Genomic DNA, 226,101 nt, shown 5'->3' with positions numbered 1-226,101 from the left:
CGGTGAGTTGGGATGCGGGTCATCTGAGGCATGATTGCCGCCTGCACCTAGGGGCCGAGGAGGGAGCCGCATGCTTCGTGGAGGTCTCAGCAATCCAAGCGCTCAGACCGCTTTGCGCAGTGCTGGACGCGGTTCAGCCGCTATATCTGACCATCGACGGCAACCGTGGGTGCTATTTCTTCGATGTTATGCTGGCCCTCGCGTATTGCCCGCGCAGCGGCTCCCGCACAGCCGATATGTTGAAGTTCTTTCTTATGATTGCGCATAGTACGATAGCCGAAGCGTTCCTTGGGTTAAGTAACGTGCGCCTCTCGGCGCTGCTTTCGCCCAGATCCTCGGTAACGACCTTAAACATTTCTCCTATCTCCATCCTCGGAATCGGCTCGGAGCTTCGCGTCCTCATAGGCAACACGCTCAGCCTCCTGATACTTCCGATAGGCCTCATTGACGCTGGCGATAGACAGCGCTTCGGACGAGATATCATTTGAAACGAATTCCATGCACCCTCGCGGATAGTGATCGCCTAGAGCATCAATGACATCGCCTGCCTTCTTGAGTACCTCGATCGCAGAACCGTCGCTCGCAGCCAAGAATGCCGCCTGGCTGTATTTTCGAAACATGTCGTACGCGGCTTTTGACGCGGCCTCCTCATGTCCTGCCTGGAACTTGGCGTTTACCTCCTTCGCTTCATCGATATGATCTGCGAAAATCGCGTGCACTAAAGGGTTGGTGCTTGCAAGGTCATTCATGAGTTCCTCGATTGATCCCGGCGCTGCATCTTGTGCAGTCACCCCTGATGCGAGAAGCCCAATCCCCGCGCACAGCGATAAGAATTTTTTCAAGCAAACCCGCCCCACTTTGCGCCTTCTGTAGGAGAAATATCAGCCGGCCGTGCCGCCAACGTCAATGTGACGGTTTCAGATATGGCACCAGAGCAAGAAAACTGACGCAGCCAGCAGGACAAAACTGTCAAATCATATGTTATCCTCACAAGCGTTTGCTCGCGCTCTGTCGCGGAAAGATTGCGGGGTTGTCAGATGCCGCTTGTCTACAGGCCTGCCAGGCTGGAAGATTTGGCCGCCAGCGATGCGCTGGTGGTCGCCAGCATCAACGAACTGACTATCCGGCATGGCTTCGGGCCGATGGTGATGCCAAGCCCCCCAGACTTTCAGTTGTTTTCCCTCAAGGGTGATCCGGACGGCCTTTGGCTCGCCGAAGAAGGCGGCGAAATCGTCGGCTTTGCCTGGAGCTGGGTTTGCGGACGTCTCTGGTTTCTCGCCCAGTTGTTCGTCGATCCCACCCGACAAGGGCAGGGTATCGGCGATGCGCTGTTGGAACGAACCCTCGAGCACGCACGGAAATCGGGCGCCGTGCATAAGGCGCTCATCACCTTCACCTTCAACCGCGTCTCGCAGGGGCTTTATATCAGGCACGGCCTCTTTCCGAAGATGCCGGTCTATTTCTTCAATGCCGGGCGCGAGCGGCTGAGCCAGACATTGCCGCAAGCGCCACTGCGCGCCGTCGCCATCGATAACAGCGCCGCCACCCTGACCAGCCTCGGCGAGATCGATTGCCGTGCCATCGGTGTCTCGCGGGAGAAGCATCACCGCTATTTGTTCGACGATCTGAGGATCACAGGGATTTTGCTTTATGACGGCAATGATCTGGTCGGCTACTGCTATGTCGGCGCCAATGGGCATATCGGCCCGCTTGCCGTGACGCATGCCGCCGTCCTTCATGATGCCTTTGCGACGGCCTTGAAGCTGGCGGCGGATGGCTCTGCCGAGAAGATCTCGGCGTTCCTGCCGGGAACATGCGACTGCGCCTTGAGCCTGGCCGTCGCTCAAGGCATGCGGATCAGCTTTCCGATGCTGTTGATGGCATCACCTGGCTATGGAGACTGGACGCAGTATATGCCGCGAAATCCGGGTTTCATGTGATCGGAAATGGGCAGGCGTGGAAGGTGCTCATCGTCTGCTTGCCAGTTCATGGGCGATGAGAACCAACTGATCGGGACGATCGGTATTCCGAAAGTCCGGACTTGAACACCAGGTTCACCGTCGTTCTCGGGGTCTAACTAGAAGCTTAATTTGATGGAGAAGCGGCGGACGTGGCGCCGGAGTTCGGCTGAGAACTTGCCGTTTGTTCGGCTTCCGTGGCGTGCGGCGGTACCAGGAAATCGAGCAGACCGTCGCTCCGCAGATCGGCGGTTCTCTTTTCCAGGATGTCACCAATCAAGGTCGTCAAAAATTCTGCTGTCATATGGTTCCAGTCTGTGATGAACGGAACACCCCTGCTGCTGGTCAGGCATTTCTCCTTGTCATAATCGCAGTGAAGCTTGACGGTATCGACGTAGGTGAAGGCAAGATCGGGCGGGAAAAATGGCAGTTGCGCCAAATCCTGGTTGGCCGGCGGATAGGTCGCTTCCCGCAAGCATATGGAGGCATCGGATTTTCTCTGAAACATCAGCCCCAGGCACGAGTGCAATTGGTCGAGCTGGAAATAATTTCCGAAAACGAAAATGCGTGCGTTATCCGAGTGGCTTTTCATCCAGGAAAGAAGCTCAAACCGGAAGGGGTTGACGGTGTACTCGAAAGGCCGGAGGCTCGTGAGGAAGATCGCTTTCGTTCGGCTGAGCAATGATTTGTCGTTGATATATTTTTCAAAGGGAATGCAGTATTTGTCGTAGATGCTGGCGCGAGAGGGGGCCTTAACGATGTCGTTCTTGATCTCCACCATGCAGTTCAAATAGCTGAGGGCCACGACTTGATATCGGTCGCTATCGATGTAGTTTTTCAGCGCGATTGACCAGTTTCTGGCGTGCGAGTCCCCGATGATGAAGATAACGGGTTTCCCAGCTTGAATGTTGTCGTTCAAGCTAAGAAAAGTGCTTTCGAGCCGTGCTTCGTTGGCCTGCGCGAGAGGTGGATAGACTTCATCCAGCCTGTGAGGAAAACCGGCCATAGTGATTGCTGACAGAACAGCAGCCGTGATGGTCGCGACTGAGGAGCCGAGGGAGATCCAGAAGGCGCGGTTTCTCCTGGTGAAGCGAAAGGGCTTTTCGATGATGACGAAGCTCACGACCGCGACCAGTGCGGTCGCCGCAATGGCAAGAAACTTGTCGCCATTGTCGAAGTTCAGACTTGTCAGCCGCCAGAAGGCGAAGATCGGATAATGCCACAAATATAAGGAGTAGGATACCAATCCGGTGAGCGCCGCAGGCCGAGAAGCCAACAGGCGCCCGGCTGCGTTCTCACGGCTGGCGAATGCGAGCACCAGACAGGTCCCGATCACTGGGATCACAGTGACCCGGCCAGGATGAACCGTATCCTTTCCAAACAAGATGAGGGAACCAAGAACAAGGACGAGCCCGGCCGCCGCGAGCAGCGGCTGAGGGCGAATTCGTCCACGCCTCACCTCCTGATAGGCGAGAAGCGTTCCGGCGAGCAGTTCCCAGGCGCGGGTAAGTGGTGAGTAAAAGGCCTGTTGTAGATCATGCCGTACCGTTACCACACAGAATGCAAAGCTGAGGGCCGCCACGAGTAGCACGCATGGCAAAAACCTTGATTTGAAATATCGGCGCACGATCAGCAATAAGATCGGAAAGCCGATATAAAACTGCTCTTCGACGCTCAGCGACCAGGTGTGAAGAAAAGGCTTGAGAAGGGTAATGGGCTCGCCGTACTGGGCCGCGGTAAAATAGAAATAGATGTTCGATCCAAACAGGAGCGAGGAACCGATGGAATTCGCGTAGTCCAGCAGTTCCGATGGCAACAAGAGGAAATAAGCGAAGGGCATTGTCGCGAAGATGACCGCGAACAAGGCCGGCAGAATTCGCCGGGCACGCCGCGTATAGAATTTAAGGAAATCAATGCGCCCTGTTGCCTCGATTTCTGTCAGCAGAATCTGGGAAATCAGGAAGCCGCTGATAACAAAAAATACGTCGACGCCAATGTATCCACCCTGAAGCAAGGTGTGGCCGGCAACCGTGAACTCGGCGTGATAGAGAATAACCGCGATCACCGATATGGCCCTTAGGCCGTCAATCTCTGGACGGTAAACCTTCAATGCTAACGCCTGCCTTGGATATCGAGAGCATAGTTTGGTCGCGCGCAGGGGTGGCGCTTTTGGGCTGACCTAACACAGAGATCTTCGAGGGAGAACAGTACGGCCTGATAAAAGCTTTGGGGGCGGGGCCGATTTCAATCTTTATTTTCTGTGCTGTTGTAAATCGGCATTCCGGAACCCTTGATGGGACGGAAGGAGCGATGCAACCGCAGTTACTGTCGCAACAGGCTGCCTTGATTTCTGACGTGTCACTGAGGCGGCTCGCCCCTGAGGCGTTCATCGCCGGAGACAGGCTGCCAACAACAGTCGCAGCTACGAAGACCGGGGTGATCGAGACCGTAAGGCGGCCCAGCCCGCTTTCGAGGAGTGGAAAAGGATGAAGGCGATCGGCTCGGGATTTCAGGGCTGATCGCCTTCGCCGGCCTCACAATCGGCGGCATTGTCGCATATATGAGTGACAGGCGGTGACTTGAATGCGGCACTGGCCAAAGATCAACTGAACAGCGTCGTGCGCTCTGGATAAAAAAAGCCCCGCCGAGACGGGGCAATAGTTGAGGACGAAACCGCGCGTCGGAAGTCAGAGGCTTGCGAGCGCAGGCATCTTGCGCGGTCTCAATGCGATAACGCTTGGCGGCCATCCTAGTTCCTGTGCGGTTTGGGACAGATTATTTGCTCTCGATGCTACGAGTTCCGTTTGCACAAAAAGAAACCCCGCAAGAGCGGGGATCAAGGAATGGGGCGGTTGTGGGCACAACGCGTCGGGGCGCTGCAGTTCTGCGTCCACTAATGTGTTTTTCAACTAATGGATCTATTTTTGGATTTCGCACGAAAACACAAATTGACTTCTACTGGCAGTGATATTTCGTATCATTGGGGCGGGCTGCTCAGCGATCACTTGCTCACCCCAAGCATTGTATCTCCTGTACGTTGGGCGGCCACACTTCGCTCTCACAATGAGCCACACCAATCGTTGCGCTGCTTAGGGCTCCAGCTGCGAGCGAAGCCTTCACCGGCGGGCCGAGAGCTTCCACCGAATGCTACTCGACAGCACGACGACCGCGGCCGGCGCAGTTATCCTGCGCTATGAGCCGGTCAAGGCGCGACCTCCACCGGCCGAGGCAATGCCGCAGCCATCAGGCATTGATTATTCCTTCGGCGGCCCGCCCCGCCGCTCCAGCGCCGTCTTGCGGATGGTCTCCGCGATCTCCGGACTACTGCTCGACAATATCTGGAAATCCACGGCGTAGAGCGACAGCAGCGATACCTCGGTTGCTGCGCTGACCGTCGCTGAACGAGGATCGCCACTGATCAGCGCCATCTCGCCAAAGAAGTTTCCGGCGCCGAGTTCCACTGGATGGTCGGGTGTCGCCACGGTGACCCGCCCCTCGACAATGAAGAACATCTGATCGCCAACTTCGCCCTTGCGGCAGATCACGGCACCTGCGGGGACAATGCGCGGTCGCAACGCCCGAACGATCTCGATCAGTGCGGCGGAACCAAGCTTCTGGAACAGGGGTACGGCAGCGACCAATTGCCAGTTGCGAACGAAGTCTTGGCGGCGAACCTCTTCGTAGAAGCCGGTGGCGAGGATGCCGGCCCAAAGAGCAAAAATACCGATCCCGCTCATCATCACCAATCCGGCCAGAACTCGACCTGCAAGGCTCTGCGGGATCTCGTCACCATAGCCGGTCGTCGACAGCGTCACGACCGCCCACCACATCGCCTGCGGAATGCTGCCGAACTTGTCGGGCTGGACGTCTCGCTCGATGATATAGCCGGCCAAAGCAGCGCCAAAAAGAACGATGCCGAACACCGATGTCACGCCAAGCAGATTGCGCGATTCATTCGCGACCACCTTTGCCAGCAGCCTGAAGAAGGTCGAGTCACGCAACGGCTTGAGAAGCCAAATGGCGCAATAGAGGTCTCGATCACGGGACCCAACGAACAAGAATGCAGCAGCCGGAACCAGAACCGCGAGCAAATCGATCACGAGGGCCGTCATCTCCCCCGACAAGCGGCGTCGTCGTGAAAGCAACGTGCCGCTCAGTTGGAGAACATAGGCCAGCCAAATTGCCGCAAGTAGCAGCTCAAAGACAAGCCTCTCCTGTCCAGTAAGGCCCTGCGTCGTCAGTGCGGCAACGACCAGGAGACCGATTGTAGCGAACAGCGCGTTGAGCGGCGTCGAAATCTTTGAGAAAGGCACTGCCGACATTACATACTCCCAACGCCCGGCATTCGTGGACAATAGATACCTTCGAGCCACACGCAAGGGAACGGGGGACTGATGCAATGTGTCTTCGCACCAAAGAATTTGGCAGCCGGAATCGCGTTATGACATTCCACGGGAATGTAGATCATCCGAACAGCGAAAGGGAGCTCGTGACCTTGCTGACTGTGCGACGCTAAAGCAGAGCCCGCGAAGCCATCTTCAGGATGCCTCTCCACGGCGGACCTTCCAAGGACGACCGTGGAAGTGCCCTGCCACGGGTCCGCTGCATGCCTAAGGCTTCCCCTTAAGCCTCGTTTCCTAGCCAGGCTTACCGCTGCGAAAGTCGCTCTCCCGGAGGCATCCACTTAAGGAGAATTGACAGAAGCCCGGATCGTGACTTTGCTAAATCAACCAAGCATTGCAATGGGGCAGTTATCGCTTGAGCAAAATCACGAAGTACAGACACGGTCGCAAGCGGAAAGCATTCGAGATACAGGGCGGGCGATGCGGAATTTGCGAGGCCGCTATGGCTTTTCCTGGATTTCATAACAAGGATCGCAAACGCAACAGGCTCGCGACGGTCCCAAACCTGGCCACATGGGATCACATCAAGCCGGCAAGCCAAGGCGGAAATAGTTGCCTCGAAAATCTTCATCTTGTTTGTTTTGGCTGCAATCAGAAGCGTCGGACCAAGAAGGCTAAGTCCACGTGGCTCTCTATCAAAGCTAGGTTGATGCGAGCTTTGGCGACATAGTGGCAAAGACTTGCGCACGTATGTTGCAGACATTGCGGCCGCCGAGCTGATCCACAGTAAACAGACCGTCATGAACAACGTTCAAGCGGGCCAGTGAATCATCGGTATGCGCGGAAAGAGAATGGCGAGAAAGTGGATATCTTGAATATGGCCAAGGGTGGCTCCCATTCGCCTGAGCACTTCATTTGCTTCGGCTGCGGCCGTGATTTGATCGCGGTTCTTGGCCCTTGACGCGAGAAACACTTTCGCCACGTGCAAGACAAGGAGGCGGCGTGCTCCCGCGAAACATACCTCCATGATCGCTCCGCAGGGCGTAGCGGCCCTCTTTCCTCAGGGCTCGGGAAATAAACTCAGCTTGGCATCCACCGCTGCCAGCCGAGCCAGGTGCCGTCCTGATCGCCGGCTCTCGTCAGGGGGATCGACGGGCGGAATGATCTGTCAGTCGAATTTCGACCTACCTGGGAGATCCGGGTTTTTGATTGCCTCCTGCTGTCGTCGCGGAGCCAGGCTCGCGTTTAGCCAGCGCAGCCCTTTTTGAGGATACGCTGAACTACAAAAACGGGTTCGGTTCGTAGCATCGACCAGAGAACCATGACCGACAAACCTGAACTCTTGGCTCGTCGGAATTGCCAGTACGCATATTTCCGAGTTGCGTTCAGCGCACTTCGCCTTGCGTAGTGGGGGAGATGAAGGTTTGCGGCAAGCGAACGTCTGACCACCTCCAGAGCGCCCTGACCCCTCTGCAGGTGATTTGATGACATGTTGCCTGGATACTGTCGGTAGCCAACCAGGCGTTCCGGGATGACTTCGATAAGATGACGCGCGGCCAGCCTAGCTAGTCCGGTGTCCCTACTTGCGGAAGGGCGGTATTACACTTCGAGCGCGGCATCGGCGCTTCGCCATCGACGGGATAGAGGCGTCGGCGCTCCTTCATCATCGCTGTGTTCGGCGCCGCGGCAGTTGCCTGGTTATCGCCCAATAAAATGACGAAAAAAGCCCCGCGTCGGCGGGGCAGTTCTTCTGGCAAACGACCGCACGGAAAATCGAGGAATGCCGTGCGACCCTCGGGCTCAACGAGGAGGAAGCCGGCCATGTTCCCGTGCGGTATTTGACAGAGGCGATTAGGTGGACTTTTTGGACTCAGGCCCTACATTAGCTCTATCGTCGGCAACCGAATGCGTAGGCGCCGACGGCTGAGGGTTACTCTGTGCTCCCGCCTGCAAAACAGCGGTGTGCACGCATGGGCAAACCCCCATCTGACGCTCAGTTGGAATCCTCCCGCGCTTTAATCGAGCGATCAAAGGAGCTGCTGGCGTCAACCAATCACCTCGTATCAAGGGACCGGCGGTTTCCAGAGTTGAGCGAAAACGGCCATTCGGACCCAGCGTCTAGGCAACGCGAGGACGTCTCCCAGGAAAAGTGAAGTGTGCTGACAGTGTGGAGTGCTCGTCGGCAGGCGCTCACCCTTCAGCAAAAGCCCCGGAGCGCAGCCCTGCCTCTTGTCGCTGCATGCACCAGTCATTGCGCTGCTTGGGGCTCCATGTCCTATCAAAGCCTTCCCGCAGCAGCTGCTTGCCGAATTCTTCACCATTGGTTCGGCGGCATTGGTCGGTGATAGGCGCCGCGAAGCATCCATTGACGTCTGGCGCGAGAGATCACGATTGCCTGCGATAGCTGTGGGCAACTACCGATGGCCCGCTTCCTATATGCTTCCCGGACCGTTGAAACAATTCGCGGATTAGTCGCTAATGTGTTGATTTGTATGGCGCACCCGACAGGATTCGAACCTGTGACCTTTGGAATCGGAATCCAACACTCTATCCAGCTGAGCTACGGGTGCATGCCTGAGGCGGTTTGAATCGCCTGTCCGATGGGTGGTTCTTAGCCTAGCTTGCGGCCGGCTTCAACGGTGAAATTCTCAGAAATACCGATGCTTGCGGTTTGGCACGTGTTTTTGTGCGTCAGCCTCCCGGTGCGTATAAAAAACTCCGCCGGCCTTGCGGGCGGCGGAGGGGGGTGCCGGGTGATGACCTTGCCGCGGTCAAATCTGCATGGCGCCGGGGCCAGGGATGGCTCTCGGCGGCACCTTGCCGAGGATGATCATGCCGAGCACCTCGTCCTTGGTCACATCCTCGGTTCGGGCGTGGCCCACCACCTGGCCGTTCTTCATCACCGAGACGCGGTCGGCGAGGTCGAAGACGTCGTGGATGTCGTGGCTGATGAGGAAGATGCCGATGCCTTCCTTCTTCAGCTGCTTGATCAGCTCGCCCACCTGCGCCGTCTCCTGGGGCCCGAGGGCTGCCGTCGGCTCGTCCATGATCAGAATGCGGGCGTTGAAGAGGATGGCGCGGGCGATTGCCACCGATTGCCGCTGGCCGCCCGAAAGCGCCTTCACCGGCTCCTTGAAGCGCTTGAAGTTGGGGTTCAGGCGCCCCATCACCTGGCGCGCCGATGCCTCCATCGCGACGTCATCGAGCGTGCCCCAGCGGGTCTTCAGCTCGCGGCCGAGATAGAGGTTGGCGGCGGCGTCGACATTGTCGGCGACGGCGAGCGTCTGGTAGATCGTCTCGATCCCGTATTTCTTGGCGTCGCGCGGGTTGCGGATGTCGGCCGGCTCGCCGTTGATCAGGATTTCGCCGGAATCGCGCTTGTAGGCGCCGGAGAGAATCTTAATCAGCGTCGATTTGCCGGCGCCGTTATGGCCGAGAAGGGCGACGACTTCGCCGGGGTAGAGATCGACCGAGGCATTGTCCACGGCATGGATGCCGCCGAAGGAGATCGAGATGTTTTTCAGTTCCACGAGGGGAGTGCGTTGATCAGTCATATTGAGGCTCCTCTCACTTGGCACGGGCGCGATAGACGGTGTCGAGCCAGACCGCCACGACGAGGACGGTGCCGACGACGACGCTCTGCAGCGGCGTGTCGACATGGGCGAGAACCATGCCCGATTGCAGCGATTGCATGACGAGCGCGCCGAGCATGGCGCCGGCGATCGTGCCGGTGCCGCCCGCCAGAGACGTTCCGCCGATGACGGCGGCGGCGATGGTGTAAAGCTCGTCGAGCGTGCCCTGCGAGTTGGTCGCAGCGTTGAGACGGGCGGTTGATATCGCGGCTGCGATAGCGGCCAGAATGCCCATCAGGGCGAAGATGCGCACCGTCACCCAGCGGGTCTTGATGCCGGCGAGTTCGGCCGCCTCGGGGTTGCCGCCGATTGCGAAGACATAGCGGCCGAAGCGCAGACGGGTGGCGATGAAGGTCATGATGATGCCGACGACGATCGCGATCAGCACCGGCACGGCGATGCCGTAGGGAATATCGAGGCCGGTCTCAGGCCAGGGGATATTGTTGGTCTCGGCATATTTCTTGGCGATGTTGATCGGCCAGTAATAGCTGTTGGCGATCGAGACGGCGCCGAGGATCAGGAAGCAGCTAAGGATCGCGAGAAAATATTCCGCCCAGATCGGCCGGCGCGGAAAGCCGAAGCGGCGGCGCTGATGGCGCGAGCCGATGATGCCGGCGATGACGAAGAGGCAGGCGGCAATGCCGACGATCCAGCTCCAGGTGGCGCCGATCGAGCCCTCCGCGCCCCCGCCCATGATGCGGAAGGTCTGGTCCATGGGGGCGACCGTCTGGCCGCTGGTGACGAGCCAGGTCGCGCCGCGCCAGACGAGCAGGCCGCCGAGGGTGACGATGAAGGAGGGAACGTTGAGGAAGGCGATGATCATGCCCTGGAAGGTGCCGATCAGGCCGCCGGCAATGAGGCCGATGATGAGCGTGATCACCCAGGTGAAGGGGCTGTCGAAGCCGATATATTCCGGCAGTATCTTCGCCTGCGTCACGCCCATGATCATGCCGCAGAGGCCGAGCACGGAACCGACCGATAGGTCGATGTTGCGGGTGACGATGATCAGCACCATGCCCGTCGTCATGATCGCGATGTCGGTCGTCTGGACCGAAAGGTTCCAGAGATTGCGCGGGGTCAGGAACAGGCCGCCGGTGATGATGTGGAAACCGATCCAGATGATGATGAGCGCGCCGATCATGCCGAGCAGGCGTGTGTCGATCTCGGTTGCGCGGAAGAAGCGGGTCACCGCATTGGCTTCCGCCGTTCGCGGCCCGCTTGATGTCGTTGATTTTACCATTTCGGCCATGGGTTTTGCCGTTCCCCCATTGTGTTTGGACGGCTGCGCCGGCGTGCCTGAAATTGTCGGCGGCGTCATCGTCTGTTCTTCAACTGACCATCGCGATGCTTCCGGAAACCGTGGCGTGGCGACGCGACATGCTTCCGGCAGGGAATGCAAATCCGCGATGGTGCGGCGAGGCGGAGAAAACTTCGTCTTGGAATTCCCGTCCGCATCCGGCGCCGCAGCGATTTCCGCTGCGGCGCCGGTTATTCTAGTTCAAAGTTCACTTATTTGCAGGCAGCAACCGTGCCGGCCTTCACACCCTGGCAGGCCTCAGCTTTGGAAATCCAGCCGGCGTCGATGACGACGTTCAGATTGTCCTTGGTGATCGCGAGCGGCTTCAGGAAGACCGACTGCATTTCCACGCCCTTCGGGCCGCCCTTGAAGGCCTGTGCGCCATCGATCTTGCTCATGTCCTTGCCGCCGGCAAGGTCGAGAGCGATTTCGGCTGCGCGCTTGCCGAGTTCGCGGCTGTCCTTCCAGACGGAAACCGTCTGCGTGCCGAGAGCGATGCGGTTCAGCGCCGCCTTGTCGCCGTCCTGGCCGGACACCGGAACGGAGCCGGCGAGGCCTTGGGCGTCGAGCGCTGCGATCGCGCCGCCGGCCGTGCCGTCATTGGAGGCGACGACGGCGTCAACCTTGTTGTTGTTGGCGGTCAGGAACTGCTCCATGTTGCGCTGGGCGTTCTCCGGCAGCCAGCCGTCCGTATAGGCCTCGCCGACATTCTTGATCTTGCCGGCATCGATCGCGGCCTTCAGCACTTCCTGCTGGCCCGAGAACAGGAAGTCGGCATTCGGGTCGGAAGACGAGCCCTTGATGAAGACGTAGTTGCCTTCCGGCTTCGCCTTGAAGACGCCTTGCGCCTGCAGGCGGCCGACTTCCTTGTTGTCGAAGGTGATGTAGAAGGCGGCCGGGTTTTCGATCAGGCGGTCGTAACCGACAACCGGAATGCCTTCAGCGGCGGCCTTTTCGATCGCCGGGGCAATTGCGTCGGCATCCTGGGCGAGGATGATCAGCGCGTTGGCGCCCTGCGAGATCAGAGATTCGACGTCGGTCAGCTGCTTGGCGGCAGAAGACTGTGCATCAGCGGAAATGTACTTTGCGCCCTTGGCTTCGAGCGCCTTCTTGATGGCGGCTTCGTCCGTCTTCCACCGCTCTTCCTGGAAATTCGACCAGGAAACGCCGACGACGAGGTCGGCAGCCATGGCGGCGGTGTGCACGGAAACGAGGATGGCGGCGCCGGCCATCAATTTCAAAATAGACTTCATAATGTCCTCCCGAGTGAGTTGCGGCCGGCCCAGCCCATGCTTCCTCCGGCCACCGCGAAAGCTGTCGAGGAAAATTCGATTATTTTCTCGACAGTCGAGAAATTTGATGTCAGAGATTTTTTCAGCTGTCAACACTGGACTGTCGGCTTCAGCCCTTGCGCAGCGGCGGCCGGAGATGCAGTGGAAACTAAAGCATGTCGCGCAAAGTGTGCCGCGGTTTTGCGGCAACGCCATGCGCAAAAACAAAGAGCTAAAGCGCTACGAGCGATCTGAAAGATCGCGAAGCGCTTTAGGCTAAGGCAAGCAGGAGGAGAGGGCGGCATTCATGCTGACCAAGTCGAGCACGGAGCTGGTCCGGCAGAGAAACAGCGTGCTCGTGCTGTCCGTGCTGCGCCGCCACGGTGCGCTCGCTCATACCGAAATTTCTGATTTCACCGGCCTTTCCTCGGCCACCATCTCGGCGATCACCGCCGATCTGGAACGCGCCCAGATCATCGAAAAGTCCGAGCAGCAGGCGGCAAGCGGCCGCGGCCGGCCGCGCGTGCTTTTGCGCCAGCGGCGCGATTGCGGCTATCTGATCGTCGTCATCATCTCCTCGGATGCGGTCCAATATTCGCTTGTGGATTATGCAGGCAAGCTGATCGACCGTTTCAGCGAGGAGCGCTCGCATGATCCCTCAGGGGCTGGCCGCTTCGTGGAAGGCGTGCGCGCCGGCCTTTCGCGCATCCTCGATCGCTCCCGCATTACCCAGGAAAAAGTCCTGCTGATCTCTATCAGCAGCAAGGGCCTGGTTGATTCCACCGAGCCGGTGCTCGTCTGGTCGCCGATCTTCGGCAGCGATCAGATCGATTTCGAATCGGCGCTCCGGCCGGATTGGCAGGCCAAGATCATCCTCGATAACGAGACGCTGCTGGTCGCCGCCGCACTCGGCGCGCGCGAGGAGATCGTCAAGGGCGCCGATTTCCGCTCGCTCGCTGCGCTGTCGCTCGGCCACAGCATCGGGCTTGGCATCGTCCGGCGGGGAGGGCAGACCGGGCAGGAGGTCTCGGCGCCGAATTTCGGGCATATGCTGCATATGGCGGGTGGCGGCCTCTGTCGTTGCGGCACGCGCGGCTGCATCGAGGCCTATGCCGGCTTCTACGCCATCCTGCGCAGCGCCTTCGAAGTGCCGCTCGATACGATCCCGGCGAAGTTCGTGCCGGTGGCGGAACTTGACAAGATCGCCGTGAAAGCCCGCCAGGGCCACCGCACCTCCACCTTCGCCTTCCGCCAGGCGGGGCTTGCCCTCGGCAACGGCCTGTCGCGCATGCTGAGCCTCACAGAACGCATGCCCATCGCCATCACCGGCCCCGGCACCCGCTATTACGACCTGCTCCGCCAGGGCATCGAAGAGGGACTCGGCCAGTCGCACATCGTGCGCATGGAAGGCATGCCTGAGATCCGCATCGTCCCCGAAGAACCCATCCTCGTCTTCGAAGGTCACCTCAACCGGGCGCTGTCGGTGATCGACCAAGATATCGTGATCTCGGGTGTTCAGGGCGGAGAGTAGCGCAAAACCCCTCCTCAACCCCTCCCCACAAGGGGGAGGGGTTAGAGCTTTTCCGGGTTAGCTTGAAGCATTCTGCCGGAGCAGGTTTTCGTCAGAGCAGAGGCGATTGGCGATGGGCATACTCCAGGTACGTCCGAGCCGATCGCCTCTGATCCTGGCGGAAACATGCCCGGCCCTTCGGGTTGGCTGAAACGGGCCGGCTGCTCGACCGGCCGGCTTGGCCGTAGACCTGGGCTACGACGCGCGCCGGCCGGTCGACCATCCGACTCCATTTGAGCCAACAGAATGCTTCAATCTAACCCGGAAAAGCTCTAAGTTGCTGCGCCCGTTGGTTTCCTTTTCACGGTTTCATCCGCAGAAAGCTTGGCGCTTGCCGCAGTCGGCCGCCGCGCGTTAGTCCCTCCCCCTTGTGGGGAGGGGTCGGGGAGGGATCTTCAATACGCTTTGCCATCAAACGCAAAACGGCCGGGCGTCTGCCCGGCCATCTCATGCACGACTTCCGGTCGGGAGAGGACCGTCAGCCGATCTTGATCAGCTTGCCTTCCTTGACCGACTGGACGGCGGCGTCTGCGAGCGCCAGCGCTGCGAGACCGTCCGCGCCCGACGGCGAGATCTTCGTGCCCTTTTCGATCGCGGCAATGAAGGCGGCGATCTCGTTGGCATAGGCTTCGGTGTAGCGGGTCATGAAGAAATCATGCAGCGGCGGGCGGGTATAGCCGTCGCCGTTCGCCACCTCGATCGAGACCGGGCGCTGGTTTTCCGCTGTCGCCATGCCCTTGGAACCGTGCACTTCGATGCGCTGGTCGTAGCCATAGGTGGCGCGGCGGGAGTTGGAGATGACGGCCTGCTTGCCCGAGGCGGTCTGCAGGATGACCGAGACGCTGTCGTAATCGCCGGCCTCGCCGATCGCCTTGTCGACCAGCACCGCAGCGGTCGCCAGCACCGAGACCGGCTCTTCGCCGAGCAGGAAGCGGGCCATGTCGAAATCGTGGATCGTCATGTCGCGGAAGATGCCGCCCGAACGCTTGATGTAATCGACCGGTGGGGCGCCGGGATCGCGCGAGGTGATCGTCACCATCTCGACATCGCCGATCTTGCCGTCGTCGATCACCTTGCGGACAGCCATGAAATGCGGGTCAAAGCGGCGGTTGAAGCCGACCATCAGCTTGGCGCCGGTTTCTTCCACCACCTTGATGCAGCTCTTGACGCGGGCGACGTCGAGGTCGATCGGCTTTTCGCAGAAGATCGCCTTGCCGGCGCGGGCGAAGCGCTCGATCAGATCGGCATGGGTGTCCGTCGGCGTGCAGATGACGATGGCGTCGATATCCTTGGCGGCCTCGATTGCCTCGATGGTGCGAACCTCGCAGCCATAGGCCGAAGCGATCGCCTCGGCGGGCTGCGGAAAGGCGTCGGCGACCGCAACCAGCGTCGCATTGGCATCGCCGCTGACGGCCTTGGCGTGAACCTTGCCGATGCGGCCGGCGCCGAGAAGACCAAATCTTACAGTCATTTCCATCTCCCTTGAATTCGGAACAAATAAACCGAATTGCCAAAAATCTGGAATTTTCATTCCACCATCTGCGCGTCGCGTCAAGCCCACGACTCTTTCACATTTGCAAGATTCAAACTAAAGGACAGTGCGACAAAATGCGACCGCGGGGAAAGACATGCAACTGATCGATCCGAACCATCCGGCATATCAGCGCCTCTGGGTGCGTGTTGGCATCGTTGCCGTCTGCTTCGGCTGGGCCGCGATCGAGATTATCGGGGGCGATCCCTTCTGGGCGGTGATCTCCGCTGCGGCCGGCGCTTATGCCTTCTATATGCTGTTCTGGACCTTCAAGCCGCAGTCGGCCGAGCCGGTTGTGCAGCCTGATGCCGAGGGAGAGGACGAGACCGCTGAGACATCCGCTGAAAAGCCTTCGAAAGACGGGCAGGCGGAATAGAAGCGGGCGATTCGCCGCAGCGCTTCGTCTATCAGGAGGTCGGCGAGCATCATCCGCTTGGTCGCAGCCGAACAATCGAAGCGCGCCGCGCTCTTTCCGATGCGCGCCGCGCTTGACATCTTTGTTCGATTTTATCGCAAAGCCGGCGCACGGCTTCGCGTGCAGCGAGCCCGGTTTACGCGCATTCCCGTCCTGTCAGAGTGCCAATTCCCTAGCTTGCGCGTCAATCTTTTCGCAGGCATCACGGAATGGATTGCGCATCGTTACCAGCGGTGAGACTCCAAGCATCAGAAGCGCTTTCAAATGTGACCAGCCACCTCCGAGCAGCGGCGCAAAGGGTGTCATCGCGATACGTTCCTCGCCATAAAGACGCTGGTACTCTGCAAAATTGCAGAAGTTCTCGTGATTGCTGTTCTTCAGATGGAAGGACTCGGCCGCAGCGCCTTCGGCAAGGATAGCCTCGTGCGTGTCGAGCATGACGGCATAGTAGTCGATCGATCCATCGGCGGCGGGATCGACTGATGCGATCGTCGTGCCGTTCACGAGCTCCTTCACCTGGATCAGAATGCCGTTCAGGTACAGCGCATGGCCAGGCGACAGATAGAGATCCGAATGGGGTGTGTGCCCGTCCAGTGCGTGGCGGCAAACCCGGATCGGCACGACGTCTTTTTGCCAGCGTACGCCGCTCTTCTTGAAGCTTTGGCGGCCGACCCACTTTACCGCACGGGTGCTGCCGTCAGGGAGAGCAACGCGGTCGCCGATGCTGAGGTCCTCGACGGGCTTCTCACCGCCATCCGTGAGGATTGCCGTTCCCCGCAGGAAGCAATTTGGACCGCTGCCGCCATGGCCTCCGCCTGAGCCACCGCTCCCGCCAGAGCCTCCGTGTCCACCGGAGCCGCCACGTCCCCAACGGCGACCCATCGCTTTGGCCGGAGAGGTGGAAATTGCCGTGGCCATGGCTGCCACGCCGGCGAGGCGAGCACCGGCGGCTGCGGCTACGCCTAGAAAATGTCTGCGCGCAGTGTTGCGTGGCTGTTTCGGATCTTCCGTAGATGACATGTGGGCGATCTCCTGAAAACATTTCAACCGCTCGATGCTACAATGTGTTGTGTCGCATTCAATTTCGCCAGTTAGCGCGGTGCCCTACTGAAAAGGAGGTAGGCATGGATTAGGGGGTCCCGAAATACGCTATGTCGGATACCAAAAAGCGGGAGGTTTATCTGCTACCGCAACGCGAAAGAATCGAACTGAGTACCTCAGGGAGCGGTTGAATGGCTGGAAAACGGCACATATAGCATGCGCTGACCGAGCCGGTTTGCGGCATAGCCTCGGAGCGTTTTCCCGCGCTCGAGATTCAGCTTTGCGGCAGGCGGCGCATCGCCTCGTCAATCAGCAGATTGGCGATCATCATGCGCCGGTTGGCATTGTCGCGAAAAGGCTCAGCGACGCCGTCAGGATGATTGGCCCTGGCAAAGGCGCGCCGCTTCTCGTTCAGCGTCTGTTGGGTATCGGCGGCAGCGATCGCCAGTTCGGCGGCGATCTCTTCCGGAGCAATGCGGGCGAGATGGTCCGGCATGATAGGTTCCGGCGGGGAAGACTCTTCGGCCGCAGGCTCGCTGCCCAGATTGTCGAAATAAGCTTCGCCGATCCGCTGCGAGGCGACCGAGATGCCTGCCATGACATCGAATGCGAGGCCGGTGGCAAGCCCGGATACGCGGTGGGCAGCCGGCGCTTGCGTCTCTTCGGCCGGTTCTTCCTCGGCCTTCAGCCGCTCGAGCACTGATTGAAATACCGATTGTCCGAACAGCATGCGCCTTCCTCTCGAAGACATTAGATCCTGACAAGATGGCGCAGGGCTTGCCGGTTAGATCGGTGGAGCATGATTGTCTTCCGAGAACCGCGGGCACTTTTTCGGCGTCGTTCGCTAGCCGCCCTGCGTGCGGCTTTCCTCGAGGATGATGTCGTAGAGCAGCTTGGCGCTCGGCGGCAGCGCCCGTTCTCTCGCCGTGATCAGGCTGTAGGGCTTGACGTTGATGTCGAAATCGATCGGCAGCATGCGCACATCGGATGCCTTGGCGCCTTGGCTGGCGAGGAAATGGGCGACGTCGACGGCGACGGGGGCGATCGCATCGGTTTCGCAGACGATGGCGCAGGTGAGCAGCAGCGAGGAAGTGTTGACGATGTTCTCCGGCAGCGCCACGCCGCGCGATAGGAAGATGTCTTCGATCGTGCGGCGCAGCAGCGTGCCCGGCGGCTGGAACACCCAGTCGTAATCCCTGACGTCGGAAAGACTGCTTGTCTTCTTTCTTTTGAGGAGCGGATGGCGATTGCGCACGATCAGGCAGGCCCGTTCGATGCCGATCTCTTTCACCTCGAACAGGCGCGGGTTGAGGTCGTCGGGAATGCGGCCGATGATGAAGTCGTGGCGGGCAGCAAGCAGCTCGCGGGCGAGCACGTTGCTCGTCTCCACCTGGATGTTGATCTCGATGCCGGGATAGGCCTTGCGCACCCTGTTGATCGCCGGCACGACGAGGCTCATGGCCGGCGCCGTCACCGCGCCGATGAACACCGAGCCGCCCTTGCCGCTCTTCAATTCGCCGATCTCGCGGCTCGCCTCGCGCAGCTCCAGAAGGATCTTGCGGGCGCGTCTGGCAAGGGCGGCGCCGAAGGTCGTCAGCACCACGCCGCGGGCGACGCGTTCATAGAGCGATGTCTTGGTAATCGCCTCCATTTCCGACAGCATGCGCGATGCGGCGGGCTGTGAGATGTTGAGAACTTCTGCGGCTGCGGAAATCTGTCCACTATCTTCGATTGCGACGATAATGCGCAGGTGATTCAGCTTAAGTCCCGAGCGGAGAAAGCTGTCGTCGCCAAAATTGTCGCTGTGGATATCGACGTGATCCATCAAAACGGGCTCTGAAACAATCGTCATGGTTGCAGCCTCCCCACTGCGCTCCATCAAAAGTAATACTTTTTAACGATATACCAAAATTGTTATGCACATTACCACTTATTCTATTTGACAGTTATAGGAATCCATACCAGTTTGCCGCCGTGTGCTGGTTGGCACTCAACACGTGTGAGATCGTGGAGGAGACCTACTTCGTTTCTCACCATCTGAAGTAACTATCCAATACGGAACCTGCCACAGTTTCGGGGCGGGCGATTTTTCGTCCGCTGCTCTATTAACAAGGGAGAGAGAAATGAAATCCATTATCTCATTGATGGCTGCGGCTGCCTTCGGCGTCGCTTCGTTCGTTGCACCGGCGATGGCCGCGGACAAGGGCACCGTCGGCATTGCCATGCCGACCAAGGCTTCGGCTCGCTGGATCGACGACGGCAACAATATCGTCAAGCAGCTGCAGGCTGCCGGTTACGGCACCGACCTGCAGTACGGCGACGACGACATTCCGAACCAGCTGTCGCAGATCGAAAACATGGTGACCAAGGGCGTCAAGGTCCTCGTCATCGCTTCGATCGACGGCACGACGCTTTCCGACGTTCTCCAGAAGGCACACGATGCCGGCATCAAGGTCATCGCTTATGACCGCCTGATCCGCGACTCGGCCAACGTCGACTACTACGCCACCTTCGACAACTTCCAGGTCGGTGTTCTGCAGGCCAACTCCATCGTTGACGGCCTCGGCCTCAAGGATGGCAAGGGTCCGTTCAATATCGAACTCTTCGGCGGTTCGCCTGACGATAACAACGCCTTCTTCTTCTATGATGGCGCAATGTCCGTCCTGCAGCCCTACATCGACTCGGGCAAGCTCGTCGTGAAGTCCGGCCAGACCGGCATGGACAAGGTCGGCACGCTGCGTTGGGATCCGGCAACGGCCCAGGCCCGCATGGACAACCTGCTCTCGGCTAACTACACCGACGCCAAGGTCGACGCCGTCCTGTCTCCCTATGACGGCCTCTCGATCGGCATCATCTCCTCGCTGAAGGGCGTTGGTTACGGTACGGCTGCTCAGCCGCTGCCGATCGTCACCGGCCAGGACGCTGAAATCCCGTCGGTCAAGTCGATCATCGCTGGCGAACAGCACTCGACGATCTTCAAGGACACCCGCGAACTCGCCAAGGTCACGGTTGCCATGGTCGATGCCGTCATGTCCGGCAAGGAGCCTGAGGTCAACGACACCAAGACCTACGACAACGGCGTCAAGGTCGTTCCGTCCTATCTGCTGAAGCCGGTTGCCGTCGACAAGACCAACTACAAGCAGATCCTCGTCGACAGCGGTTACTACACCGAAGACAAGCTGAAGTAAGTTAAGCTGGAGGCCGGAGCTCGCGCTTGCGGGTTCCGGCCTTCGATTTTATGATTACCCATCCATTGACGGGCTGGGGACGCTGGAACTTTGACTATGGACAATACCATCCTCGAAATGCGGAGCATCACCAAGACGTTCCCGGGCGTCAAGGCGCTGGAGAACGTGAACCTCAAGGTTCGCAAGGGTGAAATTCACGCATTGGTAGGCGAAAACGGGGCCGGCAAGTCGACCCTGATGAAAGTGCTCTCGGGTGTTTACCCCACCGGAAGTTATGAGGGCGATATCGTCTATGAAGGCGAGACGCGTCACTTCAAAGCGCTGAGGGACTCCGAAGAAATCGGCATCGTTATCATCCACCAGGAACTGGCGCTCGTGCCGTTGCTGTCGATCGGCGAAAACATTTTCCTCGGCAACGAGAATGCCAAGAGCGGTGTCATCAGCTGGGACGAGACCTTCAACCGCACAAAGCAGCTGCTCAAGAAAGTCGGCCTTTCCGAATCTCCGAACACCCTGGTGACCGACATCGGTGTCGGCAAGCAGCAGCTCGTCGAGATCGCCAAGGCGCTGTCGAAGAGCGTCAAGCTGCTCATCCTCGATGAGCCGACGGCGTCGCTCAATGAAAGCGATTCCGATGCGCTGCTCACCCTGCTGATGGAATTCCGCAAACAGGGCATCACCTCCATCATCATTTCCCACAAGCTGAACGAGATCCGCAAGGTCGCCGACCAGATCACCGTCCTGCGCGACGGCATGACCGTCAAGACGCTCGACTGTCATGCCGACGAGATCAGCGAAGACATCATCATCCGCAACATGGTCGGTCGCGATCTCGAGGATCGCTACCCCCCGCGTTCGGTGCCGATCGGCGAAACCATTCTCGAAGTGAAGAATTGGAACGCCTATCACCAGCAGCACCGCGACCGCCAGGTCCTGCACAATATCAACGTCACCGTCCGCAAGGGCGAAGTCGTCGGTATCGCCGGGCTGATGGGGGCAGGGCGCACCGAATTCGCCATGAGCCTGTTCGGCAAGTCCTATGGCCACAAGGTCTCGGGCGAGGCGCTGATGCACGGCAAGCCGGTCGATGTCAGCACTGTGCGCAAGGCGATCGACGCCGGTCTCGCCTACGTCACCGAAGACCGCAAGCAGCTCGGCCTGGTGCTCAACGACACGATCCTGCACAACACGACGCTCGTCAATCTGAAGGCGGTGTCGAATGCCTCTGTCATTGACAGCGTCAAGGAATCGCGGGTTGCGACAGACTATCGGTCGAAGCTGCGCATCCGCTCCTCCAGCATCTTCCAGGAAACGGTCAATCTTTCCGGCGGCAACCAGCAGAAGGTGGTGCTGTCGAAGTGGCTGTTCTCCGGCCCCGATGTCCTGATCCTGGACGAGCCGACGCGGGGCATCGACGTCGGCGCGAAATACGAAATCTATACTATCATCAACCAGCTTGCAGCCGATGGGAAAGGCGTTCTGATGATCTCATCGGAAATGCCGGAACTGCTTGGCACTTGTGACCGCATCTACGTGATGAACGAGGGACGCATCGTCGCTGAATTGCCGAAGGGAGAAGCAAGCCAGGAAACCATCATGCGCGCTATCATGCGCTCAGGGGAGAAGAAACAATGACGCCGATCAATCAACCCATCGCTGAGCAGGGGCGTGTCGTCTCGATCGGAGACTATATTCGCGGCAACATCCGCGAATACGGCATGTTCATCGCGCTCATCGCGATCATGGTGTTCTTCCAGTTCTCGACCGGTGGCGTTCTCTTCAGGCCGCTCAACCTGACCAACATCATTCTGCAGAACTCGTTCATCGTCATCATGGCGCTCGGCATGCTGCTGGTCATCGTCGCCGGCCATATCGATCTGTCGGTCGGCTCCGTTGTTGGCTTCATCGGCGCTATCGCCGGCGTGATGACGGTGCAGTGGCACGTGAATTACGTGTTGGCGGGTGTCGTCTGCCTGGCGCTCGGCGCGCTGGTCGGCGGCCTGCAGGGCTATTTCGTCGCCTATCACAAGATCCCGTCCTTCATCGTCACGCTCGCCGGCATGCTGGTTTTCCGCGGCCTGACGCTGTTCGTAATGACGGCGTCGGGCACCGGCACCAGCATCGGTCCGTTCCCGCCGGAGTTCCAGCTGATCAGCATCGGCTTCCTGCCCAACCTCATCGATATGGGCGGCATCAACTCGACCTCGATCATCCTGACCGTCGTCGGCGCGGTCACCCTCTTCTACATGGCATGGCGCAAGCGGCTGTCGAACGAGCGGCATGGGAACGACGTCGAGCCGATGGGCTTCTTCCTCGCCCAGAACCTGATTGTTGCGGCTGCCGTTCTCGCCCTCGGCATTCAGCTGTCGGTCTATCGCGGCTTCCCGAACGTGCTTGTCGTCATGCTCGTTCTCGTCGCGGCTTATGCCTTCATTACCCGCCGCACGACGATCGGCCGCCGGATCTATGCCATGGGCGGCAATGAGAAGGCGACCAAGCTTTCCGGTATCAACACAGAGCGGCTGACCTTCCTGACCTTCGCCAATATGGGGCTGCTTGCGGGTCTGGCCGGCCTCATCGTTGCGCTACGCCTCAACTCGGCGACGGCCAAGGGCGGTTTCGGTCTCGAACTCGACGTCATTGCCGCCTGCTTCATCGGCGGCGCATCGGCCCAGGGCGGCGTCGGCAAGGTGACGGGTGCGGTGATCGGCGCGCTTATCATGGGTATCATGAACAACGGCATGTCGATCCACGGTCTCGGCACCGACTCGCAGCAGATGGTCAAGGGCGCGGTGCTTCTCGCCGCCGTGTTCTTCGACGTCTACAACAAGAACAAGGGCTGAGCGCGTCAGCGCCGGCCCCGGCATTCGCAGTCATATGAAAGTTGGATTCCGGCTCCCGATGGAGCCGGGCAGGCGGAGCTTTTTCTGTCTTCGCCGGAACGAGAAGGATCGAAGTCGTGCTTATTTCCCAGATCAAGGGTGCCAACGGAGAGATCATCGTCGCCGTGCGCGAGCAGGGCGGCGCGGCAAGGTCGGTCAAGAATGCCGGCAGTGTCTATGCGCTGGCAATGGAAGCCGCCGACGGGGGCAAGTCGCTTGCCTCGGTCATCGAGGCCCATGGTCACGGCGAGGTCGTCGACCTTGAAAAGGCCTATGCGGAAGGCCGTTTTCTGCCGCCGATCACCCATCCCGACGCCGCCCACCTGCATCTGACCGGCACTGGTCTGACGCATCTCGGCTCCGCGGCCACCCGCGATTCCATGCACAAGAAGACCAGCGAGGCGGCCGAGGAAACGCTGACCGACTCGATGAAGATGTTCAAGATGGGCCTTGAGAACGGCAAGCCGAAATCAGGCGAAAAGGGCGTGCAGCCCGAGTGGTTCTACAAGGGCAACGGCTATGGCGCCGCCGCCCCCGGCGCGCCGCTCGTCTCGCCCTCCTTCGCCCTCGACGGCGGCGAAGAGCCCGAAATGGCCGGCATTTACGTCATCGCCAAGGACGGCTCGCCGTTCCGCATCGGCTTTGCCCTGTCGAACGAGTTTTCGGACCACGTTACCGAACGGATGAACTATCTCTATCTGGCCCACTCGAAACTGCGCCCGGCCGCCTATGGTCCGGAAATCCGCATCGGCGCGCCGCCGGAAGATATTCGTGGCACCTCGCGCATCAAGCGCGGCGACAAGGTGATCTTCGAAAAACCCTTCCTGTCGGGGGAGGCGAACATGTCGCACACCTTCGCGAACCTCGAATATCACCATTTCAAATATGGCCTCTTCCGAGTTCCGGGCGATGTTCATGTCCATATGTTCGGCACCGCGACCCTCTCCTTCGCCGACGGCATCAAGACCGAAGAGGACGACGTCTTCGAAATCGAAGTCGCCGAATTCGGCCTGCCGCTGCGCAATCCGCTGAAGGTGGCCGCCGAAGAAGAGATCGCTGTCAAGCAACTCTGATTTTCGAGGCCTGGCTGCGTCCGCGGCCGGGCCGTGTTTGTAAACGGTAAAGGAGGCTTGTTCAGCCCATGACCATTTATCAAAACCTGATCGCCGGCGAATGGGTCGGCACGAACGCGACGAAGAACATCAACCCGTCGGACACGAACGAAGTCGTCGGCCTTTATGCCGATGGCAGCGCTGAGGATACGAGAAACGCTATCGCCGCCGCCAAGGCCGCCTTTCCGGCCTGGTCGCGCTCGGGCATCTGGGAACGCCATGTCATCCTGAAGAAGACCGGCGACGAGATCATGGCGCGCAAGGACGAGCTCGGCGCGCTGCTCGCCCGCGAAGAGGGCAAGACCCTGCCCGAGGCGACCGGCGAAGTCATCCGCGCTTCGCAGATCTTCGAATTCTTCGCTGGTGAAGCGTTGCGGCTTGCCGGCGAGGTCATCCCGTCGGTCCGCCCGAACATCGGCGTCGAGATCACCCGCGAGGCGCTCGGCGTCATCGGCATCATCACGCCCTGGAACTTCCCGATCGCCATCCCTGCCTGGAAGATCGCGCCGGCGCTTTGCTACGGCAACACCATCGTCTTCAAGCCGGCCGAACTGGTGCCGGCCTGCTCCTGGGTGACCGTCGATATCCTCAATAGGGCAGGGCTGCCGAAGGGCGTGCTCAACCTCGTCATGGGCAAGGGCTCGGTCGTCGGCCAGGCGATGCTGGAAAGCCCGGATGTTCACGGCATCACCTTCACCGGTTCCACCGGCACCGGCCGGCGCGTCGCTGCCGCCTCCATCGAGCATAACCGCAAGTTCCAGCTTGAGATGGGCGGCAAGAACCCGATGGTCGTGCTCGACGATGCCGATCTTTCCGTCGCCGTCGACGCCGCCGCCAATTCCGGCTTCTTCTCGACCGGCCAGCGCTGCACCGCGTCCTCGCGCCTGATCGTCACCGAGGGCATTCACGACAAGTTCGTGGCGGCGCTCACCGACAAGCTGAAGACGCTCGTCGTCGACAATGCGCTCAAGGCCGGCACCCATATCGGCCCCGTCGTCGACGAGCGGCAGCTGAAGACGGATACCGACTATATCGAGATCGGCAAAAAGGAAGGCGCCAAGCTCGCCTTCGGCGGCGAGGTCATCTCGCGCGAAACCCCCGGCTTCTATCTGCAGCCGACGCTGTTTACCGAAGCGACCAACCAGATGCGCATTTCGCGCGAGGAGATCTTCGGACCAGTCGTGTCGGTGATCCGGGTCAAGGATTACGACGAGGCGCTTGCGACTGCCAACGATACGCCCTTCGGCCTTTCGGCCGGCATCGCCACGACCAGCCTGAAACATGCGACGCATTTCAAGCGCAATTCGGAAGCCGGCATGGTCATGGTCAACCTGCCGACGGCCGGCGTCGATTTTCACGTTCCGTTCGGCGGCCGCAAGGCCTCGTCCTACGGTCCGCGCGAGCAGGGCAAGTATGCGAGCGAATTCTTTACCGTGGTCAAGACCGCCTACACGCTGGCTTGAGACACATCCGATGACCCGGGCCGTACGAGGCGGCCCGGCAATCACCTGAAGGACAGAGATTATGAAGAAGAAAGCGGAATGGCCGCGCAGGCTGAGGTCGCAGGAATGGTACGGCGGCACGAGCCGCGACGTGATTTATCATCGCGGCTGGCTTAAGAACCAGGGTTATCCGCACGACCTGTTCGACGGACGGCCTGTCATCGGCATCCTCAACACCTGGTCGGATATGACCCCCTGCAACGGTCATCTGAGAGAGCTCGCCGAGAAGGTGAAGGCGGGTGTCTGGGAGGCCGGCGGCTTCCCGCTCGAGGTGCCGGTATTCTCGGCATCGGAAAACACCTTCCGTCCGACCGCGATGATGTACCGCAACCTTGCCGCGCTGGCGGTGGAAGAAGCGATCCGCGGCCAGCCGATGGATGGCTGCGTGCTGCTCGTCGGCTGCGACAAGACCACCCCGTCGCTGCTGATGGGTGCGGCCTCCTGCGACCTGCCGTCGATCGTCGTCACCGGCGGACCGATGCTGAACGGCTATTTCCGCGGCGAGCGCGTCGGCTCCGGCACGCATCTGTGGAAGTTCTCCGAAATGGTGAAGGCCGGCGAGATGACGCAGGCCGAGTTCCTCGAAGCCGAAGCTTCGATGAGCCGCTCGTCGGGCACCTGCAACACGATGGGCACCGCCTCGACGATGGCGTCGATGGCCGAGGCGCTCGGCATGGCGCTGTCGGGCAACGCCGCGATCCCCGGCGTCGATTCCCGCCGCAAGGTGATGGCGCAGCTGACCGGCCGCCGGATCGTGCAGATGGTCAAGGACGATCTGAAGCCCTCGGAGATCATGACGAAGCAGGCTTTCGAGAACGCCATCCGCACCAATGCGGCGATTGGCGGATCGACCAATGCCGTCATCCATCTGCTCGCCATTGCCGGGCGCGTCGGCATCGATCTTTCGCTCGACGACTGGGACCGCTGTGGCCGCGACGTGCCGACCATCGTCAACCTGATGCCGTCGGGCAAATACCTGATGGAAGAATTCTTCTATGCCGGCGGCCTGCCTGTCGTGCTGAAGCGCCTCGGCGAAGCTGGCCTGCTGCATAAGGACGCGCTGACGGTCTCGGGCGAAACCGTCTGGGACGAGGTCAAGGACGTCGTCAACTGGAACGAGGACGTCATTCTGCCTGCCGAAAAGGCGCTGACCTCGTCGGGGGGCATCGTCGTGCTGCGCGGCAATCTCGCGCCGAAGGGCGCGGTACTGAAGCCTTCGGCCGCCTCGCCGCATCTGCTGGTGCACAAGGGCAGGGCCGTCGTGTTCGAGGATATCGACGATTACAAGGCTAAGATCAACGACGACAATCTCGACATCGACGAGAACTGCGTCATGGTCATGAAGAATTGCGGGCCGAAGGGCTATCCCGGCATGGCCGAAGTCGGCAACATGGGCCTGCCGCCCAAGGTTCTGAAGAAGGGTATCCTGGACATGGTGCGCATATCAGACGCCCGCATGTCCGGAACGGCCTATGGCACGGTGGTGCTGCACACCTCGCCGGAAGCGGCGGTCGGCGGACCGCTCGCGGTCGTGAAGACCGGCGACATGATCGAGCTCGACGTGCCGAACCGCCGTTTGCATCTCGACATTTCCGACGAGGAACTGGCGCGGCGGCTTGCCGAATGGCAGCCGAACCACGATCTGCCGACGTCGGGCTACGCCTACCTGCACCAGCAGCACGTCGAAGGCGCCGACACCGGCGCCGACCTCGACTTCCTCAAGGGATGTCGCGGAAGCGCAGTCGGCAAGGACAGCCACTGAGCAAGGATGCATCCTAGATTGGGATCATTGAAAAGGCGGGGTGAGAGCTCCGCCTTTTCCTTTGCCCTTGTTCGATACCGATATGGTATTATATCTTGTACAAGTGTACAGGAGATGTGCTCATGTCCAAGGTCATCGGCGCGGCGGAATTCAGGGCGAAATGCCTGAACCTGATCGATCAGATGCGGAACGACGATCAATCGATCGTCATCACCAAGCGGGGCAAACCGGTGGCGGTGCTGTCGCCGGCACCTGACATCGGCAGCCGCAAGAGCATCATCGGCGCGATGAAGGGCAGCGTCGTGCGTTATGACGATCCGCTGTCTCCGGTCGTTGAACTTGAAGATTGGGACGCCCTCCGTTGATCGTCATCGATACGCATATTCTCGTCTGGGCAATGCAGGACGATGCCCGTCTTGGCGCGCAAGCCCGCCGCATCATCGACGAGATGACTGGGAAAAGTCGGATACTGGTGTCGGCAATCACACCCTGGGAGATCGCGATGCTGGTGCAGAAGGGCCGCCTGGCGCTTGGCGACGACGTCGGGCGATGGATCGATGGTGCGCTGTCGCTGCCCGGACTCCAGCTCGCGCCGATCGAGCCCTCCATCGCCGTAGACAGCGTTCGGCTACCCGGCGAATTTCATGCCGACCCCGCCGACCGCATCATCGTGGCCACGGCCCGCTTCCATCGTGTGCCGCTGCTTACGGCCGATCAGGCGATCCTCAGCTACGGCGCGCGCGGGCACCTGCAGGCTCTTGCCGCAGGCTAGCTGGTCGCGACTTGGCTGTGCGAAACCGCCATGCGGCGTTCGTCCGTCATGTTCGAAAAGCGTGCAGAGCCCTCAGCTCTGGCTCTGGCTTTGCATCTGTCCGCCGTTTTCGACCTTGACGGTCACCGACAGCGTTTCACCCGGCGTGCCGATGCGCATGCCGGAGATCGGCGCGGCGTCGCGGTAGCAGAGGCCGGAGGCGATCCTGACGTAGCGGGCATCCGGGCAGATCTCGTTGGCCGGATCGAAGCCGACCCAGCCGAGGCCGGGAATATGGGCCTCTGCCCAGGCATGGGTCGCCGCCTGTTCGATCTTTTCCTCCATCATCAGATAGCCGGAGACGTAACGAGCGGGGACCTGCAGGGCGCGGGCGGCGGACACGAAGATATGCGCGTGGTCCTGGCAGACGCCGCTCTTCTTTTCCAGCGCCTGTTCGGCCGTCGTCGCGGCGTTGCTGGTGCCGGGCTTATAGTCGACCGTCTCATGGATTGCCGCCATCAGCGCATGCATGCGGGCAAGCTCGTTGTCGCCGCCGACGCTCTTGACGAGTTCTTTGATGAGCTTGCCTCCCTTGGTCAGCGGCGTCTCGCGCAGGAAGAGCCAAAGCGGGCAGAAGCCGGTGTGCGGGCCGGTGACGCCGTTATTGTCCACAGTCTCGACCTCGCCCTCGGCCAGGATGCGCGTCATGTGTTGGGCGCCTTCCAGCGAGACCAGATTGACATGGTTGCCGTACTGGTCGTCATACTCCACCTCGGGCGTGGCGCCCTCGACGTTCAATGACCATCCAAGCACCTTTTGAGCAGCTGATGTCGGCGGCGTCAGCCTGAGGCGCTGCAGCGAGAACTGCGCCGGTTCGTCGTAGCGGTATTCGGTGAGGTGGCTGATCTTCAGTCTCATGGTCTGATCCGCTTAAACGTAGAACCGGTAGCCGTCGGAAATCTCCGCGCCGAGCTGGTTGTTGCGCGAGACGAAGTCTTCCAGGAATTCGTGCAGCCCCTGATCCATGATGTCGCGGATCGCCCGCGTCTGCAGCGTGGTGCGGATCGCGTCGGCAGTGTCGTGAGCGGGAAGCCGCTCCTCGTAATCCTGGGCGAGATAGCCGAGATTGCTGACGATCTTCTCGTAGCAATAGGCGAGCGAGCGCGGCATTTGCACATTCAGGGTCAGGAAGTCGGCAATGTTCATCGCCCGGTATTCGCCGTCATAGGCCCAACTATAGGCGCGGTGCGCGGAGACCGAACGCAGGATCGATTCCCACTGCACATTGTCGAGCGACGAGCCGACCGCCGAAACCGAGGGCAGCAGCACGTAATACTTCACGTCGAGAATGCGGCTGGTATTATCGGCCCGCTCGATGAAGGTGCCGATGCGAGCGAAGTTATAGAGCTCGTTGCGCAGCGTCGAGCCGTGGAAGGCGCCACGGATGAGGCCGGCCCGACGCTTGATGACGTCGATCACTTCAGGCAGGTCGGCGGCCTTCACACGCTTTTCAAGCAGCGACTTCAGGTCGATCCAGCATTCGTTGGTCGCCTCCCAGGTCTCGCGCGTCAGCGCGGTGCGTACCATGCGGGCATTGTTGCGACCGGAGTCAATGCAGGACATCACGCTCGACGGGTTAGAGCGATCGCGCAGAAGATAATCGATCGCATCGGCATTGGTCAGCTTGGCGTGGCCCTCGTCATAGGCCTCGCGCACGCCGGCACTTTGCAGTACGCCATCCCAGTTGTCGTCACCGGCGCTGCTGCGGGTGAGCGACATGCGCAGCCCTGCATCGACCAGACGGGCGATATTTTCGGCGCGCTCGATGTAACGGAACATCCAGTAGAGGCCGTTTGCGGTTCTTCCGAGCATCAGTCCTCCAATACCCAGGTGTCTTTGGTACCGCCGCCCTGGCTGGAATTGACGACCAGCGAGCCTTGTTTCAGCGCCACGCGGGTGAGGCCGCCAGGAATGATCTGGACCTTGTCGGAAACGAGCACATAGGGGCGAAGGTCGACATGGCGCGGCGCAATCCCCTTGTTGACGAGGATCGGCACGGTGGAGAGCGACAGCGTCGGCTGGGCGATGTAATTGTTCGGCTTGGCCTTCAGCTTCTCGGCGAAATCGGCGCGCTCCTTTTTCGATGCCGTCGGTCCCACCAGCATGCCGTAGCCGCCCGAGCCGTGCACTTCCTTGACGACCAGCTCTTCCAGGTGCTCCAGCACGTATTTCAGACTTGATGCTTCCGAGCAGCGCCAGGTCGGGACGTTTTCGAGCAGCGCCTTGCGGCCGGTATAGAATTCGACGATCTCGGGCATATAAGAATAGATCGCCTTGTCGTCCGATATGCCGGTGCCCGGCGCATTGGCGATGGTGATGTTGCCGGAGCGGTAGACATCCATGATGCCGGGAATGCCGAGGGCGGAATCGGCCCGGAAGGTCAGGGGATCGAGGAAGTCGTCGTCGACGCGGCGGTAGAGCACGTCGATCGCCTCGTAGCCGCGGGTCGTGCGCATCTTCACCTTGCCGTCGATGACCCGCAGATCCGAGCCTTCGACCAGTTCGACACCCATCATGTCGGCGAGGAAGGAGTGCTCGTAATAGGCGGAATTGTAGATGCCAGGCGTCAGCACCGCGACGCGCGGCTTGCCGGTGCAGCCGGGAGGCGCGAGCGACGCAAGGCTCTGGCGCAAGAGATAGGGATAGTCCTCGACGCGCTGCACCTTGTTTTCGTGGAAGAGTTCCGGGAACATCTGCATCATCGTTTCCCGGTTTTCCAGCATGTAGCTGACACCGGAGGGCGTGCGGGCATTATCCTCCAACACGTAAAACTGGTCTTCGCCGGTGCGCACAATGTCGGTGCCGACGATGTGGGTGTAGACGCCGCCAGGCGGACGGAAGCCGATCATCTCGGACAGGAAGGCGACATTGTTTTCGATCAGTTCGCGCGGGATGCGGCCGGCGCGGATGATCTCCTGCTTGTGATAGATGTCATCCAGAAAGGCGTTGAGCGCGATTACCCGCTGCTCGATTCCCTGCGCCAGCTTGCGCCATTCACGGGCGGAGATGATGCGGGGGATGATATCGAAGGGAATGAGTTTTTCGGAACTATCGGCATGGCCGTAAACGGCGAAGGTGATGCCGGTTTTCCGGAAGATGTTTTCCGCGTCGCGGGACTTGGCAATCAGATGCGACCGGTCTTGGCTGTTGTACCACTCGAAATATTTTTCATAAGGCGGGCGGGGGCTCTCGTCCCCGGTAATCATTTCATCAAATGCCAAAGGTGCGGCTCCCCTTTTTTGTTCATTTGAATACAACGCAAATTGCAATGCAAGAACCATGCGCAGTTCGAGGAAAAGATTTTGCGGTGCGGGAAAGATGGGGATTTTTGGGCAGTTGAGCCGAGGTGGCGCGGGGTGGTGGACGGTTGTTCTGTAAAAACTGCGTAAAATCTGAGCAGGTGATGGTTTTTCGTTCGGCCGATGGGAGGAGGCGCGGCCTCTCCGCTTGCTCTCTCATTCCTGTGCCTATCACAGGAAGCCAGCCACGGCGCGTCTACGCCGTGAATGACTTCTACGGTAACGAGAGTCTCTTGCGCCCAAGGACTTGGGCGCGCTGGATCCCTGTGACGAGCACAGGGATGAGGGTGGAGGGGGAGGGCTCGGCGACCCTTCCACCCGTATGCACAGTGTCGAGGTGCCGAGGGTTCTCCCCAACCATCAACGAAATTTCAAATAAGTATCAACGCTTCGCCTTTGACCGCGGCCTTCGGGTGCGGCTATCAGCACGGCGATCTCTTTCTGCCGAGCAGCCCCATGTCCCTCGACCGCTTTGCCCCTGCCGTTTTCGTCCTGCTCTGGTCCACGGGCTGGGTGGTGGCGAAATTTGCGGCGCTACATTCCGAACCCTTTACCTTTCTTTCGATACGTTATGCGCTGTCGGCCCTGGCCTTCCTGGCCTTTTGCCTGGTGACCAAGGCGCAATGGCCGAAGAGTCGGGCGACGGTGCTTCGGGCCATCTATTCCGGTTTTTTCCTGCACGGCTTCTATCTCGCCGGCCTCTGGTGGGCGATCGCCAACGGCGTGCCGGCTGGTATATCGGGCATCATCGCGGCACTGCAGCCGCTGCTGACGGCGATGGCGGCTCCCTTCCTCGTCGGCGAGCGGTTGCAGAAGACCCAGCAGCTCGGTCTCGCCCTCGGCTTCATCGGCATTGCTATCGCGATTTCGCCGAAGCTCTTCGATCCGGCGATGGCCGATCTTAGCCATGCCGCGCTGCCCCTGGCGATCAACCTCATCGCCATGGGCTCCGTGACCTACGGCACGCTTTACCAGAAAAAACACCTGCAATCCGGCGACCTCAGGGCCATTGCGACGCTGCAATATGTCGGCGCTCTCATCCTTACCTTGCCGTTGTCGCTAATCTTCGAGCACCAGCATTTCGACGGTTCGGCTCACGTTTATGGCGCCCTCATCTGGTCCGTCTTCGGCCTGTCGATGGGCGGTGTCGGGCTGCTGCTCTATCTGATCCGTCGCGGGCAGGTTTCGCGCGCCGCCTCGCTCATCTATCTGATGCCGCCGGCCGTCGCCCTCGAAGCCTTCATCACCTTCGGCGAGCCGCTGACGCTGCCGTTGACTCTGGGCACGGTGATCGTGGTGACGGGCGTCTACCTGACGAACCGCAGGGTCGTTCAGCCGGCACAGGCGAGCGTATAGCCGGATGGCTGCCCACGCTCGCTCGAACAGCCGGACCTCCTGAATTTTCAGGCTTTCAACGTCTGTGACGGCAGCCGACCGAAGGCTTTCTAATCAAGGCAGAAGGCAAGGACGTTGTTATAGACTGATGCATTGGAGGTCGCCGGCAATTGCCGGCGACCTCTTATCCAGAGCACCTTCAGTCCGACTGCGCGTGATCCGCAAGCAGGAAGCAACGATCAGTTGCGGGGCTGCAGCAGCGCTAAGGCAACTGTCGACCCAGCTAGGAGAGCCGTAAGAGTCAATGGTCCCGCAGCGCCATAGTGGTCGACGATGTAGCCGCCAAAAACCGCGCCGATACTGATGGCCACCTGAAAAGAGACGACCATCAGGCTACCCGCCGCCTCCAGAGCGTCGGGGGCAGCGCGGGAAAGATTGGTCGGCAGCACTACCGGCGCCATGCCGAAGGCAAAGCCCCAAAGCGTGACAAGCGCAAACGCAACGCCGGTGTGAGCGCCCCAAAGCACCAGAGCAAGTGCGGCAAACGCCATCAATACCGCCGTGACAGCCAGCGCTATGCGGATGCTCGCGTCGGCCATCCGGCCGCCGGCAACATTGCCGATAACGGAGGCGATGCCAAACCCGAGCAGCGCCAGGGCGATCGATCTGGTCTCGAGGAGCGTCACTTGTTCGAGGAAGGGACGCACATAAACCGATCCGGCAAAATGCCCGGTCATCAGCAAAAGGATGGCAAGCATTCCCAGTTGAATGCCGCCCCGTCGTGTCAGCCGGAAAACATCAGCGAGACTGTTGCTTGTGCTTGCAGGGAGTGTCGGCAGGCTGAGCAGCTGCAGCAGCATGGCAAGCGCGGCAAGCCCGGCTGTCATCGCCATGGCGCTGCGCCATCCCAACCAATCGCTGATCAAAGCACCCATTGATGGTGCAGCTATCGTGGCGAGCGAAACGCCGAGGGTGACGATGGCCATGCCCCGACCTGTCGCGTTGGCGCCGACCAGCCTCGCCACGACGGCCACTGAAAGCGCCCAAAAGCCGCTGAGCGCGATGCCCAACCCGGCCCGACCCAACAGCAACAGCCAAAAATCGGTCGCCAACGATGCAAGAATATTGGAGGCGACCGCCAACGCACTGAGACCGACCAGCACTGCCTTGCGGTTCAGTCTGCCGATGAGAACATTGCTCAACAGGGCCGCCACCGCGCCGACGGAAGCAGTGGCGGTGACAACCTGTCCGGCAGTTCCCTCGGAAATGCCGAGGTCGCGCGCCATCGGCGTCAACAGGCCCGCCGGCAGGAACTCAGCAGATACCAGTGCAAAGCTGGTGGCCGCCATCGAAAGAACGGCAAACCAGGTCGCTGCGCGCCACGCGGATGGTTCGGCCGTCTCCAGGCCAATTGCGGTCCCATCGAATCGTGATGTTGTGTCCGTCATTGAAGGATCTCCTATGTTCGGAGATTTCATAGACGAAGTTTTCAGGATTATATGTGTCTTAAAATCCGAAATCCATATCAATTCGTCCGGAACTTGTGCGGCGCACAATCCCAGGTGAAATGTTGGTGACGCGCTTGAAGGCACGCGCGAAAGATGCCTCGGATTCATAGCCCAGCCGGGAGGCAACCTCGGCAACCGACATGCCGTTTTGCGCCAACAAATCGCGGGCAAGCTGCATACGCAGACGGGCGAGATAATGGGCCGCGCCTTCTCCCAAAATCGCGCTGAAGCGCTCGGCGAAGATCGAGCGCGACTGGCCTGCCACACCAGCGAGGCTTTCGAGGGTCCAGTTATGGCCGGGATCCCGGTGCATGGCCGCCAACACACGACCGATATTGGGATCGCGGATGGCGGCGAGCCAGCCGGTGGTCGAGGCTCCGCTGCAGTTGACCCAGCAGCGGATAAGCCGGGCTGCGAGCAAGTCCGCCATACGCGACAAGACCGTCGCGCTTCCCATCTGGGGCTGTGTGGCCTCCGCGGACATAGCGGCCAGCAAGGGCCCCACGACCGCGTCATTACCGGCCACATCGCAGCCCTTTATGATTGGCGGCATCAGGGCGATCAAGGGGTTAAGCGCATGGGCGCCCAAAGTCATAGAGCCGCAGAAGAGAGTGCTGGTGGCACCCGTTCCGTCACGCAGGACGTCGCAGACGTTGCTGCCCAATTTTGTAATCTGACAGCTTTTAAGCGAGTCGCCCTCAACGTCCGGCGCGCTCGCCAATCGATGTGCGATGCCTTGCGGCAGCAGCACCAGGTCGCCATCATTCAACTCCTGCCATCCTTGGACTTCGGTATGGATCCAGCAAGGACCCTGGCTGACGAAGTGAAAACGCAGCAGTTGTTGTTGCGGAAAGGCGATGCTCCATGGGTGCCTGAGCTCGCAGCGGCCATAGTTCACCCCACTCAGGCGAAAGTCTTGCAGGACTTCGCTCAGGGCATCCATTGGAATGGTCGACGGCGACAACGGCGGGGACGGATGGTCAAGCATGAGGCCAATTTAGGTCTCAAGCGTCCGGCATTCAAGCGGGCTGACGGGCTGTCAACCGGCCAGCGGCCGTATCTCTCGAATAAATCGGTGAGCAGGCGCCGGCAAGGCTCCGGCGCGATCGCCGCCACCGCTGCGAAGGAGGCTTCGATCTCCTCAACCCGAGTGCATACAGAAACCCGGAAACGTAACCGCATACTGCCGTTGCGGTGTTGCCATCACCACAATGAGAAAAAGGCCGGACATCCCACCAGATGCTCCGGCCTCCCAATATTCAAGACCGAAAGTTCGGCCTTTTCTCCTTCCAAATCAATCGGCGCTCAGGCGCGTTCGCGGCGCTGGCCACCGTTGCGGGAGCCCGAGCCGCCGCGGCGGTTGCCGCCATTGCCGTCGCGGCGCTGTTCGCCGCCCTGAGCCTGATGCGGTCCGCGGTCTTCGCCGTGCTTGCGGGCCGGGCGGCCGTGAGCGTGGCGGCCGTTGCCGCGGTGATGGCCGCTCGGTTCGCCATTGGCATGATGGCCATTGGGGCCGTTATGCGCAGGGCGCTGCGGCTTTGCCGGGCGGAAATCGGAGGTCGAGGCCAGATCGTTGTCGGGGCCGAAATCCGCGGCTGCTTCGCCGCGGCGCTGACCGCGGAAGTCCTCGTTGCGGCCTGGCCGTTCGGGACGCGGGCGGCGTTCCGGGCGGCTGCCGCGATGCTCCGAGCGATTCTGATCGCCACGGCCTTCGCCCCGTCCCTGGCCGCCACCGCGATTGCGGTTATTGCCATTGCCGTTGCCGCGGCGCGGGCCGCCGGCGCTGATATGTGCCGGCGGTTCGCCGCTTGCGACCGTGATGTCGATGCCCATCAGGCGCTCGATATCACGCAGCAGCTTGGCTTCGTCAGGAGCGCAGAAGGCGATGGCGATGCCGTCGCGGCCGGCGCGCGCCGTGCGGCCGATGCGATGGACATAGGCGTCCGGCACCTCGGGCAGGTCGTAGTTGTAGACGTGGCTGACGGCGGGGATGTCGATGCCACGGGCGGCGACGTCGGTGGCGATCAGTGTCTTGATGCTGCCGTCGCGGAAGGCCTTCAGCGCCCGCTCGCGCTGGCCCTGGCTCTTGTTGCCGTGGATCGAGGCGACGGAATAGCCGATATTGTCGAGATGCTTCATCAGCTTCTCCGCGCCATGCTTGGTGCGCAGGAAGACGATGGCGCGGCCGTCGGGGTTTTCGGTCAGCGACTTACGAAGCAGTTCCGTCTTGTCGTTCTTGCCGCCGACGAAATGGACATACTGCTCGACCTTGTCGGCAGCCTTGCCGGGCGGCGTGACTTCGACCTTAACGGGATCGACGAGATATTCGCCGGCGAGATCGGCGATCGCCTTCGGCATGGTGGCCGAAAACAGCATGGTCTGGCGCTTCTTCGGCACCAGCTTGGCGATCTTGCGCAGGTCGTGCACGAAGCCGAGGTCGAGCATCTGATCGGCCTCGTCGAGCACGAGATAACGCACCGTCGTCAGCGTGATGGCGCGGCGGTTGACGAGGTCGAGCAGGCGGCCGGGCGTGGCGACGAGGATATCGGTACCCTTTTCGAGCTGCAGCTGCTGTTTGTTGATCGACACACCGCCGACAACGACGTTGATGCGCAGCGGCGACTTGCGGATGAACTTCTTCAGGTTCTCGGCGATCTGGTTCACCAGCTCGCGAGTCGGCGCCAGGATCAGTGTCCGCGTCGTACGGTTGTCGGGGCGGCGCTCGTCGGCGAGCAGCTTTTCGATGAGCGGCAGGCCGAAGGCGGCGGTCTTGCCGGTGCCGGTCTGGGCAAGGCCGATCAGATCGCGGCCTTCGAGCAGGAGAGGGATGGCCTGTTCCTGGATCGGCGTCGGCGTTTCGATGCCGAGCTGGAACAAGGTGGCGACGATCGGCTTGGAGACACCAAGCGATTCAAAATTAGTCAAGGTATAACCTTTCGGGGCGCCACAACGACTAGCGCCGGAACGCACCATGCGATCCGGTTTCATTCTGGCGTCAAGAACCCCGCGTGAAGTGGGAACTTGCAAGTTGGAAAAAGCTTTCCAGCGCTTCTGGCCGCTAATGGGAGTGCGGCCTCCATCGAAATGCGCTTTTGTCCCTTCTTCCTGCGTTTCGTATTTTCTAGCAGGGGCACGCTCACGCGGCGGCCGGAAGGGTGAAAGCTGAGCCGCATTTGGGCTAATTCGCCTCGAAAGTCAAGTGCGGTGCACAAAAAGCCTTAGCTCGGGTCGCGCGACGGCATCATCAGGATGAAGCTTTCCGACGCGCTCTCCGCGCCATTCACGAGGATGGCGATGCGGTGTAGCCCGGGGTAATAGCGTCGTGTGGTGATCGGACGCATGGCGTGGCGGCGCTCGATCGCCTGGCTCTGTCCGGGAGCAAGCATGATCGTCTTGCACTTGAAGACCTTCGGCGACAGCGAGCCGTCAGCCTTCATATGGTGGATGGCGTAGTCGATCATCACCGATTGCGCGGCCTTGCCGACATTGGTCACCCGGATCTCGAAATCCAGCCCTTTGCCGAACATTACCTCGCCGCTGATGAGGCGCAGTTCGCATACGAGCGACGCGGCTGCGCCGAAGCCGAAATTGGCGAGCGCCTGAGCATGGCCCTTCTTCAGGAGCGTGCGCGAGGCATGTTTCAGCAGCCGGCGCCGTTCGGCGGAAGCCCCCTGGATATGGCCGGCGATGAAGGCGGCGACTAGATCCGCATGATCCTTGGCGATGTCGTTCAGGCTGTTGGCCACTGAGCGGCGCACATAATCTTCGGGATCGTCCATCAGCGCCGTCAGGATCGGCAGGATCGGAGCGGGATCTTTGACGAGCTGGGGCAGGCGCATGGCCCAGGGCAGACGCGGCCGCGTTCCCTCGCTCGCCAGCCGACGCACATGCTGATCGGGATCATCGACCCAGCCGGAAATGACCGCGAGCGCGCGCTGCTGGTCGCGATGGATGAAGGGACGGATACCGAATTCGGCGGTGAAATGCGGCGTCAGCGCCTTGAGGAGATCGAGGCCAAGCTCGAAATGATCGGGGCCGCGCGCAGCGATGAACTGGTTGACCGGTAGCAGCATCCAGCCGGACAGTCCTGGCCTGGCTAATGTAGGCAGGCTCGCTTTCAGGATAGCGGCTGCTTCAATAAAATCGTCCGGAAGGGTGGCAAACAGCGCGTCGCGGATCAGCGCCGAACGTTCCATCAGCTCCAGCGCATCTAGCCCATCGGTCGCCAACCGCATGAAACGCTCCTTGTCAAAGGGCGGCGCATTGGCGGCGATGCGGTCGGCCATATCGCCGACCAGCGCTTCATGCAGCAGGTTCTTGAGCGGTTCCGGCATGCTAATTCTCTCGCGATCTTTCAGCGCAGCGGCGCTGTCGATTTCCTGGGAATGAGTGTCGGAGCCGAAATCCGGATGCGGTCGTCGACGGAACCGCCATCGCCCGCAAGGAGATCAAGGGCATTTGCAGCGATCTGCTCGAACGGGACGCGCAACGTCGTGAGCGGCGTAGGAAGGTGGCTGACGATCGGAATGTCATTGTAACCGACGATCGAGATATCCTGCGGTACGGAAAGGCCAAGTTTGGTCAACCCCGACAAGGCGCCGATGGCGGTATTGTCGTTAACGGCAAAAATAGCGGTGGGGCGTGGGCTGAGGTTCATCAGCGTCTCGACGGCGACGGCGCCGGACTCGATGCCGAATGTCGAGGGGATGATGCAGGAGGGATCCACAGTCAGCCCCGCTTCTTTCAGTGCTTGGCTGAAACCCTCCACGCGGCCTCGCGAACTGGAGGCATAGGACGGGCCGGCAATGACGCCAATCCTGCGATGGCCGAGGTCGAGCAGGTGGCGCGCGGCAAGGTAGCCGCCCAGCCTGTCATCGCCAACGGAGGAGAGGCTGTGGCCGTCGGTTCGCAGCGCCAGCACATAGGGAACACCGCGTCTCGCCAGCTCGTCCGGAAAGTCGTCATCCTCCCGCGCCGTGGAAAGGATCAGTCCATCGACGCCGCGTCTCAGCAGGGACTCGGCGGCAAGCCGGTCGGCCTTCGGCTTGTCGTCGGTCGTGGCGACAATAGCGAAGCGGCCCGTACGGCTGCAGGCTTTGGCGAGCGCTTCGTAAAGCATGGCCATGACCGTATCCGTCAGCCTCGGCACGATCACGCCGACCGTCATGGTGTTGCCGCGCCTGAGGCTCGCTGCCGAAACGTCCCTGACGTAGCCAAGCTCTTCAGCCACTTTGCGAACGCGGCGGGCGGTCTCGCTGTCAGAGCGGGGAAGCCGCTCGTCCAGGATGCGGGATACGGTGGATTTGGAAACGCCGGCTGCGGCAGCCACGTCGAGAATGGTGACGCGGCTTTGACCGGGGATTTCGTCCGCCTTTGAATTCATTGAAGTTTCCCATTCGAGTCGCGGCAGTCGGGTGCCGTTTGGGAACATGCACTAAAAAAAGAATTGACTCCAGATAATTCGAGAACGATAGTGGGAACGTTCCCAATAACGATCCCGTCGCTGGTCGTGAGTGAGCAGCGATTGCAAAGGAGGAGACCAAGATGCAACCGATGGATCTGCGCGGGCTAAGCCCGGCGCCTGTTACCGCCTTCACCCGCGACGGCGAAGTCGATCACAAGGCCAACGCAAAGATCGCCAAATGGCTGATTTCGATGGAAGGGGTCAAAAGCCTCGTCATTCTCGGCCATGCGGGCGAGGGCACTTTCCTTACCGAGGAGGAGAGGCTCGCTCTTATCCGTACTTACGTCGAGGCGGTCGACGGCGCCGTGCCGATCATTGCCGGGATCACCGGCGAGGGTACCAAGGTTGCTGCGGGAGAGGCGAAAAAGTGCAAGGCTGCCGGCGCCACTGGTGCGCTGGTCTATCCGAACCATGGCTGGCTGCGCTTCGGCTTTCAGAAGGGCGCGCCTCAGGATCGCTACAAGGCGATTTGGCAGGAATCCGGCCTGCAGTGCATCCTGTTCCAGTATCCGGACGCCACCAAGGCATCCTACGATCTCGATACGCAGGTGGCCATCGCCACGCAGGAAGGCGTCGTCGCCACCAAGAACGGCGTGCGCAATATGAAGCGCTGGTATGTCGAGATTCCGGAACTGAAGAAGGCCAACCCAGATCTTCAGGTTCTAAGCTGCCACGACGAATGGCTGCTGCCGACCATGTTCGACGTCGACGGCCTGCTGGTCGGCTACGGCAATATCGCGCCGGAGCTGCTGATCGATCTGATCAAAGCGGGCAAAGCGCAGAACTATCCGGAGGCCCGCAAGATTTTCGAACGCCTGCTGCCGGTGACGCGGGCCGTCTATCATCGCGGCTCACACATGGAAGGCACCGTGGCGCTCAAACTCGGCCTCGTGCATCGCGGTATTCTCGATCATGCGACGATCCGCGAGCCGCTGAAGAATCTCGGCGAAAAGGCCGAAGCGGAAATTTTTGCCGCCTTCGATGCCGCCGGTATTGGCCGCGTCGACCAGCTCCTGGCTGCCGAGTGATGCATTCAACGCTTCTGCGCATGCCGCAGGAGCGTCATTGCGATGGGAAGGAGAAGGCGTGGACGGCATCTCCTTTTGAAGCCCATGGTACTGACAGGACAAGCTGACACGCAGCAATAAACATCGAACAGGAGCGCCCCTGGCCGGGAGAGTAGTAGCCACGGGGCGAGAAGGAGGAACCAATGAATGTCATGCAGCCTATGCCGGCCGAGGCGGCGAATGCCGCTGATCAACAGGCCGAAATCAGCGCTCGCCTGGAGCGTCTTCCCATTACCCGCGAGGTCTTCTGGGCGCGCAATATCATCGGCGCAGCAACGTTTTTCGACGGCTATACGGTGATTGCCATCGCTTATGCCATGCCCGTGCTGGTGCGCGAGTGGGGGCTCAGTCCGTCACAAACCGGCATGATCCTGTCGATGGGCTATCTCGGGCAATTGATCGGCGCCCTCCTGTTCGGCTGGCTGGCCGAGAAAATCGGCCGGCTGAAAGTTCTTCTGTTCACGATCCTGCTTTTCGTCAGCATGGATGTCGCCTGCCTGTTTGCCGCCGGCGCCGGCATGATGATGGCCTTCCGGTTCGTCCAGGGGATCGGCACGGGCGGTGAGGTGCCTGTCGCCAGCGCCTATATCAATGAGCTGATCGGATCGAAGGGGCGCGGCAGGTTCTTCCTTCTCTACGAGGTCATGTTCCTGCTCGGCCTGGTCGGCGCCGGGCTGATCGGCTACTTCATGGTGCCGGTCTACGGCTGGAAGGCGATGTTCGTCGTCGGCCTCGTTCCCGCAATCCTGATGATCCCGTTGCGCTGGTTCCTGAAGGAGTCACCGCGCTGGCTGGCCGCAAACGGTCGCTACCAGGAAGCCGACGCCATCGTCACCCGTATGGAAGAGAGTGCTCGCGCAGCCGGCAAGGAGCTGCCCGAGCCGAAGCGCGTCCAGGCGCCGGTCCGCCGTACATCCGACTGGCGGGAGCTGTTCCAGGGCATTTACCTGAAGCGAACGCTCTCCATCTGGGCCATGTGGTTCACCGCCTATACGGTCGCCAACGGCACGATCACCTGGCTGCCGACGCTCTATCGGCAGGTCTTCAACCTTCCGCTTCAAACAAGCATCCTTTATGGGTTCCTGACCTCGCTCGGAGGCGTGATCGCCGCCGTCATCTGCGCGCTGCTCATCGACAAGGTGGGACGCAAGCGCTGGTACACCGGCGCGCTGCTTCTGGCTCCGCTGCCCCTTCTGACCCTCGCATGGCTCGGCGCAACTTCCGCCATTCAGGTTCTGGTGCTTGGCGGTCTTGCCTATGCCATCGTCCAGACCGTCACCTTCTCGCTCTATCTCTATTCGGCGGAAATCTACCCGACGCGCCTCAGAGCGTTCGGAACAGGAACCGGCAGCGCCTGGCTTCGCCTGGGCTCGTCGACCGGCCCGATCATCGTCGGCACGCTGATGTCTTCGCTGGGCATCCAATATGTCTTCGCGAGTTTCGCAGCCATTCTGATCATCGGGGCGATCGTGACGATGCTGTTTGCCGTGGAAACCAAGGGCCGCGTTCTCGAGGAGCTTTCTCCGTAAGGGATGCAGCTCTAGTGGAAGCAATCGATCTGGCGGGCGAACACCCGCCAGATCGGCTCGTTGCGGCCAGCGCCGCCGGGAGGTCAAGCGGCGCCGGATGCGGGTTGCTCTACTCCGGGCAAACCTTGACGCGATAGGGCTCGCCCCAGCGATCGTACCGCCATTCGATATGGCAGTAATGCGGCCGGTAATAGGTTCGGTAGATGGGATAAGGACGATAGACAGGGTAGGCTGGATAGACCGGATAGGCGGGGCGGGCGGCCTCGGACAGGAGAGCGCCACCGACGACGCCGGCGGCGAGGCCGCCCCAAAAGGCATCGCGCGGACGAGCATCGGCGGTGGTTGCGGTGGCGAGCGAGGCGCCGGCAAGGGTCAGCGCAATCAGGCCCGTCGCCATGGTCTTATGAAGAACGGACATGGTATTTTCCTTGGTTTCGACCGGCTTCTTAAAAGCCATGTCCAAACTCCCTCCGGATCGCGGCGACGCGATGGCGGCGCAAGCGCTTCGCGCATTAAATTTTCGTCATTATTTCAATGGAATCCGGCGGGGCATGGCAATGATTCTGGGTTGCAGGATCGCAGTCGGTGGTGGCGTCCCTTCACCTCGTGCGAGCAGGGTTGCCCATGTAAGCTATTTCCAGTTTGCGAGCCGGCTCGCAAAATTCGCTTTGCAAATTTATGGTTAAAACCTTGTTAAAAGCCTTGGCGTTATAGTCTTTGTCGTTGATATTTCATTTATTGCGGGAGCGACAATTTCTTGAAATCAGCCGGGGACATATTGGAGTTGGCTTGCCGCCGGATCGCTGATCTGAATACCCCGGCCTATGTCAAGAACAGCGAACTGCGCTATGTCGCCGTCAACGAGGCCTATGCGGCTTTCCTCGGCCGAGAGATTTCCGATTTCATCGGCAGGCGCAGCCGCGAACTCTTCGATCGCCCCGAGGAAGAGGATCGCGAAGACAAGGAGCGCCGGGCACTGGTGTTCGGCACCGAGGAGAACGCCATCTGCTTCGACGCGGCGAACCTTGCCCATGAGCGCATCCAGATCGAAAGCTTCTCGCCGTCGCCGGATCGCATCTATGTGCTCGGCATGTTCGAACCCCGTGAGCGCCGCGCTGCTGGCAACGAGGCGAACGGCGGCAGCTCTCGGACTGTAAACGATTCCGGAGTCGCTGCGGATTTCGCCCGCGTGCGCGAGGCGCTGGAAAAGCTCGATCACCCGATCGGCATCTTCGCGGCGGACGGCCGCCCGCTGGTTGTCAACGCCGCCTACCGCAAGGGCGCACGTCCCGCGCCCGCCCACGGTTCGGCCTGGGGTAAAAGTGTCAACGAACTCGACGCGCTGCGTACCGTGCTGGAAGATCTGCCGGTCGCCGTCTTCGTACGCGACGACAAGCACCGCCTGATCTATGCCAACAAATACTACGAGACCTTCAGCGGCCGCGCTCGCTCCGAGTATCTTGGAATGACCGAGCACGAGATGTTCGGGCCGGAAGGCGCTGAGCCGATCTACCAGGAAAACCTGCTGGCGCTCAGGGACGGCATTTCGGTGGAGCTCGAGAGCGAAATGCCGAGCACAAGCGGCCACGTCTATCCCGTCATCTCGCGCGTCAACCGCGTCATCACGGCGGATGGGCGAACCTATGTCGTAGGCTCCTTTTCCGACATCTCGCCGCTCAAGGAGCGCGAGAAGGCGCTGATCGCTTCGCGCAAGCAGGAAGAAGTGCTGCATCGGGATATCGAGAGCATCTTGCGTTCGCTGCCGATCGGCGTGCTGATCCTCGATAACGACCATCGGATCCTTTACGTCAACGACGAATTCTACAGCATCTGGGAGCTGCCGCGCGAGGATCGTTTCGACGGGCGCCCCTTCATCGACGTCATCCGCCGCAACCATGAGCTCGGCCGCTATGACGGGACGCGAACGCCGGAAGAGCTCTATGCTTTTCGCAAGCACCTGTTCGAAGCAGAAGAGCCGGAGCCAATCGAGGTCGGCTGGGCAGGCGGGAAATCCGTCATCTTCGACAGCCGGCGCATCTCCAACGACCGGATCCTGCTAACCTATGCCGATATTTCGGCGGTGCGCGAGCGGGAAAAGGAAATTCACGAGACCCGCGCGGCGCTCGAGCGGGTCGGCGAAATGATGCGCGATGCCACGCATGCCATGTCGCAGGGCCTTGCCATTGTCCAGGACGGCATCATCAAGATGTCCAACGACGCGATGGCCGATATCCTGCAGATCCCGCCGCATTATATCGAGGCCGGACAGGGCTGGCTCGGCATGTTCGAATTCTGCGCGGCGCGCGGCGATTTCCACGATGCCGCCGACGAGATCCTGCAGGGGTGGCGTGCCAATATCGCGGCGAGGCAGCCGATCTCCACCGTCTTCCATGTCGGCGGCGAGCGCTGGGTCAACATGGAGGCGACGGTCAGCTCGGGACAGCATTGGGTGGCGCTGTTTACCGATGTCACCGAGCTCAAGAGTCGTGAGGAGGAATTGCGCCAGCTGCTGTCACGCGCCGAAGCCGCCGACCGCGCCAAATCCGAGTTCCTCGCCAATATGAGCCATGAGATCCGTACGCCGATGAACGGTGTGCTCGGCATGGCGGAACTGCTTGCCAAGACCAATCTCGACACGCGCCAGAAAACCTTCATCGACATCATCGTCAAATCGGGCAATGCGCTGCTGACGATCATCAATGACATCCTCGACTTCTCGAAGATCGATGCAGGGCAGATGAAACTGCGCAAGGCCGCTTTCGACCTCGTCGAGGCGGTCGAGGACGTGGCGACGCTTCTATCCTCGCATGCCGCTGAGAAGAATATCGAGCTCCTGGTGCGGGCGGCACCCGATCTGCCGGCCGCGGTGATCGGAGACGCCGGGCGCTTCCGCCAGATTGTCACCAATCTCGTCGGCAATGCCGTCAAATTCACCGAGCGCGGCCATGTCTTCGTCGATGTCGGCTTCCAGGCGGCGGCCGGCGGCGAGATCATAGCGAGCATCCGCATCGAGGATACGGGGATCGGCATTCCCCGGGAGAAGCTCGACTCGGTCTTCGAGAAGTTCTCGCAGGTCGACGCCTCATCGACTAGGCGGCATGAGGGAACGGGGCTCGGTCTTGCGATCACCGCCGGACTCGTCGACCTCTTCGGCGGCTATATCAATGCGGAGAGCGAATGGGGCAGGGGCTCGGTCTTCACCGTCAATCTGCCCTTCGCGGTGGCGGCCGCCCGCCTTGAGCCGAAGCCGCTGCCGATCAACGTCCAAGGCGCACGCATTCTCGTCGTCGACGACAATGAGGTGAACCGACGCATCCTCACCGAGCAGCTTTCGCTCTGGGGCTTTGACGGCGTGGCCGCCGAGGGTGGCGGCACCGGCCTTGCTATCCTGGAGGCGGCGGCCGATCTCGGCGTCACTGTCGATGCAGTGGTTCTCGACTATCACATGCCCGATATGAACGGCGCCAATGTCGCCCGCCGGCTGCGCGCCGATCCCCGTTTCGTCGATCTGCCGATCATCTTCCTGACCTCTATGGATATTTCGGGCACGGAAAAGGAATTCGCAGCGCTGAACGGTCAAGCGCATCTAATGAAGCCGGCGCGCGCCAACGTGCTGCGCAACACAGTTGTCGAGGTGGTGCGTGCGCGACGCGTGAAGCAGGCTTCGGAAGCCGAGATCGCCCGGCTGCAGACCGAAGCAGCCGTGCCGGCGCCTGAGCCCGCGCCTATGCTCGTGCCGCAGAAGCGGGCGGATGAATTCGTCGATGTGCTCGTCGCCGAAGATAATGAGGTCAACCAGATCGTTTTCACCCAGATCCTGCAGTCGTCCGGGCTTTCCTTCCTGGTCGTCAAAAATGGCGAAGAGGCGGTCGCCGCCTGGGAGAGTCACACACCGCGCATCATTATGATGGACGTGTCGATGCCAGTCATGAACGGCCACGAGGCGACCCGGACGATCCGCGAAAGGGAAAAGGGGCAGGGCCATCGGGTGCCAATCATCGGCGTTACCGCCCATGCGCTCGAAAGTGACCGGGAACTCTGCCTCGACGCCGGCATGGATGACTATATGTCGAAGCCGATCAGCCCCGAGCTGCTGGAAGAAAAGATCCGGCAATGGCTCGGCAAGGACGAGCAGCAGCCGGGGCGTACGAGCTCCTGATCGCCGTGGGCTACTGCTTAAGGCGGCCAGCATCCGCGTCGGCAATCCCTGCCCGCTGGAACGCTTTGACGCCGCAGAGCATTTCGCGCTTGCCGGCGAAGCCTTTGCGGCGCTCGACGATAAAGCCGGCGGCGATGAGATTGCGGCGCACGAAGCCGGCAGCGGCATAAGTGGCGAAGGTTCCGCCGGCGGCGGTCTTTTCGTTGACCGCGCGCATCAGGTCCTCCGACCACATGTCGCCGTTGCGCGAGGGGGCGAAGCCATCAAGATACCAGGCGTCGAAGCCGGGCTTCGCCGTCCTGACGCCGTCGAGTGCCGCGCCGCAGACGACGCTGAGCCGCGTCTGATCGTCTAGATCGAGCAAAACGGTGCCGGCAGGCGTTTGCGGCCAAGCCGCCGTCAGCGCCCGACGTTCGGCATCGAGTTCCCGCCAATGCGAGAGCGCCCGACCGATCTCTTCGCCGCGCATCGGGTGGAGTTCGAAAGAGACGAAATGCAGGTGCTGGCCAGCCGCGCGATGCAGCTTCCATTGCCGCCAGGTCTCGGCGAAGTTCAGGCCGGTGCCGAAGCCGAGTTCGCCGATGACGAACTCCTGCCGCCCCTTCCAGCGCTCCGGCAGGTGATTGCCGGCGAGGAAGACATGACCGCATTCCAGCCGTCCATCGGTCTGGCAATAAAAATGATCGCCAAAGGCTGTGGAATAGGGCATATCGCCGTCGCGCCATTCGAGCGGCTGCGGCGCGCCCGCACCAATCTGATCAGGGTTCACGTCTGTCATGGGAAAAGCGGATAGTCCCGCGCCGGCCTCAGGTCAATTGTCCTGCGAATTGCTGATCGTCGGCGCCGGCATCATGGGGCTCTGGGCGGCCGTCCATGCCGAGCGTCGCGGCATCGCCACAATCATCGCCGACGCCGGCAGATTGGGTGGAGGCGCGAGCGGCGGCCTGCTCGGCGCGCTGATGCCGCATATGCCGGACCGGTGGTCGGAGAAGAAGCAGTTCCAGTTCGATGCGCTGGTCTCGCTCGAAGCCGAGATCGCAGCGCTGGAAGCGGCGACCGGGCTCTCGGCCGGTTACAACAGGTCCGGACGGCTGATCCCGCTGCCGAAGCCGCATCTCAATCGCATTGCACGCGGGCATTCCGAGGATGCCGAACGTCATTGGCAGGCTGGCGAGCGCCGGTTCCACTGGCATGTGGTCGACAGGCCTGATGCGGACGGCTGGGTTGACGCATCTGCCGGCGCGAGCGGCTTCGTGCACGACACGCTGGCCGCCCGCGTTGCGCCCCGCTCGTTGATGTCAGCGCTCATCGCTTCGCTGCGGCAGGCAAAATTCGTGCGCATCCTAGAATATGCGGCCGTTGCCGGCCTCGACCCGGATCGCGGCACAGCTGACATTGGCGGGGAAACCATTGCTTTCAGCCGCTGCATCCTGGCCGCCGGCCATCAGTCCTTTCCGTTGCTGCAGGAATTGACGCTGGGGCCGAAAAAGCCGCTCGGCCAGCCAGTGAAGGGGCAAGCGACGCTATTGAAAGCCGCTATCGACCCGGCGCTGCCGACGATCTTTCTCGACGGGCTCTATATCGTGGCGCATGAGGGAGGGCATGTCGCGATCGGCAGCACCAGCGAGAACCGTTTCAACGATCCCTTTTCGACGGATGCCCAGCTTGATGCGCTGATCGAGACCGCACGCGCCATCGTACCGATCCTGCGCGATGCGCCTGTTGTCGAACGTTGGGCGGGGCTTCGCCCGAAGGCGATCGACCGCGATCCGATGATCGGCTGTCATCCCGATCACCCACGCCTGATCGCGTTGACCGGCGGCTTCAAGGTCAGCTTCGGCCTGGCGCACCGGCTGGCGGAAGCGGCGGTTTGTATCGCAGACGACATAGATTGCGAATATTTGCTGCCGGAAAGCTTTGCGATTTCAAGCCATATCGCGGCGGCTTCACGTTAAACGCGAATTAGGTACAGCTTCGTTTCGTTATTCTGTCATGCAAATCACCTATCTGCTTGCGCATCGACAGCGCCTGAAATCACCGGCGCTCCCTTCCTTGATGGAGGAAATTGCATGCGCTATGCCATTTGCTTCACGCCTCCGGCGAGCGACCCGCTGTCGCTCGTAGCCGCCAATTGGCTTGGTCGAAACGTATATTCGGGCGATATGCTGGAGCCTCCGGCCGTCCGCGGCCTCGGCATTCACGAGATCGCCTTTCATACCGCGGTGCCGCGGCGCTATGGTTTCCATGGCGTTCTGAAAGCGCCGTTCCATCTGTCCGCCGATATGTCCGAATCGCAACTCCTGCGCGATCTCATGCGTTTTGCCGGAACATTCACTCCCTTCCAGATTTCACGTCTCGAGATTGCCCGGCTCGGCAGCTTCTATAGCCTGGTGCCGAGCGCTCCTTGTGAGCAGATCCAGTGTCTGGCTTCGGCAATCGTTCAGGAGTTCGATCGCTACCGCGCGCCGCTGAGCGAAGCCGACATCGAGCGCAGCGATCCGGATGGGTTGTCGGCGGCGCAATTCGCCAATCTGCATCGTTGGGGCAACCCTTATGTCATGGACGAGTTCCGCTTCCATATGCCGGTGACAGGCTCGATCAACGCGATCGACATGCCCCGCATCGAAGCGGCGCTGCGAACGATCTTCGAGCCCGTCCTGAAGGAGCCGGTGATGGTTTCGAACGTGGCATTGATGATCGAAGAGGGCACTGGCGGTCCCTTCCGTGTCCACTCGCTGCACCCTATGGGCAAGGTCAGCGCGCGCAGGATCGCTTGACTATGCGTTAATCTAAGTGATTGTGGTGAAAAGATAAATTCTACCGCGCAGTTTCCGTCTCGACATTCCGGCTGCGGATGATACCGTTCCCCGTCCTTTCAGAAGGTGATTTGATGGTATCCGAGACTTATCCGCGCAATCTCGTCGGCTATGGGCGCCAGACGCCCGACCCGAAGTGGCCTGAAGAGGCATGCGTCGCCGTGCAGTTTGTCATCAATTACGAGGAGGGCGGCGAGAGCTCGATCCTCGACGGCGATCCGGCGTCCGAAAACCTGCTGTCGGAGATCGTCGGCGCGGCTGCCTGGCCGGGGCAGCGCAATCTCAATATGGAATCGATCTACGAATATGGTTCGCGGGCCGGCTTCTGGCGGCTCTGGCGGATGTTCACCGATCTCAAGGTGCAGGCGACCGTCTACGGCGTGACGCTGGCGATGGCCCGCAACCCGGAGGCGGTCGCAGCGATGAAGGAGGCGGGCTGGGAGATTGCCAGCCATGGCTATCGCTGGCTGGAATACAAGGATTTCCCCGAGGATCTCGAGCGCAAGCATATTCTCGAAGCCGTGCGCCTGCACACGGAACTGACCGGCGAGCGGCCTTACGGCATGTATCAAGGCAAGCCCTCCGACAATACGCTTCGGCTGGTGCAGGAGGAGGGCGGTTTCCTCTACTCCTCTGATTCCTATGCCGACGACCTGCCTTACTGGGTGAGGGGCGTCGACGGCAAACCTTTCCTAATCATTCCCTATACGCTCGAAACCAACGATATGCGGTTTGCGACGCCGCAGGGCTTCAACGCCGGTGACCAGTTCTTCACCTATCTCAAGGATGCCTTCGACACGCTTTACGAGGAAGGCAAGGCGGGCAGCCCGAAGATGATGTCGGTCGGCCTGCATTGCCGTCTCGTCGGGCGTCCCGGCCGGGCGGCGGCGCTGAAGCGCTTCATCGAATATGTACTGAAGCACGACAAGGTCTGGATTCCGCGCCGCATCGAGATTGCCGAGCACTGGCACAAGCATCACCAGCCGGACGCGATCTGATGCTGTCGCGGGAGGATTTCGTTTCCCGCTTCGGCGGCGTGTTTGAACATTCGCCCTTCATCGCCGAGCGCGCCTACGACGCCGGCAGCGTGATGGAGCCGCTAACGGCATCAGGCGTGCATGCGGCGCTTGCCGCCGTCTTCCGCGCGGCAAGCCGGGAGGAGCGCCTCGGGGTGCTCTGCGCCCATCCGGATCTCGCCGGGCGCCTGGCGATCGCAGGCGAACTCACAGAGGACAGCCGCAAGGAGCAGGCTGGCGCCGGTCTCGATCGGCTGAGCCCGGCCGAGCATGTCCGCTTCAGCGAACTGAATTCGGCCTATCTCGAAAAATTCGGCTTTCCTTTCATCATCGCCGTAAAAGGGCTCAGCAAGGGCGACATCCTTTCGGCCTTCGAGTCCCGGATCGGCAATCGCCCGGATGAAGAATTCGCGACCGCGACGGCGCAGGTCGAACGGATCGCCCTGCTGCGCCTGACATCGATGTTGCCGGAGGGTGAATGAGCGAGCCGCGTGCTATCGACTATCTCAATGAAATGCAGAAGGCGGCAGCCGAAGCGCTGTATTTTGTCGGCGGAATGGATGAGGCAGCCTTCGCCGAGGACAATCTCACGTTCAAGGCGGTTGCCTTCTGCCATTTCACCATCGGCGCGGCTGCGTCCCGATTGCTCGTAACCCATCCGGAATTTGCCACCGAGCATCCCACTCTACCGTGGACGAAAATCTGCGGCACGGGCAACCGTATCCTTGAAGACGTCTTCGCCCTCGATCCGTCCGAGATATGGGAGGCCACCTATCGCACCCTGCCGGAGCTTCTTGTCGAGATCGACGCCATTCGTCACTGGCATGCGGAAGGCGAGTGAAGCCGTTGCCCGAATTTCTCGACATCCGCCCACTCACCAGATCGGCCTTTGCCCCTTTCGGCGAGGTGATCGAAGCCGACCCAGCCTCGATGCGGCTCATCAATGGCGGCACGACCGAGCGTTTTCATGCGCTGGCTGCGGCGGAGGCGGCGGGCGAGGGCGCGCGCGTCATCATCAATCTCTTTCGCGGCCAGCCGCGCAGCTTCCCCTATGACGTCGACATGATGGAGCGCCATCCCTTCGGCAGTCAGAGTTTCTCGCCGATTTCCGGCCGGCCCTTTCTCGTCGTCGTCTCCGAGGACGAGGGCGGACGTCCGGGCAAGCCGCAGGTGTTTTTCGCGCGGGGGGACCAGGGCGTGAACTACCGCCGCAATGTCTGGCATCATCCGCTGATGGCGCTCGGCCAGACCTCCGATTTCCTGGTCGTCGACCGCGACGGCCTTGGGAATAATCTGGAGGAATTCTTCTTCGAAACCCCCTTTGTCATCAAAGAGCCAGCGCCATGACCGGACTGACGACACATGTTCTCGACACCGCCCTCGGCAAGCCCGCCAAGGCCCTCAAGATCGATCTTTTCCAGCTCGACGGCGAGATCCGCAGGCATCTGAAGACAGTCGAGACCAATGCCGACGGCCGGGTCGACGGCGGCTCGATCCTCGCCGGGGAAAGCTTCCACGTGGGAACCTATGAACTGGTCTTCCACGCAGGCGATTATCTCAGAGCCTGCGGCACGCCGCTGCCGCATCCGGCCTTCCTCGATCTGGTGCCGATCCGCTTCGGCATTGCCGATGTCACGGCGCATTACCATGTGCCGCTCCTGCTTTCGCCTTACGGCTATTCCACCTATCGCGGCAGTTAGATGCGTTTCGCGGCGATTGCTGATATCCATGGGAACCATCTGGCGCTCGAGGCGGTGCTTACAGATATCGAGGCGCAGGGCATCGAGGAGATCGTCAACCTCGGCGATTTTTTCAGCGGCCCACTGGAGGCTGGCCGCACGGCTGACATGCTGATGCCGCTCAGCCTGACTTCGGTGCGCGGCAATCATGACCGCTATCTGATCGAGCAGGATCCGGCAGCCATGCATGCCTCGGATGCCGCCGCCTATCGGCAACTGACGCCGGCCCATCTCGACTGGCTGCGGGGTCTGCCGTTCGATGCCGTCTATCGCGGTGAGGTCTATCTCTGCCATGCAACGCCCAAAGACGACAATCTCTACTGGCTGGAGTCCGTGTCGCCGCAGGGGCATGTCTTTCCGAAGCCTATCGACGCGATCGAGGCGCTCGCCGAAGGCATCGAGCTGCCGCTGATCCTCTGCGGCCATAGTCACATTCCCCGTGCCGTCCGACTCTCGGACGGCCGGCTGATCGTCAATCCCGGCAGTGTCGGCTGCCCTGCCTATGACGATGTGCTGCCCTATTATCATAAGGTCGAAGCCGGCCATCCGCTGGCCGGCTATGCCATTCTGGAAAAGACGGCGGCGGGATGGACATGGCAGTTTAGGAATGTCGCCTACGACCACGTGGCGATGTCGGCACTGGCCGCCGAAAGGGGCCGTGCCGACTGGGCGAGTGCGCTGGCGACGGGCTGGGTGAGGTAGGCCGGACCTGCCTCCGCTGCGGTCAATCCTTTTCAGGTGCCTAGGGGTGATCGTCTTTGCAGGAGCCGCGGCCGGTGCCACCGGCTTTACCGGAGTGGCAGGCTGGATTGCCTGCTTTGCCGGAGCCGCGGCTGAAATTGCCGGTTTTGCGCCGTCAAGATTTCCAAGGAGGGATGAGATTGCGTTGTCGCCGTCAAAGCCGGCCTCCTTCAACAATTTGTCGAGGATCGGCTTGTTGGCCTGATAGGAGAGCAATTGGCCGGCCAGCCCATCGCCGAGTCCGATGCCGTTTTCACCGTTCACGCCGTTTCCGCGGCCGAGCATGCCGCCGGTGTCGAAGATGCGGATATCGGAGATCTTCTCGATCGGCTTGACCGCCTCGGCGAGCGCCTCGGGAATGATGCGTATCCGCTCGCGGGTGATTTCGAACTCGATGATGGTCTGGCTGAGCTTGTTGCGGGCCTCGTTAAGAAGCGCCTCGCTTTCAGCCTGGGCCCGGCCGGTTTCGAGGATGCCCTTGGCCTTGATGATCGCCGCATCCGCTTCGGCGGTCGCAAGCGTCTTGATGGCTTCCGCCTGGTCGATCGCGGCCTGTTTCTCGGCCTCCGCGCCGACGGTGACGGCGGTGGCTTCGGTTTCGGCGGTTTTACGCGCATCGATCACGGCGATCTGCTTTTCGCGCTCGGCAATCTCGATCGCCTTGGCGGTGCCGACCTTTTCCTCTGCCGCGATCGCCCGGGCGCGGGCCATTTCGGCAGTCGCCTTTGCCTCGGATTCTTCGCGGCTCTTGTTGGCGACGGCGATGGCGCTTTCCTGGGCCACGATCTGAAGGTCGCGTTTCGCCTCGGTGTCGCGCTGCTGGACGGCGCGGGCGGCATCGATGTTTGCACTTTCGCGGGCCTGCTTGGCGGCTGCCTCGCGCTCGGCGATCGCCTGTTCGGAGGCGATGCGGGCTTCCTCCTTGGCACGTTTTGCCGCCTGCTCCTGCTGGGCGGTTTCGGCGCGGGTCGCGGCGGATTTGTTGGCGATGTCGCGTTCCTGATTAAGCTCTGCTTCGCGCTTCGTCCGCTCGATGGCCAGTGATTGCTGGCGGGCCTCCAGATCCTTCTGGGCGATGGCGACTTCGGTATCGCGGACGATCTCGTTGCGCTCCTTCTTGCGACCCTCGGTGATGCGGGTCAGCGCCGCAAGACCCTGCGCGTCGAAGAAGTTATTGGCGTTGAAATGTTTGATGTCGGTCTGGTCGAGGCGCGTGAGCGACACGGATTCGAGCTCGAGACCATTCGATTGGAGGTCGGCGCCGACGGCTTCCTGCACTGCCTTGACGAAATCCATGCGCTGTTCCTGCAGCGCGTCGAGGTTCATGGTCGCGGCCACCGAGCGAAGGCCGTCGACGAATTTGGCTTCGATCAGGATGCGCAGCGCCTCGGCGTCATTGGTGCGGCTGCCGAGCGTCTGGGCGGCAAGCGCGATCGAGGAGGCGTCGGGCTTCACGCGCACATAGAATTCGGCGCCGATATCGACGCGCATGCGGTCTTTGGTGATCAGTGCATCGCCTTCGCCGCGGCGGACTTCCAGCCGCAGCGTCTTCAGGTTGACCCTGGCGATCGAGTGGAAGATCGGCAGAACGACGGAGCCGCCATCGAGCACGACCTTCTGGCCGCCGAGGCCGGTGCGCACATAAGCCTCGTCGCGGCTGGAGCGCGTGTAGAGAGAGGCAAGGACAAAGCCGATGCCGAAGATCAAAACGATGCCGATACCGGCCGGTAGAATAATATCATACATCATGGCTGCTCCCTGAAAGATTGATTGTCCGCTCCGGCCGGGTCGGCGAGAGCGGGAATGGCGATAAACACATCAGCCTTGCGATCGACGAGGAGAACCTGCCTGCCGACCTTCAGCGGGTCCTGGCCCTTGGCGGCCCTGGCTCTCAGAACATGCCAGTTTCCGTGCTGGTCCTTGACGCGGACGCGCCCCGGAAGCCCCTGGTCGAGCAGGCCAAGCGACACTTCCGCCGTCCGGCCGACGAGGGTGTCGAGATCGACGGCATAGGTCTCGTCGTGCGGGACGATCCTTGCCACCGTCCGGCTCGAGGCCCGGACCATCGGGAAGGTGAGCACCAAGGCGGGAATGGCGGCGACGGCGGCCGGCAACGGCGCCCAGAAAGCGCCGGCGACCGCCTGCATGGCAAAGCCCGCAATGGCGAAGAAGCCAAGCGCCATCATCAGGAGGATGAGCAGGGGAACGCCGCCGACATTGAGCCACGACAGGTAGCCCGCAACGCCGTCATGGCCGTGGAGATCCGGTTTCCCGAGAAGCTCGGTTATTGAAAAACCCATGACGGTTGCCAGCATCTCGATCACGGTCAGGCCGGCAAGCACGGCGGCGGCGATCGCAAAGGGAAGGCATTCAGGAGCGAGGAAAAGTCCCATCGGCGTCACCGGTTATCCGCCTTGAAACGCGCAAGACGAGCCTCGATCGCCTGCTCGCGGTGCAATCGGTCGAGTTCGTCCAGTTCGGAACTTTGGACGTTTTCGGCCGATGGAACGCCGGTCAGCCGCGAGACTGCCGCGGCGGCGCGGGCAGCACCTGCGCCCGGCGTCGGTTTGCTGTGGCCGGCCAGAGCCTCTTCGGGATGCTTGGCGATGCTGCGCTTGAAATCGGCCAGGCGGGCGTCGGCTTCCCGGCGCGTGGCCAGCACCGCCTGCAGGGCTTTCTGGCCCTCATCCACCTGCTCTTTGGCATCGGCCAGCGCCTTGTCAAGCGCGGCGATCTGGGACTCCAGATCGATCTGACGGGCAACGCCGGCCTTGGCGAGATCGTCGCGCCCGGAGGAGACCGCCAGGCGGATCTTCTCATCGAGCGCGTTCATGTCTTCGATGATTTCGTCCTTGCGGCTCTGAATGCGGTATTCCTCGGCGCGCGCCTTGCCGAGGTCGGTGCGAGCTTCCTCGGCAGCCGCGTCGATTTCGCGGATCGCCTGTTCGATGACGGCGATCTTGTTGACGCCTTCCGCTTTGTCGATCGCTGCATTGGCGATGCCCGCGATCAGGCGGCCCATGCGTGAAAGAATGCCTTCATTCGTCATGTTTTCCTCCATCCGAGCCGAATTCGGCGTGACGCCGATGTTAATCTCGTAGCGATCCTGGTTGGCTGCAAGGAATGCGGGAAAGATACTCTCCCATCCCCTGGAGTAGCCGGCGACATCGAAGGGCACTGCAACGCGCCCGTGCACCGTAGCTATGGTCAGGTCCGAGGGGCCTTTTATGGCGAAGAGCTTCTCATCGAGCGGCAGCTGCAGCGGATCGGGGATGACGCCCCGATTGGCAGCGAAATCGCGAAGGCCAAGCGTCACCAGCCGCGCCGGCAGGCCTGTGTGCTCGCGGACGGTCTCATAAGCAAGGTCATGCAGGACGACGAGATTGGCGCCGGCTTTGTCGTCGATGAGCTTGGTCAGGATGTCGAGCATCCTCCGATAGGCGGCGATGGTGTCGTCCAGCGCCTGTCGCGCCCGATCGTCAGGCGCTAGCCGATAGCGCAATAGCGATGGATGCGGTGTCTTGCTCGTCGGTGCCATAGATTTCAAGACGGAATATAAAAAAATACAACCTTTGTTTATGGTATCGTTAGCAGGAGGGAGGGATCAGAAGATGTGCTTGCCCGGGATGACGCTCCCGGGGAGAAAGGCAGCAGATCGGCTCCGCTTCCTATCGAGCCGCCGTGCGGGCCTCGCCAATGCCGGCGCTGACACGGTTGATGACAGTCCACATGAGAAGGAGAGCCATCACTGCCCAAAGCCACAAGGACCATGCTGCAAAGGTACCGCCAACGGCGACAAAGACGCCGAGCGCCCCGAAAAGCACCGCGCGATCGCTTTTGCCCATTGGCCCGTCGTAGCGCCGGCTAGCGCCGACGGTTTGACCCAATATTCCGGCAAATTCCGTCAGCACAGACAGCAGTATGACAGCCATTGCCGGCATCAGGCCGTTCGGATCGATCAGTGCAAACGGCAGATACAGGGCGATATCCGACACGACATCACCGATCTCATTGAGATAGGCGCCCAAAATGCTCTTTTGCCCATGTTCGCGCGCGAGCATGCCGTCTATGGCATTGAGGCCCATGCGCAAGAGAAACCAGACAGGCACGAACAGGAACAACTGCGGACGTGGGACGACACTGAGAAGAAGGCCAAGTGCCACAGAAACGGCGGCGGCAACTGAAGTCACCTGATTGGCGGTGACGCCTCGCGTTGCGAGCGCGCGCACCAGAGGACGAAGGATATTCTGAAAACGGGACTTCAATTGATAAACAGACATGCTACCTCAATGGAGTTTCGTGGCATCAGAAAATCTATCCAAGCCCCGGCGGTGCAGAACGTCGGCCTTGTGGGGAGCCGATACTTCATATCGGTTCTCGTATAGGGCTTACATTTGCGACTAGACTTTTGCAATGAATGCAAATCATTGTTCCGCCAATGGTTGCAAACCATCAAGCGATCAGAATTGGAGTAGACCGTGCTGCAAGCTGCCGACAGTTGCCAACCGTCCTTGACGGCCAGGCCGATGCGTGAATCCGAATTCGTGTCGCACGATGGCGCGCGACTGTTTTATCGGACGTGGCCTGCGACCGGCGCTGCACCGAAGGGTGCAATCATTCTTCTCCATCGCGGCCACGAGCACAGCGGCCGCGTCGCCCATCTCGCCACCGAGCTCGGTCTCGATGATTTTGCCTTTTACGCTTGGGACGCACGCGGCCACGGGCGTTCACCGGGGGAGCGCGGCTATTCGCCATCCTTCGCAGCATCGGTGCGTGACCTGGATTGCTTTGTCCGTCATGTCAGCGAGACAAGCGGGACTGCCGTTACAGACATTGCCGTGATTGCGCAGAGCGTCGGCGCGGTCCTCGCCACCACCTGGGTGCACGATTATGCGCCGCCGATCCGTGCGCTCGTGCTGGCTTCACCGGCCTTCAGTGTCAAGCTCTATGTGCCCTTTGCCAGGGAAGGCATTGCGCTGTGGGAAAAGCTCAAGGGGACATTCTTCGTCAATTCCTATGTCAAGGCGAGATTTTTGACGCACGACCCCGAGCGCATCGCCTCCTTTGAAGCCGACCCATTGATCACCCGTCCGATTGCCTCCAACATTCTGCTGCAGCTTTATGAGGCTGCAGCCCGCGTCGTCGACGACGCCCGTGCCATCACCGTTCCGACCCAATTGCTGATCTCCGGCAGCGACTGGGTGGTGCGACACGCGCCGCAGCACCGGTTCTACGAAAACCTCGGCAGCCGCATCAAGGAGCGGCATGTGCTTCCCGGCTTCTATCATGACACACTGGGCGAGAAGGACCGCGCGATTGCGCTCGCCGAGGTCCGCCGTTTTATCGATGCGCGTTTCGCCGAGCCCCGGGCGCCCGCCGATCTTCGCACCGCCCATGTCCAGGGTTATACCAAGGACGAGGCCGACCGGCTCGCGAGCCCTCTGGACGCCACGTCTCCCCGCGGCATTTACTGGGCGCTCAGCCGTCTCAACATCAGGCTCGGCGCGCTGGCGTCGGAAGGCATAAAGACCGGGGTCAAGACGGGTTTCGATTCCGGCTCGACGCTCGATTATGTCTATGAGAACAAGCCGCGGGGGCTCGGTCCCGGCGGGCGGTTGATCGACAAGGTGTTTCTGGAGGCAATCGGCTGGCGCGGCATCAGGCAGCGCAAGCTGCACTTGCAGGAGCTGATCGAATACGGGCTCAAGCGCCTAAAAGCAGCCGGCCGCAGCACCCATCTGCTCGACATAGCGGCCGGCCACGGCCGTTATGTCCTTGACGCGATTGAGGCGGCTGGCGTGCGCCCCGATAGTGCGCGACTGCAGGATTATTCCCCGATCAACGTCGACGCCGGCCGCAACAGCATTGCCAGGCGCGGCCTCAATGATTTTGTCAGCTTTCACCAGCAGGATGCCTTTGACGGCGAGGGGCTGGCGGCAATCACCCCGGCTCCGGATCTGGCAATCGTCTCCGGCCTTTACGAGCTGTTTTCCGACAATGCGATGATTGCCGCTTCGTTGAGCGGGATTGCCCGCGCGATGCAGCCCGGTGGCCTGCTCATCTACACCAACCAGCCATGGCATCCACAACTGGAGATGATCGCCCGCGCGCTGACCTCCCACCGCGGCGGCCAGGCCTGGGTGATGCGGCGGCGGACGCAGGAAGAAATGGACCAACTGGTCGCCGCAGCCGGTTTCCGCAAGCTCGAACAGCGCATCGACCAGTGGGGCATTTTCACCGTCTCGTTGGCGGAAAGAATTTGAGGGCAAGCCGTTGGGGCAAGCAGGTTCTCCTCTTTCCCAGGCAGCGCCGGTCCTGAAACGGGCGGCGCTCTGGCTCGTCTTCCTGGCGCCGTTCTTCTATCTGACTTATGGCGGCGCCAACTGGCTGGCATCGCAACGCGCTCATGTGCCGAACATCGCCTTTGGATGGGAAAGCGCCATTCCGTTCCTGGCATGGACGATCATTCCATACTGGTCGATCAACCTGTTCTATGCACTCTGCCTGTTCATCAACACGACGCCGCGCGAGGTGGATATGCTCGCGAGGCGCTATCTGACGATCCAGATAATAGCGATCGGCTGCTTTCTCGCGTTTCCGCTCGAAGCAACCTTCGTGCGGCCGGCCACCAGCGGTCTCCCCGGTTTCATGTTCGCCGTCCTCGGTGGCTTCGATAAGCCGTTCAACCAGGCGCCGTCGCTGCATGTCGCGCTGCTGGTGGTGATCTGGGATCATCTGCGCGGCCGGTTGCCGCGCCGGGCGCGGTTTCTCTGGCACTTCTGGTGCTTCCTGATCGGAGTTTCCGTGCTGACGACATGGCAGCATCACGTCATGGACCTGCCGACCGGCATGCTGCTCGGTCTTTTCGCAGCCTGGCTTTTTCCGCGCGATGCCGCTTCCCCTCTCGCTAATTTTGCTTGGAGCGGTGATCCGAAGTCGCGCCGTCTCGGCATCTGCTATTTGTGCGGTGCCGTCGCATTTCTCGGCCTTGCGGCGCTCTGCACCCCTCTGTCACCCGCGGCACTTCTGTTGCTCTGGCCGGCCGTTGCGCTGGCGATCGTCGCCGTCGGATACTGCGGCGCCGGTCCGAAGATATTCCTGAAACGTGCCGTTGGCCGGGCGGCGCTTGCCAGCCGCTGGTTGCTGGCACCCTACCGGCTCGCCGCGACCATCAATGTTTGGCTCTGGACACGCAAAATGCCGGCATCGGTGGTGATCGCCGATGGCGTCCATCTCGGTCGTTTTCCGCGTCGCCACGAGGCCGACCGTTTTGCCACGGTCATCGACATCACCGGCGAGTTTCAGCGCCCGAGCGGGACGCTTGCGCGCTGGTGCAGTTTTCCCGCCCTTGATCTTACAGGCCTCGCCACCAGCCAGGCGCGAGCCGCGGCGACCCTCATCGAAGCTGTGCGTCACGAGGGGCCAGTCCTCGTCTGCTGTGCGCTCGGTTTCCAGCGAAGCGCCAGCGTCATCGCAAGCTGGCTGGTCATCAGCCGACGTTGCGAGAATTCAGCCGAAGCCTTGCAACTGATCGAACGCGCGGGCCGGCGTGTTCATCTGCCCGCGGAAAGCATCCATGCCGTGACGGAGAGCTTGCAATGACGCAGTGGAAAACCGCGGCCTCGGCGGCTGCGCGAGATCTCGGTCGCAATTCAATCTTCTGCGGGCTGGCAGCGCTGTTGCCACTGATTGCCGGCCCCGTCACCGCGGGATATCGGGGTTTTGCTCCAATGCTCGGCTGGCTACTAATGCTTGTCTTATGCGGAATTGTTCTTGCGCTGGCGATCCATCTCCTCTTCGATGCGCTGCTATTTCGCCTCGCGTCGAGCCACGAGACAGAGGCCGCCGGTCTTGCCGCCGTCGACGACCTGCTGTCCCGGATGCAGCTTCGCAAGCCCGACAGGACGCCGCGTGACCTCGAGAGCCGGATCGCCGGATCCCGCCGCATCGTCTGGCAGCAGCGTTTGGCGCTCGTCCTCTATCTCGTGATTTTCGCAATCCTGCAGCTCGATGCGAGCCATGCCCCGCCGCCAGCCTGAATTGCATGTTGGGTGTGTGGCGGGTTATCCCTGCCATCATCGGCGCGTTCAGCCTTGCCTCGATATGATCGACGCGTTCACGTCATTGATATCACGCTTGCCGCAGAGCGCCATGGTGATGTCCATCTCCTTGCGGATGATGCTGAGCGCCAGCGTGACGCCCTCCTTGCCCATGGCGCCGAGGCCGTAGAGGAAGGGGCGGCCGATATAGGTGCCTTTGGCGCCGAGTGCTACTGCCTTCAGCACGTCCTGGCCGGAGCGGATGCCGCCGTCGAGATGGACTTCGATGCGATCGCCGACGGCATCGATGATCGCGGGCAACATGCTGATCGAGGAGGGGGCGCCGTCAAGCTGGCGGCCGCCGTGATTGGAGACGACGATCGCGTCGGCGCCGGTGTCGGCGGCCGCACGGGCGTCCTCCGGGTCGAGCACGCCCTTGATGATCAGAGGGCCGCCCCATTGTTCCTTGATCCAGGCGACATCGGCCCAGGAGAGCCGCGGATCGAACTGCTCGTGCGTCCATGCTGCGAGCGAGGTGATGTTCGAGACGTTCTTCGCGTGACCGATGATATTGCCGAAGGTGCGGCGCTTGGTCTTCAGCATGTCCAGGCACCAGAACGGCCGGATCGCCATCTGCCAGACATGTTTGGGGGTGAATCTCGGCGGCGCCGACAGGCCGTTGCGCAGATCCTTGTGGCGCTGGCCGAGAACCTGCAGGTCGGCGGTCAGCACCAATGCCGAGCATTTGGCGGCCTTGGCGCGGTTGATCAGCCCGAGGACGAAATCCTTGTCTCGCATCACGTAGAGCTGGAACCAGAAGCGGCGCGTCGTCACCGATGCGACGTCCTCGATCGAGCAGATGCTCATGGTCGACAGGGTGAAGGGAACGCCGAATTCTTCCGCCGCGCGCGCTGCCAGCATCTCACCGTCGGCATGCTGCATACCGGTCAGGCCGGTCGGCGCCAAGGCCACCGGCATCGACACTTTCTGACCGATCATCGTCGTTTCCAGCGTGCGGTCGCTCATGTCGACCAAAACCCGCTGCCGCAGCTTGATCCGGCTGAAATCGCTCTCGTTCGCTTGATAGGTGGATTCCGTCCAGGCGCCCGAATCCGCATAGTCGAAAAACATCTTCGGCACACGACGTCGTGCGAGTTCTTTGAGATCGGCGATCGTGAGCGGAGTGGCCATGAATTGAACCTTCACATCTGAATGCGATCAGCGGACCTAACACGACATTTGGAGAAGCGTTAGTGGAAATCCGGGCGTTTTAGGCTGCTTTCGGCCGCGGACGGAATGAAAGAGGTTCATACAGTCGTCGGGAGCCTTCTATTTGGGAGCAAGCGGGTGTCATCGAAGCCCCGCTTTCATAGGCAGACCCGCCACATAGGTTTCGGCGATCGCCCGATCGTCGCCCATCGTCTGCAGGAGGAAGAGCTCCTCAGGCAGGGTCTTCACCGCTTCCAGCTTCAGCGCCATGGCCGGGGTCGCGGCCGCATCGAGGACGACGAGATCGGCTTCGGTGCCGGGGTCCAGTGTGCCGATCCGGTCGGCCAACGACAGCGCCTCGGCATTGCCGCGCGTCATCAGGTAGTAGCTTTCCAGCGGGTTCAGCCGTTCTCCGAGCAACTGCTGGATCTTATAGGCCTCGTCCATGGTCCGCAGCATCGAATAGCTGGAGCCGCCGCCGATATCGGTTGCCACGCCGATGCGGACCGGCTTTTCGCGTCGCGCCAGAGCCTTCAGCGGGAACAGGCCGGAGCCGAGAAAGAGGTTCGAAGTCGGGCAATGGACGGCGACCGCGCCCGTCTCGCTCATGACATCGGCTTCACGCTCCGAGAGGTGGATGGCGTGGCCGAACAGGCTTTTCGGCCCGAGCAGGCCATAGCGGACGTAGATGTCGGTATAATCGATCGCCTCGGGATAGAGCTCACAGGTGAATTTGATCTCGTCGTGGTTTTCCGAAAGATGCGTCTGGATGTGCAGGTCGGGAAATTCGCGGGCGAGCGCTGATGTCGCCTCCATCTGCGCCGGCGTCGAGGTGATGGCGAAGCGCGGGGTGATGGCGACGTGGTTGCGGCCTTTGCCGTGCCAGTCCGCTATGACCTGGCGGGTCTCGTCGTAGCCCATTTCGGGCGTGTCGAGCAGGCCCTGCGGCGCGTTGCGGTCCATCATCACCTTGCCGCCGACCATGCGCATGTTGCGTTTCATCGCCTCAGCGAAGAAGGCGTCGGCGGAGGTCTTGTGCACGGAGCAATAGGCGACCGCCGTCGTCGTGCCGTGGCGGATCAGCTCGTCGTAGAAATGCGTGGCGATCCTCTCAGCATGGGCGCTTTCAACGAAGCGGCATTCCTCCGGAAAGGTGTAGGTATTCAGCCATTCGAGCAGGTTGGCGGCATAGGAGGCGATCACCTGCATCTGCGGAAAATGCAGGTGCATGTCGATGAAGCCCGGCAGGATGAGATGCGGGCGGTGGTCGACCTCGGCCACCTCGGCGGCTGCCTTCGCCTTGACGTCGGCATAGGCGCCGACAGCGGCGATCCGCCCGCCCTCGATCAGCAGGCCGCCATCCTCCTCGTAGAGATAGCTCTGGCTGTCGGCCAGGCTTAGCGGCGCGCGATGAAAGGAGAGCAGGCGGCCGCGCAGAAGTGTTGTTTTCATCGTTTCTTGCCTTCGACGGCGCTTTCGAACCAAGCGACGAGCAGCTTGCGTTCATCCGGCGTGATATCGGTCACGTTGCCGGGCGGCATGGCATGGCTGCGCCCCGCCTGTATATAGATTTCTTGCGCATGGGCGGCAATTTCCGCGTCGTTTTCGAGTGTCACGCCCTTCGGCGGCCGCACGATGCCTTCATAGACGGGCTCGGCGGCATGGCACATGGAACAGCGCGTCGAGACCAGTTGCTTGACCGCGGGAAAATGCGGATCGCCGGCGAATTGCTGGAAGGCGGGCGCGACAGCCGCCGTTTCCCCTTCGCCGGTCAACAGCTTCGGCGCGGTTGAAAGCCACATGATCAGGATGAAGAGGATGGCAGTAACGATCCATGTCCAGGTCGGGCGGCCTTTCCTCGCATGGGTGGTGTTGAACCAGTGGCGGATGGTGACGCCCATCAGGAAGACCAGCGCAGCAATCACCCAGTTGAACGCCGTGCCGAAGGCCAGCGGATAATGGTTCGACAGCATGAAGAAGATTACGGGCAGCGTCAGGTAGTTGTTGTGCAGCGAGCGCTGCTTGGCGACCTGGCCGTATTTCGGATCGGGCGTGCGCCCGGCGATCAGATCGGCGACGACGATCTTCTGGTTCGGGATGATGATCATGAAGACGTTCGCCGACATGATCGTCGCGGTAAAGGCGCCGAGATGCAGGAAGGCGGCGCGGCCAGTGAAAAGCTGTGTATAGCCCCAAGCCATGAAGACGAGCACGACATAGAGCACCGCCGTCAGACCCCAGGTGTTTCGGCCAAGCGGCGACTTGCAGAGCAGGTCATAGATGAGCCAGCCAATAGCTAGGGATGCCAGCGAGATCGCGATGGCGACGGGCGGGCTGATGTCGAGCACATGCCGGTCGATGAGGAAGAGGTCGGCACCGCCGTAATAGACGATGCAGAGCATGAGAAAGCCGGAGATCCAGGTGAAATAGCTTTCGTATTTGAACCAGGTCAGGTGCTCCGGCATTTGCGCGGGCGCCACCAGATATTTCTGGATGTGATAGAAGCCGCCGCCATGGACCTGCCATTCCTCGCCATAGGCGCCGGGCGGCAGATGCGGGCGTTTCACCAGTCCGAGATCAAGCGCGATGAAATAGAAGGACGATCCGATCCAGGCGATCGCGGTGATGACATGGAACCAGCGTGCCGCGAAGGCCAGCCATTCCCATGCTATGGCATATTCATACATCGAGTTCCCCTATCTTCCTCCGACTCGTGACATTGCGAAAATTTTGGCGGGGAGGGAAGAGAAGATTGAAGAACCGCACATGCCTGTCGGTTTTCGTAAAGCCGGCAGCCCAAGAGAGCAACGGAATGATCAACGGAACGCACATCGCCGATCTGTCGTTCCGTGCCTAAAAGCTGCCGAGAAGGCCGTGCATTATTACTGTCTCATATTGGATTTGCAAAAATTAGCGGATCTTGAAACTAGGATGCGCGGATACAGTTAGATTTGCAGGCCGCCGGAATGAAATAATAAGAACCGTTGGAATCGGCGGCGCATTCATCGACGGAGAGATGCCCATGCGCAGCATTCTGACGTGTGTGATGATGGCATACGCATCGTTGGCGATGGCTCACGACGCACCTTCGGGGTGGAGTTATGACCCCTATTGTTGCAATGGCGACAGTCATAATGGCGATTGCCAGATGATTCCGTCGAAAAGCGTGGCGGTGACGCCCAACGGATATCGTGTGACGCTGATGCCCGGCGACCACCGGCTGGTGACGCATGCTCACGTCTTTCTGCTGCCGATGACGAAGGCGATGCAGTCCGGCGACGGTGATTATCACCTCTGTCTGTTCCCCAACGAGAACACGCCGCGCTGCTTCTACGCGCCGGAAATGGGATTTTGAAGTCGACCGTAGCAAAGTGCGGTTCGGCGTGACTGGCCCTGATGTGTTGCCGGATTAGTTTCCGGCGGCTTTCATCTCCTCCAGGATCCAATTGCGGAACGCCTTGATCTTCGGCACGTTGCGGCGATTTTCGGGGTAGGCGAGCCAGTAGGCCTTGCCGTCGCTGCGGGTCAGTTCGAAAGGCTGATAGAGCCGGCCGAGGGCGATCTCCGCCTCATAGAAGGCGGGGTGGAGGATAGCGACGCCATGGCCAGCCATCGCCGCATCGGCTTCCATCGCCTGCGAGCCCAGCTGGTTGCGCGGGCGCCGATCGAGGTCCGGATCGGTGACGCCGGCAGCCTCGAACCATTGTTTCCACCAGATGTCGCCGGCGTCGAAGAGATCGAATTTCAGCAGATCGCGCGGCTCCTTGATGCCGCCCACCGATTCCGCCAGTTTCGGGCTCAGCATCGGCGTGAATTCCAGGCCCATCAATCGGTGCAGCGTCAGCCCCGGCCAGTTGCCGTCGCCCCAGCGGATGCCGACGTCGATCTGCTCGCGGGCAAAGTCGATGATGTCGGACGTCGCCTGAAACCGAACCGCAATCGCCGGATGCTTCAAATGGAAGGAGCCTAGGCGCGGCGCTAGCCATTTCGACGCGAAAGTATGGGTCGAGCTGATGGCGAGCGTGCCTTCGACGCTGTCGCGCGCCGTCGACATCGCATCATGCAGCATGGCGAAGGCTTCGGTCACCTTCGGCGCCAGCCGTACCCCGGTCTCGGTCAGCGCAATCTGCCGCGGGCGGCGCAGGAAGAGCGGCTCGCCGACATTCTCCTCCAAGAGCTTGATCTGATAGCTGACGGCCGTCTGCGTCATGCCGAGCTCGTCACCTGCCTTGGTGAAGCTGCCGAGCCGGGCGGCGGCTTCGAAGACGCGCAGCGCATTCAGCGGAAATTGTTTCGAGAGTTTCATGGATAACTTCTCTTGATGCACGCAGACAATCGTTCGATTGGAATTGCAGCATTTTTAGCGGCAGACTGCAACTCATACCATCAATCTGACGAGGTGATGTCATGGATTGCTTTGCTATCGACGAGAAGCGCTCGCAGCCGAACATTGGTGTATTCAAACGTCTTGCCGGGCTGCTGGTCGGCCGCTTCGGCCGGCTGCCCCGCCTCGATCTCGATGCTGAGCCTGATCGGGTCAAACGCGATCTTGGTTTTCTCGATGGACGCGATCCGTTTTACGAGGACGCCTGTAAGCGATAGGCCGCCAGCGCTGTCAGGATTTCGGCGGCGGTCATTGCGGCGATCACTTCGGGGCGTTTGTCCTTGACCGCCGAGCCGCCGATTGGCAGCGTCAATCGCTCCATCCAGCGCCGTTCGCCGCCTTCGCGGGAAAGCCAGCTTGCCAAGGTGGCGCATTTGGTCGCTGAACCGATCATGCCGATATAGGCGAGATCCTCTCTTGCCAGCGCTTCACGGGCGATGAGAAAGTCCAGCGCGTGGTCGTGCGTCAAGATGACGGCTGCGCCGCCGGCCTGTATATCCTTTACCAGCGCCTCCGGCATCGGCACCAGCCGGGTTTTCGTCGGAGCCGGCAGATTGGCGAGCTCTTCCTGCCTGGTTTCAACGACGGTGACCGACAGCGGCAGCGGCGCAAGAGCGGCCGCCAGCGCGCGGCCGACATGGCCGGCGCCGAAGAGAAGCACCTCGGGGAGGCGCTCGATCTCGCCGGCAAGTCTCGCTTCGAGCTCGTCTTTCAACGTCGGCGTCAGTTGGCGGAACCGTAACTGTGTACGCCCACCGCAGCACTGGCCGATCTCAGGGCCGAGCGGGATGTCCATAGTGGGTGCGCCGCCGGTTCCTGCGAGCATCTGCCGCGCATTCGCGATTGCCATGAATTCAAACTGCCCGCCGCCGATCGTGCCCCAGAGCGCGGTTTGAGAGACGAGCATGAAGGCCCCGGCCTCGCGCGGGGTGGAGCCTTGCGTGCCGGTGATGTCGACGAGGATGTTGTAGGGGTGGGCGGTGAGGAAGGTGGGGAGGTCGGTCATGGGAGAATGGCAGACGCGCTCGCGCGTGTCTCACCCCCCTCTGTCCTGCCGGACATCTCCCCCACAAGGGGGGAGATCGGCATGAGGCGCGGGCTTCCCAAGACGGGGAAACGACGGCCTAAAACCGGGTTTTGATAATCCGATGCCAGGGCAATATGGGCACAGGGCCGTCGCCTTGCTGATCTCCCCCCTTGTGGGGGAGATGTCCGGCAGGACAAAGGGGGGCGCCGCCCGCTCTGCCGGTTCCGCTCGAGCAACAAGCCAGCCGGACGCCTTCCCATCCTACACCCGCTTCATCCGCTCCACCGCCATCAACACCCGTTCCGGCGTCGCCGGCGCGTCCAATCTGGGGCAAACCTTGTAATCCTTGACGCTGGCGACCGCCATCGACAGGGCTTCCAGCACCGAGATCGCCAGCATGAAGGGCGGTTCGCCAACCGCCTTGGAGCGGCCGATCGTGGCTTCGGAATTCTCCGACCATTCGGCCAGCCGCACGTTGAAGATTTTCGGCCGGTCGGAGGCGAGCGGGATCTTGTAGGTTGACGGCGCATGGGTGCGCAGCCGGCCCTTGTCGTCCCACCAAAGCTCTTCCGTCGTCAGCCAGCCCAAGCCTTGCACGAAGGCCCCTTCGATCTGGCCGAGGTCAATCGCGGGGTTCAGCGAGCGGCCGACATCGTGGAGGATGTCGGTGCGGTCGATCAGATATTCGCCGGTGAGCGTGTCGATCGAGACTTCGCTGCAGGCGGCGCCATAGGCGAAATAATAGAAGGGGGTGCCGCGGCCGGCCTTGCGGTCCCAGTGTATCTTCGGCGTCTTGTAGAAGCCGGCGGCGGAAAGCTGGACGCGGGCGAGATAGGCCTGCTTGATGAAGTCGGGGAAGGGGATCTCCATATCGCCGACGCGCACGCGGTTCGGCAGGAAGACGACGTCGGGGGGCGCCACCTCCCACTTCTCGGCGGCGAAGGCGACCATGCGTTCCTTGATCTGGCGGGCGGCATCAAAGGCGGCCATGCCGTTCAGATCCGAGCCGGAAGAGGCGGCGGTAGCCGAGGTGTTCGGCACCTTGGCAGTCGTCGTCGCGGTGATCTTCACCCGGTCGATATCGACCTGGAAACTGTCTGCCAGCACCTGCGCCACCTTGGTATAGAGACCCTGGCCCATTTCGGTGCCGCCGTGGTTGAGGTGGATCGAACCGTCCTGATAGATATGGACGAGGGCGCCGGCCTGATTGAAGGCGGTCATGGTGAAGGAGATGCCGAATTTGACCGGCGTCAGGGCGATGCCTTTTCTGATATAGCGGCTGTCGCGATTGAAGGCGATGATGGCGTTGCGCCGCGCCCGGTAGTCGGCCGTTTCCTCCAGGTCCTCGACGATACGGGCGATGATGTTGTCCTCGACCTCCTGATGGTAGGGCGTCAGCGTCCGTCCGGAGCCCGGTTGGCCGTAGAAATTCAGCTTACGGATATCGAGCGGATCCTTGCCGAGGGCATAGGCGATCTCCTCGATGATGCGCTCGGCACCCAGCATGCCCTGCGGCCCGCCGAAACCGCGGAAGGCGGTGTTGGAGACGGTGTGTGTTTTCAGCGGTTTCGACTGCAGATGCACATGCGGATAGAAATAGCTGGAATCGGCATGGAAGAGGGCGCGGTCGGTGACCGGGCCCGAGAGATCCGAGGAGAAGCCGCAGCGCGCCGCGTAAGTTGCGTCGACCGCGTGGATGCGGCCCTCGGCATCGAAGCCGACCTCGTAATCGACGAGGAAATCGTGGCGCTTGCCGGTGGCGATCATATCCTCGTCGCGGTCGGGACGGAACTTTACGGCGCGGCCGAGCTTCTTGGCGGCGATCGCCGCAAGGGCTGCGAACTGGTTGCCCTGCGTTTCCTTGCCGCCGAAGCCGCCACCCATGCGGCGCACGTTGACGGTCACCGCGTTGGAGGGGATATCGAGCACATGGCCGACGATATGCTGGATCTCGCTCGGATGCTGGGTAGAGGACCAGACGGTGACCTCGTCATCCTCGCCAGGTATTGCCACGGCGATATGGCCTTCGAGATAGAAATGCTCCTGGCCGCCGATGCGCATCCGGCCCTTGAGACGCATGGCGGCGTTCGGCATTTCCGTTTCCGGCTCGCCGCGCTGAAGCGTCATCGGCGTAGTGACCAGCGAGCTGCCATTGACGAGCGCGCCGTCGATATCGTGCCAGTGCGGCAGGTCGCGATAGTCGATCTTCGCCAGCCGCGCGGCGCGGCGGGCGACGTCGCGCGTTTCGGCGATGACGGCAAAGATCGGCTGACCATGAAACTGAACCAAAGTTTCGGCGAGCAGCGGCTCGTCATGGCTGCCGTTGGAACTGGTGTCGTTGACGCCGGGCACGTCCTTGCCGGTGAAGGCCCAGACGACGCCGGGATAGGCGGCGACCGCGGAAAGATCGATGCTGAGGATTTCGGCATGCGCCCGATCGGAAAGGCCGAGCGCGCCGTGCAGCAGGCCTGAGGGCTCGGGAATATCGTCGATGTAATCGGCGGTTCCGGTGACATGCTTATGCGCTGAATCATGCCGCAGCGAGCCGTGCATGGGGCCTGAAATGACGACTTTGGGGTCTTCGAAGGTGGATTTGTCCATTAGATGGCTCCTTCGAGAGGAGATGTTGCGGCGTGCGGCCCCCTCATCCGCCTTTCGGGCACCTTCTCCCCGAGGGGAGAAGGGGGAAAGGCGACGGCACGGCACTCCCTTCTCCCCAGCGGGGAGAAGGTGGCGGCAGCCGGATGAGGGGGGTGGTTTGCGCAAACATGAACCGTCTTCATCACGCCACCTCCTCGAACCGCTTCAGCTCAGCCGGCGCGCCCACCGTTTCCAGATAGAATCGCGTCAACAAATTCTTCGCCGTCAGCTGGCGATATTCCGCCGTGGCGCGCCAGTCGGTGAGCGGCTGGAAATCGGCGTCGAAGGCTGGGCGGGCCGCTTGGATCGTTGCTTCCGTCCACGGCCTGCCGATCAGTTCGGCCTCCACCGTCCGGGCGCGTTTCGGCGTTGCCGCCATGCCGCCGTAGGCGATGCGGATGTCGGTGACGATCTCCGCGTCGTCGAGGGTCAGCAGGAAGGCGCCGAGCACGGCGGTGATGTCCTCGTCGCGGCGCTTTGTGATCTTGTAGGCGGCAAAGCGGCTGGTTGCCTTGGGGTAGGGCACGAAGACGCTTTCGACGAACTCGCCTGGCCTGCGGTCCTGCTTGCCATAGGCGATAAAGAAATCCTCGAGCGGCATTTTGCGCTGGCCTTCAAGGGAGCGCAGCGTCAACGTCGCCCCGAGCGCGATCAAGGGTGGCGGACTGTCGCCGATCGGCGAGCCGTTGGCGATATTGCCGCCGATCGTGCCCATGTTGCGTACCTGCTCGCCGGCGATGCGGTCGATCAGCCGCCCGAGCGCCGGAATCTTTTTGGAAATCGCCGCGAAGGCGCCGGTATAGCTGACGCCGGCGCCGATGGTGATGCCGTCCTCGCTCTCCGTGACCGACTGCAACTCGCTCAAGTGATTGATGAAGACGACAGGGCTCAGCCGCCTCATCTGCTTCGTCACCCAGAGGCCGACATCGGTCGAGCCGGCAATGACGATCGCGTCCGGCTCCTGTGAGAGAACCTCGGCAAGTGCCTGGACCGAAGCAGGCACAATCAACCGGTCTTCGCCCTTGGCAATGCGGATGGTGCCGCTTGCCTGCATAGCCCAGAGCCGCGCGATGATTTCCGAGCGCGTCCGCTCCAGCGGGTCGAATAGCGCGCTCGGCCGCATCAGGCTCACCTGCTCGGCGGCCTTGACGATCGGCTCGTAACCGGTGCAGCGACAGAGATTGCCCTGTAGTGCCTTTTCGATCTCGCGGCGGCCGGGTTTTTCTTTCGTCAGCCACAGACCATAGAGCGACATGACGAAGCCCGGGGTGCAGAAACCGCATTGCGAACCGTGACAGTCGACAAGCGCCTGCTGCACCGGATGCAGGGCGCCGTCCCGGCCGGCCAGATGCTCGACCGTCACCACATGGGTCGCGTGCAGTGAGCCCAGGAAACGAATGCAGGCATTGACGGATTCATAAGCGAGCTTGCCGTCGGCGAGCCGCCCGACGAGCACGGTGCAGGCACCGCAATCGCCTTCCGCGCATCCTTCCTTGGTGCCGGTCAGGCGCCGCTTCAACCTGAGAAAATCAAGAAGCGTCTCGGTTGGCCCGACATCGGTAAGCGCAATGTCCTCGCCATTCAGGATGAAGCGGATGCTGTCGTTCATGATATTCCCGGTTGTTTTTTCCAAATGGTTAGGCTGCCGTCCAGCCACCGTCAATCGAGATGTGCGTTCCGGTCACCTGCCGGGCGGCTTCGCTGGCGAGGTAGAGCGACAGCGCGCCGATTTCCCCGGCCTTGACGAATTCACGCGTGGGCTGCGCCTTGAGGATGACCTCGCTCTTCACCTGTTCCTCGGTCATGCCGCGGGCCCTGGCGGTATCCGGTATCTGCTTCTCGACGAGCGGCGTCAGCACGTAGCCGGGGCAGATGGCGTTGACCGTCACGCCGAATTCGGCAAGTTCCAGGGCTGCCGTCTTCGTCAGGCCCAATATACCATGTTTTGCCGCAACATAGGCGGATTTGAAGGGCGAGGCGACGAGGCCATGGGCGGAGGCGATGTTGATGATGCGGCCGCGCTTCTTCGCCTTCATCAGCGGAATGGCGGCGCGCATGGTGTGAAAGGAGCTCGACAGATTGATGGCGATGATCTGGTCCCATTTCTCGATCGGGAAATCCTCAATCTTCTCGACATGCTGAATGCCGGCATTGTTGACCAGCACATCGACGCTGCCGAAAGTCTTTGCCGCCGTTTCGATCAGATCGGCAATCTCCGCCGGCTTCGTCATATCGGCCGGGTGGTAGATCGCCCGGGCCTTCGACACTGATTCAAGCCGCGCGACGATCGCCTTGATTTCATCGGCGTTTCCGAAACCATTGATGACGATGTTGTCGCCGGTTTCGGCGAAGGCGGTGGCGATCGCGAGGCCGATGCCGCTGGTGGAACCGGTGACGACGACTGATCTGCTCATGCTGTTCTCTCCTGAGATCGCGATGCTGCGTTGCAACGTTATCGGGCGAGGTTATGCCCAAGCCGGCAGGCTGGCAATTCCGCTTTATTCGCTTTTCTCGCCCGCGTCCGTGTCCTATTGATTTGTCACGATAATCGACATGCTTCGGGAGGATTTTATGAGCGGATATGTTCTGGCGATCGATCAGGGAACGACGTCGACGCGGGCGATCGTTTTCGATGGCGACATGCACGTCGCCGGCAAGGGCCAGAAGGAATTCACGCAGATCTATCCTCGCTCGGGCTGGGTCGAACACGATCCAGAGGAAATCTGGGATTCGGTCGTCTCCACGGTCCAGATGGCGCCGCGCGATGCGGAAGTTGCGGCCAAGGATATTGCCGCGCTCGGCATCACCAACCAGCGCGAGACGGTGGTCGTCTGGGAGCGGGAGACGGGTCGGCCGATCCAGAATGCCATCGTCTGGCAGGACCGACGCACCGCAAGCTATTGCGACAATCTGAAACGGCAGGATCTCGAACGGCTGTTCACCAAGAAGACCGGCCTGATCCTCGATCCCTATTTTTCCGGTACGAAGCTTTCTTGGATGCTCGCCAACGTCAAGGGCGCCCGGACGCGTGCCGCCAGGGGTGACCTCTGCTTCGGTACGATCGACACCTTTCTCATCTGGCGGCTGACCGGCGGCAAGAGCTTCGTCACCGACGCCACAAATGCGTCGCGCACGCTGATGTACAACATTGCCGAAAACGCCTGGGACGAGGATTTGCTCGACATTCTGAGAGTGCCGGCCGCCATGCTGCCGGAGGTCAGGGATTGCGCCGCCGATTTCGGCACGGTCGATCCTGAGATTTTCGGCGCTGCGATCCCGATCCTCGGGGTTGCCGGCGACCAGCAGGCGGCAACCATCGGTCAAGCATGTTTTGCCCCGGGCATGCTGAAATCGACTTACGGCACCGGCTGCTTCGCGCTGCTCAACACCGGCGCCGACATGGTGCGTTCAAAAAACCGACTGCTGACAACCATCGCCTATCGCTTGGACGGTGAGACGACGTATGCGCTCGAGGGATCGATCTTCATCGCAGGTGCTGCGGTGCAATGGCTGCGGGATGGAGTAGGGATCATCGGCAGCGCCGCCGAGACCAATGCACTTGCCGAGCGGGCAGATCCGACACAGGAGGTCTACCTCGTGCCCGCCTTCACCGGCCTCGGTGCACCGCATTGGGATGCCAAGGCGCGTGGCGCCATCTTCGGGCTGACGCGCAACACCGGCCCGGCAGAGCTCTCGCGGGCCGCGCTCGAGGCCGTCTGTTTTCAGACCCGCGATCTGCTCGACGCGATGCAGAAGGATTGGAAGAATAGCGGCGACGACACTGTCCTGCGTGTCGATGGCGGCATGGTCGCTTCCGACTGGACGATGCAGCGGCTCGCCGACCTGCTCGACGCCCCGGTCGACCGCCCCATGATCCTGGAGACGACGGCGCTGGGTGCGGCCTGGCTCGCCGGGAGTCGGGCAGGGGTCTGGCCGGACAAGGAAGATTTTTCCACGACGTGGAAACGGGACCGGCGGTTTGAGCCCGATATGGATGAGAAGGTGCGGGCGGCAAAACTCAAAGGCTGGCGGAGTGCGGTCCGGCGGACCCTGAGCGAGGGGTGAAGAAGTCAAAGGTGAAAACGGACTGCCGCGCCGCGTCCGGCAGCTCCTTCAGCCGCGAGGCTGCTGTGCTCCGGAAGATCACCGATACCGCACCAACAATTTTTTGATGCGACCTGTCGGCTAAGCGGTTACTCCTTCGTCATTCGGAATAGAGGAGTGACCGATGCTTTACGCGATCCTTTGTTATGCCCATGAGGAAACCGTCTTCGCCTGGACCAAGGAGGAGGAGGCTGCCGTCATGGAGAAGCTCTACGCCGTGCAGGAGCCGCTTGCCAAAGCCGGCAAGCTCGGCCCGGTCGGCCGGCTGATGCCGACGACCGCGGCGACGACCGTGCGCAAGGGCAGGGACGAGGCCCTCGTCATCGACGGTCCTTTCGCGGAAACGAAAGAGGCGCTTCTCGGCTTCTACGTGGTTGATTTCGATACGCTCGACGAGGCGGTCGCCTTTTCGAAGCAGCTCTCGTCCGTCAATCCGGGTTCCACCTCTTACGAAATTCGGCCGTTCTACGTGTTCAGGCCGGGAGATGCTGCATCATGACCGACATTGCCTGGATCGACCTCGCGCTTGCCTCTGCCCGCCCAAAGGCGCTCGGTGCGCTGCTTCGCTATTTTCGCGATCTCGACACCGCGGAGGAGGCGTTCCAGGAGGCATGCCTGAGGGCGATCCGGACATGGCCGGAGAAAGGGCCGCCGCGCGATCCGACCGCCTGGCTGATCTTCGTCGGCCGGAACAGCGGCATCGATGCGGTGCGCAAGCGCTCAAAGCTCCAGGCGCTCCCGGATGAGGACACGATTTCCGATACCGAGGATGCCGAAAGCGATATTGCCGAGCGGCTGGACGATTCCCACTATCGCGACGATATCCTGCGGCTTCTCTTCATCTGCTGCCATCCCGACCTGCCAGCGACCCAACAGATCGCGCTGGCATTGCGCATCGTTTCCGGGCTTTCGGTACCGCAGATCGCCCGCGCTTTCCTGGTATCCGAAAGCGCCATGGAGCAGCGCATCACCCGGGCCAAGGCGCGCGTCGCCAAGGCGGGCGTGCCTTTCGAGACACCGAGCTCCGAGGAGCGGGCGGAGCGGCTTTCGATCGTCAGTACCATGATCTATCTGATCTTCAACGAGGGCTACAGTCAGGCCGACCCCAGACATGAGGCGGCAGCCTTCAGCGACGAGGCGATCCGGCTCGCGCGGCTGATGCTGCGGATCTTTCCCGCCGAGCCCGAACTGATGGGACTGCTCGCGCTGATGCTTCTGCAAATCTCTCGCCGGCCGGCGCGGTTCAGCGCCGAAGACGAGATCGTGCTGCTCGAGGATCAGGACCGATCGCTGTGGAACCAGCTGTTCATCAACGAGGCCTTAGCGCTGCTCGACAAGGCTCTGCGCCATCGGCAACCCGGACCTTATCAGCTGCAGGCGGCGATCGCCGCCGTTCATTCCCGGGCAAAGCGGGCTGAAGATACCGACTGGGTCGAGATCGATCTGCTCTATCGCGCGCTGGAACGCATTCAGCCATCCCCTGTCATCACGCTCAACAGGGCGGTGGTTATTTCCAAATTGCATGGGCCTGAGGCCGCGCTCGATCTCGTCGATCCGCTCGGCGAGAAACTCGACGGTTATTTCTATTATCATGGGCTGCGTGGCAATCTCTTGAAGCAACTCGGCCGCCACGGTCAGGCTCGCGAAGCCTTTGATCGCGCCATTGCGCTTGCCCATTCGGCGGCGGAGGCGGCTCATATCCGCCGACAGATCGACAAGATGCAGCAAGAGGCCGGGCAGGCGGCCGTAAAATAATTCGGCGCGCTGTCGGAGCGGCGAAGTCCGGTACGTCCTAGCAACAACCTGATACGAAACAGGCTTTCACTCAAATGGAGAGGTGTTGAAATGATTGCCAGCACGCCGCATGAACTCGTCCTCGTCCGCGAATTCGACGCCCCGCGCGAGAAGATCTACAAGGCGTGGACCGATCCCGAGCTTCTGAAGCAGTGGTTCGTACCGCGCCCCTGGGGCGTGGCCGAAGCGACGCTCGACGTCCGCCCCGGCGGCTCCAGCGTCGTCGTGATGCAGGATCCCGAAGGCAATCGCTATCCAAACCGCGGTGTCTATCTCCAAGTCGTCGAGAACGAGAAGCTCGTCTTCACCGATGCTTATAGCGAGGCCTGGGTGCCTTCCGAAAAACCGTTCTTCACCGGCGTCATCCTGCTTGAGGAGCTCGGCAACGGCCGGACGAAATATACGGCCAAGGCGCTGCACTGGCGTGCCGAGGACAAGGAAGCGCATGAGAAGATGGGTTTCCATGAAGGATGGGGCAAGGCCGCCGACCAGCTCGCGGAACTGCTGGCGAAGATGTGAATTGGTCGGCAGGGACGGTGCGATACGGCGCGCCGTCCTGATACTTCGAGTGCGGTATGAGGTGGTTTGGAGGATGATTCCGCTGAGGCTTGGAAGTTGTTGAATTCAGATTCGAATTGGTGATTAGGCGCGTCGGTATTGGGAGATTTTGCCCTATGCTTCTCATGCTGCGCTGTGCCAATCTGCTGACATGAAAGGGTACGTCTACATTCTCGCATCTGCACGCAACGGCACGCTCTATACCGGTGTGACGCGAGATCTTGCCGGGTGTCTATACGAGCGCCAGAATGAACTGACGCCAGGCTTTACGTCGAAGTATGGCGTCAAGACGCTGGTCTGGTTCGAGGAGCAGATTTGCTGACGACGGCGATCACACGGAAGAAGACGATCAAGAAATGGCGCGACGGTGGAAGCTCAATCTGATCGATCGGGAAAATCCTGAGTGGGAGGATATTTCGTTTCACTGGGCCTGTGAAGAGTCTCTCGTCGCGCGGACCCACTGCTGGATTCCTGTCACAGGCACAGGAATCCAGCAGCGCCGTGTCTACGGCGCGAAGACTCCTCTCGGGCTGCCGGCCAAGGTTGAGCGACATCGTCGAACCATCCAACTGCTATCGAAATTCTCGAACATTCCCTTCCAGAGTTTGTATTTGCGTTCCCTGCCGCCGGTCCTTATCTCCAGTTGAATTCAATGGGGTGCGACAATGGAACTTGGCCTTTACACCTTTGCGGACGTCAATCCTAACCCTTCCCGCAGCAAGGGAGCGGAGGGGGCCGAGCGGCTGAAGCATCTGATCGAGGAGATCGAGCTCGCCGATCAGGTGGGGCTCGATGTCTTCGGACTGGGCGAGCACCACCGGCCGGACTATGCGGCGTCGGCTCCCGCCGTAGCGTTGGCGGCGGCGGCCGTCAAGACCAGCAATATTCGGCTGACGAGCGCCGTCACGGTGCTGTCTTCCGACGATCCGGTGCGTGTCTTCCAGCAGTTTGCGACGCTCGACCTGATTTCCAATGGCCGGGCCGAAATCATGGCCGGGCGCGGCTCCTTCATCGAGTCCTTTCCGCTGTTCGGCTACAAGCTCGAAGACTACGACCAGCTATTTGAGGAGAAGCTCGATCTTCTGCTGGCGCTGCGCGATGGCGAGACGGTCGACTGGAGCGGCGAGCTTCGAGCGCCGATCCGCGGCCGAGGCGTTTATCCCCGCCCGCTGCAGGATCCGCTGCCGCTCTGGGTCGCCGTCGGCGGCACACCGCAATCGCTGGCCCGCGCCGGCGCGCTGGGTCTGCCGGTGGCGCTGGCGATCATCGGTGGCGAGCCGCGCCGTTTCGCGCCGCTGTTCGAGCTCTATCGCGAAGCGGCACGCCGGGCTGGGCAGGACCAGTCGAAACTGAAGACCAGCATCAATGTCCATGGCTTCATCGCCGATACGACCGAAATGGCCGCCGACCAGTTCTACGGGCCTCAGGCCGAGGTGATGAACCGCATCGGCCGCGAGCGCGGCTGGGGGCCGACGAGCCGGGCACAATTCGACCTGTCGCGCGGACCGAACGGCGCGCTCTTCGTCGGTGATCCGGAGGCGGTCGCCGAAAAGATCATCGCCCAACAGGCATTGTTCAAGAACGACCGCTTCCTGCTGCAAATGGCAATCGGCCTGATGCCGCATGATCAGATCATGCGCGGCATCGAGCTCTACGGGACGAAAGTGGCGCCGATCGTCAGAAAGGCATTGACTGAAAAGAGCGAAGGGGCGAAAGCCTCAGCTTGAGGTGGCCGCGGCCGCCCTGCGCAGGCCGGAACGGACGAATGGTTATCGTAAACGACGACGAACTGACAAAGCTCAAGGAGATCGGCCGCATCTGCGCCAACGCCATCCAGGTGATGGCAGCGGCGATGGAGCCGGGCATGACGACACTCGAGCTCGATCAGATCGGCCGCAAAGTGCTCGAGGATTCGGGCGCGCGCTCGGCGCCGGAGTTTTGCTACCAGTTTCCAGGTGCGACCTGCATCAGCGTCAACGAGGAAATCGCCCATGGCATTCCCAGTGCGCGCGTCATCTGCGGCGGCGATCTCATCAATATCGACGTCTCGGCCGAGAAAGACGGTTTCTTCGCCGATACCGGCGCCTCCTTCGCAGTGCCGCCGGTCAAGCCGAAGATCGACCGGCTCTGCCGCGATGGCAAGCGCGCACTCTGGGTGGGGCTCAATCAGGTGAAAGCGGGCGAGCCGCTCTCGAAGATTGGCAGCGCCGTCGGCGCCTTTGCCCAGAAGAACCGTTATACGCTGGTCGCCAATCTGGCGAGCCACGGCGTCGGCCGTTCGCTCCACGAGGAACCCGCCGAACTCTCGACCTGGCCGGATCCTTCGGAAAAACGCATCATGGCGGATGGCCTCGTCTTCACGGTCGAGCCCTTCCTGTCGCTTGGCGCCACCTGGGCCGAAGGCGGCGACGATGCCTGGACGCTCTATGCCGATCCGAAGGCGCCGACCGTGCAGTATGAGCACACGGTGGTCGCGACGCGCAACGGACCGGTGATTTTGACCTTGCCGGACGGTCGGGCGTAGCAGACCACCCTGTCGTCATGGATGGACCCGGTTAAAGCGACTTCAAGGACTCGGTAAGCTTGCCTTTTTCGGAAATGAACTGGGGTGCCCTGGGAGCGCAGAGCTATAGAATTCCCTCCACGCCGCCGACCTATTCGGCTCGCGCACCTAGATTACGTCAATGACAACAACTCTCAACTGTATATTATGGCATTCTAAAATAGCAATGGAGTGCTTGGCTCCTGACGGGTCTGAGGTCCGCCCGGAACATTCGGTTCATCCGCCCATTTACCGCGGATAGGACTAGGAGAAACTCCGCCATGAATGCGAGCGACGAACGGACCGTGTCTCTGTGGTCAGACGTCGACGTCGTGCCCGACGCAGTGCCCCTCGGCCGCAACGAAGACTTCGACGCCGTGGTGGTCGGATCTGGAATTGCAGGCATGTCGATCGCGTACGAGCTGGCTGCCGCGGGGCAAAAGGTTGCAGTCCTCGACCGAGGCCGGATCGGCGGCGGCATGACGGCCCGCACAACTGCACACCTTGCGTCGGTATGCGACGACTACTTTTCGGAACTCATCGGGTTGCGCGGCGAGGAACTGGCACGGCTCTATTTCCAGAGCCACTCTGCGGCGATCGACCGCATCGAGGCCATCCAGACCGCGGAACGCATCTCGTGCGACTTTCGTCGGCTCGACGGTTTTCTCTTTCTCGCCTCTGAAAAGGCGGCGGCCGATCTCCGGCGTGAGCTCGAGGCGGGCCGCAAAATCGGCATTGCCGTCGAGGAAGTCTCGGGGTTGCCGCTTGCCCGGCATGCGGACACGCCCGCCCTGCGGTATCCGGATCAGGCGACATTTCATCCGCTCAAATATCTTCGCGGTCTGGCCACCGGAATTCGGGCGCGCGGCGGCACCCTCTACAGCGACACGATCGTCGATAAGGTCGAGGAAACCGACGGCGGGGTGCGCGTGGGAACGAACTCCGGCCTCACCGTTACCGCCAGGTGGGCCATCGTGGCGACCAACTCGCCCATCAACGATAGGGTTGCACTCCATACGAAACAGGCACCCTATCGAACCTACGCAATGGCGTTCGAGATTGCACGCGGCATCGTACCGGATGGTCTCTACTGGGATACCGAGGACCCCTACCACTATGTCCGCCTTCATCCCGGCGATGACGAGAGCGATTTCCTCATCGTCGGTGGGGAGGACCACAAGACTGGCACCGCCGACGACGCCGACGATCGCTTCGCCGCTTTGACATCCTGGAGCAGAAGACTGGTGCCCGATCTCGGGGCCGAAACCCATCGATGGTCCGGGCAGGTGATGGAGACTATCGACTATGCCGGCTTCATCGGCCGCAATCCCGGCAACGAACGGCTATTCGTGGTTACCGGAGATTCCGGCGAGGGCATGACCCATGGCGTGGTGGCCTCACTCCTGATCTCCGAGGTCATTCTCGGCGGCAATAGTGCCTGGCGGGAACTTTACGAGCCGTCCCGGAAGACGGTGAGCGCGGTCGGCAATTACCTTGCCGAGAACGCGACAATGATCAAAAATTTCGCCGAGTATGTCGCGCCCGGCGAAATCGAGTCCGTCGATCGGCTGCGACCGGGAGAAGGTGCTATCGTCCGCGAAGGAATGACCAAGATCGCAGCGTTCCGCGGCGACGATGGCACGCTGTACAGGCGATCTGCCACATGCACGCATGTCGGCTGCCACGTGCACTGGAACTCCCTGGAGCGGTGCTGGGACTGCCCATGCCACGGATCGCACTTCGCGGTGGATGGAACGGTCCTGAACGCACCAGCAGTCTCGCCTCTGACCGAGATCGATTGAGTATTGCTCCGGTGAGCTAACACGGACAGACCGAACTGCACGGGCGGCGTATGGCTCAGCCGCAAGACTTCGTTGGCTCCCCGGGCCTTCTTCCCTTCCTGCGGGATCGTCCGACGCTCCTCATGCTGAGGCGCCAAACCCGTCGGGCGCACCTCGAATGCGCCGAAGTCGGAAACCACCCCCTCTTCACCCCCGCGTATCCGGCCTGCCGCCCTGCAGAATTTCCGTGGCGGCACGTTCCAATATCCCGGCGATGCGGGCGGCTTCGGGTTTTGACCAGGGATAACGCATCCTAAGGGCCGAGCGCAGCAGCATGCGAGCAGCGCGGATATCGCCGCCGTCCTGCATGAAGTCGCCGTCGTCACCCTCGTCGGCGCCGTGACGGTCGGTTTCAAAAACACGCTTCACATAGGCCATCTTCTCGCCGATGCGTTCGAGCTTGGCGAGCGTGTGCAGGATCATCTCGCGGTTTTCCTCGACGCGGCGGCGGCCGGCCTCGGTGATGCGGTAGAGCTTTTTGGTGCCCTCGTTCTCCACCTCGGCAAGGCCGGTTTCTTCGAGATAGGTGAGGGCGGGATAGATGACGCCGGGGCTCGGCACATAGAAGCCGCCTGAGCGTTCCTCCAGCAGCTTTATCAACTCGTAACCGTGGCGCGGTTGCTCGGCGAGCAGGGCTAGGATCACGAGTTGCAGATCGCCTGCCGCGAATTTGCGGCCCATGCGAAAAGCTTCCCCGAACATGCCGCCTTTAAAACCTCTCATGGCTTCTTCCTTCCATCTCTAGATGTATCGTTGGCTATGTCGTAAAACATATATCGTAAGACAGCTCCTTTCAAGGGAAGCCGCAGATTTATTGAGCTTTCGGGAAATTGATCGATCGATCAGAAATAGTCGTTTGCGATGCCGGTGCTGCGGCGTGATAAGCGCAACATGCTTTCCCGCCCGCCTCACTCCCAGCCAAACCTCGTTGCCACTGCTGCTGCCGGCGCCGTTGCTATGGCGGCGGCCATGGGTTTCGGCCGCTTCTCCTACACGCCGATCCTACCCGGGATGATGAGCGGCGTACCGCTTTCGGCAGCGGATGCGGGTTTGATCGCCTCAGCGAATTTCGTCGGTTATCTCGTCGGCGCCGTGCTTGCGGCCTATGGCTGGGCGGCGGGGCGCGAGCGGCTGGTGGCGCTCTGGGCGCTGCTTGCCACCGCAATCCTGCTTGCGGCCATGGCCGCCACCGATTCCGTCGCGGTCTTCGCCGTCATCCGCTTCCTCGCCGGCCTCGCCAGCGCCTTTGCGATGGTCTTCACCTCGTCGATTGTGCTCAGCCACGGGGCTGCGGCCGGCAACGACCATGTGCAGGCGGCGCATTTCGGCGGGCCGGGGGTGGGCATTGCGCTGTCCTCGGTCATGGTGCTCCTGATCGGCCTCAGCTTTCACGACGGGCCGGACGGCTGGCGCGCCGACTGGATCGGCGGAGCGATCTATTGCGCGGCGAGCCTCGCTATCGTCTGGTGGCTTTTGCCCACGGCGCCGGCGCAGTCGGCGCGGGCAGGCAAGGAGCCGGCGCTCGTCTGGAACCGGCCGATGGTGCTCGTTACCCTGTCCTACGGCCTGTTCGGCTTCGGCTACGTGATCACGGCGACCTTCCTCGTCACCATCGCCCGCCTGTCCGCCACGGGTGCCTTCGTCGAATTCCTCTGCTGGTTCATCGCCGGGCTGACGGCGGCAGTGGCGCTGTTTGCCTGGAAGCCGCTGGTCCGGCCGCTCGGGCATGGCGGCGTCTATGTTGCGGCGCTTCTGATCGAAGCCGCCGGCGTGCTTGCCACCGTGATGCTGCCGCCATCGACCGCACCGCTGATCGGCGGCGCGCTGTTCGGGGCGACCTTCCTGGCGATCACCGCTTACGGGCTGCAGATCGGGCGCAAGCTTGCGCCCGAGAGCCCGCGGCGGATCCTGGCGATGATGACGGCTGCCTTCGGCGTCGGCCAGATCGTCGGGCCGATCGTTGCCGGCTGGATCGCCGAGCGCTTGGGCAGTTTCACCGTCCCGACGGTGATTGCCGCCGTTGCACTCCTGGTCTGCGCGGGGCTGGTGATGCCGGTCATCAGGAAAGTCGCTTAACCCGTTACATCTATGTAACAATGGGCCGAACCCATTGCTGCTTCCTTCGAACTGCCTTAGTTTCCGGCAAAATCAGTGTTCCACGACACTCCCGAGACTCACAGTTCAGGAAAGCAAAGCTCCCCGTGTTTCATTCTTTTTTTCCCCAGCCGAAACCTTTTTTCATTTCTCTTGTCGTGTGGACGCTGATTTCAATATTTGGGTGGTATTTTTTCGCTGCCGGTCTCGGCGCGTCGCTCGGCTTTGTGCCGGTTCCGGAAGAGCAACAGCCGATCGACCTTTCATTTTTCCTGTTGCCGGAGAACCTCTGGTTTTATGGATACTTTCTGGCAAGCGCTTTGATCTTTTGCGGCTTTTGGCATTTGAAGGCGATGAGCCATCCTTGGAAGATATGGTCGATTTGGGGATCGGCGCTGATCATCTTCGTCACCTATTTCAGCGTGCAGATCTCAGTCGTGATCAACAATTGGCGTCGGCCGTTCGGCGACCTGCTGCAGAATGCCCTCGCTAAGAAGCCGGGTATTACCGTCGAGAATTTCGACGACCTGTTTCTGATTTTCGCGCAGATCGCCTTCCTCGCCATGTTCGTATCGATCATGACCGATTTCTTCACCAGCCATTATATTTTCCGCTGGCGAACGGCGATGAACGATTTCTACATGGCGAATTGGGAAAAGCTTCGCCATATCGAAGGTGCCTCCCAGCGTGTTCAGGAAGACACGATGCGCTTTTCCAGCACCTTAGAAGGCCTTGGCATCAACTTGATCAACTCCGTGATGACGCTGGTCGTCTTCCTGCCGATCATGATGGGGCTATCGCACTACGTGACCAGCCTGCCAATCCTTGGCGAGGTGCCGAACTCTCTCTTCTGGCTGGCTATCTTCTGGTCGGCATTCGGCACGGTCCTGCTCGCTGTTGCGGGTGTCAAATTGCCTGGGCTGAATTTCAAGAACCAGCGTGTGGAGGCGGCCTATCGCAAAGAGTTGGTCTATGGCGAGGACCATGCTGACCGCGCGCAGCCGCCGACGGTCCAGGAGCTGTTCTCAGCAGTACGGAAAAATTACTTTACGCTGTACTTCCATTATATGTACTTCAATGTTGCCCGCTCATTTTATCTGCAGGCGGACAATCTTTTCGTCTATTTCTTTATGGCGCCGACCCTTGTCGCCGGCGCGATCACTTACGGTATCTTCCAGCAGATCGCCACCGCTTTCGGCCAGGTCAGCAGCTCGTTCCAGTATCTCGTCAATTCCTGGACGACGATCATCGAACTGCTCTCCATCCACAAACGCCTAAAGGCATTTGAGGCTACCATCGACAATGAGCCGCTGCCGGAGATCGACCAGCGTTATCTGGATCGGGAAGCGGGTATCCTGCACGCTGATGGTTGATGGATGATGTTTGTCGCGGTCGCGGTGGCTTCATGGAAAAAGCTTCGGTGTGCCGTGCAGCCCCCTCATCCGCCTGCCGGCACCTTCTCCCCGCTGGGGAGAAGAGACTTGCGGCGAGGTTTCGTTCCCTCTTCTCCCCGGCGCGGAGAGGTGCCCCGAAGGGTCGGATGAGGGGGCTGCGCGGCACCACCCCTCGTTCAAGAAGCTTTCTGTCAGAGCCCCGACGTCTGCTGCAGCTTGCCGCGTGCCTCGATCATCGGGATCGATTCCGAATAACTCACGCAGGCCACATCTGAGCGATGGCAGACGTCGCTGACCAGGCGGTCGAGCGCGCGCCAGTAGGCGCCCCCGTTCATTTCGACGAAATGGAAGCCGAGCTGGAGAGGGATGCGGTCGCCGTTATATTGGCGATCGAAAGCCTGGGAGAAGGCGGCGTAGGCGCGGTCTTCGAATGCCTTCGAATCCGCGCTGTCCTCCTCACCCCTGGAATGGCGGACGAAGAGATTGTAGTCCATGCCGATGATCGGCTTTTCGCTGGGACCCTCGGGGATCAGCGGCAGGCCGAAGCGGAGGATGCCGTCTTCTTCGACAGGCATGGCCGGACCCTTGGTGACGAGGCTTGCGTCATAGGTGAAACCCGCCTTCTTTTCTGCGGCGATCATATCGGCGCCCGCGGTCGCCGAGAGATAGGGGGCGCGAAAGCCCTTGATGCCGTGATCGACGAGATCTTGCCAGCCGGCGGGCTCTTCGAGGCCGACGCTCTTCCAGGCATTTTTCAACGTCGCATGGAAGGTCGCGTATTCGGCCGACCAGTCGGCCTCGCTCCACAGACGACCGTCGAAATGGCCACAGGCATGGCTTGCTATGTCATGGCCTTCGAGATGGGCATGCCAGATATTGCCGAGGCGCTCGCGGATCTCGTCGTCGCTCTGGGCAAAACCGACATTGGATTTCCCGCGTTTCTGGTGCGGCGCCTGGTATGCCTTCTTCGCCGCCTCGTTCATCAGGAAGGTGCAGGAGAGGAAATAGGTGAAGTGGGCGCCGTTCCTGGCGGCCATCTCGCGGCTTTTCAGCCAGAGCGCATTATCGTGGGCGCCGTCGAAGGAGATAATGACAAGCTGCTTCGGCCGGTCGGCTGCCTCTGCCGCCGCGGGAAGAACGAGGGAGGCAAGCAGACAGGTGGCGAAGAGAGGACGAGACATGGACACCGCGACAATTTGTTCGCGGTTTCCCTCCGACAGAATTGCGGCGAAGCTGCGGTGTTGCTGGCATTTTTTCGCGCGACTCGCTAAGCCATGAGAAATTACACGGAGGGACCGCAATGGCACTGCTTATCGTCGGCATCATACTTTTTCTCGGGGTGCATCTGGTGCGGGTGGTGGCTCCGGACCTGCGCCGCTCGATGATCGCAAGTCTCGGCGAGAAGGGCTGGCGGGCCGGCTATTCGATCGCGAGTATCCTCACGCTGATCCTTCTGATCTACGGTTTCGGCCAGGCCCGGCAGGTGACCGGCATGCTTTACAATCCGCCGGTCTGGACGGCGCATATCGCGATCACGTTGATGCTGATCGCGATGATCTGTCTCGTCGCCTCGCTGCTGCCGGCGGGGCATATAGCGACCAGGACCAAACATCCGATGGTGCTGTCGGTAAAGATCTGGGCGCTGGCGCACCTGCTCGCCAATGGTGAGACATCGTCGGTCCTGCTGTTTGCGGCCTTCCTTGCCTGGGGCGTGATCGTGCGCATTTCGCTCAAGCGCCGCGAGCGGGCGGGCGAAATCACGCTCCGGCCCTTCGTTTCGGCCAAGTACGACCTCTATGCCCTTGTCATCGGCATCGTCGTCTGGGCGCTGATCATCTGGAAGCTGCACGAATGGTTGATCGGGGTTTCGCCGCTCGTGACGTGATGAATCTTTCGCATCCCCCTTACAACGGCGGCAAAATGGAGTAGAAGGCCCGGCAATGTGCGTTTTGCACAGCTAGGTATTTCCGCGGCCGGAGACGAGAATGGCATTCAACGACGACAGCTTCATCCGTGAAGTCAATGAGGAATTGCGATCCGACCAGATGAAGGGCGTATGGCGCCGGTTCGGACGCTATATCATCGTCGTCGCCATTCTGATCGTTCTTGGCACCGCCGGCAAGGTTCTCTACGAATATTGGGACGATACCCGCTCCTCCGGCGCCGGGGACCAGTTTCTGGCGGCGATGAAGCTTGCCGACGAGAACAAGAACGACGAGGCGCTGGCCGCGCTTGAAAAGCTGGAGAAGGAAGGCCATGGCGCCTATCCGGTGCTGGCGCGCATGCGGGCAGCGACCGTCCAGGCTCAGAAGGGCGATGCCGGCGCGGCGATCGCCGCCTTCAACGAGATCGGCAAAGACAACAGCGTTCCGGCTGCCGTGCGCGATGTCGCCAAAATGCGCGCGGGCTGGTTGCTGATCGAGAACGGTTCTTATGAGCAGGTTTCGGCCGTGATCGAAGAAATGGCCGTGCCGAGTAACGCCTTCCGCCATTCGGCGCGTGAAGCACTCGGTCTGGCCGCCTACAAGGCCGGCAACATGGCGCAGGCGCGGCAATGGTTCCAGTCGATTGTCGACGATGCCGGCAGCCCGCGTCCTGTTGCCAATCGTGCGCAGATGATGCTTGATCTCATTACCGCATCCGGCAAGGCGCCCGCCGCGCAGGGCTGAGTTTTAAGGAAAAAGAATGAGTTTCACGGTCGCCATCGTCGGTCGTCCGAATGTCGGCAAGTCGACGCTTTTCAACCGCCTGGTGGGCAAGAAGCTTGCGCTCGTCGACGATACGCCCGGCGTGACGCGCGACCGCCGGCCGGGTGATGCGCGGCTGATGGGGCTGACCTTTACGATTATCGACACGGCCGGTCTGGAAGAAGCCGACGAGGAAAGCCTGCAGGGCCGGATGCGCGCTCAGACGGAAGCGGCAATCGATGAGGCTGATCTTTCGCTTTTCGTCGTCGACGCCAAGAACGGGCTAACGCCCGTCGATACCGCTCTGGCCGAGATGTTGCGCCGGCGCGGTAAGCCGGTCGTGCTCGTCGCCAACAAATCCGAAGCGCGCGGCTCCGACAGCGGCTTCTATGACGCTTATACGCTGGGGCTGGGCGAGCCGACGCCGATTTCGGCCGAACACGGGCAAGGCATGCTCGATCTGCGCGACGCGATCGTCGAGGCGATCGGCAAGGACCGGGCCTATGCCAAGGAGGATGTCGCGGTCACCGATGTCGACATTCCGCCGAGCGAAAACGAGGCCGACGGCGAGGACGAAGAGCCGGCCTATGACGAGACCAAGCCGCTCCGGGTGGCAATCGTTGGCCGGCCGAATGCGGGCAAATCGACGCTGATCAACCGCTTCCTCGGCGAAGACAGGCTTTTGACCGGCCCTGAGGCAGGCATCACCCGCGATTCCATTTCGGTGGAATGGGACTGGCGCGGCCGCACCATCAAGATGTTCGATACCGCCGGCATGCGCCGCAAGGCGCGGGTAACCGAGAAGCTGGAGAAGCTCTCCGTCGCCGACGCGCTGCGCGCCATCCGCTTCGCCGAAACCGTGGTCATCGTCTTCGATGCGACGATTCCGTTCGAGAAGCAGGACCTGCAGATCGTCGACCTCGTGCTGCGCGAGGGCCGGGCGGCCGTGCTTGCCTTCAACAAGTGGGACATGATCGAGGACCGGCAGGCGGTGCTTGCGGACCTGCGCGAAAAGACCGATCGGCTGCTGCCGCAGGCGCGCGGCATCCGCGCCGTTCCGATCTCCGGCCAGACCGGCTGGGGCCTCGACAAGCTGATGCAGTCGATTATCGACACGGACAGGGTCTGGAACAAGCGCATTTCGACGGCGCGGCTCAATCGCTGGCTGGAGACGCAGCAGATTCAGCATCCGCCACCGGCCGTTTCCGGCCGCCGCATCAAGCTGAAGTACATGACACAGGTCAAGGCCCGTCCACCGGCCTTCATGATCTCCTGCACCCGCTCCGACGCGCTGCCGGAATCCTATACGCGCTATTTGATCAACGGATTGCGCGCCGATTTCGACATGCCAAGCGTTCCGATCCGCATCCATTTCCGCTCGCCCGACAATCCGTTCGAGTCGAAGAAGAAGCGGACGTAAGGGGCGGGGCGCTGGGTTGGCGCCTTTATATTCGCTTGTGTCGTGCTTCGGGTACCCCCCTCTGCCCCTGCCGGGCATCTCCCCTACAAGGGGGGAGATTGGATTGGAGCGGCCGCTCGCCCTCGTCAACCATCGCGGATGGCTGAAGCCGCTTAGCGCGGTTTGATGTCTTGGCAAGCGGATTCGTCTTGCCGATCTCCTCCCTTGTGGGGGAGATGCCCGGCAGGCAGAGGGGGCCGGAACGAGGTGGTGCGGTTAGCCGTGAGTCCCGCTCTTATTCAACGCCTCGCGCAGCGCCACGATCTCAGCCCGCAGCCGAGTGAGATCCGCCGCATCGCGGCCGCTGGCTTCCACGATGCAGCCGGGAATGCCGACCGCTTTTTCCTTCAGGCGAATGCCCGCTGCACTCAGACGAATGACAACGACGCGTTCGTCCTCGGTGCTGCGTTCGCGCCTGATATAGCCGGCGCTTTCCAGGCGCTTGAGCAGAGGGGTCAGCGTGCTCGATTCCAGGAAGAGCTTTTCGCCGAGGCCGCCGACGGTCTGGGCGTCCTGTTCCCAGAGCGCGACCATGGCGAGATATTGCGGATAGGTGAGGCCGAGCGTGTCGAGAAGCGGCTTGTAGACGCGGTTCAGCGCGTGGCCTGCCGCATAGACGGCGAAGCAGATGAAATCGTCGAATTCAACTGATCCTGCATTGGTCATCTCCGGAACTGAATGCATTTATATCGCGCGATAAATAATCGCAAGCCACCTTTATGCATGGCTGCCGTGCCGAGATTTAAAATGTGCGATAAATAATCGTGTGCGATATAGATGTCGTGTTCAGAACCGACACCGAAACAGAGAGGACAAGACAATGTCGACCATCAAGACCGCAGTTTCCGCAGCAGTACTCCTAGCAGGATCCGCCGTCGGCGCGTTTGCCGATCCGGTACTCGAGCCGACAACGCAGACGTTCATCGACGGTCTTGTCGGCGGCAAACCGATCTACACGCTGTCGCCGGCCGATGCACGTAACGTTCTGGCCGGCGCGCAGAAGGGCGACGTCAAAAAGCTCGCCGCAAAGGAAGAAGACAAGGTCATCAAAACAGGCCCGACCGGCAGCATCAAGCTGCGCATTGTCCGCCCGGAACATGTCAAGGGCACGCTGCCGGTCGTTCTGTACTTCCACGGCGGCGGCTGGGTGCTCGGCGATGCGGATACGCATGACCGCCTGGTGCGTGAAATCGCCAATGGCGCCGATGCCGCCGTCGTCTTCGTCGACTACGAACGCTCGCCGGAGGCCCGTTACCCCGTGGCCATCGAGCAAGCCTATGCCGCGACCAAATATGTCGCCGAGCATGCCAAGGAATTCAGCGTCGACGCCAGCAGGCTCGCGGTCGCAGGCGACAGCGTCGGCGGCAACATGGCGGCGGTGGTGACGCTACTTGCCAAGGAGCGCGGCGGCCCCGCCATCGACCAGCAGGTGCTGTTCTACCCCGTCACCGACGCCAATTTCGACAATGGTTCCTATAATGAGTTCGCCAATGGCCCCTGGCTGACCAAGGAAGCGATGAAATGGTTCTGGAACGCTTACCTGCCTGACGAGGCCAAGCGCAAGGAGCCGACGGCTTCGCCCCTGCAGGCATCGCTCGAACAGCTCAACGGCCTGCCGCCCGCCCTTATCATCACCGATGAAAACGATGTGTTGCGCGATGAGGGTGAGGCCTATGGCCGTAAGCTCAGCCAGGCCGGCGTCAAGGTCACTTCGATTCGCTACAACGGTACGATTCACGATTTCGTGCTGTTGAATGCGATTGCCGAAACGCCAGCCGTCCGCAGCGCCATTGCGGTTGCGAACGACACGCTTCGCAGCGCCCTGCACAAGTAAGGCCAATCAATCTCCGGATGGGAGAGGCCCGGCGGTTTCGCCGGGCTTTCTGCTTCTCGGAAGCGACTTGGCAAATTGCCAGGCCTTCTTCCATTTCGGCGTAATGACGCCATTGGCAGCGCGAATATTGTTGATGAATTGCTGCGTCGCCGCTTCCCAGGAATATTGCATGGCAAGCTCACGCGCCTTGACGCGCGAGGCGGAGAGGGCCGCCAGGCAGGCGGCTTGCAGTTCGGCGTCGAGTGCTCCGACCTCGCTGTCCTCACCGATGATGTCGAGCGGGCCTGTGACGGGGTAGGCGGCGACCGGCACGCCCGATGCCAAGGCTTCGAGAATGGTGTTGCCGAAAGTGTCGGTGAGCGAGGGGAAGACGAAGACATCGGCCTGGGCATAGATTTTCGCCAGATCCTCGCCGAATTTGACGCCGGTAAAATGTACGTTCGGATAACGCTGCTCCAGCTCGGCGCGTGCCGGGCCATCGCCGACGACGACCTTGGAGCCCGGCAGCTCGAGATCGAGAAAGGCAGGCAGGTTCTTTTCCAGCGCCACGCGGCCGACGGTCATGAAAATCGGGCGAGGCAGGCCAAGGGGCTCCGGCTCAAGCGGCATCGGATGGAACTGTGTGGCGTCGATGCCGCGGGTCCAGGGCATGAGGTTCTTGATGCCTCTTGCGGACAATTCACGGGCAAGACTTGGCGTCGCGACCATGCAGCCGGCGCCGCCATTGTGGAACCAACGCACGAAGGCATAGAGCCAACTCTCCGGGATCGGCAGGCGGGCGGAAACATATTCCGGAAAGCGTGTGTGATAGCTGGTGGAGAAAGGCATGCGCTTGCGCAGGCACCAGCGGCGGGCGGTCAATCCTAGCGGACCTTCGGTGGCAATATGCACATAGGTCGGATTGTGCTTTTCGATCTCTCGCGCGACACGTCGGTAATTGGCAATCGACAGCCGGATTTCCGGATAGGTCGGGCAGGGGATGCTGTGGAAACGCTCCGGCGTCACCATCGCAACCTCGACACCCATTTTCGCCAGTTCGCGATTGGTGTTCTCGATGGAGCGGACGACCCCGTTGACCTGCGGATGCCAGGCGTCGGTAACGATCACCAGCCTTTCCGGCAGATTTCCGGCGGCTGCGGCATTGGCCCAGCTCTCGCCGCTATAAGTATTTGCCGGACGTTGCAGCATATCTCGTTTCCATCAGCGTCGCTTAGGCATGGCAACGCGCGACCCCTGGCGGGGTTCCGGATTGGCGATTCCCGCTCTCTTATTTTGGCGGAAGTGCATGATGGAAATATTACAGCCCTGTATGAGCAATTACAGGAGGTTAGGGCCGTAAGAGCCGGTAATTATGTCGGCAATGAAGGCGTGGGCAAAAAGAGGAACGGCGCCGGCGGGGAGGCCGGCGCCGCTTGGGAGGTTGTTAGGCGGCAGCGGAAGCCGAACCGGCGAGCGGAACTTCCGAAATCGTCTTCAGAACCTGCGAAGCGATCTGATAGGGGCAGCCCTGCGAGTTCGGGCGGCGATCTTCCAGATAGCCCTTGTAGTCGTTCTTGATGAAGGAGTGCGGCACGCGGATCGAAGCGCCGCGGTCGGCAACGCCGTAGGAGAACTTGTTCCACGGCGCAGTTTCGTGTTTGCCGGTCAGGCGCTTGTCGTTGTCCGGGCCGTAGACGTTGATGTGGTCCATGAGGTTCTTTTCGAACTGCGCCATCAGCGCTTCGAAGTAGGCCTTGCCGCCGACTTCGCGCATGTACTTGGTCGAGAAGTTGCAATGCATGCCCGAGCCGTTCCAGTCGGTGTCGCCGAGCGGCTTGCAGTGATATTCGATGTCGATGCCGTATTTTTCGGTCAGACGCTGCAGCAGATAGCGTGCCATCCAGATCTGGTCGGCGGCCTTCTTGGAGCCCTTGCCGAAAATCTGGAATTCCCACTGGCCCTTGGCCACTTCGGCGTTGATGCCTTCGTGGTTGATGCCGGCAGCGAGGCAAAGATCGAGATGCTCTTCGACGATTTCGCGGGCGACGTCGCCGACGTTGGAATAGCCGACGCCGGTGTAGTAGGGGCCCTGCGGAGCCGGATAACCCTGCTCGGGGAACCCGAGCGGACGGCCGTTCTGGTAGAAGAAATATTCCTGCTCGAAGCCGAACCAGGCATCCTCGTCGTCCAGGATGGTGGCGCGGGCGTTGCTCGGGTGGGGCGTGACGCCATCGGGCATCATAACTTCGCACATGACGAGAACGCCGTTGGTGCGGGCCGGGTCAGGATAGATGGCGACGGGCTTCAGCACGCAATCGGAGCTGCGGCCTTCGGCCTGCATGGTCGACGAGCCGTCGAAGCCCCAGAGCGGAAGCTGTTCCAGCGTCGGGAATGCATCGAATTCCTTGATCTGCGTCTTGCCACGCAGGTTCGGTACCGGAGTGTACCCATCGAGCCAAATATACTCGAGCTTATATTTTGTCATCGTGACTCTCTCAATGCGATGAAGGTGAGCAAACCCGGAGACGATCTAGGCGCGCAAACGCATCCGACCGCCAGGGGATGCACCTAGTGAAGCACGTAGCGTGCCAGTTTGATCTCCGGCGAAAGAAAATTGTAAATCAGCCGGTCGGCCGACATTTTTCTTGAGGCGAAATAAGCCCGTTTTTGACAGCCGTGGGCGGTATGATCCGGAAGAAAACGGATTTTCTGCCTTGGAACCGGATGAAAATTTCGGCGTTAGCCTGGAATGATGCAGTGTTGAACAAATGGGCGAACGCTCTCGGCGCAGACAGCATATCGATCAGCCATGATGTGATGAGTGCATTTATTTTGTGCAATTTGCATAAACTATGAGCACCATGCTATGGTCGTGGTCTTGAAGTTGATGCGCCGAACTGAAGGGAGGCGATCTCATGCCCACCGGTTTCCATCGTGAATCCGCGACGATCTACCAGTTTCCCGTCAAGCCGGCGCGGGCCGCAAGCCGGTTCGAACGCGCCAGGCTGATGGAGCGCGAGGCGGCCGATGTGTGCGACGCCGCGCTTGACAGCTGCTGGTATCATGATGAGGCGGTTCGCGAGACAGATCGGCCGACGAAATCCTGATTTTTATGGCCTGGCAAGCATGCCGATAAGGCGGGGAGCGCCCGCGCATGGCATAGCTGCGCGCTCGTCATGCGCGGGCTTAGCCGCCGCTCAAGCCGAGTTTTTCTCTTGCTACCAACGCCCCATGCTCGCTGACGACGCGAGCCGCAACGCCTGCGGCGAAGCGGGCGGCTGCTGGGGCGTCCTGACTCTCAAGATATCGTGCGAGGAAGGCGCCATTGAAACTGTCGCCGGCGCTGGTGGTGTCAACGATGGTCTCGACCTTTTCAGCCGGAACGAAGGTATCCTCGCCGCCGAAATGCAAGTTGACGCCGTCGGCGCCGTTCTTGACGACGACATTGATGGCGCCGAGTGCGAGATAGCGCTGGATCGTTGCCTCGATGGAATCGTCGCCGAAATGGGCCGCCTCGTCGTCGAAACTCGGCATGACAAGCACGGAAGAGCGGGCGCCCTCGCTGATCGTCGCGTGCATGACGTCGTAGCTCGACCACAGGCGAGGACGGATGTTGGGGTCGAACACCACGAGCTTGCCGGCTGCCTTGGCGCGGCGGACCTCCGCGAGCAGCGTCGCGGCATCCTCCTGCGGCAGGATGGCAAGGGTAATGCCGGAGAAATAAACGAGATCGGCGCTTTCCACCGCCTCACGCAGATGATCTGGATCGGCTGCCAGGCTGCGGGCGGCCGAACTGTCACGCCAGTAGCTGAAGGAGCGTTCGCCGTTCTTCAGGTTGATCATGTAGAGGCCGGGCGTCTTACCCTTGATGCGGCGAATGAGGTTCGTGCCGATGCCCGCTCCGGCGATAAAGGCAGCCAACTCGTCCGACATGGCGTCGTCACCGAGCGCGGTAAAATAATCGACCGACCAATCGGGGCCGAGGCAGGCGCGGGCATACCAGGCGGTATTGAAGGTATCGCCGGCAAAGCCCTTGCGCAGCAGACCGTCGCCGGCCTGCGATAACTCCACCATGCATTCACCGATCGACAGAAACCGTCTTCCGTTCACCTTGTCCTCCCGGCATCGGAGCGCCGCTGATGCAACACGCCGCTCTATCGCTTTGAATTAACGCTTCATCCGCTGATACGCGGAGCCGGGCAGAGTGACAAGCGTCGATATTGCGAGCGCCATCGCGACAAGGAACGGAAAGCCGCCTTCGCGGTCAAGCGAAGGCGGCGAGTGCGAAAGGTGTTTATTCGTGGATGGTGTAGCTGCCGAGCGCGCAAAGATCCTGCGTGTCTTCGGTGGTGTCGAGGTCCGAGTCTTCGTCGAATTCGAAACGCATGTCGTATTTGCAGACAGTGCGGCCGTCGGCGATGGTGATGTTCACGGTCTCGCCCGGATTGAGGACATCCTCGCCGAACACGTCTTCTTCCCAGCTGTTGACGCCTGTCGGCGAGCTGTAGAAGCGCGTCAGAACGGACTTGGTCCCGTTGGTGAGCTGGAATTTCAGATCTTCGGCATGTGACGATACGGCGGAGGTGGCGATAATCGCGGCTGCAAGCGCGATCAATCCGGACAGTTTCGATTTCATATATGCGGTTCCCCAAGCCCATGATTAGGCGGAGAAAGGCATAGCATATCCGCATCTAAATCTTTCTTAGCATGAGACTATAGATTCGGAAGTAACTGTGTTTTGGCCGTTTCGCCGCGAAGGGACGTGACAGGCGTTTGGAAAAAGCGAAGGCCGCTTCATGCGGCCCTCGTTCCATTCACGGCCTGTCCATATGATAGCAGGCGGCCTTCTGGCCGGGCCGGACTTCCTCGGTCGGCGGCATTTCGGTGCGGCAGATGTCGGTCGCCTTCCAGCAGCGGGGAGAGAAGACGCAGCCTTTCGGCGGGTTGAGCGGCGAGGGCGGATCCCCCTGCAGGCGGATGCGGGTGCGCAGGCGCGCAAGCTTCGGAGCCGGGATCGGCGCCGCGGAAAAGAGCGCCTGGGTATAGGGGTGGGCGGGATGATCGAAGACGGTGGTGCAGTCGCCTGATTCCACCACGCGACCGAGGTAGAGCACCAGCACATCGTCGGAGATGAGGCGCACGACGGAGAGGTCGTGGCTGATGAAGATCAGCGTCAGGCCGAATTCCTTTCGCAGCCTGCGCAGGAGCGTAATGACCTGACCTTGGATCGAAACGTCGAGAGCCGAAACTGGCTCGTCGCAAACGATGAGCTTCGGTTTGGTGACGATCGCCCGCGCTATCCCGATGCGTTGCGCCTGGCCTCCGGAGAATTCGTGCGGATAGCGGTTGATCATCTCAGGCACCAGACCGACGGCGCTCATGATTTCGCGCACGCGCTGAGTACGCTCGGTCTTCGAAAGCTTCGTTTCGAAGACGGTCAGCGGCTCGGCGATGATGTCTCCGACCGTCATGCGCGGGTCGAGCGAGGCGATCGGATCCTGGAAGATGATCTGCATGTCGCGGCGAACGGCACGCATCTCCTCCTCCGTGAGGTCGAGAAGATTGCGGCCCTGCCAGAGGATGCGGCCCTTCTGCGATTTCAAGAGCCGCAGGATCGAACGGCCGAGCGTGGATTTACCGCAGCCGGATTCGCCGACAACTCCGAGCGTGCGGCCTTCGGCGAGATCGAAGCTGACATTGTTGACGGCGGTAAGGAAGACCGGCGGCTTAAAGAGGCCTTTCGCCGGCAGTTCGAACTGGGTGGTGAGGTTTTCGACCCTCAGCAGTGATCGATCAGCCATGGTTCAGCAACTCCTCACGGCGCGGAAAGGGATGGTAGCAGGCCGCACAGTGGCGCGGCGCCAACGGTTCGAGGGGAGGCGGACGGTCGATGCAATCGTCCTGGACCTGCGAACAGCGCGGCGAGAAATTGCAGCCCTTCGGCAGGTGCTGCAGGTTCGGCGGGCGGCCGGGGATGACGACGAGGTCATCGACATCCTGGTCCGGCCGCGGGATCGAGGCATGCAGCGCCGCCGTATAGGGATGGGCGGGACTATCGAAGAGTTCGTCGACAGGCGCCTCCTCGACAATGCGGCCGGCATACATGACGGCGACGCGGTCGGCGAGGCCGGCAACGACGCCGAGATCGTGGGTGATCATGATGAGCGCTGTGTTCATCTCCGCCGTCAGATCGTTGAAGAGATCGAGGATCTGCGCCTGGATAGTGACGTCGAGCGCCGTCGTCGGCTCGTCGGCAATCAGGAGCTTCGGCTTGGTGAGCAGCGCCATGGCGATGACGATGCGCTGACGCATGCCGCCTGACAGTTCGTGCGGATAAAGGTGGAAGCGCCGCGTCGGGTCGGGAATGCCGACGCGTTTGAGCATGTCGAGGGCAGCGTCCGATGCGGCGCGCGCCGTCAGGCCGCGGTGGACCTCCAGCTGTTCCGTCAACTGCCGGGAAATTTTCAGCGATGGATTGAGCGCGGTCATCGGATCCTGGAAGACCATCGCCATGTCCTTGCCGCGGATCTGGTCGAGTTCGCGCGGCTTCAACGCCAGCACGTCCCTGCCTTCGAGCAGCGCCTGTCCCGTCGTCCTGCCGTTCTTGGCAAGCAGGCCCATGATGCCGAGGAAGGTCTGGCTCTTGCCGGAGCCGGACTCGCCGACAATGGCGATACGCTCGCCGCGCCGGACGGTGAGGTTCATGTTCGAGACCGCTTTCACCTCCCCGTCGGGCGTTGCGAAGGTGATCGAGTAATCCTTGAGTTCGAGGAGGATGTCTTTTTCTTGGAGCATTCTATCGATCCTTCGGGTCGAACGCGTCGCGCAGGCCGTCACCGATGAAAAGCAGGCTGAGCAGCAGGGCGACGAGGAAACTTGCCGGGAAGATCAGCAGCCAGGGCATGCTTTCCATTGCGTCGGTTCCCTCGGCGATCAGCGTGCCGAGCGAGGTCAGCGGTTCCTGCACGCCAAAGCCGAGATAGGAGAGGAAGCTCTCCGTCGCGATGATCTCGGGCACGGTCAGCGCCGCGAAGATGACGACGGGGCCGACGAGGTTCGGGATAATATGCTTGACGATGATCTTGAACGGCCGCTGCCCGGATGCGCGGGCCGCCTCGATGAATTCGCGATGCTTGATCGACAGCGTTTGGCCGCGCACGATGCGGGCCATGGTCAGCCATTCCAGCGCGCCGATCGCGGCAAAGAGCAGGTAGACATTGCGGCCGAAGATCACCATCAGCAGGATGACGAAGAGGATGTAGGGAAGCGCGTACATGATGTCGACGAAGCGCATCATGATTGCATCCAGCCTACCGCCGATATAGCCGGAGATTGCGCCATAGAGCACGCCGATGACGACCGAGACGACGGTCGCCGTCAGCGCCACGGCCAGCGAGACACGGGTGCCATAGAGCACCCGGGCGAGAAGGTCGCGGCCGTTCGGGTCGGTGCCGAAATAATGGCCGGTCTCGATCGAGGGCGGGATGCGGAACGCGGCCCAATCCGGATCCTCGTAGTTGAAGGGGATGAACCACGGGCCGAGGAAGGCGGCGAGGATCAGGAGTCCGAGAACGGCGATCGACAGCACGGCCGCCTTGTTGCGTCCGAGGCGGCGAAGCGCATCCTTGGTGAGCGAACGGCCTTCGGGTGCCAGACCCTCCGCCTGCAGAAGCTCCTGGGCGAGCAGCTCGCGTTTTGCGGGGTTGAGGATCATCGGTTTCTCACTTTCGGATCGAGCCAGGCATAGGCGATGTCGACGAGAAGGTTCAGGAACACGATCAGCACCATGTAGAAGATGACCGTACCGAGAACCATGCCGTAGTCGCGGTTCAATGCCGCATTGACGAAGTAGCGGCCGATGCCGGGCAATCCAAAGATGCTCTCGACAACCAGCGAGCCGGTGAGAAGGTAGCTTGCCGCCGGTCCGAGATAGGAGACGACAGGCATCATGGCGGGCTTCAGCGCGTGGCGCATCACCGTCAGCCGCGGGCCGATGCCCTTGGCCTTGGCGGTGCGGATGAAGTTCTGGTTCATCACTTCGATCATCGAGCCGCGGGTTATGCGCGAGATGCGCCCGGCATGGGGCAGGGCCAGGACGACGATCGGCAGGACAAGGAATTTGAGCGAGCCGTCACCCCAGCCGCCGACCGGAAACCAGGCGAGATGGATGCCGAAGATCAATTGCAGGATCGGCGCGATCAGGAAGTTCGGCAGCACGACGCCGATCAGGACGAGGCTGCCGAGAATGTAGTCCGGCGCCTTGTTCTGATAGAGCGCCCCGAAACAGCCGACGGTCACGCCGACAAGGATGGCGAGCAGGAAAGCGGCCGTGCCGATCGTGAAGGTATAGGGCAGACCGATCATGATCTGTTGAGCGACGCTGAAATCCTCGCTGGAGAAGGAGGGGCCGAGATCGCCCTTGAGCAGATCTCCGACGTAGAGGAGGTATTGCTGGATCAGCGGCTTGTCGAGGTTGTAGTGGGCCGCGAGATTCTTGAGGATGACCGGCGGCAATGGCCTTTCGCCATCGAAGGGGCCGCCGGGAGCGAGGCGCAGGACGAAAAACGAGGCTGTTACGGCGATCCACATGACGGGGATCGTCGACAGCAGGCGACGGAGAGCGTATTTGATCATGGTCGTGGGCCGGTCCTTCCCGCAGTGTGCGGGAAGGACCGTTTTCCCTTACTCTTTCATCGACAGCCAGCGCGTGCGGTGGATGTCCTGGATGTTGTCGACGAAGCCTTCGACCTTCGGGGAGACGACATTCTTCGAGACGTAATAGTAGATCGGCAAGGCGGCGGATTCATCCAGCGCCAGCTGCTCGGCCTTCTTGAAGATTTCGGCGCGCTTCTTCAGGTCGGTTTCGGCGTTGCCGTCCTTGATCATCTTGTCGTAATCGGGATTCGACCAGCGGCCGTAGTTCATCTGGACGCCTGTCACCAGCAGGTTCAGGAAGTTGTCCGGGTCATTGTAATCGGCGAGCCAGCCGGCACGGCCGATTTCCACCTGGCCGCGCTGCATCTGGTCGTAATGCACCTTGGTTTCGGCATTGACGAGCTCGACATCGACGCCGAGCGGCTTCCACATGGAAGCGATCGCGACGGCGATGCGCTTGTGGTTGTCATTGGTATTGTAGCTGAGGACCGCGTGGAGCGGCTTATCTGGGCCGAATCCGGCGTCGGCAAGCAGCTTCTTGGCCTCGGCGACCTTGTCCTTGTAAGGCAGGTCCTTCCAGCTGACATAGGCCGGCTCGCCGTAATTGGCAGTGCCTGGCGGAACCCAGGAATAGGCCGGCAGCTCGCCGGTGCCGAGGATCTGCGGGCCGATCACTTCGCGGTTGATCGCCATGGAGAGAGCCTGGCGGACGCGCTTGTCGCTGAAAGGAGGCTTCTGCGAGTTGACGACGTAATAATAAAGGCCGGAGAATGGGGCGACATGCGCCTGGGACGGCAGGTTCTTCTTCATCCATTCGTACTGGTCGGTCGGGAAGTCGGTGAGGATATCGAATTCGCCGGCGCGGTAGCGCTTCAGCGCCGCTTCCTGATCTTCGAGCACGAAGAACTTGGCGCCGTCGATCTTCAGGTCCTTGGTGCCGTACCACTGGTCGTTCTTGACCGTGGTGACATGCGAGCCGGGGACCCATTCGACCGGCTTATAGGGGCCGTTGGTGACGATGTTGCCGATCTTGACCCAATCCTGGCCCTTCGCCTCGACGACATGTTTCGGCAGCGGATAGGCGGTGTAGTGCATCAGGGCGTTGAGGAAATAGGGGGTCGGGTTCTCAAGCGTGATTTCGAGCGTCTTGTCGTCGATCGCTTTGACGCCGAGCTGATTGAGGTCGGTAATCTCACCCTTGTTGATCTTTTCGGCGTTCTTGATGGTGAACTGCAGATAGGCGTAGTCGGCGGCGTTCTTCGGGTCGACGAGGCGCTGCAAGGCGAAGACGAAGTCTCCTGCCGTGACCGGCTGGCCATCGGACCACTTGATGCCGTCGCGAAGCTTGAACGTGTAGACCTTGCCGTCAGGCGAGATGGTCCAGCTTTCGGCCTGGCCGGGAATTGGATTGTCCTTGGCATCTTCGGTGACGAGGCCTTCGAAAATGTCGCCGGCGATCCGGTTCTCCCAGTCACCGGAAAGTTTCTGCGGATCGAGCGATTGCGGATCGCCACCATTGTGGATGTTGAGCGTCGCCGCTTGCGCCGAAAACGCCAGCAATGTGCCAAGCACTGCGGAGGCGAGAAATTTTTTCGTGAACTGGTTCATCGTGGGTCCACCTTTCTAGGCTTTGCGCCTTTATTAGACATCTGTTCCCGGTATTCGACCTCTTACGTGCAGGTCAGTGCGCACCTTATCGCAAAGGCTTTGCGTTGCAACCCCAAATCCGGAGGCTGGTTTGCGGTTGTGGACAAGCCTATATACGTCTCCCTCTTGTTGGATCGCGACGAAGCGTCGCGGCGGTTTCGGCTCCATTCATAACGGCTTCACGTGGTTGTCTTTTGTTGCGTCCGCTTTAGTGTGTCGCGCAAACGAGGCAGGAGAGATAGCCGATGGCATTGCAGGCAGGCGGAAATGCGGACTGGTGGCGCGGAGCGGTGATCTATCAGGTCTACCCGCGCTCGTTTCAGGACACCAACAGCGATGGGCTCGGCGATCTCAAAGGGATCACCCGCCGGCTGCCGCATATCGCCAGCCTCGGCGTCGATGCGATCTGGCTTTCGCCCTTCTTCAAGTCTCCCATGGCCGACATGGGTTACGACGTTTCCGATTATTGCGATGTCGACCCGATCTTCGGGACGCTCGCCGATTTCGACGAGATGTTGGCCGAGGCGCACAGGCTCGGCATCAAAGTCATCATCGACCAGGTGATCTCGCACACTTCCGACCGACATCCATGGTTCGCAGAGAGCCGGGCGAGCCGGAGCAATCCGAAGGCGGACTGGTATGTCTGGGCCGATCCGAAGCCCGATGGGACGGCGCCGAACAACTGGCTGTCGATCTTCGGCGGCCCCGGTTGGGAATGGGACGGTGTGCGCCGGCAATATTACCAGCACAATTTCCTGACTTCGCAGCCTGATCTCAATTTCCACAGCGCAGAAGTGCAGGAGGCGGTGCTGGAGACGGTGAGGTTCTGGCTCGACCGCGGTGTCGACGGCTTCCGGCTGGACACGGTCAACTATTATTTCTGCGATAAGCAGCTCAGAAGCAATCCGCCGCACGAGCCCGATACCAGTGATGGGGGCCTCGATGCGCCCGACACCAATCCTTACGGCATGCAGAACCACCTCTACGACAAGACGCAGCCGGAAAATATCGGCTTCCTCAAGCGCTTTCGGGCGCTGCTCGACCGCTATGACGATCGCACGACCGTCGGCGAAGTCGGTGACGGGGCTCGCTCGCTGAAGACGGTGGCCGCCTATACGAGCGGCAACGACAAGCTGCACATGTGTTACACCTTCGATCTGCTGGGGCCTGATTTCACCGCCGCGCATATCCGCGGCTGCGTCGAAGCCTTCCAGAAATCGGTGACCGACGGTTGGGTCTGCTGGGCTTTCTCCAATCATGACGTCATGCGCCATGTCAGCCGGTTTGCACTGACCGAGGAGGAGCGGCCGGTTATCGCCAAGCTCGCGATCTCGGTACTTGCGGCGCTGCGCGGTTCGATCTGCCTTTATCAGGGCGAAGAGCTCGGACTGCCGGAAGCGGAGCTTGCCTTCGAGGATCTGCGCGATCCCTACGGCATCCGCTTCTGGCCGGCCTTCAAGGGTCGCGACGGATGCCGCACGCCGATGCCCTGGGAGGCCGGCAAGGCGCATGCGGGCTTCACCTCGGCTGAAAAGAGCTGGCTGCCGGTGCCCTACGAGCAGGCTGCGCTTTCCGTGGATACGCAGGAGGATAGCGACAGCTCGGTGCTGCACCACTACCGCCGGACGCTCGCCTTCCGGAAGAGCCACCCCGCGCTGATCGACGGCGAGATGACCTTCATCGGCACCAATCAGGACCTGCTCGCCTTCACCCGCGAAAAGGACAGAGAGAAACTGCTGTTCGTTTTCAACCTGACGCGCAAACCGGCGGAATTCCGCCTGCCTGACGGCATGGCATTCGGAGAGCCCTTGGCCATGCCGGGCTACGAGGCTGTGGACGATGCCGGAACGGTGACGCTTGCGGCGCTGGACGGGTTTTGTGCGCGTGTTGGTGGCCTCTCGAAGCTGCTCGGGAAGGTGCCCGTTGCGAAACCTGTCGAGGGTGAATTGCCGGAGGCCTGGCAGTAAGCACTCCCAACCCGGCGCTACTCACCCGATCAGCGCGAACTTGTCCACGTCGACCATGCCGCGGTCGGAAATCTTCAGATGCGGGATGACGGGCAGCGGCAGGAAGGCCAGTTGGAGGAAGGGCTCATGCAGCGTGGCGCCGAGTGCCAAGGCGGCCTGGCGCAGATGGTGCAGCGTGTCGCGCACTGTCTCGTAAGGCTCGATGCTCATCAGGCCGGCGACGGGCAGCGCGATTTCGCCGGTGATCTTGCCGTCCTCAACGACCACGAAGCCGCCCTTGATTTCTCCGAGGCGATTTGCGGCGTAAGCCATGTCATCCTCATTGACCCCGACGACGCAGATATTGTGGCTGTCATGGCCGACGGTGGAGGCGATCGCACCCTTCTTCAGGCCGAAGCCCTGGACGAAGCCATTGGCATGATTGCCATTCTTGCCGTGACGCTCGATGACGGCGACCTTGATGATGTCGTTGGTTAGATCGACCGTTGTCTCATTGCCCTTGGCCGGCAAGCGGTAGCGGCGATGCTCGGTGATGATCTTGCCCGGCATGACGCCGATGACCGATGTTTCGCCCTCGGCGACCGGCACTCCAAAATGGGCGGCATTGACCGGCCGGGCCTTGACGCTGTCGAGACCGATCGGGGCGACAGGTTTGCGCGTGGCAAAAAGTGCGTCGCTGACACGGCGGCCGGCGGAAAAAACCATCTCTGCACGGCAGCTTTGCAGGCTGTCGAGAACCACGAGATCGGCACGCCAGCCCGGCGCCACCAGGCCGCGGTCTCTAAGGCCGAAGGCGCGGGCGGCAGAGATCGAGGCGGCGCGGTAGATGGCGAGCGGCTCGACGCCGCTCGCCATCGCCGTGCGAATCATATGATCGAGATGGCCCTGCTCGGCGATATCGAGCGGATTGCGGTCGTCGGTGCAGAGCGCGAGGTAAGGTGAAAGCCGCTCGGTGATGATGGGAATCAGCGCGGCGAGGTCCTTGGAGACCGAGCCCTCGCGCACCAGGATGTGCATGCCCTTGCGAATCTTTTCGAGCGCCTCGGCGGCGCTCGTGCACTCATGCTCGGTGCGGATGCCGGCCGAGAGATAGCCGTTGAGGTCGTTGCCGGAAAGAAGCGGCGCGTGGCCATCGATATGGCCGCCCTGGAAGGCGTCGAGCTTGGCCATGCAGACGGAATCCTTGTGAATCACGCCGGGGAAATTCATGAACTCGGCAAGGCCGATCACCTTGGGATGATCGCGGAAGGGCAGCAGGCGCTCGATCGGCAAGTCGGCGCCCGCAGTTTCAAGATGCGTTGCCGGCACGCAGGAAGAGAGCTGGACGCGGATGTCCATGATCGTCTCCAGTGCGGATTCGAGGAAGAATTCGATGCCCTCGGTACCGAGCACATTGGCGATCTCGTGCGGATCGCAGATGGCGGTGGTGACGCCATAGGGCAAGACGCAGCGATCGAATTCATGCGGCGTCACCAGCGAGGATTCGATGTGCAGATGCGTGTCGATGAAGCCGGGAACGACTGTTCTGCCGGATATATCGATCTCGGTCTCGCCCCTATAGTCGCCTGAAGTCCCGACGATGCGGTCGGCGCCGATGGCGATGTCGGAGCGGACGATTTCGCCGGTGACGAGATCAAAGAAGCTGCCGCCCTTCAGCACGATATCGGCGGGGATACGGCCTACACCCTGGTCGATGAGACGTTCGAGCTTGGTGGTCATGGTCTACCTCTTCGACTGGTTTCTGCTGCTTCTGTGATAAGCGCGGAAAAACTCTTTGGTTATATTTCGGACCGCTTCCGACTTGACCGTGGCAATGCTAGTGAAGCCAGAATACAGATGCTAATTCCCAACTCAAGGCCATGATATGAAAGCAATTATTTCGGCCGCCTGTGCGGCTGTTCTTTTGTTGAGCGGTTGTGAAACGACGAAGACCGCGCAAAATTCGGTTGCCTTCAAGACTGACAAATACGAAGAGGTGGCTAGCGTCACGCTGGCAAAGCCGTCTGGAAGCGAGGCTATGGATGCGAGCCTCAAGCGTAGTATCCTTGCCCAATCCATACAATCGTTCCAAGACCTCTGCCCAACAGAACCTATAGCCAGCCATTGGTTCTCACTACTCCAACCACGCTCGAGGATTACATGCGCGGTGATCTGAAGAAGACAAACTGACGCCCAAATACAAATCGGGCGCCGCAAGGCACCCGATCCTGTTTCACGAGATCCGTGAACTACTCGGCAGCGACGATCTTCCCGCCTTCCCACTTGTAGAGCGAGAAGCTCTGCGAGGTCAGGTCGCCGGTCTCGCCGTAAGTAAGCTTGCCGATAGCGGTCGGAACCTCCATGCCGCCCTTCAGAGCGGCCGCGACGGCTTCCGCATCCTCGGCGCTGCCGGCCTTTTCGATGCCCGCTTTCAGAACTTCGACCGCGGCGTAGGCGTTGAGCGTAAAGGCTTCGGCTGGAATGTTTTTGGCGGTAAGCGCTTCGGCGGCAGCCTTGGAGTCCGGGTTCTTGGTGGCATCGGAAGCATTGGTGAACAGCGTGCCTGCTGCCGCATCGGTGCCGATCGCCCAGAATTCGGTGTTCGAGAGGCCGTCGCCGCCGATGATCATCGCGTTGGCGGAGAGGTCATGCAACTGGCGGGCGAGCAGGCCGCCTTCCGGGTGGTAGCCGCCGAAATAGACAATGTCGACCTTCTCGGACTTGATACGGGTGGTGAGGGCGCTGAAATCCTTGTCGCCAGGGGTGATCGCATCATTGACGACTTCGGTAATGCCGCCGGCATTCAGCGTCGCCTTGAAGGCGTCGGCAAGACCCTTGCCATAGGCACCCTTGTCGTTGACGATGGCAATGCGTTTGTCCTTGAAATTCTTCAGCACGTATTTGGCGGCGACTTCGGCCTGCTGATCGTCGCGGCCGCAGGTGCGCAGCACGTTGGCGAGGCCGCGCTTGGTGAGGTCGGGGGCTGTTGCGGTCGGGGTGACCATCAGCACGCCGTTTTCAGCCAAAACGTCCGACACGGGGATAGCAACGCCCGATGTCACTGGGCCGACGACAAAGCGGATGCCGTCGCCGACAACCTTGTTGGCGGCTGAAACGCCCTGCTTCGGTTCGCCGGCATCGTCGGCCAGTTCCAGCACGACTTTCTCACCGAGAATGCCGCCCTTCTTGTTGATCTCATCGACGGCAGTCTGAGCGCCGTTCTTCACCTGGTCGCCATAGGCGGCGACGGGACCGGTCAGCGGCGCGATCAGGCCGATGGCGATATCGGCATGAGCAAGGGGCGCAAAGGCGAGTGACGCGACGAGGGTCGCCGTCAATGTCTTGAGGGTCATGGTCTGTCTCCTTGGATGGGGTCGTCGACCCGTGATGATGTGCCGCGCCGGCTTTCCCGATCATTCAACAGCCTCCAGAGGCTGCGCCAAGGACGACCGGTAACGGTGCGATCAGCGAACCCGCCGGCCATGTTTGACTCGGGCAGGGCTCATGGCAAGATTTCTAGAAATTTTGATGAGCTTGCGCAAGTTCATAACAAAATGGAAGGAAATTCGGCTGATCCGGCCGAAAATTCAGCCGGAATGGATCATTTCCTTCGGTTTTTGGATGGTTTTCAGCGGCGAGGCGGCGAATGGTCACGACCTGCCTCCGGACGATATCACATCCGTAAGGTTGTCTTTAACTTTCCTATTAACCGATAGTTTGGCCAATGGCAGTAGTATCCAGGAGACCCCGAATACCGCCGCATTGAAACAGAGAACTATACAAAGATAGACCTATCGGGAAACAGAGATCTGATGCTCAAGCGTATCGACGCCGGTCAGGTGTGTATCGGAATGTTTGTGGAGGTTATCGAGGGCCTGTGGCAGGATCCGTTTTTGTGCAAGCGCAGATTTTCCCTGCGGCGCGAAGTCGATGCTGCCAAAATTCGTAAATGCGGCACTGCCAGCGTCGTCATCAATACCAGCAAGGGGCTCGATACCAACCGCCTGCCGGGCCGTGACGTCGAGATCGACATTCAGGCCGCGCGAGAGACCGTCCAGAAATCAGTGCAGTTGTTGGAAGAGGCTTTCGCAAAGCTGCGGAACGGCGATGGAGTCAGCATAGATCACGTGGCGCCGCTGATTTCGTCCGTCTCCAAGTCGATGGATGAGAACCCCGCGGTGTTCCTGAGCGTCACGCGCCTGAAATCAAAAGACGAGGTAACTTTTTTGCATTCCATTTCGGTGAGCGCGCTGATGATCCTTTTCAGCCGCCATCTCGCGCTCGACGAGCATACAATTCAGATGCTCGGCACCGCGGGTTTGCTGCACGATGTCGGCAAGCTTGAAGTTCCGCTTGAGGTGCTGAACAAGACGGGGCCCCTGGAAAAGGATGAGATCGGCTTACTTCGGGGCCATCCGGAGAAGGGGCACGCGATCCTGTCGCGGCAGGAGGGCATGTCGGACATCGTTCTCGACGTTTGCCTCAATCATCACGAACGCATCGACGGCAAAGGCTATCCGCGCAGCTTGCCCGCCAGCGAGGTGAGCCTCCACGCCCGGATGGCCACGATCTGCGATGTGTATGACGCCATTACCTCTGTGCGGCCATATAAGGCGCCGTGGAGTGCCAGCCAGGCACTGAAATGGATGTTCGGCGCCGAGGGGCATTTCGATCGCCAGCTCCTGAAAAAGTTCGCCCTCTGCCTTTCCGTCGCCTCTGTGAGCTGAGGTTTGCATTTTCAGACGAAAAGACCCGCGAGAACATTGTCCATCGCGGGTCTTTGGTACTGAGCCTCGTGAGCGTCTTCAGATGTTGTTCTGAAGGATGGTCCTCAGCTTGCCGAAGAGTTCGTCGATATGCTGCTTCTCGATGATCAGCGGCGGGGAGAGTGCGATGATGTCGCCGGTGGTGCGGATCAGAAGCCCGCTCTCATAGGCCTTCAGGAAGGCGGTGAAGGCGCGCTTCGTCGGCTCGCCGGCGATTGGGTCGAGTTCGATTGCGCCGATCAGTCCGGTGTTCCTGATATCAATGACGTTGGGGCAGTCCCTGAGCGAATGCAGCGCATCGGCCCAATAGTCGGAGAGCTCGGCGGCGCGGGTGAGCAGACCTTCTTCCTTGTAGGTGTCGAGCGTGGCGAGGGCTGCGGCGGAAGCGATCGGGTTCCCGGAATAGGTATAGCCGTGGAAAAACTCGATCATGTGCTCCGGCCCGTTCATGAAGGCGTCATGGATCTCGGAGGTGACGAAGACGGCGCCCATCGGAATGACGCCGTTGGTCAGCCCCTTGGCGGTGGTGATCATGTCGGGCTTGACGTCGTAATATTGCGCGGCGAAGGGGGCGCCGAGACGGCCGAAGCCGGTGATGACTTCGTCGAAGATCAGAAGGATGCCATGTTTGGTACAGATTTCGCGCAGCTTCTGCAGGTAGCCTTTCGGCGGAATCAAGACGCCCGTGGAGCCCGCCACCGGCTCCACGATGACGGCGGCGATGGTGGAGGCGTCATGCAGCGTGACGATGCGCTCGAGTTCGGTGGCGATGTCGCCGCCATGCTCGGGCTCGCCGCGGGTGAAGTTGTTCTTGCCGGGCTGGTGGGTGTGCGGCATGTGATCGACACCGGTCAGAAGCGTGCCGAACATCTTGCGGTTGGCGACGATGCCGCCAACGGAGATGCCGCCGAAATTGACGCCGTGATAGCCGCGCTCGCGGCCGATCAGGCGGAAACGCGAACCGTTGCCCTTCACGCGGTGATAGGCAAGCGCCACCTTCAGGGCGGTCTCGACGGATTCGGAACCGGAATTGGTGTAGAGGACGTGGTCCATGCCTTCCGGAGCGATATCGACCAGGCGGTTCGCCAGTTCGAACGCCTTGGGATGACCAAGCTGGAACGCCGGCGCGTAATCGAGTTCGCCCGCCTGTTCGCGGATCGCCTCGGTGATCTTCGGGCGGCAGTGGCCGGCGTTGACGCACCAGAGGCCAGCGGTACCGTCCAACACCTGACGGCCGTCATGGGTGGTATAATACATGTCCTTGGCGCCGACGAATAACCGCGGCTCCTTTTTGAACTGGCGATTTGCCGTAAATGGCATCCAGAAGGCACGAAGATCGTTCGGTGCATTGAGGCGGTTGGACATGCTGTTCTCCTGGCCGTCGATGGACCGTTCCCGAGGGGCTCGTCGCCCGAATTTTTACTGCCCGGTCAAATTATCAGGGCCTCTTAACGCGTCAACGAGAAAAGTCCCGACCTGCTTCCGCGCAGAAGAATTCGCCAAAAGACACAACCGGCAAATCGCCAGATTTGCCGGTCGTGCCATTAAGGTTCACGTGCTGAAATATCGTTGCCGAGGCTTCCGGGAGGATTCCCGTGCGGCACCGGCACGGCTGACGGTCATGTCAGCGCTATCATCAGGCTGCGGATCTGTTTCTGCTCGGAACAAGGTAGATGTCTTCGAGCGTCGCCAGGATCTTCATGACCGACTCGGATGTACTCGAATAGTAGATGGTCTGGGCGTCGCGCCGGGTCTTGACCAGCTTCTGCGCGCGCAGTTTCGAAAGGTGCTGTGAAAGCGCCGACTGGCTAAGGCCGACTTGTGTGGCGAGCACTCCGACGGCGACTTCGCCTTTTACCAGGCTGCACAGGATCAGCAATCTTTTGGGATTGGCCATGGCTGACAATAGTGCTGCCGCCACATTCGTGTGGTCAGCCAAATTGGGGGTTTCCATATTGTTATCTTCCTAATGCGAAACGTACATCATCTATCTGGTAAGGGCTGTCTGCCGGAGCCCGCGGCAAAATTAGCAACTGGGCTCGAAGATTGTATATACCTAAATTTAAGGTATCGAGTATGCTATTTTAGATATGTTTGAACAAATGTGATCGGAATCCACAGCGAGCGTTTCGAATTCGCATCGCACTAAAAAGTCGCCGGAAATGATCTCAAAACCCGCCGGATCGATGCCGCAGATGCGCCAAGAAGCCGATTTCGGGGCTTTTAAGCGGGCTGCAAGGGTTTCCGCCACGTCGGAATGGCGCTCTACTAAATCTCGCACTGTTTCGGCCGCTTTGGCGGCAATCTCTTCGTTTGCCGGCGATTGGATGATGAGATCACCGCCGTCGAGACGGTAGGCGCGGCCGAAGCCGGCGTTGAGGCTCGCCTGCTCCGGTTTGAGACGGAAGAAAAGGAAATCGGGGAAATCGATATAGAGATTTGCCTTGGGATGGCGATTGAGGAAACGCGTGCGAATGCGCTCGTGGAACCGATGACCATGCTCAATCGGCTCCGCCGTGCATTGGGTCGTCAGCCGGCCATGGGCAAGCGGATCGCCCTTGCCCGGCTCGCCGGTCAGCAGCGAGGCGCGCGGGTCTCGTATGAGCGCCTTCGTGTGAGCCGAAAGCTTCGAAACGAGGATGACGGGGGCGCCATCGACATCGGTGGCGAGGAGGACCCGGCTGGCAAAGGGAAAACCGGTGTCCGGGTCGAGAACGGCAATCGCCGCGTACCGTGCGGAGCGCAGCAGCACGCGGGCGAGCCTGCGGGCCTCGTCGTCGGTTTCGCGTAAGGGCGAGGGCTGATCTTTCATATCCGCTTTGTGGCAAAGCGGATCGAAAACATCAAGCTTCCTCCTTGCGGCGATGGCGCGTGAGGCCGGCGACGATATCCTGAGCGGTGATGGTGCCGATGACCGTGCCGTTTTCCACGATGCCGATGCTGCCCGGCTGGCGGGCGAGTACGTCGAGGACATCGACGAGCGGGGTCGCGGCGCGGGCTGTGGCGCTGACGCTCATGCCGGCGGCCGTCTGGCCGAGGCCGGGCTGCATGACGTCGGCGGCGGTCAGCATGTTGATCGGATTGAGGTTCTGCACGAAATCGGCGACATACTGGTCCGCGGGGTTCTTGACGATGTCGTGGGGCGTTCCGCACTGGATGATCCGGCCGCCCTCCATGATGGCGATGCGGTTGCCGATGCGGAAGGCCTCGTCGAGATCGTGGCTGACGAAGAGAATGGTCTTCTTCAGTCGCCGCTGGAACTCCAGGAGTTCGTCCTGCAGACGGGTGCGGATCAGCGGGTCGAGCGCAGAGAACGGCTCGTCCATGAGCAGGATCGGGGCGCCGGTGGCAAAGGCACGGGCAAGGCCGACACGCTGCTGCATGCCGCCTGACAGTTCGTTGACCTTGCGGTTCGCCCATTTCGTCAGGTTGACGAGTTCGAGCTGCTCGCCGACGCGAGTCTTGCGTTCCGCCTCCGGCATGCCGGCGAGTTCGAGGCCGAAGCCGACATTTTCGGCGACGGTGCGCCAGGGCAGGAGGGCGAACTGCTGGAACACCATGGAGACGGTGTGGGTGCGCAGTTCGCGCAGCGCCTTGGCATTGCATTTGTAAGGATTGACGAGGCCGGTGGTCGTGGAGACCGCGACGTCGCCGCGCACCACGGGAGCGAGCCCATTGACGGCGCGCAGCAAGGTCGACTTGCCCGAACCGGAAAGGCCCATCAGCACGAGGATCTCGCCTTCCTCGATCGTCAGCGAGGCATTGGCGACGCCCAGCACTAGGCCGGTCGCGGCGCCGATCTCGTCACGCGTTTTGCCCTGGTCGGCCATGGCAAGGGCGGCTTCCGGCCGATCGCCGAAGATAATGCTGACATCCTTGAAGCTTACCGCGGTCATGCGCCGTCTCCTTCACCCGCCGTGCGGAACATGCGGTCGAGAATGATCGCCAGGATGACGATACAGAGACCGGCTTCGAAGCCTTTTGCGACATTGACGGTGTTCAGCGCACGCACGACCGGCACGCCGAGACCATCGGCGCCGACGAGTGCGGCGATGACCACCATCGACAGCGACAGCATGATGGTCTGGGTGAGGCCCGCCATGATCTGCGGCGCGGCGAAGGGAAGCTCGACCTTGCGCAGCACCTGCATCGGCCGCGCGCCGAAGGCGACGGCGGCTTCGACGAGCGAGGGCGGCGTCGAGATGATGCCGAGGCGCGTCAGCCGGATGGGGGCGGGGATCGCGAAGATGACGGTCGCGATGAGGCCCGGAACCATTCCGAGGCCGAACAGGATCAGCGCCGGGATCAGGTAGACGAATGTCGGAATGGTCTGCATCAGATCAAGTACCGGGCGCATGGCGGCATAGACCCAGGCGCGGCGGGCGGCCGCGATACCGAGTGGAATACCGATCACCATGCTGACGAAGGTGGAGGCGAGCACGAGCGCGAGCGTCTCCGTCGTCTCCTTCCAGTATCCTTGATTCATGATGAGCAGCAGCCCAAGGCAGGTAAATAGCGTGATTGCGATCGACCGCCGCAGCCAGAAGGCGAGTGCGGAAATGACCGCGATGACGATCAGCGGATGCGGCTTTTGCAGCACGAGGAGCAGGCCGTCGATGACGTGCGACAACAGAAAGGCAAGCTGGTTGAAGAACCATTCGCCATTCGAGGTCAGCCAGTCCACGAAGGATTTGGCCAATGGGCCGATGGGAATCTTAGAGTCGGTGATCCAATTCAAGAGCGCGCCTATCCAGAAAAAACTAACAATCGGACAAAAATGAAGCAGGGCGGCGAGCCGCCCCGTTCATGTGATCAAAGGCCGAGACTGGTCTTGGCGGCCGCCAGCGCGTCGCCCTTGCCGTCGCGGGTCTTGACGCCGGCGAGCCAGGGCTCGAGTGCCGACGGGTTGGCCTTCAGCCATTCGGTAGCCGCGGCTTCCGGCTCCTTGCCGTCGTCGAGGATCTTGCCCATGATCTGGTTCTCCATGTCGAGGGAGAACGTCAGGTTCTTCAGCATCGCGCCGACATTCGGGCATTCGCCGAGGTAGCCGGCGCGGACATTCGTGTAGACCTTGGCGCCGCCGAAGTCGGGACCGAAGACGTCGTCGCCGCCTGTGAGGTAGGTCAGCTTGAAGTTGGTGTTCATCGGATGGGGTTCCCAGCCGAGGAAGACGACGGGCTTGCCTGCTTTCTCGGCGCGAGCGACCTGGGCGAGCATGCCCTGTTCGGAGGATTCGACGACTTCCATATCCTTCATGCCGAAGGTGTTCTTTTCGATCAGATCCATGACAAGGCGGTTGCCGTCATTGCCGGGCTCGATGCCGTATATCTTGCCGTCGAGATCGTCCTTGTGGGCGGCGATATCCTTGAAGTCCTTGATGCCGAGCTCTGCACCTTTGGCGTTGGTGGCGAGCGTGTACTTGGCGCCGACCAGATTGGGGCCGAAGGATTCGACCGACTTGTCATCGATATAGGGGCGGACGTCCTTTTCCTGTGTCGGCATCCAGTTGCCGAGGAAGATGTCGATGTCCTTGTTCTTCAGCGAGGTGTAGGTGACCGGCACCGAAAGGACCTTGACGTCGGTCTGATAGCCGATGCTTTTCAGGACGACGGAGGCGGTCGCCGTCGTGGCGGTGATGTCAGTCCAGCCGACGTCGGAGAAGTGGACGGTGGAGCAGCTGTCGGGATCGGCGGCGAAGGCGGCGGTCGCAACGGAGAGGGCGGCGACGGCAGTTGCAGTGACGAGTTTGAATGTGCTTGTTGTTTTCATTTTAGACTCCCAGTCTTTAGGTCCCCAAGCCAATCACCAATAACCCAGTTTGACAAGCGACCTCAGTGTGTTTGCGTCGTATCGACGGGTGCGATTGCGACGTCTGCAGATTTTTCGCAGTCGCGGGTTTTCGCGGCTTTCGGCCGGTTTTGGGCGTCAATTCCTGTGATTATCGCCGTTGCGGGGCTTTTCTTTGCCAATCCGAGCTTTCAATAAGCCGATCAAGGAGAAATCGGATGGCAAAGCTCTATTTCAACTACTCGACGATGAACGCCGGCAAGTCGACGATGCTGCTGCAGGCCTCCTATAATTATCAGGAGCGGGGCATGCGTACGGTGCAGCTGATCGCCGCCTTCGACGAGCGCGCCGGCCGCGGCGTCATCGGCTCGCGGATCGGGCTGGAGGCGAGCGCCATTCCCTTCGAACCGGACGAGGATCTGTTCCGGTTGGTCATGACGCTGAGCGGCGAAGGGGCGCCGATCTCCTGCGTCTTCGTCGACGAGGCGCATTTCATGACGCCTCTCCATGTGTGGCAGCTTGCCCGCATCGTCGACCGGCTCGGTATCCCCGTCATGGTCTACGGGCTGAGGACGGATTTTCAGGGCAAGCTGTTTCCGGCCTCACAGGAGCTTTTGGCGATCGCCGACGAAATGCGCGAGGTGCGGACGATCTGCCACTGCGGGCGTAAGGCGACGATGGTGGTGCGGCTGGACGCGCAGGGAAAGGTGCTGCATGAAGGGGCGCAGATCGATGTCGGCGGCAATGAGAAATATGTCTCTCTCTGCCGCAGGCACTGGGACGACGAAATGAACGGGGCCTGGATCGCCGAGCCTGTGTGAGGCGATGAAAGGCCGGTTTTCTTCGGCGTCTGGAGCGTCTAGCTTGGGTAGGAGATTCTCCGGGGAGATTAGGTGCGCAAACCTCCGCCATTCGACAGCCTGTACGAAGCCGCAGGCAGCCTCGCCGAAAAAATTGCGGCCGAGGGAGCCAGTTGCGAAGCCTGCATTCGCGACTTTGACAGCGACGAAACACGGTCGGCCGATGAGGTTTTTCTCGAACAGAATGTGCGCTTCCAGACCCATATCGCCAATGGCGCGGCGCTTGATGCGTTGCTTGCCGAACTGGTCTTTACATTGGATCGAATGACGGCGGCGGTTTCGGCCGATCTCGACAGTTTCCGCGGATTGACGCTGCGCGAGAAAATGGTCGGCTGGACGTCGCGCCAGAGAATGTGGCGCATGTATACGGAACGCGTGCGCGAGGCGCCGGTCATCGAGCGGCTGCTCGACCTTCTGGCGAAATCGGATGCGCTCGCCGGGCTGATCGTAAGCCAGCGCACCTCGATCATCGAACGCCATAAGATAGCCGAACACGGTCTCGTGGGCATTGTCGAGCAACGCCGCCGGCTGGTCGATTCCATCGATATCGCCCGCCTGAAGATGAAGGAGCTCAACGCCAAAGCACTGACGACGCAGGGCCGAATCGGTGTCTATGGCAACAGAGCGCACTGGGAGCAGATGGAGGCAGAGCGACGGGCGTTGAAGGCAGAGGCCGAACGCATTTCCGCGGAGGAGCACGAGATGCGGGACGATAGCCAGCGGCGCGAGCGCTTCATCGGCCTGTACCAGGGTCTCGTCGATGCGCTGAATGGCCGGATCGCTGCCTGCAACGTCTTGCTGCGCAAGTTGATGATCGATGTCGAGGAGCGGCTGATCATCTATCAGGCGCAGGTCGATACCGACCGGCCGGGCATGAAGGTCAGGATCAAGCCGGAACTCTTCCCCGATATCGCAGCCCCGATCAGGCTGTTCGAGAAGGGCATGCTGGTCGCCCAGGATCTGGAGCGGCGCAAGAGCCGGGCCGACCTCGACGTCGCCGAAAAGTTTCCGGCCTATGCCGAGCCGGCACCGGAAACGTCGGGAGCGCCGCTCATCGATACGGCGCGCAGATCCTTCCGCTTCAGATCGCTATTTCCGCGCTCCTGATCCGTGACGCGCGCGGTTCGAGCTGCTTTCATTCGTAAAAAACGAGGGCCTCGTGTTGTGCTCGGCCTGGCGAGCGCATATGTGGATGCAGCGGGGCGGCGATGTCCCGGTGTTCGCCTCGCCTGACAGGAGACGACGATGCTTGACCGGATTGCCGGTTTTTTCAGGCTGATCGGCCGGACGATCGGCCGCTGGGCCCGGCTGTTTTCCGCCTGGGCCTTCTGGCCCTTTCTTGCCGCGCATGGCTGGTACCAACGCCGGAGCTGGCTGATCCGGCTGCCGATCATCGCATTGGTGGCGCTCTTTGCCGTGCTTTATGCCTATTTCTTCTGGCAGACGCAGGTCTGGTCGAACTTCAACACCGCCTTCGTCGACCAATACCGGCTTTCGGAACGCAAGATTGCCGCCGGGCAGGAACTGCCGTCCGCCGCGGGCGCGAGCGGCGCGGCCACCAAGACCTGCCAGCGCTCAGCGATTGTCGACGTCACGGCTGACCTTACCGATTTCAACGTCAACCAGAACGCATGGATTTCTTCCATGCTGCTCTACAAAATGGGCTTCTTCGGGATCGACTGGGATCACACGCCCTTCCTCGACAACAAGGCCTCGTTCCAGCGCGGCATCAACCAGGCAGTCCGGCGGACTTCGGCGGAGCTTGTCGATACACTCGGGCGCGTGCGCGGCACGTCTGGCATCAACAATGATCTGCAGAGCGCGCGCGGCAATCTACAGTTCGACGAATATAGCTGGTATTTCGGGCTCAATCCCTTCGGGCCTAAAACGCCTACACCTTCCTACTACCGCTCGGCGATCGGCAGCCTACGCAAGTTCAATACTGATCTGTCGGCCTGCAACGTTATTTTCGATGGCCGCGCCGACAATCTGATGCAGTTCATCGACCGCATCGCCAACGATCTCGGCAGCACCTCCGATATGCTCGCCGAGCGCTCGGAACACCACAATCGCGGCTGGTTCGACACGCGTGCCGACGACCGGTTCTGGTTCGCCTACGGCCAGCTTTATGCCTATTACGCCATCCTCACGGCTGCGCAGGCGGATTTCTCGCAGGTTGTGCAAGAACGAAATCTTGGCGCGATCTGGAGCGGCACCACGCGGCAGTTCCAGGCGGCACTGCGCATCCAGCCGGCGATCATCTCAAACGGCCGCGAGGACGGCTGGATCATGCCGAGCCACCTCGCCACCATGGGCTTCTATATTTTGAGGGTGCGCTCGAACCTCGTCGAGATCCGCTCGGTGCTCGATCGTTAAGCGTTGCGCGTCAGCGGTTGTCAGCGGCGCGCCGTATGATCCTCGAAGCCAACGAGGCGCAGCTTCTCGACCAATTCATAGGTGACGCCGACGATGCCGCCGCTGCTCGCATCGTCACGGAAGCGGCCGATGCTGCGCATCAACTCGTAACCGCCGAGCCGGTTGTCGACGCGATAGACGAAATGGAAGCCGAGCCCTGAAGGCTTGCCTCCTCGAAGGTCTGGGCGATCAGGCTGCGGTCTTCGGCGTGAATGCGAGACATCAGTTCGGCGAGATTGACCGGCCCGTCCTAGGGAAGATCGAAGATAGCGTGCACATCCTTGCTTGCAAAGAGATGTCCGGTTTCGATGTCTGCGCCAGAAGCCGAAAAGGCGATAGGCAGCAATCATCTGGACGATTTCCGCATCGGTGATGCCGATATGGCGCGGGACTGCACTATCGTGTCGACGACAGGCTGTTCGAAGCGAAGAGGCACGATTCCCTCAATTCACGGGATGACCTGCTGTGCTGACCCTCTTCTGATTTTTCAGCTGATCAGCTTCAATCGAATTGCTTTTGCTACTAACTGGGTGCGATTGACGCAATCGAGTTTTTTTATCGCATTGGTCATGTAGGCATTCACCGTATGGTCGGACAGCGTCAAGATCTGGCCGATCTCGATCGAAGTCTTGCCCTGTGCCGTCCAGCGCACGACTTCAAGTTCACGCGCCGACAGCGCACTGTGCGCGTTTTCCTCATTACGCCTGACCGCATTGTATGCGTCGAGGGTATGCAGAATGACGATCGCCAACTCGTTGACCTCGCTCTGGCCAAGCGCCGCACGCTCGCCGCAGAACCAGAAGACCAGGCGCCGGCCATCGACTGCTATCGTCGGCATGGCAACACCCGCAGGTATCGCATGGCGCAGCATCAAGGCGCGCAGTTCGGCCGGAAAGGCCTGTCCATTGACGGTATCGTCGAGGTGCCAGGCCAGCGGCACGGCCGACTCCCTCAGTCGTACGCCGAAAGGGCAACCGCGCATCATGTTGGCGCGATCGAAGTCTCTGACATAGGCCGCGGGAAGCGAGCTTTCGATCAGTAGCGGTTTCAGGAGGAGATCTTCCGGCGAGGGAGCGTGCATCAGCGTCGCATAGGAGAGCCCGAAGGCCGCGGAGACTCTGCCGAGCCCTTGTGCAAACAGGCCGCGCGTTCCGGCAACAGCAAGTTCCGCCGCAAGCAACGACTGTCTTTCAGAGGTGGTCATATAAGACATTTGTACGCCTCCGGCAGCCTCAATGTTAACGCTATCAAATACACAAACACTGCGGGATGCTAGTCCCAATTGCCTTATCTCAAGCCGATTAGTACGAAACGCGCAGAAATAGTCACGGCTGCGCGCGCCTCGGTTGAGTGGGGGCTTGTGCAAGTAGCGTTGTGGTATCTTTGACTTCTGCTGCGGCGGGATAGCTGTGGATCCCCTGCTCCGGGCAGGAAGAGAATCGCGCCGGAAAGGCTCAGGCGGCGAGAGGCGCCGAAATCTGGCTTGCTGTGGCACGATGCAATTGATAAGCGTATTATCATGTATAACTGGGGCGATTTAATCGTGCGCTTTGCATTTTGCCTGCCTTTGAATCATTTGTTTTCTCTCGCATTACTTGCTTTTCTTTTATTGAGCTTGCCAATCGATGCAGCGACCTCGCAGGCAGCAGGGCAGAAGGCGGCAGGGCAGCCGCCGATGCGTTTCATCATCGTACGCAGCCTCCTCTGCATGGAAGACTGTCCTGAATGGATATCGGCAGAGGGCCGCATAACCTCCGATACTCCCGCCCAGCTTAGAAAAGTTCTGAAGAAAATCGGGGACCGGAAACTGCCCGTCGTCTTCCAGTCGGAAGGTGGTGAGGTGGATGCTGCATATGCGATGGGCCGGATGATCCGCAAGGCAGGCCTGGAAACAGCTGTAGGGGGCACGCGACTGAAGGATTGCCCGGAGGATGATGCGCGTTGCGCCGCGGCTATCGCCAAGGATGGCAGCTCGGTCGGCGTCACCTATTCGGATGGTGCATACTGCTTTTCCGCATGTCCCCTGGCCTTCGCCGGCGGCGTCTCGCGCGTCTCCTCGCAATGGGCCTTCATCGGCGTCCACCAGATCACGACCGTCTACAACAGGATGCGTATCTCCTATCGCATCGAATATAAGATCGTGAACGGCAAGAAGACGGAAATTTCCCGCAAGGAGGTTGGACGCAAGGCGGTGGGACAGAGCAGCTCTACCAAGCTCGGAAAGAAGGCCACTGCTGCCCTGACGACCTATTTGAAGGAGATGGACGTTAGCGGCGATCTGATCGCTTTGATGATGAGTACGGCTCCTGATCGCATCACGATCATACCGCCTGCAGATGCACTTCGCATGGGGCTGAACACCGAAATGCTGGCCTACAATGAGTGGCCGGGCATGCCGCTTTGCGGGCCGGGTGCAGCCACTGATGCAGCCTGCCACGGCCATTCGGCGGTCGAAGCGGCTGGTGCGCCCGGGCAGGTTGCAGTCGCAGACACAAGCGAGAAACTGCCGACAACCCAGCCGATGGACTTTCTCCTGATGCATCATGGCAATTGTCAGGAGGAGTGCACGCAGTGGATTTCTGCGGAAGGAGCCATCACGCCGGATACCCCGGCTCGGCTGGAGGCGATCTTGAAGACGCTCGGCGAAAGAAAGCTGCCGGTCGTGCTTCAGTCCAATGGCGGGGACATGGATGCGGCTTTCGCGATGGGGCGTATAATCCGTGCAGCAGGTCTGGAGACCTCGGTCGGCAGAACGCGGTTGCCGAACTGCCCGACGCTAAATCCACGTTGCAAGGCGAGCATCGCCAAAAGCGGGCCGACCGAGGGGGAGGTCTCTGCCGGCGGTGCATACTGCCTTTCGACCTGTGCTCTCGTCTTGATGAGCGGAACGCCGCGACTTGTCGGATATTCCGATATCGGCCTCGTGAGACCCACGACGGCTGAATCCACGAAATTCTTCGCCTATTTCGATGAGATGGGTGTCAATGCCGAGTCCTTCGAGGCGATGATGATCGCGACCTCGGTTGAGCGAAAAGAAATTCCTCGTGCACAGGCGCTCGAGCTTGGCATCGTCAATGGCATCATCCCTTATGGCGATGAGCCCGGCGATCGCCTGTGTGGACCCGATGCCAAAGAAAGTCTTCGATGCCCCAGAAAAGCTGAGGCAGAGATCGTTCCTGCTGCTGGGGTCTCGAATTGACGCGGAAAGGCACGCCTTGACAGCCGGCTTGCACGCGCACCGACGTGACAACCGGTTCGTCGTCCCTCTATCCCTTGTCCTTCAAATCGTTCTTCGACGTCACGCTCATGAGCTTCTCCAGGAAGCCGAGCATGACGGCGGAGGCGACAAAGCGAGTGCATCAGATGCAGCCACATGATCTTGCCGTCGTCGTATCTGTCGGCATTCAGAAAGACCTGCAGCAAGTGGATGGAGGAGATGGCGACGATCGAGGAGACGACCTTGATCTCGAGCTTACCAAGGAAGGAAACCTGGTTGTCCGCATCGCTGGCCTCGTCGAAACGGCTGACGAAATTCTCGTAGCCTGAAAATCATCTCCATGCCGATCAGGCTGGCGACGAGGGCGGCATCGATCAGGCCGAGCATGGCAAGGATCATTTCCGCCTCGTCGAGCACGAAAAGTCGACGGCGAAGCCGCGACCGTTGAGCGCCACAATGATCCCAGCGCGGTGGCCGCAAGGCGAGCGCTATTCACAGCTTGCCAATATTTCGATATCCCAGTCGCACAAGCGCTTTCGCGCCTGCGAAAAGCCGGGACGGGGAACATCCATGCCATCCATCAAATCCGATATTGAAATCGCGCGCGCCGCGACCAAGAGGCCGATCTTCGAGATCGGGGCGAAGCTCGGCATCGCGGCCGAGCAGCTCGTCCCCTACGGACACGACAAGGCAAAGGTCAGCGCCGAGTTCATCGCGGCGCAGGCGGGCAAAAAGGACGGCAAGCTGATCCTCGTCACTGCGATCAATCCGACGCCGGCGGGCGAGGGCAAGACGACGACGACTGTTGGGCTCGGCGACGGATTGAACCGGATCGGCAAGAAAGCGATCGTCTGCATCCGAGAGGCGTCTCTCGGCCCGTGCTTCGGCGTCAAGGGCGGAGCGGCCGGCGGCGGTTATGCGCAGGTCGTGCCGATGGAAGACATCAACCTGCATTTCACCGGCGATTTCCACGCGATCACCTCGGCGCACAATCTGCTGGCGGCGATAATCGACAATCACATCTACTGGGGCAACGAAGAGAATATCGACATCCGCCGCATCACCTGGCGGCGGGTCATGGACATGAACGACCGGGCGCTGAGGAGCATGATCTCCTCGCTCGGCGGCGTTGCCAACGGTTTTCCGCGCCAGGGCGGCTTCGACATCACCGTCGCCTCCGAGGTGATGGCGATCCTCTGCCTCGCCACCGATCTCAAGGATCTGGAGCGGCGGCTCGGCGACATCATCATCGGCTACCGCTTCGACAAAACACCGGTGCATGCGCGCGACCTGAAGGCTGATGGCGCCATGGCGGTGCTGCTCAAGGATGCCATGCAGCCGAACCTCGTGCAGACGCTGGAGAGCAACCCGGCCTTCGTACATGGCGGTCCGTTCGCCAATATCGCTCATGGCTGCAATTCGGTGACAGCGACGAAGACGGCGCTAAAGCTCGGAGAGTATGTGGTGACGGAAGCGGGATTCGGGGCGGATCTGGGCGCCGAGAAATTCTTCGACATCAAATGCCGCAAGGCCGGGCTGAGACCGGACGCGGCGGTCATCGTCGCGACCGTCCGTGCGCTGAAAATGAATGGCGGGGTGAAGAAGGAGGATCTCGGCACGGAGGATGTCGCGGCGCTGAAGAAGGGCTGCGCCAATCTCGGCCGGCACGTCGCCAATGTGCGCCGTTTCGGCGTTCCGGTGGTCGTCGCGATCAACCATTTCGTCTCCGATACCGACGCGGAGATTGCGGCGGTGAAGGAATTTGTCTCCCGGCTCGGCGCCGAGGCGATCCTCTGCCAGCACTGGGCGAAAGGTTCGGCCGGCATCGAGGAACTGGCGCACAAGGTGGTGGAACTCGCCGAATCGGGCCAGGCAAAATTCCAGCCGCTCTATGGCGACGATATTTCGCTGTTCGAGAAGATCGAGATCATTGCCTCGAAGATCTACCATGCCGGCGAGGTGACGGCAGACAAGGCGGTGCGCGATCAGCTGCAGAGCTGGGAGGAGCAGGGCTACGGCAAGTTACCGGTCTGCATGGCGAAGACGCAATATTCCTTCTCCACCGATCCAAACCTGCGTGGCGCGCCGGAAGGGCATATCGTCTCGGTGCGGGAGGTGCGGCTTTCGGCCGGCGCCGGCTTTGTCGTCGCCATCACCGGCGAGATCATGACCATGCCCGGCCTGCCGAAATCACCGTCGGCGGAGCGGATTTTTCTGAACGACCAGGGCTATATCGAAGGGTTGTTCTGATCCAGCGTGTGAGGGTTTCCCCCTTCTCCCCTCGGGGAGAAGGTGCCCGTAGGGCGGATGAGGGGGCGGCGAAACCGGTCTCTAAATATGTGCCGGCTATGACCACGCTGGCATCGTCTCGGCCGTGTTCAGAGTGCTGGAAAAGGCGTCGCGTGTGGCCCTCTCATCCGCCTGCCGGCACCCTTGTAACTTCCCTTTACCGCTGGGGAGAAGAGGATATGCCGCACCGTCTCGGCTTCGCGCAAACTGCCGCTTGATCACCGGTTTTCACGCTGAAATACTCAATGACAATAACGATAGTCGCCCTTCCTTTCCATCACATCGAGATGGAAATGGGTTTCATGGGCGGCGTCGCTTTCGGGGTCCAGAACGGTGGTGAAATAGAGGCAGCCGGCGGCGCTGACGGTGCGCTGGAAGGCGCCGGTCAGCGTCGAGTCCTCGCGGCGCGAGCGGACGGCGACGTCTTCGCCTTTCTCGAAATGGAAGCTTGCAATATCGATGGCATTGCCACGCGCATGCTCGGAGATCTTGCCGGCTTCAGCACCGTTGCGCAGACGGCACATGTAGGACGTTGCCTGGTTGACGGTGGTGATGCGGCCCTGTTCCGGCAGGGCAGCGGAGGCGGCCGGGACGACGCTTTCCTTCAGCCAGCGGGCGAGGGCGAGTGCCGCCGGGCAGCGGATCGTCGCCTCCGGCTTCAGCTTGATGCCGGGCAGCGCTTCGGAAACGATGATCGGCTTGTCGATGCCGCAGCCGTTGCCGTCGTCGATGCGCGGCGTTTCCTTGAAGACGACGCCGAGGGCCTGGAGTGCTGCCGTGCATTCGGCGTGTTCGGCATCGCTCTCTGGTTCGATCGTCAGATGCTGTTCTTCAAGCGTCTGCTCGGCGGGGGGGCTTACCTTCCTCTTCAGGTGTCTGCGGGCTTTTTAACCTGCCCGGCGGCAGCGGCGGGCCTTGCATCGGCTCAGCCGAGACGGGCTTTGAAGGTTCGGACTTTTCTGGTTCGGTTTGGGGCGCCGGCGGCCGGTCCGGTGCCGGTGCTTCCGGCTCCTTCGCATCGGGCTTCGGCTGCGGCGCGGGAACATCTTCCGGTGCGGGCGGTTCGGCCTTGTCAGGCAGCGGTGCAGGGCTGGTTTTCTCTGCGGCGTCCGGACGAGCCTGAGGCAACGGGCCGTGCGGGGGCAGGCTAGCGCCGCCAAGAACGGCGGTTGCGGCGAAAAGGATCGCCAGGATCGAAAGTTTTCTCACCGCATCCAGTTCCGTTATGTCGATAGCGGAGGGGATAACGCGTCATAGCGGTTTTCGTTGCATTTTCGCAACGTTCCGGAAGATCGCTAAAACTTGATGGATTTGTTCAAGATAATCGCCAGCATTATGTTGACAACAGAAGTCATGTTTTTTATGCGGCGAAAAGAAGGCGGAATTCTGCTTCGCCTTCTCCGCAAAAGCCCAGCCAGCCCATCGAGCGTTCGACACGCCACGACCAGCCAGCCCGGTAGTCATCATGAGAGGGTAGGTTATGATCGTCCGGCATTGGCGCTCGGTTCTGTTGGTCTGCACGGCAGTTGCAGCTGTTCTTCCTGTTTCGCAGTCTTTCGCGCAAAGCGCTCCGGCCACGACGCCGGAAGCGACGGCCGATGACAGCACCGTGCTGCAGAAGATCGTCGTCAAGGGCAAACGCGTGGCGCCGGGCAGCGTTGCCGATACGCCGCTCGCGACCGAGATCACCCAGAAGCAGCTGGAAGAGAAGCAGGTCACCAATTACGACGATATCGGCCGTAGCGTCGATGCGGGCGTGAACTATTCGCGCGCCGACGCCGGCTTCAACCTGCGCGGCCTTTCCGGTGCTCGCATTCTGACGACGATCGACGGCATTCCGATCCCTTACATCTCGAACAGCTCGCGCCAGGGTGCTTTTGCGCCTGCTAACGCCAATGGCGGCGGCGACACTTTCGATTTCGATTCACTGTCCTCGCTCGATATCGTGCGTGGCGCGGATTCGAGCAAGGGCGGTTCGGGCATGCTCGGCGGCGCCATCGTTCTCAATACGCTAGAGCCGGAGGATCTCATTCCTGAAGGCCGCGACTGGGGTGCGATCGTCAAGTCGACCTATGACAGCGAAGACAGGAGCCTTTCCGGCTCGGCTGCCGCTGCCAGGAAGATTGGTGGCACCTCGATCCTGTTGCAGGGCGGCTACCGCAAAGGCCATGAGCGCGCGAACATGGGCAACAATGACGTTTACGGTGCTCTTCGCACCGAGGCGAATCCTGCCGATTTCGATCAGAACAACCTGCTCTTCAAACTGCGCCAGGAGATAGAAGGCGGTCATCGCATCGGCTTGACGGCGGAGCGCTTCCGCCGCGACCTGGAAACCGACCTGCGCCACCTTCAGGGAGGAACCAGCCCTCGCAACTTCATGATCGACCAGTATGACGGTCGCGAACGGCGTGACCGCGATCGCGTATCGCTCGACTATGATTATGAAGCGCAGTCTTCCGACGCATTCTTCAGCAGCGCGCGGGCCACGCTTTATTGGCAGGATTTGAAGAAGGAGGCCGGCAGCGGGGGCCGCACGACCGTCAATGTTGCCTATGGCCGCCACAACGAGGTCGAAAACGAAACCTGGGGCTTCAGCGGCACCGCGACGAAGGATTTCGAATATTCCGGCCTCAACCACTCCGTTCGCGTCGGCCTCGACGTCGGCGTCTCCAACTGGAGCCAATATAGTTGGGCTTTGTGCCCCACGTCGACGACTTGCCCGTCGCTGAACAATCAGGCGGAAGTGCCCAATGTGGACAGCCAGAACCTTGGGCTAGTAGTCGAAGACAAGATCGAGATCGGCAATACCGGATTTGCGCTGACACCCGGCTTCCGCTTCGACTGGTTCAACTACGATCCCTCGACCGGCGGCGGTTTTTCCAACAATACCGGCCTTATCCGTTTCGGAGATCTTCGCGACCGCACGGAAGCCGCCATGTCGCCGAAAATCCTTGCGACATATGGCCTGACGCCCGATGTAGAGCTCTATATGCAACTGGCCGTCGGCTTCCGTGCGCCCACCGTCGACGAACTCTACAGCCGCTTCTACAACCCCACTGGCCGCTACGCCCAGCTCGGCAATCCTGATCTGGAACCGGAAATCGGCCGCGGCATCGAAGTCGGCGCCAATTTTGACACAGGCGATTTTAGCGGCAGGGTCGCGGCTTTCCATACCCGTTATCAGGACTTCATCGAGACGGTGACGAGCGTCGACGCGACCGGCTTCACGGAATTCAATTACACGAACGTCGCAGCGGCCACGATCTCGGGTATCGAAGCCAGCGCCGTCAAGACGTTCAACAATGGCATCAATCTGCATGCTTCGCTTGCCTATGCCTATGGCAGGAACGAGGAGACCACGCAGCGCCTGCGCTCGGTGGCGCCGTTCAAGGCGATCATCGGCGGCGGCTGGAGCAATGAGACCTTCGGCTTCGACCTTTCCTCGACGCTTTCGGCCGGCATGCTGACCGACCACCTCAAAACACCCGTCAGCAACACCGCCGACACGACCTTCGATGCGCCCGGCTATGCGATCGTGGACCTGACCGGTTGGTGGACGCCGGAACAGCTGCCTGGCCTGCGCGTTCAAGCGGGTGTCTACAACATCTTCGACCAGGAGCACTACAACGCGCTCGCCGTGCGCGACGTCAATCTCAGCTCGGCGACGGCGTCGCAGCCGCGGGAGTGGTATTCCGAGCCTGGCCGCACATTCAAGGTCTCGCTCACCAAAACCTTTTGAACCAGTTATGCCTTCAAGGCTGGGGGAGGGGCGGCTTCCGGGCCGCCCTTTTCATTCGTGCGATCGCCTCTTGCGCGGCGGCTGATCTCAGGCTAACAATTTTTCCCATGATCAAGTCCTTGAACATCGCTGTTTGGTGGTGGGCTCGCTGAGGCGGCCTCGACCAATCGTGTCCAAAGACGACGACGAGTGAGCCGCCCGAAACTTCGAGGCGGCTTTTTTGTTTTATCGCCGCCCGTCGTCCGGGCCCCGATAACGGAGTGGAACTATGGTAACGATCCTGCGGGATGATGGTGCGGAAATGTACGAGACCAAGGGCGGGATATCGGTCACGCGGCAGCGGCGGGCGATCCCTTATAGCGACGCGGTCTCCTCCTATGTCGACAAGCTCGACGAGCGCCGCGGTGCGGTGTTTTCGTCGAACTACGAATATCCGGGCCGCTATACGCGCTGGGATACCGCCGTTGTCGATCCGCCGCTCGGCATCTCTTCCTTCGGACGCGAGGTCTGGATCGAAGCCTATAATGAACGCGGCGAGGTACTTCTCGGATTCGTGACCGAGCGGCTGCAGACGGTGCCCGACCTCGTGCTCGGCGCTTCCTCCGCCCGCCGTCTCGACCTCTCCGTCAAGGCGCCGGACCGGGTGTTCACCGAGGAAGAGCGCTCGAAGATGCCGACCGTCTTCACAGTGCTGCGCGCCGTCAACGACCTCTTCTACTCGCAGGCGGATGCGAGTCTCGGACTGTACGGCGCCTTCGGCTATGACATTGCCTTCCAGTTCGATGCGATCGATTTGAAGCTCACACGGCCTTCCGACCAGCGCGACATGGTGCTCTACCTGCCGGACGAAATCCTCGTCGTCGACAACTACGCCGCGAAAGCCTGGATCGACCGCTACGATTTCGCGAAGGACGGCGTGACGACCGAGGGCAAGGCCGGTGATATCGCGCCCGAGCCCTTCAATCACACGCATTCCATTCCGCCGAAGAGCGACCATCGGCCGGGCGAGTATGCCGATCTCGTCGTCAAGGCGAAGGAAAGCTTCCGCAAGGGTGATCTCTTCGAGGTCGTGCCCGGGCAGAAGTTCATGGAGCGCTGCGAAAGCAGGCCTTCCGACATTTCCAAGCGGCTGAAGGCGATCAATCCGTCGCCCTATTCCTTCTTCATCAATCTCGGCAATCAGGAATATCTGGTCGGCGCCTCGCCCGAAATGTTCGTGCGCGTGTCCGGCCGCCGGATCGAGACCTGCCCGATCTCGGGCACGATCAAGCGTGGCGACGATCCGATCGCCGACAGCGAGCAGATCCTCAAGCTTTTGAATTCCAAAAAGGACGAATCCGAACTGACCATGTGCTCGGACGTCGACCGCAACGACAAGAGCCGCGTCTGCGAGCCGGGCTCCGTCAAGGTGATCGGCCGCCGCCAGATCGAGATGTATTCGCGCCTCATCCACACGGTGGACCACATCGAGGGGCGGTTGCGCGACGACATGGACGCGTTCGACGGGTTCCTCAGCCACGCCTGGGCCGTCACCGTCACCGGCGCGCCGAAGCTCTGGGCGATGCGCTTCATCGAGAGCCATGAAAAGAGCCCTCGCGCATGGTATGGTGGGGCAATCGGCATGGTCGGCTTCAACGGCGACATGAACACCGGCCTGACGCTGCGCACCGTGCGCATCAAGGATGGCATCGCCGAGGTGCGCGCCGGCGCGACGCTGCTCAACGATTCCATCCCAGAGGAAGAAGAAGCCGAAACCGAACTGAAGGCCTCCGCCATGCTTTCCGCCATCCGAGACGCCAAGACCGGCAATTCCGGCAAGGTTCAGCGCGACGTCGCAAGCGTCGGCAAGGGCGTCCGCATTCTGCTCGTCGACCATGAGGACAGCTTCGTCCACACGCTGGCCAATTATTTCCGCCAGACGGGAGCGACGGTTTCGACCGTGCGCACGCCGGTGCCGGACGAGATCTTCGACCGGCTGAACCCGGATCTGGTCGTGCTGTCGCCCGGGCCCGGAACGCCGAAGGATTTCGACTGCAAGGCCACGATCAAGAAGGCACGGGCGCGCAATCTGCCGATCTTCGGCGTCTGCCTCGGCCTGCAGGCGCTCGCCGAAGCCTATGGCGGAGAGTTGCGCCATCTGGCGCTGCCGATGCACGGCAAGCCGTCGCGCATCCGCGTGCTGGAGCCGGGCATCGTCTTCTCGGGGCTTTCCAAGGAGGTCACGGTCGGCCGTTACCACTCGATCTTCGCCGATCCCTCGACGCTGCCGCCTGAGTTCATCATTACTGCGGAAAGCGAGGACGGCACGATCATGGGCATCGAACATGCCAAGGAGCCGATCGCCGCGGTGCAGTTCCACCCGGAATCGATCATGACACTCGGCGGCGATGCGGGAATGCGGATGATCGAGAACGTCGTGGCGCATCTGGCGCGCAAGGTGAAGACGAAGGCCGCTTGAGCGTGGGTTCGTCCGGCCCTTCCTGCTTGCGGGGAGGGCACTCGTCGCTGATGCTCCTGGGGAGAAGAGAGAGCAAGACGCTCCTCTTCATTTCCAAAAGGGCTTGAAGAAGGGCGAGCTGTCGCGCAAGAGAAGGCAAAGAAGGCAGCCGACAGCAGAGTCTGGTTGACTTTATCGGACAAATAAGAACATTTCAGGAACGATCAACCGGAACCTATCGCCGTGGCCAATGCTGAAAAGTTCATCATCCTTCCCTACCGCAAGAACCGCGGCAATCTTGTACCCGGTGAAATGCGTCAGGCATCGAACCCCATCAGCGCGGAAAAGATCGCTTCGGCGATGGCCAAGCGCTTCGTCGGTGTGGCGGCCTATGCCATCATCGTCGATGAGGAGACCGGCGACATGACTTCGCCGCGGTTGCTCGCACGCTATGGCGAAATTGCTGATCTCAACAGCGCCTGAGGCGTGGGTTTAGCATGGAGACGTCGCTCTATCTGCCAGTCAAGGGCTTCCTGGAGGCGGCCGGTTATGCCGTCAAGGGTGAGGTCGGCGGATGCGATCTCGTCGGCTTGAGCGACGGCGAGCCGCCCGTGGTGGTAGTATGCGAACTCAAGCTCTCCTTCAATCTCGAACTGCTTCTGCAGGCGGTCGACCGGGCTGCGATGAGCGATGAGGTCTGGATCGCGGCGCGTGTTTCCGCCAAGGGGCGCGGACGGGAGACCGATAAGCGCTACCGCGATCTCTGCCGTCGCCTCGGCATTGGCATGCTCGGGGTCTCCGACGGCGGCGAGGTCAGCGTCATCGTCAGTTCCGTTTCACCGATGCCGCGCGCCAATCCGAAGCGGCGCACGCGTCTCGTCAATGAGCACCAGCGCCGCCGCGGCGATCCCGCCGTCGGCGGCGGCTCGCGGGCACCAATCATGACGGCGTATCGCCAGCAGGCGCTGCTCTGCGCGGCCGCGCTCGAACGGGGAATTGTGCGCCCACGCGATATGAAGGCGCTGACGCCAAAAGCAGGTCCGATCCTGCGCGACAATGTCTACGGGTGGTTCGAGCGTCAGGAAAAGGGCGTCTACGCCCTGACGCCGGCAGGCCAGGCCGCTCTCCTGCTGTGGCCGCAATCTCTCCAGTCCGACCCGGTTTCATGAGCTGCGGCACCGGATCGCTCCGGGCTGTTTTTCGTTGGGCGGCAGCGCCTGTGAAGAGCATGTCATTCCCCTTTGACAAATCCTCCGGCATCGCCCATATCACCCTCAACTGAGCCGCCTGCGCGACATCGCGTGGGCGGTTTTGCATTTCAATGGCTTAGACCCTGCAATTCATTCGCAACCGCAGGAGGACGATATGAGCGACAACGGCGATCTTACAGTTCGGAAGCTGGCGATGTGGGGTGTTCCGCTGTCGCTCGGCGTCATGGGGCTGAAGATGGTGGCCTGGTTGGTGACAGGCTCGGTGGCGCTGCTGTCGGATGGGCTCGAATCCACGGTCAACGTCGTTGCCGCTTTCATCGCCTTCTTCGTCATCCGCTATGCGCAGAAGCCAGCCGATCACGACCATCCTTTCGGCCACCACAAGGCGGAATATCTCTCCGCCGTCACCGAAGGCGTGCTGATCGTCGTCGCCGCGCTGCTGATCGTCAACGAGGCGATCGGCTATCTCGCGGCGCCGCGCATGCTCGATGCGCCGGTGCTCGGCCTTGCGATCAATCTGGCGGCCGGCGTCATCAATGCGGTCTGGGCGCGGCTGTTGATTCGGGCGGGCCGGAAGCATCGCTCGGCGGCGCTCGCGGCCGACGGGCAGCATATCATGTCCGATGTGGTGACCTCCGCCGGCGTGCTTGTCGGCCTGCTGCTGGCGCTGGCGACCGGTTATGCGATCTTCGACCCGGTGCTCGCCATCCTCGTTGCCATTAACATTCTCTATCAAGGCTGGAAGGTGATCTCGCAATCGATCAGCGGTCTGATGGACCAAGCGGTCGAGCCGCAGGAAGAGGAAGCGATCAAGCAGGCGATCGCCACCCATGCGGCGGGTTCGATCGGTGTGCATGACCTGAAGACGAGGCGCGCAGGCACCGTCACTTTCATCGATTTTCACATGGTGGTGCCCGGCACTATGTCCGTTCGACAGGCACATGATATATGCGACCGCCTTGAGGATGCCATCAGGGCAGTGCATGAGGGCGCCAAAATAGCCATTCATGTGGAGCCGGAGGGCGAAAAAGCCCATGGCATCCGCGTCAAAGTCGTCAAGGAGGCATGATGCCGAATACCGATGTTTCCAGCCTGTCGATGCTGGGTCACCAAACCGAAACCGCGAGTTCGCCTGAGGAGGCGGTACTGGAAAAAGTGCCGTCCAATCATGCCGGAACGGATTACGTGGTGCGTTTCACCGCGCCGGAATTCACCTCACTCTGCCCGATGACCGGGCAGCCGGATTTTGCCCATATCGTCATCGACTATATTCCGGGCGAATGGTTGGTCGAATCGAAGTCGCTGAAGCTCTTTCTGCATTCCTTCCGCAATCACGGCGCCTTCCACGAGGATTGCTCGATTTACATCGCCAAGCGCATTGTCGAACTGCTCGATCCCAAGTGGCTGAGAATCGGTGCTTACTGGTATCCGCGCGGCGGCATCCCGATCGACGTCTTCTGGCAAACGGGCAAGCCGCCGGAAGGTGTGTGGCTGCCGGAGCAGGGCGTCGCCACCTATCGTGGCCGTGGGTGAGGAGCGGTCGGGCGAAGGCCGAGCATCGATTCAGTGAATCGATTGCAGCGACGAACGCCCTGAGCACAAGCGAAGGCGGGCAACGGTGCGGCAACGTAAAGCCAACTGCCGCCCATTTCCGCTCGTTAAACCTCAAATATCCGTGACGTCGTCGCCAGACGAATCGTCACTATAATCATCGTTGTCATTGTAATCGGCCTGCTGCAGGTTGTCGTCATTGTCATTGCCTGCATTATCTGCGGCCTGACGGACGTCGTCATTGCCATAATAGTTGTTGATGATGGTCTCTTCGGTCGGTGTGGTGGCATTGCCGAACGGGTTGGCACCGAAGGGCGAGCCCCAACCGAGCGAGGACATGTGGTTGCTGAAGATGCCGCTCAGCGAGTTGGCAAGCAGCATGCCGCCGGCAACGCCGGCTGCCGTGCCGAGCGCGCCGCGCAGAAAGCTGCCGCCGGCAGACGGCGCGTAGGTCTGCTGGCTCCAGGGGCCAGCGGGCTGCTGTGGCGTCTGGCGATCGTAGCCGCGCGGCTCGTCATAGGCGCGGGACGGTTGGCCCCAGGGACCGGGGTTGGAGGGCACAGGCGCGGGCTGTTGTGTCTGGGTATTGCCGAAGATCGAGCTTAGGAAGCCGCCGCCCTGTTCGGCTTGGTGGTGCTCGCTGGCTCCGGCTTCAAACTGCCGGACACGCTCTTCCAATTCTTTGATATGATTGGCGGCAGCTTCCAGACCTTTTTCCTGCACGATGACGGCCTGGGCGAGATAATAAGTGGCGGACGGCTGCTCGCGCGTCGCCTGATCGATCAGGGCTTCGGCCTCGCGGTCGCGCGGCTGGGCTTGCGCCGTGCGCACGCGGTCGAAGAGGGCGGTTAGCAATTGGCGTTCTTCCGGTGACATGTCCGGTCTCCTGTTGATCTCGTATGGCGGTTGCCATGTGAGAGGTGAGGTAGGAACCGATTCCGGCTTTTCAAAGCCTTCCACCGTTACATTTCAGTAAGGCTTGCGGAACGGCGCGTGGCTTCTTAAGGATATCTCCACCGCTTCGGTGCCTTGTGTTTTTCCCGCATTGTTTTAGGCATTGAGTCGCACTATGTGCGAGGAACCCGAATTCATCTCCGAGAGGTTCGAATGAACGACGAAGAACAGGACGACAAGACGAAGGAACTGCCGCTCGGCAAGGAAACGGAGGCGAATCTTTTCAAGTCGCGTTCGATCTTCATCTATGGACCGATCAACCAGGAACTGGCGCAGAAGGTCTGCTCGCAGCTTGTCGCACTTGCGGCGGCCAGCGACGAAGACATTCGCATCTATGTCAATTCGCCCGGCGGCCACGTCGAATCCGGCGACTCCATCCATGACATGGTCAAGTTCATAAAGCCGAAGGTCTGGATGATCGGTACCGGCTGGGTCGCTTCGGCCGGCGCGCTGATCTATGTCGCGGCTCCGAGGGAAAGACGCCTGTGCCTGCCGAACACGCGCTTCCTGCTGCACCAGCCATCGGGCGGCACGCGCGGCATGGCATCCGACATCGAGATCCAGGCACGTGAAATCATCAAGATGAACGAGCGCTTGAACAAGATCATGGCGGAGGCCACCGGCCAGCCGCTCGAGAAGATCGCCAAGGACACGGATCGCGATTATTGGCTCTCGGCCGAAGAGGCGAAGGACTACGGTCTTGTCTCGCGCATCGTGACGTCGCAAGCCGACATCTGAGTTTTTCGACCGAAGCCTTCAAGACGCCCTTGCCTGCCGACAGCAGGCAAGGGCGTTTTTGCTTTCGGACGGCGCTTGCGGTCATCGACCGCTAGAGCTGGACGGAAAGCTCTCAATCTGGACTTGCGCGGGCGGTAGCCATCATGCTCCATGCGCCATTCCCGCAGCTCAGAGTCCGCCATGCTCAAAGATTTTTCCGTCCAGGCCCTGTTCATGGGGCTGCTTACCGCTTTCGTCGGCTCCGCCAGCTCTTTTGCCGTCGTGCTGCACGGGCTGCAGGCAGTGGGTGCGACGGAAGCGCAGGCGGCTTCCGGGCTGATGGCCTTGTCGATCTCCATGGGCGTCTGCGCGATCGTGCTCAGCGCCGTCACCCGATTGCCGATCAGCATCGCCTGGTCGACGCCGGGGGCAGCGCTGCTCGCAAGCACGGGCGCGATCGAGGGCGGCTTCAATGCAGCGGTCGGCGCATTCCTGATCTGCGCCATGCTGATCGTCATTGCCGGGTTGTTCAAGCCGCTCGGCCGGGCGGTGGCCGCCATTCCAGCACCGCTCGCTAATGCGATGCTATCAGGCGTGCTGATCGGTCTCTGCTTTGCGCCGGTGAAGGCGATCGGCTTCAATCCGCTGCTCGGTCTGCCAATCGTCATTTCCTGGATCGTCGTCGGCGCCTTCAAGCGGCTCTGGGCGGTGCCGGCCGCGCTGGCAGCCTTCGTGCTGGTGCTCGCCTTCGGTGTCGACATTCCCGGCGGCGCCTTCGCCTCGCTCGAAAGATCGCTGGTACCGGCCGCGGAATTCGTGCGGCCGGTATTCAACCTTGCTGCCTTCATCTCGATCGCGCTGCCGCTTTTTATCGTGACCATGGCTTCGCAGAACATCCCCGGCATCGCCGTTCTAAAGGTCAATCACTACGATCCGAAGCCAGGTCCCCTTTTTGCCGTCACCGGCTTCTTTTCGTTGCTGTCGGCGCCTTTGGGCGGCCACGCCGTCAACCTGGCGGCGATCACCGCTGCAATGTGCGCCGGCCAGGATGCGCATGCCGATCCCAAGCGGCGCTATTGGGCATCGCTGATTGCCGGCGTCGGTTATGTGATCCTCGGGCTGCTTGCCGGAGCGGTGACGGCCTTCGTCGCTTTGGCGCCGCCCGTTCTGATCCAAGCGGTGGCGGGGCTGGCTCTGGTCGGCGCCTTCTCGTCCTCGGCAATGTCGGCGTTCCAGGCGCCGGAGTCACGCGAGGCGGCGGCGATCACCTTCCTCGTCACCGCATCCGGCGTATCCTTCGGCGGCATTTCAGGCGCCTTCTGGGGATTGATTGCCGGCGGGCTGATGCTGGCGCTGTCGCGGCTGGTGAAGATGTCGAAAGAGCGCGCTCAGCAGAGGTAAAGCGAGCCGGGAGCGCAAGGGCTTGCCAGTTTCGCTGCGCAAGGCTATAAGCGCGGCAATGAAGACCTCTGGCGCCAAGATTTCCGATACAATTGCACGCGGCCGCATCGCCCTGCGTGACAGCTCGCGCGCCCTGACCTCGCTTCTTCTCCTCGGCCTTACGCGCGGTTGCCGGGTCCTTTGAGGAGCGCCCGGCGGCCGAAAGCCCGCCCGGCCATCGCTCCTCGCGACTCACTTTCAAAATTGACCCAATGACCGAAGGTCCGCATTTGTTTGTCGCCAAGCCCGGTGCGATCGGCTAAGAGGCGGGGCAAATGCCGGACGAGGAGATAAGACAATGGACAACACCACCAGCCGATCCTCCGCAAAAGGCATGCCCGATGCCGCGGTGAAATACCGTCCTTATCCGCAAGTGAACATTCCCGACCGGACCTGGCCGATGAAGACCATCACCAAGGCTCCGATCTGGTGTTCGGTTGACCTGCGCGACGGCAATCAGGCACTGATCGATCCGATGGGGCACGACCGCAAGGCCCGCATGTTCCATCTGCTGCTGGAGATGGGTTTCCAGGAAATCGAGATCGGCTTCCCCTCGGCCTCGCAAACGGATTTCGATTTTGCTCGCTGGTGCGTGGAAGAGGGCAACGTGCCCGCCGACGTCTCGCTGCAAGTGCTGGTGCAATGCCGCCCGGAACTGATTACCCGTACCTTTGAAGCGCTGGAAGGCGCAAACCGTCCGATCGTGCATTTCTACAATTCGACCAGTGAGCTGCAGCGCCGCGTCGTCTTCGCCAAGGATGTGCAGGGCATCAAACAGATCGCCGTCGACGCCGCCAAGATGATCACAGACATGGCGGCCAAGGCCGGCGGCGGCTATCGTTTTGAATATTCTCCCGAGAGCTTCACCGGCACCGAGCTGGAAGTGGCGCTGGAGATCTGCAACGCCGTCATCGAGGTGGTGAAGCCGACGCCGGACAACAAGCTCATCATCAACCTGCCGTCCACCGTCGAGATGGCGACGCCGAACGTCTATGCCGACCAGATTGAATGGATGTGCCGCAATCTCGACAATCGTGAGAACCTGATCGTCTCGCTGCATCCGCATAACGACCGCGGCACCGGCATCGCCGCCGCCGAACTGGCCTTGCTGGCAGGCGCCGACCGCGTCGAAGGCACGCTGTTCGGCAATGGCGAGCGCACCGGCAATGTCGACGTCGTGACAATGGCGCTCAACATGTTCACGCAGGGCGTCGATCCCGGGATCGACTGCTCGAATATCGAGCGCATCAAGGAAGTGTTCGAATATTCGAACCAGATGGCGATTGCCGAGCGTCACCCTTATGTCGGGGAGCTGGTCTACACCGCTTTCTCCGGTTCGCATCAGGATGCGATCAACAAGGGCATGAAAGCCGCGCAGGTCGCCAATCATCCGGTGTGGGAAGTACCGTACCTGCCGATTGATCCGCGCGATGTTGGCCGTTCCTACGAGGCGATCATCCGCATCAACTCGCAGTCCGGCAAAGGCGGCATCGCCTATATCCTGCAGCAGGATTACGGGCTCAACCTGCCGCGCAACCTGCAGGTCGAGTTCCGTGAAGACATCCAGCGCATCACCGACGTCGAGGGCAAGGAACTTCCCTCGAAGCGCATCTACGACCGCTTCATCGAGCGTTACGTGACGCAGCCCGAGGCGCGCCTCAAGTTCGTCGACCACCACACCTATCCCGACACAGAGCGCAAGGGCCAGCGGATCGTTGCAGCTGAAATCACCGACCATGGCGAGATTAAGCGCATCGAAGGGCGCGGCAACGGCCCGATCGACGGCTTCATCAATGCACTGTCGCATTATCTCGGCATCGAGATGTCGGTGGAGGATTATTCCGAACATTCACTGCAGCATGGCTCCAACGCGGCAGCGATCTCCTATGTCGAGACCTCCTATCCCGGCGGCAAACTCTTCGGCGCCGGCATCAATACCAACATCGTCGCGGCATCACTGGAAGCGATCGTCTCGGCGGCCAACCGGGTACTCGAAGTGAAGGCCGGTAAGGCTTGATTGATTGGTTCAGGTCGCGATCGTTTTGGTACGGCGCGACCTGGCGATTAGGTTGGCTTCGCTGGCGTCTTCGCTGAGCGCACGCGAAAGCAATGAAAGATGTGCCGTGTGGCCCCGTCAACCGACTCTGCGGGCCACCCTCGCTGGGCAGAAGAGGGAGTGAGTAGTGGCCTACCGCCTCTCGGCGCCCTCTTGCGAATGAGAGGAAGCGAGACGTTGCGGCATATCTCTTCTCTCCAGTGCCGTGGGGAGAAGGTGCCCGCAGGCGGATGAGGGGCGGCTGGCGCTGGTGGTTGATTTTCTTATCGCGTCCAAATCGTCGAGCTGCCGACGACCTGCCGATCAAATCGCCGTGGCGATCCTCATGGCGAGCTGGCCGAGGGCGGCTTCGGCGGAGGGACCGGCGAGAACATAGGAGGTGCCGGCATTGTGCCAGGTGACTAGGCCAATCTCGTCCTTGATCGTTTCCTTGAAGTCGTCGGTCTCAGGCGGTTGCGCGTCCTTCCGGAAGCAGATGGAGATGATGTCGCCGTCGCTGTTGGAATAGACGAGCTGACCGACGGGGCGGTTGTCGCCGAGAATGACGCGGGCTCCCTGAAAGGTCCAGGATTCGGCGCTGAGATCCGGCACACGGAAGGGCACGCCGATGGCGGTCGTCAGCCAGCTGGAGATTTCTTCGGCCTGCGAGGCCGGCACTTCGACGAGGTGACGGGGCTGGCGGATCAGCAGGCGTTGATAGGCGGTGACGTCGCTGAGCCAGTCGTTGGTATTGGCGGGCGCCGTGGCAGTGGTGGTGGCGATCTCGTCGGCATCCGGGGTGGTGCCGGCAAAGTAGCCGATGCCGCAACCGACAACGAAGAGGATAAGAGCGGCTGCCAGCGCCTGCGGGCCGCTCGGGGCCAGTTTCACCTGGGGGCGCATGGCGCGCTGGGCGATCGGCGTCTTTGGTGGCTGCGTGCTCTTGATCGAGCGGACGAGGGCGAGCGGCACCGGCTCCTTCAGGACATCGTCCAGCCGGCGGCGGCCGAAATCGGCGCCATGACGCAGCTTTTCATGCAGACGACGCGCATTCTCGTCGCTTGCCAGGCGCTGTTCCAGTTCGTGCCGCTGTTCGGGCGAAACCTCGCCGTCGAGAAGGGCTGTGAGCTGGGCTTCGAGCGGCAATTTCCTAAGATCGAGCAATTCAGTACCTGTGGATGGGGTGGGTGCCGGCAAGTCCGGCGAAATGCAGCCTTGCGGTGGCAAGCTGGGAGACGACGCTTGCCGTCGAAATACCCATGATGTCGGCCGCCTGCTGATAGCTGTGGCCTTCGACATCGACGAGCAGGAAGATCGAGGAAACGCCGTCCGGCATTTCGGCGATCATGCGATGGATGGCGTCGGGATCGACCGAGGCCGAGCGTTCACGCGCAGCCTCTCTGATATCGGTAATGTTGCCGCGTGCCGACGCCTTCGGCTTCCTTTTGCGGCTGTCCTCCGTCCACTGCTGGCGGGCAAGCGTGTAGATCCAGCTTTCCAGTCGGCCCTCGCCATTCCAGTGGTGCCCCTTCGCAATGGCGCGCAGACAGACGGCTTGGACAAGTTCGTCAGCCACGGTCGCTTCGCCCGCGAGCGTGATCGCGAAGCGGCGAAGGTGGGGCAGAAGGCCGACGAGATCACGCCGGAGGTCGATGGTCGTTGCGGGCTGACGCATTGTCTATCCAAGAAGCATTCACAATGGTTTCGCGGACGAAAGCTTCGCCATCGGACGCGAAACCGGCTTTATCGGCACTGGAGATGCAGTTGCTTTATGAGGCAACTCCACTGCACTTCGCAAGCATTCGGTCATCTTATCCCCTTCCCAAGGGGTTTTCCTAATCTAGCCCACAAAGCTTGCGTCAATATGTCCTGTAACCGTTCAAGCTTTGCAGCAGAGCGCGGTAGGCCCAGGTGTCTTCGCCGCCGCGGTCGCGAATCTCAACGAGCTGGACGCGCGCCCCCTGGATGTCTCCCTGTTCCACCAGCGCCATGCCCATATAGGAACGAGCAAGAATATAATTCTCATCCGCCTGCAATGCCTTGCGGTAATAGGACATGCCGAGCTCCATGCGGCCGGCCTTGCGGTTGGCATAGCCAAGATAGTTCAGAATGCGCGGGTCGTTCTGATTACGGGCAAGATTGAGTACGGTGATGGCATTCTCATACTGGCCGGCATAGGCGAATTCGCGGGCGAACTTATAGAGATCGTCATCGTTGAAGCTGTTCTTCTTCGGGGTGACGCATTCCTTCCTTTGCTTGTCCCAGACCTTGCCGCCGGTGCAGGTCTTGGTCGTCTCGGTCTTCGGCGGCGGGTTGGTGTCGTCGTTGCTGTCGCCGACCGCTAAGGCGGCGCTCGCCATGCCGAAGAGAAAGCCGGCGGCAAGTGTTGTTCTGCACAGGCGATGGAAGGGGGAAGTCATTGGCGGCTCCATTCTGAGGCGATGCAGTCGGTCGGATTGTACGCTTACCGGTAAAAATACCAAGAGGGTAGGCCGCCTCAATGACAAATGTTGCGACGGTGGCGAAGCACTTTCCGAAATTGATTCAAGTGCCGCATAAAAAGAGTCCGAAGTCGGCGCTAAGGCGCGAAAATATCGACGCTTTCCGGCATCATCGCATCGCCTGTCCTGTTCAGGCTGAAGCGCTCGCCGGTGAGCTCCCAGGCGCCCGGAGCGCCATCGATGGAGAAGAGGTTGTAGGCGGCCGGCGGCTTGATGCTGCCCGGTCCCTGCGAGGCCGACGCGATGCCGACGACAGGCACCGGCTGCACCTGGCCGCGCAGCCAGTGCAGCGTGTTCAGATGCGTGTGGCCGTGCAGAACGAGCTCGGCGCCGCCGGTCGAAATGACGGCCGCGAAGCGACGGATGCCGATCATGCGTTTGTGGAAGGCGGTGGCGCCGCGGATCGGCGGATGATGGATCATGACGACGCGGAAGAGGCCAGCTTCGCCAGCCGCGCGCAGCATGTTCACCGTGTCGCGGGCCTGCCGGGCGCTGAAAAAGCCGGATGCGGCGAAGGGGGGCGTGGCGACTGCTGTGGAGCAGCCGACGATCGCAACTTTGTCGCGGACACGCAGATATGGAAAGATGCGGCGGTCTTCCTGCCATTGCGGCGGGGCGAGATCGCCGCGGACATAATCGTACCAGGCGCGCATCGATTTCTCATAGGCGCCCGGCACATAGGCGTCGTGATTGCCGGGAACGACCGAGGTGTCGGCGGGATCGCCGAGCGCGCGCAGCCAGGCGGCGGCGGCGCGAATCTCGATGCCGCTCGCCAGATTGACGAGGTCGCCGGTGACGGCCAAGTGATCGGCCCGATGAGTGCGGATATCATCGAGCAGCAGATCCAGCGTGCTGGCGAAAAGGTGCTTGCGTCGATTTCGATGCCAGTTCACAAAGCCGGTTATGCGTTTGGAAAATAGCTCTTGAATGGAAAGACGGGGCAGTGGTCCGAGGTGGACGTCGGAAATATGCGCGAGCTTGAACATGTTACGAGACATAGACCAGCTTATTGACAAATCAAACACATCCGGCGCGATGAAGAGCCGAAACGGAACGATAGTGGATAAAGAGAAGCGGCCCCCTCACATCAGGCTGGCGCTACGCCTCCTGCATGTCTATTTCTCCTTCGCCCGCGGAATGACGATGGGCGTCAGGGCCGCCTGCTTCGATAAGAACGGGCGGATTTTCCTCGTGCGCCACAGCTATGTCGGCGGCTGGCATATGCCCGGCGGCGGGCTGGAGCGCAACGAGACGGCCGAAGAAGCGCTGGTCAAGGAGCTGCGGGAGGAGGGTAACCTCAGGATCATCGGCAGACCGCAGCTGGTCCAGGTCTATTTCAACACCACGACCACCCGGCGCGACCATGTCGTGTTCTACCGGGTGACCGTCGAGCAGACGGCGCCGCGGCCGCCGGACTGGGAGATCTCCGACAGCGGGTTCTTTTCGCTCGACAGCCTGCCTGAGGGTACGACGGAGGCGACACATCGCCGCCTCGCCGAGCTTCGGGGCGAACGGGAGCCCGACCACCGATGGTGAGAGGCCTCAGGCCGCATTGGGCCTGGCACGGCCATGCGGACTGTCGAGATCGAGCTTCGGGCCGACGGGGACGATGCCCGTCGGGTTGAGCGTCTTGTGACTGCGGTAATAGTGCTGCTTGATGTGCCGCAGGTTCACCGTCTCGGCAACGCCTGCCGTCTGATAGAGGTCTTTGAGATAGCCGGGCAGGTTGCGGTAATCCGCGATGCGGCGGATGTTGCACTTGAAATGCCCGACATAGACGGGGTCGAAACGCACCAGCGTAGTGAAGAGGCGCCAATCGGCCTCGGTCAATCTGTCGCCGAAGAGATAGCGGCCCTTGCCCAGGCGTTCGTCGAGATTGTCGAGCGTTTCGAACAGTTTGCTGACATTTTCCTCGTAAGCTTCTTGAGTTGTGGCAAAGCCCGCCTTGTAGACGCCGTTGTTGACGGTCTCGTAGACGGTAGCGTTGAGCGCGTCGATCTCTGCACGCAGATCCTCCGGATAGAAATCGGCCTTCGAACCCGTCAGTCCGTCGAAGGCGCTATTGAACATGCGGATGATCTCGGCTGATTCATTGCTGACGATCGTGCCGGCCTTCTTGTCCCAGAGGACGGGAACCGTGACACGGCCTGAATAATGCGGATCGGCCTTGACATAGATCTGCCAGAGGGTGGCCGCGCCATACAGGTGATCGCCGGTAGCGCCGTCACCGGCCTTGAACTCCCAGCCATTCTCGAGCATCAGCGGATCCACGACAGAAACCGAAATCAACGGCTCGAGCTTCTTTAGCTTGCGGAAGATCAGGGTGCGATGCGCCCAGGGGCAGGCGAGAGAGACATAGAGATGATAACGCCCGGCCTCAGCCTTGAAGCCGCCGCTTCCGGAAGGCCCGGCCTCGCCGCCTGCCGTCACCCAGTTGCGAAATTGCGAGGGCTGACGTTTGAATTGGCCTTTGCTCTCCTTCGTGTCGTACCAGACGTCATGCCAGACGCCGTCCACAAGCATTCCCATGATTCATTCCCTTGGTTGACGCGTTGGAATTGAAACTAGCTGAGATAGTGGGGCTTTGCAGGCGGTAAAGATTGAACAGTGCGTCACGTCCTCCGGATCTAGCTGGATCGGGTGTGCATTTTGCATTGGACGCCGGAAATTTTTCCTGCTATCGGCCCTATCACGATTTGAGGAGCGCCTGCCTGATGTTCATTTCCGGAAACCTGCGACGACGCTGATGCTGCGAACGCCGAAGGCGTGTTCGAGACCCATCAATCTGTCCAGCCGGTTTCTGTCATCATGTACAAGCACGATCTCGTCTACCTCACCGAAGACGCGTCCCACGACGCCGCCATCGAACACATTAATGAAGAAGCCTTCGGTCCGGGCCGCTTCGCGCGGGCGGCCGCGCGTATCCGCGAGCAGGGGCCGCATGACCTGTCGCTCTCCTTTATCTGCGCTGACGACGGCGAGACGATCGCCTCCGTGCGCATGACGCCGGTGCTGGCCGGCACGGTAAAGGGGCATCTTCTTGGCCCGCTCGCCGTTCGACCCTCGCATAAAAATATAGGTATCGGCCGGGAACTGGTGCGGATCGCGGTGGAAGCCGCGCGGCGCAAGGGTTCGGAAGCCGTCATCCTCATCGGCGATCCACCCTATTATGGCCCGCTCGGCTTTGAGAAGGTCGCCTACAACGCGCTCTCCTTTCCGGGACCCGTCGATCCCGGCCGCGTGCTCGTCGTTCCGATCGCCGAAGGCGTGCACGAGCGGCTGAAGGGCATCATCGCCTGGCACGGATGATTAGAGTTTTTTCCGGAGGAAGCTGCGTGTGCGGCCCTCCGGGAAATCCTCAAGCTCCCCGAAGACCTCATAACCCTGGCGCAGATAGGCTCGCAGGGCCTGCGGGCTGAACGTGTCGATCCAGGCGCCGCGGCAGCCCCGGGCTCTCGCCTCTTCTTCAGCCTTGTGAAGGATTTTGCCGGCGAGACCGGCGCCGCGCAACGTATCGGGGATGTATAGCATATTGGTGAAGAGCCAGCCCCAGGCGGTAAAGCGTAAGCGACAAGCAGACCCCATCTGGCGAAGCAGCTTAGCGGTCGGCTATCGGTAGCGGACACGATGAACTGCTGTGAGCTTCTATGTCTGCGCCTAGCTCTGGAACTAGAACTTTTCATATGATCGAGGCTGTTGCGGACCGATTTGAGGGCGCGCCTCGGCAGCTTCGGCGGCGCTGGTCGGACGATTTTAAAGCGCGTGCAGTTGCAGAGGCACTCGAGCCTGGCTCGAGCGTGTCAGCGATCGCACGTCGGCTTGATATCCATCCGTCACAACTGTTTGGCTGGCGTCGCGCCGCCCTGGGCTCTCACAAGGAGAACATAGCGCCGATCGGTCATAAGGCAGTCACGCCATCTGCCGACGGCGCGATAATCGAAGTTCTGATTGGCGATGTCGTCGTGCGCGCTCCCGCCGATGTGGACGAAGCTCATCTGCAGCGTGTCATCCGGGCAGTTCGCTCAGCATGATCCCCGCAGGTGTAAAGGTCTTCCTCGCCAGTCACCCCATCGACTTTCGTAAAGGGCCGGACAGTTTGCTGTCGCTGGTGCGCGACGCCGGCAGTGATCCGTTCAATGGCTCGCTTTATGTCTTCCGGGCGAAGCGGGCGGACCGGGTCAAGATCGTCTGGTGGGATGGATCAGGGGTCTGCCTCTATTCCAAGCGGTTGGAGAAGGCGCAGTTCTGCTGGCCGCGGATCGGCCACAACCGGGTGCAGCTCAATCACGCTCAGCTCATGGCGCTCGTTGACGGCATGGACTGGAAACGGGTGCGCTCAGTGGCGGTGAAGCCGCCGGAGATTGTTGGGTAAAGGGCTGCGGCGAAGTGAATCAACCGCCTGAAAAGGCAGGAAAACCGGAGCAAATTGTGCTCTGGTAGGCCTCATGACGCCGCCCGATCTACAGCTCCCGGATGATGTAGAGACCCTGAAAGCCATGGTCCTTGCCATGGCCGAGAAGGCAGCGCGCACCGATGCTCTCGAGAGCGAGGTCGCAGACCTGAAAGCCAGAAACGCCGATGCCGACGAACGCATCGAGCGACTGACCCAGATCCTGAAAGCCTTCGATCGCGCCCGCTTCGGCCGGCAATCGGAAAAGCTCGGCTCTCCGGGCATCGATGATGAGCAGCAGGCTTTTGTCTTCGAGGAAATCGAGACCGGTATCTCGGCAATCCGAGCCAAGGTAAACAAGGGTGCCGCTGATCCCGATGCGAAACGTGCACCCCGGCCGCGCAAGGGCTTTGCACCTCATCTGGAACGAGTCGAAGTGGTGATCGAGCCGGATGAACTGCACGAACACATCGGCAAACAGAAGGTGCTGATCGGAGAAGACGTCTCGGAGCGACTGGACGTCGTGCCGGCGAAGTTCCGCGTCATCGTCACCCGGCGGCCGAAGTATGCCTTCAAGAACGAAGACGGCGTCATCCAGGCAGCCGCGCCCGCGCACATCATCGAGGGTGGCATTCCAACGGAAGCGCTTCTCGCCCAGATCGCTGTCTCGAAGTATGCAGATGGCCTTCCGCTCTATCGACAGGAGGCAATCTATGCACGCGACAAGGTTGAGCTTGACCGGAAGCTGATGGCCCAATGGATGGGCAAGCTCGGCTACGAGCTCGATATCCTGGCCGACTACATCCTCGCCGAGATCAAGAAGGCTGAGCGCATCTTTGCGGACGAGACGACATTGCCAACGCTCGCGCCCGGATCCGGATCGGCAAAGACAGCCTGGCTATGGGCTTATGCGAGGGATGATAGACCCTTTGGCGGTAGTGGCCCGCCGATGGTCGCCTATCGCTTCGAAGATAGCCGCGCTGGCGATCGCGTCGCCCGGCATCTGAATGGCTATCGCGGTATCCTTCAGGTGGACGGGCATGGTGCCTACAACAAGCTTGCCCGATCTGACGGCGGCAATGACGGCGTGATGCTGGCCGGCTGCTGGTCCCATAGCAGGCGCAAGTTCTACGAACTCCACGCCTCGGACAGCTCCAAGATAGCCAGCGAGACGGTGGAATTGATGGCAAAGCTCTGGGAGGTGGAAGCGGCGGCCCGGGGGCAGAGCCCTGACGCGCGTGTCGCGGCACGTCAGGCGACATCTGCTGCAGTTGTCACTGAGCTCTTCGCCCTGTGGCAAAAGACCCTGCCGCGGATCTCCGGCAAGTCGAAGCTCGCAGAAGCGATCCGCTATGCCACCTCGCGTCGCTCCATCTTCGAACGCTTCCTTACCGACGGCCGCATCGAGCTCGACAGCAACATCGTTGAGCGTGCCATCAGGCCCCAGACGATCACGAGAAAGAACAGTCTCTTCGCCGGCAGCGATGGCGGTGGAAGGACCTGGGCGACTATCGCCACGCTCCTTCAGACGGCGAAGATGAACAACGTGGACCCGCAGGCTTGGCTCACCCAAACACTTGAGCGGATCGCCAACGGCTGGCCGAGCAGCGATCTCGATGCACTCATGCCGTGGAATTACGCGCGCTGAACGGTCTCAGCTTGCCGTTTACGGTAAAGCCCGACAGGCCGCCGGTCACCTTCCCGTCAGTATCGCGGATGAGGACGGCGAGCGGCTGGCGGTCCGAAGGGCCGACATCGCTATTATTGAAGGCCGAGAGCACATCGGTGATTGCCGCGAGTTCCTCTGGCGAGGGCGATGCGGTGAGCTCGAATTCCGGCATGCGGCTACCGGCCTTCGCGCCACCACATGGCGCCGAAAGCGAGCAGCAGGATGCCGACGCCGGCGAAACCGGCAAAGAGCGGCAGCGTGTTGATTCCCTTCAGGACGGTTTCGTTGGTCATGCGGATCATCATACGCTCGTTGTCGGAGACGCGGACCTGGCCGCGCACCGGCAGGATCGGCGGAACGCTGATTGCGCCCTTTGCGTTGGCGACACGGGTCACGAGACCTTTGCTCCTGTCGACGACAGGCTTCAGCACATCGGTCGTCGAGATCATCGCCTTGAATTCCGGCGCATCGACAGCGCCGATGTGCACAAGCGTCGACAACTTGCCATTACGGATTTCGAAGAGCCCAACCTCTTTCATGCGTTTCTCGGCCTTGTAGAGTCCGGGTTCGGTCTGGGTGAGCGGCAAAGTTTCGGTCTTGCCGGAGGGATAACGCACGGTGGCGTTACCAGGATTGTCGCCGATCGTCTGTCGCGTGACTTCAAGCGTTCGGCCGGAGGCGCGCGCCGTCAACGCTTCTTCCTCGAGCGCAGGTTCCTTCATCAGCCAATGAGCAATGCGGCGATATAGCGAGACATTTGGACCGCCGCCTTCGAAGCCGCGCGCCCAGAGCCAGCCCTGATCGGAAAGCAGCATGGCGACGCGGCCCTGGCCGGCGCGGTTCAGCACCAGCAGCGGATGGTTGTCGGCGCCAACCATAATCGTTTCGCCCTGCGGCCGTTCGACATCGACGCTGCGGAACCAGCGGCCCCAATGCGGCGGGTCCTCGCCGGAGCCGTCCAAGCCGCGCGTGACCGGATGCTTGCGCCCTTCCTCGGAGAGGCGAGGATAAAAGGCCTTCTCGATCATCCGGCCCGTCGGCTCTGCCGGCAGCACGGAGGCGAGCGGCGTCATCGCGATCGACTCTGGGCTCGCATGTTCCGGACCGGCGGCGATCAGCAACGCGCCGCCGTTCTCCACGTATTGGGCGATGTTGTCATAATAAAGCATCGGCAGCACGTTGGCGCGGTCCTGATAGCGGTCGAAGATGATCAGGTCGAAATCCTTGATCTTGTCGATGAAGAGTTCACGCGTCGGGAAGGCGATCAGCGACAGCTCGTTGATCGGCGTGCCGTCCTGCTTTTCCGGCGGACGCAGGATGGTGAAGTGAACGAGATCGACCGAGGCGTCGGATTTCAGGAGGTTGCGCCAGGCGCGCTCGCCGGCATGCGGCTCGCCGGAGACGAGCAGGACGCGCAGATTCTGGCGGATGCCATCGATGACATGAACGGCGCGGTTGTTAGCGGCGGCGACTTCGCCGGGAAGCTCGGCGACGGAAAATTCGAGTACATTGCTGCCGCCACCCGGAACCTTGAAGGAGAAGGGCGTATCCTGGCCGGGGGTTGTCTGCAGGGTGGCAATTTCGTCGCCGTTGAGCTTAACCGTAACATTGGCGGCGCCGCCGGGGCTCGGACCATCGTCGAAGACGCGCAGGACGACCTGCTGCTCCTCGTTGACGATGCCGAAGCGCGGTCCCTTGATGACTTCGATGCGACGGTCGAATTCCTTGGGCTTGCCGGTGATAAGGCCATGGATCGGCGCATCGAAGCCGAGCGCCTGATTGGCGGCCGGGACATCATGGACTTCGCCGTCTGTCAGCATGATGGCGCCGCCGATGCGGGCGGACGGGACGTCGGCGATGTTGGCTGCCAGCGCCTCGAACAGGCGGGTGGACGGAACGTCGGAATTGACGTCGCCTTCGACATCGACGAAGCGGGGTTCTATCTGGGGGAAGCGGGCAAGCTGCCCTTTCAATGCCGCAAGCGCGTCATCGGTCATCTTCATGCGCTCGGGTGTCTGCTGGCTCTGGCTCCGGTCGACGATGACGGGGACGATCGTCGACAACTGATCCCGATCCTCCTGCAGCAGTACGGGATTGGCAAGAGCGGTCAGCAGTGCGAGGGCGGCCAGTGTCCTGATCCAGGCGCCGCGAACGCCGCGCCAGATCGCAAAGGCGGCGATAAGAGCGCTGACCGCGGCTAGAGCGGCCAGAATCGGCCAGGGCAGGTAGGGTGAAAAATCGAAGGTCATCTCATTGCCCTAACCGCTCGAGGAGGTCGGGAACGTGAACCTGGTCGGTCTTGTAGTTGCCGGTCAGCATGTACATCATGATATTGACGCCGGCCCGGTAGGCATATTCACGCTGCGCTTCATCCGAGGGCACGGTCGGCAGCATCGGCGTGCCGTTTTCGTCGACTGCCCAGGCGCCGGCGAAATCATTGCCGGTGATCAGGATCGGCGAAACCCCGTCGGCCGTCGCCGCCGATTTTTCGGTCGTTTCGCGGCCACCTTGGCGGGCCTCGATCCAAAGCGGGCTGCCGGCATAACGGCCGGGAAAACTCGACAGGAGATAGAAGGATTTCGTCAGCACGTGATCTGAGGGTACCGGTTCGAGCGGCGGGATATCGAGATTGGCGAGGATTTCCTGCAGCCGCTGACCGTTGGCGCTGACATTGCCGCCATTGTCCAGGGCGCTTATCTGGTCGCGCGTGTCGAAGAGCACGGTGCCGCCGTTGCGCATGTAGGCGTCGATGCGGCTGATCGCGGCCGATGACGGCATGGGCGCCGTTGCCGAAACCGGCCAATAGATGATCGGATAGAAGGTGAGTTCGTCCCTGGTGAGGTCAAGGCCGACGGGCGGCGCCGGCTCCAGCGTCGTGCGGAAGGTCAGGAACTGGGTCAGGCCCTCAAGGCCCCGCTCGGATATATTGTCGACTTCCTGCTCTCCGGTGACGACATAGGCGAGATGCGTGTTGTCAAGCCTCTCCAGAATGAGGTCGTCATCGGGCCGGGAGTCGTTGGCGTGTAGTGTGCCGGGCTGCAGCAGGAAGCCTGCGCCGACTACGACTGCGATCACGCCCATGGTGCGAGCGGCCGGGCGCAATCGCGAGAAAGCGCCGTTCATGAAGAGGACGACCAGGCTGTCGGCGAGCAGCAGCAGAAAGGCGACCAGGAAAAGAGTCGGCTTTGCCGACCAGCTTTCGCCGCCGATCAAGCCTTCGCGCACGGCATTGGTTCCCACGGTATCGAGCGCCTTCAGTTCGGCGTTCTCGGGCAGCACGTTCAATGAGGTGAAACCATCTTCCGAGCCGTAGAGGCCGGGTGGATTGTCGAAATTCGCTGTGGGTTCGGCTCCGGCCCCGGGGATCAGAGGTCGCGCCGAGCCGGTCTCGGAGACGAGCACACCCTTGGCCGTCAGCATGCGGTAGGGCGGAAGGGTCTCGGAGACACGCGCGCCACTGCGCGCCTCGGACGTCACACCGCCTGAGCGCGATATCTGCAGGAGGTGACGCAGCATATCGACGAAGGTGCCAGAGATCGGCAGATCGGACCAGGTCGCTTCGGCGGTGACGTGGAAGAGGACGATCTGGCCGGATGCCAGCTGCTTCATCGTGACCAGCGGCGTGCCGTCGGCGAGGCTTGCCCAGGTGCGTTCGGCAAGATCGGGTGTCGGCTCGGCGAGCACCTGCCGTTTGACGACGACATCGGCAGGACGCGGTATGCCCGCGAAAGGCCCGATGCTCGGAAATTCGGCCAGCGACTGCGGTTCGCTCCAGGACAAGGTGCCGCCCAGCGCCCGTTCTCCCTGGCGCAGGATGACGGGAATGAGCGGATCGTCGGCAGGTGCTGCCGCCATGCGCGGGCCGGCGAAACGCAGGAGCATGCCACCGTTCGATATCCAGCGTGTCAGAGGTTCGTAGGTCTCCTCCGGCAGGCGGCCGATATCGGCCATGATGATGATCGAAGGGTTGCTGGCGAGAAGTTTCGGTATCGCGACCGCCAGATCGGAATCGGTGGGCTGGATGATGTCCGCATAGGGCTGCAGCGCCCGCTGGATATAGTAGAGCGGCGAGAGCAGCGGCTGGAATTCATCGGCTCCGGTACCGGACAGCAGGACGACCCGGCGGCGCTTGAATGCATCGTCGAGGAGGTGGACCGCGCCTGCCGTAGCGCCATTGTCGACGCTGATGCGGGCGAAATCGTTGCGCATCTCGAAGGGAGCGGTGATCGAACTCGTGGCGACGCTCTGGCCGGGACGGAAATCCACCCTGCCGTTGGCGATCGAGCGGCCCTGGGCATCGACGGCGGTCAGCGCCACGGATGCGGCGCGCGAACTGTCGAGCCGCGTGACCTTGACGGTCATGGCGTCGGCCGCATTGCTGGCCGCGGTGACGGCAACGGTCTTTGTGGCATCGCCCTCGATCAGGCGCAGATCGGCGGGCTGGAGCTCGGCGAGCCTGCGCACCGTCGGATCATCGGCCTTGGCGGCGGCGCCGTCGGTCAGGAAGGCGAGGGTGCCGGGCTTGACGCCGTTGAGCGCCGCCCGCAGCGCCTGGAAAGCGCGCTCGCGGTCCGGGACCAGCGGCCGCGGCTCGGCGGCGCGCAGCTTGTCGCGGGCGCGCGCGGCGGTGCCGGGAACAGCATCGTTGGTCGGATCGGCGGTGAAGGCGATCGCTACCGGCGTGCCGGCGGATTCGGCATCGTCCACCAGCGCGTCGGCAGTCTGGACACGGCGCTCCCAATCGGGTGCTGCCGCCCAGCTGTTGTCGACGAAGAGGACGAGCGGGCCGCCCGATGCCAGAGAATTAGTGCGCGGATTGAAGACCGGATCGGCAATCGCAAGGATGATGATGGCGGCGAGCAGCATGCGCAGCAGCGTCAGCCACCAGGGGCTTTGCGCCGGCGTTTCCTCGCGCTTCAGCACCGACGCAAGGATCTTCAGCGGCGGAAAAACCTCTGTTTTCGGACGTGGCGGCGTCAGCCGCAGCAGCCACCAGATGACTGGCAAGGCGATGAGGGCGCCGAGAATGGCGGGATAGGCGAAAGCGAAGGGAAGGGCGTTCATAGCAGCCCTCCATGCGTGGCCTTGGCCGGCATGCCGGACAGGTACATATGGACCGCAACCAGCGCCTCCGAGGCAAGATGATCGGTGCGGTGGGTCGTAAAGGTCCAGCCGAGATGCCGCAGCGACTGGCCGAGGCTCTCCCTGCGGGCGAGGTAGGCGTTGCGATAGGTCTCGCGGATGTGTTCGGCGCGGCCGGAGATGAGCTTGGCCCCCGTCTCCGGATCGATGAATTCGGTGCGGCCGCTATAGGGGAAGATCTCTTCGGCGGGGTCTGCTATCTCGACCACGTGGCCGTGCAGGCCGCGGCGGGCAAGCGGGCCGAGCCGCTCCATGATCACAGGCGCGTCGTCCAGGAAATCGCCGATGAGCACGAGGTCGCTCCAGCCGCGGATCATTCCCGTTTCCGGCAGTCCGCCGGTCAGCGGCGCGTGCATGAGCGCGGCTGCGAGGCGTTCGGCGGCATTGCGGGTGGAGGCAGGTTCCATGATGCCGGGGCAGCCGATGCGCTCGCCGGAGCGGGCGAGGATTTCGGCAAGCGCCAGCATGACGACCAGCGCCCGGCTTTCCTTGGAGACACTGCCGTGGCTCGACTTGTACATCATCGAGGGCGACATGTCGCACCAGAGCCAGATGGTGTGCGCTGCTTCCCATTCGCGCTCACGCACATAGGTATGGTCGTCGCGGGCGGAGCGGCGCCAATCGATGCGCGACAGGCTCTCGCCCTCGGCATAGGGGCGGAACTGCCAGAAATTCTCGCCGATACCGCGCTTGCGGCGGCCGTGCCAGCCGGCGATCACCGTGTTGGCGATGCGCTTGGCTTCCACAAGGCAGTCCGGCATCAGCGAGGCCCGCTGCCTGGCGCGGGAGAGGGCATCGCTGCCTGACGTCGGGTTGACGGTCTGTCCGATAGATGCCACGCGTCCGGCTTCCTTATCCCTTTGCCTGCCTGACCAGTCCGGCGATGACGTCGCGCACCGACATGCCTTCGGCGCGGGCAGCGAAAGTCAGCGCCATGCGGTGCTGGAGAATGGGTTCGGCAAGCGCGAAGATATCATCGAGGGAGGGCGCGAGGCGGCCTTCGTAGAGCGCGCGGGCGCGGGCGCAAAGCATCATCGCCTGCCCGGCGCGCGGGCCAGGACCCCAGGCGACGTTCTTGTCGGTCGAGGCATTTCCCTGCCCGGGGCGGGCGGAGCGTACCAGCGAAAGGATGGCGTCGACGACCGTTTCGCTTACCGGCATCTGCCGCACCAGGGCCTGGATCTCGATCAGCCGCTGCGCATCGATGATGGCTTCCGGCCGGGTTTCCCCGAGGCCTGTGGTCTCGAGCAGAATCTGGCGCTCGGCGGCGAGCTCGGGATAGTTGACGTCGACCTGCAGCAGGAAGCGGTCGAGCTGGGCCTCGGGCAGGGGATAGGTGCCTTCCTGCTCCAGCGGGTTCTGGGTGGCTAGCACATGAAAGGGAGCCGGCAAGTCATAACGCTGGCCGGCGATGGTGATATGATATTCCTGCATCGCCTGCAGAAGCGCCGACTGGGTGCGCGGTGAGGCGCGATTGATTTCGTCGGCCATCAGGAGCTGAGCGAAGACCGGGCCTTTGACGAAACGGAAGGAGCGGCGGCCGCTGTCGTCCTGATCCATCACCTCGGAGCCGAGGATATCGGAGGGCATCAGATCGGGAGTAAACTGGATGCGGTTGGCGGCAAGGCCCAGCACCTCGCCGAGCGTCGTCACCAGCCTGGTCTTGGCAAGGCCGGGCACGCCAACGAGCAGGGCATGACCGCCTGACAGCACAGCGAGGATGGTGTTCTCGACGACGCTCTCCTGACCGAAGATCACTTTCGAGACTTCCCCGCGGATGGCGGCGATATCGGAGAGCGCCCTTTCGGCGGCGGCGACGATCGCCTTTTCATCGAGGCTGGCTTCAGTCTTCATCATACCCACGGGCATCTCCAACGGCTGAATCATTCGGCAGCGAATCGGCGGACTTATACATCTGCCTCATACTCGATAGAGTTATGGAGATGCGACAGGCTGACAAGTTCGTTACGAATGACTATCTCGTGACTTCACTTCGTTAAGGACAAACCGGGACGGAAGAATGGCAGCCGAGGAAATCAACGGACAGGCGGATGCGGCGGGGCTTGCCGCGCTGATTTCGCGTGCCTCTGCCGAAAATAGCGATAAAAAACGGGGGCTAGCGCCGGTCGAGCGCTGGAATCCGCCTTTCTGCGGCGATATCGACATGGAGATCAGGGCCGACGGCACCTGGTTCTACATGGGCACGCCGATCGGCCGGCCGGCGCTGGTGCAGCTGTTTTCGACGGTCTTGCGAAAGGACGAGGATGAAAAGACCTACCTCGTAACTCCTGTGGAAAAGGTGGGGATCAGGGTCGTCGACGCTCCTTTCGTCGCTGTGGAGATGAGCGTGACGGAACGAGAGGGCCGCCAGGTGCTGACGTTCCGCACCAATGTCGGCGATGTCGTCGAGGCGGGAGGAGAGCATCGGCTGCGCTTTGCCATTGCCGGCGAAAATGCCGAATTGAAACCCTATCTGCATGTGCGCGGGCGGCTGGAGGCGCTGGTGTCACGCCCTGTGATGTATGAACTGGTCGCGCTCGGCGAGACGCTCGACGTGGAAGGGCAGGCGATGTTTGCGATCTGCTCTGCCGGCGCGGTCTTCCCCGTCATGCCGGCCGATGAACTGGATGTACTTAGCCGATGAACGATGCGATCAGCCAACGTTATCCGCTGTTCTCAGCAGCCGAATTCCGCCGCCGTGCGCTCAACCAGAATGGCGGGCCGGTGGACCATGCCTGGCGCGATCATGGCGACCATGTTCTCAATCCTGATATCGTGGAGGAGGTGGCGACCTTCAATCTGCGTGACGCCGCCGTGCTCGTGCCCGTCGTCGACGACGGCGAGGAAGCGCGTGTGATCTTCACCAAGCGCACGACGACGCTACGCAAACATTCCGGCCAGATCGCCTTTCCCGGCGGCTCGATTGATCCGGCCGATATCTCGCCCGAAATGGCGGCGATCCGCGAGACGGAAGAGGAGATCGGCCTGCCCGCTTCCTTCGTCGAGACGGTCGGGCGGCTGCCGAACTATCTCGCTTCGACCGGCTTCCGCATTACGCCCGTGCTCGGCGTCGTCGAGCGGGGTTTCGCGCTGACGCTGAACCCGGCCGAGGTGGACGACGTGTTCGAGGTGCCGCTTTCCTTCCTGATGAACCCGGCCAATCACCGCCGAGACAGGCGCATCATCAACGGCATCGACCGGCATTTTTACCGCATGCCCTATGAAACCAGGATGATCTGGGGCATCACCGCCGGCATCGTCCGTACACTCTACGAAAGGCTTTATGCATGACCGGCATTGCCGACCAAGCATGGTTCCGCGACCCGGCTCTCGCCCGGGTGCTAGCGCTGCTCAACGCCGATGAGGGGGAAGGCCGGGTGGTCGGCGGCGCGGTGCGCAACAGCCTTATGGGGCTGCCGGTCAGCGATATCGATATCGCCACGACGCTGACGCCTCAGATAGTCCTGGAGCGGGCGGCGGCGGCCGGCCTCAAGGCGGTGCCGACCGGCCTTCAGCACGGCACAGTAACGCTCGTCGTCGACGGCAAGCCCTTCGAGGTGACGACGCTGCGCACCGACATCGAAACCGACGGACGCCATGCCAAGGTCGCCTTCAGCACGGACTGGAAGGCCGATGCCGAGCGGCGGGACCTGACGATCAACGCGCTCTATGCCGATGCCGACGGCGAGGTGGTGGATCTGGTCGGCGGGCTTGCCGACATCGAGAAGCGCAACATCCGCTTCATCGGCGATGCATCGACCCGTATCGCCGAGGACCATCTGCGCATCCTGCGCTTCTTCCGCTTCTTTGCTTATTACGGTTCCGGACGGCCGGATGCGGAGGGTCTGAAGGCCTGTGCGGCGGCGCGTTCGAAAATCAAGACTCTGTCGGCCGAACGCGTCTGGTCGGAGCTCAGAAAACTGCTCGGTGCTGCCGATCCCGGCCGGGCACTTCTCTGGATGCGGCAGGTGGCGGTGTTGACGGAGATCCTACCGGAATCGGAACGTTGGGGGATCGATGCCATCCCTTCGCTTGTTGCCACCGAGAAGGCGCTCGGCTGGGCTCCTGATCCGCTGCTGCGCCTTGCGGCGATCGTGCCGCCGGAGGCGGCGCGGTTGGAGGCGCTTGCGGCCCGGCTGAAACTCTCCAATGCGGAAGCAGCCACTCTCAAGGCTTGGGCGACGGCGGCGCCGGTCAACGACGAAATCTCGCCGGCCGCTTTCGAACGGCTACTCTACCGCAACGGCACCGACGGCATCATGACCCGGCTGAAGCTGGCGCTTGCCGTTGCACGCGGCAAGGCTGAAGGCGATCTTGGCGAAATGGCGCGTTCCGCGCGGCTCTGCAAGCTCATGGATCGGGCCGCGAACTGGAAGAAGCCGCAGTTTCCTCTGAATGGCGGCGACGTGCTCGCGGCGGGCGTTGCCTCGGGCCCTCGCGTCGGCGAACTGCTTGCGGTGCTGGAAAACCAGTGGGTGGAGGAAAATTTCACGTCAGACCGGACGGCGCTGCTCGCCCGCCTGAAGGAACGCGCGCAATAGCCGACATGGCGCCGCATCGGATGAATGCGACGCGGCTTCGATTATTGTCGCAAGGACCCGCTCGCCGCCATCAGGCGGCGGTGGCTTCGTCGCGGATGCGTGCCTTGATGTTATCAACCATGTTTTCGCGAATGATCGTTTCGCCGTGCGCAGTCTTCAGGTGCTCGACGGCGCGGCGAACCACTTCTGCGTCATTATCCGCCCGGGTACGCCAGGCGCAGCCGGGAACGAGCGTGCCGCATTCGAAAAGTCTCATGGTTTTCTCCTCTGTCTGGAACGCAACGGCCATCGCGCTTTCACGCGATTGATGAAATGTACGTGCGAAGAGAAGGTTCCGGCCGGCAGGAGGTGGCGACCGGAGAGGGTGCTTCAGTCGGGCATCGCCCAGGCTTTGTAGGTCTCCGAGAGATGGCCGGGCGTGTTGCTGTTGGCTGCGTCATTCTGCAGATCCTCCGGCGACTTTCCGCCGGCCAGTTGCAGCTTGACTTGCTCGATGAAGCAGCACAGCGGCAGATCGGAGCCACTCTTGGCCCGCAGTTTTTCGGCGATGCGGACAAGGAACTCGGGTGTGTCGATTGCACGGAATGTTTCCTGGGCATCCGTGGACACAGGCGAGCCGCTTTTTGTCGTCATGACAATCCTCCTCCGATTGTTACGCACGTACATATAAAGTTAGGACTCACTGAATTTTTATGAAGGTCCCTCAGCTCGAATTATCAATGAGATTTTACAGTCTCACGGCCAGCGCACGACCGGAGGCAGCGACGAGAGAATGGATTCGACGTTGCCGCCGGTCTTCAGACCGAAGATCGTGCCGCGATCATACAGCAGATTGAATTCGACGTACCGGCCCCGGCGGATCAGTTGCTCGTCGCGGTCGGCTTCCGTCCACAGCTTGTTGAAGTTGGAGCGAACGATCTTCGGATAGACCATGGCGAAAGCCCTGCCAACATCGCGCGTGAAGGCGAAATCGGCGTTCCAGCCGCCGGCTTCCTCGCTCGAATGCAGCCAGTCGTAGAAGATGCCGCCGATGCCGCGGGGTTCGTTGCGGTGCTTCAGGAAGAAATAATCGTCGCACCAGGCCTTATAGGCATCGTAATCGGCGACGGCGTGGTTCCGGCAGGCGATCTCCATGGCCTTGTGGAAGAGCTGGCTGTCCTCGTCCTCCTGCGTGCGGCGGCGCGACAGCACCGGCGTCAGGTCGGCCCCGCCACCGAACCAGCGGCTTGATGTGACCACCATGCGGGTGTTCATATGCACGGCCGGCACGTTGGGATTGACGGGATGGGCGATCAGCGAAATGCCGGAGGCCCAGAATCGCGGGTCCTCCTTGGCGCCAGGGATCTGGGCGCTAAAATCAGGAGAGAATTCGCCGTGGACGGTGGAGGTATGGACGCCGACCTTTTCGAAGACGCGGCCTTCCATCATCGACATGCGGCCGCCGCCGCCGGCGCCTTCTTCGCGCGACCAGTCCTTGGCGACGAAGCGGCCGGGCTCCTGATCGGACAAGGGGCCTTGCAATTCATCTTCGAGGGCTTCGAAGGAGGCGCAGATCGTATCGCGCAGTCCTTCGAACCAGTTGCGGGCGGCCGTCTTCTTCTCTTCGATGTCCTCAGGCAAGCCGATCGGCAGTTCCGGTCTTTCCATGTCACGCCTCCGCGGCCGGCATCCGTTCAGGATGCGACTCGCTCATTCCTCGTTGCCCGCCACATCTAGAGCTTTTCCGAGTTAGATTGAAGCATTCTGTTGGCTCAAACGGAGTCGGATGGTCGACCGGCCGGCGCGCGTCGTAGCCCAGCTCTACGGCCAAGCCGGCCGGTCGATCAGCCGGCCCGTTTCAGCCAACCCTCCCGCAGATTTGCCCGGCAAATCTGCAAGACTTGGAAATCGCCGGACGCACTGATCGCTTCGCCACGGCGAAGCGGTGCGGCCGGTGGGCCGGGCGTCTTTCCGCCAGGATCAGAGGCGATCGGCTCGGACGTACCTGGAGTATGCCCATCGCCAATCGCCTCTGCTCTGACGAAAACCTGCTCCGGCAGAATGCTTCAAGCTAACCCGGAAAAGCTCTAGATGTGGCGCCGCCTCCCGCCAAGCTGCGGCCGGGCCATCAAGATTCGACTCGCAAAACAAGGGTTTCGATACTATCTTTTCGACAGAGGTAGGGTTGATGGCAAAAATTCCAGGACCTCCGTCCTTCGACGGCCTGAAACGCAGAATGGCGAGACACCGGGCGGAAAATCCTTCCCGTAAGAGAGACCATTTCGTGCGTGAGACATATTGCCTCGGCCTCCTCGACGCGCGCGCCAAGGCGCGCGAATGGTTCGACGAATATCCGAAAGCCGCCTATTGGACCGAGGTGGAAAGCTGGCGTCAACTCGACGGTGACCAGATCGAATTCACCATGCGCCGCCTGCCTTCGGCCGACTGACCGTCACTCCACGGCAGTCCGCACACGGCTTTCGATCAGCAGGCCGCTTTCATCCAGTATCGGATGCGCCACCGAGACGATGTGGGCGTTGATCCTCTTCAGGTCGCGCAGCATATCGAGATGCAGCGAGCTTGTCTGCAGACTGTCGGCGCGTCCGTCACGCAGGCGCTCCAGATGGTGTTCGGCCGACTGTTTCTCCATGCGCCGGACCTCCACCTTTGTCTCCATCATCTGACGCGCAAGATTGAAATCGCGAGTGACGAAGATGGTCTGGGCGACACGAAGATTGTCGATCGTCAGGTCGAACAGCTTACGCAATTCCTGATGACCGTCGTCGGAAAACCTGAGCCCGAGCGAGATCTTCTTCGATACCTGCTCCAGCAAGCCTTTCTCGATGATATCGCCCATATGTTCGAGATTGATGGCATAATCGATGACAACGATCGAGCGGCGGGCGTTTTCGTCGCTGAGTCCGTCGCGGCCGAGCTTCGAGAGATAGACCTTCACCGCCTGCTGAAGCTTGTCGACGCGCTCTTCGAGGGTCGCGATTTCGGAAAGCTTGGCAGCGTCATTGCGTTCGAAGGCCTCGGAGACCCGGATCAGCATGCGCTCAATGAGGTCGCCGATGCCGAGCACTTCGCGGGTGGCGCTGGTGAGGGCAATTACGGGCGTCGAAAGTTCATGCGCGTCTAGATATTTAGGCGCGGTGTCCGGCTCGGCCTGATCCGGAACCAGCCGGGTCATCAGCGTGGCGAGCGGCCTTGAGAAGGGCCAGGCGAGGGCGGCGAGCAGAAGGTTGAAGAGCAGATGCGCATCGACCGGAAGCTTTGTCGGTCCGAAGGGCAGCATCTGGATTAATTCCGCGCCGTAGCCCGCGAGCGGCAGAGCGATGACGCAGCCGAGCGTGCGGACGGCGAGATTGCCGAGAGTGACGCGCCGCGCGGAGGCCGGCCCGGACATCGTCGCGACGACGGGCGGTATCGCGCCGCCGAGATTGGCTCCGAGCACGAGCACGATGACGAGTTCGGCAGAGATCAGGCCGGCCGAGGCGAGCGACAGGATGAGCACCACCACAGCCAGACTGGACGATGAGACGAATGCGAGCGCTGCCGAGAAAAGGAGAGCCACGGGCAGAGCGCCGTCCAGCAGGCTGATAAAAGCGGCCAGAGCGGGGGAGGCGCGCATCGGCTCCGTCGCAAGGCTCAGGAGATGCAGCGACAACAGCATCAGGCCGATGCCGATCAGCGCTGCGCCGCCGCCTTGGCGGGTGCTGGAGCGGCCGCGATAAAGGACGATGCCGACAAGGATCAGGAGGGGCGAGAGCCATTCGATGCCGGTAGCGACAATCCATGCGGTGATCGCCGTGCCGACATTGGCGCCGAGCAGGATGATCTGGGCCATGCGCGGCTTGATCAGATCGCGTTCGACGAAGGAGGCGGTCATCAGCGCCGTTGCCGTGGAGCTCTGCAGCGCGACGGTCGCGACTAGTCCCGAAAGGAATGAGCGAAGGCCGCCGCGCGTGCCGGTCGCCAGCCCCGTTCTCAGCCGGGCGCCGAAGGCCCTGGACACGCCGTCCTTCACCTGCGCGAGGCCGAACAGCAGCAGCGCCACGGCTCCGAACAGGTTGATCATGATGATCGTGGAATCCATTTTCTTGTTTTATTCTGCTTTCGTCAGTTTGGAGGGGTGTTCGCCTGAGGACACATCTTCCCAAGCTGTTGAAATAGTGCAAATCGTGCGATTTTTTTGATTGCCCGGCTAATAAATATACTCCGGTTTAGTGGATTGACAATGTCGATTTTCGACACTTCTCGATATATTCGCCGATCCCTTGCGGATTAGCGCAATCACGCCCAGACGGTCTGGCGCATCGCCTCGCCGACAATCATGGCTGCCGAAATTGCGACATTGATCGAGCGCTGGCCCTCGACCATCGGGATGAGGATGCAGGCGTCGGCTCTCTCGTGCACGTGATCCGGAACGCCGGCGCTTTCGCGTCCGAACAGCAGGACGTCGTCCGGGCGGAAGACGAAGTCGGTGTAGCGTTCGGCGGCCTTGGTCGAGGCGAGGATCAGGCGCCGGCCGGTCGCGGCGTGCCAGGCCTCGAAGCGGTCCCAGCTGGCATGGCGGGTCAGCGCAGCTGCGGCGATATAATCCATGCCCGACCGTTTCAGATCGCGGTCGGAGACGTTGAAGCCGGCGGGCTCGATCAGATCGACGGCGAAGCCGAGGCAGGCTGCAAGGCGCAGTAGCGTGCCGGTATTGCCGGGGATGTCCGGCTGGTAGAGTGCCAGTCTGAGGTTCGTCATTCAGGCGTTGCCCGTTCGTTTCGACACGGGAGGCCTAATACAACTGTGATTTCGGCGCAACAGGACGCAGTTTGGCCCAGGTACGTTCGATTCGCGGCAGTTCGGGGCTGGAAAATTCGCAGTTTTCGCGTTATGCATGCACATCTTCGAAAGCCAGCAGGGAGGGCCTCATGAATATTTTGCTCATAATGCGCTTTCCCGCCGTGATGCCGACCAAGGCGACATGGCGCCGCTAGAGCGGGCTTCCTTCTAAAACTTCCCTTTTGATCCATTGTGCGGCTGTTTCAGCCTCGCCCCTTGAACGTCCGGTTCCCATATGTGCTTGCATGGCGCCGGGATGGCGCGAAGCCGGGAGCCGGAACGCTGATGTTTCGGAGCATTTTCATGTTTGGCTGGTTCGAACAGCGACTCAATCCCTTTCCTAGCGAGGAGCCCGTCGCGCCCCCGAAAGGTCTCTTTGCTTTCTGCTGGCATTACAGCAAGCCGGCAGCGCCCTGGCTCGCCATGATGGCCGTGCTGACGGCATCTATCGCGATCGGCGAAGTGGCGCTCTTCCAGTTTCTCGGCGACATCGTCGACTGGCTGACCAACGCCGACCGCGCCACCTTCCTGCAGACGGAAGGCCACAAGCTGTTCTGGATGGCGGCGCTGGTGCTGGTCGGCTTGCCGCTGGCGGCCGGGCTCGATTCCCTCATCATGCACCAGATGCTGCTCGGCAACTATCCGATGATGGCGCGCTGGCAGATGCACCGCTTCCTGCTGCGCCACAGCATGACGTTTTTCGCCAACGAGTTTGCCGGGCGCGTTGCGACCAAGGTGATGCAGACCTCGCTTGCCGTGCGCGAAACGGTGATGAAGATCCTCGATGTCTTCGTCTATGTCGTCAGCTATTTTCTGACGATGATCATCGTGATTGCCGCGGCCGACTGGCGGCTGATGATCCCGATCCTCGTCTGGCTCACCATCTATGTCAGCATCGTGTCTTATTTTGTACCGCGGCTTCGCAAGATCGCTGCCCAGCAGGCGGATGCGCGCTCGATGATGACGGGGCGCGTAGTCGACAGCTACACGAACATCGCAACCGTCAAGCTGTTCTCGCATGCGGGACGTGAGGAGATCTATGCCAAACAGGGCATGGACGAGTTCCTGCAGACCGTGCACAAGCAGATGCGAAAGGTGACGCTGTTCCATATCAGCGTCTACCTGAACAACTGCGTCGCGCTCTTCGTTGTCGCGGGCCTGTCGATCTGGTTTTGGCTGAACGGGGCGATCTCGGTCGGCGCGATCGCCATCGCCATCGGTCTTGCCATGCGCGTCAACGGCATGTCGCAATGGATCATGTGGGAAGTCTCGGCGCTGTTCGAGAATATTGGCACGGTCTATGACGGAATGGAGATGATGAGCAAGCAGCACGACATCATCGACAAGCCGAATGCGCCTGACATGACGGCGAAGAAGGGAGCGATCCATTACGATCGCATCCGCTTCCACTATGGCCAGGGCGAGGGGGTCATCGACAATCTGTCGCTCGACATCAAGGCAGGCGAGAAAGTCGGTCTGGTCGGTCGTTCCGGCGCCGGCAAGACGACGCTGATGAACCTGCTGCTGCGCTTCTACGATCTGGAGGCCGGCCGCATCACCATCGACGGGCAGGATATATCAGGCGTCTCGCAGGAGAGCCTGCGTTCGCTGATCGGCGTGGTGACGCAGGATACGTCACTGCTGCATCGCTCGATCCGCGACAACATCGCCTATGGCCGGCCGGAGGCGAGCGACGCGGAGGTGATCGAAGCCTCAAAGCGGGCCAATGCCTGGGAATTCATCGAAGGGCTCGTCGATATGCAAGGCCGCAAAGGGCTCGACGCGCAGGTTGGGGAACGCGGCGTCAAGCTCTCCGGCGGTCAGCGGCAGCGGATCGCCATCGCTCGCGTCTTCCTGAAGGATGCGCCGATCCTGGTGCTCGACGAGGCGACTTCGGCGCTCGATTCGGAAGTCGAAGCGGCGATCCAGGAAAACCTCTTCGCCCTGATGGAAGGCAAGACGGTAATCGCGATCGCCCACCGGCTTTCGACGCTGACGGAGATGGACCGGTTGATCGTGCTCGAGAAGGGCCGGATTATCGAGGCCGGCTCGCACGGCGAACTGATCGAAAGCGGCGGCACCTATGCCGACCTCTGGAACCGCCAGTCCGGCGGCTTCCTCTCCGATCACGCCGAAGAGGCGGAAGAGGCAGCGGAATAAAAATGCCCTCCCGGCGTGAGCGGGGAGGGCATTTGATTTTTTTGATGATTGTGCTCGCCAGAAGATCGGCTGCGGTCGTGCCGGCGTGCTTTCAAAGACTGTCGGCCCAGTCGATCACCCGGTCCTGTTCGACGACGACGATCGTGTTGGCGGCTGCGATCGTGCGCAGCGCCACTATACGGCGGCGCTCCTCGCGGTCGAGCCAGGCAGCGATGGCTTCTGTGACGATCACATCGCGCGGCAGCGCCAGGTCGAAAGCCAAGGCATCCAACCTTTCTGCAAGCGGAAGCGGAATATGCGCATCGAGCATTTTCGTTTCCATGAGCCTTCTCTCCAGTGAAGCGCGATTCTATCGTCAGATTGCGACGGGTTCGGGGGCAATCAATGGCGATGCCGCCGATGTTATCGTTTATTACCAAAATATTAGGTTGCGTCCGCTTTCCATTCCCTTTGCCGCTCCCCTCAATCCGCCTATATCGCTTCCATGTTTCTGCGACCTGTCTTCCGCCTGTTCGAAACCTGGATCGATCCGTTCCGTCCGCGCGACGACTTGCAGCCGCCACGCGCGACGCTCGGTTTCATCTGGTTCTACATCGGCCAGGCGAAGATGCCGTTCATCGCCATGCTCATTCTCGGCGGCACGTCGGCGGCAATTGAGGCCGCACTCTTCTGGTTCGTCGGACGCCTCGTCGATATTCTCGCTAGTATCACGCCCAGCGCCGGCTGGAGCGGTCTTCTCGCGGCTCATGGCGGCGAGCTGTTCGGCATGCTCGCACTCATCGGGCTCTTGCGCTTCGTTGTCGCCTTCCTGATCGCCCTCGTCGATCAGCAGGTGATCACGCCGGGTTTCTACAATCTAGCACGTTGGCAATCTTATCTCCACGTCTCAAGGCAATCATTGTCGTTCTTCCAGAGCGATTTCTCCGGGCGTATCGTCACCAAGGTCTGGTCTGCCGGCCAGGCAACCGGCGATCTCGTCACCTCGCTGATGGAAAGCGTCTGGTTTGTCGGAATTTATGCGGCAACGACGCTCGTGCTCGTCGCCAGGCTGGACTTTACACTCGCCGCCGTCGTGCTGTTCTGGCTCGGCGCCTTCAGCCTGCTTGCCCGCCACTTTGTCCCACGGATCCGCCATCACTCCCGCGAAACGGCGGAGGCCGGCTCGATGCTGAACGGCCGGATGGTCGACTCCTATAGCAATATGCAGACGCTGAAGCTGTTCGCACGCGATGAAGAGAGCGACCGCTACATGCGCCAAGGTTTCGATATCTATCAGGACACGGTGCTGCGCTTCACGCGGTTCATCACCGGTGTGAGGGCCTCGATGGCGCTGCTCTCCGGCCTGATGATCGTGACAATGGCGGGCCTAAGCGTCGATCTCTGGCTGCGCGGCTTGATCAGCTCCGGCGCGGTGGCATTTTCGCTGGCGCTGGTGCTCCGGCTGAATTTCCTGCTCGGGCGCCTGATGACGCAGTTCAACGGCATCATGCGCAATCTCGGCACCATTCAGAATGCCGCCGAACTGATTTCGCAGCCGCTCGGGCTCATCGATCGGCCCGATGCGAAGAGCCTGGTGATCCGCCAGCCCGGTGTCCGCTTCGACAATGTCTCCTTCCGCTACGGCAAGGGTCAGCAGCCCGTCGTCGAGAATTTCTCCCTGACCATCCGGCCAGGCGAGAAGGTCGGGATCGTCGGGCGTTCGGGCGCCGGCAAATCAACGCTGATGAACCTGCTGCTGCGTCTCTATGACATTCAGGACGGCCGCATCCTGATCGACGGTCAGGATATATCGACCGTCACTCAGGAATCACTGCGGATGCAGATCGGCGTCGTCAGCCAGGATACGTCGCTGCTGCATCGTTCCGTGCGCGACAATATACTCTTCGGACGGCCGGATGCCGGCGAGGAGCGGCTGATCGAGGCGGCCCGGCGCGCCGAAGCCATCGACTTCATCGGCCGCCTGCAGGATCAGCAGGGCCGTAGAGGCTTCGATGCGCATGTCGGCGAACGCGGCGTCAAACTGTCGGGCGGGCAGCGGCAGCGCATCGCCATCGCGCGAGTCATGCTGAAGGACGCGCCGATCCTGGTCCTCGACGAAGCGACGTCGGCGCTCGATTCGGAAGTGGAGGAGGTGATCCAGTCCAATCTTCATCGGATCATGGAGGGCAAGACAGTGCTCGCGATCGCCCACCGGCTGTCGACGATCGCCGCTCTCGACCGGCTGATCGTCGTCGACCTTGGCCGGATCATCGAGGAGGGCAGCCACGACGAGCTGCTGCGCCGCGGTGGGCTCTATGCCGAACTTTGGGCACGCCAATCCGGGGGCTTTCTCGCGGCCGAGGAGGATGCAGGCTCAAGGATCGAGGATGAATTCCGCCATGAGGCCAAAATGGTTTGATCCGAAACTGCTCTTTATGCGGCGGACCGATTTCAGCCGCAGGGGCGCTTTGCTGAAGACGTGATCTATCGAAATGCCGAAGGGGCCGGCAGCGATCGGCCATGTCGCAGGCTCCAGCGATGCTGTGCCCAAGCCCTGGCTGCGCATGAGATACTGCACATCCGGCGCCAGAATCGACGTATTGAAATCGCCGGCAAGCACGAGTGGTCCCGGTAGCGAAGGGATAATCTCGGCGAGATCTTCGATTTCCAGGCCGTGGAATTCGTCATAATAGGGTTTGGTCAGGTGCGCGGCGAGGAAGTTGACCTTCTGGCCGTCGAAATCGATGGTCGAGATCGTCAGCCGGTTGCGCCAGAGCAGGCCAAGGCTGCGGATGTGAGGTTCGATCAGCGGACGCTTCGACAAGACGAGCGTATCGCATTGCTCCATGCCGACGCCGCAGCCGACGTAATAGGGGTAGGTCTTGAGCAGTCGCGGCAATTCGGAAAATACCGGTTCGGCCTCCAGAATATTGACGACATCAGCGCCCGAACCGATCGCCATGTCGGCGATATCAGCGCCGTTTGCGAAATTGTCGTTCTCTATATTGAAGGACAGCAGCTTGAAGAGAGCAGGGCGGCTCTCGTCTACCGCAGGCTCGACGAATTCACGTGTCATCACGATGCCGTGGACGACGAGAACCATCGATGCGCCGAGTGTCAGCAGCGCGTACCAATGCCGCTTGAAGAGGAGGGCTATGCCGGAGGCCACTGCTGCGGCCGCTGCCAGATGGATCTGGAAGCTGTAAAAAAGAGAAAGCAAATAGAAATCTTTGACATAGCGCAGCGAGATTATGGCGAGGACGAGGGTAGTGAGAACGCTCATTACGCAAAAGATCGTGTCTCTCATCCGCTCGGGTCCGGCTGGCTGGCATCGTTGCGGTTGCGCCTAACACGGCGGCTCTTTTGTTGCAATGCAACATAAGGGCACGCGGGTGTTTGCCGTAAAAAATTCCTCTGAAATTTCCCGCGACATTGTGCCCTCATCCCCTTGTCAAGGCTGGACATAATTTGCGATCAAGCTTAGAACGCGCCGGATTGCCGGGGAATCTATGGCTGAAATGTGTCCAGATCGATTCACCAGCAGAGGGGGCGGGGCGGAATTCCGCGATAATTGCGCAGAGGATGGTTAAGCCGTGAGCGAACACGTAACGACAAGCGAGGCTTCAGCAGAGCCCACTCGCCGTGATTTCCTTTATCTCACCACTGGTATGGCGGGCGCTGTCGGCGCCGTTGCTGTCGCATGGCCGTTCATCGACCAGATGCGTCCGGATGCGTCGACGCTGGCGCTTGCCTCGATTGAAGTCGATGTCGCGAGCCTTGAGCCCGGCATGTCATTGACGGTCAAGTGGCGCGGCAAGCCGATCTTTATCCGCAACCGCACGCCGGAGGAAGTGAAGGCGGCAGCCGATGTTCCGCTGGCGGATCTCAAGGATCCGATCGCGCGCAACGCGAACCTTCCGCCTGAAGCGCAGGCAACTGGTGTTGACCGTTCGGGTGGCAAGGACAAGGAAAACTGGATCGTCATGATCGGCACCTGCACCCATCTCGGTTGCGTTCCGCTCGGTCAGGCCGGTGAGTACAATGGTTGGTTCTGTCCCTGCCATGGCTCGGTCTACGACACGGCCGGCCGCATTCGCAAAGGCCCTGCGCCGCAGAACCTGGCGATTCCGACCTTTTCATTTGTGTCCGATACCAAAATCAAGATCGGTTGAGGGGAGACTGATTTATGAGTGGCCATTCCAGCTACGAACCATCAACCGGCTTCGAAAAATGGGTCGATGCGCGCCTGCCGCTGCCGCGCATGGTCTATGACAGCTTCGTGGCATATCCGGTTCCCAGAAACCTGAACTATGCCTATACCTTTGGCGCCATGCTTTCCGTCATGCTGATCGTGCAGATCCTGACGGGTGTCGTGCTCGCCATGCACTATGCCGCCGACACGACGATCGCTTTCAACTCCGTTGAAAAGATCATGCGCGACGTCAACCACGGCTGGCTGCTGCGCTACCTGCATGCCAACGGCGCATCCTTCTTCTTCGTCGCCGTCTACCTGCACATTGCCCGGGGCCTCTACTATGGCTCTTACAAGGCACCGCGCGAAATCCTCTGGATCCTCGGCGTGGTCATCTACCTCCTGATGATGGCCACGGGCTTCATGGGCTACGTCCTGCCCTGGGGGCAGATGTCTTTCTGGGGTGCGACCGTCATCACCGGCTTCTTTTCGGCCTTCCCTCTGGTCGGCGAATGGGTGCAGCAGTTCCTGCTCGGCGGCTTTGCCGTTGATCAGCCGACGCTGAACCGCTTTTTCTCGCTGCATTACCTGCTGCCCTTCATGATCGCCGGCGTCGTCGTCCTGCATATCTGGGCGCTGCACGTCACAGGCCAGACGAACCCAACCGGCGTCGAGGTCAAGACGAAGACCGACACCGTTCGCTTCACGCCCTATGCGACGATGAAGGACGCTCTCGGCGTCTCCGTCTTCCTGCTCGTCTATGCTTACTTCGTCTTCTACCTGCCGAACTTCCTCGGCCACGCCGATAACTACATACCGGCCGATCCGTTGAAGACGCCCGCCCACATCGTTCCCGAATGGTACTTCCTGCCGTTCTACGCGATGCTGCGTTCGATCACCTTCAACATCGGCCCGATCGACTCCAAACTCGGCGGCGTGCTCGTGATGTTCGGCGCGATCATCGTGCTCTTCTTCCTGCCGTGGCTTGACACCTCAAAGGTTCGCTCGGCGGTCTACCGTCCCTGGTACAAGCTGTTCTTCTGGCTGTTCGTGCTCAACGCGATCATCCTCGGCTGGCTCGGTTCGCAGCCCGCGGAAGGCAGCTACGTCATCGTGTCGCAGATCTGCACGCTTCTCTACTTCGCCTTCTTCCTGGTCGCGATGCCAGTTTTGGGTCTGGTGGAAACGCCGCGCCGCATCCCGAACTCGATCACTGAAGCGGTGCTTGAAAAGCGCAACAAGGCCACTGGCGCCGCCGCGGCGGCCAATGCGTAAGCGAGCGACGGAAGGGAATAGAACTATGAAAACGCTTGTTGCAAGCATTCTGCCGCTTGCCGTCGCCGCTCTCCTTGGCAGCGCCGCTTTGGCCGAGGAAGCGACGCCTGCGAATGGTGCAGCTCCCGCGCATCACGAGGAAGGCGCGACGCCGCACTATCCGCTGAAGGAGCCAAAGGAGCAGGAATGGAGCTTTGCCGGCCCCTTCGGGCACTACGACAAGGCTCAGCTCCAGCGCGGCCTCAAGGTCTACACGGAAGTCTGTTCCGCCTGCCATTCGATGAGCCTCGTGCCTTTCCGCACGCTCGACGAACTCGGTTATTCCGAGGCACAGGTGAAGGCATTCGCTGCCAATTACGAAGTTCAGGACGGGCCGGACTCTGCCGGCGAAATGTTCACCCGCAAGGCAGTCCCTTCGGATCATTTCCCATCGCCTTTCGCTAATGCTGAAGCCGCGGCTGCGTCCAACAACGGTGCGGCTCCGCCTGATTTTTCGCTGATCGCCAAGGCCCGTGAAGTCGAGCGCGGCTTCCCGCAATTCGTCTTCGACATCTTTACGCAGTATCAGGAAAGCGGCCCGGACTACATCTACTCGCTGCTGACCGGCTATGAAGAGCCGCCAGCCGGATTCCAGGTGGCGCAGGGCGCGCATTATAACCCGTATTTCCATGCTGCCGCCGTTCTCGCCATGCCGAAACCGCTTTCCGACGGCCAGGTAACCTATGACGACGGCGCGCCGGCGACCGTCGACCAATACGCCAAGGACGTTTCCGCGTTCCTGATGTGGGCCGCCGAACCGCATCTCGAGGAGCGCAAGCGCACCGGTTTCATGGTGATGGTATTCCTTGCGATCTTTACCGTGCTGATCTATCTGACGAAGCGCTCGGTTTACGCCAACAAGGAACATTGAGCGTTCCGTGTCTGAATTCGAAAGGCGGCTTGCGAGCCGCCTTTTTTGTTGGTTCCACCCTCGGCAATTGATAGGGTGCGGCCGGTTTTATGCGCTCGCAGATACGGACGTTCCATGGGCAATACAATTTCGGAGCTCGCAGCCAGCATTCGCTCCATCCCCGACTACCCCAATCCCGGCATTATCTTCCGCGACATCACCACCCTGCTCGGCAACCCCCGTGCTTTCCGCAGGGCGGTCGACGAGCTGGTGCAACCCTATGCCGGTACTAAGGTCGACAAGATCGCCGGCATGGAGGCGCGCGGCTTTATCCTCGGCGGTGCGGTGGCGCACCAGCTCTCTTCGGGCTTCGTGCCGATCCGCAAGAAGGGCAAGTTGCCGCACGACACCGTGCGCATCGCCTACAGCCTGGAATATGGCGTCGACGAAATGGAGATGCATCGAGATGCGGTCCAGCCCGGCGAGAAGGTGATCCTGGTCGACGATCTCATCGCCACCGGCGGCACCGCCGTGGGGGCGACACAGCTTTTGCGCCAGATCGGCGCGGAGGTGGTCGGTGCCTGCTTCGTCATCGACTTGCCCGACCTTGGCGGCCGCAGGAAGCTGGAAGAGCTCGGCGTCGTTGTGCACACGCTGGTCGAGTTCTCGGGGCACTGAGCCGGTGTTCCGACGGCGTCAGTCGAATTCCAGGACGCTGCTTTCGAAGCGCATGACGGGATCGCCGTTCTGATTGACGCCCTCGCAGAGGATGGTGTTGAGATGCCAGCCCGGCCGCGATGCGAGCGGTCGGCTGGAGAGCAGGGCGACGGAATAGGTCACGACGTCGCCCGCGAAGACCGGCCGCAGCCATTGCAGTTTCTGAAAGCCGGGTGAGGGGCCGAGATTCGGCTCCGTCAGGCCCTGCTTGGCGAGTGCGACGCGCTGCCTTTGCCAGAAGTTGAGGAAAGTCCGCATCCAGGCGGCCGTGGTGTGCCAGCCCGAGGCGCAAAGCCCGCCGAAGAGCGTGTCTTTCGCGGCTTCCTTGTCGACGTGAAAACGCTGCGGGTCGTGGCGGGTTGCGAAGCGGATGATGTTTTCCTCGGTGAAGGTGTAGCTGCCGATCTCGGTTTTCTGACCGACGGCGTAAAGCTCGGACATTCTCATGCTGACGGCTCCGAGCTCATGTTTGCATCCTCCGGAGTGGGGCGCATGCGGATCATCACGGAATTCTCCGAGAGGCAGACGAGTTCGCGGCGCTGGTTTTCCACCGCGTGGCGGAATTTGACGATGCCGATGCCGGGGCGCGAGCGCATCGGCCGGGCTTCGAGAACGGTCGAATGGCCCTGCAGCGTATCGCCTGCCAGCACCGGCTTTCGCCATTCCATCAGATCGATGCCCGGCGCACCCTCGCAAAGCGCGTTCAGCACGTAGCTGTCTGCCATCATGCGCATGAGCATTGCGGAGGTATGCCAGCCGGAGGCGGCAAGCCCGCCTAGGATGCTGGCCCGGCCGGCGGCCTCGTCGAGATGCATCGGCTGCGGGTCGAATTCGCTGGCGAACTCGATGATTTCTTCGGTGAGCACCAGTTTCGGGCCGAGGGCGAAACTGCGGCCGGGTTCAAAATCCTCGAAAGACAGCTTTTCTGCCGGCATTCTCTCCTCCGCCATATGCATCGCCTAGAACAGGATGTTTTTAGGCCGGCCGGCCAAAAATCTGAATCCTGTTCTACATTAAAGAGTTAGAGCATGATGTCGTCCGTAAACCGCTTACAGTTTTCGGCATCGTGCTCTAGTGCTTACAATAGCATCCGCGCGGGCTCAATGATTCCCTGGAGAAAGACCGGTATGACGGAACTGAGGTCGATACTTGACGAGGCGGCGCGCCAGGGGCTGATTTCGTCGGAAGCGGGCGGGCGGCTTCTGCCGTTTCTGACCGAGCGTGGCGTGTCTGTCGTTGAGACGCAGAAGGCAGTCGCAGCCGCGGAGCAGGCCTGGTCGGACACCGAGACGCCGCGGTTCGTGCGCGGCTTTCACGACGTGCTGATCACCATCGGCGTTATTGTCGCGCTCGTCGGCCTCTGGGGGCTGGCGCCGCTTTACGCCGTGCCGGTCGCTATCATCGTGCTTTCGGAAATCCTGGTGCGCCGCCAGCGGCTCGCCTTGCCGGCCGTCAGCCTGACGATCGCGCTGTTCTGCTGGACATTTTTGTTGATGTCCCGCGTCTTCACGCCGTGGACCTCCGAAATCGGGGCAGATCTGACGCAGTTCGTCGCCGGCTTTCCGCTCCTGCTCGGCGTCTACCATGCCCGCTATCGCGTGCCCTTGTCGCTGGCGCTCACTATCATGTCGACGCTTGCCCTGGTGCTCACGCTGCTTTTGCGCCTGGTGCAATGGCTAAGCGGCAATCCCGCGTTTTTCGTCGATCATCTTGACGTGCTGGCTGCGGTCTCTCTCGTCTGTGCGCTCGGCCTGTTCGCGACGGCGCTTTATTTCGATCTCGGCGACCGGCTGCGGCAGACGACGCGTTCGGATATCGCCTTCTGGCTGCACCTCGGCGCAGCGCCGGCGCTGCTCTACAGCACCGTCTCCCTGCTGTCGTTCGGGGAAAGCGGCCATATCTTCGACCTGGCGAACATGTCGGCCCGGACGCCTGTGGTCGTCGCGACCGTGGCGGCGCTGATGCTGATCGGCCTCGTCATTGATCGTCGCGCCTTCGTCACGTCGGGGCTGCTGTCCCTCGGCGTTGCGATCTTTAGCGTCGTTCGGAAGGGAAATGCGACTGTCGATACCTACATCTTCACGACGCTGATCGTTGTCGGCGCGATTGTGCTCATTATCGGAACGGGCTGGATGCCGCTTCGGCGGCTGGTGCTCAGGGCACTGCCGCCGGCAATCGCAAACAGGCTGCCGCCGGGTTAGGGCGGAAGCGATTGATCAGGTGTTGAAGCGGAAGTGGATGACGTCGCCGTCCTGGACGACGTATTCCTTGCCTTCGTCGCGCGCCTTGCCGGCATCCTTGGCGCCGACTTCGCCGTTATATTTGATGTAATCGTCGTAGGCGATGGTGTTGGCGCGGATGAAGCCGCGTTCGAAATCCGAGTGGATGACGCCGGCGGCCTGCGGCGCCTTGGTGCCACGCTCGATCGTCCAGGCGCGCGTTTCCTTTGGGCCGACAGTGAAATAGGTGATGAGGTGGAGCAGCTTGTAGCCGGCGCGGATCAGTCGGTCGAGGCCGGCCTCGTCTAGGTCGAGGGCGGAAAGGAATTCCTTGGCCTCATCCTCCGGAAGCTGGGCGACCTCAGCTTCGATCGCCGCCGAGATGATGACGGTTTCGGCGCCCTGTTCCCTGGCCATGGCGGCGACGGCCTCGGTGAATTCATTGCCGGTCGAGGCATCGCCCTCAGCGACGTTGCAGACATAGAGCACCGGATGCGAGGTGAGCAGGTTGAGGCCCTTGAGGATGGCGATCTCCTCGGCGTCGAGCGTCGACAGCAGCGTGCGCACCGGCTTACCCTCGTTGAGCAGCTTCAGCGACGCTTCCATGATCGGCAGCATCGCCATCGATTCCTTGTCCTTGCCGGTGGCGCGCTTGCGGGTCTGCTCGGTGCGGCGTTCCAGGCTTTCGAGGTCGGCGAGCATCAGCTCGGTCTCGATCGTCTCGGCATCGGCGACGGGATTGATGCGGCCCTCGACATGGGTGATATCGCTGTCTTCGAAGCAGCGCAGCACATGCACGATGGCGTCGACTTCGCGGATATTGGCGAGGAACTGGTTACCGAGGCCCTCACCTTTCGAGGCGCCGCGCACCAGGCCGGCGATGTCGACGAAGGAGATGCGGGTCGGGATCAGTTCCTTCGACTTGGCGATGTCGGCAAGCTTGCGCATGCGCGGATCGGGTACGGCGACTTCGCCGGTATTCGGCTCGATGGTGCAAAAGGGGTAATTGGCCGCTTGTGCCGCCGCCGTCTTGGTGAGCGCGTTGAAGAGGGTCGATTTGCCGACGTTCGGCAGACCAACGATGCCGCATTTGAAGCCCATGGCTAAAACCTGCTGTTCTTGAATTTCTTGCTGGTGCCTATGGGATAAAGGAGCAATATGGTCAAGTCTTAGCGAGCTTTTAACGTTGCTCACTTGCCCAAGGAAGGGCGCTGGCCTATTTTCGAGGGCGATCGCGGTTTCGATGCATTGCGGATGTCGCTGCACGGTCGCTGTTGCCGGCCGCAATGACATCCGGCTTCAACTCGGCGAATTTCCTGCTTCACGGTGAGGCAGCCACGGCGCACCGTCGAAAATTCGTCATCGACAAATGATTAGTTGTTTTGAAGAACCCTGACCATGTCATCAACGGGTGGATTTTCCGATGAGTGACAATGACGTTGCCCTGAAACCGAAGACCAAGGTGAGGCCGAAGCTGGACAAGCCGAAGCTCTACAAAGTCATTCTCGTCAACGACGATTACACGCCGCGGGAGTTCGTCATCGTGATCCTGAAAGTCGTCTTCCGCATGAGCGAGGAGACCGGCTATCGGGTGATGATGACGGCGCATAAGCTCGGCTCCTGCGTGGTCGTGGTCTGCGCCAAGGACATTGCCGAGACCAAGGCCAAAGAGGGTATCGACCTTGCCAAGGAGATGGGTTTCCCGCTGATGTTCACCACAGAGCCCGAGGAATAGTCCTTCAGCTCACTGGCGACGGATCTGATAGCCGGTCTTGTCCTGCAGGAAGCCGCAATTTTCGTAGAAGCGCAGCGTCGCCGGGTTCTTCGAGCCGGTGAGCAACATCACCTTATAGCAGCCGGCCTTCCAGGCCTCATTCACCGCATGGCCGATGACGGCGTTGGCGTAGCCGCGCCGGCGGTCCTCGGCGTGGGTGACGACGTTTTCGATCAGTGCATAAGTGGCGCCGCCGCGCGTCAAATTCGGCACGATGATCAGCGTGACGGTGGCGGCGTGAGCGCCGGCAAAGCCGATGAATACGGTCATGCTGGGCTGGGCGAGAATGGCGGAAAAGCGCTCCTCAGATGCCGGTAGAGGACGGTCAGCCCCTCGAGATCATCGGGAGCGGCGCTGCGGATGGTAAAATCCTGGTCTGGCAGCGCCGTCATTCCCCCTTGTTGCCGAACATCTTCTTGAGCATGTCGGCCATCGGGCCGGTGGCCGGCAGCTTTGGTTGGTTGTTGTTGCGTGCCTGGCGGATATGCGACTGGCCGGCCGGCTTCTTCTCGCTGTCCTTCCGCGGCTTTTCCTCGTCGGCCTTGCCGCCAAGCGCCAGCGCGATCTTGTTCATCAGCTGAGAATCCTCGTTTCGCACCAGCATATCGGCATTGTCGGCCAGCGTATCGAGAAGCGGCTCCAGCCAGGCATTGTCTGCCTTGGCGAAGTCGCCGAGCACATGGTTCTGCACCATTTCCTTGACGCCGGGATGGCCGATGCCGAGGCGCAGCCGCCGGTATTCCTTGCCGCAATGGGCGTCCAACGATTTGATGCCGTTATGGCCACCATGGCCGCCGCCGGTCTTCAGCCGCGCCTTGCCCGCGGGAAGGTCGAGCTCGTCATAGATCGCGACAAGATCGGCGGGCTGGAGTTTGTAAAAACGCATCGCCTCGCCGACGGCTTCGCCCGAGAGGTTCATATAGGTCTGCGGCTTGATAAGCAGCACCTTTTCGCCGCCAAGCTCGCCCTCGGCGATCGCGGCCTTGAACTTCTTTGACCAGGGCGAAAAGCTGTGGCGCCGATGAATGGCGTCAACGGCCAAGAAGCCGATATTGTGGCGGTTGCCGGCGTATTTGCTGCCGGGATTGCCTAGACCTGCAATGATCAGCATGGCCTGTCATCCTCGCTTGAGCGTTTCCCGACGTTCACCACCCGGAAACGACAATAAAGTCAAGCGGAAACAGCGAGCCCGGCGGCAGCATCATTCCGAGAGGTTCATGCCGTATTTCAGGAAGATCTGCTTTTGGCCGCCATCAGCGATCAGCTTGTCGAGGGCAGCCTGCATCCTGGCGTGCAGATCGTCTGGAAAGCTCTTCTCGCAGGCGATGCCCATGGGTTGGGAGGAGAGCACGGTTACGATCTCTACCGGCCGCTCCGCCTTCAGCTTCTCGAAATAAAGTTCGGAGATCGGCATCATGTCGATGCGACCGCTGAGCAGCTTGCGCAGCGTGGCGTTGAAGTCACTGGCGACGTCCAGCTTGGTGAAACCCTTCTCCTTCAGGATCGTCTCGGTGTAGTCCTCTCGCTGGGTGCCGATCGTATATTTCTTTGCCTCTTCGAGATTGCTGGCGGTGATGCCGGAACCCTTACGGGTGATCAGGATGTTTCGGTCGATGAGCAGCGGCTCGACCCATTTGAACAACGGGTCGCGCGCGCTGTTGTGGGCGGTGGCGAAAACACACGTCATCGGCGCAGTGCGGGCAAGGCTGAAAGCACGCGCCCAAGGCATGACTTCGATGGTGTAGTCGACGCCGATCGCGGCCATCACCTTTTCGACCTGCTCGACGGTCGCGCCCTTGATCTCTTTGCCTTCGCGATAGTTGAAGGGGGCGTAATCCTCGGTCGTGAAGGCAACCGTCTGTGCGTGAGCCGCGCAGGGCATTGCCAGGCATGCGAGAAGCAGGAGCTTTTTCATGGTGTCGTCTCCTTCGTTCTTCGTTTACGAGGCGCGCGCGACGCTTGACTGCGGGGCCATCAGTTCCTCGATGAGTGCTGCTGCGTGTTGCGGACGATGGAAGAGATAGCCCTGGCCGTAGTCCAGACCCATCTGGTGAAGCGTGCGGCATTCCTCTTCCGTCTCGATGCCCTCGGCAATGACGGTGCAGTTCATCTTGTGGGACAAGGTGGTGATGCCTTCGATCAGCATGCGGCTCTTCTGGCGCACGTCGTCGTCGCCGTCGTTAATCGCGCGGGTGAAGGACTGGTCGATCTTGATGATATCGACAGGGAAACGGTTGAGGTAGCTGAGCGACGAGTAGCCGGTGCCGAAATCGTCGAGCGCGATGCGGCAGCCGAAGCGGCGAAGCTCGGTGACGATCATGCGAATCTGCGGGTTGTCGTGCATCAGCACGGCTTCCGTGATCTCGACGACGATGCGCTCGGGGCGGATGCCGTGGCGACCGACGATTGCGGCGAGACGGGCGGGCAGCGCCGGTTCGAACTGCAGCGGTGAGAAGTTGATGGCGAGGTAGGTATCCTGCATCCCCGATATGCGAGAGATTTTCGCGAGGTTGGAAATCGCCTTTTCCATGATGACGTTGCCGACGCGGACGATCTTGCCCGTCTCCTCGGCGACGCTGATAATTTCGGCCGGCGGCATCAGACCTTTCTGCGGATGGTTAAGGCGCATCAGCGCCTCGAAACCGGCAATGCCGCGGCCGTTCAGATTGACGATCGGCTGCACGAAGGCTTCGAACCAGCTCTCGGCGAGGCCGGCTTCGATGTTGGCCTCGATCTCGGCGCGGCTGCGGGCGCGGTCGAGCATGGCTTTGTCGAAGAGCTGCGCGCCGTTCTTGCCGTCGCGTTTCTTGGCATACATCGCCATGTCGGATTTCTGCAGCAGCTCGGCCGCTGTCGCGGCATGATGCGGGTAGATGGAGATGCCGATGGAAGCGCTCAGATGCATGTCCGGAGCAAATGGAGTTTCGAAGATGGAGGCGATCTGCTCGCACATCGCCTTGGCGCGTTTTTCGGCGTCCTTCGCCGGCAGCAGAATGGCGAACTCATCTCCGCCGAGGCGCGCCGCCTCGTCGGAGGGAGCAAGATGGGTCTTCAGGCGTTCGACGAGTTCGATCAGTGCCCTGTCGCCGGCGGCATGGCCCATATTGTCGTTGATCCACTTGAAGCGGTCGAGATCGACGAAGAGGCAGGCGAGCTCCTGCCCGGCGGCGTCTGCCGCGGCGATCTTGTTGTCGAGCACGGCTTCAAAACCCTGGCGGTTGAGAAGCCCGGTCAGGTGGTCGGTGATGGCCTGACGATGGTTGCGGTCCTCGGAGGCCTTGAGCTCGGTCACATCAGTCATGACCGACAGCGAGAGGCGATCGTGAGCGTCGGCGCCGGCTTCCGATTCCATGATAAGGACGTCCATGGTGCGGCCGTCCAGGCAGATGAACTTGACGGTCACCGCCATGCCGCTTTCGGCCCGGCGGCGCTTGACGAACTTGTCGCGGGTATTTGCCGTAACGAGATCGGCGAAGTTGCGGCCGATGACGGCGGCGCGATCATAGCCGGTGGCAAGCAGCCAATAGTCGCTGACGGCGGTGATGCGGTCTTCCTCGTCGAGCGAGAAGAGCATGGCGGGGGTGAGATTGTAGATATCGGTGGCGCGGCGATGGGCGAGCTTCAGCTCCTTCTCCTCGCTTTCGAGCTTGGTCTGCATCTCGTTGAAGCTGCGGGCAAGCCGTCCCATCTCGTCGTTCGACTGCCAGTCGACGTGATGGCGCGAACCCAGCTGCCGGGTGGCCTCAATCGCCGCCGTCAGCCGCATCAGCGGCTGGATGACGAAGAAGCGGTTGCCGATCAGCGCGGTGCCGAAAACGGTCAGGACCGCAAAGATGAAGATCGAAATGAAGACGACCTCTTCCTGCTTCAGGCCTGAAAACAGGCCGAGGGCGGGATAGTAGACGCTGATGCTGCCGAGATTCTTCGGGCCGTCGATGGTGTTGTAGATAATGGCGCGCGACACCTGCACGAGCTTGCCGTCGAAGGAGCGCGGAATGGTGGACTGGCTGACGTCGAGCTGGCCCGACTGATCGCGCACCTCGACCTTGACGATGGCGCCCTGGGAAACGACCGTCGCGCTGATCTGAGTGACGCTTTCCTCATCGAGGTCCCAGAGCGGTTTTGCAAGTGCCTGAGCGTTGGCGACAAGAAGAACAGAGATATGGTCGCGTATTTCTTTATCGGCGCGTTCCGAGGAAAGAAAAAGGAAGAGAACAAAAAGCGGAGCGACAAAAACAAGCAGCGCCCCGCAAACAATCCCAAAAAACCTGTTCTCAACGGAATTGTTCATGGTTCCGTCTACTCCCCCAGACCGGCCATATTTGCTGTCGCGCGTTCGGGCCGGCTTCATCGCAGCTGACGGGGCATGCTTTCACGAATACGTTAAATGTTGCTGAAACGGAGGCCCTTGCGGGCAACGAAAAGCCCGCCTCCCCAGTTCACGGGAAGGCGGGTCATATGCTTTACAATTGGTCGAAGCGATCAGGCTTCGGCTTCGCCTTCCGCTTCTGCGGCGCTCTCGTCGACGCCGCCAGCCGGAGCGACGATGGTCGCGATCGTGAAGTCGCGGTCGATGACCGGCGTCACGCTCTTCGGCAGGGTGACTTCCGAAATATGGATACTGTCGCCGATCTTCTTGCCGCTGAGGTCAATGTTGAAGAATTCCGGGATCGCATCGGCCGGGCAGTGCACTTCAACTTCATGGCGGACGATGTTCAGAACGCCGCCGACCTTGAGGCCCGGGGACTTCGCTTCATTGATGAAGTGAACCGGGATTTCGACGGTCACCTGGGTGTTGCCGGAGACGCGCAGGAAATCGACATGCAGCGTGAAGTCGCGAACCGGATCAAGCTGATAGTCCTTCGGCAGAACCTTGTGCTTCTTGCCGTCGACTTCGATGGTCGCTACGGTGGTCATGAAGCCACCGGCGTGAATGCGCTTCGTCACCTCATTGGTGTTGATAGCGATGGCAATGGGGGCCTGCTTGTCACCATAGATGACAGCGGGAATCAAACCGTTGCGGCGAAGTTCACGGGCGGACCCCTTACCAACCCGTTCGCGCGCCTCGGCCTTGAGCTCGTAAGTTTCCTGGCTCATGGCTTTTCCTTTCGAGGTTATTTGGAGAGTTCGGCGGCAGGCAAAGCCTTGTTCCGTCGAACAGGAGGCGGGTTTTCCCATCCTCATCCGCGTTGCCTCCAAGGGTGTCTACGCGGACCGGTCGCCTATAGTATAAGTCGCCCGGAAACGCAAGTTGCCGATTGCGCCGGTTTTTCGGCGGGGCTTTCGCCGGGGCGCGCCATTATCGAGAACAGCGAACTCGCCCAGATTGCATGCGCACCCATCCCAATACGAGACCTTATTGAAATCGCTTGCGATCTGTACGCAAAGGCAAAATTGCCAGTGCTTATCGCCACTTGGCTTGACATCGGCGCGCTTCGCATCTTTGGATGGCCGCAATCAAAAAGCGGCTGAGGAGAAAACCAGACTATGCGTCTCAAACTTATCACGGCAACGAGTGTGCTTGCCCTTTGCCTTTTCAGCGGGGCCGAGGGCGCGGAGATCAACCAGGAGGGCGCCAATGCCGTCAAGGAGACCCTGACGAGGCTGCTTCCGAAGGATTTGGCAAAAAGCGGCCTCATCACCGTCAATCCAGTCGGCACGCGCTATGAGGTCATATACGATCTGGCGAAGCTGCTTACCAAGGCCGATCCGGCGACGTTTACGATCACAGGACTGACGCCGTTTTCGATGTTCGCCACGCCGCTCGACAGTGGGCTCTGGAACATCGAAGGCGACAACAAGCTCAACGTCTCGGGCCATTTCAAGGGGCCAGACCAGAAGCCGACGGATTTCACCTATTCGATCGCGTCGCTTGTTTATACCGGCGTCTTCGACCCGGCGATCAGCTATCTGCGCTCCGGCACCTTCGCGGCCAAAGACATCAAGATGGCCAGCAAATCCGAAACCGAGGAGGTCCATGCCAGCATCGCCAGCATGGACCAGAAGCTGAGTTCAACCGACAGTGCAGGCGGCAATGGACGGGTCGATTTTGACGGCAGCGGTTCGATGGTTGGTTTCGTCGAGCAGGTTTCCGGCCTGCAAATGCCGCCCATCGAACTTCGTGCCGGCTCGATCGATGTCAAAGCCAAGGTGAACGGCCTGCCAGCCAAGCAGATTCGCGAGATGGTCTTCTTCGTGCTCGACCATCTCGATGAGAAGGAATTGAGCCCGGAAAACAGCGACAAGATAAAGGGAATAGTGAAGGAAGCCTTCCCGCTTCTGACCTTGTTCAGCGAGACGATCGGGGTCAACGACCTGACCGTCAGCAGCGAGATGGGCAAGGGCGGCGCCAAGGCATTCGGCTACAACCTCGCCATCGACGGGCCAAGTGACTCCATGCGTTTCGGCTTCGGCATGAACGCGCAGGAAATCAGCCTCGACACACCGCTGATGCCGGCAAACTATTCGGCCTTCATGCCGACCAGCTTCGATTTTCAGCTTGCGCTTCCGAATCTGGATTTCGCAAGCTTCGGCGACGCCCTCATGGCGGTGGATTTCAAAGATTCGGTGCCCGAGAAGACCGGAGAGGAGATGGCGAAGAAGCTCTTCCGCGATGGCCGGCTTGCCGTCGAGTTTCCGAAGATCAGTGCCAAATCGCAGGTCTATGACGTCGACATGACCGGCAGGATCGAGGGGCGGGTCGATACTGAGAAGGACTATTCGATGGAGGCGACGATCCTTGCCCGCGATCTCGACAAGACGATCGCGGCGGTCCAGGAGCTTGCCAAGACGGATCCCGATCTCAACCAGGTCTCCTTCGGCATCATGATGGCGAAGGGCTTTGCCAAGACCGATCCCGACGGCCGTTCGCGCTGGGACGTCAGCATCAGCCGCGACGGTTCCGTGGCGGTCAATGGCCAGCAGATCAAAGGACCGGATGGTCCGGATCAGGGGCTGGAGTCGGAACAGGAGCAGGAACCGAAACAAGGTCAGGACGTGGTACCTGCGCCGCCGCAGCAGCCTTGAAGGTTATCGATTGGAATCGGAAAATAAAAGAGGCCGGCTTTGTGCCGGCCTTTAGGCTGCTGACCAAACACTACACAAGCCGTGACGTCATCATCGGCCTTGTGCCGAGTATCTGCGCCGGCCGATTAAATATCTGAAATAAACGCTTTCCTGCGAAGGATTTGCAGCCGTCAGATGCTCGGCACAAGGCCAAGCGTGACGGAGGAGACTTTTTAATCGAAGAGGCTGGAGACGGACTCTTCCTGGCTCGTGCGGCTGATGGCTTCGCCGATCAGCGGGGCAGTCGTCACGACGCGGATATTGTGCGCTGAAAGCACCGCCGTTGTCGGCTGGATCGAATCGGTGATGACGAGTTCACGCAGCTTCGAGGAGGTGACGCGGGTGACCGCGCCGCCCGAGAGAACGCCGTGCGTGATATAGGCGGTGACGCTGGAGGCACCCTGGGCGAGCAGTGCGTCGGCCGCATTGCAGAGGGTGCCGCCGGAATCGACGATGTCGTCGATCAGTAGGCAGTCCTTGCCGGTGACGTCGCCGATAATGTTCATGACTTCGGATTCACCTGGCCGATCGCGACGCTTGTCGACGATGGCCAGAAGACAGTCCAGCCGCTTGGCGAGCGCGCGGGCACGCACCACGCCGCCGACGTCGGGCGAAACGACCATGACGTTGCTGAGGTCATAATGGCTCTTGATATCGCGCGTCAGCACGGGCAAGGCGAAGAGGTTGTCTGTGGGTATATCGAAGAAGCCCTGGATCTGACCGGCATGGAGATCGAGCGTCATGACGCGATCGGCGCCGGCTTCGGTAATTAGGTTGGCAACCAGCTTGGCGGAGATCGGCGTTCGGCCGGATGCGCGGCGGTCCTGACGGGCATAGCCGAAATAGGGAAGAACGGCGGTGATGCGGCGTGCCGACGAACGACGCATCGCGTCGATCATGATCAGCAGCTCCATCAGGTGGTCGTTGGCAGGAAAGGCCGTGGGCTGCACGAGGAAAACGTCCTCGCCGCGCACGTTTTCCTGGATTTCCACGAAGATTTCCTGGTCGGCAAACCTTCGGACACTGGCTCTTCCCAAAGGAACATTGAGATAGTTGCAGATCGCTTCGGCGAGTTGCCGGTTCGAATTGCCTGCGAAAACCTTCATTTTGGTCCGCCTGTTATGCGCTGATAGCCGCGCTTTTTAGTCAGCTTCCTCGTGAATGCAAGGGCAAAGGCGCCACAGGCTTTCATATTTGCAAAAAGTTTGTGACTAACCGCCCTGAGTTTGCCGCCAGGAGGTGAATTCCGCGATGGTCTTCGAGGCGATCTGCTGCATCACCGAAGCCGGGACACCCGCCCAAGGCTCGGCCGCGGCTGTCGGCACAATTTCCTGGCCCTGGATGCGGTGCAGGCGGGCGCCGCCGCCGTCGAGGATATCCCAGACATAGACCACGGTGACCTTGCCGTCGTCACTGAAGGCAGAGAGGTAACCTTTAAGGATGTAGTCGCTGCTCGTGTCGTCCGAGCTCTTGATAGAAAGGCCGTGGGCGCGCGCCTCGGCGCCGAGCTGGCGCGAGAGCGGAGTCACGGCTTGCACCGGCGCCCCGATGATTGGCAGGAAGCGCACCGTATTGCCACGCGCGGAAGAGGCGCTGGGGGTGAGGGCGGCGGTCTGCTGCGGCTGCTGCGGGTCAAGGCGCTGGCCGGGCTGTGTTGGCGATCCGGCGCCGGCGGCAGCCGGCGGCCGCGCCTGTTCCTCGATCGGGGCGGAGGCGGCGGGCGAGGAGCCGTTCCTCGACAGCGCGTCTGCCTGCTCCTGCATCGTCGTCGGCGGCGCGCCGCTGCCGGGTCGATAGGTTCTTTGCGATTGACCATAGGCCGGATGATAGCCACTCGGCTGCGTGCTCCCGGCAAAAACCGGCTGGCGGGTGCCGGCCAGACGTTCTGCCTCGCCCTGCGTCACCGGAGTTGACGGCGGAGTTCCGGAGGATTCGCCGATGCCGACTTGCGGCGTCAGCGCGTCGGTGGTGTTGCAGGCGGTCAGCAGAGCCATGACGAACAGGAGCGTGGGCACAGTCGCAGCTCGCGTCATCCCGTGATCCGTCCTTCCCACAATCGTATCAGCCCGCCCGGATTTATGCGGGCGGGGATGGTCCTCTGTCAATTCCGGATTCTCACCGGTCAGTCCCGGGCTTCAAAGGCCGATGAAATCGAGCGAATGACGGGAAAGTGTGCGCGGCGCATCCGCCGTCGTCAGGTAGGTCTGTCCGAGCGTCATTGCCGTACCGGTATCGGAATCGGCAATGATCATATGCACGAAGAGCGACATGTTCGGCTCGATCGGCTGCGGATTGCCGACATGGAACATCTGGTGCTCCATCCAGGAGGGCGAGAAGCGGGCGCCGAGCGAATAACCGCAGGCGTTCAGCCGGTGGCGGGCGAGGCCGCGCTCGTCCATGATCCTGGCATGCATGTCGAAGACGTCGCCAAAGGTATGACCGGGCTTCAGCACGGTCTCGATCGCCTCGATGGTTTCGCGGCAGGCATTGTAGAGCTCGCGATGGCGCTGCATCGGCTCGCCGATGACGATCGTGCGCATCATGGCGGCATGGTAATGCGCGTAAGCGCCGGCCCATTCGAGCGTCAGCTGGTCGTTGGCGTCGAGCTTGCGGCGGCCGGCCTTGTAGCGGCAGAGCAGCGCGTCAGCGGCGGAGCCGATGATGAACTCGTTGGCGGGATAGTCGCCGCCGCCGGAAAAGATCGCGCTCTGCATGGCGGCGAGGATGTCGGCTTCGTCGGCGCCCGGTTTCGTCAGTCGGATCGCGGCGTCGAGCGCGTCGTCGGCGAGATCTGCAGCCCGTTCGACATAGGCGACCTCGGTCGGGCTCTTGATCAGACGAAGACGGCTGACGAGATAGGAGGCGTCGACGATCTGGCCGAAAGTGGTCAACTGCGCGTCAAGCAGACGGGCGACGCGGCCGGTCATGCCGTGCGTATCATATTCAACGCCGATGCGGGCGCCGAGCAGATCCATTTCGACCAGGAGGTTCTTCAGGTCTAGCGTCGGATCGGCATTGACCCGGTCGACCCAGATGTGGACGTCCTCAAGGATTGACGTGTGCTTGGCCTGGCGAAGATCGGCCGAGCGGGTGATCAGCGCCATGGTGCCGTCGCTCTTGACGATCAGTGTCTGGAAAAAGCAATAGCCGAAGGTGTCATAGCCGGTCAGCCAATACATGCTTTCCTGGGCGAAGAGCAGCAGGGCGTCGAGCTTTTCTTCCTTCATCTTCTCGGTGAGGCGCGCAAGCCGGCTCGCGAACTCGGCCTTTTCGAAGTGCAGTGCCATTCTGCTCAAGTCTCCCTAATTGATATCGCTGAGATCTGGCGACCGTAGTCCGGCTCGTTGCGATGTGTCGTCCTGCGATAGGAAAAGAAGCGCTCGTTATCTGGATAGGTGCAGATCCCGAGGCTTTCGGCCTGCACGCCAGCCCGCGTCAGCCTGTCGATGGTCAGCGCCGGCAGGTCGAACATAGCGCGGCCCGGCGTTGCGGACGGCTTGAAAAAGCGTTCGTAGTCCGGATTTTCGGCGACGAAGCGATCGACGAATTCCGGCCCGACCTCGTAACTCGCCTGACTGATCGAGGGGCCGAGGCAGGCCAGTATGCTGACGCGGTCGGCCCCCAAGGCTTCCATGGCCGCAATGGTGTTTTCGAGAACGCCGGTCAGCGCGCCCTTCCAGCCGGCATGGGCGGCGCCGATGACGCGATTTTCGGGGTCGACAAACAGGATAGGGCCGCAATCGGCGGCCAGCACGCCAAGCACAATGCCGGGGACTGCCGTCACCATTGCGTCCGCGTCGGGGCGAGCGCCGTCGTAATCGGCACCAATCGTCACCACGTCGGGCGAATGCACCTGATGAACAGTTGCCAGCCGCTTGAGCGGCAGGTCGAACCAGGCGGCGACGCGGCGGCGGTTTTCCATGACGTTCCCGCGCTCGTCATTGGAGCCGAGGCCGACATTGAGACCGCGATAGATCCCTTCGGAAACACCGCCCGCCCGGGTGAAATAACCGTGGCGGATGGTGCCGCCCGTCGCTTCATTCAGCAGCGTGCTTTGGATCGGTGCGGGAGAGGCCGCGTCCTGCATCTGTAATTCCGGGTTTTTTGAGGGGTTTGTTTTGTCCCGAGCGCATCGCATCCGCGACGCGTTTCAAGTTCCTGTTTCGCGCGGATGTTGGCTCAGCCGCGTGCGCCCTGTCAATCCACCGGGCGAAAGGGCATGAGATCAACGGCAGGATCGGAGACCGCCATGACCTTGAAGAGTTCGCCCATCCGACCCTCACCGGCGCCGGCAAGCCTGTCGACCGCCGACTGGATCACCTGCTGGGTCTGCGGTTCGCGGTCACGTCCGAGGGCGGCGGCGCGTTCGAGAATGCCTAGGCCGGTCAGAAAGTCGCCTTGGTGCAGGGCGCCGTTCAGATGCAGGCCGGCCGCCCGCGCCGTCTCGGCGAGCTGCTGGAAATCGACATGGCTCGTCAGGTCAGCTTCGCCGGGATGGGCGAGCGGCGGGTCGAATTCATGCATGCGCACCGCCTGCAGCGTATCGCCGAAGCCGGTGACGAGATGGCCGTAGTCGATGATCAGCGCCGTGCCGCCATAGGCGCGCAGCCGCTCACAGATCGCCATCATCACCGCCTGGCGGGCGGGTGAGATCTCGAAGAGCGTGCCGAGCGGCAGGTTCTGCACCGGCTCCGGCAGTAGGGCAGGATCGAGGCCCGCGACACCCGCGGCGAAGGTCAGCTCGCCATCGGCGTCAAGCCCGACCATTCGCTCGCGGAAGCCCGTTTGCGTGCGGACGAACTGCCGGATCGGGATCGCGTCGAACAATTCGTTGGCGGCAATCAGCGTGAAGCCGGGCGGGACCTCATCGAAGCCACCGTGCCACGCTATCCTCTCGCCATAAGCTTCGAGTGTCTGGCTCTGGACGTCGCGCAGGCGCTCGCTGGTTTCGACGAGATGCACGCTCATCGTGTCGAAGAGCGGCGGGGCGATGCGGGCGATGACACGCAGCATATCAGCCATCATCGTGCCGCGGCCAGGCCCGATCTCGACCAGGCGCACATCTGCCGGCGTGCCGTGGCGCTGCCAGGCATGGACGACGAAGACGCCGATCATCTCGCCGAAGATCTGGCTGACTTCGGGCGCGGTGACAAAATCGCCGGACCGGCCGAAGGGTTCGCGGGTGCGGTAATAGCCGTGCTCGGGATCAGCGAGGCAGAGCGAGAAATAGTCGGTGACGCTGATCGGGCCGTTGGCCTGGATGATCGCCTTGATCTTTTCGCCTAGAGCGGTGGTCATGTCGCGCGTCCTGCCGGTTTAGAGCTGCGGCGCGGCCTGGCGGCGGGCCCGCAGGATCGCCCAGAGGCCGAGCAGGATCATCGGGGAGGAGAGGATCATGCCCATGGTCAGCCAATTCGTGCCGAGGAGGTAACCGAGCTGGGCGTCCGGCTCGCGGAAGAACTCGAGGAAGATGCGCGACAGTGCATAACCGCAGACGAAAACGCCGGTGATGAAGCCAGGACTTTTCAGCGCACGCATGCCGTAGACGAGGGCGGCAAGCACCAGGAGCAGAACGATGCCCTCGAGGCCGGCCTCGTAAAGCTGGCTCGGATGGCGGGCGAAGGGACCGCCGGTCGGGAAAACCACGGCCCAGGGGACGTCGGTCAGCCGGCCCCAGAGCTCGCCATTGATGAAATTGGCGATGCGGCCGAAGAACAGGCCGAAGGGAACAACAGCCGCGACGATATCGAACAGGCTCCAGATCGGGATGGCATTGCGGCGGGCAAAGATGATCATGGCGATTGTCGTGCCGGTCAGGCCGCCGTGGAAGGACATGCCGCCATTCCAGATTTCGACTGCGCGAATGGGATCGTGAAGGACGGCGGAGAGGTCATAGAAGAAGATATAGCCGAGACGGCCGCCGAGCACGACGCCGAGGGCTGCCCAGACGATGAAATCGTCGAGCTGCGTCTTCGTCATCGGCGATGCATTGCCCGGCCAGAGACTGTCGTTGGCGGCGAGGCGGCGCGCATAGGCCCAGCCGAGTAGGATGCCGGCGACGTATGCCAGGCCGTACCAGTGAATCGCCAACGGACCGATCGAAAAAGCGATCGGATCGATGTTCGGGAAAGGCATGATGGCAAGGAGATTGGCTGCTGTCGGCAAGGTTTTCCCATCCGTTGAGGTCGGCGGAACATGCCGCCACGATCCCGGACGGTCAAGTGCATTGTTCGTGATCGCTCCTCCGCTGCTCGCTTCAGGATAGGGCTATCTCCCGCGCAAAGCGCTTGCATCGCGGGTGTCGAAGCCCTACCTCAATCTTCGAGGCCCTGAAGGGCTGTATTCACCTTATACGAAGGGAGAAAAACGCCATGACGACCGGAACGAACCGCATCATGGACGAGTTCGCCAAGCTGATGACCGACGCGGCAGGTGCCGCCCAGGGTGTCCGCAAGGAGATCGAGACGGCTTTCAACGCCCAGGCCGAGCGTTGGTTGAACAGCATGGACGTCGTCAAGCGCGAGGAATTCGAGGCCGTGCGCGAGATGGCGATCAAGGCGCGTGATGAAAACGAGGCGCTTGCCGCACGTATCGCGGCGTTGGAGGCCAAGCTTGCCGGCGAGGCACACTAAATCCCCATAGGGCGCAGATGCGGCGTTGCCTTCATGCCACACGCCGCATCTGTCACAAAAAATTCCAGGTGAGTTTTCCACCTGTGGACACTGCCAAAAAAGCCAATACGCAGAGTCGTTTAATCTCCCTTCTGAATTGAGTTTCGAAGTGCTTTCCACAGCAGGTCTGTCCTATTTTCCCTTCTGGGGGCTGGCAGGTGGCAAGGGTCATTATACACTGATTTTAAATGATGATTCGAAGCGACTTGGTAAGCTCCGGGCAGGTTATCTGCGTTAAGTCTGGCAGCGGTTCAACGATCATCCGATGGTGGTTTCCGGTATTGCGTGTGTCTTTCTTGTGTTCGTATCCCAAGCTAAGCCGCATTCGTTCCGGTCAAGAAGGTGCTGCATGAACCTGATGGAATTGGAAGTCGAGCGTCAGTCGAACCCGGTCGATATGATCGAGTACGTGGCCTCCAACAACGACTGGTCGTTCGAACGGTCCGGCGAGGATGAGATCGCGATGACGGTCGAGGGGCGCTGGGCGGACTATCATGTTTCCTTTTCCTGGATGGAGGAATTCGAGGCGCTGCATCTTGGTTGCGCTTTCGATATCAAAGTCCCCGACATCAGGGTCAATGAGGTGGTCAAGCTGCTCTCGGCGATCAACGGGCAGGTGCTGATGGGTCATTTCGACCTCTGGCGTCAGGAAGATGTCGTCATCTTCAGGCAGTCGCTGCTGCTCGCGGGCGGCGCGGAGCCGACCAATCGCCAGGTAGAGGTGCTGCTTTCCAGCGCGCTCGACACATGCGAGGCCTATTTTCAGGCATTCCAGTTCGTTGTCTGGTCCGGCATGGACGCGGCGAAGGCGATGGAAGCCGTGCTGTTCGAAACGGTGGGCGAGGCGTAAGATGCCGGCAAAGGCTTTCTCCTCGGCAAATCCCGTCGTGCTGATCGGCGCCGGAAACATGGGCGGAGCCATGCTCTCCGGCTGGCTGAAGAGCGGCGTTCCGGGTTCGGCCGTCATCGTTGTGGATCCCGGCCCCTCGTCGGCGATGCTAGCGACGGTCAAGGAAGCCGGTGCGACTCATCTGACTGCGGTCCCTGCGGAATTGAAGGCGAGCGTCTTGTTCCTCGCGGTCAAGCCGCAGGTGATGGAGACGGTGTTGCCCGTGGTGAAGAGCGCCGTCGGACCGGCGACGGTCGTCGTCTCGGTCGCAGCCGGCAAGACGCTCGGTTTTCTCGAAAGACATCTCGGCAAGGCCGCCATGGTGCGAGCCATGCCGAACACGCCGGCTATGGTCGGCCGCGGTGTGACCGGGGCCTTTGCCAATTCAGCAGTCAGCGATCCGCAGCGCAAACGCGTCCACGCCCTTCTCAGCGTCTCCGGCCCGGTCGAATGGGTGCCTGCGGAGGCCGATATCGATGCCGTGACGGCGCTTTCCGGTAGTGGCCCGGCTTATGTATTCTATCTCGTCGAATGTATGGCGGAGGCAGGTCGAAAGCTCGGCCTGCAGGCGGACCTCGCCATGCGTCTTGCGCGGGAAACGGTCGCGGGGGCTGGTGAACTCTTGCACCAGTCCCCCGACGATGCTTCGCGGCTGCGGCAGAATGTGACTTCTCCCGGCGGCACGACGGCGGCGGCGCTCGCCGTGCTGATGGCTGAGAACGGCATGCAGCCCCTGTTCGACGCAGCCCTTGCGGCGGCGCGCAAGCGGGCCGAGGAACTGGCCGGCTGAGGAAGAACCACATGGCGGAAGAGATCAGCTACGCCGATTTCGAGCGTGTCGACATCCGTGTCGGTACGATCATCGAAGCGAGCCCTTTCCCGGAGGCGCGCAAGCCGGCTTTTAAGCTGCTCATCGATTTCGGCCCTGAGATCGGCATCAAGAAATCCTCGGCGCAGATCACCGTGCATTATACGCTGGAAACCCTGATCGGCCGGCAGGTGCTCGGCGTCGTCAACTTCCCGCCGCGGCAGATCGGTCCGTTCCGTTCGGAAGTGCTGACGCTGGGATTCGAGGACGGGAACGGCGCGATCGTGCTTGCGGCGGTCGAACAGCCGGTGCCGAACGGCATGAAGATGATGTGAGTATTGGCTCACATCGTTTTGTCGGTCCCGTCTGAGGCGCCAGAGGCTCCACCGGCTCTGATTTCCTGCAGATACGGATTGCTTCGCCGTTCGTCACCGATGCGGCTGCCGGGCCCATGGCCGCAGATGAAGCCGACGTCGTCGCCAAGCGGCAGGACCTTGTCGCGAATCGAATCCAACAGCTGCTGATGATTGCCGCCCGGCAAGTCGGTGCGGCCGATCGAGCCGTTGAACAGCACGTCGCCGAGATGGGCGAAATTCTGCGCGCGGTTGAAATAGATCACGTGGCCGGGAGCATGGCCGGGCGCGCGATAGACCTCGAATTCGTGGGCGCCGAAGGAGACCTTGTCGCCATCCTTCAGCCAGCGGTCGGGGATGACATTGCGCAATCCCGTTATGCCGTATTTCGCGGCCTGGGTTTCGATCCGCTGCAGCAGCGGCAGGTCGTCCTGATGCGGGCCGACCACCTCGATGCCGAGGGCTTCCTTTAGTTCGCTCGCGCCGCCGGCATGGTCGAGGTGGCCGTGCGTCAGCCAGATTTCCTTGATGGTCAGCCCGCTTTTCTCGATCGCCTGAAGAATAAGCGGCACGTCGCCGCCCGGATCGACGACGACGCCTTCCTGGGTATCGGGATCGAAGAAGACAGTGCAATTTTGCTGAAAGGGTGTCACCGGAATGATGCCGGCCTGGAGCATGCCCATAAGTGCCTCGCTTGGGTGTCTTGGGTGCTCAGGGTATAGTCCGAAACGGCGGCAAGGACAGCCGAAATCTTCTGCTTTTGACGCGTGTTTCACGGCAGCAAGACCAGCTGCAACACAATTTTACAGATCTCTTCTGCCGTTCGGCGTGGCGAGGAATCCATTTTTATCTTGGTTTTTCAATGGCGTGTGAGAGCGTGTCTGCGTGGGCTTTTTGCCAGGCCGCATCGCGTGGGAACATCGTGGAACGCCGCGCGTTGTCCGGCCATCGAAACCAAGGAGACGCTCACATGACCTTGAAGAGAAACATCCTGTTGGCTGGAGCCGTGCTCTTGGCGAGCGGAGGTCTGGCGCAGGCGGAGATGGTGGCGACCACGGTCAACGATCTCAATGTCCGCGCAGGTCCGGGCCCGCAATATCCGGCAGTCGGCCTTGCCACCCGCGGTTCGACCGCGGTGCTTGACGGCTGTATCGAAGGCAGCCGCTGGTGCCGTGTCGACGTCAACGGCATGCGCGGCTGGGTCTATGCCGACTATCTGCAGATGGACTACGGCGGCAACCAGGTTATCGTCGAGCAGCATCGCGCCGAAATCGGCGTCCCCGTCGTGACCTACGAGTCGACCGCCAGCGTTGTCCCGGCTGACCCGCAACCGGCCCCGGGCGATGAATTGATCGGGCCGGTTGGAGCCGTCGAAACGATCACCCCGCCGGAGACGGTGCGGACCTACATCGAAACCAATCCGACCGAGACGGTGCGGCTTGGCGGCGATGTGGTCGTCGGCGCGGAAGTGCCTGCCGACGTCACTTTCCAGACGATTCCGGACTATGAATATCGCTACACAAGGATCAACGACCGGCCCGTTCTGGTCGATCCAGGTACGCGCCGGATCGTCTACGTCTATCAGTAAGATCATCGGCAGATCCGGAACGAGGCGGTCGACAGGCCGCCTCGTCCGGGCAATTCCTCCTCCTGCCATAATCCCGCAGGGGTTGGTTTTCCTAACGCTTTCCTTCTTCATATGGTAAAATACTGATATGCCGAGGTTCGGCACAGATCGGCGATCGGGAGATGTTGATCGCCGACGGCATCAGTGGCCTGATCGGCGGCGGCATTCTGTCGACGCTCGCCGGACTGGTCATGGCGCGGGCGCATAGATAATGCTCCGAGGCGCGTTTCCGCTCGCCGGACCAACTGCGTGAAGATGTTATCCGGCGGCGACCGCCGTCGGATAGACTTCCTTCATATAGTCGCTCATCAAGGGTTCGGAGATCGCCGCTGGCGTAAACCGATACGGTCGATTTCAGGGGCGGGTGTTACTTCCGCGGAGCCGGTGAGGAAACACTCGCTGAATCAGGCAGTTGCTCCGGCAGGATTGCGCGCTCGATCACCTCGATTCCAAACGATCCCCAACCTCCTCCGGACGCTTCACGCGCCATGCCTGTTGATTGTTGTCCCCATTACGTTTTATCCACGGATGCTAGGGGAATTACTTATTGCGTCGGAAGTTTCGGGCGGACCTTGGTTTCCAAAGAAGTGCCATGGAAATTGAGAATCCCGGCGGGCTCCCACAAAAGTTCGGCAAAGCTGGCAGCTGCGTAGATTTACGTCAATATTACTGACCTATCTTTGCGGAAGCTTCCCGAAGCTGCGGAACGAGAAAGGAAATGCCGAGTGTCACGACAGACCGGTCCGAAAGCAGGCAAGCCGGAGCCGTTGGCCACGCCGATGGAAGATACAGGCGGTATCGATTTCGAGATCATCGAGCTGTTCTTCTTCGCCTATCGCGACTTCGTTTCCGATCCCGACGCCATCCTGGAAAAGAGCGGCTTCGGCCGGGCGCATCACCGCGTCGTGCATTTCGTCAACCGCAATCCGGGCATGACGGTGGCTGATCTTCTCGACACACTGAAAATCACCAAGCAGAGTCTTGCAAGGGTGCTGAAACAGCTGATCGATTCAGGCTATATTCGCCAGGTTGCCGGTCCGGAGGATCGGCGGCAGCGTAAGCTTTATCCGACGAAATCAGGGCGCGAGCTGGCGCTTGCCCTTGCCGAGCCGCAATCGCGCCGCATTGAGCGGGCATTCGAAGGAGCTTCTGCGCAGGTGCGGGAGGGCGTGAAGGCCTTCCTTGGAGGCATGCGGGACAGAAAGAAGGCGGATTGAATGGCGGTCAAGACAGGTATTTCCGACGATGCGGCGCATCTGCTGGTGGTTGACGATGACTCCCGCATCCGCGCGCTGCTCAATCGTTATCTCGCCGAGAACGGCTTTCGCGTGACTGTCGCGGCCGACGGCGCCGAGGCGCAGCGCAAACTTGCCGGTCTCGATTTCGATCTCATCATCATGGATGTGATGATGCCGGGCGAATCCGGCATCGACGTCACCCGCGGGCTGCGTGCCATCAAGAACGTGCCGATCATCATGCTGACGGCGCTGGCGGAATCAGGCAACCGCATCGAAGGCCTCGAGGCCGGCGCCGACGATTATCTCTCCAAACCCTTCGATCCGCGCGAACTGGTCCTGCGCATCAATAATATCCTGCGCCGCAACGCCAACGGCGAGGGGCTGAAGATCGAACAGGTCATGTTTGGGCCCTACACTTTCTCCTTGACCCGCAAGGAGCTGAAGAAAGCCAGCGAGGTTATCCGGCTTACCGATCGCGAGCAGGAAATCATGCTGCTCTTTGCGCGGCGCGCCGGTGACACCATCCCCCGTCACGAACTGATCGGCAATGACACAGAGGTCGGCGAGCGGACGATCGACGTGCAGATCAACCGGCTCAGGCGCAAGATCGAGGAGGATCCGGCCAACCCCGTCTGGCTGCAGACGGTCCGCGGCATCGGATACAGGCTGAGCATCGACTAGATTTGAGAAGTGGAGCATGATGCCGAGGACGGTTCACACTTTCCGCATGGCGCTCTGAACGGCCGGGACCGACGATGGTGACAATGGACAGTTTGCGGCGGGAAGACCGCGCTCCGGCGGCGGGCTGGCGCTGGATCGTCCGCTGGCTGCGGCGCCGATTGCCCACCGGGCTCTACGCGCGCTCGCTGCTGATCATCATCATCCCGATGGTGCTGCTGCAATCCGTCGTCGCCGCCGTCTTCATGGAGCGTCACTGGCAAATGGTGACCGAGCGGCTGTCGCTCGCCGTCACCCGCGACATTGCCGCGATCATCGAGATCGTCGAAACCTATCCGCAGAATTCGGACTATAGCGAGATCATCCGCATCGCGCGCGATCAGCTCAACCTGCAGATTTCGATCGAGCCGGACGGTGATCTGCCGCCGCCGCGCGTCAAGCCCTTCTTTTCGATCCTTGACGGCATCCTCAGCGATGAGATCACCGACGAAATTCACCGGCCTTTCTGGATCGACACGGTCGGCAACTCGAATCTCGTCGAGATCCGGATCAAGCTCGAGAACAAGATCCTGCGGGTGCTGGCTAAACGCAGTCAGACCTATGCCTCCAACACCCATATCTTCATCGTCTGGATGGTCGGCACGTCGCTGGTGCTGCTCGGCATTTCGATCCTCTTTCTGCGCGGGCAGATCCGGCCGATCCTGATGCTGGCGCGGGCTGCCGAAAGCTTCGGCAAAGGGCAGAAGCCCGACAATTTCTATCCGCGCGGCGCCGACGAGGTCCGGCGCGCCGGCCTTGCCTTCATTCTGATGCGCGAACGCATCGAGCGGCAGATCGAGCAACGCACGGCAATGCTTTCCGGCGTCAGCCACGATCTGCGAACCATCCTCACCCGCTTCAAACTCCAACTGGCGCTCGCCGGCGATAATCCCGACCTGCATGGTCTCAACGATGACGTCAATGACATGCAGACAATGCTGGAGGCCTATATGGCCTTTGCCCGCGGCGAGGTCGAGGAAGATGTCGGCGAGTTGAAGCTCAGCGAGATCTTCGCCAAGCTCGAGTCCGACTTCGCCCTGCACGGCAAGACGTTCAACTATTCGATCGAGGGCGACGACGATATCTCCGTAAGGCCGAACGCCTTCATGCGTTTGGTCACCAACCTCGCCTCGAATGCGCGCCGCTATGCCAACAGGCTCGACATCGAGGCGAAGCACAGTGCCAAGTGGCTGACCGTCATCTTCGATGATGACGGACCCGGCATTCCCGAAAAGAACCGGGAAGACGTGTTCAAGCCATTCTTCCGGCTGGATACGGCGCGCAACCTCGATGCATCAGGGACGGGACTTGGTCTTGCAATCGCCCGTGATATTGCCCGCAGTCATGGCGGCAACGTCACGCTCTCCGACAGCCCGCTCGGGGGCTTGAGAGCGACGATCCGCATTCCGGCTTAAATGCCCATTGCCGTGAGCTTTACGGCTTTGCGCGCATCGAAATCGCCGAGGCGCTCGACGATCCACCGCCAGAGCGTTGCGACCTGCATGAGGAGGTCGCGGCCGAGCGGCGTCAATTCATATTCGACACGCGGAGGCACCTCGGGATAGAGGGTGCGAATGATCAGGCCATCGCTTTCGAGGCTGCGCAGAGTCTGCGTCAGCACCTTCTGACTGATGCCCTCGACTCGCTCCATCAGACGCGAGAAGCGTAAGGGTGCCCCCGCGTCGGAGAGCACGTGCAGTATGCGCAGCGGCCATTTCGCCGCCGCCCGTTCAATCAGGGTGCGCGCCCGGGCATCCTGTTCATCCGACATGTCGCTGCAGAAATCGAATATGTCGCCGGCCACTTTTGTTACCTCGAGGTGTGTATGGATCGTGTTGGTACCTTCTTTCGATTGGAAACGATAGAACATACATGGGTAGGAAACCAATGAAGAAGAGGTTTCCGATGTCGAAGGTTTGGTTAATTACTGGGAGTTCGCGCGGTCTCGGCCGGGCGCTGGCGGAGGCGGTTCTGGCCTCCGGCGATTATTTGGTGGCGACGGCACGTAATCCGGAACAGCTTGCCGATCTTTCCAAGCGCTATGGGCATCAGGTTCTGACGTTTGCGCTCGACGTCACGGACGAGGCGGCAGCGACCGCGACCGTCGAAGCAGCGGTTAAAACGTTCGGCCGTATCGACGTGCTCGTCAACAATGCTGGCTACGGCAATGTCGGCTCGATCGAGGATACCAGCCTTGCCGATTTTCGCGCGCAGATCGAAACCAACCTGCTCGGCACGATCATCATGAGCAAGGCGGTGATTGCGCTGATGCGTGGGCAGGGGGACGGACATATCATCCAGTTTTCTTCCGTCGGCGGCCGCATCGGGCCCGCCGGACGCGGCGCCTATTCGGCAGCGAAATTCGGTGTCGAGGGTTTCTCCGAGGTGCTGACGAAAGAGGTTTCACCATTCGGCATCAAGGTGACGGTAATCGAGCCCGGCGGCTTCCGGACGGATTTCGCCGGCGCCTCGACCGTGCTTGCCGAGGGGCGGGCGGAATATGCGGAAACCGTCGGCGCCACGGTGCGCTTCCAGCGCGAGTATGACGGCCGTCAGCCCGGCGATCCGGCCAAAGCGGCTGCGGTCGTTATCCACATTGCCGGTCTCGAGGAGCCGCCGTTCCGGCTGCTGCTCGGCAGTGATGCGGTGCGCAATGTCGAGAAAGCGGATGCAGCGCGCATCGCAGCCGACCGGGAATGGCGCGCCGTCAGCGTCTCGACCGATTTCGAGCCTGGCGCCGACATAGGGCCGATGCCTTGGGAAAAGAAAGCCGGGTGAGGGCCTCAAACGCAAAAGCGCCGCTGAAGAGCGGCGCTTTGTATCAGGGATCATCGAGCGATCAGCCGGCGGTGCAGAAGTGGCTGCGGCCATCATTGCCGATATAGGTGCCGCTGCGCGGATCGAAGGAGCGGTAACGGTAAGAGCAGTAGCGCTCCCATTGCGGCGACCAGGGCTCCACGGCCGTGCGGACGGGCGCATAGTATCGCGGCTGCTCGACATAGCGCGGCTCTTCAACGTAGACGCGGCGCGGGGCGCGATAGACGGGAGCGGGTTCATAGTAATCCGGCTCGTAGGGCGGGTCGATGTAGCGAGGTTCATCGTAAACAGGGCCGTTATTGGCATTCGCGATAGCCGAGCCGACGATCAGACCCGTCGCAAGTCCGACGGCGCCACCAACCAGCGCGTCATTGCGGCGCCAATGACGGTCTCGAGCTGATGCTTCGCCGATGGCGGAGAGGGTGAGTGCGGCAGCCGTTGCCGTCAGCAGAAGAGTTTTGGCAAGCCTGTTCATAAGCGTAATACCCTAATTCCGGGAACCGAATGTCGGTTCCTTTCTCGATGACAACATTCCTACAAATCCGCAGCTGAACGAGGGCTGAACGACAAAACCCGGCATTGCTGCCGGGCTTCAACTCGAATTCGACAGCCTTGTTAAGGGCTCAGCCCGCAATCTGCAGATTGACGGCCTTCGGGCCCTTGCCGCGGCGATCCGGCTCCGTGTCGAAGCTTACCTTCTGATTTTCCGTCAAACCGGCCAGCCCTGAGGCCTGTACGGCAGAAATGTGAACGAAGATATCGGCGCCGCCCCGGTCCGGCTTGATGAAGCCAAAGCCCTTGTCGGTATTGAAGAATTTTACAGTGCCAGTCTCGGCCATGCGTCAGGTCCTTTTCTCTCTGCCCGCCATCCACACGGGCAGCATCATAGCATTGCCTCCTTGCGGGAGGCGTTGGCAGGCAAGTCTTGAAATGTGAGAAAAAGGTCCCCTCTACCTCGGCCTGCTCCAAACAGGACTTTCGCCTGCCTTTTTCGGAACCGGCTGACCGGAATATTAGCGTTCCCGGCGCGCAAATACTTAAGGACTTCCCATGCTCGCAAAATGCCCGAACGCGCCGAGAGTGCTGCGTTTAAAGGATTTTGGCAAGCAAAAGTTTTTTAACGTGTCCTTCCGGGCACACTGCTTCCGACATCTGGTTTGCACAAAAACGCAAAATTTCCGTCGCGAATGGGAGATGATTAACGATTTATATCGTCTGCAATGTAAGTTTCGGGCAGATTTTGCCAAAAATGCAACGTAAACGGGCTGGCGAGTTCCCTGAAAATTTTTCCAATCCGGCGTCCACCCATATTCGGACCCATGTTCAGACGGCTGACAGGCGGCGGCGAGTGAATCCGGGTACGATCTCGACTACAAGCATAGCGATAAACATTAGCGCACAACCTGTATATCCTGTCGCCGGCATCGACTCACCGAGAATCAGGGCTGCGAGCGATGCGCCGAAGAGCGCTTCGGATGACAGGAAGATCGCTGCCTGCGACGGCGTCGTGTAGCGCTGGGCGATCACCTGCAAGACGAAGGCCAAGCCGGACGAGAAGATGCCGACATAGAGGACCTCAGGTGCTGCGGCCCAAATCGCCGAAGGGCTGATCGGTTCGACGACGACGGCGATGGAAAGCGCGCAAACCGTGGTGACGGCAAATTGCGTGGCCGTCAGCGCGAGAGGCCTTCCGCTCTCGGAGACGGTCGTGCCAGCAAGAGTGATCTGGATCGCCCAGAAGACGGCGCAGACCACGGTCAGGAGATCGCCTGGCGTGAGCGCCGAGAGCTGACCGCCGGACAGGAGATAGATGCCGGCGAGTGCCATCAGCGCCCCCGGCCAGATAATCCAATGCGGGGTGCGGCGCAGGAAAAACACGGCAATGAGCGGCACGAAGACGACATAGAGGCCGGTGATGAAGCTGGAATTCGTCACCGTCGTCGTCTGCAGCCCGACCTGCTGCGTGGCGGCGCCGCTGAAAAGGGCAAGGCCGGTAAGGATATAGAGCTTGGCATGGCGTGCGCTGGTCTTCGCCTTTGCCTTGCGCGCTTCCAGAAGAACGAAAGGCAAGACGGCCAATGTGGCGACAGCAAAACGCAGGACGATGAACCAGAAGGGGCCGATCGCCTTCATCGCCGTCGATTGCGCGACGAACCCGCCGCCCCAGATGGCGGCGGCAAACAACAGGAGGAGGTTCGCCTGAATGCGCGTCATGTCGTCCTCGATGGGGAAGGGAGATCTGTCCGAGCGGTTAGCAGTTGCCTTTCCTCTAGGCAAGGGCGAAGACTTGGCGCTGATGGCGGAGGTGGAGGCATGCAACGCGAAAAACAGCGGCCGGCGAGCGGTATGGCGGCACCCGGAACGGCAGGCTATTCCGGTACGCCGCTGGCCAGGAAGCTCGGGCTTGCGCATGGGCAGGCTGCCGCTCTTCTCGGTGTTCCCGAAACGATCGACGACATCAATGGTTTCGGCGATTTTGCTTCGGTCGTACGCGTGCTTCCCGAGACGCTTTTGCGAGCATTCGACTATATCCATCTATTTGTGACTGAGCGCAGGGTGCTGGAAGCGACGGCGCCAACGCTTTGCCGGGTCCTGAAGACCGACGGCATGATCTGGATCTCCTGGCCGAAGAAGAGTTCACGCGTGCCGACCGATATCACGGAAGACGTGCTGCGGAAGATCCTGCTGCCAAACGGCCTGGTCGACATCAAGGTCTGCGCTGTCGACGGGACCTGGTCGGGGTTGAAATTCGTCATTCGCAAGGAATTGCGCGGCGCGATGTGACCGCTCAACCGTTGCTGGCCTGAGCGCGCGAGACCCGGATCAGCGCGCCGTCGTCCTCGTCCGTCACCATCAGCAGTGCGCCGTCGGGCGCTACAATGACGTCGCGGATGCGCCCGTAATCGCCCTTGAACAAGCGCTCCTCGGCGACGAAAGCGCCGCTCTCGTCGCGCTGCATGCGCGAGAGCAGCTGGAATTTCAGCGCCGCGACGAGGAAGTCGCCGTCCCATTCCGGGAACATTGCGCCGCGATAGACAGCGAGCGCGCCGGGCGCGATCGAAGGGTCCCAATAGTGCAGCGGCTGCTCCAGCCCTTCCTTGGCGGTGCCTTCGCCGATCTCGGCGCCCGAATAGTCACGGCCGTAGGTGATGATAGGCCAACCGTAATTCTTGCCGGCTCCGAGCTGATTGATCTCGTCGCCGCCGCGTGCGCCGTGCTCGACGGTGTAGAGCTTGCCGTCCCTGGCATCGAAGGTGATGCCCTGCGGATTGCGGTGGCCTTTCGACCAGATCTCCGGCAGCGCTTTGCCGCCGTCCTTGAACGGATTGTCGGCGGGGGTGCTGCCGTCGGCATTGATGTGGACGATTGAGCCGGCATCGTCCTGCCAGTCCTGCGATCGGTCGCGGTCGCCGCGGTCGCCGACGCTGATGAACAGCGTGCCATCAGGGGCAATCGCGATGCGCGCGCCATATTGGATGTTGCCCAATGTGAAGCGCTTCATGGTGAAGATGGGCGTCACCGCCTCAAGCGTCTTTTCGTCGGCGGACAGCGTCGCGCTGAAAGCCTCGGTGCCGGAGCCCTGTCTGTTGGCAATGGCAGCGGTGAAATAGAGTTTTCTGCTCGTGGCAAAGTCCGGGGCAAGCGCCACGTCCATAAGGCCGCCCTGGCCGCGGGCGCTGACCTTGGGCACGTTGCCGATCGGCTCGGAAAGCTTGCCATCACGGATAATGCGCATGCGGCCCGGTCGCTCGGTGACGAGATAGGCGCCGTCGGGCAAGACTTCGACCGCCCAGGGGTGTTCGAGGCCATCGACTAGTTTTTCGACGCGAACCGTGGGACCCTGCGTGTTGACGATATCGGCCGCATTGGCCGATGTGGCGCCGAACAGAACCAGCGCCGCGACAAAATGCAAGGCGGATATTCTCGTCATTTGCTTCCCCGTCGTCTTTTCATCCGGAACGTGGAGCGGGCAGGGCAGAGCTTCAAGCCTCAGTCTGTCTGTAATAACGGCTTTGTGTTTGCCGGTTGAATGGAGCCGGTCGCGTTACCATCAACCAGTTCGGCTTCGAGGATGTAGCGCAGCCGCCCGCGTTCGGTCGCATCGAAGGGCCAGCAGGTGGTCAGTACGAGGCGGCGGCCATCGGAGGAGGGGTCGATGCCGCTTGCGTCCCAGGGGGCAATGCGGCCTTCGCCGGCCTTGAAGGTCAGTAGCTTGCCGTCGCGGCGGGTAACTTCGATCGTATCGCCCGGCCTTATATATTGCAGCCAGCGGAAATGGGTGTCGCGATGGGCGGCGATGACGGAGGTGCCCTCGTCGCCCGGCTGCGGTGTATTGGCAAGCCAGGCCGGACCGAAGGCGAGCGCCTCCCCGGAGGCGCCGGAAAGCACGATCGCCTCCTTGCCGAGCCGCGGCGCGCGCACCCTGGCTTCCGTGGTGAAATCGGCCCAGGGCCAGGGCTTCGTCTCCTTGCCGCTCAGTTCGGCGGCAAAAGCACGTTTCAGCAGGACTTGCGAGATTTCCGCCTTCGCCTTCAGCAGGAATCCGTCGCCGATCAGCGCCAGGCCGTAGAAGGCGAGACCGGCAATGGCGAAGGCGATCGTCTTTTCGATCGGCGAAAGACGCCAGAGGAAGAAACCCTTTCTCCTCCGCGCCTTCGGCGCGTCGTGTGCCGTGGCGGCGGCCATGGCGAGTTCCAGATAGGTCGGCAGCGGCTCGAATTCGGCCGCTTCCTGATTTTTGCTAGAAACCATCGCGCTTGGCTCCGGCCGAGGCGAGACCCTTGAGGCGGCGGCGCCAGATGGCGAGCCCGCTCGCCGCCGCCAGCGCCAGCAGCAGCATGGTGAGTCCGCGCATGATCTGCTCGTCGGCGCGTGTCGCCGTCTGCGGCAGGTTCACCGTCGAGCTCTTCTGCGCGATCAGCGTGGCGGCTTTTGCCGTCGGCGCCGCGGCCATCAAGTTGGCGATCTCGGGCGATGCGGCGAGATCCTGGGTTGCGGCTGCGGCCCGTTGCGGTTCGGCGCTTCCAGCCGGCGTGGCCGCGCCGTGGCGCTCGGCGCCGCCAGACGGGACAGCCTTTTCGCCGAAGACCTTCCCGAAGTCCCAGCCCTCCGGCAAGTTGAGCGGCAGCTTCGCCGAGCCGAGCGGTTCGTTGGCTGGCCGCGACGGCGTGACGTCGACGGCGACTAAACTGGTGACGCGCGAGACGAGGTGGTGGGCAAGCGCCACCGCCTCGATGTCCTTGTCGAGTGCGGCGGGATCCTGGCGCTCATAGGCGCGGGCCTCGAGATCATCGATCTTGCGCCGCGCCCAGAGCTTGGAAATGCCGCTGCCGACGGCGGCATTGGCGATGTCCATCTCGACCCGCCAGGGCTGGTCGCCCGTCTTGCCGACGATCTGCAGCTTGCCGGCAGCCTTGTCCTGCGGCAGTTCCGCCGTCAGAACGACGGGCTCGCCGCTATAGAGGTCGGGCATCGGGTTCGGCGTGATATCCTCGGCCTCTATGCCTTCGAAGCTAGCGGCAATATCGGTCATTGTCGGGTTCTGCAGCTTGGCGAAGAGTTCGCTCATGCGGCTTGCCACCTGATCGGTCGAGCCGATCTGGGTGAAGGTGCCGCGGCCGACCTCTGCGGCTTTGGTCATGAAATAGGTGTTCGGCGCCGAGCCGATGCCGACGGTAAAGACGCGGGCATCGCCACGGTTGGCGGTGATTTCTTGGAAGAGCTGTTGTTCGTTGCCGATCGCGCCATCGGTCAGGAATACGACCTGGCGCAGCGCACCGCTTGCGACCGGGCCCTGGTTGCGCAGCGCATCCTCAAGGGCCGGCAGCATTTCCGTGCCGCCATCGGCGGTCAGGCTCCGGACGTAAGCGACGGCTTTTTCACGATTATCAGGAGTGGCGGCGACGAGGCCCTTGAAATAATCGGTCATCGTGTCGTCGAAACGGATGACGTTGAAGCGGTCGTTCGGGTTCAATCTGGAGATTGCCAGCGCCAGGCTCTGCCTTGCCTGCTCGATCGACTGGCCGGACATGGAGCCGGAATTGTCGATGACGAAAACCACCTCACGTTTTGATGGCGCTGCAGCATCCGGCGCGGTTGGCGGGGTGACGAAGGCAAGCAGATAGGTCTTGCCATCAATCGCTTCGCGGAAGAGGCCGGCACTCGGCGTCTTCCCCGGAGCGGCTTTCCAGGTGAGCTCGAAATCCTTGTCGGCCGGAACCGCGTCTCCTTTCAGGCTGATCGTTCTCGCCTGGTCGCCGTCCTGTCCGATATCGACGTCGTGGAATGAGGATTTGACCTCACCGAGCGGGAAGCCGGCCTTGAGGTTGACGGTCAGCGAGACGGGGTTGATCCTGGCGTTCTCGCGCGGATCGAGCACCGGGGCTTCGATCTTCTCCCGATTTTGCACCGGGTCTCGTGGTATTGCGAAACCGGCACCGTTGTTGAAGTCCACGGTCTGGACGATCGGCGCCGGATTATAGCGCGGCGCAACGACCATCGGGAAGCGCAGCGAGAATTCACCGCCGGACTGATGGACCGTCTGCTGATATTCGATCTGCACGACGATCTCTTCGCCGGGACCGATATTGGCGACCTGGTTGGTGAAGATGTTGGGTCGCTGCTGTTCGAGCAGCGCCGTCTTCTTGCCCTCGGCCTTCGCCTGCTCATAGATCTCGCGGGCTTCCTGGCGCGGCTTGATCTGGCCTTCGATGAAGCGATCGCCGATCTGCATCTTCAGCGCGTCAACGGCCGAATTGTCGGGCAGCGGGAAGACGTAGGTGCCCTCGATCCAGCCCTGGCTCGGGTTCTGGAAACGCTGGGTGACCTTCACCCTGGCGATCGGACCGGAGACATCGATTGCGACATCGGTCTTCAGCCGCGGCGCTTCGACATAAAAACCCGGTTCCTTCGACGGGAAGAGCAGCGAGCCGCTATTGACGTCGTTCGGCCGCACAAGGGCCGCGAGCTGACCGGATGCCTGCCGCGTCTCGGCGCGGGCGGCGGAGGCAAGCCCCAGCATCGCGGCGATGCAGGCGACAAAGGCGGTGACGGCGACAAGACATGAAATGGAGATCCGGCGCATGCGCATGCGCCCGATGGTGAACTCATCTTCCAGAAACATTGGCCTACCCTCAATAACCAATTTTGGATGAGGGAATGATGCAGCTTCGATCTCGGCGGGCTCGCGACCGAATTGCGGCGGCGGGCGGCATTTGTTGCGGCTTATTCGTGGCGGCGATGAAATCCGGCGATCTCTCTGATTTTAAAAGGCGAAAAACATGATCGTCGTGACCGCGAAAGTGCCGCGGTCGAGGCCCTGTCCTGTCCAAAGCCCATGGCCTCAGACTGTCGCGATGTCATGGACGGGTGATTCTGTAGACCAGCAAATCGTCCGAATCCACAAGCTTGGTTGCGGTCTTGTCCAGATAATCGATGACGCCAACATGATGCTCGAAGAATCGCAAGTCCGCGTGGTCGGTGGCGTTCTTAGTCACGCCGAACAGATCCGCGCCTTGCGCGCGCAGTTCCTCGAGCTGCGCGATCGCAGTGGCGTCATCCGCGACGAATTTCGACCAGTCCGCATCGCCTCCTCCAGGCGGGAACACCCAGCCGCGCGCCCTGCTGTAATAGACTGCGATGGGGTCGCCGACGTCTGGCGCGGTGGCGACGACGAGATCGCCCGGTTTCGCCAACCGCGCCAGTTCCTCGCCAAGCAGTTTGCCCTTCATGGCGACTGGCTTCTTCATCGTCCTGACGAGGGGAAGGGTCGACCCGGCAAGCGCCACGGCGACGATGCAGATCGCGCGAAGCGCCACAGCCGGCTTAAGAACGGCCCTCGGTGACAGCGTTGCCAGGAGAAGCGCGCCGTGGCCTGAGAACATCGCGACCGGCACATGAAAGATGTGGAAGTTCCACACATTGGCGGTGATCTCGCCCGCCGCCGCCAGATAGAGGATCGTGGCCGCTGCCAGCCAGACATAGGGAATGGCCGAAAGTCTGCGTTGCTCCGGGTCTTCAGCGGGTCTGGGCGGTATCCATAAGCCGACCGCCAGCAGCATCAAGAATGGAGAGCCGTAGAACCACCAGACCCACGTGTTCCACGCCGATTTGACGTAGAACCTGTTCTTGACGTATGCCCAGAAGCCGTCATCCCAAATATAGCCGCCGCTGCCGGCGATATGAAACGGCGGATAATTACGGCCGAGATAAATGGCCCAGCTGTAATAAGCGGCGACGATAGCCAGGCTCACAAGCCCCCATAGGAAGACCCGGGTTGCCTGCTTCTGCTTCTTCTCCTGAATCCAGCAAACCATCAAATAGAAGATGACGGCGCCGGCGACGAGGCCTGGCGGCTTTGACAGTGCGCCGAGCGAGATGCTCGCCGTGGCGAGGGGCAAGAGCCAGCCGTTGCCGCCGGCCCAGTATTTGACGAACAGCCAGACGCCGAGGGTCGCGAGCGCCAGCATCACGGGATCTGGAAGAAACGAGCTGTCGATCATGATCGTCGCCGGCATCAGCGCATAGGCAAGCGCCGCCGCATGGGCGTGCATCTTGCCCCAGCACAGCGCCGTCAGCCTGTGCAGAGAAAATACCGTCACCATACCGAAGACAGCCGCAACCACACGGCCGTACCAGTCATGCCAGCCGAAGAGCTGATAGAGAAGGGCGGTGATATAGCTGACGATCTGGAATTCGCGGCCCTGATAGCTTGGTCCGGGACCGGTCCAGCTGACCTCTGGAAAGAAGATGTTCCAGCTGCGCTGCTGGAAATTATCGGCCATCATCGCGGTGCTTATCTCGCGCCAACTGAAGCCGTCGACCAGCGGCAAGGTGATTTTGTGGAACCTAAAGACGACCGCAATGAACAGGATCGCCAGCAGGATCCCCGTGTCCAGGTTCAGGTAGTTGCGGCGAGCCATGTCCCGGCCGGTCGTCTGCTGCTGATATTGCCGACCTTCGGCCTGGGTCAATTCCCGGATGTCCGTCATCTGAAACCGTGTCCCGCCTGATGCCCGACGCAGCGCGAGAGGCGGCGGCATCGGATCGAAAGGAAGATCAGGCTGAGCAGGATCTCGCCGCCGGCGCGGCCGGCTGCGGGGAGCGGCGCGTCGGTATCACTGAGCAGCGGCTTGGAAGACTTGCGAAGCGGCTTTGTCATGACGGAAGTTCATCAACACTGCCTCGAAAAGCAATTAGCCCAGATTGATTAGTAACCTCATCCGTGATGCGAACATCATAAGAACATCGGCGAGGGCGGCTGTCAATTCGAAACCCGTGCTGTGGAGATTGATCCAAAGATTGAGCGGAGCGTTTCAACCGCGCCGCAAGCCCTGCGGAAAAGAACTCCAGTCCGCAGGTGAGATAAAACGATCAATAAGAATCATTGCGCCCATCACGCCTTTGCCCTTGAAATGCCGCCATACATTGGACATAGAGCTAACCGCAGAACTCCGGTCCCGGCTTTCTGCTCGTTTCAACCAATAGGACCGATATCATGGCCTTCCTTGCCGATGCTCTTTCTCGTGTGAAGCCTTCAGCCACCATCGCCGTTTCCCAGAAAGCGCGTGAGCTGAAAGCGAAAGGACGCGACGTCATTGGCCTCGGCGCGGGCGAGCCGGATTTCGATACGCCCGACAATATCAAGAAGGCCGCCATCGACGCGATCAACCGCGGCGAGACGAAGTACACGCCGGTTTCCGGCATCCCCGAGCTGCGCAAGGCGATCGCTGCCAAGTTCAAGCGCGAGAACGGGCTGGAATATTCCTGGGAACAGACGATCGTCGGCACCGGCGGCAAGCAGATCCTGTTCAACGCATTCATGGCGACGCTGAACCCCGGCGACGAAGTCGTCATCCCGGCGCCTTACTGGGTGTCCTATCCCGAGATGGTGGCGCTCTGCGGCGGCACGCCGGTTTTCGTTTCGGCAACCCAGGAGCATAACTTCAAGCTCCAGCCCGCCGATCTCGAAAAGGCGATCACGCCGAAGACCAAGTGGTTCATCTTCAACTCGCCGTCCAACCCGACGGGCGCGGCGTATACGCATGCCGAACTGAAGGCGCTGACCGACGTGCTGATGAAGCATCCGCATGTCTGGGTGCTGACGGACGACATGTACGAGCACCTGACCTATGGCGACTTCAAGTTCGTCACGCCCGTGGAGGTCGAGCCCAGCCTTTATGACCGAACGCTGACGATGAACGGCGTCTCCAAGGCCTATGCGATGACCGGCTGGCGTATCGGTTATGCGGCCGGCCCGCTCCAGCTCATAAAGGCAATGGACATGATTCAGGGTCAGCAGACCTCGGGTGCGACGTCGATCGCCCAGTGGGCGGCTGTCGAAGCGCTGAACGGCACGCAGGACTTCATCCCAGCGAACAAGAAGATCTTCGAAGGTCGCCGCGACCTCGTCGTCTCCATGCTGAACCAGGCCAAGGGCATCGTCTGCCCGGTGCCGGAAGGCGCCTTCTACGTCTATCCGTCCTGCGCCGGCCTGATCGGCAAGACGGCACCGTCGGGCAGGGTCATCGAGACGGACGAAGATTTCGTTTCCGAGCTTCTGGAGTCGGAAGGTGTCGCCGTCGTTCACGGCTCCGCCTTCGGCCTCGGCCCGAATTTCCGCATCTCCTATGCGACGTCGGAAGATCTGCTCGAGGAAGCCTGCCGCCGCATCCAGCGCTTCTGCGGCGCCTGCAAGTAAAGCGAACCGCGATAATATCGATCGAAGGCCTGCCGGTGACGGCGGGCCTTTTATTTATCTGGCGTGGACGATGTGGCTGCATGTGGCTACATTCGCAGCGTGAAGACCGTTTCAATCCGCGGCGCGAAGAACCGCCTGACCGAGCTTGCCCGCGAGGTCGAGGCAGGCGAAACCGTTGTCGTCACGCGCAACGGGCGGCCGGTGTTCGACCTTGTGCCGCATCAGAAATCGCTATCGCGCAGAAAAAGCTGACCGAACGCTTTCCACGTGTCGAGCAGTTGCTTTCAGACGGTGTCGCCAGCGCTTCGTCAGTGTCGCCAGCCTCTGGGAAATTGCCATCAAGACAAGACTTGGCAAATTGCAGCCGGGATTGCCGCTTGAGACCGGGTTGACCATCCTGCCTGTCGATGTCCCACACGTCATCACCGCCGCCAACCCCGAGCCGGAGGCGCGCTATCCCTTTGATCGGCTGCTGCTGGCGCAGTGCAAGGTCGAAGGCTTGCAACTCGCCACCGTCGACCGGCTGCTCGTCGGTCATCCTCTGGCATTGCGACTATAGCTCACATCCCGAGTCAAGGCGTTGCCGCATTGAATCCGCTTCGCCTCGCAAGTCGTTGAATTCCGATTCAAAACGTGACGGGGGGTGCCGGTGGGGCGGGTGATCTGCGGTTGCGGGCGGACGCCAAACCAACTAGATATCCGGCACCAAGTTCAAATTGCCGCTTCGGGGGGCCGGATTTTGCAGCAGAGTGCCGTCATTGTATGTTCTGACGTTAACATGCTGCCGGCCGCCTGCTGCACTCTGCTTTCCGTCAAGCGCAATCTTACGAATGCTGATGTAGAGTTCCTGCTTCTCGGCATCGACCTCAAGCCGCACGAGGTCGCCGAGGTCGAAAATTTTGGGCGGCTTCATGGTATGGCGATCAGGGTATTGCCCTATGAGACGCCAGATACCGGCCTCCAGGCGCGGGGCCGCTGGTCCGCCGCCACGCTGGCGCGGCTCTATATGGATCGGGATATACCAGACCATATCGAGCGCCTGCTTTACCTCGATGCCGACGTGCTGGCGGTTGCGCCCGTCGATGAACTCTTCACTCTTGATTTTCAAGGCAAGGCGCTTGCCGCCGTCGACGACTATGTCATGGCCTTTCCCGAGAAATCAGGCGCGCGCCAGCGCAAGATCGGCATGGGCGAGGGCGGCCGCTACTTCAATGCCGGCGTATTGCTGTTTGACTGGTCGGCTTGCCGAGCGAGGGGGCTCTTCCCCAGAACCCGGGAAATCTTCAAGGAGCGATCGCACCTGTTCGAGAACAACGACCAGGATGCGCTGAACGTCACTTTCGACGGTGACTGGCTGGTGCTCGATCCGCGCTGGAATACGCAGACGGGCCTGTTGCCTTTCGTCGATCGGCCGGCCATCTTTCATTTTACCGGCCGCAAGAAGCCGTGGCAGGCGAACGTTCCCTGGGTGCACCGGCGGATGGCCAATCGTTATGCCGATGATCTTCGCAACACACCCTGGGCGTCTTTCTGCAGGCAACCCTCGAGAACGGACCGAGTGGCGGGCTTCCTCTCGCATGTGGGAAAGCAGATCGGCGGCCTGACGCGGCTTGCCCGGATGCGCGCCTATTTCAGCAACAGCTAGTCGGGCGGGCGGCGCGCGTCGTCCTTGGAATGTGCATGTGAGGTGATATGGAAGCAATCCCCAGCGATAACAAGGCTACGACCGCTCCGGATGGCGGCTTCAATTTCCTGACGCCGGAAGCGTGGAAGGCGCTGTTGTCGGGCTATTCCCACATCGTGCTGGTGGCAAACAGCGAGGCGGTCGATATCGAACGGCTGCGGAGCGAATTGCCGGAGACGGCGCTCTACGTCTTCTTCAACAAGGTCTACAAGGTGCTCGACGAACCCTTCGTCGGCCATTCCATGCTGGTTGCCCGCAGCGACGTGATGGGCGCCCATATCGTCCACCGGCGCGAGGCGGCCGATGTCTTGCGCTTCTTTGGCGGCGACGATTTCCTCGGCATCGTCAACATCCGAGTTTCCGTCGAGGAAAATTTCAGCGAAAAGAGCTGCTTCGAAGGCGCTAAGGCCCGTCACCTTGATCTGACGCAAATGCTCGCCGATCTCTATCCGGTCGGCAAGATCGCGACGAGCGGCTTTGCTGTAGCGTTGTGGCTCGCCGATTTGCAGTTGCCAGGCAAGATCCTGCTTGCCGGCTTTTCGGCGAAGCGGAGCGAGAAGTGGAAGGTGTTCGACGTGCATGATTGGACGTTCGAGCAGATCTTCCTGCGTCTCTTCGCGCGCATGGGCTCGATCTCGATGATGGGCGGCGTCGATGTCAGCCCCTATTCGGCGCTCGCCAAACGGTTTCCTGAGGTGCCGCCGATCGAGATCGCGATGACCGCGGCTGAGGTCTTGTCCGAGCGGCTCGACAATACGAACAGCCAGATCGACAGGCTGATGTCCGTCACCAAATTCATCCGCGCCGTCGACAATTTCTTTCGGCGGTTCAAACCGAAAACCCGCAAGCAGCGCTTTCTCGAAAAGTCCAGGGGATGACTGTCGCAGGCCTCTGCTATTAGGCGTAGGTGGCCAAGAAAGCTGTTTCCGATACCAATCAATTCATCTCTCTATACTGACGATCGAGGTGGACAATGGAACAAAAGACCGTCCGAATTTTCGTGGGATTCGATCCCAAGGAAGTGGTCGCCTACCACGTTCTCGTGCAGAGCATCATCGAGAAGTCGTCGATCCCGGTCGAGTTCTCGCTCATTGCGCTCTCCAATCTTGGCGGGATTTTCACCCGCGAGCGCAACGCGCTGCAATCAACGGAGTTTTCCTTCTCGCGTTTCCTGACGCCCTATCTCAGCGGTTACGAGGGCTGGAGCATCTTCATGGATTGCGACATGCTGATGCGTGCGGATATCGCCGAGCTTTGGGCATTGCGCGACGAGCGTTACGCCGTCATGTGCGTCAAACACGATTACCAGCCGAAGATCGACACCAAGTTCCTCGGCCAGGTACAGACCAAATACGAAAAGAAGAATTGGTCGAGCTTCATCCTCTTCAACAATGACGAATGCCGCGCGCTGACGCCTGATTACGTCAATACCGCCGCCGGGCTGCAACTCCATCAGTTCAAATGGCTGGAAAATGAAGACCTCATCGGCGAATTGCCGGTGACGTGGAATTACCTCGTCAATGAATACGACTACCGCGAAGACGCCAAGAACGTCCACTTCACCGATGGCGGGCCGTATTTCGAGGAATATAAGAACGACGATTACGCCGAGGAATGGTTCGCAGCCCGCGAACGCCTGCTCTTCGCCCAACAGCCCGCCTAAGCAGCCTGTTCTTTCCCTTCCTCCGCGGGAAGGGGGGCCTCAGAGCCCCAGCGCCGTCAGCATGACGAAGGTGGCGAAGAGGATGAAATGCGTCATACCCTCAATGGCGTTTGTCTCGCCGTCGTTGAGGTTGATCGCGGCGGCAATCAAGGTGATCGTCACCATCACCGTCTGCACCGGCGTCATCGCCATGATGAAGGGCTGGCCGGTATACAGTGCGATCGCCTCCATCACGGGCACAGTCAGGATCACCGTCGATAGCGAGGCGCCCATGGCGATGTTGACGGCCGCCTGCATTCGGTTCTTGAGCGCCGCCCGCAAGGCGGTCAGGATTTCGGGAGCGGCGGAAATAGCCGCGACGACGACAGCGGTCACCGCGATTGGCGCGCCGCTGTCGCGCAAGCCTTCGGTCATGAAGGCCGACATGAATTCCGCCAGCAGGCCGATGATAACGACGCCGACGAGAATGGTGGCAATCGAGACGGCGGCCGGTCCGTCAGCGTCGTGTCCGTCGTGACTTTCCTTCTTTCGCTCGGAGCGCGGATAGCTATAGCTGAAAAAATAGCTGTGCTGGCCGACCTGCATGCGCAGGAAGAGGCCGTAAAGCGCAATCATCGCGACGATGGTGAAGGCGGAATAATAATGCCATTTATCTCGCGGCACGAATTCCGGCACGATCATCGAAATGCCCATGGCGGTGAGGATCATCACGCCATAGGTCTTGCCCGAATTGTCGTTGTAGGGCTGCTCCCCGTGCTTCAGGCCCCCCAAAAGGGCAGCGAGGCCGAGAATGCCGTTGATATCGAACATCAGGGCCGAATAGATCGTGTCGCGCACCAGCGTCGAAGAGCTCTCGCCGCTCATCATGATGGCGAGAATGATGACTTCGACGGTGAGAGCCGAAAGTGTCAGGATCATCGTGCCGTAGGGATCGCCGACCTTGACTGCGAGCAGTTCGGCATGATGGGCGACGCGGATCGAAGCGAGTACGATGGTGGCGACGAGTCCTGCGGCGGCGATGAGCGCCAGACCGCGCCCCATCTCCATGACCGTATGCTCCAGAAGATAAGCGGTCACGACGACGACGAGTGCAGTGATCAGAAACTTCTCCTCTTTAAGGCGTGATGCGATGCCCAAATCTCAGCTCCCGTTGCGATTCACGCCTTTTAACTAAGTCACTGATTTCGGATGGGAAGCACGCGGCGGCACTCTGCTATTTGCAGTCTTCGGCGTTTAATGGAATACTAACGCCATCGGGGCCGGAAAGCAGATCGCGGCGTCCTCGAATTCTCGTCACGCGGCCGCGATGATCCGGACCCTGTCCGGAAGCATGCGAATGCGCAACAAGATGATGAGGAGACGGATGCATGATCAAGGTGGTCTATGAAGTCGTGCCGCATGACGGCGGTTGGGCCTACAGGCTGGGAGGCGTCTATTCCGAGGCATTCCCGACCCATGCCGAGGCGCTCGAAGCTGCGCGCATCGTCGCGGCCGAACAGCAGGTCGGGGGCGATTCCGCCGAGATCAGCTGGCAGGACGAAAACGGCAAATGGCATGAGGAATATGCCGAAGGCGGTGACCGGCCGGAAACCGAGGTGGTCGATGGCTTGTGGCAGGAGCGATCGGCTGGAGCCTCGCCGAGTGCTGGACATTAACCCTAATGCGCGTCGCGATCTTTCAGATTCGCTCGCTGCGATTTAGGTCCTTGTTTTTGTGCATGCCGTTATCGCAAAACCGCGCACGCTTTTGCGCGACATGCACCTAGCCCCTCAATGCCCGCGTGACGATCGTATCGACAAATTCGCGCTTCTCAGCGGTATAGCGATCGCCGTCCGTTCGGAATTCAGCTGCCAGCCTGCGTTTCAGCGCGGCATAATCGGCCGCCGCCTCGGGATGCGCGATGAGATAATCCCGGAAAGCCAGCCTGTTTCCATGCGTGCCGTTGCCGGCCGGGCAAAGGTAGACCCGTTCGGCCGGCACCGAATCTCTCGACAAAAATGCCCAAACCTCGTCGTCATAGCGGTTGCCGCGCGGCTCGTAGTCTTGCGAGAGAAGCACCTGTGTCGCACTCTCGATATGCTCGAGACCAGGAAGAACGATGTCGATATCGATAAGCGGCTTGGCGGTCATATCAGGTATGGCGGTGCTGCCGACGTGATCGATGGCGAGCGCCTGCGGTAGCAAGGCCAACAGATTGGCTCGGATGCGCTGGAAGGCTTCCGGCCATTCCCTGTCATAGCTCACGAGTTCAACCGGCTTGTGCATCGTTATCTCCATAGGATGCTGCGATTACCCATGATTTTCATCGAAAATCGATCTCGATTTCCGCTTGCGCGCCGGTGGAATGACGTAATCCCGGAGCCCCTTGACCAGCGCGTCGAAAGTGACGCGGCAGCGCGGTGAGGTCCTCAGGCTTTCGTGCATGACCACCCATGTGCCGAGCGGAATCTCGAACGCATCGGGCAGGACATGCACGAGGTCGGGGTTTTCTCGTGCCAGTCCGATCTGGCAGAGACCAATGCCGACGCCGGCGCGGATTGCGGAGAGCTGGGCAAGATTGCTGTCGGTCCTGTAGGAGAATTTGATGCCTTCGGGCGCCGGATAGCGCTTCATCACCATGCGGACGTAGGCCGTCTGCCGGTCGAAGCCGATGAGCCGGTGGTTGACGAGGTCTGCCATGGTTTGCGGAATGCCGTGCCGTTCGAGATAGCGGCGGTGGGCGTGGAAGGCGATCGGGATGTCGCCGATGCAGCGTACGATGAGGGCATCCTGCTGCGGCTCGGCCATGCGTACGGCGATATCGGCCTCGCGATTTACCAGATCTTCGATCGCATCGGATGCCGAGAGCTCGATGTGGAGTTCGGGATAGGCTTCCTGCAGGGGCCCGAGAATCCGAGGCAGGACTTCGACGGCGACAACCTCGCTGGCGCTGAGCCTTACCGTTCCGGCTACCCTCTCTCGCTCGCCGGATGCCGTGCGCAAAAGAGCGGCGGCGGTTGCCGCCAGCGTTTCGGCATAGGGTTTCAGCGCCTGTGCGGCGTCGGTCGGCACGAGGCCGTTCGGCGACCGGATGAAGAGCTCGACGCCGATCGCCTGTTCCAGAGCATCGACATGGCGGCCAATGGTCGGCTGGGTCAGCCCCAGTTCGCGTGCGGCCGCCGAAAGCGACCCCCGCTGGAGCACGGTCAGGAAACTGCGGTAGAAATCCCAGCTTGGTTCAAGTGTCATATGTTTTTGCATAGCTGATCAATTTATTTCGTCAATTTTGTTTATCTGCAGGCAGGAGCATAGTCATCTCATGCAATTGAAGGAGATGATTGCGATGAATGGAGAGACGAAGATCACGGCACTGGTTCTCGGCGCGACCGGCGGCATCGGTGGCGCGATCGCGCGCAAGCTTCTGGCGCGCGGATGGCGCATCCGGGCGCTTAGCCGTGACGCCGCCAAGGCGTCGAAGAACGAGCCGGCATTCGAATGGGTGCAAGGTGATGCAATGAATGCCGGCGACGTGCTGAAGGCGGCTGAAGGTGTTGGCCTGATTGTCCACGCGGTCAATCCGCCGGGCTATCGCGATTGGGAAAGGCTGGTGCTGCCGATGTTCGACAATACGATCGCTGCCGCTCGCGTCGTCGGTGCCCGCATCGTGCTGCCGGGCAACGTTTATAATTTCGGTCCCGATGCCCTGCAGTCGCCGACGGAGGAAAGTCCGCAGCATCCCATTACAAAGAAGGGAGCGATCCGCGTCGAGATGGAGAAGCGGCTGAAGGCGGCTTCGCTATCCGGCACTGGCGCGATCATCGTCCGGGCCGGCGATTTCTTCGGTCCGGGCGCAACGGCCAATAGCTGGTTCTCATCGGGGTTGGTGACGCCGGGCAAGCCGGTCGGCACCATCAAGAATCCGGGGCGGCGCGGCGTCGGCCATCAATGGACCTATCTGGCCGACATGGCGGAAACCGTCGCCCAGCTCATCGAGGGGGCCGATCGGCTGCCGCCTTTTGCCCTCTATCATATGGATGGCTTCTGGGATGCCGATGGCATGCAGATGGCAGAAGCGATCAAGCGTGTCGCCGGCGGCAAGGCAAAGATCGGGCGGTTTCCCTGGTGGATCGTGCCGCTCGCCGCACCCTTCATTCCCTTGATGCGGGAGATCAACGAGATGCGCTATCTCTGGAAAGTGCCGCTCAGGATGAACAACGCCAAGCTTGTGGCCGAACTCGGCAAGGAGCCGCAGACACCGATCGACGAGGCGGTGAGAGCCACACTCGTGGCGCTCGGCTGCTTGCCTGAAGCGCATCGTAACACGGCGGCCGTCTTCATCGCCCATTCGCCGGTCTCCCCTAGCTAGCGCCGGTAGCGCTTCACCGTTTCGTCAAGCGGCAACGGTCTGATGGCAGAGGCATGTCCGGCAGCGTTCGTAGCGGTCGCTGCAGACCTTCGCCATGATCTCGATTGTCGACATTCAACCCGTGACGCGCAGGCCGATCGCCTGACCATCCGGGCGTTCTCCGGCCCCATCGGGACGAAGAGCCAGGAATTCGAAGAGCCGGGCTACCGCTTCCGCACCGGGATCAGTATGGCCTTCGAGCTGCTTGGCGTTGATATATGCAGCGCGTCCGGCCTTGGCATGAACGAGCGTAGCGGTTAGGTCCGCGCCGGCGCGCGCTGCTTCTGCAGCCGCGGTAAATCCTACATCGAGCGCATCCAAGGCGGGCGAGAGAGCATCAACCATCGTCCGGTCGCCCAGACGCGCGCCGCCGATCTCCTGCATTCGGGAGAGGCCCGCCTTCAGGGCTTCGCGAATGGTCAGCCCGCTCGATGCGCCATCGCCGGCCGCGGCAAAGAAGATCGCGAGAAGCACACCCGAGGAGCCGCCCATGGTCTGGCTGAGTTCCTGCCCCATGGCCCGGAAGAGCTGCGTGTGATCGGAGAGGGGGAGGCGATCAAGTGCCTCAATCAGCGCGCGGGCGGCACCTGCCAAAGTCGAACCGGTATCGCCGTCGCCTGACTTCGCATCAAGCGCATTCAGATCCCTCTCCGCCGCGATGAGCAGATTGCAGCAATCCGTCAGGAACTGGCGCGTGGGTTCGTGCCTTGATGCGAGCGGGGCGATCGGCGTCAGTCCGTCCGGCAGCGAAAGCACCGCAACGGGCTTGACTGCGGTCACGCCGGGCCAAGCGGCAAGTTCAACGGGTTTGGACAGCAGCTCCAGTTCCGCTTTGCCGGCCGGGAAGACCGAGATCGAAAATCCCTGCATGTCGAGCGACGTCATCATGGGCGCCGGTCCGATGATGTGTGAAATCTTGCCCGCGACGGCCGATTGGAGAAGTTCGTGAACGACGACCGACATTTCCAGAACCGACGTGCCGCCGAGGTTGTTCACGAGGACGACGTGAGATCGATCGTCCATCGATTGCGCGAGACGCTCGACCATTGCGGCGACCGCGCCCTTCGCACCGGAATATTCGACCTGCTCGACACCGGCTTCACCGTGAATGCCGAGACCGAGCTCGGCATGGCCGTCAGGAATTCGGTTCTCCTTCGGAGAGCCAGGCACCGTGCACGTATCGAGCGACATCCCGATCGAGCTGGTGTTTTCGATCACCCGGCGCGCGGCTTTGGTCACCGCATCGAGGTCGGCGCCGCTCTCGGCGAGCGCACCCGCGATCTTGTGAACGAACAGGGTTCCCGCCACGCCGCGGGATTGCGGAAGATCCGGCAGCGCGATGTCATCGTCCACGATGACCATGCTGACGTTCAAGCCAAAGGCGCGTGCGCGCTCGGCTGCGAGACCAAAATTGAGGCGGTCGCCGGTATAGTTCTTGACGATGAGCAGGCAGCCGGCCGGTCCGGTGACGGCCAGGATGCCGGCAAGGATCGCGTCCACGCTCGGGGAGGCAAAGACATCGCCGCATACGGCTGCGGTGAGCATCCCTTTGCCGACGAAGCCAGCGTGAGCGGGTTCATGTCCCGAACCGCCGCCGGAGACGATCGCAACCTTGCTCCTGTCCCAGTCCGAACGGACGACGACGCGAATATGCGGATATCCGTCAAGACGGCTGAGCGCGCCACCAGATGCGGCCAGAAGGCCGTCGATTGCTTCAGTGACCGCGTTTTCCTTGCTGTTGAGGAACTGTGACATGCTCGCCTCCCTTAAACTAAGCGCATGCCGGCCGCGTCGAAATAGAGCGGCTTGTTCGGCTGTATCTTGATGGTCTCGCCGCCTTTGAGTTCGGTATGGGCGTCGGTGACGGTGATCAGATTATGTGTCTTGAACGTCAGATGCAGGCGCGTCTGATCGCCGAGATGTTCGACGCGCGTAACCGTCGCATCCTGGCCAGCGCCCTGATCGATATGCTCCGGCCGCAGGCCAATCGATTTGGCCTTCGCCGGCGCGCCAGGGAAAAGCTCCGCGGGAACGACATTGATGCGGGGCTGGCCGAGGCGCGTTGCGGCATAGATGCTGACCGGATGCTCGTAGATCTCACGCGGCGAGCCGAACTGGACGAGCCTTCCCTCATGGAGAACGCCGACATGGGTTGCCATCGTCATCGCCTCGACCTGGTCGTGAGTGACATAGAGCAGCGTCGCACCGGATTTGGCTTGGATCTTCTTCAGTTCGATCCGCAGATCGGCGCGAAGCTTGGCGTCGAGTGAGCTCAGCGGCTCATCCATCAGATAGATCTGCGGGTTTCTGACCAGTGCGCGCCCGATCGACACGCGCTGCATTTCTCCGCCCGATAGCGCGGTCGCCTTGTTGTCGAGCTTGTGGGAAATCTGGAGGATTTCCGCAATCGCGTTCACCTTGTCGTCGATCACGCGCTGCGGCGTCTTCAGCAACGGCGACTTCAAGGGAAATTCCAGGTTCCGGCGCACCGACAGATGCGGATAGAGCGAATATTGCTGGAAGACCATTGCAACGTTACGCTGGGCAGGCGTCATTCCGCGCATGGACCGTCCGCCGATCATGACTTCGCCGACATCGGGGTTGTCGAGACCCGATACCATGCGCAAAGTCGTCGTCTTGCCGGCGCCCGTTGGGCCGAGAAGGACCACGAACGAACCGTCAGGGACGATCATCGAGAAGTCATCGAGAGCGCGGCGGCCGGCGAAAGACTTCGTGATGTTTTTCAGGATGACCTCAGCCACGGCGCAACACTCCTTCGCTGGCCTCAGAAACAAGAGCGTTTCCGGTCGCAGAGTCAAAGATCGTCAGATTTCTGGAATCGAAATCCAGGCCGATCAATTCTTCGACACGTGCGGATTGGTTGGATGGGGTGCGAGCCTTGATCTCACCGTGGGCGGTCTCGATCGTAACGATCTGCGTCGTGCCGAGATATTCGACGGCAGCAACCCGCCCGCGATAGGCGGAATCGTCCTTGAACCTGATATGTTCGGGTCTAACGCCCAAGGCGAGTTTGCCGAAGCCTTCGTCCCGAGAGACCGGAACCTTCACCACGTTTCCGGATAGGCTGATCTGGTCGCCGCCGGCGCCGATCGAGCCTTCGAATTCGAGGAAATTCATCGGCGGCGAGCCGATGAACTGTGCGACGAACTTCGTCGCCGGCCAATCGTAGATCTGCTGGGGCTTACCGAATTGTTCGACGACGCCATGATTCATCACCACGATCTTGTCGCCCATCTGCATGGCTTCCAGCTGATCATGGGTCACATAGACGGTGGTCGCGCCCATGCGATCATGCAGAGCCCGCAATTCTTCGGCCATATGTTCGCGAAACTCAGCGTCGAGAGCGCCGAGCGGCTCGTCCATGAGGAAAGCCTTCGGGTTGCGCACGATGGCGCGACCGAGCGCGACGCGCTGCCGATCGCCGCCGGAAAGACCGCCGACCGGCTTGTCGAGGATATTTTCGATCCTGAGGATCTTTGCCACCTCCGCGACACGCGAGGTGACCTCCGCCTTCCTCATGCCCTGGCTGACGAGGGGATAGGAAATGTTCTTGCGGACGTTCATGTGCGGATAGAGAGCGAACATCTGGAAGACGAAGGCGATGTCGCGCTCGCTCGCCCTCTTCATCCCGACCTCCTCACCACCGATGTAGATTTCACCGCTGGTCGGAAGCTCGAGGCCGGCCATCATCCGCAGAGTCGTCGTCTTGCCGCATCCGGACGGGCCGAGAAGCATGAAGAACTCGCCATCCTCAACGGTGAAGGTCGAAGATTTCACCGCGTTGAACGCCCCGAAATCCTTGCGCACATTTCGAATTCTGATCTGTGCCATGGTTCACTCCGGGAAATGGCTGACGATGATGAACATCACTGTGCCCACCAGCGTCACGAGGAAAGAATAGGAGTAGAGCGACAGCGAAAAGGGCTGCATCAGCATGACGACACCGAGCGCAATCAGGACCGATGCCAGCATTTCCCATGCGTCGCGGCGAAGGCGGAACAGGCGATGGAGAAAGGTCGTCATTTGCGGACCGCTCCAAAGGTAATGCCGCGCAGGAGATGTTTACGAAGCAGGATTGTGAAGACCATGACCGGAACCAGGAAGATGGTGGCGCCGGCGGCGACCGCTGGCCAGTCCTGGCCGCTGACGCCGATGATGGTGGGGATGAACGGCGGCGCCGTTTGGGCGTTGCCCGATGTGAGGAGAACGGCAAAGGCGTATTCGTTCCATGCGAAGATCAAGCAGAAGATCGCCGTCGATGCGATGCCGGTGACGGCCTGAGGCAGCACGACCTTGTAGAAGGCCTGGAAGCGCGTGTAGCCGTCGATCAGCGCCGCCTCTTCGTACTCGATCGGGATTTCGTCGATGAAGCCCTTGAGCAGCCAGACCGAGAGGGACAGGTTGACTGCGGTATAGAGCAGGATCATGCCGGCATGTGTGTCGCTGAGACCGAGCGACCGGAACATCAGGAAGATCGGGATGGCAACGGCGATCGGCGGCATCATGCGCGTCGAAAGAATGAAGAAGAGAAGGTCGTCCTTCAGCGGCACCTTGAACCGCGAGAAGGCATAGGCTGCCGCCGTGCCGAGCGTGATGCACAGGACGGTCGAGCCAAATCCGATAATCACAGAATTACAGAACCGTTCGGCAAAGCGCGAAGCGCCGGTAATGACAACGCCCTCCTTGCGAACCAGTTTATCGTACCAGGTCGCAGGCTCACCGAGTGCCTTGAGCTGATCCTCGGGCACACGGGTCCGGGTCGTGAAGAGGTTGACATATCCTTCCACCGTCGGCTGGAACACCATTTTGGGCGGATAGGCGATCGCATCCTCGGGGGATTTGAAACCGGTCCCGATGATCCACAACAGCGGAAGAAGGGTGATGACGGCGTAGACGACCACCAGAATACCGGCAAACCACTTCTGACGCCCTGATGGTTCGGTTACGGAATAGCTGCTCATCGTTGTTTCACCTTGTTCAGAGCTTTGACGTAGATCGACGCAAGGCCGAAGACGGTGACGAAAAGAATGACGGCGTAGGCGGATGCGTAGCCGGTCCGCCATTGCTCGAAAGCGGCGCGTTTCAGATTGACGGAAGTCAGTTCGGTGATGGATCCCGGGCCGCCGCCGGTCAGCTGAACCACGAGGTCGAACATCTTGAAATTTTCGATGCCGCGGAAGAGGACCGCCAGCATCAGGAATGGCAGCACCAGCGGAATGGTGATGGTCCAGAACTGACGCCATTTGCTCGCGCGGTCGCATTCGGCCGCCTCGTAGATGCTGTTCGGGATAGAGCGCAGTCCTGCAAGGCAAATCAGCATGACGAAGGGCGTCCACATCCAGGTGTCGACGATGACGATGGCCCATGGCGCGAGCGACGTGCTGGCGATCATCGAGAAGCTGGAAGGATCGTTCCCTGTGAGGAAACCGACCACGTAGTTGAACAGGCCGATTTGCGGCTGGTAGAGGAAGGTCCAGAAATTGCCGACGACGGCGGGGCTCAGCATCATCGGAAGCACGATGATCGTCGTCCAAAGGTCATTGCCGCGGAACTTCTTGTTGATCAGATAGGCGAGCGAAAAGCCGATCAGCACCTGCAGGACGATGGTCCAGATCAGGAAGTGCGCGGTCGCCTGCATGCTCTGCCAGATATCGCTATCCGACAGAATGTTGATGTAGTTCCGCAAGCCGACGAACTCGATCGGGGCGTTAGGCCGGTTGACTCTGAAATTGGTGAAACTCAGCCTGATCGTCCAGATCAATGGAAAGATGTTAATGGCGAGCAGCAACACGATCGACGGAGCTACGAAGAGCCAAGCTATGGCGCGATCGGACAAGCCTCTGATCCGGGCCGCGATTGCAGGCGGAGTCGCGCTGGCGACCCGATCGATCGGTGAATGGAGCATGTTGGTCTCCCTGGCATGGAGGATGGTGGTGTGCAGGGCCGCCTCGGTCCACATGGCCCGCCTGCTCGACGCTCACTGCTGGGATGAAGCGGCTGTCAGCGTCAGTATTTGCCGTCGTCCTCGAAGACGCCCTGCCAATCCTTCACAAGGCCGTCGAGAGCGTTTTTTGCGCTGCCCTGGTTTGCGACCACATAGTCGTGGAAGCGCTTCTGCGATGCCTGGAGGAGGGAGGCATAGGCAGGTTCGGCCCAGAAGTCCTTCACGATCGCCATCGAATCGAGGAACGGCTTGGCGTAGGGCTGGCTGGAGGCGAAGCTCGGATCTTCCACGACCGCCCGGAGCGCCGAATAGCCGCCGAGCTTCCACCATTTCTGCTGGATTTCAGGCTGGCTGAACCACTTGATGTAATCGAGCGCCTCCTGCTGTTTGTCGGAAGCGGCGACGACCGAAATGCCCTGCCCGCCGAGCTGGGCAAACTGCACGCCCTTCGGGCCGGCTGGATTGGGGAAGTAGCCCGACTTGTCGCCGCCGACATTGGCGTCGGCGTTGATCCCCGGCCAGGTGAAGGTGAAGTTCATCTGCAAAGCGACCTGACCTGATTTATAGGCGTCGACGTCCTGGGTCATGTAGGCGTCGGAATGGCCGGGCGGCGTGCAGCAATCGTAGAGCTTCTTGTATTCTTCAAGCCCGGCAACGGCATCGGGCGAGTTCACGAAGCCGTCGAGCTCATAAGGCTTTTTCGGGTTCTGATATTCGAAGCCGTAGCTGTAGAGCGCATTCATGGCGCCCATGGTGACGCCTTCGGAGCCTCGTTCCGTGTAGATCGCCGCGCCGTAGACCTTCTTGCCGTCGATTTCGCGCCCCTGGAAGAACCGAGCGATGTCGATCAGTTCGTCCCAGCTCTTCGGAACCGCGAGATCACGGCTGTATTTCTTCTTGAATTCGGCCTGCAGTTCGGGACGTGAGAACCAGTCCTTGCGGTAGGTCCAGCCGACCACGTCGCCGAAGGCAGGCATTGCCCAGTAATTCGGCGAGTTCTTCGGCCACTCGGCATATCCGACGACGGTCGCCGGGATGAAATCATCCATCTTGATTCCTTCCTTGTCGAAGAAATCGTTGAGCTTGACGTACTGCTTGTTCTCGGCCGCGCCGCCGATCCACTGGCTGTCGCCGATCAGCAGGTCGCAGAGCTTGCCGCCAGAATTCAGTTCGTTGAGCATGCGATCGGCGAAGTTCGGCCACGGCACGAATTCGTAGTGCATCTTGTTGCCACTCTTCGCCTCGAAATCCTTGCTGAGTTCGACGAGCGCATTGGCAGGATCCCATGCCGCCCAGCAGAGGGTGAGGTCTGCAGCCTGGGCATGCGAAGCCGTGCCCGCAGCCACGGCGATATACATCCCGGCAGCGAGTGCCGAGCTCAGCAAAAGAGACTTCATAACTGTATCCTCCCGTTGAACCTCCCGACCTCCATCGAGAGGGGTGAATGAAGAGCATTGCGGCGAGGGCGCACATGCTGGAGCGCGCAACCGCGTTATCGACAGTCCTTTCCGACCGGGCCGACAGAGCCCATCGTGAATTACTTATAACTGAGGTGCGCACCTCAGTGCAAGCCAATTTTGAGGTGCGCACTTCAATTCTTGCAATTTTCGTTTTTTTGAGAGAAACGTGAATCGTCCAAATTGCGTCAGGAGCCCCTATGCGGCCAACAGCAAAAGACCTTGCGGAAGCCGCCGGCGTCAGCCTCGCGACTGTCGATCGCGTATTGAACGATCGCCCGAACGTGAGCAAAAAGGCGGTTCGCAGCGTCCACGAAGCCATTGAACGCATTGGCTTTATTCGCAATCCTGCGGCTGTGAGCCTGGCGCGTAACAAGAGCTATCGGTTCAGATTCGTCCTGCCCAAGTCAGGCGATCTTTATCTTCGCGAGCTGTTGCGACGGGTGGAGGAGTTGGGGCAGGCGCTCAAGGGCGATCTCACCGATATCGATTATGTTCAAATCGCCACCGAGGACGCGCATGGGGTGGCGAAGTATCTTGCTGGAATAGGTGAGGAGGATCTCGACGGAGTTGCTCTGATGGCGCCGGAATCGCCGCAAGTGCGCGATGCGGTGGCGCGGTTACTCGAACGAAACATCAGGGTCGTGCAGTTCCTATCCGGTCAGGAAAAACTTCCCGCGGCCGATTTCGTGGGCGTCGACAACTTCGCGGCCGGGGCGACCGCCGGAAAGCTGATCGGCACATTTGCCTGCCGGACGCCGGGAAAGGTGATGGTGGTCGCCGAGACCATGCAATCGCTTGACAGCATTCAGCGCCGGCACGGTTTCGATACCATAATTAATGAACGATTCCCGTTTCTCAGGTCTCTTCCTTCGATAGAGACGCATGCCGACGAGCGGCGAGCGAACGAGATCATCGGTCGGGTGCTCGAAAACAACAAGGATATCATTGCCGTTTATGTTTTGAGTTCGGAGGCGCGCATTCCTCTTTCGGCAGTCGGCGCAAACGTCGAGCTCGCCAATCTCGCAGTGGTCGTTCATGAGCGTACGCCGTTCAGCGAGGAAGCCTTGCGTGACGAGCGTATCGATGCTGTCATCGCGCAGGATCCTGGTCACGCGGTGCGAAGTGCAGTCCGTATCATGCGGGCTCGCTCGGACGCCCGGGAGCCGCTGGCGGAACAAGAGAGAATAAGAATCGAGATCCTTCTCAAGGAAAATCTTTAGGGGAAGCAGGCAGCGGCGGCCCAAGGCCAGTCGAGGTGCGAACCTCACTGCCCTTTGCGACGTGCTTTAGGCCCGAAGCTCGGCCAGCGCTATCCGCGCGACCGTCAAGGCCGTCTCCGCCTGTTCGATATTGGGGTCGCTGAGAAACCAGGCGGCGGAAAGGCCGGAATAGGCGGCGATCCATCGCAGCAGCCGCTTCGGCTCCAGCTCCGCCTCCGCAGAGACGATAGCGAGCTGGCGGCGAAAGCGGGCGGGGTCGGTAATGGCCGGCAATTCCTCGTTGGCGAAGATATTGGCGAAATCGAAACCGCGCTCGCCGTGGAGCCGTTTCGGATCGATCGCCAGCCAGCCGCGCTCCTCGAAATCGAGAATGTTGCCGTGGTGGATGTCGCCGTGGAGGACGGAGAGATCGCGCGGATCGGCAAGGAGGGCATTGGCGATCGCTGAGCAATCGGCAAGCGTGCCGCCATGTTTGCCGGCGGCCGGCTCGAGATCGCGGAACCAGCGGGCGAGGGGGATAGGATCGGGGAGTGGTTTTTCGCGCGGCGCATGCAGACGGGCGGCGGTGCGGCAGAGAATGCGGCTGGCCTCGTCATCTTCACCGTCCATTGCCATGGCGAGCAGCGAGCGTCTTCCCATTGCTCTTTCCAGGAGCACGGCATCGCCTTCGTGGGCATAGACATGAGCCGCGCCGTCACCGTCCCACCATTGCATCAACAACGCGCCGTATCGTTCGTCGATATCGGCCGCGACTTTCAGCATGGCGGGCTTGTCCTGCCAGAGGACCGGCAGCAGGCGGCTCGAATGGGTGATGATGGGCTCGCCGTCCGACATGAGCGACCAGCGATCGAGATAGGAAGCAAACATGCGTCCTATATAGGGATATTGAACGCAGAAATTCCACCTCTCGGTGGATTTCTCGTTTGCAGACAAAGTCTCTGCCGTCATGCTCGGCCTTGTGCCGAGCATCTGACCGCGGCAATTGCTTGACAGGAAAACACCATTTTCCAGTCACTTAACTTGTCCGGCGCAGATCCTCGGCAAAAGGCCGAGGAACCCGCCGTTCGGCCCGAATTTCTTGAAACCGAAACCTCAGGCGACCTTTTCGAGGGTGGGATAATCGAGGTAGCCCTTGGCGGTGCCGCCGTAGAAGGTCGACTGGTCGGGCGTGTTGAGCGGCAGGTTCTTTGCCAGCCGTTCGACGAGATCAGGATTGGCGATGAAGGGTTTGCCGAAGGCAACGAGATCGGCGCGGCCGCTTTCGGCGGCGTCGATCGCGAGAGCGCGGTCATAGCCGTTATTGACCATCCAGCTGGCCTTGCCGCCGGCCTTTTCATAGGCTTGGCGCAGGGCCCTGTAATCGAAGGAGGGGTTTTCGCCCTGCCGGTAATCACGGTCACCGCCGGTCTGGCCTTCGATGACGTGGACATAGGCGAGGCCGTATCTGGCCAGCCCTTCGACGACATGGGTGAAGGTGGCCTGCGGATTGGAATCGAAGCTTTCGCCCGACGGCGTCACTGGCGAGATGCGGATCGCGGTGCGGCCCGCGCCGATTTCCTTCACGACAGCATCGACGACGTCGAAGGCCAGCCGGGTGCGGTTTTCGACCGAGCCGCCATATTGGTCGGTACGATCGTTGACGCCGTCGCGGATGAACTGATCGATCAGGTAACCATTGGCGCCATGGATCTCGACGCCGTCGAAGCCGGCATCGATGGCGGCGCGGGCTGCCTTTCGATAATCCTCGATGATGCCGGGGATTTCGGCGGTTTCGAGCGCGCGGGGCTCGGAGGTATCGGCAAAGCTGCCGCTGCCGTCGGCGTTGACCAGATAGGTCTTGGCTTTGGCGACGCGATTGGTCGAGGAGACTGGCTTGCCGCCGTCCGGCTGCAGCGTCGTGTGCGAGATGCGGCCGACATGCCACATCTGGACGACGATCCTGCCGCCGGCTGCATGGACGGCGTTAGTCACACGCTTCCAGCCATCGAGCGCTTCCTTGCTGTAGAGGCCGGGCACGTCGGCATAGCCCTGGCCCTGATGGGTGATTGCGGTCGCTTCGGTGATGATCAGGCCCGCCGTGGCGCGCTGGCGATAATATTCGACATTGAGGTCGTTGGGGATCGCACCCGGCGAGCGGTTGCGGGTGAGCGGCGCCATGACGATGCGGTTTTTGACTGTGATGTCGCCAACCTTGGTGGGTTCGAAAAGCTTGGTCATGATGGTCCTTTCTTTTGCGGGAGGATCACTCTGCGGGGGCGAGGGCGGCTCGTCCTCTGGCGGAGAGATAGGTGAGCGCCGTCGCACCCAGGCCGATCAGGGCCATCAGGGCTGCGGCGAGCGGAACGCGGGTGAGATCGAAGCCGGCATCGATGACGAGGCCGCCAGCCCAGGCGCCGAGCGCATTGCCGGTGTTGAAGGCCCCGATATTGATCGTCGAGACCAGGTTCGGCGCGTCCCTGCCGAAGCCGACGACGCCGACCTGAAGCGCCGGCACGGCGGCAAAACTTGCGATCGCCCAGAGGAAGAGGGTGATTTCCGCCGGGATGAAGAACCGGCTCGTGTAGCTGAAAGCGATGGAAGTGGTGGCGATCGCGGCGAAGACGCCGGCAAGAGTGACGCCGAGACGCCAATCGGCAGCTTGCCGCCGATGAGATTGCCGACGGTCAGCCCAAGGCCGATCAGGAACAGCGTCCCGGTGACGCCTTCCGGCGAAACGCCGGTGACGTCACGTAGGAGCGGCGCGATATAGGTGAAGAGGGCGAACATCGAGGCGGCGAAGAAGACTGTGGTGGAAAGCGCCAGCCACAGGCCGCCATTTCTGAGTGCCGCAATCTCGCGCAGGATGCTGCCGTTCTCCTGTTTTTTGTCTTTCGGTAGGATGGAGATCAGTCCAAGAATGGTGACGATGCCGACAACGGTGACGACGCCGAACGTGGCGCGCCAGCCATAGGCCTGGCCGACCGCGGTGCCAAGCGGCACGCCGAGGACATTGGCAAGTGTCAGGCCGGTGAACATCAGCGCGACGGCGCGGGCCTTGCGGTCTTCGGCGACCAGCCCGGCGGCGACGACCGAGCCGATGCCGAAGAAGGCGCCGTGGCAGAGCGCGGTCACAATTCGGGCGATCATCAGCACCCAATAATCGCTCGCCAGAGCGCAAAGCAGGTTGCCGGTGATGAAGAAGGCCATCAGCGCAATCAGGGCGGTGCGGCGTTTCAACTTCGCTGTCGAAATGGCCATGACGGGTGCGCCGATCGCGACCGCCAGCGCATAACCCGTCACCAGCCATCCGGCGTGCGGGATGGTCACCGAGAGATCGGCGGCGACCTCCGGCAGCAGACCCATGATGACGAATTCCGTTGTGCCTATCGCAAAGGAGCTCAAGGCGAGGACGAGAAGGGCGAGGGGCATTCTAGAGATCCTGTTTCAACTGCTTGAGGAAAGCAGCGATCGTTTCTTCGTTGCGCTTGTAGAAAATCCACTGGCCGACACGTTTCGTGGTGACGAGGCCGGCGCGCTGCAGGGTTCCGAGATGGGCCGAGACAGTGGATTGAGATAGGCCGCAGCGCTCAAACTGGCTGGCGCAGACACCCATTTCAAACGGATGCTCCTGCGTGGGGAAATGTTCCTCAGGATTCTTCAGCCAGCTTAGAATGTCCATCCGGGTGGGGTGGGCGAGCGCCTTGATGATCTCGTCTTTGTCCATCGTCCTTTACCGAATTATAAATCGTGTTTGATCGATATATTGATCGTCGGGTGCCGATATGCAAATCACGGAGACGTGAGGCGGCAGCTTTTGTCGATTGAGCAAATTTTGGGCAAAAAAAGAGGGCCACCGGAAAACCAGGGCCCTTTGAATTGTGAAGGTCAATAACCTCCAGAGGGGAACAGCTAATGCGGTGGAACTGGGAGAGAAACCACGAAATGCATCAGCTGAATTGGATATGGTGCTTCCTTAGGCAGGTTTCAATGCTTTTTTGTGCATGCCTGCTATGCGCCGCACAATTTTTTTGCGATGCGGCATTTCTCGAAGCGGCAAGGCAAAAAAAGAGGGCCACTGGAAAACCAGGGCCCTTATAAGTGTGAAGGTCAAAAACCTCCAGAGGGGAACAGCTAATGCGGTGGAACTGGGAGGAAAAGCCACCATGTGCATCAGCTATGTGCGATATGGTGGTTTAATGGGCAAACGGCAACCCACATTTGTGCATGCCAGTCATGCGCTCTACGCATAGTATGGAAAACATTCCATTAATCTGGCTTAAAAATTCCAGTTTCTGGCCTTGCTGACGATAAAATCACGGAAGGCCTTCAGCTTGGCGGCGTTCTTGATCTCGTCGGG

General features: G+C 61.1%; 202 protein-coding genes, 1 tRNA gene and 13 pseudogenes (1 of these 216 cut by a window edge). 100 read left to right on the top strand and 116 right to left on the bottom strand.

Annotation, left to right across the window (positions count from 1 at the left end):
* Positions 1–347: 347 nt before the first annotated feature.
* Positions 348–842: a hypothetical protein gene (locus RHE_RS16285; RefSeq protein ID WP_166486918.1), complete on the bottom strand. Its 495-nt coding sequence runs from the start codon at positions 840–842 to the stop codon at positions 348–350.
* A gap of 195 nt (positions 843–1,037) precedes the next feature.
* On the opposite strand from RHE_RS16285, the gene RHE_RS16280 reads away from it, so the two are divergent.
* A complete protein-coding gene (locus RHE_RS16280; protein WP_011426417.1) occupies positions 1,038–1,940 on the top strand; it encodes a GNAT family N-acetyltransferase in 903 nt (300 codons plus the stop codon).
* A gap of 145 nt (positions 1,941–2,085) precedes the next feature.
* On the opposite strand, the gene RHE_RS16275 is transcribed toward RHE_RS16280, so the two are convergent.
* Both RHE_RS16275 and RHE_RS16260 read right to left on the bottom strand, forming a co-directional pair.
* On the bottom strand, positions 2,086–4,068 hold the full coding sequence (locus tag RHE_RS16275; RefSeq protein WP_042118906.1) for an acyltransferase family protein: 1,983 nt from the start codon (positions 4,066–4,068) through the stop codon (positions 2,086–2,088).
* A gap of 1,144 nt (positions 4,069–5,212) precedes the next feature.
* Positions 5,213–6,280: a cyclic nucleotide-gated ion channel gene (locus RHE_RS16260; protein WP_011426415.1), complete on the bottom strand. Its 1,068-nt coding sequence runs from the start codon at positions 6,278–6,280 to the stop codon at positions 5,213–5,215.
* Positions 6,281–6,803: 523 nt separating this feature from the next.
* Here RHE_RS16260 and RHE_RS35100 point away from each other — a divergent pair.
* On the top strand, positions 6,804–7,031 hold the full coding sequence (locus RHE_RS35100) for an HNH endonuclease (RefSeq protein WP_073990391.1): 228 nt from the start codon (positions 6,804–6,806) through the stop codon (positions 7,029–7,031).
* Positions 7,032–8,794: 1,763 nt separating this feature from the next.
* Here the strand turns inward: RHE_RS35100 and RHE_RS16250 are convergent.
* The 4 genes from RHE_RS16250 to xylF all read right to left on the bottom strand — a co-directional run bounded on the left by RHE_RS16250 (position 8,795) and on the right by xylF (position 12,483).
* Positions 8,795–8,871 (bottom strand) — tRNA-Arg (locus RHE_RS16250).
* Positions 8,872–9,072: 201 nt separating this feature from the next.
* Positions 9,073–9,855, bottom strand: a complete 783-nt coding sequence (locus tag RHE_RS16245) for an ATP-binding cassette domain-containing protein (RefSeq protein WP_011426410.1) — start codon at positions 9,853–9,855, stop codon at positions 9,073–9,075.
* Between the two features lie 13 nt (positions 9,856–9,868).
* On the bottom strand, positions 9,869–11,182 hold the full coding sequence (locus tag RHE_RS16240; RefSeq protein WP_042118901.1) for a sugar ABC transporter permease: 1,314 nt from the start codon (positions 11,180–11,182) through the stop codon (positions 9,869–9,871).
* A gap of 260 nt (positions 11,183–11,442) precedes the next feature.
* Positions 11,443–12,483 carry a D-xylose ABC transporter substrate-binding protein gene (gene xylF / locus RHE_RS16235; RefSeq protein ID WP_011426408.1) on the bottom strand — a complete coding sequence of 347 codons (1,041 nt, stop codon included), beginning with the start codon at positions 12,481–12,483 and terminating at the stop codon, positions 11,443–11,445.
* A 325-nt stretch (positions 12,484–12,808) separates the two neighbouring features.
* On the opposite strand from xylF, the gene RHE_RS16230 reads away from it, so the two are divergent.
* Positions 12,809–14,032, top strand: a complete 1,224-nt coding sequence (locus tag RHE_RS16230; protein ID WP_011426407.1) for an ROK family transcriptional regulator — start codon at positions 12,809–12,811, stop codon at positions 14,030–14,032.
* Positions 14,033–14,549: 517 nt separating this feature from the next.
* Here RHE_RS16230 and iolG read toward each other — a convergent pair.
* Positions 14,550–15,542 (bottom strand): inositol 2-dehydrogenase, encoded by a 993-nt coding sequence (iolG, locus tag RHE_RS16225; protein ID WP_011426406.1) that lies wholly within the window; start codon positions 15,540–15,542, stop codon positions 14,550–14,552.
* A gap of 157 nt (positions 15,543–15,699) precedes the next feature.
* Here iolG and RHE_RS16220 point away from each other — a divergent pair, with 157 nt between their 5' ends.
* A complete protein-coding gene (locus tag RHE_RS16220) occupies positions 15,700–15,978 on the top strand; it encodes a hypothetical protein (RefSeq protein ID WP_011426405.1) in 279 nt (92 codons plus the stop codon).
* Between the two features lie 195 nt (positions 15,979–16,173).
* On the opposite strand, the gene RHE_RS16215 is transcribed toward RHE_RS16220, so the two are convergent.
* The 3 genes from RHE_RS16215 to RHE_RS16205 all read right to left on the bottom strand — a co-directional run bounded on the left by RHE_RS16215 (position 16,174) and on the right by RHE_RS16205 (position 18,910).
* Positions 16,174–17,037 carry a Hint domain-containing protein gene (locus RHE_RS16215; protein ID WP_011426404.1) on the bottom strand — a complete coding sequence of 288 codons (864 nt, stop codon included), beginning with the start codon at positions 17,035–17,037 and terminating at the stop codon, positions 16,174–16,176.
* Between the two features lie 295 nt (positions 17,038–17,332).
* Positions 17,333–17,788 (bottom strand): hypothetical protein, encoded by a 456-nt coding sequence (locus RHE_RS16210; protein WP_011426403.1) that lies wholly within the window; start codon positions 17,786–17,788, stop codon positions 17,333–17,335.
* A 114-nt stretch (positions 17,789–17,902) separates the two neighbouring features.
* On the bottom strand, positions 17,903–18,910 hold the full coding sequence (locus RHE_RS16205) for a LysR family transcriptional regulator (RefSeq protein WP_011426402.1): 1,008 nt from the start codon (positions 18,908–18,910) through the stop codon (positions 17,903–17,905).
* Positions 18,911–19,181: 271 nt separating this feature from the next.
* Between RHE_RS16205 and chvE the strand changes: the two genes are divergently transcribed.
* From chvE to RHE_RS16165, 8 genes are all read left to right on the top strand, one after another.
* On the top strand, positions 19,182–20,246 hold the full coding sequence (gene chvE, locus RHE_RS16200; RefSeq protein WP_011426401.1) for a multiple monosaccharide ABC transporter substrate-binding protein: 1,065 nt from the start codon (positions 19,182–19,184) through the stop codon (positions 20,244–20,246).
* A gap of 96 nt (positions 20,247–20,342) precedes the next feature.
* A complete protein-coding gene (mmsA, locus tag RHE_RS16195; RefSeq protein ID WP_020922005.1) occupies positions 20,343–21,881 on the top strand; it encodes a multiple monosaccharide ABC transporter ATP-binding protein in 1,539 nt (512 codons plus the stop codon).
* Positions 21,878–23,089 (top strand): multiple monosaccharide ABC transporter permease, encoded by a 1,212-nt coding sequence (gene mmsB, locus RHE_RS16190; RefSeq protein WP_011426399.1) that lies wholly within the window; start codon positions 21,878–21,880, stop codon positions 23,087–23,089. Before mmsA ends, mmsB begins: the two co-directional genes overlap by 4 nt.
* 116 nt (positions 23,090–23,205) lie before the next feature.
* Positions 23,206–24,201 carry an AraD1 family protein gene (gene araD1, locus RHE_RS16185; protein WP_020922003.1) on the top strand — a complete coding sequence of 332 codons (996 nt, stop codon included), beginning with the start codon at positions 23,206–23,208 and terminating at the stop codon, positions 24,199–24,201.
* Positions 24,202–24,269: 68 nt separating this feature from the next.
* A complete protein-coding gene (locus RHE_RS16180) occupies positions 24,270–25,703 on the top strand; it encodes an aldehyde dehydrogenase family protein (RefSeq protein ID WP_011426397.1) in 1,434 nt (477 codons plus the stop codon).
* 61 nt (positions 25,704–25,764) lie between these two features.
* The gene (araD, locus tag RHE_RS16175) at positions 25,765–27,504 is read left to right on the top strand and encodes an L-arabinonate dehydratase (RefSeq protein ID WP_011426396.1); all 1,740 of its coding nucleotides are present in this window, start codon (positions 25,765–25,767) and stop codon (positions 27,502–27,504) included.
* Between the two features lie 122 nt (positions 27,505–27,626).
* Positions 27,627–27,869 (top strand): type II toxin-antitoxin system Phd/YefM family antitoxin, encoded by a 243-nt coding sequence (locus RHE_RS16170; RefSeq protein ID WP_042118895.1) that lies wholly within the window; start codon positions 27,627–27,629, stop codon positions 27,867–27,869.
* Positions 27,866–28,276: a type II toxin-antitoxin system VapC family toxin gene (locus tag RHE_RS16165; protein WP_042118892.1), complete on the top strand. Its 411-nt coding sequence runs from the start codon at positions 27,866–27,868 to the stop codon at positions 28,274–28,276. Before RHE_RS16170 ends, RHE_RS16165 begins: the two co-directional genes overlap by 4 nt.
* A 72-nt stretch (positions 28,277–28,348) precedes the next feature.
* Here RHE_RS16165 and RHE_RS16160 read toward each other — a convergent pair whose 3' ends face one another.
* The 3 genes from RHE_RS16160 to RHE_RS16150 are packed head-to-tail and all read right to left on the bottom strand — an operon-like array spanning position 28,349 to position 31,536.
* Positions 28,349–29,173: a transglutaminase family protein gene (locus tag RHE_RS16160; RefSeq protein WP_011426394.1), complete on the bottom strand. Its 825-nt coding sequence runs from the start codon at positions 29,171–29,173 to the stop codon at positions 28,349–28,351.
* 12 nt (positions 29,174–29,185) lie between these two features.
* On the bottom strand, positions 29,186–30,127 hold the full coding sequence (locus tag RHE_RS16155) for an alpha-E domain-containing protein (RefSeq protein WP_020921998.1): 942 nt from the start codon (positions 30,125–30,127) through the stop codon (positions 29,186–29,188).
* Positions 30,127–31,536, bottom strand: a complete 1,410-nt coding sequence (locus RHE_RS16150) for a circularly permuted type 2 ATP-grasp protein (RefSeq protein ID WP_041678724.1) — start codon at positions 31,534–31,536, stop codon at positions 30,127–30,129. Before RHE_RS16150 ends, RHE_RS16155 begins: the two co-directional genes overlap by 1 nt.
* A gap of 534 nt (positions 31,537–32,070) precedes the next feature.
* On the opposite strand from RHE_RS16150, the gene RHE_RS16145 reads away from it, so the two are divergent.
* Complete coding sequence (locus RHE_RS16145) at positions 32,071–32,970, top strand: DMT family transporter (protein WP_011426391.1); 900 nt, start codon at positions 32,071–32,073, stop codon at positions 32,968–32,970.
* A 218-nt stretch (positions 32,971–33,188) separates the two neighbouring features.
* Here RHE_RS16145 and RHE_RS16140 read toward each other — a convergent pair whose 3' ends face one another.
* The 5 genes from RHE_RS16140 to RHE_RS16120 form a co-directional block, all read right to left on the bottom strand.
* Complete coding sequence (locus RHE_RS16140) at positions 33,189–34,397, bottom strand: MFS transporter (RefSeq protein WP_011426390.1); 1,209 nt, start codon at positions 34,395–34,397, stop codon at positions 33,189–33,191.
* Between the two features lie 58 nt (positions 34,398–34,455).
* Complete coding sequence (locus RHE_RS16135) at positions 34,456–35,445, bottom strand: AraC family transcriptional regulator (protein WP_011426389.1); 990 nt, start codon at positions 35,443–35,445, stop codon at positions 34,456–34,458.
* Positions 35,446–35,762: 317 nt separating this feature from the next.
* Positions 35,763–37,430 (bottom strand): DEAD/DEAH box helicase, encoded by a 1,668-nt coding sequence (locus tag RHE_RS16130; RefSeq protein ID WP_042118890.1) that lies wholly within the window; start codon positions 37,428–37,430, stop codon positions 35,763–35,765.
* A 245-nt stretch (positions 37,431–37,675) separates the two neighbouring features.
* Entirely contained in the window at positions 37,676–38,791 is a 1,116-nt protein-coding gene (locus RHE_RS16125; RefSeq protein WP_042118888.1) for a DNA alkylation repair protein, read from the bottom strand.
* 20 nt (positions 38,792–38,811) lie between these two features.
* Positions 38,812–39,840: a LacI family DNA-binding transcriptional regulator gene (locus RHE_RS16120; RefSeq protein ID WP_011426386.1), complete on the bottom strand. Its 1,029-nt coding sequence runs from the start codon at positions 39,838–39,840 to the stop codon at positions 38,812–38,814.
* A gap of 161 nt (positions 39,841–40,001) precedes the next feature.
* Here RHE_RS16120 and RHE_RS16115 point away from each other — a divergent pair, with 161 nt between their 5' ends.
* Together RHE_RS16115 and RHE_RS16110 are read left to right on the top strand one after the other, a co-directional pair.
* On the top strand, positions 40,002–40,949 hold the full coding sequence (locus RHE_RS16115) for a dihydrodipicolinate synthase family protein (protein ID WP_011426385.1): 948 nt from the start codon (positions 40,002–40,004) through the stop codon (positions 40,947–40,949).
* A gap of 182 nt (positions 40,950–41,131) precedes the next feature.
* Positions 41,132–42,517, top strand: coding sequence for an MFS transporter (locus tag RHE_RS16110; protein ID WP_011426384.1), 1,386 nt, complete (start codon positions 41,132–41,134; stop codon positions 42,515–42,517).
* Positions 42,518–42,626: 109 nt separating this feature from the next.
* Here the strand turns inward: RHE_RS16110 and RHE_RS16105 are convergent, their stop codons facing one another.
* Positions 42,627–42,935, bottom strand: coding sequence for a hypothetical protein (locus RHE_RS16105; protein WP_020921993.1), 309 nt, complete (start codon positions 42,933–42,935; stop codon positions 42,627–42,629).
* Between RHE_RS16105 and RHE_RS33660 the strand changes: the two genes are divergently transcribed.
* A complete protein-coding gene (locus tag RHE_RS33660) occupies positions 42,934–43,203 on the top strand; it encodes a hypothetical protein (protein WP_166486917.1) in 270 nt (89 codons plus the stop codon). The genes RHE_RS16105 and RHE_RS33660 overlap by 2 nt on opposite strands.
* Before the next feature lie 71 nt (positions 43,204–43,274).
* Positions 43,275–46,676: a PAS domain-containing hybrid sensor histidine kinase/response regulator gene (locus RHE_RS16100; RefSeq protein ID WP_011426382.1), complete on the top strand. Its 3,402-nt coding sequence runs from the start codon at positions 43,275–43,277 to the stop codon at positions 46,674–46,676.
* A 10-nt stretch (positions 46,677–46,686) separates the two neighbouring features.
* Here the strand turns inward: RHE_RS16100 and mnmD are convergent, their stop codons facing one another.
* Positions 46,687–47,454, bottom strand: coding sequence for a tRNA (5-methylaminomethyl-2-thiouridine)(34)-methyltransferase MnmD (mnmD, locus tag RHE_RS16095; RefSeq protein ID WP_042118883.1), 768 nt, complete (start codon positions 47,452–47,454; stop codon positions 46,687–46,689).
* Between mnmD and RHE_RS16090 the strand changes: the two genes are divergently transcribed.
* The 8 genes from RHE_RS16090 to RHE_RS16055 all read left to right on the top strand — a co-directional run bounded on the left by RHE_RS16090 (position 47,453) and on the right by RHE_RS16055 (position 52,949).
* Entirely contained in the window at positions 47,453–48,631 is a 1,179-nt protein-coding gene (locus tag RHE_RS16090; RefSeq protein ID WP_042118880.1) for an NAD(P)/FAD-dependent oxidoreductase, read from the top strand. The genes mnmD and RHE_RS16090 overlap by 2 nt on opposite strands.
* A gap of 114 nt (positions 48,632–48,745) precedes the next feature.
* Positions 48,746–49,453, top strand: coding sequence for a DUF1045 domain-containing protein (locus tag RHE_RS16085; protein WP_011426379.1), 708 nt, complete (start codon positions 48,746–48,748; stop codon positions 49,451–49,453).
* A 113-nt stretch (positions 49,454–49,566) separates the two neighbouring features.
* A complete protein-coding gene (puuE, locus tag RHE_RS16080) occupies positions 49,567–50,490 on the top strand; it encodes an allantoinase PuuE (protein WP_011426378.1) in 924 nt (307 codons plus the stop codon).
* Complete coding sequence (uraD, locus tag RHE_RS16075; protein WP_011426377.1) at positions 50,490–50,990, top strand: 2-oxo-4-hydroxy-4-carboxy-5-ureidoimidazoline decarboxylase; 501 nt, start codon at positions 50,490–50,492, stop codon at positions 50,988–50,990. The genes puuE and uraD overlap by 1 nt, the downstream gene beginning before the upstream one ends.
* Positions 50,987–51,349 carry a HepT-like ribonuclease domain-containing protein gene (locus tag RHE_RS16070; protein ID WP_011426376.1) on the top strand — a complete coding sequence of 121 codons (363 nt, stop codon included), beginning with the start codon at positions 50,987–50,989 and terminating at the stop codon, positions 51,347–51,349. Before uraD ends, RHE_RS16070 begins: the two co-directional genes overlap by 4 nt.
* A gap of 5 nt (positions 51,350–51,354) precedes the next feature.
* On the top strand, positions 51,355–51,855 hold the full coding sequence (locus tag RHE_RS16065) for an ureidoglycolate lyase (protein WP_011426375.1): 501 nt from the start codon (positions 51,355–51,357) through the stop codon (positions 51,853–51,855).
* On the top strand, positions 51,852–52,208 hold the full coding sequence (gene uraH / locus RHE_RS16060; protein ID WP_020921988.1) for a hydroxyisourate hydrolase: 357 nt from the start codon (positions 51,852–51,854) through the stop codon (positions 52,206–52,208). The genes RHE_RS16065 and uraH overlap by 4 nt, the downstream gene beginning before the upstream one ends.
* The gene (locus RHE_RS16055) at positions 52,209–52,949 is read left to right on the top strand and encodes a metallophosphoesterase family protein (protein WP_042118877.1); all 741 of its coding nucleotides are present in this window, start codon (positions 52,209–52,211) and stop codon (positions 52,947–52,949) included. It abuts the gene before it with no gap.
* 22 nt (positions 52,950–52,971) lie between these two features.
* Here the strand turns inward: RHE_RS16055 and RHE_RS31790 are convergent.
* The 4 genes and pseudogenes from RHE_RS31790 to RHE_RS16035 form a co-directional block, all read right to left on the bottom strand.
* Positions 52,972–54,737, bottom strand: a pseudogene (locus RHE_RS31790) (flotillin family protein).
* The gene (locus RHE_RS16045) at positions 54,734–55,381 is read right to left on the bottom strand and encodes an OB-fold-containig protein (protein WP_011426373.1); all 648 of its coding nucleotides are present in this window, start codon (positions 55,379–55,381) and stop codon (positions 54,734–54,736) included. The pseudogene RHE_RS31790 and the gene RHE_RS16045 overlap by 4 nt, the downstream one beginning before the upstream one ends.
* Before the next feature lie 5 nt (positions 55,382–55,386).
* Complete coding sequence (locus RHE_RS16040; RefSeq protein ID WP_042118874.1) at positions 55,387–56,526, bottom strand: PspA/IM30 family protein; 1,140 nt, start codon at positions 56,524–56,526, stop codon at positions 55,387–55,389.
* A gap of 130 nt (positions 56,527–56,656) precedes the next feature.
* A complete protein-coding gene (locus tag RHE_RS16035) occupies positions 56,657–57,268 on the bottom strand; it encodes a CDP-alcohol phosphatidyltransferase family protein (RefSeq protein ID WP_011426371.1) in 612 nt (203 codons plus the stop codon).
* Between the two features lie 198 nt (positions 57,269–57,466).
* Here RHE_RS16035 and RHE_RS16030 point away from each other — a divergent pair, with 198 nt between their 5' ends.
* Genes RHE_RS16030 through RHE_RS16020 form a run of 3 tightly spaced genes read left to right on the top strand, consistent with a single transcriptional unit; the run spans position 57,467 to position 61,027 of the window.
* Positions 57,467–59,251, top strand: coding sequence for a bifunctional alpha/beta hydrolase/class I SAM-dependent methyltransferase (locus RHE_RS16030; protein ID WP_011426370.1), 1,785 nt, complete (start codon positions 57,467–57,469; stop codon positions 59,249–59,251).
* Between the two features lie 10 nt (positions 59,252–59,261).
* Positions 59,262–60,590 (top strand): phosphatase PAP2/dual specificity phosphatase family protein, encoded by a 1,329-nt coding sequence (locus RHE_RS16025; RefSeq protein WP_011426369.1) that lies wholly within the window; start codon positions 59,262–59,264, stop codon positions 60,588–60,590.
* Positions 60,587–61,027, top strand: coding sequence for a hypothetical protein (locus RHE_RS16020; protein WP_011426368.1), 441 nt, complete (start codon positions 60,587–60,589; stop codon positions 61,025–61,027). Before RHE_RS16025 ends, RHE_RS16020 begins: the two co-directional genes overlap by 4 nt.
* Positions 61,028–61,075: 48 nt before the next feature.
* Here RHE_RS16020 and RHE_RS16015 read toward each other — a convergent pair whose 3' ends face one another.
* From RHE_RS16015 to puuD, 3 genes are all read right to left on the bottom strand, one after another.
* Positions 61,076–62,218, bottom strand: a complete 1,143-nt coding sequence (locus RHE_RS16015) for an alpha-hydroxy acid oxidase (RefSeq protein ID WP_011426367.1) — start codon at positions 62,216–62,218, stop codon at positions 61,076–61,078.
* Between the two features lie 159 nt (positions 62,219–62,377).
* Positions 62,378–63,688: a guanine deaminase gene (guaD, locus tag RHE_RS16010; RefSeq protein WP_011426366.1), complete on the bottom strand. Its 1,311-nt coding sequence runs from the start codon at positions 63,686–63,688 to the stop codon at positions 62,378–62,380.
* Positions 63,685–64,923: a urate hydroxylase PuuD gene (puuD, locus tag RHE_RS16005; protein ID WP_011426365.1), complete on the bottom strand. Its 1,239-nt coding sequence runs from the start codon at positions 64,921–64,923 to the stop codon at positions 63,685–63,687. The genes guaD and puuD overlap by 4 nt, the downstream gene beginning before the upstream one ends.
* Before the next feature lie 335 nt (positions 64,924–65,258).
* Between puuD and RHE_RS16000 the strand changes: the two genes are divergently transcribed.
* On the top strand, positions 65,259–65,591 hold the full coding sequence (locus tag RHE_RS16000) for a hypothetical protein (protein WP_011426364.1): 333 nt from the start codon (positions 65,259–65,261) through the stop codon (positions 65,589–65,591).
* A gap of 54 nt (positions 65,592–65,645) precedes the next feature.
* Here RHE_RS16000 and RHE_RS15995 read toward each other — a convergent pair whose 3' ends face one another.
* Positions 65,646–66,542, bottom strand: a complete 897-nt coding sequence (locus tag RHE_RS15995; RefSeq protein ID WP_042118871.1) for a LysR substrate-binding domain-containing protein — start codon at positions 66,540–66,542, stop codon at positions 65,646–65,648.
* 101 nt (positions 66,543–66,643) lie between these two features.
* Here RHE_RS15995 and RHE_RS15990 point away from each other — a divergent pair, with 101 nt between their 5' ends.
* On the top strand, positions 66,644–66,838 hold the full coding sequence (locus tag RHE_RS15990) for a hypothetical protein (protein ID WP_042118869.1): 195 nt from the start codon (positions 66,644–66,646) through the stop codon (positions 66,836–66,838).
* Here the strand turns inward: RHE_RS15990 and xdhC are convergent.
* The 4 genes from xdhC to RHE_RS15970 form a co-directional block, all read right to left on the bottom strand.
* Positions 66,814–67,626 (bottom strand): xanthine dehydrogenase accessory protein XdhC, encoded by an 813-nt coding sequence (gene xdhC, locus RHE_RS15985; protein ID WP_011426362.1) that lies wholly within the window; start codon positions 67,624–67,626, stop codon positions 66,814–66,816. The genes RHE_RS15990 and xdhC overlap by 25 nt on opposite strands.
* Positions 67,627–67,908: 282 nt before the next feature.
* Complete coding sequence (gene xdhB, locus RHE_RS15980) at positions 67,909–70,248, bottom strand: xanthine dehydrogenase molybdopterin binding subunit (RefSeq protein WP_011426361.1); 2,340 nt, start codon at positions 70,246–70,248, stop codon at positions 67,909–67,911.
* A gap of 181 nt (positions 70,249–70,429) precedes the next feature.
* Positions 70,430–71,896 carry a xanthine dehydrogenase small subunit gene (gene xdhA, locus RHE_RS15975; RefSeq protein WP_011426360.1) on the bottom strand — a complete coding sequence of 489 codons (1,467 nt, stop codon included), beginning with the start codon at positions 71,894–71,896 and terminating at the stop codon, positions 70,430–70,432.
* Between the two features lie 28 nt (positions 71,897–71,924).
* Positions 71,925–72,701, bottom strand: coding sequence for a 3-hydroxybutyrate dehydrogenase (locus tag RHE_RS15970; RefSeq protein ID WP_011426359.1), 777 nt, complete (start codon positions 72,699–72,701; stop codon positions 71,925–71,927).
* A gap of 157 nt (positions 72,702–72,858) precedes the next feature.
* On the opposite strand from RHE_RS15970, the gene glpK reads away from it, so the two are divergent.
* From glpK to RHE_RS15930, 8 genes and pseudogenes are all read left to right on the top strand, one after another.
* Positions 72,859–74,352, top strand: coding sequence for a glycerol kinase GlpK (glpK, locus tag RHE_RS15965; protein ID WP_011426358.1), 1,494 nt, complete (start codon positions 72,859–72,861; stop codon positions 74,350–74,352).
* 163 nt (positions 74,353–74,515) lie between these two features.
* Positions 74,516–74,890 (top strand): YciI family protein, encoded by a 375-nt coding sequence (locus RHE_RS15960; protein ID WP_011426357.1) that lies wholly within the window; start codon positions 74,516–74,518, stop codon positions 74,888–74,890.
* The gene (locus tag RHE_RS15955) at positions 74,887–76,146 is read left to right on the top strand and encodes an RNA polymerase sigma factor (protein ID WP_011426356.1); all 1,260 of its coding nucleotides are present in this window, start codon (positions 74,887–74,889) and stop codon (positions 76,144–76,146) included. The genes RHE_RS15960 and RHE_RS15955 overlap by 4 nt, the downstream gene beginning before the upstream one ends.
* Before the next feature lie 90 nt (positions 76,147–76,236).
* Entirely contained in the window at positions 76,237–76,704 is a 468-nt protein-coding gene (locus RHE_RS15950; RefSeq protein WP_011426355.1) for an SRPBCC family protein, read from the top strand.
* A 190-nt stretch (positions 76,705–76,894) separates the two neighbouring features.
* Positions 76,895–77,168 (top strand): annotated as a pseudogene (locus RHE_RS15945) (GIY-YIG nuclease family protein); the annotation flags it as partial.
* A gap of 240 nt (positions 77,169–77,408) precedes the next feature.
* Positions 77,409–78,470 (top strand): LLM class flavin-dependent oxidoreductase, encoded by a 1,062-nt coding sequence (locus RHE_RS15940; RefSeq protein ID WP_011426353.1) that lies wholly within the window; start codon positions 77,409–77,411, stop codon positions 78,468–78,470.
* 38 nt (positions 78,471–78,508) lie between these two features.
* The gene (gene map, locus RHE_RS15935; RefSeq protein ID WP_011426352.1) at positions 78,509–79,267 is read left to right on the top strand and encodes a type I methionyl aminopeptidase; all 759 of its coding nucleotides are present in this window, start codon (positions 78,509–78,511) and stop codon (positions 79,265–79,267) included.
* A gap of 299 nt (positions 79,268–79,566) precedes the next feature.
* A complete protein-coding gene (locus RHE_RS15930) occupies positions 79,567–81,087 on the top strand; it encodes an FAD-dependent oxidoreductase (protein WP_011426351.1) in 1,521 nt (506 codons plus the stop codon).
* Between the two features lie 186 nt (positions 81,088–81,273).
* Here RHE_RS15930 and RHE_RS15925 read toward each other — a convergent pair whose 3' ends face one another.
* Positions 81,274–81,849: a PadR family transcriptional regulator gene (locus RHE_RS15925; protein WP_011426350.1), complete on the bottom strand. Its 576-nt coding sequence runs from the start codon at positions 81,847–81,849 to the stop codon at positions 81,274–81,276.
* Positions 81,850–81,987: 138 nt separating this feature from the next.
* Between RHE_RS15925 and RHE_RS15920 the strand changes: the two genes are divergently transcribed.
* Both RHE_RS15920 and sbmA read left to right on the top strand, forming a co-directional pair.
* On the top strand, positions 81,988–83,202 hold the full coding sequence (locus RHE_RS15920; protein WP_042118864.1) for an MFS transporter: 1,215 nt from the start codon (positions 81,988–81,990) through the stop codon (positions 83,200–83,202).
* Between the two features lie 125 nt (positions 83,203–83,327).
* Entirely contained in the window at positions 83,328–84,593 is a 1,266-nt protein-coding gene (gene sbmA / locus RHE_RS15915) for a peptide antibiotic transporter SbmA (RefSeq protein ID WP_011426348.1), read from the top strand.
* A gap of 212 nt (positions 84,594–84,805) precedes the next feature.
* On the opposite strand, the gene RHE_RS15910 is transcribed toward sbmA, so the two are convergent.
* A complete protein-coding gene (locus RHE_RS15910; RefSeq protein WP_011426347.1) occupies positions 84,806–85,795 on the bottom strand; it encodes a polysaccharide deacetylase family protein in 990 nt (329 codons plus the stop codon).
* A gap of 119 nt (positions 85,796–85,914) precedes the next feature.
* On the opposite strand from RHE_RS15910, the gene RHE_RS15905 reads away from it, so the two are divergent.
* The 3 genes from RHE_RS15905 to der all read left to right on the top strand — a co-directional run bounded on the left by RHE_RS15905 (position 85,915) and on the right by der (position 88,721).
* A complete protein-coding gene (locus RHE_RS15905; protein ID WP_011426346.1) occupies positions 85,915–86,499 on the top strand; it encodes an NnrU family protein in 585 nt (194 codons plus the stop codon).
* Positions 86,500–86,599: 100 nt separating this feature from the next.
* Positions 86,600–87,283, top strand: a complete 684-nt coding sequence (locus tag RHE_RS15900; protein ID WP_011426345.1) for a tetratricopeptide repeat protein — start codon at positions 86,600–86,602, stop codon at positions 87,281–87,283.
* A gap of 16 nt (positions 87,284–87,299) precedes the next feature.
* Entirely contained in the window at positions 87,300–88,721 is a 1,422-nt protein-coding gene (gene der / locus RHE_RS15895) for a ribosome biogenesis GTPase Der (protein WP_011426344.1), read from the top strand.
* A 255-nt stretch (positions 88,722–88,976) separates the two neighbouring features.
* Here the strand turns inward: der and RHE_RS15890 are convergent.
* Positions 88,977–89,419: pseudogene (locus RHE_RS15890) on the bottom strand (MarR family winged helix-turn-helix transcriptional regulator).
* Between the two features lie 161 nt (positions 89,420–89,580).
* On the opposite strand from RHE_RS15890, the gene RHE_RS15885 reads away from it, so the two are divergent.
* A complete protein-coding gene (locus tag RHE_RS15885) occupies positions 89,581–90,594 on the top strand; it encodes an alpha/beta hydrolase (RefSeq protein ID WP_011426342.1) in 1,014 nt (337 codons plus the stop codon).
* Positions 90,595–90,600: 6 nt separating this feature from the next.
* Here RHE_RS15885 and RHE_RS15880 read toward each other — a convergent pair whose 3' ends face one another.
* Both RHE_RS15880 and RHE_RS15875 read right to left on the bottom strand, forming a co-directional pair.
* Positions 90,601–91,782, bottom strand: a complete 1,182-nt coding sequence (locus RHE_RS15880) for a glycosyltransferase family 4 protein (RefSeq protein WP_011426341.1) — start codon at positions 91,780–91,782, stop codon at positions 90,601–90,603.
* Between the two features lie 235 nt (positions 91,783–92,017).
* Positions 92,018–93,058, bottom strand: coding sequence for a glutamine synthetase beta-grasp domain-containing protein (locus RHE_RS15875; RefSeq protein ID WP_011426340.1), 1,041 nt, complete (start codon positions 93,056–93,058; stop codon positions 92,018–92,020).
* Between the two features lie 430 nt (positions 93,059–93,488).
* Here RHE_RS15875 and gstI point away from each other — a divergent pair, with 430 nt between their 5' ends.
* On the top strand, positions 93,489–93,680 hold the full coding sequence (gstI, locus tag RHE_RS15870; protein WP_011426339.1) for a glutamine synthetase translation inhibitor GstI: 192 nt from the start codon (positions 93,489–93,491) through the stop codon (positions 93,678–93,680).
* Positions 93,681–93,759: 79 nt separating this feature from the next.
* Here the strand turns inward: gstI and RHE_RS15865 are convergent, their stop codons facing one another.
* The 7 genes from RHE_RS15865 to RHE_RS15835 all read right to left on the bottom strand — a co-directional run bounded on the left by RHE_RS15865 (position 93,760) and on the right by RHE_RS15835 (position 100,836).
* Positions 93,760–94,647, bottom strand: a complete 888-nt coding sequence (locus tag RHE_RS15865; protein ID WP_011426338.1) for a sugar kinase — start codon at positions 94,645–94,647, stop codon at positions 93,760–93,762.
* Between the two features lie 220 nt (positions 94,648–94,867).
* A complete protein-coding gene (locus RHE_RS15860; RefSeq protein ID WP_011426337.1) occupies positions 94,868–95,209 on the bottom strand; it encodes a hypothetical protein in 342 nt (113 codons plus the stop codon).
* Positions 95,210–95,387: 178 nt separating this feature from the next.
* Positions 95,388–96,374 (bottom strand): ABC transporter ATP-binding protein, encoded by a 987-nt coding sequence (locus RHE_RS15855; protein WP_011426336.1) that lies wholly within the window; start codon positions 96,372–96,374, stop codon positions 95,388–95,390.
* Positions 96,367–97,368 (bottom strand): ABC transporter ATP-binding protein, encoded by a 1,002-nt coding sequence (locus RHE_RS15850; protein WP_011426335.1) that lies wholly within the window; start codon positions 97,366–97,368, stop codon positions 96,367–96,369. Before RHE_RS15850 ends, RHE_RS15855 begins: the two co-directional genes overlap by 8 nt.
* Before the next feature lies 1 nt (position 97,369).
* Positions 97,370–98,287: an ABC transporter permease gene (locus tag RHE_RS15845; RefSeq protein ID WP_011426334.1), complete on the bottom strand. Its 918-nt coding sequence runs from the start codon at positions 98,285–98,287 to the stop codon at positions 97,370–97,372.
* On the bottom strand, positions 98,284–99,207 hold the full coding sequence (locus RHE_RS15840; protein WP_011426333.1) for an ABC transporter permease subunit: 924 nt from the start codon (positions 99,205–99,207) through the stop codon (positions 98,284–98,286). The genes RHE_RS15845 and RHE_RS15840 overlap by 4 nt, the downstream gene beginning before the upstream one ends.
* Positions 99,208–99,255: 48 nt before the next feature.
* Entirely contained in the window at positions 99,256–100,836 is a 1,581-nt protein-coding gene (locus RHE_RS15835; RefSeq protein ID WP_011426332.1) for a peptide ABC transporter substrate-binding protein, read from the bottom strand.
* A gap of 284 nt (positions 100,837–101,120) precedes the next feature.
* Between RHE_RS15835 and bglA the strand changes: the two genes are divergently transcribed.
* A complete protein-coding gene (bglA, locus tag RHE_RS15830; protein WP_011426331.1) occupies positions 101,121–102,842 on the top strand; it encodes a beta-galactosidase BglA in 1,722 nt (573 codons plus the stop codon).
* Positions 102,843–102,863: 21 nt separating this feature from the next.
* Here bglA and ade read toward each other — a convergent pair whose 3' ends face one another.
* Together ade and RHE_RS15820 are read right to left on the bottom strand one after the other, a co-directional pair.
* A complete protein-coding gene (gene ade, locus RHE_RS15825; RefSeq protein ID WP_011426330.1) occupies positions 102,864–104,561 on the bottom strand; it encodes an adenine deaminase in 1,698 nt (565 codons plus the stop codon).
* Between the two features lie 509 nt (positions 104,562–105,070).
* Complete coding sequence (locus RHE_RS15820) at positions 105,071–106,174, bottom strand: branched-chain amino acid ABC transporter substrate-binding protein (protein ID WP_011426329.1); 1,104 nt, start codon at positions 106,172–106,174, stop codon at positions 105,071–105,073.
* 151 nt (positions 106,175–106,325) lie between these two features.
* On the opposite strand from RHE_RS15820, the gene RHE_RS15815 reads away from it, so the two are divergent.
* Both RHE_RS15815 and RHE_RS15810 read left to right on the top strand, forming a co-directional pair.
* Positions 106,326–106,610 carry a hypothetical protein gene (locus RHE_RS15815; RefSeq protein ID WP_011426328.1) on the top strand — a complete coding sequence of 95 codons (285 nt, stop codon included), beginning with the start codon at positions 106,326–106,328 and terminating at the stop codon, positions 106,608–106,610.
* Positions 106,611–106,633: 23 nt separating this feature from the next.
* Positions 106,634–107,548 (top strand): HD-GYP domain-containing protein, encoded by a 915-nt coding sequence (locus RHE_RS15810; protein ID WP_020921950.1) that lies wholly within the window; start codon positions 106,634–106,636, stop codon positions 107,546–107,548.
* Positions 107,549–107,626: 78 nt separating this feature from the next.
* Here RHE_RS15810 and RHE_RS15805 read toward each other — a convergent pair whose 3' ends face one another.
* The 6 genes from RHE_RS15805 to RHE_RS15780 form a co-directional block, all read right to left on the bottom strand.
* On the bottom strand, positions 107,627–108,952 hold the full coding sequence (locus RHE_RS15805; protein WP_011426326.1) for an aspartate aminotransferase family protein: 1,326 nt from the start codon (positions 108,950–108,952) through the stop codon (positions 107,627–107,629).
* A 271-nt stretch (positions 108,953–109,223) separates the two neighbouring features.
* Complete coding sequence (locus tag RHE_RS15800; RefSeq protein WP_011426325.1) at positions 109,224–109,541, bottom strand: ArsR/SmtB family transcription factor; 318 nt, start codon at positions 109,539–109,541, stop codon at positions 109,224–109,226.
* A gap of 108 nt (positions 109,542–109,649) precedes the next feature.
* Positions 109,650–110,399, bottom strand: coding sequence for a HugZ family pyridoxamine 5'-phosphate oxidase (locus tag RHE_RS15795; protein WP_011426324.1), 750 nt, complete (start codon positions 110,397–110,399; stop codon positions 109,650–109,652).
* A 31-nt stretch (positions 110,400–110,430) separates the two neighbouring features.
* Complete coding sequence (choV, locus tag RHE_RS15790; protein WP_011426323.1) at positions 110,431–111,483, bottom strand: choline ABC transporter ATP-binding protein; 1,053 nt, start codon at positions 111,481–111,483, stop codon at positions 110,431–110,433.
* Positions 111,480–112,325: a choline ABC transporter permease subunit gene (choW, locus tag RHE_RS15785; RefSeq protein WP_011426322.1), complete on the bottom strand. Its 846-nt coding sequence runs from the start codon at positions 112,323–112,325 to the stop codon at positions 111,480–111,482. The genes choV and choW overlap by 4 nt, the downstream gene beginning before the upstream one ends.
* Before the next feature lie 74 nt (positions 112,326–112,399).
* On the bottom strand, positions 112,400–113,356 hold the full coding sequence (locus tag RHE_RS15780) for a choline ABC transporter substrate-binding protein (RefSeq protein WP_011426321.1): 957 nt from the start codon (positions 113,354–113,356) through the stop codon (positions 112,400–112,402).
* 236 nt (positions 113,357–113,592) lie between these two features.
* On the opposite strand from RHE_RS15780, the gene RHE_RS15775 reads away from it, so the two are divergent.
* The 3 genes from RHE_RS15775 (at position 113,593) to RHE_RS15765 (ending at position 116,610) form a co-directional block, all read left to right on the top strand.
* Positions 113,593–114,195: a thymidine kinase gene (locus tag RHE_RS15775; RefSeq protein ID WP_011426320.1), complete on the top strand. Its 603-nt coding sequence runs from the start codon at positions 113,593–113,595 to the stop codon at positions 114,193–114,195.
* A gap of 72 nt (positions 114,196–114,267) precedes the next feature.
* Positions 114,268–115,341 (top strand): hypothetical protein, encoded by a 1,074-nt coding sequence (locus RHE_RS15770; RefSeq protein WP_011426319.1) that lies wholly within the window; start codon positions 114,268–114,270, stop codon positions 115,339–115,341.
* 138 nt (positions 115,342–115,479) lie between these two features.
* Positions 115,480–116,610: a DUF2333 family protein gene (locus RHE_RS15765; RefSeq protein ID WP_011426318.1), complete on the top strand. Its 1,131-nt coding sequence runs from the start codon at positions 115,480–115,482 to the stop codon at positions 116,608–116,610.
* Positions 116,611–116,630: 20 nt separating this feature from the next.
* On the opposite strand, the pseudogene RHE_RS15760 reads toward RHE_RS15765, so the two are convergent.
* Both RHE_RS15760 and RHE_RS15755 read right to left on the bottom strand, forming a co-directional pair.
* Positions 116,631–117,085, bottom strand: a pseudogene (locus RHE_RS15760) (PAS domain-containing protein).
* Positions 117,086–117,136: 51 nt separating this feature from the next.
* Positions 117,137–117,862 carry a helix-turn-helix transcriptional regulator gene (locus RHE_RS15755; RefSeq protein WP_011426316.1) on the bottom strand — a complete coding sequence of 242 codons (726 nt, stop codon included), beginning with the start codon at positions 117,860–117,862 and terminating at the stop codon, positions 117,137–117,139.
* A 330-nt stretch (positions 117,863–118,192) separates the two neighbouring features.
* Here RHE_RS15755 and RHE_RS15750 point away from each other — a divergent pair, with 330 nt between their 5' ends.
* A complete protein-coding gene (locus RHE_RS15750; RefSeq protein WP_406867028.1) occupies positions 118,193–119,848 on the top strand; it encodes a COG3904 family protein in 1,656 nt (551 codons plus the stop codon).
* A 67-nt stretch (positions 119,849–119,915) separates the two neighbouring features.
* On the opposite strand, the pseudogene RHE_RS31780 reads toward RHE_RS15750, so the two are convergent.
* Positions 119,916–120,289: pseudogene (locus RHE_RS31780) on the bottom strand (YqhA family protein); the annotation flags it as partial.
* A gap of 147 nt (positions 120,290–120,436) precedes the next feature.
* On the opposite strand from RHE_RS31780, the gene RHE_RS15740 reads away from it, so the two are divergent.
* Positions 120,437–122,116, top strand: a complete 1,680-nt coding sequence (locus RHE_RS15740; protein WP_011426314.1) for a formate--tetrahydrofolate ligase — start codon at positions 120,437–120,439, stop codon at positions 122,114–122,116.
* Positions 122,117–122,397: 281 nt separating this feature from the next.
* On the opposite strand, the pseudogene RHE_RS31775 reads toward RHE_RS15740, so the two are convergent.
* A pseudogene (locus tag RHE_RS31775) lies at positions 122,398–123,382 on the bottom strand (extensin family protein).
* 283 nt (positions 123,383–123,665) lie between these two features.
* On the opposite strand from RHE_RS31775, the gene RHE_RS15730 reads away from it, so the two are divergent.
* From RHE_RS15730 to queF, 6 genes are all read left to right on the top strand, one after another.
* A complete protein-coding gene (locus RHE_RS15730; protein WP_244425794.1) occupies positions 123,666–125,894 on the top strand; it encodes a TonB-dependent hemoglobin/transferrin/lactoferrin family receptor in 2,229 nt (742 codons plus the stop codon).
* 268 nt (positions 125,895–126,162) lie between these two features.
* Entirely contained in the window at positions 126,163–128,352 is a 2,190-nt protein-coding gene (locus tag RHE_RS15725; protein WP_011426312.1) for an anthranilate synthase, read from the top strand.
* Between the two features lie 222 nt (positions 128,353–128,574).
* Positions 128,575–128,814 carry a hypothetical protein gene (locus RHE_RS15720; RefSeq protein ID WP_011426311.1) on the top strand — a complete coding sequence of 80 codons (240 nt, stop codon included), beginning with the start codon at positions 128,575–128,577 and terminating at the stop codon, positions 128,812–128,814.
* Between the two features lie 14 nt (positions 128,815–128,828).
* Positions 128,829–129,500, top strand: coding sequence for a DUF2161 domain-containing phosphodiesterase (locus tag RHE_RS15715; protein ID WP_011426310.1), 672 nt, complete (start codon positions 128,829–128,831; stop codon positions 129,498–129,500).
* 196 nt (positions 129,501–129,696) lie between these two features.
* Entirely contained in the window at positions 129,697–130,611 is a 915-nt protein-coding gene (emfA, locus tag RHE_RS15710; protein ID WP_011426309.1) for a CDF family cation efflux transporter EmfA, read from the top strand.
* Complete coding sequence (gene queF, locus RHE_RS15705) at positions 130,611–131,075, top strand: preQ(1) synthase (RefSeq protein WP_011426308.1); 465 nt, start codon at positions 130,611–130,613, stop codon at positions 131,073–131,075. The genes emfA and queF overlap by 1 nt, the downstream gene beginning before the upstream one ends.
* A gap of 132 nt (positions 131,076–131,207) precedes the next feature.
* Here queF and RHE_RS15700 read toward each other — a convergent pair whose 3' ends face one another.
* Positions 131,208–131,969 (bottom strand): DUF2076 domain-containing protein, encoded by a 762-nt coding sequence (locus tag RHE_RS15700; RefSeq protein WP_011426307.1) that lies wholly within the window; start codon positions 131,967–131,969, stop codon positions 131,208–131,210.
* Positions 131,970–132,200: 231 nt separating this feature from the next.
* Between RHE_RS15700 and RHE_RS15695 the strand changes: the two genes are divergently transcribed.
* The 3 genes from RHE_RS15695 (at position 132,201) to leuA (ending at position 136,221) form a co-directional block, all read left to right on the top strand.
* The gene (locus RHE_RS15695; protein ID WP_011426306.1) at positions 132,201–132,785 is read left to right on the top strand and encodes an ATP-dependent Clp protease proteolytic subunit; all 585 of its coding nucleotides are present in this window, start codon (positions 132,201–132,203) and stop codon (positions 132,783–132,785) included.
* A 150-nt stretch (positions 132,786–132,935) separates the two neighbouring features.
* On the top strand, positions 132,936–134,165 hold the full coding sequence (locus RHE_RS15690) for a benzoate/H(+) symporter BenE family transporter (protein WP_011426305.1): 1,230 nt from the start codon (positions 132,936–132,938) through the stop codon (positions 134,163–134,165).
* A 337-nt stretch (positions 134,166–134,502) separates the two neighbouring features.
* The gene (leuA, locus tag RHE_RS15685) at positions 134,503–136,221 is read left to right on the top strand and encodes a 2-isopropylmalate synthase (protein WP_042118852.1); all 1,719 of its coding nucleotides are present in this window, start codon (positions 134,503–134,505) and stop codon (positions 136,219–136,221) included.
* Between the two features lie 342 nt (positions 136,222–136,563).
* Here the strand turns inward: leuA and RHE_RS15680 are convergent, their stop codons facing one another.
* The 4 genes from RHE_RS15680 to RHE_RS15665 all read right to left on the bottom strand — a co-directional run bounded on the left by RHE_RS15680 (position 136,564) and on the right by RHE_RS15665 (position 139,726).
* A complete protein-coding gene (locus RHE_RS15680; protein WP_042118846.1) occupies positions 136,564–137,403 on the bottom strand; it encodes an anti-sigma factor family protein in 840 nt (279 codons plus the stop codon).
* Between the two features lies 1 nt (position 137,404).
* The gene (locus RHE_RS15675; protein WP_011426302.1) at positions 137,405–137,914 is read right to left on the bottom strand and encodes an RNA polymerase sigma factor; all 510 of its coding nucleotides are present in this window, start codon (positions 137,912–137,914) and stop codon (positions 137,405–137,407) included.
* A gap of 184 nt (positions 137,915–138,098) precedes the next feature.
* Positions 138,099–138,659 carry a tetratricopeptide repeat protein gene (locus tag RHE_RS15670; protein ID WP_011426301.1) on the bottom strand — a complete coding sequence of 187 codons (561 nt, stop codon included), beginning with the start codon at positions 138,657–138,659 and terminating at the stop codon, positions 138,099–138,101.
* Positions 138,660–138,817: 158 nt separating this feature from the next.
* The gene (locus RHE_RS15665) at positions 138,818–139,726 is read right to left on the bottom strand and encodes a metallophosphoesterase family protein (RefSeq protein WP_042118845.1); all 909 of its coding nucleotides are present in this window, start codon (positions 139,724–139,726) and stop codon (positions 138,818–138,820) included.
* A 49-nt stretch (positions 139,727–139,775) separates the two neighbouring features.
* Between RHE_RS15665 and RHE_RS15660 the strand changes: the two genes are divergently transcribed.
* Complete coding sequence (locus tag RHE_RS15660) at positions 139,776–140,276, top strand: NUDIX domain-containing protein (RefSeq protein ID WP_020921929.1); 501 nt, start codon at positions 139,776–139,778, stop codon at positions 140,274–140,276.
* Between the two features lie 6 nt (positions 140,277–140,282).
* On the opposite strand, the gene RHE_RS15655 is transcribed toward RHE_RS15660, so the two are convergent.
* Positions 140,283–141,269 carry a glutathione S-transferase family protein gene (locus RHE_RS15655; RefSeq protein ID WP_011426298.1) on the bottom strand — a complete coding sequence of 329 codons (987 nt, stop codon included), beginning with the start codon at positions 141,267–141,269 and terminating at the stop codon, positions 140,283–140,285.
* Positions 141,270–141,506: 237 nt separating this feature from the next.
* On the opposite strand from RHE_RS15655, the gene RHE_RS15650 reads away from it, so the two are divergent.
* Entirely contained in the window at positions 141,507–142,049 is a 543-nt protein-coding gene (locus RHE_RS15650) for a GNAT family N-acetyltransferase (RefSeq protein ID WP_073990388.1), read from the top strand.
* On the opposite strand, the pseudogene RHE_RS15645 reads toward RHE_RS15650, so the two are convergent.
* Positions 142,050–142,301: pseudogene (locus tag RHE_RS15645) on the bottom strand (GNAT family N-acetyltransferase); the annotation flags it as partial. It abuts the gene before it with no gap.
* Between the two features lie 122 nt (positions 142,302–142,423).
* Here RHE_RS15645 and RHE_RS31770 point away from each other — a divergent pair.
* The 3 genes from RHE_RS31770 to RHE_RS15635 all read left to right on the top strand — a co-directional run bounded on the left by RHE_RS31770 (position 142,424) and on the right by RHE_RS15635 (position 144,778).
* Complete coding sequence (locus tag RHE_RS31770; RefSeq protein WP_092755364.1) at positions 142,424–142,771, top strand: transposase; 348 nt, start codon at positions 142,424–142,426, stop codon at positions 142,769–142,771.
* Positions 142,768–143,112 (top strand): IS66 family insertion sequence element accessory protein TnpB, encoded by a 345-nt coding sequence (tnpB, locus tag RHE_RS15640; protein ID WP_011053349.1) that lies wholly within the window; start codon positions 142,768–142,770, stop codon positions 143,110–143,112. The genes RHE_RS31770 and tnpB overlap by 4 nt, the downstream gene beginning before the upstream one ends.
* Before the next feature lie 73 nt (positions 143,113–143,185).
* Positions 143,186–144,778 carry an IS66-like element ISRel15 family transposase gene (locus RHE_RS15635; protein WP_011053350.1) on the top strand — a complete coding sequence of 531 codons (1,593 nt, stop codon included), beginning with the start codon at positions 143,186–143,188 and terminating at the stop codon, positions 144,776–144,778.
* Between the two features lie 7 nt (positions 144,779–144,785).
* On the opposite strand, the pseudogene RHE_RS15630 reads toward RHE_RS15635, so the two are convergent.
* From RHE_RS15630 to RHE_RS15610, 5 genes and pseudogenes are all read right to left on the bottom strand, one after another.
* Positions 144,786–144,971 (bottom strand): annotated as a pseudogene (locus RHE_RS15630) (GNAT family N-acetyltransferase); the annotation flags it as partial.
* Between the two features lie 4 nt (positions 144,972–144,975).
* Positions 144,976–147,048, bottom strand: coding sequence for a membrane protein (locus tag RHE_RS15625; RefSeq protein WP_011426295.1), 2,073 nt, complete (start codon positions 147,046–147,048; stop codon positions 144,976–144,978).
* Position 147,049: 1 nt separating this feature from the next.
* Entirely contained in the window at positions 147,050–149,863 is a 2,814-nt protein-coding gene (locus tag RHE_RS15620; protein WP_011426294.1) for a DUF4159 domain-containing protein, read from the bottom strand.
* Positions 149,860–150,780, bottom strand: coding sequence for a DUF58 domain-containing protein (locus RHE_RS15615; RefSeq protein ID WP_020921924.1), 921 nt, complete (start codon positions 150,778–150,780; stop codon positions 149,860–149,862). The genes RHE_RS15620 and RHE_RS15615 overlap by 4 nt, the downstream gene beginning before the upstream one ends.
* Before the next feature lie 13 nt (positions 150,781–150,793).
* Positions 150,794–151,804: an AAA family ATPase gene (locus tag RHE_RS15610; RefSeq protein ID WP_041678717.1), complete on the bottom strand. Its 1,011-nt coding sequence runs from the start codon at positions 151,802–151,804 to the stop codon at positions 150,794–150,796.
* Between the two features lie 157 nt (positions 151,805–151,961).
* Here RHE_RS15610 and RHE_RS15605 point away from each other — a divergent pair, with 157 nt between their 5' ends.
* From RHE_RS15605 to RHE_RS15595, 3 genes are read left to right on the top strand one after another with little or no spacing between them, the layout of a single operon-like run.
* Positions 151,962–152,585, top strand: coding sequence for a DUF1285 domain-containing protein (locus tag RHE_RS15605; RefSeq protein ID WP_011426291.1), 624 nt, complete (start codon positions 151,962–151,964; stop codon positions 152,583–152,585).
* On the top strand, positions 152,582–153,232 hold the full coding sequence (locus tag RHE_RS15600; protein WP_011426290.1) for a CoA pyrophosphatase: 651 nt from the start codon (positions 152,582–152,584) through the stop codon (positions 153,230–153,232). The genes RHE_RS15605 and RHE_RS15600 overlap by 4 nt, the downstream gene beginning before the upstream one ends.
* Positions 153,229–154,482 carry a CCA tRNA nucleotidyltransferase gene (locus tag RHE_RS15595; protein ID WP_042118840.1) on the top strand — a complete coding sequence of 418 codons (1,254 nt, stop codon included), beginning with the start codon at positions 153,229–153,231 and terminating at the stop codon, positions 154,480–154,482. The genes RHE_RS15600 and RHE_RS15595 overlap by 4 nt, the downstream gene beginning before the upstream one ends.
* A gap of 70 nt (positions 154,483–154,552) precedes the next feature.
* Here the strand turns inward: RHE_RS15595 and RHE_RS15590 are convergent, their stop codons facing one another.
* The 3 genes from RHE_RS15590 to hemF form a co-directional block, all read right to left on the bottom strand.
* Entirely contained in the window at positions 154,553–154,738 is a 186-nt protein-coding gene (locus tag RHE_RS15590; protein WP_011426288.1) for a DUF1059 domain-containing protein, read from the bottom strand.
* A gap of 113 nt (positions 154,739–154,851) precedes the next feature.
* Entirely contained in the window at positions 154,852–155,115 is a 264-nt protein-coding gene (locus RHE_RS15585) for a hypothetical protein (RefSeq protein WP_011426287.1), read from the bottom strand.
* A gap of 102 nt (positions 155,116–155,217) precedes the next feature.
* Positions 155,218–156,129, bottom strand: coding sequence for an oxygen-dependent coproporphyrinogen oxidase (gene hemF / locus RHE_RS15580; RefSeq protein WP_011426286.1), 912 nt, complete (start codon positions 156,127–156,129; stop codon positions 155,218–155,220).
* A 520-nt stretch (positions 156,130–156,649) separates the two neighbouring features.
* Here hemF and RHE_RS15575 point away from each other — a divergent pair.
* Positions 156,650–156,910, top strand: coding sequence for a hypothetical protein (locus RHE_RS15575; RefSeq protein WP_011426285.1), 261 nt, complete (start codon positions 156,650–156,652; stop codon positions 156,908–156,910).
* A gap of 3 nt (positions 156,911–156,913) precedes the next feature.
* Here RHE_RS15575 and RHE_RS15570 read toward each other — a convergent pair whose 3' ends face one another.
* On the bottom strand, positions 156,914–158,560 hold the full coding sequence (locus RHE_RS15570) for a Na/Pi cotransporter family protein (RefSeq protein ID WP_011426284.1): 1,647 nt from the start codon (positions 158,558–158,560) through the stop codon (positions 156,914–156,916).
* Between the two features lie 197 nt (positions 158,561–158,757).
* A complete protein-coding gene (locus RHE_RS15565; protein ID WP_011426283.1) occupies positions 158,758–159,219 on the bottom strand; it encodes a tRNA (cytidine(34)-2'-O)-methyltransferase in 462 nt (153 codons plus the stop codon).
* A 384-nt stretch (positions 159,220–159,603) separates the two neighbouring features.
* Between RHE_RS15565 and RHE_RS15560 the strand changes: the two genes are divergently transcribed.
* A complete protein-coding gene (locus RHE_RS15560) occupies positions 159,604–161,460 on the top strand; it encodes an ABC transporter ATP-binding protein (protein ID WP_011426282.1) in 1,857 nt (618 codons plus the stop codon).
* Between the two features lie 91 nt (positions 161,461–161,551).
* On the opposite strand, the gene RHE_RS15555 is transcribed toward RHE_RS15560, so the two are convergent.
* The gene (locus tag RHE_RS15555) at positions 161,552–161,782 is read right to left on the bottom strand and encodes a ribbon-helix-helix domain-containing protein (RefSeq protein ID WP_011426281.1); all 231 of its coding nucleotides are present in this window, start codon (positions 161,780–161,782) and stop codon (positions 161,552–161,554) included.
* A 162-nt stretch (positions 161,783–161,944) separates the two neighbouring features.
* On the opposite strand from RHE_RS15555, the gene RHE_RS15550 reads away from it, so the two are divergent.
* A complete protein-coding gene (locus tag RHE_RS15550) occupies positions 161,945–163,858 on the top strand; it encodes an ABC transporter ATP-binding protein (protein WP_011426280.1) in 1,914 nt (637 codons plus the stop codon).
* Here RHE_RS15550 and RHE_RS15545 read toward each other — a convergent pair.
* A complete protein-coding gene (locus RHE_RS15545) occupies positions 163,814–164,746 on the bottom strand; it encodes an endonuclease/exonuclease/phosphatase family protein (protein WP_011426279.1) in 933 nt (310 codons plus the stop codon). The genes RHE_RS15550 and RHE_RS15545 overlap by 45 nt on opposite strands.
* 286 nt (positions 164,747–165,032) lie before the next feature.
* Between RHE_RS15545 and petA the strand changes: the two genes are divergently transcribed.
* The 4 genes from petA (at position 165,033) to RHE_RS15525 (ending at position 168,473) form a co-directional block, all read left to right on the top strand.
* Positions 165,033–165,611, top strand: coding sequence for a ubiquinol-cytochrome c reductase iron-sulfur subunit (gene petA / locus RHE_RS15540; RefSeq protein WP_011426278.1), 579 nt, complete (start codon positions 165,033–165,035; stop codon positions 165,609–165,611).
* A 14-nt stretch (positions 165,612–165,625) separates the two neighbouring features.
* Positions 165,626–166,906, top strand: coding sequence for a cytochrome b (locus RHE_RS15535; protein WP_011426277.1), 1,281 nt, complete (start codon positions 165,626–165,628; stop codon positions 166,904–166,906).
* A gap of 25 nt (positions 166,907–166,931) precedes the next feature.
* Positions 166,932–167,816, top strand: coding sequence for a cytochrome c1 (locus RHE_RS15530; protein ID WP_011426276.1), 885 nt, complete (start codon positions 166,932–166,934; stop codon positions 167,814–167,816).
* Between the two features lie 114 nt (positions 167,817–167,930).
* A complete protein-coding gene (locus tag RHE_RS15525; protein ID WP_020921912.1) occupies positions 167,931–168,473 on the top strand; it encodes an adenine phosphoribosyltransferase in 543 nt (180 codons plus the stop codon).
* A gap of 18 nt (positions 168,474–168,491) precedes the next feature.
* Here the strand turns inward: RHE_RS15525 and RHE_RS15520 are convergent, their stop codons facing one another.
* Both RHE_RS15520 and RHE_RS15515 read right to left on the bottom strand, forming a co-directional pair.
* The gene (locus RHE_RS15520) at positions 168,492–168,959 is read right to left on the bottom strand and encodes a MaoC family dehydratase (protein ID WP_011426274.1); all 468 of its coding nucleotides are present in this window, start codon (positions 168,957–168,959) and stop codon (positions 168,492–168,494) included.
* On the bottom strand, positions 168,956–169,447 hold the full coding sequence (locus RHE_RS15515) for a MaoC family dehydratase (RefSeq protein ID WP_020921911.1): 492 nt from the start codon (positions 169,445–169,447) through the stop codon (positions 168,956–168,958). Before RHE_RS15515 ends, RHE_RS15520 begins: the two co-directional genes overlap by 4 nt.
* A 192-nt stretch (positions 169,448–169,639) precedes the next feature.
* Between RHE_RS15515 and RHE_RS15510 the strand changes: the two genes are divergently transcribed.
* A complete protein-coding gene (locus RHE_RS15510; protein ID WP_011426272.1) occupies positions 169,640–170,713 on the top strand; it encodes a hypothetical protein in 1,074 nt (357 codons plus the stop codon).
* Between the two features lie 15 nt (positions 170,714–170,728).
* Here the strand turns inward: RHE_RS15510 and ychF are convergent, their stop codons facing one another.
* Positions 170,729–171,832, bottom strand: coding sequence for a redox-regulated ATPase YchF (gene ychF, locus RHE_RS15505; RefSeq protein WP_011426271.1), 1,104 nt, complete (start codon positions 171,830–171,832; stop codon positions 170,729–170,731).
* A gap of 322 nt (positions 171,833–172,154) precedes the next feature.
* Between ychF and clpS the strand changes: the two genes are divergently transcribed.
* Positions 172,155–172,466 (top strand): ATP-dependent Clp protease adapter ClpS, encoded by a 312-nt coding sequence (gene clpS, locus RHE_RS15500; protein WP_011426270.1) that lies wholly within the window; start codon positions 172,155–172,157, stop codon positions 172,464–172,466.
* Positions 172,467–172,475: 9 nt separating this feature from the next.
* Here the strand turns inward: clpS and RHE_RS15495 are convergent.
* The 5 genes and pseudogenes from RHE_RS15495 to RHE_RS15475 all read right to left on the bottom strand — a co-directional run bounded on the left by RHE_RS15495 (position 172,476) and on the right by RHE_RS15475 (position 177,602).
* Positions 172,476–172,897, bottom strand: a pseudogene (locus RHE_RS15495) (GNAT family N-acetyltransferase).
* Positions 172,894–173,616, bottom strand: coding sequence for an aminoacyl-tRNA hydrolase (pth, locus tag RHE_RS15490; RefSeq protein ID WP_011426268.1), 723 nt, complete (start codon positions 173,614–173,616; stop codon positions 172,894–172,896). Before pth ends, RHE_RS15495 begins: the two are co-directional and overlap by 4 nt.
* Before the next feature lie 90 nt (positions 173,617–173,706).
* Complete coding sequence (locus RHE_RS15485; protein WP_011426267.1) at positions 173,707–174,420, bottom strand: substrate-binding periplasmic protein; 714 nt, start codon at positions 174,418–174,420, stop codon at positions 173,707–173,709.
* Between the two features lie 24 nt (positions 174,421–174,444).
* Complete coding sequence (locus RHE_RS15480; protein ID WP_011426266.1) at positions 174,445–176,796, bottom strand: EAL domain-containing protein; 2,352 nt, start codon at positions 176,794–176,796, stop codon at positions 174,445–174,447.
* Positions 176,797–176,987: 191 nt separating this feature from the next.
* Positions 176,988–177,602, bottom strand: a complete 615-nt coding sequence (locus RHE_RS15475) for a 50S ribosomal protein L25/general stress protein Ctc (RefSeq protein WP_011426265.1) — start codon at positions 177,600–177,602, stop codon at positions 176,988–176,990.
* A gap of 390 nt (positions 177,603–177,992) precedes the next feature.
* On the opposite strand from RHE_RS15475, the gene RHE_RS15470 reads away from it, so the two are divergent.
* A complete protein-coding gene (locus RHE_RS15470; protein WP_011426264.1) occupies positions 177,993–179,531 on the top strand; it encodes a hypothetical protein in 1,539 nt (512 codons plus the stop codon).
* 212 nt (positions 179,532–179,743) lie between these two features.
* On the opposite strand, the gene RHE_RS15465 is transcribed toward RHE_RS15470, so the two are convergent.
* The 6 genes from RHE_RS15465 to lgt form a co-directional block, all read right to left on the bottom strand.
* Positions 179,744–180,676 carry a ribose-phosphate pyrophosphokinase gene (locus RHE_RS15465; protein ID WP_011426263.1) on the bottom strand — a complete coding sequence of 311 codons (933 nt, stop codon included), beginning with the start codon at positions 180,674–180,676 and terminating at the stop codon, positions 179,744–179,746.
* Between the two features lie 105 nt (positions 180,677–180,781).
* Positions 180,782–181,603, bottom strand: coding sequence for a hypothetical protein (locus RHE_RS15460; protein WP_011426262.1), 822 nt, complete (start codon positions 181,601–181,603; stop codon positions 180,782–180,784).
* A 102-nt stretch (positions 181,604–181,705) separates the two neighbouring features.
* On the bottom strand, positions 181,706–182,857 hold the full coding sequence (locus RHE_RS15455) for a M24 family metallopeptidase (RefSeq protein ID WP_011426261.1): 1,152 nt from the start codon (positions 182,855–182,857) through the stop codon (positions 181,706–181,708).
* Between the two features lie 5 nt (positions 182,858–182,862).
* Complete coding sequence (gene pgeF, locus RHE_RS15450) at positions 182,863–183,657, bottom strand: peptidoglycan editing factor PgeF (RefSeq protein WP_020921901.1); 795 nt, start codon at positions 183,655–183,657, stop codon at positions 182,863–182,865.
* Between the two features lie 110 nt (positions 183,658–183,767).
* The gene (locus RHE_RS15445) at positions 183,768–184,868 is read right to left on the bottom strand and encodes a class I SAM-dependent methyltransferase (RefSeq protein ID WP_011426259.1); all 1,101 of its coding nucleotides are present in this window, start codon (positions 184,866–184,868) and stop codon (positions 183,768–183,770) included.
* Positions 184,869–184,886: 18 nt separating this feature from the next.
* The gene (gene lgt, locus RHE_RS15440) at positions 184,887–185,735 is read right to left on the bottom strand and encodes a prolipoprotein diacylglyceryl transferase (protein WP_042118833.1); all 849 of its coding nucleotides are present in this window, start codon (positions 185,733–185,735) and stop codon (positions 184,887–184,889) included.
* A gap of 206 nt (positions 185,736–185,941) precedes the next feature.
* Between lgt and RHE_RS15435 the strand changes: the two genes are divergently transcribed.
* From RHE_RS15435 to RHE_RS15420, 4 genes are all read left to right on the top strand, one after another.
* Complete coding sequence (locus RHE_RS15435; protein WP_011426257.1) at positions 185,942–186,202, top strand: accessory factor UbiK family protein; 261 nt, start codon at positions 185,942–185,944, stop codon at positions 186,200–186,202.
* A gap of 388 nt (positions 186,203–186,590) precedes the next feature.
* The gene (locus RHE_RS15430) at positions 186,591–187,091 is read left to right on the top strand and encodes a type III secretion system chaperone family protein (RefSeq protein ID WP_004680153.1); all 501 of its coding nucleotides are present in this window, start codon (positions 186,591–186,593) and stop codon (positions 187,089–187,091) included.
* A gap of 1 nt (position 187,092) precedes the next feature.
* On the top strand, positions 187,093–187,920 hold the full coding sequence (gene proC / locus RHE_RS15425) for a pyrroline-5-carboxylate reductase (RefSeq protein WP_011426256.1): 828 nt from the start codon (positions 187,093–187,095) through the stop codon (positions 187,918–187,920).
* A gap of 11 nt (positions 187,921–187,931) precedes the next feature.
* Complete coding sequence (locus RHE_RS15420) at positions 187,932–188,273, top strand: tRNA-binding protein (RefSeq protein ID WP_011426255.1); 342 nt, start codon at positions 187,932–187,934, stop codon at positions 188,271–188,273.
* Positions 188,274–188,281: 8 nt separating this feature from the next.
* Here the strand turns inward: RHE_RS15420 and RHE_RS15415 are convergent, their stop codons facing one another.
* Complete coding sequence (locus tag RHE_RS15415) at positions 188,282–188,974, bottom strand: MBL fold metallo-hydrolase (protein WP_011426254.1); 693 nt, start codon at positions 188,972–188,974, stop codon at positions 188,282–188,284.
* 287 nt (positions 188,975–189,261) lie between these two features.
* Here RHE_RS15415 and RHE_RS15410 point away from each other — a divergent pair, with 287 nt between their 5' ends.
* Positions 189,262–189,879, top strand: coding sequence for a DUF1236 domain-containing protein (locus RHE_RS15410; RefSeq protein ID WP_011426253.1), 618 nt, complete (start codon positions 189,262–189,264; stop codon positions 189,877–189,879).
* A gap of 297 nt (positions 189,880–190,176) precedes the next feature.
* Here RHE_RS15410 and RHE_RS34370 read toward each other — a convergent pair.
* Positions 190,177–190,369 (bottom strand): annotated as a pseudogene (locus RHE_RS34370) (branched-chain amino acid aminotransferase); the annotation flags it as partial.
* 274 nt (positions 190,370–190,643) lie between these two features.
* On the opposite strand from RHE_RS34370, the gene RHE_RS15405 reads away from it, so the two are divergent.
* The 3 genes from RHE_RS15405 (at position 190,644) to RHE_RS15395 (ending at position 193,288) form a co-directional block, all read left to right on the top strand.
* The gene (locus RHE_RS15405) at positions 190,644–191,135 is read left to right on the top strand and encodes a MarR family winged helix-turn-helix transcriptional regulator (protein ID WP_020921896.1); all 492 of its coding nucleotides are present in this window, start codon (positions 190,644–190,646) and stop codon (positions 191,133–191,135) included.
* Positions 191,136–191,837 (top strand): response regulator, encoded by a 702-nt coding sequence (locus RHE_RS15400; protein ID WP_011426251.1) that lies wholly within the window; start codon positions 191,136–191,138, stop codon positions 191,835–191,837.
* A 74-nt stretch (positions 191,838–191,911) separates the two neighbouring features.
* Positions 191,912–193,288: an ATP-binding protein gene (locus RHE_RS15395; protein WP_011426250.1), complete on the top strand. Its 1,377-nt coding sequence runs from the start codon at positions 191,912–191,914 to the stop codon at positions 193,286–193,288.
* Here RHE_RS15395 and RHE_RS15390 read toward each other — a convergent pair.
* Positions 193,285–193,743: a winged helix-turn-helix transcriptional regulator gene (locus RHE_RS15390; protein WP_042118829.1), complete on the bottom strand. Its 459-nt coding sequence runs from the start codon at positions 193,741–193,743 to the stop codon at positions 193,285–193,287. The two genes, RHE_RS15395 and RHE_RS15390, sit on opposite strands and share 4 nt — an antisense overlap.
* 35 nt (positions 193,744–193,778) lie before the next feature.
* Between RHE_RS15390 and RHE_RS15385 the strand changes: the two genes are divergently transcribed.
* Positions 193,779–194,651, top strand: coding sequence for an oxidoreductase (locus RHE_RS15385; RefSeq protein WP_011426248.1), 873 nt, complete (start codon positions 193,779–193,781; stop codon positions 194,649–194,651).
* A 61-nt stretch (positions 194,652–194,712) separates the two neighbouring features.
* On the opposite strand, the gene RHE_RS15380 is transcribed toward RHE_RS15385, so the two are convergent.
* From RHE_RS15380 to RHE_RS15370, 3 genes are all read right to left on the bottom strand, one after another.
* A complete protein-coding gene (locus tag RHE_RS15380) occupies positions 194,713–195,165 on the bottom strand; it encodes a BA14K family protein (protein ID WP_011426247.1) in 453 nt (150 codons plus the stop codon).
* 148 nt (positions 195,166–195,313) lie between these two features.
* Positions 195,314–195,529, bottom strand: coding sequence for a cold-shock protein (locus RHE_RS15375; protein WP_003561293.1), 216 nt, complete (start codon positions 195,527–195,529; stop codon positions 195,314–195,316).
* A gap of 484 nt (positions 195,530–196,013) precedes the next feature.
* Entirely contained in the window at positions 196,014–196,904 is an 891-nt protein-coding gene (locus RHE_RS15370; protein ID WP_042118822.1) for a DMT family transporter, read from the bottom strand.
* A gap of 99 nt (positions 196,905–197,003) precedes the next feature.
* On the opposite strand from RHE_RS15370, the gene RHE_RS15365 reads away from it, so the two are divergent.
* Positions 197,004–197,474 (top strand): hypothetical protein, encoded by a 471-nt coding sequence (locus RHE_RS15365; protein WP_011426245.1) that lies wholly within the window; start codon positions 197,004–197,006, stop codon positions 197,472–197,474.
* A 4-nt stretch (positions 197,475–197,478) separates the two neighbouring features.
* On the opposite strand, the gene RHE_RS15360 is transcribed toward RHE_RS15365, so the two are convergent.
* From RHE_RS15360 to RHE_RS33645, 5 genes are all read right to left on the bottom strand, one after another.
* Complete coding sequence (locus tag RHE_RS15360) at positions 197,479–198,621, bottom strand: PQQ-dependent sugar dehydrogenase (protein WP_011426244.1); 1,143 nt, start codon at positions 198,619–198,621, stop codon at positions 197,479–197,481.
* A gap of 59 nt (positions 198,622–198,680) precedes the next feature.
* The gene (locus RHE_RS15355) at positions 198,681–199,442 is read right to left on the bottom strand and encodes a class GN sortase (protein WP_011426243.1); all 762 of its coding nucleotides are present in this window, start codon (positions 199,440–199,442) and stop codon (positions 198,681–198,683) included.
* Positions 199,432–201,813 carry a marine proteobacterial sortase target protein gene (locus RHE_RS15350; RefSeq protein WP_042118819.1) on the bottom strand — a complete coding sequence of 794 codons (2,382 nt, stop codon included), beginning with the start codon at positions 201,811–201,813 and terminating at the stop codon, positions 199,432–199,434. The genes RHE_RS15355 and RHE_RS15350 overlap by 11 nt, the downstream gene beginning before the upstream one ends.
* A gap of 235 nt (positions 201,814–202,048) precedes the next feature.
* Positions 202,049–203,680 carry an ArnT family glycosyltransferase gene (locus RHE_RS15345; RefSeq protein ID WP_011426241.1) on the bottom strand — a complete coding sequence of 544 codons (1,632 nt, stop codon included), beginning with the start codon at positions 203,678–203,680 and terminating at the stop codon, positions 202,049–202,051.
* Positions 203,677–203,850, bottom strand: a complete 174-nt coding sequence (locus RHE_RS33645; protein ID WP_244425744.1) for a hypothetical protein — start codon at positions 203,848–203,850, stop codon at positions 203,677–203,679. The genes RHE_RS15345 and RHE_RS33645 overlap by 4 nt, the downstream gene beginning before the upstream one ends.
* 336 nt (positions 203,851–204,186) lie before the next feature.
* On the opposite strand from RHE_RS33645, the gene RHE_RS15340 reads away from it, so the two are divergent.
* The 6 genes and pseudogenes from RHE_RS15340 to RHE_RS15315 all read left to right on the top strand — a co-directional run bounded on the left by RHE_RS15340 (position 204,187) and on the right by RHE_RS15315 (position 208,736).
* Entirely contained in the window at positions 204,187–205,389 is a 1,203-nt protein-coding gene (locus RHE_RS15340) for a pyridoxal phosphate-dependent aminotransferase (protein WP_011426240.1), read from the top strand.
* Positions 205,390–205,488: 99 nt separating this feature from the next.
* Positions 205,489–205,617 (top strand): annotated as a pseudogene (locus RHE_RS15335) (type II toxin-antitoxin system Phd/YefM family antitoxin); the annotation flags it as partial.
* Positions 205,617–205,948 (top strand): annotated as a pseudogene (locus tag RHE_RS15330) (type II toxin-antitoxin system VapC family toxin). The pseudogenes RHE_RS15335 and RHE_RS15330, both read left to right, overlap by 1 nt.
* Before the next feature lie 180 nt (positions 205,949–206,128).
* A complete protein-coding gene (locus RHE_RS15325; RefSeq protein ID WP_073990387.1) occupies positions 206,129–207,034 on the top strand; it encodes a glycosyltransferase family 8 protein in 906 nt (301 codons plus the stop codon).
* A 47-nt stretch (positions 207,035–207,081) separates the two neighbouring features.
* Positions 207,082–207,951: a hypothetical protein gene (locus tag RHE_RS15320; RefSeq protein ID WP_011426237.1), complete on the top strand. Its 870-nt coding sequence runs from the start codon at positions 207,082–207,084 to the stop codon at positions 207,949–207,951.
* A 95-nt stretch (positions 207,952–208,046) separates the two neighbouring features.
* The gene (locus RHE_RS15315; protein WP_011426236.1) at positions 208,047–208,736 is read left to right on the top strand and encodes a glycosyltransferase family protein; all 690 of its coding nucleotides are present in this window, start codon (positions 208,047–208,049) and stop codon (positions 208,734–208,736) included.
* 39 nt (positions 208,737–208,775) lie between these two features.
* Here RHE_RS15315 and RHE_RS15310 read toward each other — a convergent pair whose 3' ends face one another.
* Positions 208,776–209,873: a calcium:proton antiporter gene (locus RHE_RS15310; protein WP_042118812.1), complete on the bottom strand. Its 1,098-nt coding sequence runs from the start codon at positions 209,871–209,873 to the stop codon at positions 208,776–208,778.
* A gap of 230 nt (positions 209,874–210,103) precedes the next feature.
* On the opposite strand from RHE_RS15310, the gene RHE_RS15305 reads away from it, so the two are divergent.
* Positions 210,104–210,391, top strand: coding sequence for a DUF2188 domain-containing protein (locus RHE_RS15305; RefSeq protein WP_011426234.1), 288 nt, complete (start codon positions 210,104–210,106; stop codon positions 210,389–210,391).
* A gap of 106 nt (positions 210,392–210,497) precedes the next feature.
* Here RHE_RS15305 and RHE_RS15300 read toward each other — a convergent pair whose 3' ends face one another.
* Entirely contained in the window at positions 210,498–211,007 is a 510-nt protein-coding gene (locus RHE_RS15300) for a GrpB family protein (protein ID WP_042119298.1), read from the bottom strand.
* An 18-nt stretch (positions 211,008–211,025) separates the two neighbouring features.
* The gene (locus RHE_RS15295; protein WP_042118810.1) at positions 211,026–211,964 is read right to left on the bottom strand and encodes a LysR family transcriptional regulator; all 939 of its coding nucleotides are present in this window, start codon (positions 211,962–211,964) and stop codon (positions 211,026–211,028) included.
* A gap of 94 nt (positions 211,965–212,058) precedes the next feature.
* Here RHE_RS15295 and RHE_RS15290 point away from each other — a divergent pair, with 94 nt between their 5' ends.
* Entirely contained in the window at positions 212,059–213,081 is a 1,023-nt protein-coding gene (locus RHE_RS15290) for an NAD(P)H-binding protein (RefSeq protein ID WP_011426231.1), read from the top strand.
* Between the two features lie 114 nt (positions 213,082–213,195).
* Here the strand turns inward: RHE_RS15290 and RHE_RS15285 are convergent, their stop codons facing one another.
* The 7 genes from RHE_RS15285 to RHE_RS15255 all read right to left on the bottom strand — a co-directional run bounded on the left by RHE_RS15285 (position 213,196) and on the right by RHE_RS15255 (position 220,482).
* On the bottom strand, positions 213,196–214,875 hold the full coding sequence (locus tag RHE_RS15285; RefSeq protein WP_011426230.1) for a dihydroxyacetone kinase subunit DhaK: 1,680 nt from the start codon (positions 214,873–214,875) through the stop codon (positions 213,196–213,198).
* A gap of 11 nt (positions 214,876–214,886) precedes the next feature.
* The gene (locus tag RHE_RS15280; RefSeq protein WP_020921876.1) at positions 214,887–215,882 is read right to left on the bottom strand and encodes an ABC transporter ATP-binding protein; all 996 of its coding nucleotides are present in this window, start codon (positions 215,880–215,882) and stop codon (positions 214,887–214,889) included.
* Complete coding sequence (locus RHE_RS15275; protein WP_011426228.1) at positions 215,875–216,972, bottom strand: ABC transporter ATP-binding protein; 1,098 nt, start codon at positions 216,970–216,972, stop codon at positions 215,875–215,877. Before RHE_RS15275 ends, RHE_RS15280 begins: the two co-directional genes overlap by 8 nt.
* 3 nt (positions 216,973–216,975) lie before the next feature.
* The gene (locus RHE_RS15270) at positions 216,976–217,164 is read right to left on the bottom strand and encodes a hypothetical protein (RefSeq protein ID WP_011426227.1); all 189 of its coding nucleotides are present in this window, start codon (positions 217,162–217,164) and stop codon (positions 216,976–216,978) included.
* A complete protein-coding gene (locus RHE_RS15265; RefSeq protein ID WP_011426226.1) occupies positions 217,161–218,102 on the bottom strand; it encodes a carbohydrate ABC transporter permease in 942 nt (313 codons plus the stop codon). The genes RHE_RS15270 and RHE_RS15265 overlap by 4 nt, the downstream gene beginning before the upstream one ends.
* On the bottom strand, positions 218,099–219,046 hold the full coding sequence (locus RHE_RS15260; protein WP_011426225.1) for a carbohydrate ABC transporter permease: 948 nt from the start codon (positions 219,044–219,046) through the stop codon (positions 218,099–218,101). Before RHE_RS15260 ends, RHE_RS15265 begins: the two co-directional genes overlap by 4 nt.
* A 101-nt stretch (positions 219,047–219,147) precedes the next feature.
* Complete coding sequence (locus RHE_RS15255; protein WP_011426224.1) at positions 219,148–220,482, bottom strand: ABC transporter substrate-binding protein; 1,335 nt, start codon at positions 220,480–220,482, stop codon at positions 219,148–219,150.
* A gap of 47 nt (positions 220,483–220,529) precedes the next feature.
* Between RHE_RS15255 and RHE_RS15250 the strand changes: the two genes are divergently transcribed.
* Positions 220,530–220,715, top strand: coding sequence for a hypothetical protein (locus RHE_RS15250; protein WP_041678713.1), 186 nt, complete (start codon positions 220,530–220,532; stop codon positions 220,713–220,715).
* 27 nt (positions 220,716–220,742) lie between these two features.
* Positions 220,743–221,765, top strand: a complete 1,023-nt coding sequence (locus RHE_RS15245; RefSeq protein WP_011426223.1) for a LacI family DNA-binding transcriptional regulator — start codon at positions 220,743–220,745, stop codon at positions 221,763–221,765.
* A 66-nt stretch (positions 221,766–221,831) separates the two neighbouring features.
* Here RHE_RS15245 and RHE_RS15240 read toward each other — a convergent pair whose 3' ends face one another.
* The 5 genes and pseudogenes from RHE_RS15240 to RHE_RS15220 form a co-directional block, all read right to left on the bottom strand.
* On the bottom strand, positions 221,832–222,632 hold the full coding sequence (locus RHE_RS15240) for an aminoglycoside phosphotransferase family protein (protein ID WP_011426222.1): 801 nt from the start codon (positions 222,630–222,632) through the stop codon (positions 221,832–221,834).
* 225 nt (positions 222,633–222,857) lie between these two features.
* Positions 222,858–223,982, bottom strand: coding sequence for an alkene reductase (locus RHE_RS15235; RefSeq protein WP_020921872.1), 1,125 nt, complete (start codon positions 223,980–223,982; stop codon positions 222,858–222,860).
* A 25-nt stretch (positions 223,983–224,007) separates the two neighbouring features.
* Positions 224,008–225,173 (bottom strand): annotated as a pseudogene (locus tag RHE_RS15230) (MFS transporter).
* Position 225,174: 1 nt separating this feature from the next.
* A complete protein-coding gene (locus tag RHE_RS15225) occupies positions 225,175–225,468 on the bottom strand; it encodes an ArsR/SmtB family transcription factor (protein WP_011426219.1) in 294 nt (97 codons plus the stop codon).
* Positions 225,469–226,020: 552 nt separating this feature from the next.
* A protein-coding gene (locus RHE_RS15220; protein WP_004671024.1) for a LysR family transcriptional regulator VtlR crosses the window boundary here: on the bottom strand, positions 226,021–226,101 show its 3' portion. It continues 816 nt past the right edge of the window; only the last 81 of its 897 coding nucleotides appear in the window; its start codon lies beyond the right edge, outside the window; the stop codon is at positions 226,021–226,023.

Origin of the sequence: Rhizobium etli CFN 42 (assembly GCF_000092045.1) — a bacterium.
Taxonomy (GTDB): Bacteria; Pseudomonadota; Alphaproteobacteria; order Rhizobiales; family Rhizobiaceae; genus Rhizobium; species Rhizobium etli.
The sequence above is the reverse complement of the archived record's forward strand: the minus strand, read 5'-3'. Positions and strand labels throughout refer to the sequence as shown.

What these genes read in the sequence shown, in the direction of transcription:
- RHE_RS16280 (WP_011426417.1), top strand. Translation starts at nt 1,038, where the DNA reads ATGCCGCTTGTCTACAGGCCTGCCAGGCTGGAAGATTTGGCCGCCAGC.
- RHE_RS16260 (WP_011426415.1), bottom strand. Translation starts at nt 6,280, where the DNA reads ATGTCGGCAGTGCCTTTCTCAAAGATTTCGACGCCGCTCAACGCGCTG.
- RHE_RS35100 (WP_073990391.1), top strand. Translation starts at nt 6,804, where the DNA reads ATGGCTTTTCCTGGATTTCATAACAAGGATCGCAAACGCAACAGGCTC.
- RHE_RS16245 (WP_011426410.1), bottom strand. Translation starts at nt 9,855, where the DNA reads ATGACTGATCAACGCACTCCCCTCGTGGAACTGAAAAACATCTCGATC.
- RHE_RS16240 (WP_042118901.1), bottom strand. Translation starts at nt 11,182, where the DNA reads ATGGCCGAAATGGTAAAATCAACGACATCAAGCGGGCCGCGAACGGCG.
- xylF (WP_011426408.1), bottom strand. Translation starts at nt 12,483, where the DNA reads ATGAAGTCTATTTTGAAATTGATGGCCGGCGCCGCCATCCTCGTTTCC.
- RHE_RS16230 (WP_011426407.1), top strand. Translation starts at nt 12,809, where the DNA reads ATGCTGACCAAGTCGAGCACGGAGCTGGTCCGGCAGAGAAACAGCGTG.
- iolG (WP_011426406.1), bottom strand. Translation starts at nt 15,542, where the DNA reads ATGACTGTAAGATTTGGTCTTCTCGGCGCCGGCCGCATCGGCAAGGTT.
- RHE_RS16220 (WP_011426405.1), top strand. Translation starts at nt 15,700, where the DNA reads ATGCAACTGATCGATCCGAACCATCCGGCATATCAGCGCCTCTGGGTG.
- RHE_RS16215 (WP_011426404.1), bottom strand. Translation starts at nt 17,037, where the DNA reads ATGTCATCTACGGAAGATCCGAAACAGCCACGCAACACTGCGCGCAGA.
- RHE_RS16210 (WP_011426403.1), bottom strand. Translation starts at nt 17,788, where the DNA reads ATGCTGTTCGGACAATCGGTATTTCAATCAGTGCTCGAGCGGCTGAAG.
- RHE_RS16205 (WP_011426402.1), bottom strand. Translation starts at nt 18,910, where the DNA reads ATGACGATTGTTTCAGAGCCCGTTTTGATGGATCACGTCGATATCCAC.
- chvE (WP_011426401.1), top strand. Translation starts at nt 19,182, where the DNA reads ATGAAATCCATTATCTCATTGATGGCTGCGGCTGCCTTCGGCGTCGCT.
- mmsA (WP_020922005.1), top strand. Translation starts at nt 20,343, where the DNA reads ATGGACAATACCATCCTCGAAATGCGGAGCATCACCAAGACGTTCCCG.
- mmsB (WP_011426399.1), top strand. Translation starts at nt 21,878, where the DNA reads ATGACGCCGATCAATCAACCCATCGCTGAGCAGGGGCGTGTCGTCTCG.
- RHE_RS16180 (WP_011426397.1), top strand. Translation starts at nt 24,270, where the DNA reads ATGACCATTTATCAAAACCTGATCGCCGGCGAATGGGTCGGCACGAAC.
- araD (WP_011426396.1), top strand. Translation starts at nt 25,765, where the DNA reads ATGAAGAAGAAAGCGGAATGGCCGCGCAGGCTGAGGTCGCAGGAATGG.
- RHE_RS16170 (WP_042118895.1), top strand. Translation starts at nt 27,627, where the DNA reads ATGTCCAAGGTCATCGGCGCGGCGGAATTCAGGGCGAAATGCCTGAAC.
- RHE_RS16160 (WP_011426394.1), bottom strand. Translation starts at nt 29,173, where the DNA reads ATGAGACTGAAGATCAGCCACCTCACCGAATACCGCTACGACGAACCG.
- RHE_RS16155 (WP_020921998.1), bottom strand. Translation starts at nt 30,127, where the DNA reads ATGCTCGGAAGAACCGCAAACGGCCTCTACTGGATGTTCCGTTACATC.
- RHE_RS16145 (WP_011426391.1), top strand. Translation starts at nt 32,071, where the DNA reads ATGTCCCTCGACCGCTTTGCCCCTGCCGTTTTCGTCCTGCTCTGGTCC.
- RHE_RS16140 (WP_011426390.1), bottom strand. Translation starts at nt 34,397, where the DNA reads ATGACGGACACAACATCACGATTCGATGGGACCGCAATTGGCCTGGAG.
- RHE_RS16135 (WP_011426389.1), bottom strand. Translation starts at nt 35,445, where the DNA reads ATGCTTGACCATCCGTCCCCGCCGTTGTCGCCGTCGACCATTCCAATG.
- RHE_RS16130 (WP_042118890.1), bottom strand. Translation starts at nt 37,430, where the DNA reads ATGGTGCGTTCCGGCGCTAGTCGTTGTGGCGCCCCGAAAGGTTATACC.
- RHE_RS16125 (WP_042118888.1), bottom strand. Translation starts at nt 38,791, where the DNA reads ATGCCGGAACCGCTCAAGAACCTGCTGCATGAAGCGCTGGTCGGCGAT.
- RHE_RS16120 (WP_011426386.1), bottom strand. Translation starts at nt 39,840, where the DNA reads ATGAATTCAAAGGCGGACGAAATCCCCGGTCAAAGCCGCGTCACCATT.
- RHE_RS16115 (WP_011426385.1), top strand. Translation starts at nt 40,002, where the DNA reads ATGCAACCGATGGATCTGCGCGGGCTAAGCCCGGCGCCTGTTACCGCC.
- RHE_RS16110 (WP_011426384.1), top strand. Translation starts at nt 41,132, where the DNA reads ATGAATGTCATGCAGCCTATGCCGGCCGAGGCGGCGAATGCCGCTGAT.
- RHE_RS33660 (WP_166486917.1), top strand. Translation starts at nt 42,934, where the DNA reads ATGGTATTTTCCTTGGTTTCGACCGGCTTCTTAAAAGCCATGTCCAAA.
- RHE_RS16105 (WP_020921993.1), bottom strand. Translation starts at nt 42,935, where the DNA reads ATGTCCGTTCTTCATAAGACCATGGCGACGGGCCTGATTGCGCTGACC.
- RHE_RS16090 (WP_042118880.1), top strand. Translation starts at nt 47,453, where the DNA reads ATGGGAAAAGCGGATAGTCCCGCGCCGGCCTCAGGTCAATTGTCCTGC.
- mnmD (WP_042118883.1), bottom strand. Translation starts at nt 47,454, where the DNA reads ATGACAGACGTGAACCCTGATCAGATTGGTGCGGGCGCGCCGCAGCCG.
- RHE_RS16085 (WP_011426379.1), top strand. Translation starts at nt 48,746, where the DNA reads ATGCGCTATGCCATTTGCTTCACGCCTCCGGCGAGCGACCCGCTGTCG.
- puuE (WP_011426378.1), top strand. Translation starts at nt 49,567, where the DNA reads ATGGTATCCGAGACTTATCCGCGCAATCTCGTCGGCTATGGGCGCCAG.
- uraD (WP_011426377.1), top strand. Translation starts at nt 50,490, where the DNA reads ATGCTGTCGCGGGAGGATTTCGTTTCCCGCTTCGGCGGCGTGTTTGAA.
- RHE_RS16070 (WP_011426376.1), top strand. Translation starts at nt 50,987, where the DNA reads ATGAGCGAGCCGCGTGCTATCGACTATCTCAATGAAATGCAGAAGGCG.
- uraH (WP_020921988.1), top strand. Translation starts at nt 51,852, where the DNA reads ATGACCGGACTGACGACACATGTTCTCGACACCGCCCTCGGCAAGCCC.
- RHE_RS16055 (WP_042118877.1), top strand. Translation starts at nt 52,209, where the DNA reads ATGCGTTTCGCGGCGATTGCTGATATCCATGGGAACCATCTGGCGCTC.
- RHE_RS16045 (WP_011426373.1), bottom strand. Translation starts at nt 55,381, where the DNA reads ATGGGACTTTTCCTCGCTCCTGAATGCCTTCCCTTTGCGATCGCCGCC.
- RHE_RS16040 (WP_042118874.1), bottom strand. Translation starts at nt 56,526, where the DNA reads ATGGCACCGACGAGCAAGACACCGCATCCATCGCTATTGCGCTATCGG.
- RHE_RS16035 (WP_011426371.1), bottom strand. Translation starts at nt 57,268, where the DNA reads ATGTCTGTTTATCAATTGAAGTCCCGTTTTCAGAATATCCTTCGTCCT.
- RHE_RS16020 (WP_011426368.1), top strand. Translation starts at nt 60,587, where the DNA reads ATGACGCAGTGGAAAACCGCGGCCTCGGCGGCTGCGCGAGATCTCGGT.
- RHE_RS16015 (WP_011426367.1), bottom strand. Translation starts at nt 62,218, where the DNA reads ATGGCCACTCCGCTCACGATCGCCGATCTCAAAGAACTCGCACGACGT.
- guaD (WP_011426366.1), bottom strand. Translation starts at nt 63,688, where the DNA reads ATGAAAACAACACTTCTGCGCGGCCGCCTGCTCTCCTTTCATCGCGCG.
- puuD (WP_011426365.1), bottom strand. Translation starts at nt 64,923, where the DNA reads ATGTATGAATATGCCATAGCATGGGAATGGCTGGCCTTCGCGGCACGC.
- RHE_RS16000 (WP_011426364.1), top strand. Translation starts at nt 65,259, where the DNA reads ATGCGCAGCATTCTGACGTGTGTGATGATGGCATACGCATCGTTGGCG.
- RHE_RS15995 (WP_042118871.1), bottom strand. Translation starts at nt 66,542, where the DNA reads ATGAAACTCTCGAAACAATTTCCGCTGAATGCGCTGCGCGTCTTCGAA.
- RHE_RS15990 (WP_042118869.1), top strand. Translation starts at nt 66,644, where the DNA reads ATGGATTGCTTTGCTATCGACGAGAAGCGCTCGCAGCCGAACATTGGT.
- xdhC (WP_011426362.1), bottom strand. Translation starts at nt 67,626, where the DNA reads ATGACCGACCTCCCCACCTTCCTCACCGCCCACCCCTACAACATCCTC.
- xdhB (WP_011426361.1), bottom strand. Translation starts at nt 70,248, where the DNA reads ATGGACAAATCCACCTTCGAAGACCCCAAAGTCGTCATTTCAGGCCCC.
- xdhA (WP_011426360.1), bottom strand. Translation starts at nt 71,896, where the DNA reads ATGAACGACAGCATCCGCTTCATCCTGAATGGCGAGGACATTGCGCTT.
- RHE_RS15970 (WP_011426359.1), bottom strand. Translation starts at nt 72,701, where the DNA reads ATGAGCAGATCAGTCGTCGTCACCGGTTCCACCAGCGGCATCGGCCTC.
- glpK (WP_011426358.1), top strand. Translation starts at nt 72,859, where the DNA reads ATGAGCGGATATGTTCTGGCGATCGATCAGGGAACGACGTCGACGCGG.
- RHE_RS15960 (WP_011426357.1), top strand. Translation starts at nt 74,516, where the DNA reads ATGCTTTACGCGATCCTTTGTTATGCCCATGAGGAAACCGTCTTCGCC.
- RHE_RS15955 (WP_011426356.1), top strand. Translation starts at nt 74,887, where the DNA reads ATGACCGACATTGCCTGGATCGACCTCGCGCTTGCCTCTGCCCGCCCA.
- RHE_RS15950 (WP_011426355.1), top strand. Translation starts at nt 76,237, where the DNA reads ATGATTGCCAGCACGCCGCATGAACTCGTCCTCGTCCGCGAATTCGAC.
- RHE_RS15940 (WP_011426353.1), top strand. Translation starts at nt 77,409, where the DNA reads ATGGAACTTGGCCTTTACACCTTTGCGGACGTCAATCCTAACCCTTCC.
- map (WP_011426352.1), top strand. Translation starts at nt 78,509, where the DNA reads ATGGTTATCGTAAACGACGACGAACTGACAAAGCTCAAGGAGATCGGC.
- RHE_RS15930 (WP_011426351.1), top strand. Translation starts at nt 79,567, where the DNA reads ATGAATGCGAGCGACGAACGGACCGTGTCTCTGTGGTCAGACGTCGAC.
- RHE_RS15925 (WP_011426350.1), bottom strand. Translation starts at nt 81,849, where the DNA reads ATGAGAGGTTTTAAAGGCGGCATGTTCGGGGAAGCTTTTCGCATGGGC.
- RHE_RS15920 (WP_042118864.1), top strand. Translation starts at nt 81,988, where the DNA reads ATGCCGGTGCTGCGGCGTGATAAGCGCAACATGCTTTCCCGCCCGCCT.
- RHE_RS15910 (WP_011426347.1), bottom strand. Translation starts at nt 85,795, where the DNA reads ATGTCTCGTCCTCTCTTCGCCACCTGTCTGCTTGCCTCCCTCGTTCTT.
- RHE_RS15905 (WP_011426346.1), top strand. Translation starts at nt 85,915, where the DNA reads ATGGCACTGCTTATCGTCGGCATCATACTTTTTCTCGGGGTGCATCTG.
- RHE_RS15900 (WP_011426345.1), top strand. Translation starts at nt 86,600, where the DNA reads ATGGCATTCAACGACGACAGCTTCATCCGTGAAGTCAATGAGGAATTG.
- der (WP_011426344.1), top strand. Translation starts at nt 87,300, where the DNA reads ATGAGTTTCACGGTCGCCATCGTCGGTCGTCCGAATGTCGGCAAGTCG.
- RHE_RS15885 (WP_011426342.1), top strand. Translation starts at nt 89,581, where the DNA reads ATGTCGACCATCAAGACCGCAGTTTCCGCAGCAGTACTCCTAGCAGGA.
- RHE_RS15880 (WP_011426341.1), bottom strand. Translation starts at nt 91,782, where the DNA reads ATGCTGCAACGTCCGGCAAATACTTATAGCGGCGAGAGCTGGGCCAAT.
- RHE_RS15875 (WP_011426340.1), bottom strand. Translation starts at nt 93,058, where the DNA reads ATGACAAAATATAAGCTCGAGTATATTTGGCTCGATGGGTACACTCCG.
- gstI (WP_011426339.1), top strand. Translation starts at nt 93,489, where the DNA reads ATGCCCACCGGTTTCCATCGTGAATCCGCGACGATCTACCAGTTTCCC.
- RHE_RS15865 (WP_011426338.1), bottom strand. Translation starts at nt 94,647, where the DNA reads ATGGTGGAGTTATCGCAGGCCGGCGACGGTCTGCTGCGCAAGGGCTTT.
- RHE_RS15860 (WP_011426337.1), bottom strand. Translation starts at nt 95,209, where the DNA reads ATGAAATCGAAACTGTCCGGATTGATCGCGCTTGCAGCCGCGATTATC.
- RHE_RS15855 (WP_011426336.1), bottom strand. Translation starts at nt 96,374, where the DNA reads ATGGCTGATCGATCACTGCTGAGGGTCGAAAACCTCACCACCCAGTTC.
- RHE_RS15850 (WP_011426335.1), bottom strand. Translation starts at nt 97,368, where the DNA reads ATGCTCCAAGAAAAAGACATCCTCCTCGAACTCAAGGATTACTCGATC.
- RHE_RS15845 (WP_011426334.1), bottom strand. Translation starts at nt 98,287, where the DNA reads ATGATCCTCAACCCCGCAAAACGCGAGCTGCTCGCCCAGGAGCTTCTG.
- RHE_RS15840 (WP_011426333.1), bottom strand. Translation starts at nt 99,207, where the DNA reads ATGATCAAATACGCTCTCCGTCGCCTGCTGTCGACGATCCCCGTCATG.
- RHE_RS15835 (WP_011426332.1), bottom strand. Translation starts at nt 100,836, where the DNA reads ATGAACCAGTTCACGAAAAAATTTCTCGCCTCCGCAGTGCTTGGCACA.
- bglA (WP_011426331.1), top strand. Translation starts at nt 101,121, where the DNA reads ATGGCATTGCAGGCAGGCGGAAATGCGGACTGGTGGCGCGGAGCGGTG.
- ade (WP_011426330.1), bottom strand. Translation starts at nt 104,561, where the DNA reads ATGACCACCAAGCTCGAACGTCTCATCGACCAGGGTGTAGGCCGTATC.
- RHE_RS15820 (WP_011426329.1), bottom strand. Translation starts at nt 106,174, where the DNA reads ATGACCCTCAAGACATTGACGGCGACCCTCGTCGCGTCACTCGCCTTT.
- RHE_RS15815 (WP_011426328.1), top strand. Translation starts at nt 106,326, where the DNA reads ATGGCAAGATTTCTAGAAATTTTGATGAGCTTGCGCAAGTTCATAACA.
- RHE_RS15810 (WP_020921950.1), top strand. Translation starts at nt 106,634, where the DNA reads ATGCTCAAGCGTATCGACGCCGGTCAGGTGTGTATCGGAATGTTTGTG.
- RHE_RS15805 (WP_011426326.1), bottom strand. Translation starts at nt 108,952, where the DNA reads ATGTCCAACCGCCTCAATGCACCGAACGATCTTCGTGCCTTCTGGATG.
- RHE_RS15800 (WP_011426325.1), bottom strand. Translation starts at nt 109,541, where the DNA reads ATGGAAACCCCCAATTTGGCTGACCACACGAATGTGGCGGCAGCACTA.
- RHE_RS15795 (WP_011426324.1), bottom strand. Translation starts at nt 110,399, where the DNA reads ATGAAAGATCAGCCCTCGCCCTTACGCGAAACCGACGACGAGGCCCGC.
- choV (WP_011426323.1), bottom strand. Translation starts at nt 111,483, where the DNA reads ATGACCGCGGTAAGCTTCAAGGATGTCAGCATTATCTTCGGCGATCGG.
- RHE_RS15780 (WP_011426321.1), bottom strand. Translation starts at nt 113,356, where the DNA reads ATGAAAACAACAAGCACATTCAAACTCGTCACTGCAACTGCCGTCGCC.
- RHE_RS15775 (WP_011426320.1), top strand. Translation starts at nt 113,593, where the DNA reads ATGGCAAAGCTCTATTTCAACTACTCGACGATGAACGCCGGCAAGTCG.
- RHE_RS15765 (WP_011426318.1), top strand. Translation starts at nt 115,480, where the DNA reads ATGCTTGACCGGATTGCCGGTTTTTTCAGGCTGATCGGCCGGACGATC.
- RHE_RS15755 (WP_011426316.1), bottom strand. Translation starts at nt 117,862, where the DNA reads ATGTCTTATATGACCACCTCTGAAAGACAGTCGTTGCTTGCGGCGGAA.
- RHE_RS15740 (WP_011426314.1), top strand. Translation starts at nt 120,437, where the DNA reads ATGCCATCCATCAAATCCGATATTGAAATCGCGCGCGCCGCGACCAAG.
- RHE_RS15725 (WP_011426312.1), top strand. Translation starts at nt 126,163, where the DNA reads ATGGTAACGATCCTGCGGGATGATGGTGCGGAAATGTACGAGACCAAG.
- RHE_RS15715 (WP_011426310.1), top strand. Translation starts at nt 128,829, where the DNA reads ATGGAGACGTCGCTCTATCTGCCAGTCAAGGGCTTCCTGGAGGCGGCC.
- emfA (WP_011426309.1), top strand. Translation starts at nt 129,697, where the DNA reads ATGAGCGACAACGGCGATCTTACAGTTCGGAAGCTGGCGATGTGGGGT.
- queF (WP_011426308.1), top strand. Translation starts at nt 130,611, where the DNA reads ATGCCGAATACCGATGTTTCCAGCCTGTCGATGCTGGGTCACCAAACC.
- RHE_RS15700 (WP_011426307.1), bottom strand. Translation starts at nt 131,969, where the DNA reads ATGTCACCGGAAGAACGCCAATTGCTAACCGCCCTCTTCGACCGCGTG.
- RHE_RS15695 (WP_011426306.1), top strand. Translation starts at nt 132,201, where the DNA reads ATGAACGACGAAGAACAGGACGACAAGACGAAGGAACTGCCGCTCGGC.
- RHE_RS15690 (WP_011426305.1), top strand. Translation starts at nt 132,936, where the DNA reads ATGCGCCATTCCCGCAGCTCAGAGTCCGCCATGCTCAAAGATTTTTCC.
- leuA (WP_042118852.1), top strand. Translation starts at nt 134,503, where the DNA reads ATGGACAACACCACCAGCCGATCCTCCGCAAAAGGCATGCCCGATGCC.
- RHE_RS15675 (WP_011426302.1), bottom strand. Translation starts at nt 137,914, where the DNA reads ATGCGTCAGCCCGCAACGACCATCGACCTCCGGCGTGATCTCGTCGGC.
- RHE_RS15670 (WP_011426301.1), bottom strand. Translation starts at nt 138,659, where the DNA reads ATGACTTCCCCCTTCCATCGCCTGTGCAGAACAACACTTGCCGCCGGC.
- RHE_RS15665 (WP_042118845.1), bottom strand. Translation starts at nt 139,726, where the DNA reads ATGTTCAAGCTCGCGCATATTTCCGACGTCCACCTCGGACCACTGCCC.
- RHE_RS15660 (WP_020921929.1), top strand. Translation starts at nt 139,776, where the DNA reads ATGAAGAGCCGAAACGGAACGATAGTGGATAAAGAGAAGCGGCCCCCT.
- RHE_RS15655 (WP_011426298.1), bottom strand. Translation starts at nt 141,269, where the DNA reads ATGGGAATGCTTGTGGACGGCGTCTGGCATGACGTCTGGTACGACACG.
- RHE_RS31770 (WP_092755364.1), top strand. Translation starts at nt 142,424, where the DNA reads ATGATCGAGGCTGTTGCGGACCGATTTGAGGGCGCGCCTCGGCAGCTT.
- tnpB (WP_011053349.1), top strand. Translation starts at nt 142,768, where the DNA reads ATGATCCCCGCAGGTGTAAAGGTCTTCCTCGCCAGTCACCCCATCGAC.
- RHE_RS15635 (WP_011053350.1), top strand. Translation starts at nt 143,186, where the DNA reads ATGACGCCGCCCGATCTACAGCTCCCGGATGATGTAGAGACCCTGAAA.
- RHE_RS15625 (WP_011426295.1), bottom strand. Translation starts at nt 147,048, where the DNA reads ATGACCTTCGATTTTTCACCCTACCTGCCCTGGCCGATTCTGGCCGCT.
- RHE_RS15620 (WP_011426294.1), bottom strand. Translation starts at nt 149,863, where the DNA reads ATGAACGCCCTTCCCTTCGCTTTCGCCTATCCCGCCATTCTCGGCGCC.
- RHE_RS15605 (WP_011426291.1), top strand. Translation starts at nt 151,962, where the DNA reads ATGGCAGCCGAGGAAATCAACGGACAGGCGGATGCGGCGGGGCTTGCC.
- RHE_RS15600 (WP_011426290.1), top strand. Translation starts at nt 152,582, where the DNA reads ATGAACGATGCGATCAGCCAACGTTATCCGCTGTTCTCAGCAGCCGAA.
- RHE_RS15595 (WP_042118840.1), top strand. Translation starts at nt 153,229, where the DNA reads ATGACCGGCATTGCCGACCAAGCATGGTTCCGCGACCCGGCTCTCGCC.
- RHE_RS15590 (WP_011426288.1), bottom strand. Translation starts at nt 154,738, where the DNA reads ATGAGACTTTTCGAATGCGGCACGCTCGTTCCCGGCTGCGCCTGGCGT.
- RHE_RS15585 (WP_011426287.1), bottom strand. Translation starts at nt 155,115, where the DNA reads ATGACGACAAAAAGCGGCTCGCCTGTGTCCACGGATGCCCAGGAAACA.
- hemF (WP_011426286.1), bottom strand. Translation starts at nt 156,129, where the DNA reads ATGGAAAGACCGGAACTGCCGATCGGCTTGCCTGAGGACATCGAAGAG.
- RHE_RS15575 (WP_011426285.1), top strand. Translation starts at nt 156,650, where the DNA reads ATGGCAAAAATTCCAGGACCTCCGTCCTTCGACGGCCTGAAACGCAGA.
- RHE_RS15570 (WP_011426284.1), bottom strand. Translation starts at nt 158,560, where the DNA reads ATGGATTCCACGATCATCATGATCAACCTGTTCGGAGCCGTGGCGCTG.
- RHE_RS15565 (WP_011426283.1), bottom strand. Translation starts at nt 159,219, where the DNA reads ATGACGAACCTCAGACTGGCACTCTACCAGCCGGACATCCCCGGCAAT.
- RHE_RS15560 (WP_011426282.1), top strand. Translation starts at nt 159,604, where the DNA reads ATGTTTGGCTGGTTCGAACAGCGACTCAATCCCTTTCCTAGCGAGGAG.
- RHE_RS15555 (WP_011426281.1), bottom strand. Translation starts at nt 161,782, where the DNA reads ATGGAAACGAAAATGCTCGATGCGCATATTCCGCTTCCGCTTGCAGAA.
- RHE_RS15550 (WP_011426280.1), top strand. Translation starts at nt 161,945, where the DNA reads ATGTTTCTGCGACCTGTCTTCCGCCTGTTCGAAACCTGGATCGATCCG.
- RHE_RS15545 (WP_011426279.1), bottom strand. Translation starts at nt 164,746, where the DNA reads ATGAGAGACACGATCTTTTGCGTAATGAGCGTTCTCACTACCCTCGTC.
- RHE_RS15535 (WP_011426277.1), top strand. Translation starts at nt 165,626, where the DNA reads ATGAGTGGCCATTCCAGCTACGAACCATCAACCGGCTTCGAAAAATGG.
- RHE_RS15530 (WP_011426276.1), top strand. Translation starts at nt 166,932, where the DNA reads ATGAAAACGCTTGTTGCAAGCATTCTGCCGCTTGCCGTCGCCGCTCTC.
- RHE_RS15525 (WP_020921912.1), top strand. Translation starts at nt 167,931, where the DNA reads ATGGGCAATACAATTTCGGAGCTCGCAGCCAGCATTCGCTCCATCCCC.
- RHE_RS15520 (WP_011426274.1), bottom strand. Translation starts at nt 168,959, where the DNA reads ATGAGAATGTCCGAGCTTTACGCCGTCGGTCAGAAAACCGAGATCGGC.
- RHE_RS15515 (WP_020921911.1), bottom strand. Translation starts at nt 169,447, where the DNA reads ATGCCGGCAGAAAAGCTGTCTTTCGAGGATTTTGAACCCGGCCGCAGT.
- RHE_RS15510 (WP_011426272.1), top strand. Translation starts at nt 169,640, where the DNA reads ATGACGGAACTGAGGTCGATACTTGACGAGGCGGCGCGCCAGGGGCTG.
- ychF (WP_011426271.1), bottom strand. Translation starts at nt 171,832, where the DNA reads ATGGGCTTCAAATGCGGCATCGTTGGTCTGCCGAACGTCGGCAAATCG.
- clpS (WP_011426270.1), top strand. Translation starts at nt 172,155, where the DNA reads ATGAGTGACAATGACGTTGCCCTGAAACCGAAGACCAAGGTGAGGCCG.
- pth (WP_011426268.1), bottom strand. Translation starts at nt 173,616, where the DNA reads ATGCTGATCATTGCAGGTCTAGGCAATCCCGGCAGCAAATACGCCGGC.
- RHE_RS15485 (WP_011426267.1), bottom strand. Translation starts at nt 174,420, where the DNA reads ATGAAAAAGCTCCTGCTTCTCGCATGCCTGGCAATGCCCTGCGCGGCT.
- RHE_RS15480 (WP_011426266.1), bottom strand. Translation starts at nt 176,796, where the DNA reads ATGAACAATTCCGTTGAGAACAGGTTTTTTGGGATTGTTTGCGGGGCG.
- RHE_RS15475 (WP_011426265.1), bottom strand. Translation starts at nt 177,602, where the DNA reads ATGAGCCAGGAAACTTACGAGCTCAAGGCCGAGGCGCGCGAACGGGTT.
- RHE_RS15470 (WP_011426264.1), top strand. Translation starts at nt 177,993, where the DNA reads ATGCGTCTCAAACTTATCACGGCAACGAGTGTGCTTGCCCTTTGCCTT.
- RHE_RS15465 (WP_011426263.1), bottom strand. Translation starts at nt 180,676, where the DNA reads ATGAAGGTTTTCGCAGGCAATTCGAACCGGCAACTCGCCGAAGCGATC.
- RHE_RS15460 (WP_011426262.1), bottom strand. Translation starts at nt 181,603, where the DNA reads ATGACGCGAGCTGCGACTGTGCCCACGCTCCTGTTCGTCATGGCTCTG.
- RHE_RS15455 (WP_011426261.1), bottom strand. Translation starts at nt 182,857, where the DNA reads ATGGCACTGCACTTCGAAAAGGCCGAGTTCGCGAGCCGGCTTGCGCGC.
- pgeF (WP_020921901.1), bottom strand. Translation starts at nt 183,657, where the DNA reads ATGCAGGACGCGGCCTCTCCCGCACCGATCCAAAGCACGCTGCTGAAT.
- RHE_RS15445 (WP_011426259.1), bottom strand. Translation starts at nt 184,868, where the DNA reads ATGACCACCGCTCTAGGCGAAAAGATCAAGGCGATCATCCAGGCCAAC.
- RHE_RS15435 (WP_011426257.1), top strand. Translation starts at nt 185,942, where the DNA reads ATGACGACCGGAACGAACCGCATCATGGACGAGTTCGCCAAGCTGATG.
- RHE_RS15430 (WP_004680153.1), top strand. Translation starts at nt 186,591, where the DNA reads ATGAACCTGATGGAATTGGAAGTCGAGCGTCAGTCGAACCCGGTCGAT.
- proC (WP_011426256.1), top strand. Translation starts at nt 187,093, where the DNA reads ATGCCGGCAAAGGCTTTCTCCTCGGCAAATCCCGTCGTGCTGATCGGC.
- RHE_RS15420 (WP_011426255.1), top strand. Translation starts at nt 187,932, where the DNA reads ATGGCGGAAGAGATCAGCTACGCCGATTTCGAGCGTGTCGACATCCGT.
- RHE_RS15415 (WP_011426254.1), bottom strand. Translation starts at nt 188,974, where the DNA reads ATGGGCATGCTCCAGGCCGGCATCATTCCGGTGACACCCTTTCAGCAA.
- RHE_RS15410 (WP_011426253.1), top strand. Translation starts at nt 189,262, where the DNA reads ATGACCTTGAAGAGAAACATCCTGTTGGCTGGAGCCGTGCTCTTGGCG.
- RHE_RS15400 (WP_011426251.1), top strand. Translation starts at nt 191,136, where the DNA reads ATGGCGGTCAAGACAGGTATTTCCGACGATGCGGCGCATCTGCTGGTG.
- RHE_RS15395 (WP_011426250.1), top strand. Translation starts at nt 191,912, where the DNA reads ATGGTGACAATGGACAGTTTGCGGCGGGAAGACCGCGCTCCGGCGGCG.
- RHE_RS15390 (WP_042118829.1), bottom strand. Translation starts at nt 193,743, where the DNA reads ATGTTCTATCGTTTCCAATCGAAAGAAGGTACCAACACGATCCATACA.
- RHE_RS15385 (WP_011426248.1), top strand. Translation starts at nt 193,779, where the DNA reads ATGTCGAAGGTTTGGTTAATTACTGGGAGTTCGCGCGGTCTCGGCCGG.
- RHE_RS15380 (WP_011426247.1), bottom strand. Translation starts at nt 195,165, where the DNA reads ATGAACAGGCTTGCCAAAACTCTTCTGCTGACGGCAACGGCTGCCGCA.
- RHE_RS15375 (WP_003561293.1), bottom strand. Translation starts at nt 195,529, where the DNA reads ATGGCCGAGACTGGCACTGTAAAATTCTTCAATACCGACAAGGGCTTT.
- RHE_RS15370 (WP_042118822.1), bottom strand. Translation starts at nt 196,904, where the DNA reads ATGACGCGCATTCAGGCGAACCTCCTCCTGTTGTTTGCCGCCGCCATC.
- RHE_RS15365 (WP_011426245.1), top strand. Translation starts at nt 197,004, where the DNA reads ATGCAACGCGAAAAACAGCGGCCGGCGAGCGGTATGGCGGCACCCGGA.
- RHE_RS15360 (WP_011426244.1), bottom strand. Translation starts at nt 198,621, where the DNA reads ATGACGAGAATATCCGCCTTGCATTTTGTCGCGGCGCTGGTTCTGTTC.
- RHE_RS15355 (WP_011426243.1), bottom strand. Translation starts at nt 199,442, where the DNA reads ATGGTTTCTAGCAAAAATCAGGAAGCGGCCGAATTCGAGCCGCTGCCG.
- RHE_RS15350 (WP_042118819.1), bottom strand. Translation starts at nt 201,813, where the DNA reads ATGTTTCTGGAAGATGAGTTCACCATCGGGCGCATGCGCATGCGCCGG.
- RHE_RS15345 (WP_011426241.1), bottom strand. Translation starts at nt 203,680, where the DNA reads ATGACGGACATCCGGGAATTGACCCAGGCCGAAGGTCGGCAATATCAG.
- RHE_RS33645 (WP_244425744.1), bottom strand. Translation starts at nt 203,850, where the DNA reads ATGACAAAGCCGCTTCGCAAGTCTTCCAAGCCGCTGCTCAGTGATACC.
- RHE_RS15340 (WP_011426240.1), top strand. Translation starts at nt 204,187, where the DNA reads ATGGCCTTCCTTGCCGATGCTCTTTCTCGTGTGAAGCCTTCAGCCACC.
- RHE_RS15320 (WP_011426237.1), top strand. Translation starts at nt 207,082, where the DNA reads ATGGAAGCAATCCCCAGCGATAACAAGGCTACGACCGCTCCGGATGGC.
- RHE_RS15315 (WP_011426236.1), top strand. Translation starts at nt 208,047, where the DNA reads ATGGAACAAAAGACCGTCCGAATTTTCGTGGGATTCGATCCCAAGGAA.
- RHE_RS15305 (WP_011426234.1), top strand. Translation starts at nt 210,104, where the DNA reads ATGATCAAGGTGGTCTATGAAGTCGTGCCGCATGACGGCGGTTGGGCC.
- RHE_RS15295 (WP_042118810.1), bottom strand. Translation starts at nt 211,964, where the DNA reads ATGACACTTGAACCAAGCTGGGATTTCTACCGCAGTTTCCTGACCGTG.
- RHE_RS15290 (WP_011426231.1), top strand. Translation starts at nt 212,059, where the DNA reads ATGAATGGAGAGACGAAGATCACGGCACTGGTTCTCGGCGCGACCGGC.
- RHE_RS15285 (WP_011426230.1), bottom strand. Translation starts at nt 214,875, where the DNA reads ATGTCACAGTTCCTCAACAGCAAGGAAAACGCGGTCACTGAAGCAATC.
- RHE_RS15275 (WP_011426228.1), bottom strand. Translation starts at nt 216,972, where the DNA reads ATGGCACAGATCAGAATTCGAAATGTGCGCAAGGATTTCGGGGCGTTC.
- RHE_RS15270 (WP_011426227.1), bottom strand. Translation starts at nt 217,164, where the DNA reads ATGACGACCTTTCTCCATCGCCTGTTCCGCCTTCGCCGCGACGCATGG.
- RHE_RS15265 (WP_011426226.1), bottom strand. Translation starts at nt 218,102, where the DNA reads ATGAGCAGCTATTCCGTAACCGAACCATCAGGGCGTCAGAAGTGGTTT.
- RHE_RS15260 (WP_011426225.1), bottom strand. Translation starts at nt 219,046, where the DNA reads ATGCTCCATTCACCGATCGATCGGGTCGCCAGCGCGACTCCGCCTGCA.
- RHE_RS15255 (WP_011426224.1), bottom strand. Translation starts at nt 220,482, where the DNA reads ATGAAGTCTCTTTTGCTGAGCTCGGCACTCGCTGCCGGGATGTATATC.
- RHE_RS15250 (WP_041678713.1), top strand. Translation starts at nt 220,530, where the DNA reads ATGAAGAGCATTGCGGCGAGGGCGCACATGCTGGAGCGCGCAACCGCG.
- RHE_RS15245 (WP_011426223.1), top strand. Translation starts at nt 220,743, where the DNA reads ATGCGGCCAACAGCAAAAGACCTTGCGGAAGCCGCCGGCGTCAGCCTC.
- RHE_RS15240 (WP_011426222.1), bottom strand. Translation starts at nt 222,632, where the DNA reads ATGTTTGCTTCCTATCTCGATCGCTGGTCGCTCATGTCGGACGGCGAG.
- RHE_RS15235 (WP_020921872.1), bottom strand. Translation starts at nt 223,982, where the DNA reads ATGACCAAGCTTTTCGAACCCACCAAGGTTGGCGACATCACAGTCAAA.
- RHE_RS15225 (WP_011426219.1), bottom strand. Translation starts at nt 225,468, where the DNA reads ATGGACAAAGACGAGATCATCAAGGCGCTCGCCCACCCCACCCGGATG.